This is a genomic window from Buttiauxella sp. BIGb0471, assembly GCF_024807715.1.
Lineage (GTDB): Bacteria > Pseudomonadota > Gammaproteobacteria > Enterobacterales > Enterobacteriaceae > Buttiauxella > Buttiauxella agrestis.
The window spans coordinates 230,686-461,371 of record NZ_JANUEU010000003.1 but is presented as its reverse complement, the minus strand read 5'-3'; the positions used below and the strand labels follow the sequence as shown (position 1 = coordinate 461,371).

Below are 230,686 nucleotides of genomic sequence, written 5' to 3'. Positions count from 1 at the left end.
TGAAATCTGCCCCGCCTGCGTTGCGCGCCTGGCTGGAGCAGGAATTATTAGCCGGTAAAAACTAGTGATACATCGAGTTGTGGAACGGGCTTAATGCCAGAATCACGGCCTGGTGATACACGCTACTGCGCGTCAGTTTCCCGGCGGTAAAGACACCAATCGCCCCTTCTTTATTACCAATCTTATCAATCCCGGTATAGGCCGACATCACTGGCCCTAACGCTTCGCCTGCCCGGACTTTCTCAAGAATGATGGCAGGCAGCGGAAGGGTTGCCGAACGGGCTTCACCGCGCTGCTTGTGGTTTTCAATAACGACCCAGCTAAACGTACTGTCGTCGTCAATTCCTGCTTCAACCGCCACCCAAAAATCTGCCTCAGGGCGAACCTGACGAGCATTCATAATTCGGCATCGTGCGCCAGTTCGCGTTTCATGGTTTCCGAATGGCTGTTCGGGCACGCCACTATCGACGGCGACGGGTTCAATATGGCAGCATCCCTCACCATAGATATCGTCGAATGCCTGGAGAATTGCCTGAATTTTGGCAGGATTGGTTGTTGCGCAGACGACATGGTACATAATCATTGAAACTCTCAAGAAATTGTTGCCGCAGTATAACGGAAAAAACGCATGTTACAGGTATACCTTGTTCGCCACGGCGAAACGCAGTGGAATGCGCAGCGCCGCATTCAGGGCCAGTCAGACAGTGCGCTGACTGAGAAAGGAGAACGTCAGGCCGAGCAGGTGGCTGAGCGTGTCAAAACGTTGGGCATTACGCATGTGATTGCCAGTGATTTGGGGCGTACCCGCCGCACCGCTGAGATCATTGCGATGGCGTGTGGTGTGGATGTCACGCTGGATGCACGTTTACGCGAGCTGGATATGGGCGTTCTGGAGCGCCGCAATCTGGACACGCTAAACGAAGAAGAAGAGGGCTGGCGTCGTCAACTCGTCAATGGCACGGCTGATGGCCGAATTCCCGACGGTGAAAGCATGTTGGAGATGAGCGAACGTATGCACGCGGCTTTAAATGCTTGCCTGGATTTACCTGCGGGGAGTCGTCCGTTGCTGGTGAGTCACGGTATGGCGCTGGGCTGCCTGGTGAGTACGATTCTGGGTTTACCCGCCTGGGCTGAACGTCGCTTACGTTTAAGAAACTGTTCGATTTCTCGGGTGGATCACCAACAAAGTCCGTGGCTGGCTTCTGGCTGGGTGGTTGAAACGGCAGGGGACATCTCGCATTTAGACGCCCCTGCGTTGGATGAGTTACAGCGTTAACGACGGACAGGAATCAGATATTCACATCTGATTTGCATTGGTCGGTCCTGAACACGCGCTTCTTCTTGCGGGAAGAAGCGTTCGATATCCTGACCTTTGCGACGCGTCAGGTTTAGCGATGGCATACAGGTGCCGTATATCGTCAGGATAAATTCCTGCAAACCGGTGCCTGGGCCTTCGTAGTCGAACTGCACATAGTCGCCGCCTTCCAGCCTGACTGGATGGGAATCGGGCAAGAACCCATTCGCCAGTTCTGGCGCGAGTGCCGTGGTATAAAACACTTCCTGCTCGTCATCCCGTTCAATGCTTGGGCGCGGCTCATGCAAACCGTAAAGTACACGTGGCAAAGTTGGAGAGTTCCCAAGGAACTGCGTCCAGAACTGAATGCGCATTTCGTTACGGAAATCAGAGATTTGTTCAAGCGTGCAGCTATAACTTTGCGTGACGCCAACCAGGTGAATTTCTGGCAGCGTGACAAACTGCGCTTGCGGCAGTGCATACTCATCTAAACGCAACGGCGGACGCATGCCGAAAGCGCTCCAGTCAGGAGAACGACGGTATAATGCAGGCGTTTGAGTAAATTGTTTTTTGAAGGCGCGAGTAAACGTCTGTTGCGAGTCAAAACGATACTGTAAGGCAATATCCAGAATTGGACGCGCGGTCAATCGCAATGCTACGGCGGATTTAGATAAACGACGCGCACGAATGTATGCACCAATGGCATGACCCGTTACATCTTTGAACATCCGTTGTAGATGCCACTTGGAATAGCCTGCTTTTGCCGCCACATTATCCAGTGACAGAGGCTGATCCAAATGGCCTTCTAGCCAGGTTAATAGATCGCGAATGATCCCTGCCTGATCCATATAATATCCTCATCCTGACACGGTGAGTGCCGTTAATGTGGGCGATGATAGCACTTTTTGTTGTTATGACATTCAGAGTTTTTTTTAACAAGTCGTGCCAAAATTAGCTACTCATTCTGATAATTTTATTAATAACGTGATATTTAACGACTTTCTGGTCGAAAAAGTTAATAGTCCCTACATGCAATCTTAACCAATGGTAACAATATGAAATATAAAGTTTTAGTTGTACTGGGTTCATTGATGTTGATTTCATTGGGTGTTCGGGCAGAGCAAATTGGCTCGGTTGACACGGTTTTCAAAATATTCGGCCCTGACCATAAAATCGTCGTTGAGGCGTTTGACGACCCTGATGTTAAAAACGTGACCTGTTATATCAGTCGCGCAAAAACAGGTGGCATTAAAGGTGGTTTAGGTCTTGCCGAAGATACATCAGATGCGGCAATTTCCTGCCAGCAAGTGGGACCGGTAGAACTGAGCGAGAAAATTAAAGCAGGTAAAACTCAGGGAGATGTGGTGTTCCAGAAACGGACATCGCTGGTCTTTAAAAAGCTGCAAGTGGTTCGTTTTTACGATGCAAAACGTAACACGCTGGCATACCTGGCTTACTCTGACAAAGTCGTCGACGGTTCGCCTAAAAACGCGCTAAGTGCCGTGCCAATTATGCCGTGGAAGTAACCAGGAGCGAATGATGAGTCAGGCCACAATCTGGTTAGTTGAGGATGAAGCCAGTATCGCCGATACGCTTATCTACACGTTGCAACAAGAAGGCTTTGTGGTGCGCGGGTTTGATCGCGGTTTGCCAGTGCTGGATGCGGCGCGTGTTGCGCGTCCGGACCTGGCGATTCTGGATGTCGGCCTGCCAGACATTAATGGTTTTGAGTTATGTCGTCGCTTGTTGGCTGATTATCCAGAATTACCGTTACTGTTTCTGACGGCGCGAAGCGAAGAGGTCGACCGGTTGATTGGCCTCGAAATTGGCGCGGATGACTATATCGCCAAGCCATTCTCCCCGCGGGAAGTGTGTGCGAGGGTGCGAACCGTTTTGCGCCGTTTACACAAGCAGCGGCAAAATACCGGGGCAAGCGTTCAGCGTATTGGATTGTTTGAACTTAACGAAATGGCTGCGCTGATCACCTGGTGCCAGCAACCTTTGCATCTCACTCGCTATGAATTCCTGATGCTGAAGATTTTTTTGCAGTGGCCAGGACGTGTATTTTCGCGCCAGCAGCTCATGGAATTAGTCTGGAGCACGGCGGAAGAAAGTTTTGATCGCACCGTGGATACTCACATCAAAACCCTGCGAGCCAAACTCCGGGCTATTAATCCTGATCTTTCCCCCATTAACACGCACCGTGGCCTGGGTTACAGCCTGGGAGTGAGCTAATGCGCATCGGTATGCGCTTGTTGCTGGGCTATTTTCTGATTGTGGCGATTGCGGCCTGGTTTGTGCTGTCGATTTTTTTACAAGAAGTGAAACCCGGTGTTCGACGAGCCACCGAGGGAACGTTGATTGATACCGCAACGTTACTTGCCGAGTTTGCGCGTGCCGATATGCTGGCTGGAAATGCGCAAAACGGGCAGCTCGCGCAAGCCTTCTCCCGCCTTAATCAGCATAACTTTCAGGCCAATATCGGCGGGATTACTAAATCCCGAAATGAATATCGTGTCTACCTGACGGATGCGAAAGGTATTGTTTTGTTCGATTCCAGTGGTAAAGCAACGGGCCAGGATTACTCGCGCTGGAATGATGTGTGGCTGACCCTGCAAGGGAAATATGGCGCGCGCAGTACGCCAGTCAATGTCAATAAACCTGAAAGCACCGTAATGTACGTGGCCGCTCCCGTGCGCGACGGGGTCAATATTGTCGGTGTGCTCAGTGTTGGGAAACCTAATAGCGCTCTGGAACCCGTGATTCACCGTAGCGAGCGCCGAATTCTGTGGGCGGGCGTTGCGTTACTGGGTATCGCGCTGATGATTGGCTTCGGGGTGGTGTTATGGATTAATCGCTCGATTGGTCAGCTTGTGCGTTACGCCGATTCAGTGACAGAAGAACATCCTCTCCCGCTACCCAAACCCGGTAGCAGCGAATTACGTAAACTCGCCTTAGCGCTGGAAACTATGCGCCTGAAACTCGAAGGGAAAAGTTATATCGAACAGTATGTTCATGCTTTAACGCATGAACTGAAAAGCCCTCTGGCGGCGATTCGGGGGGCGGCTGAAATTTTGCGTGAAGGCCCGCCACCGGAGGTGATTGAGAAATTTTCGGGGAACATTCTTCAGCAAAATCTGCGCATGCAGCAACTGGTGGACAACTTATTACGCCAGGCAAAACTCGAAAGCCGGGCGGAAATCACACCGCAGCCAATTCATCTGGTCGCACTGTTTTCTGCCTTGTGCGACAGCCGTGAAGTGATCGCTCATAGCAAACAGATTTCGTTAAGCATCGATGAGAGCACACTGAAAGACACCGTCGTCGAAGGAGACTTCGCGCTGCTAGAACAGGCTATCGGGAATTTGCTGGATAACGCGCTCGATTTCACCCCGCCAGGCGGTGAGATTACGCTGAGTATTGAAAATGCCGATGACGGCATTGCTATCCTGGTAACGGATACCGGAAGCGGTATTCCGGACTATGCTCGCGATCGTGTTTTTGAGCGTTTCTATTCATTACCCCGCAGCAACGGGCAAAAGAGCAGCGGCTTAGGGCTGGCTTTTGTGCGCGAAGTCGCGCGTCTGCATCGCGGCACCATTACGCTTGAGAACCGCCCGGAGGGTGGGGCGCAAGCCAGGTTGAGCCTCCCCGGAAAATAATTTCACCACTTCACTGTCTCTTCACATAACTTCATTTAGCCCCCACATACGCTCGCTATCCTCGCCACATCAAAATATGGAGGGGATTATGTTGAAATCTGCGTTGTTCTGGAAAGTGATGACTTTACTCGGTTGCATGCTGCTGTTGCTCATTCCGCTGAGTATGCTGAGTTCGTTAATTGATGAGCGTAGTAGTTATCGGGATGATGTTGAGCAGTCGCTGCGCCAGAGTACCAGTGGCCCGCAAACCATTACCGGCCCGCTCATTGCCATTCCCATAACTGAAATGACAACCGTTATGGAAGACAATAAAGAGGTTAAAAAAGAGCGCCGCTTCATTCGCTACTATCTGCCGGAAAACTTGAGTATTGTGGGAAAGCAGAACGTTGAGCCGCGTCATATCGGCATTTACGAGGGGCAAATTTGGCGCACAGCTATCACGCTTGATGCCACGTTTAACCGCCAGCAGCTCAATAATGATTTCAGCGGTAATACCCAAATTGGCACACCGTATGTCGTGCTGGCAGTCGGCGACTCTCGCGGTATCGGTAAAGTTGGCGAGTTGGATATCAACGGCAAATCTTATCCGATTGAACCTGGGAGTCACTTACCCGGCGTTGAACAGGGGCTGCACGCCATTCTCCCTGCCGAGCACCTCCAGGATGAGAAACTCACGCTTCGCTTTAGTCTGGACTTGATGGGTACCAAACAGCTTGCCGTGGTGCCGCTTGGACGCAATAGCCAGTTCAGTTTAACCAGCAACTGGCCGCATCCGAGCTTTATTGGCGATTTCCTGCCGCAACAGCGCACGGTAACGGAAAGCGGATTTACCGCTAATTGGCAGAGCACCTGGTTTGCTAACAACCTGAATACCAGCTTCTATGACGGACAAATTATGGATGTCGATCGCCTTCCAGCCTTTAGCGTGACGGTGGCAAATCCTGTCGACCAATATCAACTCACCGATCGCGCAGTTAAATATGCCATCTTACTGATTGGTTTGACGTTTATGAGTTTCTTCCTGCTGGAGACGCTGACGGGTTTGCGCGTTCACCCGATGCAGTATTTGTTGGTTGGGCTATCGCTGGTGATGTTTTATCTCGTTCTGTTGGCGGTCTCAGAACATATCGGGTTTAACGGCGCCTGGCTGCTGGCGAGTCTGATTTGTGCGGGGATTAATGGATTTTATTTGAAGGCCATTCTGAACAGCTGGAAAACCAGTTTGATGTTTACGACCGGCTTGCTGACGCTTGATGCTGTGCTCTGGCAGTTGCTTCAGTCTGAGGACAGTGCTTTGTTACTTGGTACGGGAGTCCTTTTTGTGGCGCTTTCGGCCATTATGATGCTAACCCGTCATACAGATTGGTACGGTATGAGTAAAAAAGTGCAGATACTGGAAACTGGCGACGCGCAGAAAGATCCTGACCGCTTCCGCCTGTGGAAATAGAGTTTTTCTAAAAGCAAAAGAAAAGGGCGGATTTAATCCGCCCTTTCGTGTTCAAGTTGATTACAGGTTTATTCCTGTAAATCGCCGCAGAAGCGATAACCTTCGCCATGGATGGTGGCGATGATTTCAGGTGTATCTGGAGTCGATTCGAAATGCTTACGAATACGACGAATTGTGACGTCAACAGTACGGTCGTGCGGCTTAAGCTCACGGCCTGTCATTTTCTTCAGCAATTCAGCGCGAGACTGAATTTTCCCAGGGTTTTCGCAGAAGTGCAGCATCGCGCGGAATTCGCTACGCGGCAACTTGTACTGCTCGCCATTTGGGCTGACCAGTGAACGGCTGTTGATGTCCAGTTCCCAACCATTGAACTTGTAGCTTTCAACGGAACGACGTTCTTCGCTGATTGCACCCAGGTTCATAGTACGAGACAACAAGTTACGCGCACGAATGGTTAATTCACGTGGGTTGAATGGCTTAGTGATGTAATCATCTGCGCCGATTTCAAGGCCAAGGATTTTATCCACTTCGTTATCGCGGCCGGTCAGGAACATCAATGCCACATTGGCTTGCTCACGCAATTCACGCGCCAGGAGCAGGCCATTTTTACCTGGCAGATTGATATCCATAATGACCAGGTTGATGTCATTATCGGAAAGGATCTGATGCATTTCAGCGCCATCGGTCGCTTCAAAAACATCATAGCCTTCAGCTTCAAAAATGCTCTTTAACGTGTTGCGTGTTACTAATTCGTCTTCGACGATAAGAATATGCGGGGTCTGCATGTTTGCTACCTAAAATTGCCAACTAAATCAAAACAGGAAGTACAAAAGTCCCTGACCTGCCTATTACATGCCATAAATTAACATGTTGGGCGTAACATGACTAAAGTACGTAATTGCGTTCTTGATGCACTTTCCATCAACGTCAACAACATCATTAGCTTGGTCGTGGGCACTTTTCCCTCTGGACCCGACGGTGTCAAAAACGGTTGTTATCCTATACCATTTTAACAGCAACATAACAGGCAGGACCGCTTTAGACATCTGATAAAACTACGCTTCGTTGACATATATCAAATTCAATTGTAGCACGTTAACAGTTTGATGAAATCATCGTAGCGTTTTGCCACCTTTCATCACATTTTTTTAATAATCAATATGGTTACGTGAATTGATTAGTAAACAACGTAAATCAGATTGCAAGTGGTGGTGGCATGGATTTTTTATCATATAAAACAAATTGATAGTGCTTTTTATTGCCTTGCGGAGTGCTGGTCAAACCACGAATAAGTATTTAAGGTGCTTATGATTCGCATTACATACATTCTATAGGTGAATGTTGCCTTAATGTAAATTTTTGATGCGTATTATCATTTGTATTTTGTGAATGTCCGAAAACAGACACTTTTTTTTAAGAGAGCTTTGATGCGTTTTTTAATTATTTTGGTTGCTCCCGCCAGAGCTGAAAATGTCGGTGCCGCAGCCCGTGCAATGAAGACCATGGGATTTGCTGAACTACGCGTTGTTGATAGCGAAGCGGACCGCCAGCCTGAAGCGCGATGGGTGGCACATGGTTCCGGCGACGTGCTGGATAACGCGCAGCATTTCGATACGCTCGCGCAAGCGCTGCATGATGTGGATTTCACGATTGCCACCACTGCCCGTAGCCGTGCGAAATTCCATTACTACGCCACACCGCAGCAACTCGTACCATTGCTTGAAGAAAAGCGGGAATGGGTCGGCACGGCGGCGTTGGTTTTTGGGCGTGAAGATTCGGGGCTGACCAACGAAGAGCTGGAGCTGGCTGATGTCTTAACCGGCGTGCCGATGGTGGCAGATTATCCGTCTCTCAATCTTGGGCAGGCTGTCATGGTGTATTGCTATCAACTCTCCGCGCTGATGCAACAACCCGCTCCTGAGCATGATGTCGTTGACGCAAAACAGTTAGTGGCTTTACGTGCGCGTATTGCCTCTTTACTTGAGCGTGTTGATGCCAGCGAGGACCAAAAAATGGTCGACTGGTTACAGCAGCGATTGGGGCTTTTAGCGCAACGTGATACGGCGATGTTGCACCGTTTGCTCCATGATATTGAAAAAAAGTTACCAGAGAAAAATGCTGATAACTGAATGCATAGTAGTGAGGATGGGGTGTGCTCCCCCCTCTTTTTCAGCGTAATGAGCGCATCTTGTGATGAATTATCAGCGTTCGATAGTCATGTCACAGATAGTGGTAAAATTAAAAATAAATTGACTTAGCCTGTCGGATACTTTAGTCAATATAGGTAAATCATATTACGAGCACACAACATCCATGATTCGCATCAGCCTGATGACCACAATTATTACAACCACCATTACCACAGGTAACGGTGCGGGCTGACGCATACCAGGAAAAACGAAAAAAGCCCGCACCTAAATAGTGCGGGCTTTTTTTTGGACTAAAAACTCAAGGGTAATAACAAATGCGAGTGTTGAAATTCGGTGGTACTTCAGTGGCAAATGCGGAGCGTTTTCTCCGTGTTGCCGATATCCTGGAAAGCAATGCCAAACAGGGGCAGGTGGCAACAGTGCTGTCTGCCCCGGCGAAAATTACCAATCACCTCGTTGCCATGATTGAAAAAACCATTGGCGGCCAGGATGCCTTACCGAATATCAGTGACGCAGAACGCATTTTCAGCGAACTTCTTAATGGCCTGGCTGAAGCGCAGCCTGGTTTTCCCCATGCACAGCTGAAATCGTTTGTTGATCAGGAGTTTGCTCAGTTAAAGCATGTTTTGCACGGCATCAGCTTGTTAGGGCAATGCCCGGACGGCATTAACGCCGCAATGATCTGCCGTGGAGAAAAACTCTCTATCGCGATCATGGCCGAATTGCTCAAAGCGCGCGGCCACAACGTGACGGTTATCAATCCGGTTGAGAAACTTCTCGCCGTCGGGCATTACCTTGAGTCCACTGTTGATATCGCAGAGTCCACACGCCGCATCGCCGCGAGCCGCATCCCGGCTGACCATATGATCCTGATGGCGGGCTTTACTGCCGGGAACGACAAAGGTGAGCTGGTGGTGTTAGGACGTAATGGTTCTGACTATTCCGCCGCCGTGTTGGCCGCCTGTTTACGTGCTGATTGCTGTGAAATCTGGACTGATGTTGACGGGGTTTACACTTGCGACCCGCGCCAGGTTCCAGATGCCAGGTTATTGAAATCTATGTCGTATCAGGAGGCGATGGAGCTTTCTTACTTCGGCGCTAAAGTTCTGCATCCACGCACCATTTCTCCTATCGCTCAGTTCCAAATCCCTTGTCTGATTAAAAACACCGGAAACCCACAAGCGCCAGGCACGTTAATTGGCGCGGAGAGCGACGAAGACTCTCTGCCGGTCAAAGGCATCACCAATCTGAACAACATGGCAATGTTTAACGTCTCAGGCCCAGGCATGAAGGGCATGGTCGGCATGGCTGCACGTGTTTTTGCAGCGATGTCCGGTGCCGGGATTTCGGTGGTGCTGATTACTCAGTCATCTTCTGAATACAGCATTAGCTATTGCGTGCCGCAGGCAGATTGCGCCCGTGCGCGTCGAGCGATGGAAGATGAGTTTTATCTCGAGTTGAAAGAGGGCCTGCTCGAACCGTTGGCAATCATGGAGCATCTGGCGATTATCTCTGTCGTCGGTGATGGCATGCGCACGCTGCGTGGTATTTCTGCCAAGTTCTTCGCCGCGCTTGCCCGCGCCAATATCAATATCGTGGCCATTGCACAAGGCTCTTCGGAGCGCTCGATTTCTGTGGTGGTCAGCAATGACGACGCGACAACTGGCGTGCGTGTGACCCATCAGATGCTGTTCAATACCGATCAGGTTATCGAAGTGTTCCTGATTGGCGTGGGCGGCGTCGGTGCGGCATTAGTCGAACAAGTGAAACGCCAGCAGGCGTGGCTCAAGCAAAAACACATCGATTTGCGCGTGTGCGGCATTGCGAACTCAAAAGCGCTGCTGACCAATATCCACGGCCTGAATCTGAACAACTGGCAGGAAGAGCTGGCGCAGGCAAAAGAGCCGTTCAACCTTGGCCGCCTGATTCGTCTGGTGAAAGAGTACCATTTGCTGAACCCGGTCATTGTTGACTGTACTTCCAGCCAGGCGGTGGCCGATCAGTACGCCGATTTCCTGGGTGAAGGTTTCCACGTGGTGACGCCGAACAAAAAGGCGAACACTTCCACCATGAACTACTACCACCAGATGCGTAACGCTGCGGCGAAATCACGCCGTAAATTCCTTTACGACACCAACGTGGGCGCGGGCCTGCCGGTTATCGAAAACCTGCAAAACCTGCTTAACGCGGGTGATGAATTACAACGTTTCTCCGGTATTCTTTCGGGTTCACTGTCGTTTATTTTTGGCAAACTCGACGAAGGTATGAGCTTGTCAGAAGCCACCAAAGTGGCGCGAGAAATGGGTTACACCGAACCCGATCCGCGTGACGATCTTTCCGGCATGGACGTCGCGCGTAAGCTGTTAATTCTGGCGCGTGAAACCGGCAGCAACCTTGAGCTTTCCGACATTGTTATCGAGCCTGTATTGCCTGAGTCATTTGATTCTACAGGTGATGTCGAATCGTTTATGGCGCGTATCCCGCAACTGGATGACGAGTTTTCTGCGCGTGTGGCACAAGCCCGCGACGAAGGAAAAGTGTTGCGTTATGTTGGCGTGATTGAAGCGGATGGCAGCTGCAAAGTTAAAATTGATGCGGTTGATGGTAACGACCCGTTGTATAAAGTTAAAAACGGCGAGAACGCCCTGGCGTTTTATAGCCATTACTATCAGCCGTTACCGCTAGTGTTGCGTGGTTACGGAGCAGGGAATGATGTTACTGCTGCCGGTGTTTTCGCCGACTTATTGCGCACTTTGTCATGGAAGTTAGGAGTTTAAGATGGTTAAAGTATACGCCCCGGCTTCCAGTGCCAATATGAGCGTCGGGTTTGATGTACTGGGCGCGGCGGTTTCGCCAATAGACGGTTCGCTGCTCGGCGATTACGTGACGGTCGAAGCGGCAGACACTTTCAGTTTGAATAATATTGGGCGCTTCGCCAGCAAGTTACCTGATGAGCCGCGCGAAAATATCGTTTACCAATGCTGGGAGCGTTTCTGCCAGGAAATCGGCAAAAACATTCCGGTGGCCATGACGCTGGAAAAAAGCATGCCGATTGGTTCTGGTCTGGGATCGAGCGCGTGTTCGGTAGTCGCAGGCTTAATGGCGATGAACGAATACTGCGGTAAACCGCTAAGCGACACCCGCTTGCTGAGCCTGATGGGTGAGCTGGAAGGGCGCATTTCGGGCAGCGTTCACTATGATAACGTTGCACCGTGCTTCCTCGGCGGTATGCAATTGATGATTGAAGAAAATGGCATCATTAGCCAGTCTGTACCGGGCTTTGATGAGTGGCTTTGGGTGCTGGCGTATCCGGGAATTAAAGTCTCGACCGCAGAAGCACGTGCGATTCTGCCGGCGCTTTATCGCCGCCAGGATTGCATCAGCCACGGTCGCCATCTGGCAGGCTTTATTCACGCCTGCCACACCCGTCAGCCACATCTTGCGGCAAAACTGATGCGTGATGTGATTGCCGAGCCGTACCGCGCAAAATTGCTGCCGCGCTTTAACGAAGCACGCCAGGCCGCCGCGGATATTGGTGCACTGGCGAGTGGTATTTCGGGTTCCGGCCCAACTCTTTTTGCGCTGTGCGATAACACTGACACCGCACAACGCGTGGCTGACTGGCTCAGCCAACACTATTTGCAGAACCAGGAAGGTTTTGTACATATTTGCCGTCTGGACACGGCGGGCGCACGAGTTCTGGGATAACGCATGAAACTGTATAACCTTAAAGATCATAATGAGCAGGTCACTTTTGCCCAGGCAATTGTGCAGGGTTTGGGTAAACAGCAGGGGCTGTTTTTTCCTCACGACTTGCCGGAATTTGAACTGACCGAAGTCGACGAAATGTTGAAGATGGATTTCGTCTCTCGCAGCAGTAAGATTTTGTCTGCATTTATCGGCGATGAAATCCCGCAAGAAATTCTCGAAGAACGTGTGCGTGCGGCGTTTGCTTTCCCTGCACCGGTGAAAAGCGTAGAGCCAGATATCGGCTGCCTTGAGTTGTTCCACGGCCCAACTCTGGCGTTTAAAGATTTCGGCGGCCGCTTTATGGCGCAGATGCTGACGCATATCAGCGGCGACAAACCGGTCACTATTTTGACCGCGACTTCTGGCGATACGGGTGCTGCGGTAGCGCATGCTTTCTACGGCCTGAAAAACGTGCGCGTCGTTATCCTGTATCCGCGTGGCAAAATTAGCCCGCTACAGGAAAAATTGTTCTGTACCCTTGGCGGTAATATTGAAACTGTCGCTATCGACGGCGATTTCGATGCCTGCCAGGCGCTGGTGAAACAAGCGTTTGATGATGAAGAATTGAAATTGGCGCTGGGGTTAAATTCCGCCAACTCAATCAACATCAGCCGTTTGCTGGCCCAGATTTGCTATTACTTTGAAGCGGTGGCGCAACTGCCACAAGAAGCTCGCAATCAGCTGGTGGTTTCCGTACCAAGCGGCAACTTTGGTGATTTAACCGCGGGCTTGCTGGCAAAATCGCTCGGCTTGCCAATCAAGCGTTTTATCGCGGCGACCAATGCCAACGACACCGTTCCGCGTTTCCTGACCAACGGCGAATGGGCACCGAAAACCACGGTTGCGACACTTTCTAACGCCATGGATGTCAGCCAGCCAAACAACTGGCCGCGCGTGGAAGAGTTGTTCCGCCGTAAGATCTGGCGTTTAACCGACCTCGGTTATGCGACCGTCACCGACGAAACCACTAAAGCCACGATGAAAGAACTGAAAGCAGTGGGCTATGTTTCTGAACCACACGCGGCTATCGCTTATCGCGCGCTGCGTGACCAGCTCCAGCCAGGTGAATACGGCTTGTTCCTTGGCACCGCGCATCCGGCGAAATTCAAAGAAAGCGTGGAGGAGATCCTCGGCGAAACGCTACCGCTGCCAGCAGAGCTTGCTGAACGCGCTGATTTGCCACTACTTTCTCACAATCTGCCAGCAGACTTTGCTGCGCTGCGTGCATTGATGATGGCTAATGTTTAATAGCTGAGTTTATTCGCTCGACGAAAACCACTCTTCGGAGTGGTTTTTTTATCTCTGAATCATGGAGGAAATGTGCAGGAAACAAGGAGGGAAAATGTAGGAATTCCCATTAAATGCGGGCGCTTAGAGATTAGGATTGCGGAGAATAACAACCCCATGCTGTAAGGCATATGCTCTCTTCAACGACCCATATGGGGCATGAATGCAGTAAGGAGTCACTTATGTTGAAATCAATTATTCTTGCGTTATCGATGCTGGTAATCGCTCCGTTAGCTGCGCAAGCTTCAGAAATTACATTAGTTCCGGCAGTGAAATTACAAATTGGCGATCAGGATAATCACGGAAATTATTGGGATGGCGGTAACTGGCGCGACCATGGCTGGTGGAATGATCACTATGAATGGCGTGATAACAGATGGCATCCGCATGATCATCACAACGATCATCGCGACGACCACGATCATCATGGCAAAGACCATCATGACAATGGTAATCACTACGGGCAAAACAAACATCACTAAACAAAACGCCAGCATTGCGCTGGCGTTTTGGCTTACTGTTCGTGGCGCTTGAACACAAGCTCATGTTTACCGGAGGCGGCTTCATCAAAGAAGTAGCCGTCAGTGTTAAAACCAGTCAGTTGTTCAGGTTGGGTGAGGCGGTTTTCAATGATGTAACGGCTCATCAAGCCACGCGCTTTTTTGGCGTAGAAGCTGATAACTTTAAACTTGCCGTTCTTCTCATCGAGGAACACCGGCTTGATGATTTCTGCATTGAGTTTTTTCGGTTTCACTGATTTGTAATACTCATCAGATGCCAGGTTAACCACGATATTGTCACCCTGAGCCTCTAGTGCCTGATTCAACTTCTCGGTGATGGTATCGCCCCAGAAGTGGTACAGATCTTTACCCTTCGGATTCTCAAGCTTGATACCCATTTCCAGCCGATACGGCTGCATCAAATCCAACGGGCGCAACACGCCATATAAGCCGGAAAGCATGCGTAAATGCTGCTGCGCAAAGTCGAAATCCGCATCGCTAAACTCTTCTGCCTGTAATCCGGTGTAGACGTCGCCTTTAAAGGCCAGAATCGCCTGACGCGCATTTTGCGGCGTGAAATCCGGCTGCCATTCGTGAAACCGGGTTTCGTTAAGCGAGGCCAGTTTGTCGCTGATATGCATCAGAGAAGAAATTTGCGGCGCACTGAGTTTGCGCGCCACGGCAATCAACTGTTGGGAATAGTCCAACAGCTCGGGTTGCGTATAACGATCGGTCGGCAGATCGCTTTGATAATCCAGGGTTTTTGCAGGTGAAATTAGAATTAGCATGTTTGTTCCTTGCTCACTTTTACCGCCTACTCTAACAAATTTACTGGAAGTATTAGCCAATGGTTGCGATTAGCGTTTGGTTTCAGGAGGCTTTGGATTGTCCCAAATACCCGGTGCCAGTTGGCTTTTAATTTCAGGAAAACGGTTCGGATCGAAAACCGGTATTTCTCCGAGCTTCAACTGGCGCAGGTAATCAGCACTCAGGTCGCGTGCAATCGGTGAGAGCAGCAGGATTGCCGTGAGGTTGGTGACAGCCATAAACGCCATTGCCACATCCGCCATTTGCCAGACCAGCGGCAGTGGCGAAAGCGTACCAAACATCACCATCACCAGCGCCAGGCAGCGGAATAACACCGTCGCAAACGGGCTTTTTTGTTGCAAAAAGAAGAGGTTGTTTTCTGCGTAAGCATAGTTGGCGACAATCGATGTGAAGGCAAACAACATCACAATCAGCGCGATAAAACCGGTTCCCCACGAGCCAACCATGCTGCTAAGAGCTTGTTGTACCAGGGTAATGCCATTCATGCTGGGATCGGCGGTATCGAGTATTCCGGAAAACAGAATGATGCCTGCGGTTGCAGTACAAATGATCATGGTATCAATTAGCACACCGAACATTTGCACCAGCCCTTGCGAGGCGGGATGGGGGGGCCACGGTGCCGCCGCTGCTGCTGCATTAGGCGAAGAGCCCATACCCGCTTCGTTAGAGAACATTCCGCGCTGAAAACCGGTGGTAATCGCCTGGCTGATGGTGAATCCAATTGCGCCCGAGGCGGCTTCTTGCCAGCCAAACGCGCTTTTGAACACCAGCGAAACCACTTCTGGTAAACGCTCAATGTTCATCGCCATAACCACCAGGCTCATCAACACCCAGATTAACGCCATGAAGGGCACTAACCATTGGGCAACACGCGCGGTGCCACGCATTCCGCCCCAAATGGTACCTGCGGTGATGACAACCAGAGCCATGCCAATCCAGGTTTTAGGAATACCAAAAGCATGGTTTACCGCATTGGCGATAGAGTTTGCCTGTACCGCATTGAAAATCAGGCCAAAGGCTATCATCAGGAAGATGGAGAACATGACACCCATCCAGCGCATTCCCAGCCCGCGTTCCATGTACCAGGCCGGGCCGCCGCGATAATTGCCTTCGCTGTCACGGGTTTTATAAAGTTGGGCAAGGGTACATTCGGCAAAGGAAGTCGCCATACCCAGCATTGCGACGACCCACATCCAGAAAATAGCGCCCGGGCCACCGAGCGTCAGAGCGAGTGCGACACCGGAAAGATTACCGCTGCCAACACGGGCAGCAAGGCTTGTACACAATGCCTGGAATGAGGATAGTCCGGAAGAATCTGCGCTTTTGCTCGCCATAAGGAGGCTGCGTAGATGAGTCAGATAGCGGAATTGCACAAATCCACATCGCCAGGTGAACCACAAACCCGCGCCGACTAATAAATAAATGAGGATTGAACCCCAGAGTATCTCATTGATAAAAAGAAAAAAATCTGCCATTAACATCCCTCGTTTGCATGCGATACGTGCACAGCTCATGCGCAGCTTGCGCGTATGCTCCTTTAGATTGCAGGCGAATAATACATAGAATATATCAGTTTAGCGTTCAGTTCTTAACGATGTGTCACTGCGGTTGCACCTGAATTGCGTCGTGATATCATCAAGCCAGACCGGTTACATCCCCCTAACAAGTTCTACCAAACGAGAAACTATCATGACGGATAAATTGACCTCCCTGCGTCAGCTAACCACAGTTGTTGCGGACACCGGGGATATTGCGGCAATGAAGCTGTATCAACCGCAAGATGCGACCACCAACCCCTCTCTGATTCTGAACGCTGCGCAAATTCCTGAATACCGCAAACTGATTGATGATGCGGTTGCATGGGCGCGTGAGCAGAGCAGTGACCATGCACAACAAGTTGTGGATGCCACTGACAAGCTGGCGGTGAATATTGGTCTGGAAATCCTGAAACTGATCCCGGGTCGCATTTCTACTGAAGTGGATGCGCGTCTGTCTTATGACACCGATGCCAGCATCACTAAAGCAAAACGCCTGATCAAAATGTACAACGATGCGGGTATCAGCAACGACCGTATCCTGATCAAACTGGCTTCTACCTGGCAGGGCATCCGTGCTGCTGAGCAGCTGGAAAAAGAAGGCATCAACTGTAACCTGACTCTGCTGTTCTCCTTCGCTCAGGCGCGTGCTTGTGCAGAAGCGGGCGTATTCCTGATTTCTCCATTCGTAGGCCGTATCCTCGACTGGTACAAAACGAATACCGATAAGAAAGAGTACGCACCAAACGAAGATCCAGGTGTGGTTTCTGTTTCTGAAATCTACCAGTACTACAAAGAACATGGTTACGAGACTGTTGTTATGGGCGCAAGCTTCCGTAACCTGGGCGAGATCATCGAACTGGCTGGTTGTGACCGTCTGACCATTGCTCCTGCGCTGCTCAAAGAGCTGGCAGAAAGCGAAGGCGCTGTTGAGCGTAAACTGTCTTATACTGGCGAAGTTAAAGCGCGCCCAGAACGTATGACCGAGTCTGAGTTCCTGTGGAGCCACAACCAGGATCCAATGGCAGTTGATAAACTGGCTGATGGCATCCGTAAGTTTGCTATCGACCAGGAAAAACTGGAAAAAATGATCGGCGACCTGCTGTAATCATTTATTAGCGTGGCCGGAGTATTCCGGTCACGCTTTTTAGTGTTTCACCCTGTCTGCAACTCTCTTCGCCGTGTATCATTCCGTTAAGTTTGCTGATTTCCCCGGGAATGATATGAATACCTTACGCATTGGCTTAGTTTCCATCTCTGACCGCGCTTCGAGCGGTGTCTATCAAGATAAAGGCATTCCGTCGCTTGTTGCCTGGCTTGAAAAAACCTTAACCACCCCTTTCCAGATTGAAACCCGTTTAATCCCTGATGAGCAGCCGTTGATTGAGCAGGCTCTTTGCGAGCTGGTTGATGAAATGGCGTGTCATTTGGTGTTAACCACCGGTGGCACTGGCCCCGCGCGTCGTGATGTAACCCCTGATGCTACGCTTGCGATTGCTGACCGCGTGATGCCTGGCTTTGGCGAGCAAATGCGTCAGATAAGCCTGCAGTTTGTGCCGACGGCCATTCTTTCTCGCCAGGTCGGTGTTATCCGCAAACAAGCATTAATCCTTAACTTGCCGGGGCAGCCGAAATCAATTCAGGAAACGCTGGAAGGCGTCAAAGCTGCGGACGGGAAAGTCGTTGTGCCGGGAATCTTTGCGAGTGTACCGTATTGTATACAGCTGCTTGATGGTCCTTATATCGAAACGGATAGCGTTGTAGTAGCATCTTTTCGGCCTAAAAGCGCGATTCGCGAGATAAACTCCTAAAAATTAATTGTTTGTGACATAAGATGTAGTGAGTATGGTATGTGTAGTGGGGTTCGTTATAGTAAGTTTTGCTTTACAGCAAAATGGAAACTAAATACCACGCCCTATTGCATACGCAGGTTCTTATGTCACAACAACAGCATTCAATACAACGCACAAGACCTCTGAATCGTCAGGATTATAAAACTCTGACTCTTGCCGCCCTTGGCGGTGCGCTCGAATTTTACGACTTCATCATCTTCGTCTTCTTTGCCACCGTTGTCGGGGCGCTTTTCTTCCCAGCGGATATTCCTGAATGGCTACGCCAGCTACAAACCTTCGGCATTTTTGCTGCGGGATATCTGGCGCGTCCCTTAGGCGGCATCATCATGGCGCACTTCGGCGACCTGGTTGGCCGTAAAAAGATGTTCACCCTGAGCATTTTGCTGATGGCGTTACCGACGCTGGCGATTGGTATGCTGCCAACCTACGAAACCTTGGGCATCGCGGCTCCAGTCTTGCTGCTTTTGATGCGTGTCCTTCAGGGCGCGGCAATTGGCGGTGAAGTCCCTGGTGCCTGGGTCTTTGTTGCCGAACACGTTCCTTATAAACGTATCGGCATAGCGTGTGGCACGTTAACGGCGGGCTTAACAGCCGGGATTTTGCTGGGGTCCGTTGTCGCTACCATCATTAATACCTCGATGACGCAGGAAGCCATTCACGATGGCGGCTGGCGTATTCCGTTCTTCCTCGGTGGGATTTTCGGCCTGGTGGCGATGTATTTGCGTCGCTGGTTGCAAGAAACCCCAATCTTCCTTGAGATGCAGGAACGCAAAGCGCTGGCAGAAGAGTTGCCGTTGAAATCTGTCATCGCAAACCATAAAAAAGCGGTCGTGATTTCGATGCTGCTGACTTGGTTGTTGTCGGCAGGGATTGTAGTGGTGATTTTGATGGCCCCCACCTGGTTGCAAAAACAGTTGGGGATTGCGCCTGCGTTAACGCTTCAGGCAAACAGCATTGCCATCGTGATGCTGTGTATCGGCTGTATTATGGCGGGGTTGGTTATCGATCGTATTGGTGCCAGTAAAACGTTTATTGTCGGCAGTCTGATGCTGGCTGTTTGTAGCTGGATGTTCTACCACCTGACCGCGAGCCACCCTGAATACCTGTTCTTCTTATATGGTCTGGTCGGTTTAAGCGTCGGCGTTGTTGGGGCGGTTCCGTATGTAATGGTCAGAGCGTTCCCGGCGGAAGTGCGTTTTACCGGAATCTCGTTCTCTTACAATATGTCGTATGCCATTTTCGGTGGCCTGACGCCCATCTTCGTGACGATGCTATCGGCAATATCGCCGATGGGACCCGCGTGGTATGTGCTGGCGTTAGCGATGGTGGGTTTAGGTCTGGGGATTTGGCTGCGCAATGATTTAACGTCGGAAAGCAAAGTGGTTGAAAGGCCGCTGCAACATTCATAAAAAAAACGCGGAGGAAAACCTCCGCGTTTTTGTTTTCTGATTCGTTGCTTGCCGGAATTAGTGTTTTTCACCAATTGGTAGCACGGTACGGCCAAACTGCTCGTTGAGCACTTCGCCCATCGCCAGGTAAATGGCGCTTGCGCCACACACCAGACCAATCCAGCCCGCGATGCGTACGATGCCTTCGTTGTCAGCCAGGTGGCCGATAGCCAGCAGAGCAAACAGTACGGTCAGGCTTGCAAACACGAACTGCAGCATACGTGGCGCAGAAGCCAGGGTGCCGAAGAACATGAATAGCGTGAATACGCCCCACAGACCGAGATACGCGCCGAGGAAGTGTGCGTTTGCAGCGTCTGCAAGACCCATCTTAGGCATGATCAGAATGGCGACCAGAGTCAGCCAGAAAGAGCCATAAGAAGTGAATGCTGTCAGGCCGAAAGTATTACCTTTCTTAAATTCCAACAGGCCGGCAAAAATTTGTGCGATACCACCGTAGAAAATGCCCATTGCAAGGATGTTGACATCAAAAGGGAAGATGCCGGTGTTATGCAGGTTGAGCAGAATGGTAGTCATGCCGAAGCCCATCAAGCCCAGGGGAGCTGGATTAGCCAACTTAGTGTTGCCCATAGTTCCTCTAAAATTCGTCTGAAAATGAATAGTTGTAGTCGCCACACGACTGCGAAAGGGCAGCGGGGCGCGGCATCATAATCAGGAGAGGGGTTCGAGTCCATGATCTAAACAGGTGTGAAGATGAAAATTTTTTTTGCCTTGCCCCTTGATGGCGAGCCGAGTGACCCCATCTTGTATGCAACCGCAGTTGATGAGCCTGCAAAAAATCATGTTTGGGCAGTTGAAAGACTCTTGTTTGCCCGCATAACAGGTTCACGACCATATGACGAACAAATTTTAAGTGGAGACGTTTAGATGGGTAAAATTATTGGCATCGACTTGGGTACTACCAACTCTTGTATAGCAATTATGGATGGTACTACCGCTCGCGTTCTTGAAAACGCCGAGGGTGATCGCACCACTCCTTCAATCATTGCTTATACGCAGGATGGTGAGATTCTGGTTGGTCAGCCGGCTAAACGTCAGGCAGTGACTAACCCGCAGAACACACTGTTCGCGATTAAACGCCTGATTGGCCGTCGCTTCCAGGACGAAGAAGTGCAGCGTGATGAAGCCATCATGCCGTACAAAATCATTGCAGCCGACAACGGTGATGCATGGATTGATGTTAAAGGTCAGAAAATGGCACCTCCGCAGATCTCTGCTGAAGTGTTGAAGAAAATGAAGAAAACCGCTGAAGATTATCTGGGCGAGCCAGTAACTGAAGCTGTTATCACCGTTCCTGCATACTTCAACGATGCACAGCGTCAGGCAACGAAAGATGCTGGCCGTATCGCAGGTCTGGAAGTAAAACGTATCATCAACGAACCAACCGCAGCGGCTCTGGCCTACGGTCTGGATAAAGAAGTTGGCAACCGTACTATCGCGGTTTACGACTTGGGTGGTGGTACTTTCGATATCTCTATTATCGAAATCGACGAAGTTGATGGCGAAAAAACCTTCGAAGTTCTGGCAACCAACGGTGATACCCACCTGGGTGGTGAAGACTTCGATAGCCGTCTGATCAACTACTTAGTGGAAGAGTTCAAGAAAGATCAAGGTATCGATCTGCGTAACGATCCACTGGCTATGCAGCGTCTGAAAGAAGCTGCTGAAAAAGCGAAAATTGAGCTGTCTTCTGCTCAACAGACCGACGTAAACCTGCCGTACATCACAGCAGACGCGACCGGTCCAAAACACATGAACATCAAAGTGACTCGTGCAAAACTGGAATCCCTGGTCGAAGACCTGGTAAACCGTTCTATCGAGCCGCTGAAAGTTGCTCTGCAAGACGCTGGCCTGTCTGTATCTGATATCCAGGACGTTATCCTGGTTGGTGGTCAGACTCGTATGCCAATGGTGCAGAAGAAAGTGACTGAGTTCTTCGGTAAAGAACCACGTAAAGACGTTAACCCGGACGAAGCTGTTGCAATCGGTGCAGCTGTTCAGGGTGGTGTGCTTGCTGGTGATGTGACTGACGTACTGCTGCTGGACGTTACCCCGCTGTCTCTGGGTATCGAAACCATGGGCGGTGTGATGACTTCACTGATCAACAAAAACACCACTATCCCGACTAAGCACAGCCAGGTGTTCTCCACAGCTGAAGATAACCAGTCTGCGGTGACCATCCATGTGATTCAGGGTGAGCGTAAGCGTGCGGCGGATAACAAATCTCTGGGTCAATTCAACCTGGATGGTATCAGCCCAGCACCACGCGGCATGCCGCAGATCGAAGTAACTTTCGATATCGATGCTGATGGTATCTTGCACGTTTCCGCGAAAGACAAAAACAGCGGTAAAGAGCAGAAGATCACCATCAAGGCTTCTTCTGGTCTGAACGAAGAAGAAATCCAGAAAATGGTTCGCGATGCAGAAGCTAACGCCGAAGCTGACCGTAAGTTTGAAGAACTGGTTCAGACTCGCAACCAGGGCGACCATTTGCTGCACAGCACTCGCAAGCAGGTTGAAGAAGCAGGCGACAAACTGCCAGCTGATGACAAAACTGCCATCGAGTCTGCACTGACAGCGCTGGAATCTTCTCTGAAAGGCGAAGACAAAGCAGACATCGAAGCGAAAATGCAGGCACTGGCACAAGTTTCTCAGAAACTGATGGAACTGGCTCAGGCGCAACATGCTGAGCAGCAAGCCGGTAACGCAACTGATGCTGGTAACTCAACAAGCAAAGACGACGATGTTGTTGATGCTGAGTTCGAAGAAGTTAAAGACAAAAAATAATCGCCCTTTGAGCGGTTGGTAACTGGCACGGGCGTCGAGGTTTTCCTCTGCGCCCGTGCCCGCATGTTAGGGGCAGACAAAAAAGATGGCGAAGAGAGACTATTACGAGGTTTTAGGCGTTCCGAAAAACGCGGAAGAGCGTGAAATCAAGAAAGCCTATAAACGCCTGGCAATGAAGTTCCACCCGGATCGTAATCAGGGTGACAAAGAGTCCGAAGGCAAATTTAAAGAAATTAAAGAAGCCTACGAAATCCTGACCGATGATCAAAAACGCGCTGCTTACGACCAATATGGTCATGCCGCGTTTGAGCAAGGCGGGATGGGCGGCGGCGGTCACGGCGGATTTGGCGGTGGCGGTGCTGACTTTGGCGATATCTTTGGCGACGTATTCGGTGACATCTTCGGTGGTGGTCGTCGTCAACGCGCTTCCCGCGGGTCCGATTTGCGTTACAACATGGACTTAACGCTGGAAGAAGCGGTTCGTGGCGTCACCAAAGAGATCCGTATCCCAACGCTTGAAGAGTGCGGTGTTTGCCACGGTAGCGGCGCGAAAGCTGGCTCTAAGCCGCAGACTTGCCCGACTTGTCATGGACAAGGTCAGGTGCAAATGCGCCAGGGCTTCTTCACCGTGCAGCAGAGTTGTCCGCACTGTCAGGGTCGCGGCTCTATTATTAAAGATCCGTGCAATACCTGTCATGGTCATGGCCGTGTAGAGAAAACGAAAACCCTGTCGGTGAAAATCCCGGCTGGCGTCGATACCGGTGACCGTATTCGTCTTGCAGGCGAAGGTGAAGCGGGTGAGCATGGCGCTCCATCAGGTGATTTGTACGTTCAGGTTCAGGTTAAACAGCACCCGATCTTCGAACGTGAAGGCAACAACCTGTATTGCGAAGTGCCAATTAACTTCGCGATGGCTGCGTTGGGTGGCGAAATCGAAGTCCCTACGCTTGATGGCCGTGTGAACCTGAAAGTGCCGGGCGAAACGCAAACGGGCAAATTGTTCAGAATGCGTGGCAAAGGTGTGAAATCCGTACGTGGCGGCGCTCAAGGCGATCTGCTGTGCCGCGTTGTGGTGGAAACCCCTGTCAGCCTGAACGAAAAGCAGAAACAACTGCTGCGTGATTTGGCTGAAAGTTTTGGTGGCCCAAGCGGTGAAAAGAACAGCCCTCGTTCAAAGAACTTCTTTGACGGCGTGAAAAAGTTCTTTGATGATTTGACCCGCTAAACCCCATTTCCTTTCAGCAGTACAAAAGCCTGAATCGTTTGTTTTTTGATTCAGGCTTTTTTATGCGCTAAAAATGTATTAATTCTACAAGTAAGATGATTCGTTATTTTCGATTGTTTGATGCTATATAATCTACTTTTCTCGATGTATTAGGCAGGCTATGCTTAATACATATTAAAGCCCTAAATGATTTAAGGCAGTTGAAAAACCGGGATGACAGAATGACTAAAAAACTAAAATGCTTTTTCCATAGCGATGCCTCAAGCGGCATCTTTTTGATCCTTGCCGCAGTTCTGGCAATGGTTCTTGCTAATCTGGGTTCCACCAGCGAGTTATATCAATCGTTTTTGAACACACCGGTAGAAGTCCGTATCGGTTCTCTGGATATCAGTAAAAACCTGTTGTTGTGGGTGAATGATGCACTGATGGCCATCTTCTTCCTGATGATTGGTCTGGAAGTGAAACGTGAAATGGTGAGCGGCTCGCTTGCCAGCATGCGTCAGGCGTCGTTCCCGGTAATTGCGGCGTTGGGCGGCATGGTTGTTCCGGCGGCAATCTATTTACTGTTTAACTTCCAGGACCCAATCACCCGTGAGGGCTGGGCGATCCCGGCTGCGACGGATATCGCTTTCGCTTTGGGTATTCTGGCATTGCTGGGCAACCGTGTACCTGTTGCACTTAAAGTGTTCCTGATGGCGCTGGCGATTATCGATGACCTGGGCGCGATTGTTATCATCGCTTTGTTCTACACCAGCGACCTTTCAATTCTGTCGCTGGCGGTTGCTGCGGGGGCGATTGCGGTCCTGGCATTACTGAACATCTGCAACGTTCGTCGCACCGGCTTGTATATTCTGGTGGGGGTCGTATTGTGGACTGCGGTATTGAAATCAGGCGTACACGCAACGCTTGCCGGGGTCATCATTGGCTTCCTTATTCCGCTTAAAGAGAAAGACGGGCGTTCCCCGGCAAAAGAGCTGGAGCATGTGCTTCACCCTTGGGTCGCGTTCCTGATTCTGCCATTGTTCGCTTTTGCCAATGCAGGCGTGTCGTTGAGCGGTGTAACTTTTGCCGGCTTAACCTCGCTGTTACCAATGGGGATTATGGCGGGTCTGTTTATCGGCAAGCCGCTGGGCATTAGCCTGTTCTGCTGGGCTGCCCTGAAATTTAAACTGGCAACCTTGCCTAAAGGGACAACCTGCAAAGAGATTATGGCGGTGGGTGTGCTGTGCGGAATTGGCTTTACGATGTCGATTTTCATCGCATCGCTGGCATTCGACGGTGCAGACCCGGCACTCATTACCTGGGCGAAACTGGGTATTCTGCTTGGATCGCTGCTTTCAGCAGTGGTGGGTTACTGCATGTTGAGAAGTCGTTTCAGCCCACAACTAAAACATAATTAATATTCCACTAACGGCTCCTTGGGAGCCGTTAGCAAATGGATGGTTTATCAGGGAGCGAACAACGCATGTCACACATAAATTACAATCATCTCTATTATTTCTGGCACGTTTGCAAAGAAGGTTCTGTCGTAGGTGCAGCAGAAGCTCTGTATCTGACGCCACAAACCATTACTGGCCAAATCAAAGCATTAGAAGAACGCCTGCAAGGTAAACTGTTCCGTCGCCAGGGGCGTGGTTTAGTCCCTTCTGAGCTGGGCCAGCTTGTATTTCGTTATGCAGACCGCATGTTTACGCTAAGCCAGGAGATGCTGGATATCGTCAACTATCGCAAAGAGTCGAGCCTGCTCTTTGATGTGGGTATTGCCGATGCGTTATCAAAACGTCTGGTCAGCGGGGTGCTGGATGCCGCGGTGGTTGAGGATGAACAAATTCACCTGCGCTGCTTTGAATCGACACACGAAATGCTGCTCGAACAATTGAGTCAACATAAGCTGGATATGATTATCTCGGATTGCCCGATTGATTCGACCCAGCAAGAAGGGTTGTTCTCGGTGAAAATCGGCGAATGCGGAATTAGCTTCTGGAGCCAGAATCCGGTGCCTGATTTGCCATTCCCTGCATGCCTGGAAACCCGACGCTTACTGATTCCGGGTCGTCGTTCAATGTTAGGGCGCAAGATCCTCAACTGGATTAACACTCAAGGGCTGAAGGTTGAAATTCTCGGTGAGTTTGATGATGCGGCGCTAATGAAAGCCTTTGGTGCGGCACACAATGCGATATTTGTCGCACCGACGCTTTACGGCGAAGACACCTACAAAGATGAGAGCATTGTCGAAATCGGGCGTGTTGAGAATGTGATGGAAGAATATCACGCGATATTTGCCGAACGAATGATTCAGCACCCTGCGGTACAGCGTGTGTGTAACCGGGATTATTCGGCTTTGTTCAAAGAAGCTTGATTCAGGCGCTCAAATTTCAGATATAAAAAAACCGGCAGAAGCCGGTTTTTTTTAAGCTAACAACAAGTTGGCGATTAAGCCAGTTTGTTGATTTGCGCTACAAGGTTAGCCTTGTGACGCGCAGCTTTGTTTTTGTGGATCAGACCTTTGCTAGCCTGACGATCCACGATTGGTTGCATTTCGTTAAATGCTTTCTGTGCAGCAGCTTTGTCGCCAGTTTCAATCGCTGCGTATACTTTCTTGATGAAAGTACGCATCATAGAGCGACGGCTTGCGTTGTGCTTACGAGCCTTTTCAGACTGTACAGCACGTTTCTTAGCTGATTTGATATTAGCCAAGGTCCAACTCCCAAATATGATCTATGTGGACAATTCAAAGGCCGAGGAATATGCCCTCTTAGCCTTCTTTTGTCAATGGATTTGTGCAAATAAGCGCCGTTAAATTTCCGGAGCCTCTTACGTTGTGATGGCGCGGATTCTACCAGCTTCATGCTCATGAATACAGCTTTAAGCAACAAAAATCGTCCAGTGATGCGCATCTATAGAGAAACCAGACGCCAGTGCGATGAAATCCTTAACGCTTTATGTCAAAGGGTACAATCGCCGGTTAACCTTCACCGTGGTAATTGATATAATCCGCCGATTTCCACTGTCTTGAGCCAGCCATGAAGCTGATACGCGGCATACATAATTTACGCCAGAACCACCACGGGTGTGTCCTCACCATTGGGAATTTCGACGGCGTTCATCGAGGCCACAAGTCCCTGTTAAAAGGGCTGTGTGCGGAAGGACGTGCGCGCAATCTGCCGGTGATGGTCATGATCTTTGAGCCGCAACCGCTTGAGCTTTTTGCGGGTGATAAAGCTCCAGCGCGTCTGACAAGGCTGCGCGAAAAGCTGCGTTATCTGGCCGAGTGTGGAGTGGACTACGTGTTGTGCGTGCGATTTGACCGTCGCTTTGCTGCACTCACCGCGCAAAACTTCGTCAGCGATCTGCTGGTCGACCGCCTCGGGGTAAAATTCCTCGCGGTAGGTGATGATTTCCGCTTTGGTGCTGGTCGCCAGGGGGATTTCTTGTTATTACAGAAGGCTGGCCTGGAATACGGCTTTGACGTCACCAGTACGCAAACTTTCTGTGAAGGCGGCGTGCGAATTAGCAGCACAGCGGTGCGTCAGGCTCTGGCCGAGGACGACTTAGCGCTGGCTGAAAGTTTACTGGGTCATCCGTTTATCATCTCCGGGCGCGTTGTCCATGGTGATGAACTCGGAAGAACCATTGGTTTCCCAACGGCGAATTTACCGCTTCGTCGTCAGGTTTCCCCGGTAAAAGGGGTATTTGCGGTAGAAGTCGCAGGCCTTGGCGACAAACTGCTGCCAGGCGTTGCCAATATCGGCACGCGCCCAACGGTGGCGGGCCTGCGCCAACAGCTGGAAGTCCATTTGCTGGACGTTGCAATGGACTTATATGGGCACCATATTGATGTGGTGCTGCGTAAAAAAATACGCAATGAACAACGGTTTGCTTCGCTTGATGAATTGAAAGCGCAAATCGCCAAAGATGTGGTAACCGCCCGCGAATTTTTTGGGTCTAATACCTGAGCTGGCTTTCCTCAAAACCGAAATACGGAACCGAGAATCTAATGAGTGACTTTAAATCTACCCTGAACTTACCGGAAACAGGGTTCCCGATGCGTGGCGATCTCGCTAAACGTGAACCGGGCATGCTGGCTCGCTGGAATGATGATGACCTGTACGGCATCATCCGTAATGCAAAGAAAGGCAAAAAATCCTTCATTCTGCATGATGGCCCTCCATACGCGAACGGCAGCATTCACATTGGTCACTCAGTTAACAAGATTCTGAAAGACATTATCGTGAAGTCCAAAGGACTGAGCGGTTTTGACTCCCCATACGTTCCGGGTTGGGACTGCCACGGCCTGCCAATCGAGCTGAAAGTAGAGCAGCTTATCGGTAAGCCAGGTGAGAAAGTGTCTGCCGCTGAATTCCGTGCCGCGTGCCGTAAATACGCCGCTGAGCAGGTTGATGGGCAGCGCGAAGACTTCATCCGTCTGGGTGTGCTGGGCGACTGGTCACGTCCGTACCTGACCATGGATTTCAAAACCGAAGCGAACATCATCCGTGCGCTGGGTAAAATCGTCGGTAACGGCCACCTGCATAAAGGTGCCAAGCCTGTGCACTGGTGTGTTGACTGCCGTTCAGCATTGGCTGAAGCGGAAGTTGAGTATTACGACAAAACGTCTCCATCCATCTTCGTGAACTTCAAGGCTGTTGATGCCGACGCGGTAAAAGCGAAATTCGGCGTAACACAAGTAAACGGCCCAGTTTCTATGGTTATCTGGACCACCACTCCGTGGACGTTGCCAGCAAACCGCGCTGTTTCTCTGAATGCCGAATTCGAATACGTGCTGGTTCAGGTTGATGGCCAGGCGCTAATTGTCGCCAAAGATTTGCTCGAAGGTGTAATGAAAAGCGCGGCTATCACCGATTGGACCGTTCTGGGTACTGCCAAAGGTGCAGACCTTGAGCTGACCCGCTACAAGCACCCATTCTTAGATTTCGACGTGCCGGCGATTCTTGGCGACCACGTTACGCTGGAAGCCGGTACCGGCGCGGTTCATACCGCAGGTGGCCATGGCCCGGACGACTACGTGATCAGCCAGAAATACAACCTGGAAATCGCCAACCCAGTTGGCCCGGACGGTTGCTATCTGCCAGGCACCTATGAAGGTCTGGACGGCGTTCAGGTGTTCAAAGCGAATGACCTGATCGTTAATATCCTGCGTGATAAAGGCGTTCTGCTGCACGTTGAAAAACTGCTGCACAGCTACCCGCACTGCTGGCGTCACAAAACGCCAATCATCTTCCGTGCAACGCCACAGTGGTTCATCAGCATGGATCAAAAAGGCCTGCGCGCGCAGTCTCTGAAAGAGATCAAAGGCGTGCAATGGATCCCTGACTGGGGCCAGGCGCGTATCGAATCTATGGTTGCGAACCGCCCGGACTGGTGTATCTCTCGTCAGCGTACGTGGGGCGTGCCAATGTCCATGTTCGTACACAAAGACACTGAAGAGCTGCACCCGCGCACGCTGGAGTTGATGGAAGAAGTCGCTAAACGCGTGGAGCAAGACGGTATCCAGGCGTGGTGGGATCTCGATCCGCGCGACATCATGGGTGATGACGCTGACAACTACACCAAAGTGCCAGACACCCTGGACGTGTGGTTCGACTCCGGTTCAACACATTCATCTGTTGTTGATGTGCGCCCAGAGTTCAGCGGCCATGCAGCAGATATGTATCTGGAAGGTTCGGATCAGCATCGCGGCTGGTTCATGTCTTCCCTGATGATTTCGACGGCGATGAAAGGCAAAGCGCCTTACCGCCAGGTACTGACTCACGGTTTCACCGTTGATGGTCAGGGCCGCAAAATGTCTAAATCCATCGGTAACACCGTTTCTCCGCAAGACGTGATGAATAAACTGGGCGCGGATATCCTGCGTCTGTGGGTAGCATCGACCGATTACACCGGCGAAATGGCGGTTTCTGACGAAATCCTGAAACGTGCAGCCGACGCTTATCGTCGTATCCGTAACACCGCACGCTTCCTGCTGGCGAACCTGAACGGCTTCAATCCAGAAACCGATATGGTGAAACCAGAAGATATGGTGAAACTGGATCGCTGGGCGGTGGGTTGTGCGCAAGAAGCACAGGCCGATATCCTTGCAGCCTACGAAAACTACGACTTCCATGAAGTGGTGCAACGCCTGATGCGTTTCTGCTCCATCGAAATGGGCTCGTTCTATCTCGACATCATTAAAGACCGCCAGTATACCGCGAAGTCAGACAGCGTGGCGCGTCGTAGCTGCCAGACTGCTCTGTACCACATTGCCGAAGCGCTGGTTCGCTGGATGGCACCGATCATGTCCTTCACTGCTGATGAAATCTGGGCTTACCTGCCAGGTGAGCGTGAGAAATATGTCTTCACCGGCGAATGGTACGAAGGTTTGTTCGGCCTGGCTGATAGCGAAACCATGAACAACGATTACTGGGACACCCTGTTAACCGTGCGTGGCGAAGTCAACAAAGTTATCGAACAAGCGCGTGCTGACAAGCGTGTGGGTGGTTCTCTGGAAGCAGCAGTGACTTTATACGCTGACAGCGACCTGGCAGAGAAGCTCAACAGCCTGGGCGAGGAATTGCGATTTGTCCTGTTGACCTCAGGTAGCGAAGTTGTCGATTATGCGCAGGCAACGGAAGACGCGCAGCAAAGCGAAATCCTTAAAGGGTTGAAAGTTGCACTGCGTAAAGCTGACGGTGAGAAGTGCCCGCGTTGCTGGCATTACACCACTGACGTCGGCCAGGTAGCGGAACACGCAGAAATCTGTGGCCGCTGTGTAACTAACATTGCCGGTGACGGCGAAAAGCGTAAATTTGCCTGATGAGTAAATCGATTAGTTCGACTGGTCTGCGCTGGCTGTGGCTGGTGGTCGTAGTCCTGATTGTCGATCTGGGCAGCAAATACCTGATCCTCCAGCATTTCATGCTGGGGGACACCGTATCGCTGTTCCCGTCGCTGAATCTGCACTATGCCCGTAACTACGGTGCCGCGTTTAGTTTCCTTGCGGATAAAGGCGGCTGGCAGCGCTGGTTCTTCGCGGGTATCGCCATTGGTATCTGCGTGATTCTGGCGGTGCTGATGTATCGCGCTAAAGCGACGCAGAAGCTGAATAATATCGCCTATGCTTTAATCATTGGCGGCGCACTCGGCAACTTGTTTGACCGTTTATGGCACGGTTTTGTGGTCGACATGATTGATTTCTATGTCGGCGACTGGCACTTCGCCACGTTCAATCTGGCCGATACGGCAATCTGTATCGGCGCGGCGCTGATTGTGCTGGAGGGGTTCTTTGTCTCCTCCGACAAGCCCGCTAAGCAAAAAGGGTAATCCATGGCTGAGTCTATCCAGGCCAATAGCAGAGTTTTCGTGCATTTCACGTTAAAACTCGAAGATGGCTCCACTGCCGAGTCGACCCGCAACAACGGCAAGCCGGCACTCTTCACGCTGGGCGATGAAACACTGTCGCCAGGCATGGAAGACCAGCTAGTCGGTTTGAAAGCAGGGGACAAAAAAGCGTTCTCTCTGGCACCTGAATCCGCGTTTGGTATTCCAAGCCCGGACATGATCCAGTATTTCTCGCGTCGTGAATTTATTGACGCGGGTGAGCCTGTACCGGGTGCCATAATGCTGTTCACAGGAATGGATGGCAGCGAGATGCCAGGCGTGGTGCGTGAAGTTAACGGCGATTCCATCACCGTTGATTTTAACCACCCACTCGCCGGGCAAACCATTCATTTTTATATCGAAGTACTGGAAATTGACCCGGTACTGGAGGCGTTGAATGCAGATCCTGTTGGCTAACCCACGCGGCTTTTGTGCCGGGGTAGACCGCGCTATCAGCATTGTTGAAAACGCGCTGGCTATTTACGGCGCGCCGATTTATGTCCGTCACGAAGTGGTGCATAACCGCTACGTGGTTGATAGCCTGCGTGAACGTGGGGCGATTTTCATCGAGCAGATCAGTGAAGTGCCGGATGGCGCAATCCTGATTTTCTCCGCACATGGTGTTTCCCAGGCGGTGCGTAACGAAGCTAAAGGCCGTGATTTAACGGTGTTTGATGCGACGTGCCCGTTGGTGACTAAAGTGCATATGGAAGTGGCTCGCGCCAGCCGTCGTGGTGAAGAATCCATTCTGATTGGCCACGCCGGTCATCCGGAAGTGGAAGGCACCATGGGCCAGTACAGCAACCCGAAAGGCGGCATGTACCTGGTTGAATCACCGGAAGATGTCAGCAAACTGGATGTGAAAAACGAAGGAAAACTTTCGTTTATGACGCAAACCACGCTTTCCGTTGATGACACTTCTGACGTGATTGACGCGCTGCGTAAACGCTTCCCGAAAATCATCGGCCCACGCAAAGACGACATTTGCTACGCAACGACTAACCGTCAAGAAGCCGTGCGTGCGCTGGCTGATGAAGCGGATGTGGTGCTGGTGGTAGGCTCGAAAAACTCGTCCAACTCCAACCGTCTGGCAGAGCTTGCACAACGCATGGGCAAAGCCGCATATCTGATTGATGATGCGATGGATATCCAGGAATCCTGGGTTAAAGATGTGGCATGTGTTGGTGTTACGGCAGGAGCGTCCGCGCCAGATATCCTGGTGCAAAACGTTCTGGCTCGCCTGCGTGAGTTAGGCGGCAGCGAAACCCGCGAGTTGGTCGGGCGCGAAGAAAACATCATCTTCGAAGTGCCGCGTGAACTGCGTCTGGATGTGAAAGAAGTGTAGGGCGCATAAGCAATACCGTCATCCGTTTAAAATGGGGAGCTTAGGCTCCCCATTTTTCTTTGCCAGAAACTCAGGCGTCTTCCTCATCCTGCATAATCGCGCTGCGCCCACCATCCATCACAATCGTTGTCCCGGCAATAAACCCGGCTTTATCGCTGGATAAAAACAGGCAAAGATCGCCAACTTCATCTGAACGGCCAATACGCCCAACCGGGTGCTTTTTGATGGTTTTTTCGCGTGCCATTTCTTCATCAGCATGCGAGTCGAACCACGCCTGGTTGCCATCGGTATCGATAAAGCCAGGCGCGATACCCACGGTTCGGATTTCTGGTCCCCATTCGATAGTCAGGCTTTGCACCAGCGACAATAGCGCCCGCTTGCTGATGTTATATGGCGCGCATCCTGGCATGGTGGAGAATGCGTGATTCGAGGTAATAACAATAATCACCCCGTTGCTTTTGCGCAGCGCCGGGCGGGCGCATTTCGCCAGGTACCAGTGGGATCGCAGATTCAAATCGAAGTTATGCGACCAGTCACTCTCTTCACAGTCGATGCCTTTGAATACGTTTTTGCCCGCGTTAGAAATCACGACATCAATGCGGCCAAACAGCTTTTCGGCATCAATAACAAACTGCTTAATAGATTCCGTTTTGGTGACGTCGACGGAAAAATAGAAATAACGATCGGGATATTCAGCCAGCATCTTCCGGGCATTGGGTGCTTTTTCTAATGCAGAAAACGCACAACCGATAACGATGTCGCCATTGTCCAGAAATGTCTGTGCAATGGCCTGGCCGATCCCCTGACTGGTTCCGGTAACAATCACAACACGAGCAGATTGTTGGATCTTCATAATAAGTCCCTGATGAAATGATCGATAAGCTGACTATCGTCTGAGGAAAGCGGCCAGCCAGGCTTGCGGCAATAATCAGTCGCGATAATTCCCCGTCGTTTCAGAATCGTTTTCTCAACCTGAATGATGTATTCGCAATGCGTCATCCAGCGCTGGATATACGGCAATAAAGCCTGATGCAACGCCTCGGCCTGCGCCGTTTCGCCCCGTTGCCAGTGTTGATAAATCCGCACATAAACCTCGGCAAACGAACAGCCCGGCATCACACCTTTTCCGCCTGCCGCCAGCATTTGCAGCATATACAAACCCGCATAGCCGTTGAGCACACTCGCCTGCGGAGCCAGTCTCAGGAAATCGCGGGTGTAGTCGACTGGCGGGTTACACTCGATTTTGAACACCGCATGCGGATATCGCGCCGCGACAGCCGCCAGTTGTTCCGGCGTAATCGCCAGGCCGGTTTCGCCCGGCGCATACTGCACCATCACCGGGATATCTACCGCTTCCAGCACGGCAAAAATATGCTCCTGAATCGCCTGTGGATTAGGGCTGAGAAAGAACGGTGGCAGCAGCATTAGCGCATCCACACCCAACCTTTCATAGTAACGCGCGCGTTTGACTGCCAGCTCGGTGCTGTGATCGGTCACTGACATCGCCCGATAAAGCGTGCTACCCGCCAGAGTGCTGACAAACATTTGCGCCAGTCGATCGCGTTCCTGGTCATGCAATTTCGGGAATTCGCTGGCGATGCCAAACAGCGTGGTGCCTTGCGCGCCGCTGGCGGAAAGATGCTCCAGCAGGCGCACAAAACTCACTTCATCAATCTCGCCGCCAGCAGTAAACGGCATTGCGGTAATCGGATTCACACCAACGATTTGTTGCGCCGTATAGTGCTTAGTCATCAGTCTTCCTCCCGGTCGGCCAGCACCGCACCTTGGGCGGCAGGTAGCGCCCAACGGCGATACAAACGCAGGAAACCGCGCGGGACTTCTTTATCGACCGGCTGCCAGTTTTCACGACGCGTAGCCAGTTCGGCCTCGGCTACGTGCAGCGTCAGGGTGCGCGAAGGAATATCAATCGAGATTTCATCGCCATCTTCCACCAGCCCCAGTTCGCCGCCGTCTACCGCCTCTGGCGAAATATGACCCACGAACAAACCACGGTTGGAGCCAGAAAAACGCCCGTCGGTAATCAGGGCGCAAGTATCAGAAAGCCCCATGCCTTCCAGCGATTTCATCGGCTTATACATTTCCGGCATGCCAGGCCCGCCTTTCGGCCCTTCGTAGCGTAGCACCAGCACGCTGCCCGGCTGAATTTGACCGGACATAATCGCTTCTACGGATTCCAGCTCGCTGTTAAACACCACCGCAGGGCCACGGAATACCATCAGGTTTTCCGGTACGGCAGCCGGTTTCACCACGCATCCGAGTGGCGAAAGATTACCGTGCAGCACGGCAACGCCCGCTTCATTTCGCACAGGAATCGCCAGCGTATGAATCACTTCCGGGCGGCAACTCGGTTTTGTTTCGGCAATCAGATCGGCTTTGGTTTTGCCGGCTACCGTCAGCGCATCCAGATGCATCAGCTTGCTGATTTCAACCTCTACAGCCTGCACGCCACCCGCTTCCCAGAAATCGATCATGTCATGCTCGGAAGCCGGATACAGCGACGCGACTAACGGGACTTTATGGCTCAGTTCATCAAAAGCGGAGAGCGGCAGGTGGCCCAATTCTGCTTCGTAATAAATGGCCTGAAGATGAAGGATCGCGTTGGTTGAGCCGCCCGTTGCCAGCAGATAAACCATCGCATTATGGATGGACTCCCGGGTAATGATTTGGCGCGCGTTCACGCCGTTGAGCACCAGCTCCACAGCCTGGCGGCCGGTTTCTACTGCACAATCACGGCGCTCTTGCGACACGGCAGGCAGCGTGCTGCTACCCGGTAAACTCATGCCCAGCACTTCGCCAATACAGCACATGGTGTTCGCGGTGCCATACATGGTGCAGGAGCCAGGGCCAGGTTCGGCGATATTTTCAATATGCGCGAACTCTTCTTCGCTGATTTCACCACGTTTTTTCCAGCCGATGGCTTCGGTAACGATATTGCCGTCCCAGTGTTTACCTTTGTATTCAGCCGGGTACATCGGCCCGCCGTTAACCATAATTGCCGGGATGTCTAATCGCGCAGCCGCCATTAACATCGCCGGAACGATTTTGTCGCATGAGCCAAGCAGCACCATGCCGTCGAAACGGTGGGCGCGCATCATCACTTCAATCGATGCGGTGATCACTTCACGGGCGGCGAGGATATAACGCATCCCCAAATGCCCTTCGGCAATGCCGTCACACGGTGCGATGGTGCCAAACACCATGCCCACACCACCAGCTTCATCAATGCCTTCGAGCACTTTAGCGGTCAGCTCATTGAGGTTGGCATGGCCTGCCGTTGCATTGGTGTAGCTGTTCACTACGGCAATGACAGGTTTGCGCAGTTGTTCATCGGTATGACCCATTGATTTGTACAGCGCACGTTTCAGTGCGCCATCATCACCTTCGAGGATCGGGTTGAAATGCGTGCCACAGCTGGCACATCCGCCACATCCACTCATAGTTTTTATCTCTTCTAAACGTTAGCGATCGATTGTCGCGTTGATATGTTGAGCAGCGTCAGAGCGCTCAGTTGACTGTTCGGATACAGCGATAACTTTCTTCGGGTTTGCCAGCCGGGCAGGCAAAGTGAGAATGAGTGGGGCGCACAACAACAAGAAGGCGGCGAGAATATATAAACCCGTGTCGGTGCGTCCGGTGGTGTCTTTCAGCCAGCCAAGAACCGTTGGGCCAAAGAACCCGGCCAGGTTGCCGATGGAGTTAACAAACGCGATACCTGCGGCAGCAGCGGTGCCGGAAAGCAAAGCGCCAGGCAGGCTGATATAGGTTGGAATCAATGCCAGGGTGCCGGACATTGCCACGCAAATCCACGCCATCATCCAGAAGGTGGAACCGCTGCAATAAGCACTCAGTGCCAGGCCCACGCAGCCGATCATGGCGGGAATGGCGATGTGCCAACGGCGTTCTTGTTTCAGGTCAGAATGGCGACTGTTCCACACCATAAAACAGGCACCGAAGACATACGGCAGTGCCGCCAGCAGGCCGATATGGAAATCGTCACTGACGCCGGAGGATTTGATGATCGACGGCAGCCAGAAGTTGATGCCGTAGTAGCCGATGTTGAAGCTAAAGAACACGACTGCCAGTAGCCAGACATAGCCGTTTTTCAACATCCCTTTCAGGCTGGAGTCTACTTTGCCTTTATTGGCACGCTCACGGTTGGCTGCGTCTTTTGCCAGGTCGCTAATGACCACCTGTTTTTCGGCATCAGTTAACCATTTGGCCGATTTCACATCGTTATCGAGATAACGCAGCACCACAAAAGCGAGCAGGAAAGAGGGAATCGCTTCAACCAGGAATAGCCACTGCCAGTTATGCAGGCTGCCAACGCCTTCAAAAAGCTTAAGGATCAGGCCGGAAAGCGGGCTGCCGATAATGGTCGAAAGCGGCGTCACCAGAATAAACAGACCCAGTGTGCGAGCGGAGCGCCACGACGGGAACCACAGCGTGAGATAGAACACGATGCCAGGGAAGAAACCGGCTTCCGCCACGCCGAGTAAAAAACGCACCACGTAAAATTGCGTCGGTGTGGTGACAAACATCATGCCAGCCGAAAGCACCGCCCAGGTTGCCATAATGCGCGCAATCCAGAAGCGTGGCCCGAAGCGTTGCATTAGCAGATTGCTCGGCATCTCAAACAGGAAGTAGCCGATAAAGAAGATGCCCGCCCCTAGCCCATAAACAGTGTCGCTAAAGCTCAGCGCATCCTGCATGTGTAATTTGGCGAAACCGACGTTAACGCGATCCAGATAAGCGAAGAAATAACACAAGATCAAAAACGGGATCAGGCGTCGCGTGATCTTGCTGTAGACCTTTGATTCTTCCACCGCAGCGGTGGGATTGTTGCCCAGAGTTTTCTGCATTTTTGTCTGCTCCAGAGGTGAGATTTATTGTTATTTCGCCGCGGCGGTACCCGGGCGTGTTGCCTTGAAAAGTTGCTGACCGATAAGACGCAGCGGTTCGCCACGCATCAGATTACGTTCAATGTTTTCGAGGGAAATATTTTTGGTTTCAGGCACAAAGAAGATCGTCAACACGATGCAGACGATGTTCATTACGCCGTAAAGCCAGAACGTATTCGGACTGCCGATGGTGTCGATGAGTGTCAGGAAGGTCGCGCCAATGATCATATTGGCAATCCAGTTCGCCATTGTTGAACAGGTCACACCAAAATCGCGCCCAGCCAGCGGCTGAATTTCGGAGCACAGCACCCAAATCAGCGGGCCTGCACTCATGGCAAAACCAACAATGAAAATAAGCAGGACGATAACGGCGGCGTACTGCTCCGTCGGGTTTGATATCCCGCTATGGAACATATAACCGAGAATACCCATGCAGATGGCCATGCCGGAGAAACCTAATTTCAGGATAGGTTTGCGCCCCCAACGATCCACCAGGGCGATAGCGATAAAGGTCGCCAGCACGTTCGTTAACCCGGCAATCACCGTTCCCCACATTTGTTCACGCGTGGTAGAGAAACCGGCAATTTCGAAGATTTTCGGCGCGTAATACATGATGACGGTCATGCCGGTGAACTGCTGCATGAACTGGAGTAATACGCCAAGATAGGTGGAACGGCGAAAATGCGAGTTATGGCGGAAAAGCTGCCATCCGCGCTGTTTCATCTTCAGGCTGTCGCGGATCTGATTGAGTTCGTTCTGTGCTTCTTTGTCGGAATTACGCAGCAGTTTCAGTACTTTTGCTGCCAGTTCATGCCTGTCTTTCATCGCCAGCCAGCGCGGGCTTTCCGGCAGTGTTAACACGCCGATAAACAGAACAATCGCCGGGAAGGTGATCACACCCAACATCCAACGCCAGTGTCCACCTTCACTCAGTGCGGTGTCGGACAGGAAAGCCACCAGAATCCCGATGGTGATCATCAGCTGATAGAGCGAAATCATGCTGCCACGAATACGTTCCGGAGCGATTTCTGAGAGATACAGCGGGGCAGTAAAAGAGGCGACACCGACCGCCAGACCCAGGATGAAACGAGAAATCGTGAGGATCTCAACATTGTGTGCAAACGCGCAGCCAATCGAGCCAATCACAAACAGCACCGCACCCAGTAGCAGGCTCTTTTTACGGCCAAGGGAGGATGACATCGGGCCGCTACACAAGGCACCAAACGCGGCACCAAACATCATCACGCTGACCACAATTTCCTGATGGTGGCTGCTTAAACCAAATTCTTTAGCAATAAATGGCAGTGCACCCGCGATAACGCCCATATCCAGACCAAACAGCAATCCAGCGAGGGCGGCAAGAAGGCAAACAAGTATTGTTTGCCGGTTTGTTTGTGTAGGGTTCATGGTTAAGTCCTTAATAATTATAGTTTTAAAAAAGGAACTGATTTTTTGGTAACCACTGTATGTGTTTTTAATTTTTATCCGTTCTGGATCCGCGCCAGGCTTGCTGATAAGCCTGCGCACGCATGTGTAGCAAATCCATGCTCATCCCCGCCTGGTAAAGCCCCCCGCCAAGGCCAAAACCGTTGGCACCCGCCTGAATGTAACTGCGCATTTGCGCGGCATCGGGCTGAATGCCGCCAACGGGAAGTAACGCCACTTCTGCGGGGATCACCGCGCGAAAGGCTTTGGTTATCACCGGGCTGATATGTTCGGCTGGGAACAGTTTCAATGCGCTGGCTCCGGCTGCCATGGCGCTGAACGCCTCGCTTGGGGTCATGATCCCCGGCATGCTGATAAGCCCGAGCTTGCGGGTATAGCGGATCACCTCCGGGCAGCAATTTGGGGAGATGATCAATTGCCCGCCGCATTCGGCGACGGCATCAACTTGCTCAACCGTCAGCACGGTTCCTGCGCCAACGTAGCCGCGTTCGGCGACCACTTTTCGCATCAGGGAAATTGACTCCAGCGGTTTCGGGCTATTGAGCGGTACTTCAAGGTAGCGAAATCCGCAGTCGAGCAGGATTTCTGCAGCTTCCACGGCGTCTTGCGGCGTAATACCGCGCAAAATAGCGACCAGCGGTAACGGCTCTTTTTGCCATTGGGCGATGAAATTTTTTGAGTTCATGATGGGGTTCCTTGAAGTTGGCAAAAGAGATGCCACAGGCCGTGAATAAAACAGTCATCGCCATTCGCCGCGATGAGATTGAGATCCAACTGGCCTGCCGCAAGCTGATAGCGATCCGTCAACGTCGGGCTGCCAACCACCCACGCCTGCAACCCAGTGGGAAGTGCCTGCAATTCGTAGCCAATAGCTAAGCCGGACAAATAACTGTGAACGCTCGTTTCAGCAATTTCACCGGCCAGGCGGCGGGTGCGGGCTGAGAAGATTAAGTGGGTGAATGGCGCACCTTGCTGAGCGGTTTTCACGCCCAATAAGAAAGCGTCTGTATCTTCCTGCTGATCAGGCAGCGCCCGCCCAAGAATGGAATGCTGGCTGAGGAGCGAGAATATTTCGCCCGTCATAAACGTGGCGAACGAGGTGATTTCACCGTTCACCATCAGCGCATGTTTGCTGTGCGTACCAGGCAACAATGCGGTGTGCTGGCGGGCGGGGTGCAGCGATGCCAGGCCTAATAATTGCACTTCCTCGCCGCGCATCACGTCGGGTTGAGAGAACGGACTGTTGCCGTTAGCACCGGGAATAATCCACGCCGGGCTGCCCCAGGGAGTGGTGAAAGCCAGCGTGCGGGCAGCCAGATTTTTCGCCATACAGGGGAGCGGCGTATAAGGCACTTCATGCCAGCCTTGCTGCGAACCGACCATTCCCGCCATCACAATCGGCAGGTTGCCGTACTCTTCTAACCACGTTTGCAGCAAGGCTTGCAGCGTCGGCGCAAATTGATCCTTCTCGACGGATAACAACCCGCAAGGCTGGCTAATTCTGGAAACTGGCTTTGAACCCTGCATCAAAAATGCACGGAAGTTGGTCGTTCCCCAATCGATGGCAATCCAGTGAGTTTTCATTCAAGTAATACAAACCGTATAATCTTGTAATACAAGAATGCTAGAGCAAAAAACACCCACAGTGTGTGAGGGAGATCGAAATTACGTCAGATGAGGATCAAATAATATGGTCGAACATTTCCGGACGATCCTGCCAGATACGTTTTTTGGCAGCATTGAGCAGAATATCGCGCATTTTAAGGCGGGCGTTATCGACCTGTTTCAGGCGAATCGCATCGAATAACTGGTAGTGTTCATCGACGGCGGCTTTGGTTTGACGAACGTCTTTTTCGAGGGTTTGTTTAAACGACAGCGCCATGGCCGCAGAAAGTGCGTTGCCAAGGGCTAAAAGAAAGGGATTATGCGTGGCACGTAGCAAAGCATGGTGAAAGGCCATGTCGCCTTCTTCAAACAGGGAGCGCTGCGCCTCGAGCTGGCCTTTGCGCATTAACTGTAACGCATCCTCCAGCGCCGCCAGATCGTGTCCGTTAGCGTTTAGCGCCGCAAGCGTTGCAACGTTTGGCTCGAAAATCAGGCGCGTTACAATCAGTTGCTCAACCAGTTTCAGGTCGAGTTCACCTTCAGCCAGCCAGCCGAGCACGTCAATATCCAGCAGACTCCACTGCTCGCGGCTATTCACGGTGCTGCGTTTTTTGGCCTGAATCGAGATAAGCCCTTTTGCTGCAAGCACTTGCAGGGCGTTGCGCACTGAGGTGCGGGAAACTTCATATTCCACGGCCAGCTCATTTTCACCTGGTAAAGAAAGCCCCGGCGCGAGATCGCCATGCATAATCCGGCGTGCAAGATGCTGGGTGACAGATTCTGAAATAGTTGTCTGTGGGACTTTCATTACACTTTCTCGGTCGAGTCTGAACATGGAAATGAGCTACATAGTAAGCTAATCGCGCCGTATTCGCACCGTATGTACTTAAAAGATAAGAGAGCAACGTATGAGCAGAACTCCCATTATTCTCGACACCGATCCGGGCATTGACGATGCCGTAGCCATTGCCGCCGCACTCTTTGCCCCGCAGCTTGATTTAAAGTTGCTGACGACGGTCGCCGGGAATGTCAGCGTCGAGAAAACCACCCGCAATGCATTGCAATTGATGCACTTTTGGCAGAAGGATATTCCGGTCGCGCAGGGGGCAGCCACTCCACTGGTGCGTAAATTGCGCGATGCGGCTTATGTGCACGGCGAGTCCGGCATGGAAGGTTATGCGTTTGTGGAGCATCACCGTCAGCCGCTGGATAAACCCGCTTTTCAGGCGATTTATGATTGTTTAAACGCCAGCCCTGAACCCGTCACGCTGGTGGCGATCGGCCCGCTTACAAATATTGCGCTGCTGCTCACCCAATATCCAGGCTGTAAAGCGAAGATCAAACGCCTGGTGATCATGGGCGGATCGGCAGGGCGCGGCAACTTCACGCCAAATGCCGAGTTTAATATCGCTATCGATCCTGAGGCGGGTGCGCGCGTATTTGAAAGTGGCCTGGAAATTGTGATGTGCGGCCTCGACGTCACCAACCAGGCGCTGCTGAGTCCTGAATATCTGGCAACGCTGTCAGAACTCAACCAAACCGGCAAAATGTTGCACGCGCTGTTTAGCCATTACCGCAGTGGCAGCATGGCGACGGGTTTACGCATGCACGATCTGTGCGCCATCGCCTGGCTGGTAAAACCGGAATTATTCCAGACTCAACCGTGTTTTGTGGCAGTCGAAACTCACGGTGAATTTACCGCAGGCACTACGGTTGTAGATATTGAAGGGCGCTATCAACGCGAGCCAAACGCCCATGTGGCGTTGGATCTCGATGTTGCCGGTTTTCAGACATGGGTTGCAGAAGTTCTGGCACTAGCACCTTAAATATTTAACGCGATGTAGATCGAGTTTCTTCGGCCTGATCATAGGGTTAATCGATTAACCTGCTATGCTGATTAAGCAGTTCTCCTTGGGCCGGAGAAACAAAATGAATATACCTGTCATCATGCCACCGGGCGTGGCATTCCAGAACGGCCATTTCACGGCTGAAAATATCATTAATAAAACCACACACAGTGGCGATCTTGTGGGCGTCTTTCATGACGAAGCCGCATGGCTTGCGCTGCCTGCTGATACAGCAATCTATCAGGTTGAAATGCTGCAATCTGTGCAAGGGGAAGGTGAGCTTTTTGTCGGCACCACGCACCTCAATCCCGGGCGTGTTGGCGATGAGTTTTATATGACGCGTGGCCATTTCCATCAACGGCGTGAACAAGGCGAAGTGTATATTGGCTTGCGCGGAACGGGCTTGTTGCTGCTGCAAGATGAGCAGGGTAAAGCCCGGCTTGAGCAGGTTTCGGCGGGGTCAGTGCATATCATTCCAGGTGCTACAGCACACCGCCTGATTAACACCGGCACCGAAGTTCTCTCTGCACTCGCCGTTTGGCCAACCATTGCCGGGCATGATTACGCGGCGTTGGCACAAGGCTTTGCGCTGCGAGTGGTTTTGCAGGACGACAAAATCCAGGCAAAAGAGGTGCAAAATGGCTGATCAGCACCTGAATTTTGGGCTGGATATGAAGATCCACCACCAGCCGATGGGTTTTAGCTACGGCGAAGAGGTGATCGGCCCGGTGCCGGAGATCCGTAAACTCGATCAGATCCGCGCCTCGTTGCGCGATCCGTCGTGCAACGGGCCGGAGGATGTGTACGCGATTGTGATGGATGTGGCGCGTTTGCAGGACAGAGAAGAACTGAAGAAACGCATGCTGTTATTTGGCGTGGTGACTTACGCTTCTGGCCGCCTGGGAGACGAGCCGATTCGCAGCCAGGGCCACATTCACCGTATCAGCAGCCACAGCGGCTGGTCGCCGCCTGAGTTGTATGAAATCTGGCAGGGCAAAGCGATTATCTACATGCAGGAATACGTGGCGGACGATCCGGGGCGTTGCTTTGCGGTTTGCGCCGGGCCTGGCGAGAAAGTGCTGGTGCCGCCGGGTTGGGCGCACGCCACGATTTCAGCTTCGCCGGATGAACCGCTGACGTTTGGTGCCTGGTGCGATCGCGAATACGGTTTTGAGTATGATGCCGTTCGCGCCTACAAAGGGCTGGCATGGTATCCGCTGTTGCAAGACGAGCATATTGCCTGGCAGCACAACCGCAGCTACATGCCGGGGCGTTTACAGGTGACTTCACCGCGCCAGTATACCGAGTTTGGGATAACCGAGGAGCCGTTGTATCAGCAGTTTATTGATGATCCCGCGCGGTTTCAGTTTATTTCGAAGCCAGGGATAGTCGGGCAGAAGTGGGTGGGGTTTCATCCTTAAAACAACCCTCACCCTGGCCCTCTCCCTGAGGGAGAGGGAATTAACTCGATTTTCTCCCTCTCCTGGGGGAGAGGGGCGGGGTGAGGGCATACAACTAAGAAAATAACCCCACCGCCACGCCAACTGCCGCCAGCACCAGTAGCAACAGCATCGCTTTCACCGGTGATACGCCGCGTTTCGCCATTAAATACCAGGTGCCAATCACCACCAACAATGGCAGCAGATTAGGGAAAATTCCGTCCAGCATCTGCTGCACATGAATATTCACGCCATCTTTGGTGACAAATTCAAGCCCGGTGCCTAGCTTCACGTAGCTTGCCGCCACGCCGCCCATCACGAACACGCCTAATAACGATAGCGCTTCACGCAGGCGCGTCGATTTACTGCTCACCAGCATCTCAACGGACGTCGACCCCATGCGGTAGCCTTTCAGGAACAGGAACCACGAGCCGGGAATGATAATCGCCAGCCACGCCACGCAGTAAAACAGTGGCCCGAGGATATTCCCGCCTGCCGCCAGCGCCATGCCGATACTGAGCAAAATTGGGATCAGCATGCCCGGAATCATCGAATCGCCAATCCCTGCCACTGGCCCCATCAGGCCGACTTTCAGGGTGTTGATGGTTTCGCCGTCAATCGGTTCGCCGTTGGCGCGTTTCTCTTCCAGCCCCAGCACCATGCCGTTCACAATCGCGCCTAGTTGCGGCTCGGTGTTATAGAACGAGGCGTGGCGTTTAAGCATCTCTTTGCGCTGTTCGTCATCGGGATACAGCTTTTTCGCCACCGGCAACATACTCAAACAAAAGCCGAATGATTCAAGACGCTCAAAGCTCATGGACGAAAGGTTGTACATCATCCAACTGCGCCAGCAGCGGCGCAGATCCTGGCGAGTGAGTTTACGTTCTTCCATCAGAATTCATCCTCATCATCAGCGGGCGTGGAGGCTGCACGTTCAGCCTGCGGCTCAGGTTTGTAGTTGTAGTGAATCAGGGCCAGCAATGCGCCGACGATGACCAGCGCCACCATGTTCAGTTTCAGGAAAACGATGCAGATAAACCCCACCAGGAAGTAAATCAACATGCTGTAATTCTTAATGATTTGTTTAAGCAGAATCGCGATACCCACCGCTGGCAGAATGCCGCCGAGCACGTTCATCGTCGAAAGTACGATGTGCGGCAGGCTGTCCATAAAGGCGTTGATGTACTGCGCGCCGAAATAGACCGCGATAAACGTCGGAATAAAACGCATCAGGAAGTTGGTCGCCTGCGGCCAGATAGCGCTGTTGAGATACACGCCACGCTCGTCGCCTTTTTCCAGCGCCAGGTCTGCGCGGTGGTTCCACCAGGAATTGAGCACCATCATGGCGTTAAACAACACGGTGCCTGCAATACCGATAGTGGCCGCCAGCGCCACGGCCACTTCCGGGCCTTTGTTGGAAAGAATACCCAGCGCGATAGCCGGGAAAGCTACAAAGTTGAGATCCGCAGGCATCGAGCCACCGGGGGTTACCATCGCGATATACACGGCCTGTACCGCCACGCCGATGATAATCCCGGTCTGCACATCGCCGAGAATGAAACCTACCAGCATCCCTGAAACCAATGGGCGGGTAATCAAATACCAGCCGCCGGTTAGCCCCAGCAGCCATGGGCTACTTAACGCACCGAGGTAACAGAGAATGCCGATCAAAGCCGCTTCAAAAGCCATATTGCACTCCTTTATTTGAGTTTTTGGCGAGCGTCCTGCCAGCTATAACTGCTGGCATCGGGCACCAGACGAAATTCAATCTGATGCCCGCGCAACGTCAGGTAGTCGAACGCAGCACTCTCTTCCGGATTCACAGATTGATTAGGGCCAATGGTGGTGGTTGTGGCGCGAGCGCTCATCGGGCCGACGTTGATTTTTTTATTGCTGTTTTGCAGGCTGATACCTGCTTCTTCGATGCGTTTTAACGTGACGGGTGATTTGCCAATCACGAAGTAATGCTTCTCGCTGGCGATGATTTTTGGCAGTTTTTCGATGGCCGTGGCGGTGTCAAACAGCCAGACTTTAATGTCCTGAACCGCCCCTTTCATGACTGATGAAAGCAAAGGATCGGCGGCGACGGCATCGTCGATGGCAATTATCCCATCGCACGGCAGCTCTTTTGCCCAGCGGGTGACGAGCTGGCCGTGGATCACGCGATCGTCGATTCGTACAAATGAAATGCTCATCGTTGCCCCTTAAAAATCATCTGACTGCATAGTTTCAGCAAGCGTCGCCTGCACCAGCGTGTCCTGGGTGTTGGCAAGCAGTTGTGCGGTGGCCTGTTCGATATCCGCGAGATCTTTTATCTCATCGCTTAGCAGCAACATGGGGAAGTTGACGCCAGCGAGTACAGTGACGGGCGGTTGCGTATCAGGGTTAAAGGCGTAGTGGCAGGCGATATTCCACGGCGTGCCGCTTTGCAGATCGCACAGCACCACGACGCCATCAGCATCTTTGCTAGCCTGTTTCAACACCGCCGCAAACTCATCGCCAAAGCTATTAATGCCTTTGTTTTCCGTGAGCATGACCGGGAATACATGCGGCAATTCGCCGTAGACCATGCGTGAACTTGCCAGCAGCGCTTCCGCCAGCGTGCCGTGTGTTGCCAGAATGACGTTGATCATAATTAACCTCTTACCCAGGCTTTCATGGTGGCGAGTTGCTGACTGGCACCCCGACCATACGGTGAAATTCGGTATTCCCCTACGGCAGCAGGAATGATGAAGGTTTCGGCGTAATGCACCACAAACGGCTCGAACGCGCTGCTCGGGCTTTCAACCAGCGCCTCGTCGCCTTCCACCAGATTCAAAACGTTAACGCCGCCGTGCGTGTGGTGTGTGACGGGCTGCGTAAACCAGTGGCGACGCGTTTCAATAAACTCGCGTTCATGCAGGCCGGTGCGCTCCTCGCGCCAGCCATCGCCTTCGGCAATCGGTTCAAAATGGTTAACCAGGTGCTCGTTTACCCATTGGGTATCGCGTTGCCAGTCAATGACTTGTGCACCGTGATCCAGATGCACCGGGCGCGGCAGACCGTCCAGCCCGAGGCGTCCCCAGTCCCATAATTTGAAGGTGAAAATATACGGCGTAGCGCTGATTTCCAGCACCATCGCGCCCGATCCTGAACAGTGCACAGTACCTGCCGGGATCAGGAAGTGATCGTGTTTGCGCGCCGGGAAGCGGTTAACGAATTTCTCGTCATCAAACGCTTTTTCGCCACGCTGAGCGCGGGCCAAATCGTCGAGCATTTCCTGCGGGTCGATCCCCGTTTTGGTGCCGAGATAAACTTCTGCGCCCGGCTCGGTTTCCAGCAGGTAATAGCTCTCATCCTGGGTGTAATGCATCCCGAAATGCTGCTGGATGTACTCGGTAATCGGGTGAACCTGGAAACTCAAATTCTGCCCGCCGATGGTATCGAGGAAGTCGAAACGGATCGGGAACTCTGCGCCAAATCGGGCATGGACGCGCTCGCCAAGCAGCGGACGGGGGTAGAGCAACACCAGATCCTGAGAGGGGATCTCGATCCGCACATCACCAAAACGCAGTAACAGGCTGTTCTCCTCGGGCACACAGTCAAAACACCATGCGTAATTTGGCTTTGAGGGATCGAGATCGAATTTTTCTTTCATCCATTGCCCGCCCCAGACGCCGGGGTCGAAGAATGGCACCACGCGGAACGGTTGCTGCGTGGTTTGTTGTAGGCCATGACGCAGCGCATCTCCGCTCACCATCGCCGGTTGTTGCGTATTATTGGTGTCGAGCAGGAAATCCGCGCGCTTGAGCAGCGGGGTTTTATGGCGGTCGAACACGCGCCATTCAATGAAAAAGGCACGTTTGTAGCGGCGCAGAATATCTTCATTAACGTTATCTGCCCCCCAGTTGCCCAATTCTCCACGGCGAAAACGCTGCTGAATTTCCCAGCGGGCGAGATCGGCATAAATCAACACATCACCCGGATGAACTAAGGCAGCACCTGGGCCGTAGATCACTACCAGGCCAGACGTCGTTTCTGCGGCTTCATGCCGTACTTGCGCTAGTTTTTCCGGGCAGAAAAACTCGCTGAGTTCGTGGCAGGAAAGCACGCCGAATACCCGGTCGTCCGTCAAATTGCGGGCCAGCAAATCATGCAGATGCTGTTCACTCAGACGCGCGGATTCAGCGTTGATAATGTGTTGCGGGTTAAGTTGTTCAATGAGCTGCGTGCGCAGTTCGTCGAGTTGAACGCCGGGATAACAGTCAATCACCAGCACCGTTTTGCCCGAAGCGGAAAGCCGTTCGCTCACGGCTTGTTTAATGGCGGACCATCCTTGCCATGCCTGATGCTCAAACCCCGAAACGCGGACTTCGGGATACTTATCGTATGATGCCGGATGCATAATCTTCTCCCTGTTTCTGATGAACTAAGATTAATCGATTAACCCATTTTGAACAGCGTGGTAAACGCGATTAACCCGCCATTTTTAATAAGGTGTTGCTTAAAGTTGAGTTATCTGTGACGGCATTCACATGGAGATATGCATTTTTTTGGTTATTCGATTAATCTGTGTGGAATTGCTTAATTTTGAGGAGTGCTAATGAGCACTGTCACCCTTGCCCAGGTCGCGAAACAGGCCGAAGTTTCAACCGCTACTGTTTCAATGGTGTTGCGAAATCGGGGCCGTATTTCTGACGCCACTCGCCAACGTGTGCTCAAAGCGCTGGATGATTTGGGTTATGTGTATAACCAAACGGCGGCCAATTTGCGCAATCGCACCAGCAATCAGGTTGGGTTGTTGCTGCACGACATCACCAACCCGTTTTACGGTGAAATGACCGCCGGGCTGAGCCAGGAGATGGAGCGCCACGATCTGCTGCTTTTTCTGGCAAACAGCGAAGAATCCGGCGAGCGGCAGCAAAAGTTTGTCGATTCTCTGATGCGCAATAACGCCTGCGGCATGGTGTTGTGCGCGGCACGAGAAACGCCGCCGCTGTTTTTTGAAACGCTGAAGCGGCGCAACATTCCGGCGATTATGGTGGTGCGCCCGATGGACGACGTGGACTTCGATTTTGTCGGCACCGATAACTTCCTTGGCACCCAACTGGCAACACAACATCTGCTGCGTCTGGGGCATCGTCATATTGCGTTTATTGGTGGGAGTGAAAATTCCATCAGCCGCGCGCAACGTATTGGCGGCTACAGCAGCAAATTGCTTGAGCATCGTATTCAGCCGAAAAGCGAATGGGTGGTCTCTTCTCTTGCCAGCCAAAGTGACGGCGCACGTGTGGCCGAGGAGCTGTTCCGGCAATACCCGGAAATCACGGCGGTGGTCTGTTATCAGGATATCGTGGCGCTGGGCGTGATGCAGACGCTGCGCAAAATGGGCCGCCAGCCAGGTGTTGATTTTGCGCTGGTGGGGTTTGACGATATTACCGAGGCGTCTTTGGTTCAGCCTGCGTTGACCACCGTTTCGGTGGCGGCCAAAGAGATTGGCCGTAAAGCCGGGGAGTTGTTATTTAGCCGCATTCAGGGCAACGATGAGCCGCCAAAACGCATTATTCTCCCGCCTACATTGGTGGTGCGGGAGTCTTGCGGGTTTGGGCTATGAATGGGTTAAGCGTCTGACCAGCTCCATTTCACTGTGGCGGAAGGGAATGCCATATTCATCCAGCACATCGTGGAACCAGAGGTGCGCGTAATCCACGCCACATTTGCGCACTGACGGCCAGGGGAGGGTGGTTTGCGTTTTGCCGCGTACCAGCCCCCACTGGAAACAGCCGACATTCAGGGCGGCAAATAGCGGCAGTTGTTCCTCCATCACGCAGCCGACATGCCGCGCCAGCCATTCTGTGCATAACAGCGGACGCTCGAATGTTTGCCAGTAGCGCAATACCTGGAGCATTTTCGGTGTGGCAAGGTAGGCGTGGAAGCTGATCACATCCGAAAGATCGGCTGCTGCCTTATCGATCGGATGGGCAAAAAACTCCGCTTGCGGTTCGTTGGGATCTTGCGAAATGTGCCAGGCACCTACGGTCAGTGGTTGCCGGGGATCTTCGTCACGCGCCCAGGCGAAAATCTGTGGCAGCAGCTCCAGCGCAAAATGCTCCAGCTTTTCATCGAACTGAATTTCCTCAAGCCCGCTGGCAAACGTGCCGCGGTTGCCTGGCTCGTTGTACAAATCCCAGATGGCGATGCGTGAATCGTCTTTGAAATGGCGCACAATGTCGCGCACATAGCGTTCAAGCTGCGGCCACATCTCGCGGTTACATACCGTTTCACGCCCAGGACTCGCCGCCGCCTGGCTGTTGTGTTTGCCGGGTTCGGGTGCTTTTTGAGGCCCTAAAAATGGCTCATCTCCGGAAAAACCACAGTCGTCCATCAGCGTCAGCATAACTTTTATTTGATGGCTTTCGGCGATACGCAGGAAGCTCTCGATACGCATCAGCAATCCATCGCGATCGTGCTGCCAGACGATAAACGGCAGGTTGATGCGCAGTTGGTTATAGCCGATCTCCTGCGCCCAACCGAGTTCCTGATCGATGGTTTCGGGATCAAAGGTTTCGCGCTGCCATAGCTCTGTCCAGTTTACGGCGCTGCGGGGCAGGTAATTAAACCCGCAAATCCAACCCTGATTTTTGTGCCACTGAGCGGCCTGTTGTTTGCTCCATTGTGTTCGCATGACGTGGCTCCTACGGTGATTCCGGCGTTAAGCTGGATACCGATTTACGCCCTGGCGTGTTGCCCCAGACTTTGTCGTATTCATAGCCGGTCAGGTCTTTGATGACTTTACGGGTTTCCATATCGCAGTCTGCGAGGTTTCCGCCCAGCTTGAGACGGGCGACTTCTTTAATCAGCGTTTTATGGGATTCACGGGTGAGTTTGAATTTAAAGGTCATCCAGAAACTGATCGCCAGCAACGCTGTGGTGGCAAAGACCATTAGCCCGACAATCGCGTGTAACGCTTCGATAGGCTGCTCGCCCTGGCCTTTAACAAAACCGCTTTCTTCCAGCACCACACCAATCAGCATGATGGCCAGCGCCACGGTACTTTTCCGGGTTAAGACCATCACACCGGCAAAGATGCCTTCGCGGCGTTTTTTGGTCACGATTTCATCGACGTCAGGAATAAAGCTGTAAATATTCCAGGGGATAAAATAAAGACCCGCACGTGAAATACCCAAAATGACAAACACAGCGGAGAACAAGATCACTGATACATTGATGTTATTGATATAGGCATAAAACAGGAAGGCTAATACAGCAAAAATACAACTATAAGATAAACGCAGTGCGCCGGAAGGCGTGAAGTTCAATTTGCTGAGTAACAGCATAAAGACAAATGTTCCCGGAACAGAAACAAATGCGGCCACGCTTAAATAACCTGAAACGGCGGCGGCATCCTGATGTAATCCGTAAACCACATAATAAGTAAATACTGAGCCGAAAACGTCCATTGCGGTAAACGAAGCAATATAAATAATAATATGCTGGCGGAACATGCGGATCTTAAATGAAGAGAGTAAATCTAACACCAGGCTTTTTAAATGGTGCCAAAGATTACCGCTATTTGCTCCCTCGGGTTCGGGTTCAAACTCTTCGCGCACATCTTTCGCTTCCCAGGTGCACATCCAGGTGGTAAATACCGCGAGGCAAAAAATCGCTGAGAAAAGCAGGCCCGTATAAGTGTATGTCATCGAGTTATCTTTGCCGGTGAACTGCATGATTACACCTGGCACAGACACCGCCAGAAAACCGCCAAGCTGTGAGCAGATCATACGCACTCCTGATAAACGGGCGCGTTCGGTGTAGCGGTTGGTCATCTCTGCCGCCAGCGTTTCCCACGGCACCAGCACCATTGCGGAGAGCAGCTCGATGGAGAGATAAGTGCCGAGATAATACCAGTAGCCCATATCCGTCACCCAAAGCAGGGCGTACAAAAACATCAGTGGGGCGCTGAGTAATAAAAAGAAGCGGCGGCGACCAAAGCGTTTACCCAGCCAGGTATTAGCGAAGTTATCGGTGATGTAACCCATAATTGGACTTAATACCGCGTCTATCACGCGGGCAATAGCAAATATCGAACCGGCTTCTAATACCGACAATCCACAATAAGTGGTATAGAAAAATAAAAGCCAGGTACCAATAATAGCAAAAGCCCCGCCACCAAATAAATCGGTAACACCATATCCTATGGCTGTTCCATAGCCAACTCTGCGTTCTGTAGGTTTCATATTATTATTCCATTTCTGTGTAGGGTGAAAAGGAAATCGTTATTGTTGTTAAATTTTTATCCAGTTTCTGGTTATAGAAGACTGGTAAATTGCTTCGACCATGCGCAGTGATGTTTCCGCCTGGTATATATCAACGTAATTATGATTGTCGGGTATATGTAATGAATGATAAAAATTATTAATAGCCTGCTGGTGGCTGCTTCCCCAATAACACTTTTGGACTTCACGTGGTATTTCGTCGCAGGCTAATAGATTTTTCTCCTCACCAGCAATAAACCACAGATTATTGTGATGAAGTTGCAGCAGGCCTTCTTCGCAATGGATCTCAAGAAATAGCGGCGAGTCGGTGGTGTGACAGTTCGTCGCGTAAAAAATCCCTCGCACCCCGTTGGCTAATTGCATATTCGCCATCGCGGTGTCCTCGGCTTGTGTGGCATTGCTGAGAAAACTGCTCTCCACCACGCCTTTTACCGACTCGACTCCGCCAGCAAACCACTGCATTAAATCCAGCGTATGAATCGCCTGGTTGATGAGCAGGCTGCCGCCTTCGGTGGCGAAACGTCCGCGCCACGGGCTTTGCGCATAGTATTCTTGCGTTCGATTCCATGTCAGCACTGCTTTGATACTCAGCACTTTTCCGTAGGTGTTCGCCTCCAGCAACGATTTGATCTTCTGGCTGCTCGGGTTCAGTCGGTTCTGATAACAGACACCAAGCTGGCTCGTTGCGTGCTTGAGCGCGGCTTTAATGTCTTTTACTTCACCTGGATTCAGCGCCACCGGCTTTTCCGTGAAGACGTGTTTTCCGGCGGCAAGGGCGGCAAGAATCACTTCTTTGTGCGCGACATGCGGCGTGCAGACGTGCACCACGTCAATTTCGCTATCACACAGCATCTCGCGGTAATCGGCGTAATAACGGCAAGCGTAACGCTCGGCCAGTAAGTGACCCTTTGCTGAGTCTGTTTCGACAATTGCCCGAAGCCTGCAGGCTGGATTCGATTGAATTGCCTCGACGTGCAAGGTGTGGATTGCTCCACACCCGACGACTGCGGCCTGTGTCGTCTTCATCGCTATTGCACTCCGTTTGCCAGCATTTGCGCGCGCACGCACAGTTCGGCGGCTTTGAAGGCATGTGCCTGAGTCATCGCATTTTCGGTGCGATTCAGGCAGTCAAGAATCAGTTCGCCGAAGAACGGAAAGCCCACATTTCCGGCAACCGGATAGCGGAATTCACCTTCTTTATTAACCAGATACACCACGTCCTGTTCCTGGCGGGTGATGTCGACGTATTTGCGGATTTCGATATAGCCATCGGTGCCGAGCAGCGTCAGGCGTCCGTCGCCCCAGGTGCTGAGTCCTGCTGGTGTGAACCAGTCGCAGCGGAAATAGCCGCTGGCCCCGTTCTCGCCTTTGAGCATGGCATCGCCGAAATCTTCAAATTCAGGGTGTTGGGGATGGGCGAAGTTGTTGGTTTGCGCGGCAATAACCTGTGCTTCGCTGTTGCCCGTGTAAAACAGGAACTGTTCAATCTGATGGCTGCCAATATCACAAAGAATGCCGCCGAAGCGTTTCTTAAAGTAGAACCATTCCGGGCGGCCCTGGCCTTCACGGTGTGGTCCCATACCCAGAGTCTGAATCACCCGACCTATTGCGCCGTCGCGCACCAGTTGCCCGGCAAATACCGCACTTTCGACGTGAAGTCGTTCGCTGTAATACACCGCATATTTGCGTCCGGTTTCGGCGACTTTCGCTTTAGCCGCAGCCAGTTGTTCAAGGGTGGTCAGCGGTGCTTTATCGGTGAAATAGTCTTTTCCTGCATCCATCACTTTCAGGCCAAGCGCGCAACGTTCATCAGGAATCGCCGCTCCGGCAACCAGTTTGACGCCCGGATCGGCCAGTATCGCTTCAAGAGACGGCGCAATTTTCGCTTGCGGGTATTGCTTAACAAACTGCTCGATTTTTTGTGGATCAGGATCGTAAACCCATTTCAGCGTCGCGCCCGCTTCAATCAGGCCATTGCACATGCCGTAGATATGGCCGTGATCGAGTGCGGCGGCGGCAAAAACAAAATCATCTGGCTGCACGACTGGCTGCGGTTTGCCTTTTGGCGCGTAATTCATACCGTCTTTAATGCTCATGTTTATGCCCCTTTATCCATATCTTTACCCAATGGAATCGCCTCTTCATTGGCGAAATTTTCCACTGAGGCGGATTTCTCGAAGAAGTGTGGTGCCATTTTCACTAAGCCGCCCGTCTGGTAGTACGGGTCGCTTGCGCTAATGGGCAGCGAAACAATGCTGCGAGTGATGGCTGATTTATAGATTGCAGTGATGAGCTCCAGCGAACGCTTGCCTTGGGGGCCATCCACTAGCGGAGCGGTGCCTGTTTGCAAGGCGTGCAGGAAGTTTTCGATTTGCCCGGTATGCAGCGTCCAGGTCAGACGCGGCACAGTCTGGTAACTATCTTCAAGCTGATTTTCAAGCGAGGTATCGCGTGCGTCGATGGGGAAACCGTTGGGGGCGGCGATGCTGGCGAATTTATCCCACGGCGCAGAAATGCGCGCTTTTTCTCCCTGAATCACGATTTTCTGGTCTTCACCGTGGTGTACAACCGATGCAGTAAGTTGCGTCAATGCGCCGCTGTTGTATTTGAAAATCGCAGCGCTGAGATCTTCGACTTCGGCGTTGTCATGGGAAACATTGGTGGTGATGGCGACCACTTCAGTCGGGAAACCCAACATCCACTGAATGGCGTCGATGTGATGCACGGCATGGTTTAGCGTGCAACCGCCGCCTTCTTTTTCCCAGGTGCCACGCCACCACAGGTCGTAATAGGAGTGGCCGCGCCACCAGAAGGAATCCACCTGTGCGTGGCAAATTTTGCCGATTTGGTCGGTTTCGAGCACTTTTTTCAAACGCCAGAAAGCATCGGTGAAGCGGTTTTGGGCGATAATCGACAGCGTTTTTCCGCTGGCCTCTGCTGCGGCAATCATCGCATCACATTCCTGGAGTGACGCGGCCATTGGCTTTTCGCACAACACATGTTTGCCTGCATTTAACGCATCGATAGAAATAGCGGCGTGAACATACGGTGGCGTGCAGATATCAAATACATCAATGGAGGGGTCATTAAGAATATCTTGATGGTTGCTGTAGATTTTGGCTTCCGTCAGCCCGTAATGTTTTTTCTTTTCTTCGGCTTTTTCTGGGTAGATATCAACCAGAGCGACAATCTTACAGCGGTCAGGAAATTCGAGATAACCCAGAATGTGATTGTGGGAAATATTACCGGTTCCAATAATAGCGATTCTTTGCATTGTGCTCTCACTTATACAAAAAAATAGGGTTTATTTTTATCAGGAATCATTTTTTGAGAGCATAGTTATGGTTTTTTTTGCACACAACCGCTATTTATGACAGGAATTGCACGGCATAAATAGCGCTGCTGTGATCGAAGAAAAATGCTTGTGATGAGAAAGAGTTAGTCATGAAAATAATGTCAAAACGCTAATGAGGTATCGATCACAAAATGACGGGGAAGCTGAAAATCAAAGAGATAGCCGGGCTGACAGGGCTTTCGCCGAGCACGGTATCAAGGGTGCTGGCGGGTAAAAATAATGTTAGCCTGCAGGCCAAAGAAAAGGTTTTTTACCACGCTCGTTATATGGGTATTTTGCGTGATATTCCCGCCAGTCGTTTACTCATGAATTCATTATTAGTTTGTGCTCCGGCGGCGGCTTTTACGCCAAATGGCGATCGTTATTATTACGAAGTGATTGAGGGTATTATTTCAGAAATATCGCATTACGATATTCACGTTAAAAAATGCGCGCTGGATATTAACGAAGCAGACACGACTTTATTTATGAAACACGTTAATGAAGACGATGTCGATGGAGTAATAATCATTGGGATTGATGATGAATCTTTGTATCGACTGGCCGCAGAAAGCGATAAACCTGTAGTGACAATTAATGCCAGAGATAAAAAGATGCGCCTTGATTGCGTCTCGCCAGATCACTCTTCCATTGGTTATAGCGCGGCAAAACACTTGCTAGAAAAAGGCCACCGCCAGGTACTGCTCTTTACCGATTTGCGCCGTGAAACCATGATCCAGCGTCTCGAAGGGTTCAAGCGAGCCTGCCAGGATCACCACCTTGTATTTGATGAGTCGGAAAATTTGCTGGTTACGAAAGGTTATGGCGAGCCAGAAGCGCGGGCGAATTTTATAAAATACCTCCAACAACGTTCAAAGCAACAGCTGCCTTCGGCCATATTATGTGGTGGGGGAGCCATTGCGCGTGCGGTGCTCGGCGAGCTGAAAAACCATCAGCTCCAGGTGCCTGAAGATATTTCAGTCATGAGTTGCGCTTACTCGCATGAAATGGACGAAATAAAATCGTTGGGATTAACCGCGGCTTTTCAGCCTTGCCGCGAACTCGGCAGTGAAGCGGTTTGTATCCTGCAAAGTCGCTTAACGCGCAACATCAGCTCCCGGTTTAATTTATTGCTCCAGGGTTCCATTGAGTTGGGGAATTCCGTGGCAGATGTGAACTGGCGACGCCGGGAATTGTATCAAACGCATTCAATTCCCTGATTCTGTTATGGGATTAATGGCTTTTACTGATAATTCCGCCATTTTGTCATAAATTTCTTATTATCGGTGTTTTCGAGTGGCGAGCCTCCCAAGGCCTCGTTAATCTGAGAACAGTTTCATTGGTTATTGAATAAAGAAAAGAGAGTGAATATGGATGAGTCACAAGTCCGCGTAGCAATCGCGGGTGCGGGTGGTCGCATGGGGCGACAGCTGATTCAGGCAGCACTACAGCTGGATGGCGTAAAACTGGGTGCAGCGCTTGAGCGCACGGGTTCATCCTTAGTGGGGAGCGATGCAGGCGAACTCGCTAGTGTGGGCAAAACTGGCGTGATCGTTAGCGATAGCCTGGACGCGGTGGTGAACGATTTCGATGTGTTTATCGATTTCACACGCCCGGAAGGTACGCTCAATCATTTGGCTTTCTGCCGCCAGCACTGCAAGGGCATGGTTATCGGTACGACGGGTTTTGATGATGCGGGCAAGCAGGCGATTACAGATGCGTCGGGCGAAGTACCGATTGTTTTTGCGGCCAACTTTAGCGTCGGCGTGAATGTGATGCTTAAGCTGCTGGAGAAAGCGGCCAAAGTGATGGGTGACTACACCGACATCGAAATCATTGAAGCGCATCACCGTCATAAAGTCGATGCGCCATCAGGCACGGCATTAGCCATGGGCGAAGCTATCGCTCATGCGATGGACAAAGATTTGAAAGAGTGCGCCGTTTACTCTCGTGAAGGGTACACCGGCGAGCGCGTTCCAGGCACTATTGGCTTTGCCACCGTGCGTGCGGGCGACATTATTGGTGAACATACGGCGATGTTTGCGGACATCGGCGAGCGTATTGAAATCAGCCATAAAGCCTCCAGTCGTATGACTTTTGCAAATGGGGCGGTTCGTTCTTCATTATGGTTGAAGTCTAAGAAAAATGGCCTTTACGATATGCGAGACGTGCTTGATCTCAACAGTTTATAAGCGTTATTACCCATCGTGATGTGGTTATTGCAATCATAAGTGTTTGATTGACAGGGCAGTATTTTATTGCCCTTTTTTATTTGTTTTGTTTTTGAGAGTCTTCTATTTTCCTTGCTTTGAAATTACCATAACTCTATCTTATCCTGCTTATAATCGTTGCTTTGTTGTTAATTTTGACCATTTGGTCCACTTTTTATGGTCATGAGAGATGGCATCCCATTCATCCTGGTCCGCAATCGGTTACGCATCCTTAGTTAGCTGTTGATTTCAACGGTCAATTCCTCTTTTCCTCATCAGAGTGCTAAAAAACACATAAAAAGTTGCGCTTATGGTAGACTTTTCCCCGGCCTCTCACTAGAATGCCGCCGTTTGTCAAAAATCCAAATGACAGGCTGTTTTGCATTGATTCCTGAATTCGTTTTGAATTAATATGCAAATAAATTGACTGTTTATTCCCTGGAGGGCGTTTTGATTAAGTCAGCAATATTGGTTCTGGAAGACGGAACCCAATTCCACGGTCGGGCCATTGGGGCATCGGGTTCGGCCATTGGGGAAGTCGTTTTCAACACCTCTTTGACCGGTTATCAAGAAATCCTCACTGATCCTTCCTACTCCCGCCAGATTGTCACTCTTACTTATCCTCATATCGGAAATGTCGGCACCAATGCTGCTGACGAAGAATCCTCCCAGGTACATGCGCAAGGCCTCGTTATCCGTGACCTACCACTGATTGCCAGCAACTACCGCAATACCGAAGACCTTTCTTCCTACCTGAAGCGCCATAACATTGTGGCCATCGCCGATATCGATACCCGTAAGCTGACACGTATTCTGCGCGAGAAAGGTGCACAGAACGGCTGCATCATCGCCGGTGATAACCTTGACGCCGCGCTGGCGCTGGAAAAAGCGAAAGCCTTCCCTGGCCTTAACGGCATGGATCTGGCGAAAGAAGTGACCACTCAGGAAGCGTACTCCTGGCAGCAGGGGAGCTGGACGCTGGAAGGCGAATTGCCAGAAGCGGCCAAAGAAGAAGATTTACCTTTCCATGTCGTGGCCTACGATTACGGCGTGAAGCGCAACATTCTGCGCATGTTGGTTGACCGCGGTTGCCGCCTGACGGTGGTTCCTGCACAAACATCTGCTGAAGATGTGTTGAAGTTAAATCCAGACGGCATCTTCTTATCTAACGGCCCAGGTGACCCGGCGCCGTGTGACTACGCCATTAGCGCCATCAAATCCTTCCTGGAAACCGACGTTCCGGTATTTGGTATTTGTCTTGGCCACCAGTTGCTGGCTCTGGCGAGCGGCGCGAAAACCGTGAAGATGAAGTTCGGTCACCACGGTGGCAACCACCCGGTTAAAGACTTAGACCGTGATTGCGTGATGATTACCGCACAGAACCACGGTTTTGCAGTGGACGAAGCGTCGATGCCTGCCAACCTGCGCGTCACGCACAAGTCGCTGTTCGACGGCACGCTGCAAGGTATTCATCGCACAGATAAAGCCGCATTCAGCTTCCAGGGACACCCGGAAGCAAGCCCAGGCCCACACGATGCGGCGCCACTGTTTGACCACTTTATCGAATTGATTAAGCACTACCGTTCTACCGCCACTCTTAACAGCAAGTAAGTATCAGGAGCTAATTAAAATGCCAAAACGTACAGATATAAAAAGCATCCTGATCCTCGGCGCTGGCCCAATTGTTATCGGCCAGGCGTGCGAGTTTGACTACTCTGGTGCTCAGGCGTGTAAAGCGCTGCGTGAAGAGGGTTATCGTGTTGTGCTGGTGAACTCCAACCCGGCAACGATTATGACCGACCCGGAAATGGCCGATGCGACTTACATCGAGCCGATTCACTGGGAAGTGGTGCGCAAAATCATTGAAAAAGAGCGTCCGGATGCGGTGCTGCCGACCATGGGCGGCCAGACTGCGCTGAACTGTGCGCTGGAGCTGGAACGTCAGGGCGTGCTGGCTGAGTTTGGCGTCACCATGATTGGTGCAACGGCAGACGCGATTGATAAAGCCGAAGACCGCCGTCGTTTCGACGTGGCGATGAAAAAAATCGGCCTCGATACTGCGCGTTCTGGCATTGCTCACAATATGGAAGAAGCGCTGGCGGTTGCCGCTGACGTCGGTTATCCGTGCATCATTCGCCCATCATTTACCATGGGCGGCACCGGCGGCGGTATCGCTTACAACCGTGAAGAATTCGAAGAAATCTGCGAGCGTGGTCTGGATCTTTCGCCAACCAAAGAGCTGCTGATTGACGAATCTCTGATTGGCTGGAAAGAGTACGAAATGGAAGTTGTGCGTGATAAAAACGACAACTGCATCATCGTCTGCTCTATCGAAAACCTTGACCCGATGGGTATTCACACCGGTGACTCCATCACCGTAGCGCCAGCGCAAACGCTGACCGACAAAGAATACCAAATCATGCGTAACGCCTCGATGGCGGTGCTGCGTGAAATCGGCGTGGAAACCGGCGGCTCTAACGTGCAGTTCTCGGTTAACCCGAAAACAGGCCGTTTGATTGTTATCGAGATGAACCCGCGTGTATCACGCTCTTCTGCACTGGCTTCTAAAGCAACCGGCTTCCCGATTGCGAAAGTTGCGGCGAAACTGGCTGTCGGGTACACCCTCGATGAGCTGATGAACGACATCACCGGCGGCAAAACGCCTGCGTCGTTCGAGCCGTCCATCGACTACGTTGTGACTAAAATTCCACGCTTTAACTTCGAAAAATTCGTTGGTGCCAACGACCGCCTGACGACGCAGATGAAATCTGTCGGTGAAGTGATGGCGATTGGCCGCACGCAGCAGGAATCGCTGCAAAAAGCCTTGCGCGGACTGGAAGTGGGCGCGACCGGTTTTGACCCGAAAGTGAGCCTGGATGACCCGGAAGCACTGACCAAAATTCGCCGCGAGCTGAAAGACGCCGGTGCCGAGCGTATCTGGTATGTGGCTGATGCCTTCCGCGCTGGCCTGTCTGTTGATGGCGTGTTCAACCTGACCAACATCGACCGCTGGTTCCTGGTGCAGATTGAAGAGCTGGTTCGCCTGGAAGAGAAAGTAGAAGAAGTCGGTATTACCGGCCTGGACTACGACTTCCTGCGCATGCTCAAGCGTAAAGGTTTTGCGGATGCGCGCCTGGCGAAACTGGCTGGCGTGCGTGAGTCAGAAATTCGCAAACTGCGCGAACAATATAAGCTGCACCCGGTTTATAAGCGTGTTGATACCTGTGCGGCGGAGTTCTCAACTGACACCGCGTACATGTACTCCACTTATGAAGACGAGTGTGAAGCAAACCCGAACAACGACCGTGACAAAATCATGGTGTTGGGCGGTGGTCCGAACCGTATCGGCCAGGGTATCGAATTCGACTACTGCTGCGTACATGCATCACTGGCACTGCGTGAAGATGGTTACGAAACCATTATGGTTAACTGTAACCCGGAAACGGTTTCTACCGACTACGACACTTCCGACCGCCTGTACTTCGAGCCGGTTACGCTGGAAGACGTGCTGGAAATCGTCCGCGTTGAGAAGCCAAAAGGCGTTATCGTGCAGTACGGCGGCCAGACTCCGCTGAAACTGGCGCGTGAACTCGAAGCCGCTGGCGTACCAATTATCGGCACTAGCCCGGATGCCATTGACCGTGCAGAAGACCGCGAACGTTTCCAACACGCCGTTGACCGCCTGAAGCTGAAACAACCGGCTAACGCCACCGTTACCGCCATTGAAATGGCTGTAGAGAAAGCGGCACAGATTGGCTACCCACTGGTGGTTCGTCCTTCCTACGTTCTGGGTGGACGCGCGATGGAAATCGTTTATGACGAAGTCGATTTGCGCCGTTACTTCCAGACTGCGGTCAGCGTTTCAAACGATGCGCCAGTGCTGCTCGACCGCTTCCTCGACGATGCGGTAGAAGTGGATGTTGACGCCATTTGCGACGGTGAAACCGTGCTGATTGGTGGCATCATGGAGCACATCGAACAGGCTGGCGTTCACTCCGGTGACTCCGCATGTTCTCTGCCAGCGTACACGCTGAGCCAGGAAATCCAGGATGTGATGCGCCAACAGGTGCAGAAACTGGCTTTCGAGCTGCAAGTTCGCGGCCTGATGAACGTGCAGTTTGCGGTCAAAGATAACGAAGTCTACCTGATTGAAGTGAACCCGCGTGCTGCGCGTACCGTACCGTTTGTCTCTAAAGCAACCGGCATGGCGCTGGCGAAAGTGGCGGCACGTGTGATGGTTGGTCAGACGCTGGTTCAGCAAGGTATGACCAAAGAAATTATTCCACCGTATTACTCGGTGAAAGAAGTGGTTCTGCCGTTCAACAAGTTCCCAGGTGTTGACCCACTGTTAGGGCCAGAAATGCGCTCTACCGGTGAAGTGATGGGCGTGGGCCGCACTTTCGCAGAAGCGTTCTCCAAAGCAATGCTGGGTAGCCAGTCCACCATGCGTAAACCGGGTCGTGCGCTGCTGTCTGTTCGCGAAGGCGACAAAAAGCGTGTGGTTGACCTGGCAGCGAAACTGCTGAAACAGGGCTTTGACCTGGATGCGACACACGGCACGGCGGTGGTGCTGGGTGAAGCGGGCATTAACCCACGTCTGGTGAACAAGGTGCATGAAGGCCGTCCGCACATTCAGGATCGTATCAAGAATGGCGAATACACCTACATCATCAACACCACAGCGGGTCGCCAGGCGATTGAGGATTCTAAGCTCATCCGCCGCAGCGCACTGCAATATAAAGTGCACTACGACACCACGCTGAATGGTGGTTTTGCGACCGCGATGGCACTCAATGCTGACGCGACTGAAAAAGTGATTTCTGTTCAGGAAATGCACGCGCAAATCACCAAATAATCGCTTCTCGATACTTCTGAAACCCGCTTCGCGCGGGTTTTTTTTCGCTTATTATTCGTGGAGAGCGACACTTCAGAGTGTTCTGTATTTTCCCGCAAGGCCGGAAATTCCTGCTAAGTTTTTTATTCAGAAGATGAGAAATGACTACAAACAGGGAGAACCACATGCAAAACAAAATTCTGCTGGCGTCCATATTCGCTGCTGCAACGCTGATGACTGTTGCAGGCTGTTCGTCTAATCAGGCGGTAAAAACTAGCGATGGCAAAACGATTGTGACCGACGGCAAGCCGCAGGTAGATGACGACACGGGCCTGGTTTCTTACAAAAATGCTGAAACGGGCAAGACCGAGCAGATTAACCGCGATCAGGTCAAATCTATGGGTGAACTGGATAACTAATTCAGGTTTTCCCACCTAGCCCATCAAGAATTATGACTATTAGCCTGTTGAATTACTGACTACACTCTTTGAGAAAAGAGAGCAGTAAAACAACAGGCTAATTGATGATCTTAATTATTTATGCGCACCCCTATCCGCAACACTCTCACGCCAACAAGAAAATGCTCGAACAAGCATCACTTCTACCCGATGTAGAAGTGCGCTCCCTCTATGAGCTTTACCCCGATTTCAACATTGATATTGCCGCCGAACAGCAGGCATTAAATCGCGCTGATCTGGTTATCTGGCAGCATCCGATGCAGTGGTACAGCATGCCGCCATTGATGAAACTGTGGATAGACAAAGTGCTGGCGCACGGCTGGGCCTATGGTCACGGTGGAACCGCGCTGCGGGGTAAGCAAGTGATGTGGGCGGTGACCACCGGCGGCGGTGATCATCACTTTGATCTGGGTGACCATCCCGGTTTTGATGTGCTCGGGCAACCGTTACAAGCGACAGCACTTTACTGCGGCATGAACTGGCTACCGCACTTCACCATCCATTTCACGTTTGTCTGCGATGAAAATACCCTCGAGGTTGAAGCTGAAATGTATAAACAACGATTGCTCGACTGGCAGGAGGCAAACCATGGATAGCCACAGCATGATTCAGGCGCTGATTTACCTCGGCTCTGCCGCGATAATCGTACCGATTGCAGTGCGCCTTGGCTTGGGTTCAGTGCTGGGCTACCTGATTGCCGGCTGCATTATTGGCCCGTGGGGGCTGCGACTGGTCACAGATGCCGAGACTATTTTGCATTTTGCGGAAATCGGTGTGGTGCTGATGCTGTTCGTCATTGGCCTCGAACTTGACCCGCGACGTTTATGGACGTTACGAGCCTCGGTATTTGGCGGCGGCGCATTGCAAATGGTCGCGTGCGGTCTGTTGCTTGGTTTGTTCTGCATGTTCTTAGGTTTGCGCTGGCAAGTCGCCGCGTTAATCGGCCTGACGCTGGCGCTCTCTTCCACCGCGATTGCCATGCAGGCGATGAACGAGCGCAACCTGACACTTTCGCAAATGGGTCGCAGTGCCTTTGCGGTGCTGTTATTCCAGGATATCGCGGCGATCCCATTAGTGGCGATGATTCCCCTGCTTGCCACGAGTGGCGCGACCACCACCTTTGCCGCATTTTCTATTTCGGCGCTGAAAGTGGTTGGGGCTTTGGCGATTGTGGTATTGCTTGGGCGTTATGTGACACGCCCGCTGCTGCGATTTGTTGCACGGTCTGGCCTGCGTGAAGTGTTCAGCGCCATGGCGTTGTTTATGGTGTTTGGGTTTGGTTTGCTGCTCGAGGAAGCCGGACTTTCGATGGCGATGGGGGCGTTTCTGGCGGGCGTTTTACTGGCGAGTTCTGAATATCGTCACGCGCTGGAAAGCGATATCGAACCCTTTAAAGGTTTGCTGCTGGGGCTGTTTTTCATCGGCGTGGGGATGTCGATAGACTTCGGCACGCTACTGGAAAACCCGCTGCGAATTATCGCGCTATTGTTGGGTTTCCTGGCGATTAAAATCATCACGCTATGGATTGTGGCAAAAACCCTCAAGGTGCCGCGCAAACAGCGGCGCTGGTTTGCCGTTCTGCTCGGGCAGGGCAGTGAATTCGCCTTTGTGATTTTTGGCACCGCGCGCATGGCGCAGGTGCTGGACGACAGCTGGGCGAAATCGCTGACGCTGGCGGTTGCGCTCTCTATGGCGGCGACGCCACTGTTGCTGGTGTTGCTCAATCGACTGGAAAAATCAGGCAAAGAGCAGGCGCGTGAAGCCGACGAAATCGACGAAGAGCAGCCGCGAGTGATCATTGCTGGTTTCGGGCGGTTCGGGCAAATCGCTGGACGTTTGTTGCTGACCAGCGGGGTGAAAATGGTGGTACTTGATCACGACCCTGACCACATTGAAACGCTGCGCAAATTCGGCACCAAAGTGTTTTATGGTGACGCGACGCGCGTGGATTTGCTGGAGTCTGCAGGTGCTGCAAAAGCGGAAGTGCTGATCAATGCCATCGACGACCCTGATGCCAATATGCAGTTAGCCGAACTGGTGCAGGAGCATTTTCCACATTTGAAAGTCATTGCCCGGGCGCGTGATCTTGACCACTTTATTCGTCTGCGCCAGCTTGGGGTTGATCAACCTGAACGTGAGACGTTTGAAGGGGCGTTGAAAGTAGGGCGCAGAGCGCTGGAAGGTTTGGGTGTGGGGAGTTATGAAGCTCGGGAACGCGCCGATCATTTCCGCCGATTCAATATGCAAATGGTCGAAGAGATGGTTCCGGCGCCAGACTGGTCCGCACGTGCTGATGTGCTTAAACGCACCAGCGCAATGCTGACCGAGGTGATCAACGAAGACCGTTCGCATCTGAACGTGATTCAACGCCACGGCTGGCAGGGAACGGAAGAGGGGATTCATTCGGGAAAACTCGCGGATGAACCGCCTGTTAAGCCGGAATAACGAAAAAGCTCCCTTTCGTAGGTCGGATAAGCGGCAGCGTCATCCGACACAAATAGCGTAAATGGTGGATGACGCCTGCGGCTTATCCACCCTACAAAATCAGCTCAATGCCACTTTAATCCCAAGCGCTATCAACATCCCGCCCAGCAATTTATCGACAATCTTCTGCGCTTTGGCCAGGCCGCGACGCACCGGCTCGCTTTGAATCAGCACCACTAATAGCGGCCACCAGACGACCGACAGCATCAGGATGACACCTGCGTACCAGAGTTTTTCCATAGTGCCCGAGTTCACGCTCAAAACCTGGGTGAAAACGGAGAGGAAAAAGAGGGTGGCTTTCGGGTTTAACAGATTGCACAAATAGCCTTGTAAGAAGGCTTTCTTGAGCGTGGTTTGCTGGCGTTCAACCTGGCTGACATCCATTTTACTGCCGCCACGTGCCAACAAAGCATTAAGGCCGACCCAGATAAGATATGCCGCACCCGCATATTTCAATAAACCGAACAGCCATGGTGTAGTGGTGATAAGTACCGCAAGCCCTGCAACACAATAAGCCATGTGAGTCGCAACGCCGCTAATGACGCCAAGCGACGTCATCATCGCCGCCATACGCGGGTAGCGGGCTGCATTCTTAATGACCAGAAAGAAATCAGGCCCAGGAGAAAGCATCCCCAACGTGGCGATGGTGGCGACAAACAGCGTGGTTTCTAACATGGTTTTATCCGGTACAGACGAAGAAACGTGAACTATACCCCAGCTATTGCATAAACTTATAGTAGGCGCGGAAGTGCAGTGAATAATTTTTTTACGCCAGCTTTTAGATGACTTCTGGCGCTTTTACGCTAACTCATTGTTCCTGCTGTATCACAAAGCAATACATAATGGGTTTACACTCGCAGAACAAAAATATTCTCGCGGACACGCATGCGGACAGTCGACGAAAGAATGCGCTTTCCGTATAGTGGCGGCAATTTTTTCACCACCCTTGGGTTAATAGAATGATCAGTCTGATTGCTGCATTAGCGGTAGATCGTGTAATTGGCATGGAAAACGCCATGCCCTGGGATATTCCTGCCGATCTGGCCTGGTTTAAACGTACTACGCTGAATAAACCTGTCGTTATGGGGCGTTTGACCTGGGAATCTATCGGTCGTCCGCTGCCGGGTCGCAAGAACATCGTGATTAGCAGCAAACCGGGTACCGACGATCGCGTTGAGTGGGTTTCATCCGTTGAAGATGCGATCAAAGCCTGTGGCGATGCGGAAGAGATTATGGTGATTGGCGGCGGGCGTGTGTACGAACAGTTCCTGCCTAAAGCACAGCGCCTGTATCTGACGCACATCGACGCGGAAGTGGAAGGTGACACGCACTTCCCGGATTACGACCCGGATGAGTGGCAGTCAACGTTCAGCGAATTCCATGACGCTGACGAGAATAACTCTCACGGTTACTGTTTTGAGGTTCTGGAGCGTCGATAAGACGTGCTGGAATAGAAAAAACCCGGTTTATGACCGGGTTTTTTATTATGAAGCGATAGCCGTTTCACCATCACCGACATCTTTCCGGCGATTGGATGGCTGAACGAAGTACGTTTTGTCTTCCCAGCGCAAGCAAGTTAGCTCACCACCCCAGCAGCAGCCGGTATCAAGCCCGTATATACCCTCTGGCGTGCCTTTGCCTTCCAGCGATGCCCAGTGCCCGAAGATAACGGAATACTCAGCAGTGACAGGCCCAGGGATGGCAAACCACGGTTTCAGTGGTGCAGGAGCACTTTCTGGCGTGTCTTTGCAGTACATATCCAACTGGCCATTCGGGAAGCAATAACGCATGCGGGTCAGCGAGTTGGTAATGAAACGCAGACGGGCTAATCCTGAGAGTTCCTGCGACCAGTTGTTTGGCATATCGCCATACATTGCGTCGAGGAAAAGTGGATAGCTGTCGCTGGATAACACGGCTTCGACATCACGCGCACAGGCCATGGCGGTATTTAAATCCCACTGCGGCGTAATTCCGGCGTGAGCCATCACCAGTTTTTTCTCTTCATCAACCTGAATCAGAGGCTGGCGGCGCAACCAGTTAAGCAGTTCGTCGGCATCTGGCGCTTCCAGCAATTGGGAAACGCGATCTTTCGGTTTGTTGCGGCTGATACCGGCATAAACCGCCAGAAGATGGAGATCGTGATTACCGAGAACAATCCGCACGCTATCACCCAGTCCACGCACGTAACGCAGGACTTCAAGCGAACCAGGCCCACGCGCGACGAGATCGCCCGTAAGCCATAAAACATCTTTGCCAGGCGTAAACTCGACCTGTTGCAGCAGGGCTACCAGTTCATCGTAACAGCCGTGAACGTCGCCAATCAGGTATGTAGACATCGTATCAATGAATGAAGGCTGGAATAGCCAGACGGAATACGGGAATAGCGACACGGAAGGCATCGCCCTGAGAGTCGACCATTTCGTAATGGCCTTGCATGGTGCCAAGCGGTGTTTCAAGCACGGCACCGCTTGTGTAGCTGTATTCGTTGCCCGGTTCAATATGCGGCTGGACGCCAATCACGCCCTCGCCCTGAACTTCAGTTTCATGGCCGTTGCCGTTGGTGATAAGCCAGTAACGGCCAAGTAACTGAACCGGTGTTCGCCCCAGGTTACGAATGGTGACGGTATAAGCAAAGACGAAACGTTCGTTCTCAGGTGAGGACTGCGATTCGATATAAACGCTTTGTACCTGAATGCATACGCGGGGCGAATTCAACATCGTTAACTCTCCTTCGGCTGCTGCTGTGGGTGCTCAGCCAAATAGTTTGCCAGTTGGCAATACTGTGCGACCGAGATGTTCTCAGCACGCAGGGTTGCATCGATTCCCAGCTCCGCCATCACTTCAGGACTGAATAGATGACCCAGGCTATTACGAATCGTCTTGCGGCGTTTATTAAATGCTTCAGTGGTGATGCGGCTTAACACGCGCAGCTCTTTCACTGGGTTTGGTATTACTGCATGCGGAACCAGGCGCACAACGGCTGAATCAACCTTTGGTGCAGGGGTGAAGGCCGTTGGTGGCACTTCAAGCACTGGGATCACGTTGCAATAATATTGCGCCATAACTGATAAGCGACCATACGCTTTACAGTTCGGGCCAGCAACTAAACGGTTTACCACTTCTTTTTGCAGCATAAAGTGCATGTCTGCAATGGCATCAGTATAGCTAAAGAGATGGAACATCAATGGCGTGGAGATGTTATACGGCAGGTTGCCAAATACGCGCAACGGCTGACCGATTTTTTGCGACAGCTCTCCAAAATCCATGGTCATGGCATCTTGCTGATAAATAGTCAGCTTTGGTGCCAGGAACGGATGCGTTTGCAGACGTGCTGCAAGGTCGCGGTCCAGTTCAATGACGGTCATTTCATCCAGGCGTTCACCCACAGGCTCGGTTAATGCGCCGAGGCCGGGGCCGATTTCAACCATCGCCTGGCCTTTGAGTGGATTAATAGCAGAGACAATACTGTCGATAACGAACTGGTCATTAAGGAAGTTTTGTCCAAAACGTTTACGGGCTAAATGGCCCTGGTGGACACGAGTATTCATTGAGTATTAACAATCATTTTGATGGCGAGATTAAGCGCCGTAATAAAACTGCCGACCTCGGCTTTCCCCTGACCGGCTAGTTCTAGCGCGGTTCCATGGTCAACCGAAGTGCGGATAAAAGGTAAGCCTAGCGTGATATTCACCGCGCGACCAAAGCCCTGGTATTTGAGTACCGGCAAACCTTGATCGTGGTACATCGCCAGTACTGCGTCGGCATTATCGAGATATTTAGGCTGGAATAGCGTATCTGCCGGAAGCGGGCCAGAGAGTTTCATCCCTTTAGCGCGCATTTCATTCAGTACTGGAATGATGGTGTCAATTTCTTCCGTACCCATGTGGCCGCCTTCCCCGGCATGGGGGTTAAGGCCACAAACCAACACGTGAGGCTCGGCGATACCAAACTTGGTTTGCAGGTCATGATACAGGATGGTGATTATCTGGCGTAATAAATCTGGCGTTATTGCATCAGAAATCGCTTTCAGTGGCAGATGCGTGGTCGCAAGCGCCACACGCAATTCTTCCGTTGCCAGCATCATCACGACTTTTTCGCTGTGCGAGCGCTCTTCAAAAAATTCGGTGTGACCGATAAACGGGATCCCGGCATCGTTAATAATGCCTTTGTGCACCGGCCCGGTGATCAGTGCGGCAAATTCGCCGTTAATACAACCATCACAAGCACGCGCCAGCATCTCTACGACATAGGCACTGTTTCTAACATCCAGTTGTCCAGGGACGACAGGAGCGCGTAATTCGATGGGAAGAACGGTGAGCGTGCCAGCCACTTGTGGGCTTGCCGGAGTGCCAGGTTGGTAAGTTTTGATATTGAGAGGAAGGCCGAGTAGGGCAGCACGTTCCTGGAGGAGTTCAGGCGAAGCAGCGACAACCATTTCTACGGGCCAATCGCTGCTTGCCAGCGCGATGACCAGGTCGGGGCCAATCCCGGCGGGTTCGCCGGGAGTGATGACCACGCGATGGGTATTAGCCATTGCTACCGATAACTTTCACGTAGGCAGAAGCACGTTGTTCCTGCATCCAGGTTTGCGCTTCTTCAGAGAACTTACGGTTGAACAGCATACGATATGCACGATCTTTCTGCGCAGCATCGGTCTTATCAACGTTGCGAGTATCCATAAGTTCAATCAAATGCCAGCCAAATGAAGAGTGAACTGGTGCGCTCAGCTCGCCTTTATGCATTTTCGACAGGGCATCACGGAACGCCGGATCGTAGATGTCGGTAGCCGCCCAACCCAAATCGCCGCCCTGGTTAGCAGAGCCTGGATCTTCAGAGAAGGATTTTGCTGCCGCCGCGAAGGTGGTTTTGCCGCTCTTAATATCAGCCGCAATCTGATTCAGTTTCGTACGAGCCTGATCGTCACTCATGATAGGTGAGGATTTCAGCAAAATGTGGCGAGCATGAACTTCAGTTACAGAAATGCTCTGGCTCTGGCCACGCAAATCGTTAACTTTCAGGATGTGGAAACCCACGCCTGAACGAATCGGACCGATGACATCACCTTTTTTCGCCGTGCTTAAAGCCTGAGCGAAAATAGACGGCAACTCCTGAATACGTCCCCAGCCCATTTGGCCGCCTTTCAGCGCCTGTTGGTCAGCAGAGTAGGTGATTGCCAGCTTGCCGAAATCCGCACCGCTTTGGGCTTGTGAAGCGATATCACGCGCTTGTTTTTCCGCATCATCGACCTGAGTAGATGTTGGGTTTTCAGGCAATGGAATCAGGATGTGGCTTAAATTCAACTCGGTGCTGCTGTCGTTTTGGCTGCCCACTTGTTGTGCCAGAGCATCAACTTCTTGCGGCAGAATCGAGACGCGGCGGCGAACTTCGTTATTACGCACTTCCGAAATGGTCATTTCTTTGCGGATTTGAGCACGGTAGCTGTTGTAATTAACACCGTCATACGCCAAACGACTGCGCATCTGGTCCATACTCATTTTGTTCTGTGCCGCGATATCAGCAATGGCTTTATCCACCTGCTCATCGGTCACTTTAACGCCCATTTTCTGACCCATCTGCAACATGATTTGATCCATGATGAGACGTTCCAAAATTTGATGACGCAGAGTGGCATCGTCAGGAAGTTGTTGGCCGGCTTGTTGAGCACCTTGTTTCACTGACTGCATCATGCCGTCAACGTCACTTTCCAGCACCACACCGTTGTTCACTACGGCTGCAACTTTATCGACCACTTGCGGGGCCGCGAAAGAGGTATTCGCCGCCAGGACGAAACCGAGAAGCAGCGTTCTCCAATTCTTCATACTTTTTCCATTTACTTAGCCGCAAAGCGGACTGCGATTTCTAGTCAAAGTGAATTACATCGAGCTCTGATAAGGCAGAATGTTAGAACGCAACATCTGCTGAGTGCCCAGGCCGTAGTTGGAACTCAGGCCACGTAACTCGATGTTAAAGCCAATTACGTTATCGTATTTGCTTTCGTTGTTTTCCCAGCCGTTAATTTTACGCTCGTAACCGACACGAATCGCATAACAGCAAGAGTTGTACTGCACTGCCAGCATGGAGTCAGCGGTTTGTTGCGCATTGGTGTCATAGTAATACGCACCAACGACAGACCAACGGTCAACCACAGGCCAGCTCGCCGTCATCCCAACTTGTGAAATACCTTCTTTGTACTGGCTCGCCGTTGCAAAACTTGGCAGCGTCGCTTGAATGTATTCCGGGCTGGCATAACGGTAGTTCAACTGCAGCAGACGATCGTTATCTTTGCGATATTCAACAACACCATTACCTGTTGCGACATTATCAAGACGCGTGTCGTACTGTAGCCCACCGCGAAGACCCCAACGGTCGGTCATGCGCCAATAGGTATCACCAGCCCAGACCATCGATCCCGTTTTCTTGTCTTTTTCCCACTCAATATTGTCATCGCCAGTGCGAGACTGAGTGAAGTAGTAGATTTGACCCACAGAAACGTTAAAACGTTCAACTGCGGCATCATCATAAATACGAGAGGTTACACCGGTAGTGACCTGATTTGCTGAGGCAATACGGTCAAGACCACCGTAAGTCTTGTCACGGAATAAACCGCTGTAATCAGACTGCAACAGTGAGGAGTCGTAGTTATTGATGTTGCTCTGGTCACGATACGGCACGTACAAATACTGCACACGCGGTTCAAGCGTTTGTTCCCAACCGGCAGCCGAATCCATTGCACGGTCGAAAATCAGCTTTCCGTCCATTTTGAATTGTGGCAATACGCGGTTAACCGACGATTCTAACTTGCTGTTAGGGTTGACGTTTTTCTGATATTTTTCGAGATTATCTTGCTGATAATGCGTCGCCATCAATTTGGCTTCGGTATTCAGACTTGCCCAGCCGTTAGACAGTGGCAGGCTGATGACCGGCTCAATATGAAGACGGGTGGCTTCTGGCTGATTATCACTCACGTTGGTGAAATGAACTGCCTGGCCATAGATGCGGGTATCAAACGGCCCAACATCATTTTGATAGTAATTCATATCCAGCTGCGGTTGCGCACTGTATGAATTATTGTTCTGTTGAGACTCAAAGATCTGGAACTGTTTAGTCGACAGCGTGGCGTCGAAGTTTTCATTCGCGTAGCCGACGCTGAATTTTTGCGTGGCGTAGCCGTCTGTACTGGAACCGTATTTCGAATCAAAGTCGTTGAAGTAACTTGGATCGCTGACCTTGGTGTAGTCGATGTTAAAGCGCCACACCTGATCCATTACGCCACTGTGGTTCCAGTAGAACAACCAGCGCCGTTCATCCCCTTCTGGGTTTTTAGCCACATCGTCTTTGTATTCATCATCAGATAACAGGTAATCGAATTCCATTAAACCTGCACCCGCCTGGGTCAGGTAACGGAATTCGTTCTGCCACTGCATGCCACGCTCTTCCATGTAATGCGGAGTGATGGTGGCATCAAAGTTTGGCGCGATGTTCCAGTAATACGGGAGCGTGAACTCAAGACCGCTATTGGAACTGTACTTCGCATTAGGAATAAGGAAACCGGAACGACGTTTATCGCCAATCGGTAATTGCAAATAAGGGCTGTAGAACACCGGAACTGGCCCGATTTTAAAACGAGCATTCCAGATTTCAGCGAGTTCTTCTTCTCTATCCTGAATAACTTCACTTCCCACAACGCTCCAGGTATTAGAACCCGGTAAGCAGGAAGTAAAGGTGCCATTTTCCAGAATGGTATAGCGATTATTGCCGCGCTGCTTCATCAAATCTGCGGTACCACGACCCTGGCGGTCTACCATTTGGTAGTCACCGTCCCAGACGTTAGTATCTTTGGTGTTCAGATTCGACCAAGCTTTTGGCCCTTTAAGAATGACCTGATTATCGTCGTAATGGACGTTGCCAACGGCATCGACGGTACGAATAGGCTCGGGCTGACCTTCAACCTGTTTCTGATGCAGGAGAACTTCGTCAGATTGCAGGCGGCTGTTGCCTTGTTGAATATCTACATTGCCACTGAACACTGCGTCGTCAGGATAATTTCCTTTTGCGTGATCGGCATTTATAGTGACAGGCAGGTTGTTGGTGTCGCCTTGAATTAATGGGCGATTGTAACTTGGCACACCAAGCATACACTGCGACGCAAGATCGGCAGCCATACCTTGTTGACTATATAGCGCTGCGCCAATCAAGGTGGCCAGCAAGGTGGGAATACGTTTTTTCATACGTGTTATTCGTTGTTCCATCATCAATGGCTTAGCGTCGGCAAACGGTCAGAGACTAACTTACTCATCACCACAGCGCTAGTGTTAATCCTGTCCGTTTAGCAGTCTGCCGTTAGGCACCGCTATCAATGACGGGTATGATAAAGCAAATTCTAGCCGACGGCATGACGATTTGGGGAGTATATGCAGTATTGGGGAAAAGTACTCGGTGTCGCAATAGCACTAATTATGGGCGGTGGCTTCTGGGGTGTGGTGTTTGGGTTACTGATTGGTCATGCCATCGATAAGGTGCGTAGCCGTCGTCAATCCTGGTTTTCTAACCAACAACAGCGCCAGTCACTGTTTTTTAGCACCACATTTGAAGTCATGGGCCATTTGACCAAGTCAAAAGGGCGCGTAACGGAAGCCGATATCCAGATAGCTTCGCTATTAATGGATCGTATGCAGTTACATGGCGATGCGCGAAGTGCCGCACAGCATGCTTTCCGCGTCGGTAAAGAAAATGGCTATCCGTTGCGTGAAAAAATGCGCCAGCTTCGCAGCGTCTGCTTCGGACGTTTTGACCTGATTCGGATGTTTCTTGAAATTCAAATTCAGGCGGCGTTTGCTGATGGATCTTTGCATCCGAACGAACGAGAAGTGTTGTACGTCATTGCCGAAGAACTCGGCATTTCACGCATACAGTTCGATCAGTTCTTACGCATGATGGAAGGTGGGCAGCAGTTTGGTGGCGGTTACAGCCAGTCGCAAGGCGGTTTCCAGCAGCAACGTGGGCCAACGCTTGAAGATGCCTGCAATGTGCTGGGCGTCAAAAGTAGCGACGATGCCGCAATCATTAAGCGTGCGTATCGTAAGTTGATGAGCGAGCATCACCCGGACAAACTGGTGGCTAAAGGTCTTCCGCCTGAAATGATGGAAATGGCCAAGCAGAAAGCGCAGGAAATCCAGAAAGCGTACGATCTGATAAAGACGGCGAAAGGATTTAAGTAATAAAAAAGCCTCTCAACTGAGAGGCTTTTTTTTAGAAATCAGCCGGAGCGCGGAACGTCATGGGTGTTCCATACTCAGGGTGAGTGATAGTCAGCATTTCCGCATGGAGCTGCAAACGCGGCGCCATCGCTAACGCCTCAGGTGACGCGTAAAAACGATCGCCCAGAATCGGGTGTCCCATTGCCAACATATGCACGCGCAACTGATGTGAGCGCCCGGTAATCGGTTTTAGCAGCACACGAGCGGTGTTATCCGCCGCGTACTCCAGCACCTGATATTCCGTCTGTGCTGCCTTGCCGGTTTCATAACACACTTTCTGTTTTGGCCTGTTTGGCCAGTCACAAATCAGCGGTAAATCTACCAGCCCCTCTTCTGGCTGAGGATGACCCCAAACCCGCGCCACATACTGTTTCTTCGGCTCACGTTCACGGAACTGGCGTTTCAGTTCGCGCTCTGCTGCTTTAGTCAGCGCCACGGCAATCACGCCGCTGGTAGCCATATCCAGACGATGCACTGATTCTGCCTGCGGGAAGTCGCGCTGAATGCGCGTCATCACGCTGTCTTTATGCTCATCCAGACGGCCCGGTACCGACAACAAGCCCGAAGGCTTATTGACGACCATGATGTGCTCGTCCTGATACAGAATGACCAGCCAGGGATCAGTGGGTGGGTTATAGGGTTCCATTAACATTATTGGTGTGTCACCACAATCAGACGCAACGCATCAAGACGCCAGTTTGCTTGCGCAAGGCTTTCCAGTACTTGTAGACGGTTGCTTTCGATGGCTTCGAGTTCGTCATCACGAATGTTCGGGTTAACCGCTTTCAGCGCTTCCAGACGGGAAAGTTCAGAACTCAGCTTCTCATCTGCTTCTTCACGAGCCGCTTTGATCAACACTTGCGCAGCCGCTTCCACTTTCTCTTCTGCCAGTTGCAAAATCGCGTGAACATCTTGCTGAACGGCGTTCACCAATTTGCTGCCGGTATGACGATTCACGGTGCTTAACTGGCGGTTAAAGCTTTCAAACTCGACCTGAGCCGCAAGGTTAGTGCCGTTTTTATCAACCAGCATGCGCACCGGAGTCGGCGGCAGGAAGCGATTAAGTTGCAGCTGCTTAGGCGCTTTCGCTTCAACGACATACACCAGTTCCAGCAGTAAGGTCCCCACCGGCAGCGCTTTGTTTTTCAACAAAGACAGTGCGCAGCTACCGGTATCGCCGGACAGAATCAAATCCAGGCCGTTGCGAATGATTGGGTGCTCCCAGGTGACAAACTGCGCATCTTCACGAGACAACGCCACTTCACGTTCAAACGTAATCGTGCAACCGTCTTCCGGCAGGCCAGGGAAATCCGGCACCAGCATGTGATCGCCAGGGGTCAGCACCACCATGTTATCGCCGCGATCGTCCTGATTAATGCCGACAATATCGAACAAGTTCAGGGCGAAGCTGACCAGATTAGTGTCGTTATCCTGCTCAGAAATAGCCTGCGCCAGCGCCTGTGATTTTTCACCGCCGTTGGAGTGGATTTCCAGCAGGCGGTCACGGCCTTGCTCAAGTTGCAGCTTCAACGCATCGTGTTGTTCGCGGCACAGCTTGATAAGCGCATCGAAACCATCGGTATTTTCCGGTGCTGCTAAATACTCAATCAGTTGCGGATAAACGTTATCGTAAATCGCACGGCCGGTCGGGCAAGTGTGCTCGAAAGCATCCAGCCCTTCATGGAACCACTTCACCAGTACCGATTGCGCGGTTTTTTCCAGATAAGGAACGTGAATCTGAATATCGTGCGCCTGACCGATACGGTCCAGACGGCCAATACGCTGCTCCAGCAAGTCCGGGTTAAATGGCAAATCGAACATCACCAGGTTGCTTGCAAACTGGAAGTTACGCCCTTCGGAACCAATCTCAGAGCACAGCAATACCTGTGCGCCGGTATCTTCTTCGGCAAACCAGGCTGCGGCCCGGTCACGCTCGATAATCGACATTCCTTCATGGAACACGGCAGCACGAATACCTTCGCGTTCACGCAGCACTTGCTCAAGCTGCAAGGCGGTGGTGGCTTTGGCACAAATCACCAACACTTTTTGCGAACGGTGGCTGGTCAGGTGGCCCATTAGCCATTCAACACGCGGGTCGAAGTTCCACCAGGTGCCAGTATCGCCTTCAAATTCCTGATAAATCTGCTCCGGATAAAGCATATCGCGGGCGCGTTCTTCTACCGATTTGCGTGCCGCCATAATGCCGGACACTTTAATCGCGGTTTGATACTGCATTGGCAGCGGCAAACGGATGGTATGCAGTTCGCGTTTCGGGAAACCTTTGACGCCATTACGGGTGTTACGGAACAACACGCGACTGGTCCCGTGGCGGTCCATCAGCATGGAAATCAGTTCCTGACGAGCAGCATCGCTGCCTTCACGGTTACTGTTCGCAGTTTGCAGCAGAGGCTCGATATCCTGCTCACCAATCAATTCACTCAGCATATTGAGCTGATCGTTGGTCAGGTGGTTACCTGCCAGCAATAATGCAACGGCATCTGCTACCGGGCGGTAGTGTTGCTGTTCTTCAACAAACTGCTCGAAATCGTGGAAACGGCTTGGGTCCAGCAAACGCAGACGCGCGAAGTGGCTTTCCATACCTAACTGCTCAGGCGTTGCGGTTAACAGCAGGATGCCCGGAACATGCTCGGCGAGTTGCTCGATCGCCTGATATTCACGGCTAGGCGCATTCTCGCTCCACACTAAATGGTGCGCTTCATCGACCACCATTAAATCCCATTCTGCTTCGCACAGGTGTTCAAGACGTTGCTTGCTGCGACGCACGAAATCCAGAGAACAGATAACCAGTTGTTCTGTTTCGAATGGGTTATCACTGTCGTGCTGGGCTTCGGCGTAACGCTCGTCATCAAACAGCGAGAAACGCAAGTTAAAGCGGCGCAGCATTTCAACCAGCCATTGGTGTTGCAGAGTTTCCGGCACGACGATCAATACGCGTTCAGCGCTGCCAGCCAGCAACTGCTGGTGCAAAATCATCCCGGCTTCAATGGTTTTACCTAAACCGACTTCATCTGCCAGCAACACGCGTGGCGCATGGCGACGACCCACGTCGTGAGCGATGTTCAACTGGTGTGGGATCAGGCTGGTGCGCATGCCGCGCAAGCCGCTCCACGGTTGGCGATACTGCTCGCTTTGGTAAACACGAGAGCGATAACGCAAAGCAAAACGATCCATGCGGTCGATTTGCCCGGCAAAAAGTCGGTCTTGTGGCTTGCTGAACACCAGTTTGCTGTCGAGGAACACTTCGCGCAGCATCGTGCCAGCTTCTTCTGTATCCAGACGGGTGCCAATGTAGGCAAGTAAACCGTTTTCTTCTTTAACTTCATCAACTTTGAGTTGCCAGCCTTCATGGCTGGTGACGGTATCACCCGGGTTAAACATCACGCGCGTGATAGGCGAGTCACTTCTGGAATACAGACGATTTTCACCGGTGGCAGGGTAGAGCAGGGTTACCATTCGTGTGTCTAAAGCGACCACTGTTCCCAGTCCCAGTTCGCTTTCGGTATCGCTGATCCAACGTTGACCAAGTGTAAAAGGCATAAGATTTCGGCTCTATTATCAGTTACTAAGATTTGCAGGCAATAGTAAAACGACCGCGCGCAAAGGGGGCGGTAGTTCGAAAGTAGATTTAAGGATGATTCAGGAGGGCGCTATGGTACTGGAAGCCGATTGATTCGTCACCGTCAAAATAGACCTAATTGCCCTGTCATTAGTGTAGCAAAGTCATCCTCAAGGAAAGGTAAAATTCCTTCGGCGACTGGCTGGAGCTGGCGCGTCAGGTAGTGATCGTAGTCCAGTGGGGACTCTTGATAATCCACCGGCTCCGGGCCGTTGGTTGTGATCACATACTTGATTGTCCCCCGGTTCTGATATTGCGGTGCGCGACCAAGCCGTTGATTATGCTCATCAGCCAGACGCGCAGCACGCACATGCGGCGGCACATTTTTCTGGTATTCACTGAGCGGACGACGCAGTCGTTTCCGATAAATCAGCTGCTCGTCCAGCTCACCCGCCATCAAGCTTGCGATGGTTTCGCGGATGTAATCCTGATACGGCTCGTTACGGAAAACCCGTAAATAAAGGGTTTTCTGGAACTCCTGTGCCAGCGGTGTCCAGTCCGTGCGCACGGTTTCCAATCCTTTAAACACCATGCGCTGCTTGCCATTTTCCTGAATCATTCCGGCGTAGCGTTTTTTGGAACCTTCAACGGTGCCGCGAATAGTCGGCATCAGGAAGCGGCAAAAGTGCGACTCAAACTCCAGCTCAAGTTTGCTGTCGAGTTGCTGAGTTTCTTGCAGATGCGCTTTCCACCACGCATTCACATGGTTCATCAACTGCTGGCCGATGCGAGCGGCATCTTCCTCGGAATGGGCTTTTTTGAGCCACACGAAGGTGGAATCTGTGTCCCCGTAAATCACGTCATAACCCTGAGATTCGATCAACGCTTTAGTTTGCAGCATGATCTGATGCCCGCGCATGGTGATCGACGAAGCAAGGCGAGGATCGAAGAAACGGCAGGCACTGGTGCCCAACACCCCGTAAAACGCATTCATAATGATCTTCAACGCCTGCGACAGAGGCTTATTGCCGTGTCGTTTTGCTTCATCGCGACCCGACCAGATTTGCCCTACAATTTCTGGCAGGCAATGTGTAGTCCTGGAGAAATGGGCACCAAGAAAACCCTCTACAGAATGTTCAGGGGCGGGTTGTGCCATTCCTTCAACCAGCCCAACTGGATCGATGAGAAACGTGCGGATGATCGACGGATAAAGGCTTTTGTAATCGAGCACTAACACTGAGTCATAAAGCCCAGGCCGCGAGTCCATCACATATCCGCCAGGGCTTGCCTGAGGCGGTACCTCGCCGAGATTGGGCGCAACGTAACCGGCGCGATGCATGCGAGGTATATAAAGGTGGCCAAATGCTGCAACGGAACCGCCATGTTTATCCAGCGGCAAACCGTTCACTGTGGCGCGCTCCAGCAAGAACGGCATCAGCTCGGTTTTGTGGAAAATCCGCGTGACCAGTTCGCAGTCTTTGAGATTATATTTCGCCAGTGCGGGCTTATCTTCGGCAAAACGGCGGTCAATTTCGTCCATGCGTTGCCAGGGATTATCGATAGATTTACCTTCGCCAAGCAATTCCTGAGAAACCGACTCAAGGGAAAAAGAGGAGAAATTCCAGAAGGCAGAGCGCAATGCTTCGATGCCATCGATAATGACCCGTCCGGCGGCTTGCGCGAAGAAAACCCCTTTTTTGAAGCCGTGCTCGCGCCACTCCAGAATGCTGTTTTCACGCCCAAGACGCAGCGGGACCTGGTAACGTTCGGCCATTTTTTGCAGCACCCGTAAATCGAACTGCACCACATTCCAGCCAATCAAGACATCTGGGTCATGTTCAGCAAACCAGGCATTCAGCTTTTCGAGCATTAGCGGACGGCTGGCGACATATTCCAGTGTGAAATCCAGACCACTCGCATCGCCATTTTCCGGGCCAAGCATATAAACGATGCGCTGCCCGCAGCCTTCGAGACCGATACAATACAGTTCGCCATGGCGAGTGGTTTCAATATCCAACGACACCCATTTCAACGGCGGACGATAATCCGGCGCGGGTTTCAGCTTCGTTTCAACCACCAGATTATTTTTTTGTTCGCCACTAAACCAGACGGGGGCAGTAATAAAGCGCTCCATCAAAAAGCGTTCGGGCGGGCGAATATCGGCTTCGTAAACCTTAACGCCGCCATCACGCAATAACTTTTCGATACGCATTAACTGCCGATGCTGACGGCAGTACAAACCGCAGACGGGCTGGCGATGGAAATCTTTAAGCGGCAGTGGGGTGAGGCGATATTGGCTTTCGTTTGTGAGCAGGCGTGTCGCTTCGGCTTGTTGTGATTGCGGGATAAACGCCACGGATTCCTGGCGCGGCAGACGCACCTTCACCGGGCCATCATCCGTTGCCAGCCAAAATTCAACTTCAGTACCGAGCGGGGTATCTCGCCAGTGACGCGTAAGTAGAAACCCCTGACGAGCTTGTGACACGCTGCATTCTCATAAAAGAAAAAGTGGTCTGATTATAGACCACTTTAAGCTGGATTACTGATTTTATGTACAGTGGAAATGCTGTGCCAAATTATCTCGAAGGAATAATGATTTCTAAACTTATCATATGGTCATAAGAAACAATCAGATATTTATCTGCCGTATTATCATCACTATATTTTTGTACCCCCTGTTCTTTAAGATAAGCCTCTAATTTTTCTCTTGCGATAGAAATATTACTGACACCTTCCCAAGTGACTTTATCTCGGGTGAAACCATAATTGTCATCACCAACAGAATAATAGATTGCATCATTAGAAATAAAGGGGGCGTTTTGTATTATTGATGGGGTGAGGAAATAATAATCAAAAATATTTTTTTTGGAATACTCTACTCCATCTAATGAATAAGTGACAATAAACAAAAAGATGAAACCCAAAGTAAAGAGTAATAAAAAAGAACTTGCAAAAAATATCAGAAAGTATTTGTTAAAATTACTCATTTCACTTTCCCTTTTTTATAATCAAAAAATTTTATCAATAGTAAAGAAATCAACGCTGATAGGTTTGTGTGGTGCAAAATGGAGATTTGCTGGCATGTTAGTATTCCTGACGCCGTTAGTGGTATTCCATCCTTTCTCTCTTATAGAAATATAGAGTTCTTGATTTATTCTGTTTATATCATTGAAGAAATTTTTTGAGGGCTCATTTCTATGACGATTTAAAATATGTTCACTTTCTAAATTAGGTAATGGTTTGATATAATCCAGCCATGAGGGGATGAATCCTTTTCTGGGTGAATTTCTAGTATGAGGAGAAGGCGCAGGAAAAAGTAATGGCCTAAATTCTTTATTTTTAAAATTCCCTATAGCCCCATAGTAGTCCCAAATCCATAAAGCATACTCTTTGCTCGTTGGTTGAGCCAGAATGATGGGATCTATTCCTTCTCCAAAAACGCGATAAAAACCTACTAAATCAGATATCAAATCTTCGCCACTAAAACCACTATCAGAACGTAACTTAAAAACCGGGAATTGCTGAAAGGATTCAAATCGAAATGCAGTTTTCATCATAATTGTTAAGGCTATTCGCTGTTTCATTTTCCAGCTTAAGCAAGAACGAATCATTAAGGGGCTATGAATTCCACCGCGAAATTCAATTGTATGCCCAAAGATAGACTTGTTTGCACCCATCTCCTGGAAATAATCAACAGGGAAATACCAGTCGTTGTACTCAGGAAAAAATTCTCGTCCTTTTTCTTCAAGTAATATTGATTTTAGTCGTCGAGCATCATTTGCTTGTGCATGCCCGAGGTCAATCCATCCGAGAATTTTTGTATAGATCAACCCGTAATCAAAAGATAATGCCACTGAGGCATCCTTGATATCCTCCCTCTTACTCATAACGCCTCCTAAAAAACATTATCTTCCCAAAAACTGTATCCAGAAGTCCCCGCTACGTGATGACTCCACGTAATACTTTTAAAACTGAGGAGTAGAGTTTCTTCTGGTTGGGCATCGTTATGGTCTATCGAATGAGGAATATTAAGAGAAACGTCAACCAAGAACGCATCCCTGAGTTCGATGGAATAAAATTTCCTGTTAAAACCCGTTTTATCCGTACTGTAGACATCGATAACACACTGCAGTTTTTCATTATTGGCGATAGCAACGCCCAATAAGGGCGACGATTTATCGATTAATTTAGTTATGCTTATGGGCTGATGATTGATGTGCTGTTGTCGGTGGGTGCTATGAGTGAGTGCCAGAACAAAGATTTGGTCAAGGTGATTGATTTGGCATTTATTGCCTAAGGAATCATAGGTTCCGCATCCCTGGGAAATGGAGCCTTGCTTTTCACCTGTTATTGTCATGTAAACTAAGTTAGCCATATAAACTCTCCTTTTTAACTGAGTTATATGCACATGCTTTAATAAATACAAATGCTAAAAATGTATCATATCGGATTAAGTAATTTGCGAGATTAATATCAGGATGTTAATGAGGAGTTTTTTTAGAACTAAGTGGCGCTTATTAGCACCACTTTTAACTACTGCCCGTAATAAGCCTTCGCGCCATGCTTACGCAAATAATGTTTATCCAGCAGCGTTTGTTGCATATCCGGTAATTCAGGTGAAAGTTGTCGGCAGAAAATACCCATATATGCCACTTCTTCCAGCACGATGGCGTTATGAACTGCATCAACGGGATCTTTACCCCAGGCAAATGGGCCATGGGAATGTACCAGCACGCCGGGCATTTGTGCGGCATCAATTCCACGTTCAGCAAAGGTTTTCACGATGACTTCGCCGGTTTGCCATTCGTAATCACCGTTGATCTCTTCATCGGTCATTTTGCGCGTGCAAGGTATGGTGCCGTAGAAGTAATCCGCGTGAGTCGTGCCAGTGGCCGGGATGGATTTTCCAGCCTGTGCCCAGATAGTCGCGTGGCGTGAATGGGTGTGGACGATCCCGCCAATGTGCGGAAATTGCAGATACAGCAAGCGGTGAGTAGGGGTATCCGATGAAGGTTTTTTATTGCCTTCCAACACTTCTCCCGTTTCCAGACTCACAACCACCATATCTTCAGCAGTCATAATGCTGTAATCGACACCGGAAGGTTTGATAATTAATACGCCACGTTCCCGATCAACCGCGCTGACGTTCCCCCAGGTCAGGGTGACCAGATTATGTTTCGGCAGCGCGAGATTCGCTTCGAGTACCTGACGTTTGAGATCTTCTAACATATTTGATCCTTAGTTTGTCAAACAACCCTCACCCCGACCCTCTCCCTGAGGGCGAGGGGGAAAAGGAAATCCCCTCTCCTGGGGGAGAGGGTTAGGGTGAGGGCCAAAGAAACTAACGTTTGTAGCTGTAATAAACCTCGTTCCAGCGCAGAGAGTCTTTAAACGCAGGCAGGCGGGTGTCGTTATCAATAACCGCCAGTTCGATACCGTGCAGTTCGCTGAACAGGCGCATATCGTCGAGCGTCAGAGACTGGCTGAACACGGTGTGGTGTGCGCCACCTGCCAGAATCCACGCTTCGGATGCGGTAGGCAGATCCGGCTGTGCTTTCCACAGTGCATTGGCGACAGGAAGTTTCGGCAACTGGTGCGGGGCTTCAACGGTATCAACGCAGTTCACCAGCAGGCGGAAACGATCGCCCAGATCAATAAGGCTCGCATTCAGCGCCGGGCCTGTTTGGGTGGAGAAGATCAAACGTGCAGGATCGTCCTTGCCGCCGATCCCCAGGTGTTGCACATCGAGGATTGGTTTTTCAGCAAGAGCAATGGATGGGCAAACTTCCAGCATGTGGGAACCGAGCACCATATCGTTGCCGTTCTCGAAGTGATAGGTGTAGTCCTCCATGAATGAGGTGCCGCCTTGCAGACCGGTTGACATCACCTTCATGATGCGAAGCAAAGCGGCAGTTTTCCAGTCGCCTTCGCCCGCAAAGCCGTAGCCTTGCTGCATCAGGCGTTGCACTGCCAGACCCGGAAGTTGTTTCAGGCCGTGCAGGTCTTCAAATGTGGTGGTAAAGGCACTGAAACCGCCTTGTTCCAGGAACTGTTTCATCCCCAGCTCAATGCGCGCGGCATCCAGCACATTCTGGCGTTTATCCCCGTTGACCTGGGCTGCGGCACTCAGGCGATAACTGCTTTCGTATTCGTCTACTAATGCGTTCACGTCCCCGTCGCTCACCGCGTTTACAACCTGAACTAAATCGCCCACGGCGTAAGTGTTGACCGCAAAACCAAACTTCATTTGCGCGGCCACTTTATCGCCATCAGTCACGGCAACTTCACGCATGTTGTCGCCGAAGCGAACCACTTTCAGCTGACGAGTATCTTGTTTTGAAACCGCCTGACGCATCCAGGAACCAATGCGCTGATGAGCTTGCGGATCTTGCCAGTGCCCGGTCACGACGGTGTGTTGCTGGCGCATACGTGCGCCGATGAAACCGAACTCACGGCCGCCATGGGCAGTCTGGTTCAGGTTCATAAAGTCCATATCAATGCTGCCCCATGGGATCTGCGCATTGAATTGAGTGTGGAATTGCAGCAGCGGTTTGGTCAGGATGCTCAGACCGTTGATCCACATTTTTGCAGGCGAGAAGGTATGCAGCCACACCACCATACCGGCGCATTTATCGTTGTAACTGGCATCGCGGCAGATAGCGGTAATTTCATCCGGTGTGGTTCCCAAAGGTTTCAACACCAGCTTGCACGGCAGTTTGGCTTCTTTATTGAGCGCATTCACAACCTGCTCGGCGTGTTGATTCACCTGACGCAACGTTTCCGCACCGTAGAGATGCTGGCTGCCAATTACAAACCACACTTCATATTGTTCAAAAATGTTCATCGTCATGTCCTTAATGGGTCACAGTGGCCTGAGCTGCATGAGTAACCGCAACTGGGGCTGAAGGGAGATAATGTTGTTCCGCGCTAACCGCCCAATGCTGGTAACGGCGATAAAGCTGCTCAAAGCGCTCGGCGCGTTGGGAATCGGGTTGTAAGGTGCTTTCAATCTGGCTGGCCATGGCGAGCTGGGCGCGGGAAATATCTGCGTGTTTACCCGCGGCCACGGCGGCAAAGATCGCAGCACCTAATGCGCAGCACTGGTCAGAAGCGACAATCTGCAGCGGGCGATTCAGTACGTCAGCGCAGACCTGCATGATGACCGGGGATTTGCGGGCAATACCGCCCAGTGCCATCACGTTCGTGACGGGAATTCCTTGTTCGGTGAAGCATTCCATAATGGCCCGAGCGCCAAAGGCGGTAGCGGCAATCAGCCCACCAAACAGCGCTGGCGCATCGGTGGCGAGATTCAAATCGGTAATCACACCTTTCAGACGCTGGTTGGCATTCGGGGTGCGACGGCCGTTAAACCAGTCGAGCACCACCGGCAGATGTTCAAGGGAAGGGTTTTTCGCCCAGGCTTCCGTCAGTGCTGGCAGCAACTGCTTCTTACTGGCGTTGATTTGCTCACGTAGTTCCGGGTGCTGCTGCGCCAGTTGTTCCAGCGGCCAGCCCAGCACTCGGCCAAACCAGGCGTAGATATCACCGAATGCGGATTGTCCGGCTTCGAGGCCGATAAAGTCCGGAACCACGCTGCCGTCGACTTGCCCGCAAATGCCTTTTACGGCGCGGTCGCCGACGGTCGGTTTGTCGGCAATCAAAATGTCGCAGGTGGAGGTGCCGATGACTTTCACCAGGGTGTTCGGTTGAGCACCAGCCCCAACTGCGCCCATATGGCAGTCAAATGCGCCACCGGAAATCACCACGTTTTGCGGCAGGCCGAGGCGTTCAGACCATTCGGCGGAAAGGTTGCCGACCGGGATATCCGCAGTCCAGGTTTCGGTAAACATCGGATAAGCCAGATTCTGGTTAATCACCGGATCTAATTCATCAAAGAAACTCGCCGGAGGCAGGCCGCCCCAGCTTTCATGCCACAGGGATTTATGCCCGGCGCTACAGCGGCCACGGCGAATATCTTGCGGGCGAGTGGTGCCGGAAAGCAGTGCCGGAACCCAGTCGCACAGTTCAATCCACGATACCGCCGCTTGTGCCACTTTTTGGTCAGCGCGGGTGACGTGCAGGATTTTTGCCCAGAACCATTCGCTGGAATAAATGCCGCCGATGTAACGGGAATAGTCACTCTTTCCGGGCTGATGGCACAGGCGGGTAATCGCTTCGGCTTCTTCTACGGCAGTGTGATCTTTCCACAACACAAACATGGCGTTCGGGTTGTCAGCGAATTCTGGCGTCAGCGCCAGCACATTCCCTTTGGCATCTATCGGGGCGGGAGTCGAACCAGTGCTGTCGACGCCAATGCCGCAAACGCGGGCACGTTGTTCAGCGGTCAGCTCAGCGAGAACGGTTTTTACCGCGCGCTCCATCGACTCAATGTAGTCCCGTGGATGATGGCGGAACTGGTTATTTGGGGCGTCACAATATTGGCCTTCCTGCCAGCGCGGATACCATTCCACGCTCGTGGCAAGCTCCGCACCGTTTTCGCAATCAACGGCTAAGGCGCGCACGGAATCACTGCCAAAATCGAGGCCCAGCGCAATCGACATTTTTTTACTCCCTGACCTGGTTATCTATGGAAATGACATTAGTTTTTATGCCGGAAAACCGTCAGGTCGTATTCGCTGTAGTTATGGAGAAATTTGCTGTGCCTTTGAGAAGTGTGACGCCCCGCAAATAATCGATGTGGACATTTCTGCTACTTTTATAAACACTTCGGTTATCGTCACAAAACCTTGTGATTGACGAATGAAAAGCATAGGTGCAGGTAAATTGCGGCTTTATGATGAAATCAGGACGGTTTGTTGTTTGCGCAGTATGACGCCGCCAGTGAATAGCATGGATATGGACAAATTGTTCCTGTCGCCCAATTAAATAGCGAGCTTGATGATGCCTGAGATGCAAAACGATCCCCTGTTACCGGGGTACTCATTTAACGCCCACCTGGTGGCCGGATTAACGCCAATTGAAGCTGAAGGGCCACTGGATTTTTTCATCGACAGACCGCTGGGCATGAAAGGCTACATCCTCAATTTAACGGTGCGCGGAGAAGGGGTTATCAATAATCAGGGGAAGAACTATATTTGCCGCCCAGGCGATATTCTGTTGTTCCCTCCGGGGGAAGTGCACCACTATGGCCGCGAACCTGCCAGCAAAGAGTGGTATCACCAGTGGGTTTACTTCCGCCCGCGTGCTTACTGGCAGGAGTGGCTGAACTGGGAGCCTATCTTCGCGCATACCGGGTTTTTCCGCCCGGATGATGCTCACCAGCAAAACTTTTCTCAGCTCTTTGGGCAGATTATTGAGGCTGGGCAGGCAGAAGGGCGTTACGCGGAATTATTGGCTATTAATCTGTTAGAACAATTATTACTGCGGCGCATGGAAGTATTAAGCGCCTCGCTCAATCCCCCGCTCGATAACCGCGTTCGTGACGCGTGCCAGTACATCAGCGACCATCTGGCTGATAACCAGTTTGATATCGCCAGTGTCGCGCAGCATGTCTGTTTATCGCCTTCTCGCCTGTCGCATTTGTTCCGCCAGCAGCTTGGCGTCAGCGTTTTAAGCTGGCGTGAAGACCAACGTATTCTCCAGGCGAAACTATTGCTCAGCACCACGCGTATGCCGATCGCCAGCGTCGGGCGCAATGTCGGGTTTGAAGACCAGCTCTACTTTTCACGTGTTTTCAAGAAGTGCACGGGTGCTAGCCCGAGTGAGTTTCGTGCAGGGTGTGAGTAGTTACTATAATTGATTCATACAAATGATGGCTTGACGCTTCATTCCACACTCAGGAGAATCGCCCACTCGTTTCTCGACGGACGCTTTATGGAAGCTTTGCTGGAACACTTTATAACTCAGTCAGTAGCGTATTCGCTTTTCGCGGTGATGCTGGTGGCCTTTCTGGAATCACTGGCGCTGGTGGGACTTATCCTTCCTGGCACGGTAATGATGGCGGGGCTGGGTGCGCTGATTGGCGGCGGGCAGGTGGGTTTTTATCACGCCTGGGCTGCGGGGATAGTCGGTTGCCTGTTGGGCGACTGGATTTCGTTCTGGCTGGGTGGCCGCTTTAAAGGGCCGCTGCATCGCTGGTCGTTTATGAAAAAGAACAAAGCGCTGCTGGATAAAACCGAGCATGCGCTGCATCAGCACAGCATGTTTACCATCCTGGTGGGGCGTTTTGTTGGCCCGACACGCCCGCTGGTGCCGATGGTTGCAGGCATGTTGGATCTCCCTGTTGCTAAATTTATCGTCGCGAACATTATCGGCTGCATTTTCTGGCCGCCAATCTACTTCTTGCCGGGGATTCTGGCGGGAGCCGCCATTGATATCCCGGCGGATATGCAGAGCGGCAGCTTTAAATGGTTGTTACTGCTGGTCGCGCTGGGCCTTTGGCTGGCGGGCTGGTTGTGCTGGCGCTGGTGGCGTAGCGGTAAAGCCAGTGCTGACCGTTTAACCCAATACTTGCCGCGCGCGCGTTTGCATTGGTTAGCACCCACTATGGCGGTGCTGGCGATAGGCAGTTTTGCGGCTATTCAAATGCACCCATTAATGCCGATTTACCGCGATATTCTGTGGAAAGTGCTTACTGGCCACCACTAATACCCAGCAGCGCCGATGCGCTGGCTTCCCCGCTCAATAAGGTTGCCGTGTCGCCATCCCAGGCGATACGGCCATCGACCACCACCAGACTTCTTTCGGCAATGCGTGCCGCATCTTCAACACTGTGTGACACCATCAACAGCGTCAGTTGCTGCTGGCGGCACAGGTCATCAAGCAATTGCAGCATCTCCTGGCGCAGCGCCGGATCGAGTGCTGAGAAAGGTTCATCGAGCAGCAAAATAGGTTGCTCGCGCACCAGACAGCGGGCGAGGGCGACACGCTGGCGCTGGCCGCCAGAAAGCTGTGAAGGCAAACGGTCGAGCAAATCACTAATCGCCATTTGACTGGCAATGGTCGCCAGACGCTGTTGTTGTTCAAGATTCAGCTTCAGGCCGGGATTTATCCCAAGCCCTATGTTCTGACGCACCGTCAGATGGCTAAAAAGATTGTTCTCCTGGAACAGCATCGACACCGGGCGCTGCGCAGGAGCGCTATGCGTATGATCTTCATTGTTCAGGCTAATCTGCCCGCTGGCAGGTGTCAGAAAACCGGCAATCAAACTCAGCAGCGTACTTTTCCCCGCGCCGCTTGGCCCCAGCACCGCCACGCGTTCTCCGGCATTAATTTGCATCGAAAAACGCATCGGTAAATGGTGATAGAGCCAGGTTACATCAGTTAGCGTTAGCATGGCGTCCCGGAAGTTTTTCAATCAATGTGAATAAAGCAAAGCACAGTATCAGCAGGATCAGCGCGGTAACGGCGCCATCCTGGCTACGATATGAACCAATTTGTTGATAGAGATAAAACGGTAGCGTGCGGAAATCTTCATTACCAAATAGCGCCACGACGCCAAAATCACCAATCGATAGCACGCAGGCAAATGCTAACGCCTGCGCCAGTGGGCGTTTGAGCGCCCGTAACTCGATGTAGCGCAGTCGATTTAAGCCGCTGATATTGAGTGACTGGCACAATTTGCCGTAGCGTTCCGCGACATCCAGCATCGGGTTTTCCAGCACCTTCAACGCGTAAGGAATGGCCATCAGCGCATTGGTAAAAATTACTATACCGTCAGCGGTTTGCGGCAAACCCACGCTGTTATTGAGTAGCAGGAAAAAGCCGGTCGCCAGCACAATGCCCGGCATGGCTAAAATCAACATGCCGCTCAGTTCCAGCGCCTGTCCGGCAAATGCGCGGTTGCGCAGGCTCAGTTCCCGCGAACTCCACAGCAGCATCACCGTAATCACCACACAGATTAACCCTGCACCCATGGCGATTCGTAATGAGGTGAATAATGCCTGCCATAAAATCGGTTGTGACAGCACAGAACCCAGGCCGCTATTGATACCATCAATGATGACCGCTATCAGCGGCGGTAATAACAATAATAGTGCGAGTACGATAAGCAGCCCGTCACACAGTTTGCGGCGCAAGTTATCTTGCGGGTCGCGCCAGCCTTGCATCTGGCTGATACCCACCGGAATCGCTTTGCTGAGGCGTTGGCTCATCAGCACCAGACCCAGGCAGCAAATCATTTGTACTAATGCGAGCAACGCCGCACGGGCGGGATCGTAGTCGTAACTCAGCGCCTGGAAGATAGCCAGTTCAATGGTCGTTGCCTGCGGCCCGCCGCCCAGTGAAAGCACCGTGGCAAAACTGGCGAAACAAAGCATGAAAATGAGTGCGGCGGCAGGAAGAATCTGGCGGCGTAGCCACGGCCATTCAACAAAGCGGAAGAAGTTCCAGCCCTGCATTCCCAACTGCGCGGCGACCTGGCGCTGTTCGCTGGGGATATTTTCCAGCGCCTGAAGCAGCAAACGCGTCGCCATCGGCAGGTTAAAAAAGACGTGAGCTAATAAAATGCCCTTAAGGCCATACGGCGAGAAAACCCATTCAATGCCCAGCCAGGCGCACAATGAGGCCAGCCAACCTTCGCGGCCATACACCGTCAGAATACCAAACACGGCGACTAACACCGGCAACACGAGCGTCATGGCACACAGACGTAACAGCGCGAGCCGCCCCGGAAAATGGCGGCGGTAAAGTGCGCGGGCGAGGAAAATCGCCGGAAATACCGAAAGGGCAGCGGAGAGGAATGCTTGCCAGAACGAGAAACGCAGCACGTGCCACAAATAGCTATCCTGCACCAGAGCACGGATATCGGTTTGCGGCGCGTTAAACCACAGCGCCAGAAAAGCTGCGAGGGCTACGGCTACCACGAGAGTAGCGGCGCATAGCCCTGGAATCAGCCAGCCGGGGATCAGCGGCTGACGGCGCGTTGCCATTCACTAATCCAACTTGCGCGATGGGAAGAGACGTCTTGCGGGCTAAATTCCAGCGTGGTCTGCGGTTTCACCAGACCGTTAAAACCTTCTGGCAATTTCACGTCCGTTACCGGGTACATCCAGTTGCCAGTTGGGATGGTGTTCTGGAAGCCTGGCGAAGTAATAAATTTCATGAATTTCTCAGCCAGTTCAGGCTGCTTGCTGGAAGCTAAACGACCAGCGACTTCTACCTGCAAATAGTGCCCTTCGCTGAAATTCGCCGCTGCGTAGTTATCTTTTTTCTCTTCGATAATGTGATACGCCGGAGAGGTGGTGTAACTCATCACCAAATCGCCTTCGCCTTTCAGGAACAGGCCGTAAGCTTCAGACCAGCCTTTGGTGACGGTGACGGTTTTCTTCGCCAGTTTCGCCCAGGCTTCAGGTGTTTTGTCGCCGTAAACTTTTTGCATCCATAACAGCAGGCCTAAACCCGGCGTGCTGGTGCGCGGATCCTGGTAAATCACCTTCCATTTCTGATCGCTTTCGACCAGTTCTTTCAGGCTTTTCGGCGGGTTTTTCAGTTTGTTTTTATCGTAGACGAAAGCGAAATAGCCGTAGTCGAAAGGCACGAAAGTGTCGTTGTTCCAGCCGCCAGGGATTTTCAGTTTGCTGCTGTCGACATTGCTGATGGCAAACAATTTGGTTTGCGCCGCCGCTTCCAGCAAATTGTTATCCAGGCCCAGAACCACATCAGCCTTGGTGTTCTTTCCTTCCATGCGCAGGCGATTTAGCAAAGAGACGCCATCTTCAAGTGCGACGAATTTCAGCTCGCAATTGCAGTCAGCTTCAAAGGCTTTTTTCACCGCAGGACCTGGACCCCAATCGGCGGCAAAGGAGTCGTAGGTGTAAACAGTCAGTAGGGGTTTGGCAAAAACTGGGGCAGCGATGAGTGCCAGTAACGGTAGGAATTTTTTGAACACTTTGCACCTCTTGGAATTAGGGGTGGCAAAGGACTTTGAGAATGGAGCCTCAAATCCCTTCGCCGGCATTATCCGGATCAGGTTCGACGGGTATTATCTCAGCCAGACTTTCGTCTTAGCACCCCGTTGAGAACGCGAGCATTGTAATGATTCTGTGAATGAATCGAAAGTATTAAGGTTCCGGTGGTGCAAACCAGGCCGATTTAAAGTCAAACCAGCCGAGCGTGTTCATCCTCACGCCACGCATGCTGCGTTGCCCCTCAATGCGCAGCCAGTGGTGAATTAACGGCAAAATGTCATTATTCTCAACGCGCTTCTGGCACCACTCGGGCAGTGAAAGCTCACCGTTGTGCCATTTACGGGTATCGGATTCCCAGTCAATCGCAATACATTTTTGAATGAGCGGCACCTCATAGAGATGCGAAAAGAGTGAAAATTCTAGCGGCAGGGTGAAGTTGGCGCTGTTAAGCCAGATATCGCTTTCGGCATCACCCTGATGCCACTCTTCATAACTGACTTCTTGCACCACCAGTTTTACGCCTACGCGTGCCAGCAATTGTTCCATCACTTTACTGATAACCCGGTGCTCAACGTGGTCGCGATAGAACGTCAGTGTAACGGACTCAAGCCCTGCGGGTTTTTCGACTACCGGTTGCGGTCGGGTGTGGTGCCAGCGTGGCAATAAGCCGTATGCCGGGAACCAATACTGCTGGTTTTGTTCGCCCGCGCTATAAAGCAGGTGAATAGGTGCCAGCACATGGCTCAACCAGCGACGCACTTGTTCATTGCTGCCGGATTGCGAGCGTCTATCAAATAAAATGTAGTAACAGCCTTCTTCCAGGCGACTTTCAACCGCTTTCTCGCTGTCAGGCATTCCCGATAATTGCACTGCACAACTGACGTCTTCGCCAATTTCTGGCAGCACCCAGAAATTCACTTCGTCTATTAATGCGCGATAGCCAAAGTAATCATCATAGGCCTGGATCTTCAGTTGGTTGGTGTTGTTACGCACGACCGAATAGGGGCCGGAGCCGACTGGCTGACGGGAAAAGTTGTCCAGCGTTTGCCACTCACGCGGCAGAATCATCGCATTAACACTGCCAAGCAACCACGGCAGCCAGTTATCCGGCTGTGAGAGTGTAATATCCAGTGTCCAGGCGGTTGGGGAGCTAATCTGCGTGATGTGAGAATAGAGCGGCAACGCATTAATCCGTTGCAAAGAGGTCATGACATCCAGCATATCCAGCTCGCGGCCATGGTGGAAATGAATGCCAGGGCGCAAATAAAAACGCCAGTGTAATGGGGATATTTGCTGCCAGTGGTGAGCTATATCCGCTTCCAGTTCCCCATTTTCCTCATTTATGCGAATTAAGCCGCTGAAAATTTGCCGGGCAATATGCGTTTCTGAACGGCGTAAAGCCGAGCCTGGTAATAGGTTTAGCAGCGGGCGATAGTAAAGAACGCGCAGAATATGTCGCCCTTGCCGGAAGCTGCGTCCGAGATGGGAGATTAGCATCTGGCGCACCGCGGCTTTATCCCCGACGATCTGCACCAGTTGATCAATTCTGTCCTGCTCGAGAAGATCCTCTGCCCGCTGTTGCTGGAGTGCGAGGCCCGTGTAGAGAAATTCGAGCTGTGAACGTTTGCCTCGTCCGACTTCCGCTTTCCAGCTCAGCCAGCCCTTTTCCTGCATCGCACTGAGTAGCGTGCGCATATGGCGGCGGGAGCAATTCAGCAGCGAGGCCAGGTCATTCAACGTTGTATCCTGCGGTTTACCTTCGAAATATTGCCACAGGCGGATGAATTGTTGTTGCAGACGACTCGAACTCATAAAAGAGGAACTCCTGTCAGAAACTCATCAATTTAACTTTCCTCATATTACGCCAATAATCATCAACGTTGAAAGCGAGGAGGTACATATGAAACGGTCGCCAGTGGTTAAGTTTTATCAACAGTATTTTACCGCAACCCAAAGTGTTTCTGCTGGATGGCTGGCTCGCCTGACAGCATCGCAACGTCTTAGGATGCTTGAGGACTTAATGCAGTGGGAGGTGACAACTTCCGTGACCGTGAAGTACTGACTCGTTGATACATGTGTGACTGAGAATTGGTGATGTTCACCTGGCCAGCAGATTGTTACTGCTGGCTTTTTTATACCCGTCATACTTCAAGCTGCAGGGGTGTTGGCTGCACTCACTTACCCCAGTCACTTACTTAAGTAAGCTCCTGGGGATAAGCTCCCTTGCCGCCTACCTGCAACTTGAATTATTTAGGGTATAGTTGACGTTTTGCGCACCCAGTGAGCGCTCGAACAAAAGGAATTTCTGCATGATTTGGTTTCTGACCAAAGGACGTCGCCTCAATCCGGTATATGCCGCATTTATGATTGTGGCTTTCATGATGGGGATTGCGGGGGCACTCCAGGCGCCCACTCTTAGCCTGTTTCTAAGTCGCGAAGTCGAGGTGCGCCCATTCTGGGTCGGCCTGTTTTATACCGTCAATGCGATAGCCGGGATCCTCGTCAGCCTAGCGCTGGCGAAGCGTTCAGATAATCAGGGTGACCGTCGTAAACTGATTATGGTTTGTTGCGTGATGGCCGTAGCAAACTGTGTGCTTTTTGCTTTTAACCGTCATTACCTGACGTTAATCACCATTGGCGTCATGTTCGCGTCTATTGCCAACACCGCGATGCCGCAAATATTTGCCCTTGCCCGTGAATATGCCGATAACTCAGCGCGTGAAGTGGTGATGTTCAGCTCGATAATGCGTGCGCAGCTCTCGCTTGCCTGGGTTATTGGCCCGCCATTGTCGTTTATGCTCGCGTTAAACTACGGCTTTACCACCATGTTTCTTATCGCCGCGGGAATTTTTGTTATTTCGCTGGCGCTAATCTTCTTCGTACTTCCCTCGGTCGCAAGGATTGAGCAGCCCGCAGATGTGGCGCTTACCCAGGTCAGCGGCTGGAAAGACAAAAATGTCCGTATGTTATTTATCGCCTCGATGTTGATGTGGACCTGCAACACTATGTATATCATCGACATGCCGTTGTGGGTCAGCAGTGATTTAGGGCTGCCCGAATCGTTGGCTGGGCTTTTGATGGGCACTGCCGCAGGGCTGGAAATCCCGGCAATGATCCTGGCGGGTTATTACGTGAAGCGCTTCGGTAAACGTCGCATGATGGTGATTGCTGTCTCGGCTGGCGTGCTTTTTTACGTCGGGCTGATTCTGTTCCATAGCCGTACTGCTTTACTGCTGCTTCAGCTATTTAACGCGATATTTATCGGGATTGTCGCGGGTATCGGCATGTTGTGGTTCCAGGATTTAATGCCTGGTAGGCCGGGTTCGGCGACCACGCTTTTCACCAACAGTATTTCGACAGGCGTGATTTTGGCAGGGGTTTTACAGGGCGCGCTGGCGGAAAGTTTTGGGCACTATTCTGTATATTGGTTAATTGCCGGGCTGTCGGTGTTCGCGTTGATTCTTACCAGCCGGGTGAAGAATATTTAACTTTTGGTGTTGATAATAATGTCGGATGACGCTTGCGCTTATCCGACCTACAACTGCATTTCGTAGGGCGGATAAGCGCAGCGTCATCCGCCAGACAATGCCTGATTATTCAGCCAGAAAAATCTCTAACAGCGAATTCAAAAACAGCTTACCGTGCTCGGTAATCTGCCAAAACTCTTCTGTCTCAACCAAATAATCCTTCGCAATCGCTTCGTCTAGCTGCGCACGAATCACTGATTCATCAAGCCCGGTATACAGACTGAACTCATTGCGAGGTGCGGCTTCCAATAAACGGAAACGGTTCATAAAGAACTCGAATGGTTTGTCGGCTTGTTCGACATCGTGCTGCTTGTCGAGGTATTTACCTTCCATATAACCGCGAGGGTGGCGAGTTTTTGCGGTACGCATAATACGTCCGTCTTCAAACGTTACCTTGCCATGTGCGCCACAGCCAATGCCAAGGTAATCGCCAAAGCGCCAGTAGTTCAGGTTGTGCTGGCACTGGTAGCCTGGTTTCGCGTAGGCCGAGGTTTCATATTGCTGGTAGCCCGCAGCCGTCAGCAGTTTGTCGCCCTGCTCGAAAATATCCCACAGCGCGTCGTCATCCGGCAGTTTTGGTGGGCGGGAGCTGAACAAAGTATTCGGCTCAATCGTCAGCTGATACCACGAGAGATGCGGCGGGTTCAGTTCGATGGCCTGGCGTAAATCGTCGAGTGCTTCTTCCAGAGATTGATCCGGCAGGCCGTGCATCAAGTCCAGATTAAAGCTGCGCAGCCCTAATCCACTCGCCAGATTAGCAGCACGTTTCGCTTCGCCTGAATCATGGATACGGCCCAGACGCTTGAGCTTCGGCTCGCTAAAACTCTGCACGCCGATAGAAATGCGGTTCACACCCGCACGTTGATAACTCACGAAGCGGTCTGCTTCTACCGTTCCGGGATTCGCTTCCATGGTAATTTCCGCATCGGCCGCCAGCGGCAGGCGCGCACGCACACCGTCCAGCAACGTTTGCATCGCTTCACCTGACAGCAGGCTCGGCGTACCGCCACCAATAAAGATGGTCTTTATTTCACGTCCTTGTGCCAGAGGCGCGTCGTTATCCAGGTCACGCAACAGGTGAGCGACGTACTCGTCGTGCGGCACGTCACCTTTGAGTGCGTGGGAATTGAAGTCACAGTAGGGGCACTTCTGCACGCACCACGGGATGTGAATATAAAGACTCAGAGGTGGCAAATTAGCCATTTTTCATTGCTTCCAGTAACAGTTTTAGCGCTTGCCCGCGGTGGGAAATGGCGCGTTTTTCGTCGCGAGTCAGTTCAGCGGCAGTTTTGCCTTCACTCGGGACAAAGAAAATAGGGTCGTAACCAAAACCACCAGCACCTGCGGCTTCCCGGGTAATCCGGCCTTCCCAGCTACCGTGGCAAACCAGCGGCGTTGGGTCTTCAGCGTGGCGCATATACACCAGCACGCAATGGAATCGCGCTTTACGTTGTTCGTCTGGCACATCTTTCAGTGTCGCCAGCAGCTTTTCCAGGTTTTGCTGATCGGATGCTTCAAGGCCTGCGTAACGTGCAGAATAAATACCAGGCGCGCCACCCAGCACGTCAACCGCCAGACCGGAATCATCAGCAATCGCTGGCAGGCCCGTAATGTGCGCCGCGTGGCGAGCTTTCAGAATGGCGTTCTCGATAAACGTCAGCCCGGTTTCTTCCGCCGACTCCACGCCTAATTCCGTTTGAGCCACCACATCCAGACCAAAATTACCGAGTAAATCGGCGAGTTCACGCACTTTACCGGCGTTACCGGTCGCGAGGACAACTTTTTGCATAGTGAGAAAATCCTGTGAAATTAGGTAATTAATCAAGCAATGCCGCGACTTCCGTCGGGATGTGTTGCGGGTTAATAATTTTAATTTGCTTATGGCGACCCAGTTCGCCCTTCTCAAGAAGCACCTGACTTTTGGCGACTTTGAACTGCTTGGCCAGATACTTTACCAGATGGGCGTTGGCTTTGCCGTCTATCGGTGGGGCGGTGATGGCGACTTTTAGCTCGTCGCCATGCAGCCCGATAATGCTATCGCGGCTGGCTTTAGGCTGAATATATAGCCGTAAAACCAGCCCATCTTCGGTTTGACTCACTGCACTCACAGCAAATACCAAAGCCCCGGGAACAAATCCATGCCGAGGTAGTTCAGCGCATAGAGAATCAAAATGACGACCATCGCGGAGAAGTCGATACCGCCCATGGCGGGGATCACGCGGCGAATCGGCGCCATCATTGGCTCGGTCAACTGCATCAACACGTATTCAATCGGGCTGCGGCCCTGGCTAATCCAGCTCATCAGCGAGCGAATAATAATGACCCAGAACACCAGCGTACCGGCGGATTTCAGCAGTGATAACAGGCCAACCAACAGATTCATTGGGTCAAGCGACAGCGCGCCCACCTGAATCAGCAGCAGAATCGGATACTTCATGGTGGTGAGAATAAACGCCACCAGCAACGAAGAGGTATCAATCGGCCCAATCGACGGAATGACACGACGCAGCGGCCCCACAATCGGCTGGGTAATCTTGACGATAAACTGTGCAAAAGGGTTGTAGAAATCACAACGTGACCACTGCATCCAGATGCGAATTAGCAGCACCATTACATACAGTTCAATCAGCGTTTTGACCAGGAAAGTCAACGTCAGCATGGCGTTCCTCAATTATTATTTTGTGATTAACGAGCGGAATAATCCCGCGCGCCGAAAATAGCGGTTCCAATGCGCACCATGGTGCTGCCTGCGGCAATCGCGGCGTCCATGTCATCGGTCATGCCCAGGGACAATGTATCAACCGTTGAAAAACGGTTTTTGAGCGATGCGAAAGCGTCAGCCATTTTCTGGCAAACTGCTAACTGATGCTCGTAATCAGGTTCAGGGGCAGGAATTGCCATTAAACCTCGTAATACCAAACCCGGCAGCGCAGCAACTTCTGCTGCCAGCGCGTCAAGCTCACTCAGCGCAATACCAGACTTGCTTTGTTCATCACTGATATTAATTTGAATCAGTACGTTAAGCGGCGGCAGTTCGGCAGGGCGCTGCTCGCTTAAACGGGTTGCAATGCGTAAACGGTCGACGGTGTGGCACCAGTCAAAATGTTCAGCAACCTGGCGACTTTTGTTCGACTGCAATGGGCCAATAAAGTGCCATTCCAGTGTGGCTTCACTGTTATCGGCAAAGTAACGAATTTTATCCACGCCTTCCTGAACGTAGTTTTCACCAAAAATTCGCTGTCCTGCATCAACCGCTTCTGCGATGGCGCTCGCAGGCTTAGTCTTGCTGACTGCAAGCAAAGTCACTTCTTCTGGAGCACGGCCGCAGCGTTCAGTTGCCGCGAAGATTTTGTTCTGAACCTGTGCCAGATTGTGCGCTATCTCGTTCATAGGTTGGAAAGTGATATGGATATCGAAGAAATTGTGGCCCTTAGTGTAAAGCATAATGTCTCTGATCTACACCTGTGTACGCAGCTTCCTGCTCGCAGGCGTAGGCAAGGGCGGCTTGAACCGCTGCCAGAAATTGCACCCGATCCGCAAACATTGTTGGATATTTGGCTCACAGCCGCGCAAAGAGAACAGCTTGAAGAAGCCGGGCAGTTGGATTTTGCCGTGTCGTTAAAAGACGGCACACGGCTGCGTGCTAATGCCTTTCGCCAGCTTCAGGGTTATTCGCTTGCCTTAAGATTGCTGGTTTCACAAACCCCAAAACTGGAAGCGCTAAATGTTCCGCCATTAATTCCTGAATTGCTCGATTCCCCCGATGGAATGATTCTGGTGACGGGCGCAACGGGGAGTGGGAAATCGACCACGCTTGCAGCCATGGTGGATTTTCTTAACCAACAGAAAGACGGACATATTCTCACCCTTGAAGATCCCATTGAATTTATCCATCACTCGCAACGTTGTTTGATTCAACAGCGCGAACCAGGGTTGCATTGTCATTCGTTTGCAGCGGGTTTGCGCGCGGCATTGCGTGAAGATCCTGACGTTATTTTGCTGGGAGAATTGCGTGACAGCGAAACCATACGTCTTGCGCTGACAGCCGCCGAAACAGGGCATTTAGTTTTGGCAACACTCCACACCCGAGGTGCTGCGCAAGCTGTAGAACGGCTGGTGGATGTCTTTCCCGCGGAAGAAAAAAGCATGGTACGCAGCCAGTTGGCGGGCAGTTTAAAAGCGGTGCTGGCACAAAAATTATTGCCCGACAGCCGTGGGGGAAGGGTTGCGGTGTACGAGCTGTTGGTGAATACGCCTGCTGTGGCGAGTCTTATCCGCGAAGGGAAAACGCATCAACTACCGGGCCAGATACAAACTGGGCAGCAATATGGAATGCAGAGTTTCGCGCACAGCGAGGCAATGCTGCGTGTAGAAGGTCGTATTGCTGACGGGGAAGAAAAGTGATGGTTAAAATTATTGCTTACGTGTGTATTGGTGTGTGTTGTTTCCTTATCAGGAGAAAGCGATGAACTAACGCGGGAATTTGATTCCCAATTCACGGAGATTACCTATGTTTTTTTCAGTTGGCGTGGATTTGTCTGCTCTGGAAGGAAAACAACAGAGGATCAACATTACGCTGCCGGATACGTTACTTATGCGTATTGATAACCGCGTAAAACAGCCATCCTCGGGTTACCGGGATCGCAGCCATTTTCTGGCCGTTGCAGCCAGGCATGAACTGATTGAAGAGTCCTCAGGTACGCCTGACAGCAAAAAAGACTAAGGATTATAGTCAAACCAGCTTTCAAGAATGATTACCGCTGAGGCTGAGTCAATGCTGCCTTTGTTCAGCGCACGGAAACCACCGTGTTCGAACAACCCGGCACGTGCTTCAACGGTGCTCAGGCGTTCATCTTGCAAAGCGACTTTGACGCCAAAACGGCCATGCAGGCGGTTTGCAAACTTCCGGGCGCGGGCGGTGAGCGGTTGTTCGGTGCCATCCATATTCAGCGGCAGGCCAACAATGACTTCATCCGGCTGCCACTCTTTAAGGATTTTTTCGATCACGTTCCAGTCCGGCGTGCCGTCCTGGGCTTTGATGGCTGTGAGCGGGCGTGCGGTGCGGGTAATACGCTGGCCCACCGCAACACCGATGCTTTTAGTACCGAAATCAAAGGATAATAAAGTTCCGCTACTCATTAAGCATGTCCTGCTTCACTTGGCATATTGTGAATATCAATGCCGATTAATTTAGCCGCTTCGCGCCAACGCTCTGAAATTGGCGTATGGAACAAAATGGATGCGTCTGCGGGGGCTGTCAGCCAGTTGTTATCCAGGATTTCTTGTTCGAGTTGCCCTTTTTCCCATGATGAGTAACCGAGCGCGACAATGACATCTGCGGGTTGCTGCGCAGTGCCGATGGTTTCGAGTACATCGCGGGAAGTGGTGATCACGGTTTCATCAGAGATACGGATACTGGAAGCAAAACAGTCTGGCGGCGAATGCAAAATGAAACCACGGTCTTCCGCCAAAGGGCCGCCAATGAAAACTGGCTTATCAAGGCGAATGGCTGGATCACGCGGTTCTGGTGCGATTTTCAGCTTTTCCAGAACGCCGTCAACCTGGAGGTTTTCGAGGGGTTTATTAATGATTATTCCCATCGCGCCGTCTTCGTTGTATTCGCAAATATAAACGACAGCACGCTTAAACAATGGGTCCTGGAGCGCCGGCATGGCAATTAGAAAGTGATGCTGTAAATTCATTGTCAGAGGTTCTGGTTCCGGTTGAAAAAGCGAGCAGTCAGTTTATCACTACTAAGCGGGCTAAGCCCGCTCACAGGACTATTTTGCCAGACGCGTCTCGATTGCATCGAACAACATGCCAGTAATAGAAACCGGGAATTCGGCTTCGATTTCACGAATGCACGTTGGGCTGGTGACGTTAATCTCAGTCAGGCGATCGCCAATGATATCCAGGCCAACGAAAATCAGCCCTTTAGCTTTTAGCGTTGGCCCCACGCGGCGGGCAATTTCCCAGTCGCTTTCGGTTAACGGACGCGGTTCGCCGCGACCACCGGCTGCAAGATTACCGCGTGTTTCGCCACCTTGTGGGATACGCGCCAGGCAATACGGAACAGGTTCGCCATCCACCACCAGAACGCGCTTGTCACCATCGACAATCGCAGGCAGATAGTTCTGCGCCATACAGTAGCGGTTGCCCAGTTCAGTCAGCGTTTCCGCGATAACGCCAATGTTAGGGTCGCCTTCTTTAACACGGAAAATTGAAGCGCCACCCATGCCATCTAACGGCTTGAGGATGATGTCGCCGTGCTTTTGCCAGAACGCTTTAAGCTGCGCTTTGTTGCGCGTGACCAACGTTTCTGGAGTTAAATCCGCAAACCAGGCAGTGAACAGTTTTTCGTTACAGTCGCGCAGGCTCTGCGGCTTGTTAACAATCAACGTGCCTTGTTCTTCGGCGCGTTCAAGAATATAGGTCGCGTAAATAAATTCGGTATCAAACGGAGGGTCTTTACGCATCAACACAACGTCAAGATCGGCAAGCTGAATGTCTTGCTCGCTGCCAAATTCGTACCATTTGTCGTAGTTCTGCTCGACCGTGACCAGGCGGGTGCGTGCGTGTGCTTCACCGTTGATCAAATACAGATCGGCCATTTCCATGTAATGCAGTTCGTAACCACGGCGCTGGGCTTCCAGCAACATGGCAAAACTTGAGTCTTTCTTGATGTTAATGTTTGCGATGGGGTCCATCACGATGCCGAGCTTAATCATTGTTTTTCTCCGTTTTAGCCCAGATCGCCAAAGCGCACTTGCAGCGCGGTAATGGCGGTGAGCGCGGTAGTCTCAGTACGCAGAACGCGAGGTCCCAACAGAATATCAGTAAACTGATGACGTGCGGTCATGGCAATTTCATCAGCCGTTAAACCTCCTTCCGGGCCAATCAACAGGCGCACGCGCTCTACAGGTTGTGGCAACGTGTTGATGCTGGCGCTGGCTCGAGGATGCAGATTCAGCTTCAGGCTGTCATCTTCTTCGGTACACCACTTTTCCAGATCCATAGCCGGGCGAATTTCTGGCACGCTATTACGTCCACATTGTTCGCAGGCCGCAATGGCAATTTTCTGCCATTGTCCGAGCTTCTTATTCAGGCGCTCGGCATCCAGTTTTACGCCACAGCGTTCAGAAAACAAAGGTGTAATCACATTCACACCGAGTTCCACTGCTTTCTGAATGGTGAACTCCATCTTCTCGCCGCGCGACATCACCTGGCCAAGATGTAAGTGCAGAGGGGATTCACGGTTATCAAGGCTTGCGCTCAGGACTTTCACCCGCACACTTTTTTTATCTGCCTGCACGATTTCAGCTTCAAAAATCTGATTACTGCCATCAAATAATTGCAACGCGTGACCCGCACTCATGCGCAGGACGCGGCCTACGTGGTTGGCAGCATCTTCGCAAAGTGCAACGTCCTGGCCGACGGAGAGGAGTTCAGGGTGATGAATGCGGGGTATACGCATGGTTTTTAATATCCAAAAGCGGGAACAGTGATAACAATTCCCGCTAGTGTAGGTTAGCTGTTTTGTGCCTGGCAAGCCCGCAGCACATAAGGGTTATGATTACCCTGAACTTTGGCGATACGTTCATCGCGTTCACATTCCCAGGCTGTCACCGGATATTGCTTATTCCAGGCTTCAAATAGCTGGGTTTGCTGGCGGGAAAGATTCAGCTGATATTGGTCACGCATATAGAAGTAGGTGCGGGCGATGGCACCACGGGCGCGGGCGGGTGGTTCGGCGACTTTATCTTTGAAATCGACTTTCATGGCGCATTGCCCGTACTGACCTTCACCCCCATTCCACTGGCTGTACATGAAGTTATTACGGTCGGCATTCACTTCCCCAACAGCCGGTTGCAGGTTGTGCATATCGCTTTCCATTTTGCGATATTCCGGATCTTTGGCGCAGTTTTTACGTCCGCCATCTTGCCAACACTGGCGCTGGTGCCCGAATTGCCAGGCTGGGACAACATGTTCCCATTCGATGCGTGTCGCACGGTTTTCGTTTTTACGGACTTTGTAACCGCAGGACTCAAGGTCAGGAACCCCTTTTTTACCTTCCCAGCTAATTTTGCATCCGCAATAGAAATCGCCTGGCGCATCGGCGTTGACTTTTACGCCTGCAGCTTTGGCTTGAGAGAAATTATTGATACCAGCGCTGAAAGCGGAAAAGGTACAGAAGGCTGCAACAAGTGCAACAGCCAAAGAAATTTTGCGAGACATTTCCAGAATCCTTACTAAAACGTGCTCGCAACGTACCTGATGATTTATCCAGTTTCAATAAGCTAAATCAGGAAATTATTAGGCTAATACTTTTAATTACAGGAAGTTGTAGCGTCGGCTTTTAACAGGTCACCGCATTGAACGCAGCGGTATTCTGCCTCGCCGCGCACCACTCGATTATGTCGTCGGACGGTGAGTTGGTGGAGCTGGCAGCGGCAGCGATAGGGGAAGGTATTTTTGCGTACGGATTGCACTTCAAACTTATGTGTCCGGCGGGCAGGCACACCCAGCACCGTTTCCATCATCCACTTCCACTCTTTACCGTGGGGAGCGACGCGGCCAAAGTGTTTCCACACCAACAAATGAGCCAGTTCGTGCGGAACGACTTCATCAATAAAGGTTTGCTGGTTTTCCATCAGTAATACGGGATTAAGGCGGATTTCGTAGCTGTCCATCCACGCAGTACCCGCAGCTGTGCCGCGCTGCTGATAAACCAGTTTCGGTTCCGGATAGTTGCGGCCTAAATGCAGATTTGCCTGCTGAAGCTTTTCCCGCAGGCAGCGCATAACGGCCTGTTGGATGGCGATTGGGAGTCTAGGGGATTTCATAACCGGCAAGAATAGTGCGAGGAAGGGCAGGGTGCAAGCCCCTCTCCATGCAGGAAAGGGGCGGGTTAAGCTTAGTTTTGAGCACCAATCTCACGTAAGCGACGACCTTTCATCAGGTTACGCTCGATGTGTTCCAGGGAAACGTGTTTGGTTTCTGGAATCAGCCACAGTGTGAGAACGATGAAGAACAGATTGAGCGCGGCGTAGACCCAGAAGGTATTCGCATTGCCCAGCGTGTTCAACATGGTCAGGAAGGTTGCACCCACAATCATGTTGGCAATCCAGTTGGTTGCGGTGGAGCAAGTGATACCAAAATCGCGGCCTTTGAGCGGCTGGATTTCAGAGCACAGTACCCAAATCAGTGGACCGGCGCTCATCGCAAAACCAACGATAAACATCAGCAGCATGGCGATAGCGAAGTATTGCGCGCCCTGGGAGTGAATACCCACGTGCAGCATTGTGCCAAGAATGCCCATGCCAACTGCCATCACCATGAAGCCCAGAACCAGCGTTGGTTTACGGCCCCAACGGTCAACCAGGCCGATAGCAATAAAGGTCGCCAGAACGTTGATCAGGCCAACGATAACTGTGCCCCACATTTGCTGAGTGGTGTTGGTGAAGCCCGCAATTTCGAAGATTTTCGGTGCGTAGTACATGATGACGTTCATGCCGGTGAATTGTTGCATCACCTGAAGCAGAATGCCGAGGAACACCGCGCGACGGAAGTTGCTGTTGTCTTTAAACAGGGACCAGCCGCTTTGTTTTACTTTCAGGCTTTCACGAATTTCTTCAAGCTCACGTTTTGCTTCGGCACTGGTATCACGCAGACGCAACAGGACGCGCTCGGCATCGTGGAAACGGCGTTTAGCGGCGAACCAGCGCGGGCTGTCTGGCAGGAAGAAAACGCCAACCAGAAGAATCAGGGCTGGAATAGTAATGACGCCCAGCATCCAGCGCCATGAACCGCTGTAGCTGAAGGCTGTATCAGAAAGGTAAGCGCCCAGGATACCGATGGTAATCATCAGCTGGTACATCGAGATCATGCTGCCACGGATTTTTTCTGGCGCAATTTCTGACAGGTAAAGCGGCGCAGTGTAAGACGCAACACCGACTGCCAGGCCGAGTAATACGCGGGAGAGAATCAGGATCTCAGTGTTTGGTGCGAAAGCAGAACACAGAGAACCCGCAACGAACAGCACGGCACCAATCATCAGGCTGTATTTACGCCCGATACGGAAGGAGAGCCAACCGCTGCCAACCGCACCGACCGCTGCGCCGAACATCATCGAACTCACAACCCATTCTTGCTGGTGCGCAGTTATCTGGAAATCTTTAGCGATAAACGGCAAGGCACCGGCAATCACGCCAATATCAAGGCCAAAAAGTAAACCGGCCAGGGCTGCAAGAAAACAGACAAAAAAGGTCATGCTTTTGTTCGAGCGCCCTTGTTTTTTTATTTCAGGCATAGTGCTCTCCAGTTGAATAATTTGGGGGATATCTCGCTATTAAGGTTAGGTTAACATCAGGTAAAATTATGTGATTCAACTCACGTTAGTGTAATCGGTTACACTAACGTCAAGAAGTGTATGCATAATTTTATGATGAAAAACATATCGTTAAGTGTAGAAAATAAAACCAAAAAATTAAACCCAAGACTAATCTGAAACTTTTTGTAACTAGTGCAGCAACAAGTTGTTGTCATGCAGAACAGTCTTAATTAATGCCTTATTAACTACTGTGTAACCGCTTTCACTGTCGAGAATTAAACCAGTGGGAAGGGTTTTCATGGGAGGGGAGCAGAAAAGCAAAAGGCCAGCTAAGCGCTGGCCTTTAAAGTTTGATGATGGACTGGCGGGTTTTATTTCAGGCCAGCAGCATCACGCAGCAATTCGGCTTTGTCGGTTTTTTCCCAAGGGAAATGTTCGCGACCAAAGTGACCGTATGCCGCGGTTTCTTTGTAGATTGGGTGCAGTAAATCCAGCATCTGAATCAGGCCGTATGGACGCAGGTCGAAGAACTCACGCACCAGCAGGGTCAGTTGCTCGGTAGAGATTTTCTCAGTACCGAAGGTTTCAACCATGATGGATGTCGGTTCAGCCACGCCGATTGCGTAGGAAACCTGGATTTCACAGCGGTCAGCAAGGCCCGCAGCAACGATGTTTTTCGCCACATAACGTGCCGCATACGCCGCAGAACGGTCAACTTTAGACGGATCTTTACCGGAGAACGCGCCGCCACCGTGACGAGCCATGCCGCCGTAGGTATCAACGATAATTTTACGACCGGTCAGACCACAGTCACCCATTGGGCCACCGATAACAAAACGGCCTGTTGGGTTGATGTGATATTTGGTAGATGCATTCAACCATTCTGCTGGCAGAACTGGCTTGATGATCTCTTCCATCACCGCTTCTTGCAGCGTTTTCAGCTGTACATCTTCGGAGTGCTGGGTAGACAGAACCACGGCATCAATACCGACGATTTTACCGTCGTCGTACTGGAACGTGATTTGGCTTTTTGCATCCGGACGCAGCCATGGCAGTGAACCATTCTTACGAACTTCTGCCTGGCGTTGAACCAGACGGTGTGCGTAAGTGATCGGTGCTGGCATCAGCACTTCTGTTTCGTTGGTTGCATAACCAAACATCAGGCCCTGGTCGCCAGCTCCTTGCTCCAGTGGATCGGTACGGTCAACGCCCTGGTTGATATCCGGGGATTGTTTGCCGATAGCACTCAGCACTGCGCAAGAGTTTGCATCAAAGCCCATATCAGAATGCACGTAGCCGATTTCACGGATCGTTTGACGAGTGATCTCTTCGATATCAACCCAGGCGCTGGTGGTGATTTCACCGCCAACCAGAACCATGCCGGTTTTAACGTAAGTCTCGCAAGCTACGCGTGCTTTTGGATCCTGCTCCAGGATCGCATCGAGGACCGCATCAGAGATTTGGTCAGCGATTTTATCGGGATGCCCTTCTGATACAGACTCGGACGTAAAGAGGTGTTTGGCCATGTTTTATTCACCCTAAGAGAATTAGGTTAGTGCAGACTGCTGCTAATTGGTGCTCACCCCAGTGCGATGTACTGGTTAATCGAGCTTATACCACAGGTTTCATTTCAGGCAGTCTAACAGTTAATCGGTATAGATGGATTAACATCTGGACGGCTATTCTAGGTTATCCATTAATCAGATTACCAGTGATTTTTACGCTCGCAAGTTTGTGCGGATAATCTTAAGTGGCAAATTTTACTGACACCCGCAGCAAACCAGGGATTTTTGTTTTGCAATTTCCGGCTGTTGTCGGTATAAAGCGGCGCGCGCGGCTCATTCAACAAGCACACATTTTTGTGTTGCCCACTTCCAGCCGGGTTGAGCAAATTTCTTAGCTTTGGCTTGTCGCATGCTTCTGGTATGCGTGGAGGTGACTCGATTAATGAACCGTTGTAATTCGCAAACTCTGGCGGCCACTCAGGTCGTACATATGCCCCTCATAAACTGCATTTCGTGTATTCATTCCTGCCGATGTTATACCCATCTCGGCGCTTCTCAGGACTCTCGGGCCGGTTTTTAAAGCCGTGAAATTCTGAACAAGGGCTCTCTTGTCATCGATAAGAGTATTCTCGTGGTTTCGCCGACTCGTTCTACGAAGCTCGGTTACGTGTTTTACAATGATATGAAAAAGAAACCGGTCGCACAGTTAGTCTGTCAGCGTCTTATGCTGCTTCTACGCGCTGTTAATGGGTTGTTATTGCGGGGTACCCCTGCGATAGTAGTCAACTGTTTTGCACATTCGTTTAAATTTGAGGTTCGCCATGTCTGACAAAATCTCTTCTGTTTCGGGTTCGTCAGTGGGCGAGCAGGATGTACACCGCTCCATGCAGGAGGTTGCCATGAGCTCCCAGGAAGCCAGCAAAATGCTGCGTACTTACAATATTGCCTGGTGGGGCAATAACTATTACGACGTCAATGAACTCGGTCATATCACCGTTTGCCCGGACCCTGATGTCCCGGAAGCGCGTGTTGATCTTGCTGAACTCGTAAAAGCCCGTGAAGCACAGGGGCAACGTTTGCCTGCACTCTTCTGCTTCCCGCAGATTTTGCAGCACCGCCTGCGTTCTATTAATGCAGCGTTCAAACGTGCTCGTGAATCCTATGGTTATAACGGCAACTATTTCCTCGTTTATCCAATCAAGGTAAACCAGCACCGTCGTGTAATTGAATCGCTGATTCATTCCGGTGAGCCGCTGGGCCTGGAAGCGGGTTCTAAAGCTGAGCTGATGGCTGTGCTGGCGCATGCAGGCATGACGCGTTCAGTCATTGTGTGTAATGGCTATAAAGACCGTGAATACATCCGCCTGGCGTTGATCGGCGAGAAGATGGGCCACAAGGTTTATCTGGTCATCGAGAAAATGTCAGAAATTCGCATTGTGCTCGAAGAAGCTGAGCGCCTGAATGTAGTACCGCGCCTTGGCGTGCGTGCGCGTCTGGCGTCGCAAGGTTCTGGCAAATGGCAGTCCTCAGGCGGCGAGAAATCGAAATTTGGCCTGGCAGCCACACAGGTTCTGCAACTGGTTGATATGCTGCGTGAAGCTGGTCGTATCGACAGCCTGCAATTGCTGCACTTCCACCTCGGTTCGCAAATGGCGAACATTCGCGATATCGCCACCGGTGTGCGTGAATCAGCGCGTTTCTACGTTGAGCTGCACAAGATGGGCGTTAACATCGAATGCTTCGATGTCGGCGGCGGTCTGGGCGTGGACTATGAAGGCACGCGTTCGCAGTCCGATTGTTCGGTCAATTATGGCCTGAACGAATACGCAAACAATATTATCTGGGCGATTGGTGATGCGTGTGAAGAACACGGTCTGCCACATCCGACAGTGATTACCGAATCTGGCCGTGCAGTAACCGCGCACCACACCGTGTTGGTGTCTAACATCATCGGTGTTGAACGCAACGAATACACCACGCCAACGGCTCCGGCTGAAGACGCGCCGCGCGCGCTGCAAAGCATGTGGGAAACCTGGGGCGAAATGCACCAGCCGAATAACCGTCGCTCGCTGCGCGAATGGCTGCATGATAGCCAGATTGACTTGCACGACATCCATACCGGTTATGCATCTGGCAGTTTCTCGCTGCAAGAGCGTGCCTGGGCTGAGCAGCTTTACCTGAGCATGTGCCATGAAATTCAGCGCCTGCTCGACCCAAGCAACCGCGCGCACCGTCCGATCATCGACGAACTGCAAGAACGTATGGCGGATAAGATTTACGTCAACTTCTCGCTGTTCCAGTCTATGCCGGATGCGTGGGGTATCGATCAGTTGTTCCCGGTGCTGCCGCTTGAAGGGTTGAATCAGATCCCTGAGCGCCGTGCGGTGCTGCTGGATATTACCTGTGATTCCGACGGTGCTATCGATCACTACATCGACGGCGACGGTATTGCGACCACCATGCCGATGCCAGAATATGATGCGGAAAACCCGCCGCTGCTAGGCTTCTTTATGGTTGGTGCATACCAGGAAATCCTTGGCAATATGCACAATCTGTTTGGCGATACCGAAGCGGTTGACGTTTTCGTCTTCCCTGACGGCAGCGTAGAAGTAGAGTTGTCTGACGAAGGCGATACCGTTGCGGACATGCTGGAATACGTTCAGCTTGATCCAAAAACCCTGCTCAAGCACTTCCGCGATCAGGTGAAACAGACCGATCTGGATGCTGGTTTGCAGCAGCAGTTCCTCGAAGAGTTCGAGGCGGGTTTGTATGGCTATACTTATTTAGAAGACGAGTAAATTACTCGTCTTTATTTAGAGTAATTAGTGTACAAATAATGCTGCATTCGGCGATAATCCGCGCCAACAAGCAGTCTGAATGAATACAGTCCCTTCCTCGTCGGGTTTAACGACGCGGAGGGGACTTTTTTTTGCTAATAATTACCATCATCGTGAGGTCAAACCATGAGCACCTTAGGCCATCAGTACGACAATTCCCTGGTATCCAATGCCTTCGGTTTTTTACGTTTTCCGCTGAATTTCATGCCATACGACAGCGATGCCGATTGGGTTATCACTGGCGTTCCTTTTGATGCGGCAACATCTGGCCGTGCAGGTGGTCGTCATGGCCCTGCGGCAATCCGTCAGGTTTCTACCAACCTGGCATGGGAAGGCAACCGCTTCCCGTGGAACTTCGACGTGCGTGAGCGCTTGAATGTTGTTGACTGTGGCGACCTGGTTTACGCCTTCGGTGATGCACGTGATATGAGCGAGCGTCTGCAAGCTCATGCAGAAAAACTGCTGGCTGCGGGTAAGCGTATGCTCTCTTTCGGTGGCGACCACTTCGTGACTCTGCCACTGTTGCGCGCTCACGCTAAGCACTTCGGTAAAATGGCGCTGGTACATTTCGATGCTCACACCGATACCTACGCAAATGGCTGCGAGTTCGACCACGGCACCATGTTCTACACCGCACCTAAAGAAGGTTTGATTGACCCAAACCATTCTGTGCAGATTGGTATTCGTACCGAGTTTGATAAAGACAACGGTTTCACCGTGCTGGATGCAGGCCAGGTTAACGACCGCACTGTTGACGACGTGCTGGCACAGGTTAAGCAGATTGTTGGCGATATGCCGGTTTATCTGACCTTTGATATCGACTGTATCGACCCGGCTTTCGCGCCAGGTACCGGTACGCCGGTTATCGGTGGTTTGACGACTGACCGCGCGCTGAAACTGGTCCGCGGTTTGAAAGACCTAAACATCGTAGGTATGGACGTTGTGGAAGTGTCTCCGGCTTACGATCAGTCTGAAATCACTGCATTGGCTGGCGCGACGTTGGCGCTGGAAATGCTGTATATCCAGGCAGCTAAGAAAGGGGAATAATCGCCTTTATTGAGTGTTGCCCCCTCACCCTAACCCTCTCCCAAAGGAGAGGGGATTGTACGGTTTTCTCCTTCTCCTGGGGGAGAAGGTCGGGATGAGGGGTAATTTTACTTCAACCCATCCGCTGCCATACGGTCGCGAATATGTTGCGCACGTTCGGCGGAAGCAGGGTGGTCGTCAAGCATTGAGCTTTGGCGGCCTTCTTCCTCTTTAGCCAGCTTCTCAAAACTGGTCGCCAGGCCGATTGGGTTAATCCCGCGCTTTCTCAACAAATCATATGAATAGTCATCAGCTTCAGATTCCTGGCGCTGGGAGAACTGCGCATTCACCAGTTTCTCGCCCAAATCTCCGAGTTGTGACTGCGACAAACTGCCAATCACGCCGCCCGCAGAGGCCGCTGCAACACGAGCAGCATTCGTCCCCAAAGCGACCTGCATCCCTTTCTTCACATGACCGAGTGCGACGTGGCCCATTTCGTGGCCGATAACCGCTTCGACTTCGTTATCGTTCATCATGTCCATCAGGCCGCTGTAAACACGGATACAGCCGTTTGCCATCGCGAAGGCGTTCACGTCTTTGGTGACATAAACCTTATAGTTCACCGGCATGCCATTGATGTTATCGCCCAGGGCGGCGGATATTTTGCTCAGGCGTTGCGCATACTCGCTGCTCGCGGGCGCGATGCTCGCTTTGCTGTCGAGTTCAGCACAGGATTTGTCACTCAGCTCTTTAACTTGCGCATCACTTAATGTGTACGCCTGAAAGGCTTCTGCACCGGAAGCCAGCAGGCCGTTAGAGTCCATATTCTGGCAGCCGCTCAATAGGGCAGCAACGCTCAGGCTCAGTAAAATTGGGCGCAATTTCATGCCAATATCCTTTATTAGTGATAACTGCTCAGAGGTCATTCAGCCACAAACCGTTGGCTAGTCGCTTCAGTATAAAGAAGTTAGCCAAACTCGCGCAGCAACTTGCGCAACATGCGAGCAGCTTCCAGAGATTTCTTAACCGGACAAAAGGATGCTCCATGTACATGACACACGGCTTGCGGTACATTGATGGCAATTTTTTGGGCGTAGCCCATAACGCATAGTAGTCAAGGCCTGACCTTCAACCATCCGATCTGGAGTCAAAATGTCCTCTCGTAAAGAGCTTGCCAATGCTATTCGTGCACTCAGCATGGACGCAGTACAAAAAGCCAAATCCGGTCACCCGGGCGCCCCTATGGGTATGGCCGACATTGCCGAAGTCCTGTGGCGCGATTTCCTGAACCATAACCCGCAGAACCCAGCGTGGGCTGACCGCGACCGTTTCGTGCTGTCTAACGGCCACGGTTCAATGCTGATTTACAGCCTGTTGCACCTCACAGGTTATGACCTGCCAATCGAAGAGCTGAAAAACTTCCGTCAGCTGCATTCCAAAACTCCGGGTCACCCGGAAGTGGGCTACACCGCTGGTGTTGAAACCACGACTGGCCCGCTGGGTCAGGGTGTTGCGAACGCAGTCGGTATGGCAATCGCAGAACGCACCATGGCGGCACAGTTCAACCGTCCTGGTCACGACATCGTTGACCACTTCACCTACACCTTTATGGGTGATGGCTGCATGATGGAAGGCATTTCTCACGAAGTTTGCTCGCTGGCGGGTACGCTGGGTCTGGGTAAACTGGTTGCCTTCTATGATGACAACGGTATCTCCATCGACGGCCACGTTGAAGGCTGGTTCACAGACGATACTGCGAAACGCTTTGAAGCCTACGGCTGGCACGTAGTGCGCGGCGTTGACGGTCACGATGCCGACGCTATCAAACGCGCTGTTGAAGAAGCCAAAGCGGTTACCGATAAACCTTCACTGCTGATGTGCAAAACCATCATCGGTTTCGGTTCGCCAAATAAAGCCGGTACGCACGATTCCCACGGCGCACCGCTGGGCGACGCAGAAATCGCACTGACCCGTGAAGCTCTGGGCTGGAAACACGCGCCATTCGAAATCCCTTCTGACATTTACGCTCAGTGGGACGCGCGTGAAGCAGGCCAGGCGAAAGAAGCGGCATGGAACGAGAAGTTCGCAGCATACGCTAAAGCCTTCCCACAGGAAGCGGCTGAATTCACCCGTCGTATGAAAGGCGACATGCCTGCTGAGTTTGCTGCTAAAGCTCAGGAGTTCATCAAGAACCTGCAAGCTAACCCTGCGAAAATTGCTAGCCGTAAAGCGTCTCAGAACGCCATCGAAGCATTCGGCCATCTGCTGCCAGAATTCCTCGGCGGCTCTGCTGACCTGGCACCGTCTAACCTGACTATCTGGTCTGGTTCTAAAGCCATCAACGAAGATCTGGCCGGTAACTACATCCATTACGGTGTACGTGAATTCGGTATGACCGCGATTGCGAACGGTATCGCGCTGCACGGTGGTTTCCTGCCGTACACCTCTACCTTCCTGATGTTTGTTGAATATGCCCGTAACGCGGTGCGTATGGCAGCGCTGATGAAGCAACGCCAGGTGATGGTCTACACCCACGACTCAATCGGTCTGGGCGAAGATGGCCCAACTCACCAGCCGGTTGAGCAGCTTGCTGCTCTGCGTGTGACGCCAAACATGAGCACATGGCGTCCATGTGACCAGGTTGAATCTGCGGTGGCGTGGAAATACGCTGTAGAACGTCACGACGGCCCGACCGCGCTGATCTTCTCCCGTCAGAACCTGGCACAGCAGGATCGTACTGAACAGCAGCTGGCTGACGTTGCCCGTGGCGCATACGTTCTGAAAGATTGCGCAGGCACGCCTGAGCTGATTCTGATCGCAACTGGTTCTGAAGTTGAACTGGCTGTTGCAGCCTGGGATCAACTGACAGCTGAAGGCATCAAAGCGCGTGTGGTTTCCATGCCGTCTACTGATGCGTTCGACAAGCAGGATCCAGCTTACCGCGAAGCGGTGCTGCCGAAAGCCGTTGCTGCACGTGTTGCTATCGAAGCCAGCATCGCTGACTACTGGTACAAATACGTTGGCCTGAACGGTGCGGTAGTGGGCATGACCACCTTCGGTGAGTCTGCTCCAGCTGAGCAGCTGTTCGAAGAGTTTGGCTTCACTGTTGAAAACGTTGTGAAACAGGCTAAAGCCGTTCTGTAAAACGTAATACTACTAAGGCCAGCAAACGTTGATTGCTGGTCTTTTTTTTATCCGTTATTGATAATGCAATTGAAAATTATTATCATTCACATTCGTAAATAAATGTGAATCTAAGTAAATGAATCGACATACTTTGTACGGATACCAGAAATCGGGCTTCATTGCTTTAACCGTCGCACTATTAATGAGCTCCCTGAGCGTGAGCGCTAAACCACTACCTGAAAAGGATTTTCTTACCGTCCCTATGGGAAATGGCGTGTATGAGTTGGTATACGACACCTCTCAAAACGTTCTGTTTGCCGCCTCTGCGCCTTCATTTGATAAAGATAAGACTGATGGTCTGATCTACAAACTTAACCCGGATACGCTTAAGGCCTCCGGAAAAATCACCACTGAGCGACGCGCATTCGCAACGGTGCTCGATGCTGAAAACCACATTCTGTATATTGGCAACACCCTCGAAGGCTCTGTGACGCTGATGGATACCCGCAGCGGCAAAGAGATTAAGACCGTACAACTGAGTGACCTGAGCAATCCCAAAGAGATTATTCACACCCGCGAAATGGTGCTTGATAAAAAACGCCAGCGTTTATATGTATCGGGTGTGACTCAGAAAGGAATTATTTGGGTTATCGATACACAAAAACAGCAGCATATTGCCACCATTGAAAATATGGGGGAATATCCAACCGGGTTGGCAATTGATGAAGAAAAGGGAAGAGTTTATGCGGTTAATGGCAGCGGAGAGTTAATTACACTTGATGCCAGCGATAATAAAATACTTTCCCGCATTCAAGTCGAACCGCATAAAAAGCATTTCTTCTTAAATATTTCTTTGGATGATAATAAAGAACGTGCCTTTATTACCGATCCAGATTTACCGAATGTACTGGTAGTTTCGCTTAAAGATGGAAAAATCATTCATCAGATCGATGTTATCAACTCTCTCGCTGTGATGTACAACGCGGCACGTAATGAAATTTACATTACCCATCGTAATGCACAGCTGATCAGCATCGTTGATAGCAATACCTATAAAGTGAAAGCCAGCATTTCAACAACGGCGCTTCCCAATAGCCTTGCGCTTTCAGCGGATGGAAACACGCTGTATGCCAGTGTGAAACAAGGCGAAAAAGAGATGGGCAAGCAACCGGACTATATAATTAAAGTCGATCTCAATAAAATATAATTTTAATAATAAAGATCAACCGAGCCCTGTGGTGAAAATTCACAGGGTCAGCAGAATATTTTCAATTTTTCAATATCTCAGGTAATTAAAAAAATGAGACACAATAAACGTTTGGCATTGGCAGGAATAGTAGTTCTCGCTGGAGGCACAATGCTTCCGGCACTCGCAGAAGAAAATAACGCAACGCTCAGTGAGTCTGAAGATCAAATGGTCGTGACGGCATCGGGTTTTTCTCAACAGAAAAAGGAAGCACCCGCGACTATTTCAGTTATTGACCGTAAACAGCTCGATGAAAAGCCTAACCGTAATGTCGCCGAGGCTATTCAGGATTTACCCGGTGTGAATGTCGGTTCAGGTTCAAGCGATATGTCATCCGGCAGTATTATGATGCGCGGTATGGACTCAAGCTACACCGCATTTATGGTCAACAGTGTGAAACAAAACACCGGTGAAGCGCGCCCGTATGGCCAGGATCTCGGCTCTGAAGTTAACTTCTTGCCCCCGATGGAAGCTATCGAACGCATCGAAGTAATTCGTGGGCCAATGTCATCACTTTATGGTTCCGATGCGATTGGCGGCGTGGTTAACGTTATCACCAAAAAACCTTATGGCTTGCAAGACTGGACGGGGGCTCTGGCGGCTAATACCTTCATCCAGGAAGACAGTTCATTCGGTAATACCAACCAGATGAACTTATTCGCCATGGGGCCAATTGTGCCCGACGTGCTCGGTGTGAGCGTCGCCGCCGACTGGCTCAATCGTCGCGATGACGAACGTAATAACTATTTCAGCAAAAACGATCGTAAATCTCTCGATATGACCGTCGGTCTTGCGGCAAACGAAACCAACCTTTTTGACTTGAATGTGGTGACGGGTAAACAGAAAAAAAATCGTGATGAAGCGCCGTGGATGTGGACCTTTGATCGCGATGCGGTCACGCTCAGCCATAGCGGTTGGTATGCTGAAGATACAATCGCGACGAACAACTATCTCAACTATGAGAAGGGGCGCTCTAAATACAACCTGGACGGCGATGCCCCGCAATACATCGAAACCGAAAACTACGTTGCGAATAGCCAGACCACTTTCACGTTCGATAATCACAAACTCACCGTTGGGGCTAACTTCACGCGTGAAGAACTCAACGACCAGTTTGCGGTTTCGAGTAAAGAAGCGCCGGGAGTAGAGCCCGTGACAAAAATCAGCCGTGATGGCTGGGCTTTGTTCGCTGAAGACGGTTGGCAGATTGGGGACTTCACGCTCACCACATCCGCGCGTCTGGATCGTGATAATTATTTCGGTACTCATATCACGCCAAAACTCTACGGTAACTGGGCGATAACCGATGCGTGGGCGCTGAAAGGCGGCGTATCGGCGGGCTATAAAAAACCTGAGCTGCGCGAAACATCTGCTAATTTCGTTACGCCACGCGGTTCATTGCCGCCATACCCTTATTTGACCGTGGGTAACGATGATCTGAAACCAGAGAAAAGCGTCAACTCAGAACTGGGCCTGTATTGGGTAGGAGAGAAGCTGGCGTTAGACGGCACGGTTTTCTATACCCAATTCAAAGATAAAATATCCGAAGAGACTATTTGTGAAACGACGGCGGCTAATCAGTGCCAGATGAACGGCTACAAAGCCGACTCCATCAGCAAGTATTTCAACGTCGGCAAAGCGGATGTCTACGGACTGGAGTTGAATGCTGACTGGCAGATGACTGAAACGGTAAAAGCTAATGCCAACTACACCTATAACCACAGCGAGCAGAAAACAGGCGTAAATAAAGGCTACGCGCTCAATGACTACCCGCGCCATATGGCAAATGTGTCGCTGACCTGGTCGGCCACTGAGGCGTTGGATTTGTGGAGCAAAGCGAATTTCCGCAGCAGCAACCGTGATACGGGCGATCATATTGATTACGAAGCCTGGACGATGGTTGATCTCGGAGCGCGTTATCAATTGAACAAACACACTCAGTTGATGGCGGGTGTCTACAACCTGTTTGATGTTGATCCACAGCGTATCAGCCCATGGGGTGATTACGGCCTGGTCGAAGGGCGTCGTTATAATCTGGGCGCGCGTATTGAGTTTTAATTGAAGGTCGTTAACTAAAACAGCCAGTCGGCGATACCACCGACTGGCTGTTTTTTTTGAGGTTGTCATATTTAACCCACTGCGTAATATCTCAAAAACAAACCCAATCAAGTCCTTTAATGTGATCTCAATTACAAATATTGTATTAATTTGAGTTGTATATATGTGAATCAAGTCAAATTACAGGTATTGACAAAATAAATTAATGTAAATAATTTAATATAATTATTTGAATTAATTCAGTAAATCATTTTCGCGTAAAAACCCTCGCCATTCTACCACCCATTTGATTTATTTTTCTCGCCGTCATACTTTAATTGAAAATAAAAACACCCTACAGCGAGGAAGTCAGTATGCGGTTAATAGATTATTTCCCTGATGCTGCCATATCCATAAAAAACTCTGCCAATGATTGGCAGCAGGCAATAGATTATTCAATGGAAGTGCTATTGCAGAAAGGATATGTCACCTCTTCTTACATCGATGCAATAAAATCCACCACCGAAGAAACTGGGCCGTATTATATTCTGGCGCCATTTGTTGCAATGCCTCATGCCCGACCGGAGTGTGGCGCAATAAAAACGGGTTTATCACTCACGCTATTAAAAAACAGTGTGGCTTTTGGCGAAAGTAAAGAGCCCGTAAAATTACTAATAGGATTGTCGGCAGCTGATTCTGATGAGCATATTGGTGCGATTCAGGTATTAAGCGAAATGTTTTGCGAAGAAGAAAAAATTGAAGCCTTGCTAAATGCCAATACCACACAGCAACTCATGGATATTATCACTCAAGAGTAATCACTCTCTCGTCAGGATAAATATGAAAAATAAATCGGCTCGTGCCAAAGTCCAGGCTTTCGGCGGATTTCTTACAGCTATGGTTATCCCCAATATTGGTGCTTTTATTGCGTGGGGTTTTATTACTGCGTTATTTATTCCAACCGGTTGGATGCCTAATGAGCATTTCGCCAAAATAGTTGGCCCGATGATTACCTATTTGCTTCCGGTGATGATTGGTTCAACCGGCGGCCATTTAGTGGGTGGCAAACGTGGCGCTGTGATGGGCGGAATTGGCACCATCGGTGTGATTGTTGGCGCGGATATTCCGATGTTTATTGGCGCGATGATCATGGGGCCGCTGGGCGGTTGGATTATCAAAGTCATCGACACCAAACTGGAAAAGCGCATTCCACCTGGTTTTGAGATGGTTATCAATAACTTCTCATTGGGTATTGCCGGGATGTTGTTGTGCTTGTTTGCCTTCGAAATTATCGGCCCGGCGGTTCTGGTGGCTAATAATTTCGTGAAGGAATGTATTGAAGCGTTGGTGAGTACGGGATATTTGCCGCTTTTATCATTGATTAATGAACCGGCAAAAATTCTGTTTCTGAATAACGCTATCGATCAGGGTGTGTACTATCCGTTAGGAATGCAACAAGCGTCGGACACCGGGAAATCTATCTTCTTTATGGTGGCATCGAACCCGGGGCCAGGACTCGGCTTGCTGCTTGGATTTGCTGTGTTTGGCAAAGGAATGGCAAAAAAATCCGCACCGGGCGCCATGATTATTCATTTCCTCGGCGGCATTCACGAACTCTATTTCCCGTATGTGTTGATGAAACCATTGACGCTGATTGCCATGATTGCAGGCGGTATGTCCGGGATCTACACCTTTAACCTTCTGGGTGGTGGCCTGGTCGCGGGGCCGAGTCCGGGTTCTATCTTTGCTTATCTGGCACTGACACCGCGCGGAGCCTTCTTCGCCACAATCGCTGGGGTCACCGTTGCAACTGTCGTGTCATTTGTTATCACCTCGCTGATCCTGAAAATGGACCGCAGCAAAGAAGTCGAGAAAGAAGACAACTTTGATGAGACAGCCAGCGCCATGAAGGCGATGAAACAGGAAGGCGCGTGGAGTGCCAAACCTGTGAAACTGGTCGCTTTCGTCTGTGACGCAGGAATGGGGTCAAGTGCTATGGGGGCGACAACCTTCCGTAAGCGCCTGCAAAAGCATGGCATGGAAACAGAAGTGAAACATTACGCGATCGAAAACGTTCCTGAGAATGCAGAAATTATTGTCACTCACGCAAGTCTTGAAGGGCGCGTAAAACTGGTAACTAACAAACCGCTGATACTGATTAATAACTATATCGGCGACCCTAAACTTGACGCGTTATTTAATGAATTAACCGCTAAGGCTTAATAATAAGGATTCTTATGAAAACTAAAGTTGCAGCCATTTATGGCAAGCGGGATGTGCGTATCCGTGAGTTTGAATTACCCGCGATTACCGATGATGAATTATTAGTGAGTGTTATTTCTGACAGCGTTTGTTTATCAACATGGAAAGCCGCGTTACTGGCAAGCGATCATAAACGCGTGCCGGATGATTTAATTAATCATCCGGTTATTACCGGGCATGAGTGTGCTGGCGTGATTGTTGAAGTCGGCAATAATCTACGGGATAAATATAAGAAGGGTCAGCGTTACGTTCTGCAACCCGCGATGGGTTTGCCAAGCGGGTATTCGGCAGGATACAGCTACGAATATTTCGGTGGTAATGCCACCTATATGATTATTCCTAAGCTGGCGATTGATATGGGTTGTGTTTTGCCTTATAGCGGTTCCTATTTTGCCGCCGCCTCTTTAGCCGAACCGATGTGTTGCATTATTGGTGCCTATAAAGCTAACTACCACACCACTCAATATGTTTATGAGCATCGCATGGGAATTAAACCCGGCGGTAACCTGGCATTATTAGCCTGTGCCGGGCCGATGGGTATTGGCGCAATTGATTATGCGATTAATGGAAATATTAAACCGGCTAAAGTCGTCGTAGTCGATATCGATGAAGCCCGACTGGAGCAGGCGCAAAAATTGCTGCCGGTAGAGCTGGCGGCAAAAAATGGCATTGAGCTGGTTTATGTGAATAGCAAAAATCTGGATGACCCTGCTGCTGCGCTGCGAGACATGACAGGCGGCGCAGGTTTCGACGATGTCTTTGTCTACGCCGCCGTGCCCGCGGTTATCGAGCTTGGCGACGATCTGCTGGCTGATGATGGCTGCCTGAACTTCTTTGCCGGGCCAACTGACAAAAACTTTAAAGTGCCGTTTAATTTCTACAACGTTCACTACGGCAGCACGCATATCGTTGGGACTTCAGGCGGCTCCACGGACGACATGCTGGAAGCCATCGAACTTGCCGCCAGCGGTCGGTTGCAGCCTTCGTTCATGGTTACGCATGTCGGCGGTTTAGATGCGGTGCCTGAAACCGTGTTGAACCTGCCGGATATCCCTGGCGGTAAAAAGCTGATTTACAACGGCGTGACTATGCCACTGACTGCGATCACCGATTTCGCCCGCCAGGGTGAAACCGATCCGTTATTCCGCCGCCTGGCTGAGCTGGTAAGCGAAACTCACGGCGTGTGGAACGAAGCCGCTGAAAAACATTTGTTAGCGCATTTTGGCGTCGATACCGGCATGGAGGCTTAAGCATGAAAACATTGGCTTATCCTTTTTTCCGCACCACAGAACAGGCCGCGCTGGCTGCCTGGCCCCTGATTGGTTGCGGCGACAAGAATCGTATTGATGGTGTCGCGGTACAGGCCATGCGCGATGCGCTGAATCAAATCGAGATGCAGGGGAAAATCGTCATTGGTGAAGGGGAAATCGACCATGCGCCCATGCTCTATATCGGCGAAATGCTAGGCAACGGGCAGTCTCCTAAAATCGATATTGCGGTTGACCCTATCGAAGGCACACGCATGGTCGCGATGGGGCAAAACAACGCGCTAGCAGTGATGGCCTGCGCGCCCGCAGGTTCACTGCTTCATGCGCCGGATATGTATATGAAGAAGCTGGTCGTCGGCAAAAAGGCGAAAGGAGTGATCAACCTGGCGGCAACGCTTGAAGATAACCTGCGTAATATTGCCAAAGCCCTGGGTAAATCGCTCGAACGGTTGCGAATGGTCACGCTTGATAAACCGCGCCATCAGGATGCGATAGCGGTAGCCACAAGACTTGGGGTGAAAGTGATTGCCCTGCCAGATGGTGATGTTGCCGCCAGCGTGATGACGTGTTTGATGGAAAACCAGTACGACGTGATGTACAGCATTGGCGGTGCGCCGGAAGGCGTTATTTCAGCCTGCGCAGTGAAAGCGCTGGGGGGCGAAATGCAGATCGAGCTATTAGATTTTTGCCAGGCGAAAGGGGAGTCTCCCGCGAATCGCCAGATTGCAGATTCCGAACACCGCCGCTGCGCTGAAATGGGCGTCGAAGTGAACCGCATTTATAGCCTGCATGAAATCGTCCAAAGTGAGGAAGTTTTATTTTCCGCAACCGGCGTGACGGGAGGCGATATTCTGCAAGGGGTGCGTGAAGAAGGTGATGTAGTGCGCACACAAACGCTCTTGATTAATGGTATAGAGCGCACCTGTAATATTATAGACTCCCTACATCACCTTTAATGTACTGAGCTATTGATGACCACGTTGAACGAAGATGATGTGCTTGAGCGGCTGGAAGCGCAAAATTCACTGGCCTCGTTTATGAGTGTCGCTCACGATATTTTGCTTTCAGGAATCAGGCAATTTCTGCCTTCGTTATTTGTTGATAATGATGAAGAGATAGTCGAGTACGCTGTTAAGCCTTTACTTGCCAGAAGCGGGCCGCTTGATGATATCGACGTTGCGCTGCGCTTGATTTACGCCCTGGGGAAAATGGATAAATGGCTGTATGCCGATATTACCTGTTTTAGCCAGTTTTGTGATTTCGTGCAGCACAGCAAAGAAACCATACAGTTTCATGATGATGTTACTTACGATTTCATTGCGAACCTTAATTCAATTACCCAAAACGCCACGCTGTTTAATGCAATTAAAAGCATGAAGTATTCGGACTTCTCTATTTATTCCGAAGTGCGCTACGGGAATCTGGTGAAAACGGCGTTATCTCTGGCGGTGACTTCATTATTGAAGGAGCTAGTCTGGTGAATGTCACATTGATAATAAATGGATTAGAGACGCATGCCCATTTTAACGACGAAGAAGTCGATGCGTTGCATAAGCCGTTGCTTAAACAGTTAGCCGAAAAACAAAAGCGGTTAAGCCGCAGACTGGTGGTGTTTTTAGCAGCCCCGCCGGGAACCGGAAAATCGACGCTGGTGGCATTTTGGGAATATTTGAGCGCGCAAGATTCTGTATTGCCCGCCATTCAGGCGTTGCCGATGGACGGATTCCATCACTACAACGATTATCTACAGGCATTCAACCTCAAACAGCATAAAGGTGCGCCGCAGACCTTTAATGTGCAGAAGCTGACGGATGCGTTGCGCGATTTGCATAAGCCCGAAAGCCACTGGCCGCAGTACGATCGTAATTTGCACGATCCGGTGGAAAACGCGATTACGGTAACAGCGCCGATTGTGGTGGTTGAAGGAAACTGGTTGCTGCTCAATCAGCCAGAATGGCAAGCCCTACGCGAACTTTGCGATTACTCAGTCTTCATTTCAGCTGCACCTGACATGCTCTCAGAGCGCCTGATTGGCAGAAAAGTGCGTGGTGGTTTGACCCGGGAACAAGCCGAAGCCTTTTTCCAGGCGACTGACGGGCCGAATGTATTGCGTGTGCTGGAAAACAGCCAGCCCGCAGATATGCAGTTACATATGGACGATCAGGGCGGCTATCATCGAAGCTGATATGGGCACGGGTCTTTAAAACGGCCCGGCCTTTTCCATCATGCTTGATCCTGCCTGGTTATTATTCGTCCTTTGCACATTTGTCGTTGCAGTTATTCCATCAAAAATGTGACCTGCGTCAGAAGATCGGTTGCCTGTACTGGGGTAACGTTCCATTTATTCCGCTTATCGCTTAACATGGCTGAAGCGTTTCAGTCGAATGAATGTTCGACAATTGAGCAAACAATTGCAGTTTCGAGAGTGCGAGGATTCCCCTCAGGCGACAGCTGGATTACTCTGTCAGCCACTTAGTCTCAGGGATTCTGGCAGGAGAGATATGACCGTTCGCATAGCAATTAATGGCTTCGGTCGCATTGGGCGCAACGTGGTACGTGCATTGTACGAATCCGGGCGCCGTGCGGAAATTACCGTCGTGGCAATCAATGAACTGGCTGATGCTGCGGGTATGGCGCATCTGTTGAAATACGACACCAGCCATGGTCGCTTCGCCTGGGACGTGCGTCAGGAACGCAGCCAGTTATGGGTCGGTGATGACACCATCCGCATTTTGCACGAACCGGAAATCGAAAATTTACCGTGGCGTGAACTGGGTGTTGATGTGGTGCTGGATTGTACCGGTGTGTTTGGCTCCCGTGCAGACGGTGAAGCGCATCTGGCAGCCGGTGCCAAAAAAGTCCTCTTCTCCCATCCAGGCGGTAACGACCTCGACGCCACCGTTGTTTACGGTGTGAATCATGAAAGTGTGGTTGCTGAACATCGCATTGTTTCCAATGCTTCCTGCACCACAAACTGCATCATTCCAATTATCAAATTGCTTGATGATGCCTGGGGTATTGAGTGGGGCACAGTCACCACGATTCATTCCGCCATGCATGATCAACAAGTTATCGACGCCTATCACCCGGACTTGCGCCGCACCCGTGCAGCCAGCCAGTCTATTATTCCTGTTGATACGCGTCTTGCTGCTGGTATCACACGTATTTTCCCGCAATTTGACGACTGTTTTGAAGCAATTGCGGTACGTGTTCCGACCATTAACGTTACGGCAATCGATTTAAGCGTGACGGTGAAAAATGCAGTTAATGCCAATGAAGTCAACAAGTTGCTGCAAAAAGCAGCACGGGATTCATTTCATGGTATAGTTGACTATACGGAATTACCGTTGGTCTCGACTGATTTTAACCACGATCCGCACAGTGCCATTGTTGACGGCACACAAACCCGGGTCAGTGGGCAACATCTGATTAAAACTCTAGTCTGGTGTGATAACGAATGGGGCTTTGCTAACCGAATGCTCGACACGACGTTAGTCATGGCCGCAAGTGGTTTCAGGTAGAGCGCATATGCGTTCGCAAAACTTTAAGAATCAACGAGAGGATTCACCATGTCTGTAATTAAGATGACCGATCTGGATCTGGCTGGTAAGCGCGTTCTGATCCGTGCAGATTTGAACGTACCAGTTAAAGAAGGGAAAGTGACATCTGACGCACGTATCCGTGCATCTTTGCCTACTATCGAACTGGCCCTGAAGCAAGGCGCTAAAGTGATGGTTACTTCTCACCTGGGTCGCCCGACTGAAGGCGAGTACAACGAAGAATTCTCTCTGCTGCCGGTTGTTAACTATCTGAAAGACAAATTGTCTGCTCCGGTTCGTCTGGCTAAAGATTACCTCGACGGCGTTGAAGTTGCAGCGGGTGAACTGGTTGTTCTGGAAAACGTTCGCTTCAACAAAGGCGAAAAGAAAGACGACGAAACCCTGTCTAAAAAATACGCTGCACTGTGTGACGTATTCGTAATGGACGCTTTCGGTACTGCTCACCGTGCACAGGCTTCTACTCACGGCGTTGGCAAATTTGCAGACATCGCTTGTGCTGGCCCGCTGCTGGCTGAAGAACTGAGCGCACTGGGTAAAGCACTGAAAGAACCTGCTCGCCCAATGGTTGCTATCGTTGGCGGTTCTAAAGTTTCTACCAAACTGACCGTTCTTGATTCCCTGTCTAAAATCGCTGACCAGCTGATTGTTGGCGGTGGCATCGCGAACACCTTCGTTGCTGCTCAAGGCCACAACGTGGGTAAATCCCTGTACGAAGCAGACCTGGTTGACGAAGCTAAACGCCTGCTGACTATCTGTGATATCCCAGTTCCTGCTGACGTACGCGTTGCGACTGAGTTCTCTGAAACTGCTACTGCAACTCTGAAATCTGTAAACGACGTTAAATCTGACGAGCAGATTCTGGATATCGGTGATGCTTCTGCAGCTCAACTGGCTGAAATCCTGAAGAATGCAAAAACCATTCTGTGGAACGGCCCGGTTGGCGTGTTCGAATTCCCTAACTTCCGCAAAGGTACTGAAATCGTTGCTAATGCAATCGCAGACAGCGAAGCATTCTCTATCGCAGGCGGCGGTGACACTCTGGCAGCAATCGACCTGTTCGGCATTGCTGACAAGATCTCTTACATCTCCACTGGTGGCGGCGCATTCCTCGAATTCGTGGAAGGCAAAGTTCTGCCAGCAGTAGCGATGCTCGAAGAGCGCGCTAAGAAGTAATGATTACGGGCAGGGTTTCCTGCCCGGTGAATTTTTGCCGCTTACAGTGAATGGTAGGTGGTTAATATTTCTTTATTTACCCAAAATTTTTCGAGTTGTAGCAAGGCGACAACTAAGCAGCTTCCAGGAGCTTACTCCGTTAAGTGACTGGGAGATGGGAAGGCAGTCAACGCAGTTACAGCTTGAAGGATGACGGGCAAATCGGCCGACGATACAGGACAAACAACCATGTCTAAGATTTTTGATTTCGTAAAACCTGGTGTAATCACTGGTGATGACGTACAGAAAGTTTTCCAGGTAGCAAAAGAAAACAACTTTGCTCTGCCAGCAGTTAACTGCGTAGGCACCGACTCTATCAACGCCGTACTGGAAACTGCTGCGAAAGTTAAAGCACCAGTCATCGTTCAGTTCTCTAACGGCGGCGCTGCGTTCATCGCGGGTAAAGGCGTGAAAACTGACGTTCCTCAGGGTGCTGCAATCTTGGGCGCAATCTCTGGCGCACACCACGTTCACCAGATGGCTGAGCATTACGGCGTGCCAGTTATCCTGCACACCGACCATTGCGCTAAGAAACTGCTGCCATGGATCGATGGCCTGCTGGACGCTGGCGAAAAACACTTCGCGGCAACTGGCAAACCACTGTTCTCTTCCCACATGATCGACCTGTCTGAAGAGTCTCTGGAAGAAAACATCGAGATCAGCTCTAAATATCTGGCTCGTATGTCCAAAATGGGCATGACTCTGGAAATCGAACTGGGTTGCACCGGCGGCGAAGAAGATGGCGTAGATAACAGCCATATGGACGCATCTGCTCTGTACACTCAGCCAGAAGACGTTGATTACGCGTACACTGAACTGAGCAAAATCAGCCCACGTTTCACCATCGCGGCTTCCTTCGGTAACGTGCACGGTGTTTACAAACCAGGTAACGTGGTTCTGACCCCGACTATCCTGCGCGATTCTCAGGATTATGTTTCTAAGAAACACAACCTGCCGCACAACTCCCTGAACTTCGTGTTCCACGGCGGTTCCGGTTCAACTGCTCAAGAAATCAAAGATTCCGTGAGCTACGGTGTTATCAAAATGAACATCGATACCGATACCCAGTGGGCAACTTGGGAAGGTATCCTGAGCTACTACAAAGCTAACGAAGCTTACCTGCAGGGCCAGTTGGGCAACCCTAAAGGCGAAGACCAGCCGAACAAAAAATATTACGATCCACGCGTATGGCTGCGTTCTGCACAGACTTCTATGATCACCCGTCTGGAGCAGGCTTTCAAAGAACTGAACGCAGTAGACGTTCTGTAATTTGAAGCAGTAAATGTATGAATCAAGCCCGCCTCGTGCGGGCTTTTTTGTACCTTAAATAAATTTTTATCTGCAACCCAGACTTAAAAATCCAGCATATTGCTTTTAAATAAACTGATGGCAGAAATGATATTTTCTGATGCGAGTATTTTCTGAACGCTATTTATTTCGGCAATTTTATAAGATTATTTTAGTTTTATTATAAGTGCCTATAAAAGTGGGAGTTATTTGTACAGATATGATTTTATTATCACCATAACTTTATTTTATTACTCCTGCTAAGGTTGACCTCTGTCATGTAAAATGCAAATGACTAATGTTTAACATTATGATTTAAAAGGATTAAATTTGTTTGCGTGATTTGCATACGATTAGCGCTCTGGTAATTGTGAGTCACTGCACACTACAACTGATGCATAATTCGATATGATCTGCTGCATGGGACGTTAATAGGCGCAGATTTAAATGGACAATAATACCTTACCAAAAACACAGCACCTGCTTGTCTTTCAGGAAGTGGTGAGAAGTGGATCATTTGGTTCTGCGGCAAAACAACTGAGCCTGACCCAGCCTGCTGTCAGTAAAATTATAAGCGACATGGAATCGTATTTTGGTTTAGAGCTTATTATCAGAAAAAATACCGGCGTTAAATTAACTGAAGCAGGCAAAGTATTGCTGACTCACGCTGAATCCATCACACGTGAATTGCGCAATATGTGTAGTGAAATGAATCGTATGGTTGGAAATAGCGTGGTGGATGTGTCATTTGGCTACCCATCGCTTATCGGCTTTACTTTTTTACCCGGCATGATGAAAGAGTTTAAAGAGCTTTTCCCACAGGCTCAGGTTTCGATGTTCGAAGCCCAACTTTCTTCTTTCTTGCCTGCAATCCGCGATGGTCGTCTGGACTTTGCCATCGGTACTTTGAGCGACGAAATGTTGCTACAAGATTTGCACATTGAGCCACTGTTCGAGTCAGAGTTTGTCCTGGTTGCCAATCGAACACGGGTAGTTAAAGGGACGACCACACTCAGCGCACTAAGTCATGAGCAATGGGTTTTACCACAAACGGAAATGGGATATTACAGCGAGCTGCTGACGACACTGCAAAAGAACAATATCAAAAGTGAAAACATCGTAAAAACGGACTCGGTAGTAACCATTTATAATCTGGTGCTCAACGCAGGTTTTCTGACAGTTATTCCGCGCGATATGATTTCCCCATTTGGCTCTAACCAATTTATTAAAGTCCCGGTTGAGGATAAATTACCTGTCGCGCGATACGCTGCTGTTTGGTCTAAGAATTATCGAATTAATAGATCTGCTGCCACATTAGTTGAGCTAGCCAAAAAACATTCATTACGAATTAAATTTCAATCTAACAAATTAACTGAAGTTGCTTAGTTTAATTAAGTAACCAATAAAAAATTACTCATTCAAAGTGGTGACTTAATAAAAGCCACCCCATAAATCATTCTTGCTTTTAAATGTTGAGGTCAACATGCATATCGACTATGAACTTCCTGTTACTATTATTGATGTTCTTGAAGCGAAAAAAAGACTCGCTGGGTATATCTATAAAACTGGAATGCCTCGCTCAAATTATCTCAGCGAATGTTGCAAAGGTGAGATATTTCTAAAATTTGAAAATATGCAGCGCACGGGTTCATTTAAAATTCGTGGTGCGTTTAATAAGCTCAGTTCTTTAACTGAAGAAGAAAAAAGAAAAGGTGTTGTGGCTTGTTCTGCGGGCAACCACGCTCAGGGCGTTTCACTCTCCTGCGCAATCCTGGGAATTGACGGCAAAGTTGTCATGCCTAATGGTGCGCCAAAGTCCAAAGTCGCGGCAACCTCAGACTACTCTGCACAAGTCGTGATGCACGGCGATAATTTCAACGACACCATCGCTAAAGTAAGTGAAATTGTTGAGATGGAAGGGCGCATCTTTATTCCACCTTATGACGATGAAAAAGTGATTGCCGGGCAAGGAACTATCGGCCTGGAAATCCTTGAGGATTTATACGATGTCGACAACGTCATTGTGCCAATTGGCGGCGGCGGATTAATTGCGGGGATTGCACTGGCGATTAAATCCATAAACCCGACCATTAATATTATCGGCGTGCAGGCAGAGAACGTACATGGTATGGCTGCTTCGTTTTATAAAGGCGAATTAATGGCCCATCGTACGACCGGGACATTAGCCGACGGTTGCGATGTTTCTCGCCCTGGCAGAATAACCTATGAAATTGTGAAGAAGCTCGTTACTGATATTGTATTAGTCAGTGAAGATGAAATTCGCAACAGTATGGTAGCCCTTATTCAACGTAATAAAGTTGTCACTGAAGGCGCAGGTGCATTAGCGACTGCTGCATTATTAAGCGGTAAATTAGATCATTATATTAAAGGACGTAAAACAGTTAGTATTATCTCCGGCGGTAATATTGACCTGTCTCGCGTCTCACAAATTACAGGCTCCGCAGATATTTGATAGAATCTCTCGAGGAACTTTATTATGAGTAATACTGATGCAACCCTTGTTGGCCAAAAAGCGGAATCGCAATGGCGCAAATCTGACACTACCTGGACTCTTGGTTTATTTGGAACGGCTATCGGTGCGGGAGTTTTATTTTTCCCCATCCGTGCAGGTTATGGCGGCTTAATTCCGATATTGATTATGCTGTTCCTGGCATTCCCGATTGCGTTTTACTGCCACCGTGCGCTGGCGCGTCTGTGTCTTTCCGGCAGTAATCCTTCCGGAAACATCACAGAAACGGTTGAAGAGCATTTTGGTAAAACGGGCGGCGTGGTCATCACCTTCCTGTACTTTTTCGCAATCTGCCCGCTGCTGTGGATTTACGGTGTCACGATAACCAATACCTTCATGACATTCTGGGAAAACCAGCTCCAGCTCATGCCGTTAAATCGCGGAATAGTGGCGCTGTTCCTGCTGCTGTTGATGGCTTTTGTTATCTATTTTGGCAAAGACCTGATGGTCAAAGTCATGAGCTATCTAGTGTTCCCGTTCATTGCCTGCCTGGTGCTGATTTCAGTCTCGCTGATCCCTTACTGGAACTCGGCTGTTATCGATCAAGTGAGCCTCAGCGATATTTCGTTCACTGGCAGTGATGGCATTCTGGTCACGGTGTGGCTGGGTATTTCCATCATGGTGTTCTCCTTTAACTTCTCGCCGATTGTCTCCTCGTTTGTGGTTTCCAAACGCGAAGAGTACGAGCAGGACTTTGGCAAGCAGTACACCGAAGACAAATGTTCAAAAATCATTTCTCGCGCCAGCATGTTGATGGTTGCGGTGGTTATGTTCTTCGCCTTTAGCTGCCTGTTCACGCTTTCCCCGCAGAACATGGCTGAAGCTAAAGCACAGAATATTCCAGTGCTCTCGTATCTGGCGAACCACTTCTCCTCGATGTCTGGCACCAAATCGACCTTTGCCACGACACTGGAATATGGCGCATCCATTATTGCCCTGGTAGCTATCTTCAAATCCTTCTTCGGCCACTATCTTGGCACCCTCGAAGGGTTAAACGGCCTGGTTCTGAAGTTCGGTTACAAAGGGGATAAAACCAAAGTTTCTGGCGGAAAACTCAACCTTATCAGCATGGTCTTCATTATGGGATCAACCTGGGTTGTGGCTTATGCTAACCCGAACATCCTCGATTTAATTGAAGCGATGGGTGCTCCGATTATTGCTTCCTTACTTTGTCTACTGCCGATGTATGCCATTCGTAAAACTCCGGCCCTGGCGAAATATAAAGGTAAAACTGAGAATATTTTTGTCACCGTCATTGGTTTGCTGACCATTCTTAATATTGTCTACAAACTTATCTAATAACTTTGGGTAGATTGACTCAGGATGAGTGGGATTTAAACATGAATGATTACCCGGTAGTGTTGACGATTAATTGTGGTTCTTCTTCGGTAAAGTTTTCAGTATTAGATGCAGAAACATGTGATGTGCTGTTGTCCGGAATTTGTGAAGGTATTAATACCGACAAAGCCTTTATTACGGTCAATGATGGGGAGCCAGTTATTCTGGCTCGCCAGAATTATGAAGAAGCACTCGCCGCAATCTCTCATGAACTTGAAATGCGCGATTTAATTGATAGCGTTGCATTTGTGGGCCACCGGATTGCTCACGGCGGATCGTTATTTAGCGAGTCGGTATTAATTACCGATGAAGTTATAGAACAGATTCGCCAGGTTTCACCGTTGGCCCCCCTGCATAATTACGCCAATTTGCACGGGGTGGAATCTGCGCGAACCCGCTTCCCGGGCGTCCCGCAGGTCGCGGTATTCGATACCAGCTTTCATCAAACTCTGAAACCAGAGGCCTATTTATACGGTTTACCGTATCGCTATTTTGAAGAGTACGGGGTGCGCCGCTACGGATTCCACGGCACGTCGCATCGCTACGTTTCTCAGCAAGCTGGTGAGTTACCCGGCCTGAACTCAGTAAATTCGGGGTTGGTGATTGCTCACTTAGGAAATGGCGCTTCGGTCTGCGCGGTCCAGAATGGTGAAAGTGTTGATACCTCGATGGGTATGACACCGCTTGAAGGGCTGATTATGGGCACGCGCTGTGGCGATGTCGATTTCGGTGCCATGGCGTGGCTTGCCCGCCAGACTGAGCAGTCGATGGATGACCTGGAGCAAGTCGCTAATAAAGAGTCTGGACTATTAGGCCTTTCGGGTTTGTCTTCAGATTTACGTACCCTGGAAAAAGCCTGGCATGAAGGTGATGAGCGTGCGCAATTAGCTATTAAAACGTTTGTTCATCGCATTGCCCGAACGATTGGCGCGCACGCTGCTGCATTAAATCGTCTGGACGGGGTTATTTTTACCGGTGGTATTGGCGAGAACTCAATACTTATTCGCCGTCTGGTTGCCGAACGTTTACGTGTATTTGGTGTTGAGCTGGATATTGATAAAAATAACCAGTCTAACCGAATAGGGCAGCGAATAATTTCCAGTGAGAGTTCATCAATAATTTGTGCCGTTATTCCCACTAACGAAGAGAAAATGATTGCGCTTGATGCTTTGCAATTAGGCAAACAATGTCATCTTGCGGAATATGCCTGAATTAATAATGTGGTTTAAAGGAATGATGTAATGAAAGTAGATGTTGATATTACCAACGATAATTATTCCCATGCCTGGCAACAATTTTCAGGCGATGAATGGAAAACCAAAATTAATGTTCGGGATTTTATCCAACATAACTACACCCCGTATGAAGGTGATGAATCATTTTTAGCGGGAGCAACCACGGCGACGACGGCGCTGTGGGAAAAAGTCATGGATGGCATTCGTATCGAAAACGCCACACATGCGCCGGTTGATTTCGACACCAACATTGCGACGACCATCACTGCACATGCGCCGGGATATATTCTAAAAGACCACGAAAAGATTGTCGGCTTGCAAACGGATAAACCGCTGAAACGCGCTCTGCATCCGTATGGCGGCATCAACATGATCAAAAGCTCTTTTGAAGCTTATGGTCGTGAAATGGACCCGGATTTTGAATACCAGTTTACGTCTTTGCGTAAAACCCATAATCAGGGCGTGTTTGACGTTTATTCACCGGATATTCTGCGCTGCCGTAAATCGGGTGTGTTGACCGGTTTGCCGGACGGTTACGGGCGTGGACGCATTATCGGCGACTATCGCCGTGTCGCGCTGTATGGCATCGCGTATCTGGTGCGGGAACGTGAATTGCAGTTTGCCGATTTACAAGGCCAGCTTGAACGCGGTGAAAACCTCGAAGCGGTCATTCGTCTGCGCGAAGAGTTGTCTGAGCATCGCCGCGCGCTGCTGCAAATTCAGGAGATGGCAGCAAAATACGGCTTCGATATTTCTCGCCCGGCTCGCAATGCGCAAGAAGCCTTGCAGTGGCTCTATTTTGCCTATCTGGCTGCAGTGAAATCGCAAAATGGTGGGGCGATGTCTCTGGGGCGCACCACCTCGTTTATTGATATTTATATCGAGCGCGACCTTAAAGCCGGTGTGTTAACGGAGCTTCAGGCGCAAGAGTTGGTCGATCACTTCATTATGAAGATTCGCATGGTGCGTTTCCTGCGCACGCCAGAGTTTGATTCGCTGTTCTCAGGCGACCCAATCTGGGCGACAGAAGTTATCGGCGGTATGGGTTTAGACGGGCGCACGCTGGTCACCAAAAACGCCTATCGCTACCTGAACACGCTGTACACCATGGGGCCAGCGCCAGAACCAAATCTGACCATTCTCTGGTCGGAAGCGTTGCCGAAACCTTTCAAAGTTTATGCGGCAAAAGTGTCCATCGAAACATCATCGTTGCAGTATGAAAATGATGACCTGATGCGCTGTGATTTTGACAGCGATGACTATGCGATCGCCTGCTGCGTCAGTCCGATGGTTATCGGCAAACAGATGCAGTTCTTTGGCGCGCGAGCCAACCTCGCAAAAACGCTGCTGTATTGCATCAATGGCGGGATCGACGAAAAGCTCAAAATCCAGGTCGGGCCGAAAATGCCGATGCTGCTTGATGACGTGCTGGATTATGAAGAGGTGATGAGTAGCCTCGATCACTTTATGGATTGGCTGGCAGCGCAGTACGTTACGGCGCTCAATCTCATCCATTATATGCACGATAAATACAGCTACGAAGCCTCGCTGATGGCGCTGCACGACAGAGATGTTTATCGCACGATGGCGTGTGGTATTGCCGGGTTGTCGGTGGCGGTGGACTCACTTTCCGCTATCAAGTACGCCACGGTGAAACCGGTGCGCGACCAAAACGGGCTGGCGGTAGATTTCGTGATTGAAGGTGAGTATCCGCAATACGGCAATAATGACGATCGTGTTGACGCGATTGCCTGCGATCTTGTTGAACGCTTTATGAAGAAGATCCAGGCGCTGCCAACTTATCGCAACGCGGTACCGACCCAGTCGATCCTGACGATCACCTCAAACGTGGTTTATGGACAAAAAACCGGTAACACGCCAGATGGCCGCCGAGCGGGAATGCCATTTGCGCCAGGTGCTAACCCGATGCACGGAAGGGATCGTAAAGGCGCTGTTGCTTCATTAACCTCGGTTGCCAAACTGCCGTTCAGCTATGCGAAAGACGGGATTTCATACACTTTCTCAATCGTTCCTGCGGCGCTCGGACGTGATGACGCGATACGCCAGTTAAACCTGGTGGGCTTGCTGGATGGTTATTTCCATCACGATGTGAAAACTGAGGGCGGGCAGCATTTGAACGTGAACGTGATGAACCGTGAAATGTTACTGGATGCCGTCGAACATCCGGAAAATTATCCGACGCTCACCATTCGCGTTTCGGGTTATGCGGTGCGCTTTAATGCTCTGACGCGTGAGCAGCAACAGGATGTGATATCTCGTACCTTTACTCACTCGATCTGATGAATCTGTAGGTTTGCCATTCCCCCTAAACCCGCCTTGTGCGGGTTTTTTCGACCAAATTTGTGACTAACTTGGCACATTCGCTTGTTTTGTTTACCCTTTAAAGTTCTGTTGTGCCATCGGGGTGCACAATTTCAGTAATGACAAGGAACCGTGAATGGAAGATCTCAACGTAGTAGACAGTATCAATAATGCCGGGGGCTGGTTGGTGCGCAACCAGGCGTTACTGCTGAGCTATGCGGTCAACATTGTGGCGGCGATTGCGATTATTATCGTCGGGATGATCGTGGCTCGTATCGTGTCCAACGCCATTAACCGTGTGATGGTCGCTCGAAATATTGATGCCACCGTCGCTGATTTTCTCTCCGCTCTGGTGCGTTACGGCATCATCGCCTTTACGTTAATTGCCGCTCTGGGGCGCGTGGGGGTACAAACTGCGTCCGTTATCGCGGTACTCGGTGCCGCAGGTTTAGCCATTGGCCTCGCGTTGCAAGGTTCGCTTTCAAACCTCGCGGCAGGCGTGTTGCTGGTGACTTTCCGCCCATTCCGCGCGGGTGAATACGTTGACCTGGGGGGGATCGCAGGTTCCGTACTTAATGTGCAGATTTTCTCCACCACACTGCGCACGCTGGATGGCAAAATTGTCGTGGTGCCAAACGGTAAAATCATCGCCGGTAATATCATTAACTTTTCCCGTGAACCGGTGCGCCGTAATGAGTTTATTATTGGCGTGGCATATGACTCCGACATCGACAAAGTTAAGCAAATCCTGACCGATATCATCACCAGCGATGAACGCGTTTTGAAAGACCGTGATATTACTGTGCGGCTCAATGAACTGGGGCCTTCCGCGATTAACTTTGTGGTGCGCGCCTGGAGCAACAGTGGCGATCTGCAAAATGTTTATTGGGATGTGCTGGAACGCATTAAACGCGAGTTTGATGCGCAGGGGATAAGCTTCCCGTATCCGCAAATGGACGTGAACTTCAAACGTGTGAAAGAACCCGCACAAGAATGATTGTCCGGGGCCAGCTTCGGCTGGCCTTCTTTTTATTAGTAATTCTTATAAACCATTAAAATTATCCATTTCCGCTAATAATTTTTCCCTATTACACTCTTCCTCAGTCGCTAAATATAGAAGAGTGAATCATCGTGTTATCTTATTTCTTTCAAGGTCTTACATTGGGTGCAGCGTTAATCCTGCCACTCGGTCCGCAAAATGCTTTTGTGATGAACCAGGGCATTCGCCGCCAATACCATCTGATGATTGCTTCTCTTTGCGCGATTAGCGATTTGATACTGATCTGCGGAGGTATTTTTGGTGGCAGCGCGCTTCTGATGCAGTCGCCATGGTTGCTGGCGATTGTGACCTGGGGCGGCGTGGCGTTTTTGCTGTGGTACGGCTGGGGCGCACTGCGCACCGCAATGAGCAGCAGCGTTGAGCTGGCCTCCGCTGAAGTGATGAAGCAAGGGCGCTGGAAAATTGTCGCCACCGTGCTGGCGGTAACCTGGCTTAATCCGCATGTGTATCTGGATACTTTTGTGGTGCTGGGGAGTCTCGGTGGGCAACTCGCCGACGAACCGAAGCGCTGGTTTGCGTTAGGGACCGTGAGCGCGTCTATCCTTTGGTTTTACGGCCTGGCACTGCTGGCGGCATGGCTTGCACCGCGCCTGCGCACCGCGAAAGCCCAGCGTATTATCAATGGCGTCGTCGGCGTGGTGATGTGGGTTATCGCGCTGCAACTTGCGTCAGATGGGGTTCGCCATATCGTTTCACTCATGGCTAATTAGCCTTAATCCGATAGACAAGTTACCATTCCAGGCTAAGCTTGCTGCCAGACGCCCGTGTATTTTACGGACGTAATGACAGTGGAATGTAGCATGGAGGAATTACAGTGAAGTTTAAAACCCTGGCATTAGCCGCTTTAGTGGGATTAGGTTCGGTTCCGGCATTGGCCGATGAGTTACCCAACGGTCCGCATGTCGTGACATCCGGCACCGCAAGCGTGGATGCGGTTCCTGACATTGCCACACTCGCTATCGAAGTGAATGTGTCTGCCAAAGATGCGGCATCAGCAAAAAAACAGGCTGACGACCGTGTGGCACAATATCTGACATTCCTGCAGCAAAGCGGTGTCGAGAAGAAAGACATCAATGCCGCTAACCTGCGCACTCAACCAGAATATGAATACCTGAAAGACGGCAAAACGCAGCTGAAAGGCTACCGTGCCGTGCGTCAGGTTGATGTCACTCTGCGCAAGCTCGACAAAATGAACGAGCTGCTTGATGGGGCATTGAAAGCGGGGCTTAACGAAATTCGCTCTGTTTCCCTGGGTGTTGCAAACCCGGAGCAATATAAAGATAAAGCACGTAAAGCAGCTATCGACGATGCCGCCCGCCAGGCGAAACTGTTAGCCGAAGGCTTTAACAGCAAGCTGGGACCCGTTTATAGCGTGCGTTACCACGTTTCTAATTACCAGCCAGCGCCAATGGTGCGGATGATGAAAGCAGACGCCGCAGCGCCAGTATCGGCCCAGGATACCTACGATCAGCAAACCATTCAGTTTGATGACCAGGTTGATGTGGTGTTTGAGCTGGAACGCGCTAAGACCGAGCAGTCTGCTCAATAAAATGGTGAGTGGCGCTTGCGCTTATCCACCCTACAAAACCGTACCATGTAGGTTGGATAAGCGTTAGCGTCATCCGACAAAACAGAAAGGCCGCTAAATTTAGCGGCCTTTTTCTATTCGGCGTCCTGTCGTAGAACTCTATGCCCATACTCCAGCAGCGCATCGGTGACATTGCGCATCATGCGGCTTTCCGGCGCAAAGCGGTGCCAGTACAGCATGCGGCGTTGCATCAGGCCGGGTGTCAGGTCAATCAGCTCACCGCTGTTAATCTCTCTTTCAATTTGCAAATGCGGGATCATGCAGCACGTGGTGCCCTGGCGAGCGAGTTGCACGAAGGCTTCTGACGAGTTAACGATATGGCACGGCACGCTGCCCGGTGACAAATCAAAATTCTGCTGTAAAAACGCCTGGTGCATATCGTCGAGATGGTCAAACGCAACAGCCGGGGCTTTCAACAGCGCTGAACGCGTGACGCCATTCGGGAAATAGCGAGCGGCAAAATCTTTCGACCCGACAAACAGATAATCCAATGCACCGAGCCTGTCGACCAGGCAGCTTGGCAGCGGCTGTGGTTGAATGGACACCGCGCCGACCACTTCACCGCGACGCAGGCGTTCTTGCGTTCGGGTTTCATCTTCAACCTGAAGATTCAGGCGGATAGGGGAGTCGGCAAGCACAGGCGCCAGCGCTGGCAGCAACCAGGTTGCCAGACTGTCGGCGTTCACCGCAAGCGACAACAACAGAGGCGTGGAGCCGGTTTGTTCATCCCCCAGCCACTCTTCTTCCAGCAGTTCAACCTGGCGTAATAATGCCAGTAACTTTTGCCCTTGTTCGGTTGGGCGCGGTGGAACCGTGCGCACTAACAATGGCTGGCCGAACATATTTTCCAGTTGCTTGATACGCTGTGAAACCGCTGATTGAGTAATGCAGAGCTTTTGTGCTGCGCGCTCAAATCCTCGTTCACGAATCACTGCATCCAGCGCCTGTAGCGTTCTGTAGTCCGGGCGTTTCATTGTTGTTTGCTAACTCCTGTTTTTGTTATTTCAGCACTATGACATAAATTTGCAGTCGATCCAGACCCAATCCACAAAGATCGGATGAGTTCTGCCATTCCCTGGGACAACCTCGCGGCGCTTGCACTATAATGCGCGTCAGTTTTCACAGCACAGGCAAAAACCATGACGCAGGATGAACTGAAAAAAGCAGTCGGCTGGGCAGCATTACAATACGTGCAACCAGGCACTATCGTTGGCGTGGGTACTGGCTCCACTGCCGCGCATTTTATTGATGCTCTCGGGACTATCAAACATCAAATTGATGGTGCCGTTTCTAGCTCCGACGCTTCTACCGCCAAACTGAAAAGCCTTGGCATCACTGTTTACGATCTCAACGAAGTCGACTCTCTGGGCATTTATGTTGATGGCGCCGATGAGATCAACGGCCAGATGCAAATGATCAAAGGCGGAGGTGCTGCGTTAACCCGCGAAAAAATCATCGCTTCCGTGGCGGAAAAGTTTATCTGTATCGCCGATGCGTCCAAACAAGTGGGTATTTTAGGTAACTTCCCGCTGCCGGTTGAAGTGATTCCTATGGCGCGTAGCTGTGTGGCGCGTGAGCTGGTCAAACTCGGTGGCCGCCCGGAATATCGCCAGGGTGTAGTGACTGATAACGGCAACCTGATTCTGGATGTTCACGGTCTGAGCATCGTTGACCCTATCGCGCTGGAAAATGCCATCAACGGCTTGCCAGGCGTGGTGACTGTGGGTCTGTTTGCCAACCGCGGTGCGGACGTCGCACTGATTGGTACGGCTGATGGCGTGAAAACCATAGTGAAATGATCTGACCGGGGCGCTTCTTGTGCCCCGATTACTGAATAAAAAGTGACAAAATAATCTAATGGCAAATTTGGTGACATATGTCACATTCTGAACAACTCCCTGTGATTCATTCCTGGTTCTTTCTTTAGTTCAGCATTTTCTGCTGCCCACTGTGGTTTATTCCTTTCTTGCACTGACGACTGCGCAATCGTTTATATTGCCCCGCCCGTATTTTTTGATATTTTGGCAGAAGGGTGTCTTATCACACAGCACAACATCAGTTCTAAAAATAGGGTCGGGAAATGGCAAAAGTATCACTGGATAAAGACAAGATTAAATTCCTGCTGGTGGAAGGCGTACACCAGAAAGCCGTGGATAGCCTCCGCGCGGCAGGCTATACCAACATCGAATACCATAAAGGTGCGCTGGACAGCGATGCCCTGAAAGAGTCGATCCGTGATGCGCATTTCATTGGTCTGCGTTCCCGCACAAACTTAACGGAAGAGATTTTGGCTGCGGCTGAGAAGCTGGTTGCTGTAGGTTGTTTCTGCATTGGTACTAACCAGGTCGATCTGGATGCTGCGGCTAAACGCGGTGTGCCGGTGTTTAATGCCCCGTTCTCTAACACGCGTTCCGTTGCTGAGTTGGTTATCGGCCAACTGTTATTACTGATTCGTGGCGTACCTGAAGCTAACGCCAAAGCACACCGTGGCGTGTGGAATAAGCTGGCGGTCGGTTCTTACGAAGCGCGCGGCAAAAAGCTCGGCATCATCGGTTACGGCCATATCGGGACTCAGTTAGGGATTCTGGCTGAAGCGCTGGGCATGAATGTCTTCTTCTACGATATCGAAAACAAGCTCCCGCTGGGTAACGCGACTCAGGTACAGCATCTGTCTGATTTGCTGAACATGAGCGACGTGGTCAGCCTGCATGTTCCTGAAAATGCCTCAACTAAAAATATGATTGGTATCAACGAGCTGGCGCTGATGAAACCGGGTGCGCTGCTGATCAACGATGCGCGTGGCACGGTCGTGGATATCCCAGCATTGTGCGATGCGCTGGCGCGTAAACATCTGGCAGGCGCGGCAATCGATGTGTTCCCAACCGAGCCTGCAACCAACAGCGATCCGTTCACTTCACCGCTGTGTGAGTTTGATAACGTGATCCTGACGCCGCACATCGGCGGTTCAACTCAGGAAGCGCAGGAAAACATCGGTCTGGAAGTGGCTGGCAAACTGGCGAAATATTCCGACAACGGTTCTACCCTGTCAGCAGTGAATTTCCCTGAGGTTTCCCTGCCGTTACACGGTGGTAGTACCAGCCGTTTGCTGCATATTCACGAAAACCGCCCAGGTATTTTGACCGCACTGAACCAGATTTTTGCCGAGCAAGGTATCAACATCGCCGCTCAGTATCTGCAAACTACGCCGCATATGGGTTACGTGGTGATTGATGTGGATGCCGAAGAAGATGTGGCTGAAGCTGCGTTGAAATCAATGAAGGCGATTCCAGGTACTATCCGCGCTCGTCTGCTGTACTAATTCCAAATTTGAGGAGTCCAACAGGGCTCCTCTTTTAATCTGAAACTCCACGCCCTCAGTTGTGTTTTTCTTATACTCCACCGATAGTGACATTTTTAGCGAGACGGTGAAGCATCATGACGAGTACGTTATTAAAATCTGGCGCATTTTTACTTCTGTTGATTCTTATCTACACGGGCGTTAGCACCGCAGACCGCGTTACCTGGCTGATGGAAGTCACTCCGGTCATCATTATTGTCCCTCTACTTTTAGCGACTTATTCGCGCTACCCGCTGACACCGCTGCTCTATTTTTTGATTTTCCTGCATGCCATCATTCTGATGGTGGGTGGTTTGTATACCTACGCCAAAGTACCGATTGGGTTTGAGGTTCAGGAATGGCTGAATTTAAGCCGTAATCCCTATGACAAACTCGGCCACTTTTTCCAGGGATTAGTTCCAGCGCTGGCTACGCGCGAAATCCTGATTCGTGGCGGTTATGTGCGTGGGCGCAAAATGGTCGCATTCCTGGTGTGCTGTGTCGCGCTTGCCATTAGTGCGCTGTATGAACTCATTGAATGGGCAGCCGCGCTGGCATTAGGGCAGGGTGCGGATGAATTTTTAGGGACGCAGGGAGACGTGTGGGATACGCAATCAGATATGTTCTGCGCACTTCTTGGGGCGTTGACTACGGTTTTGATTCTGCAATATTGGCATACAAAGCAGCTGCTTAAACTGCGCGCAGCGTGATGCTACCACTGCCAGATTCGCGAAGGCGTGACCACGGCGGGTAAGGGAATATCCCATTGCTCGGCGGGTAACGCCGGAACGTGCTGGCAATCATGTGCCAGCCCAACCGGCCACAAACCGTGCTGCTGCCAGTTTTGCAACGTGCGGTCATAGAAACCGCCGCCCATTCCCAGCCGTTGCCCTTGCTCGTCAAACGCCACTAATGGCGCTATCAACACATCGAGCTTATCCAGCGGCAATACATCGCGCACATCAAGCTTAGGCTCAAGGATTTTCAGACGATTCATCACCAGATGGCTGTTTTCCGCGTACCGCAGGAACAACAAATTGCCTTTACTGAATGGATGTAAAACAGGTAGGTAAACGGTTTTCCCTGCTTTCCACAATGCGCGAATCAGCGGCGTGGTATCCAGCTCACCATCAAACGACAAAAACACCGCAACCGTTGAAGCATTCACAACAGGCTCGTACGCCAGCATGCGTTCGGCAGCAAGTTCTGCGAATTGGTGTTGTTCAATGGGCGTGAGTTGTCGGCGACGTTGCCGAATGTGTTGTCTGATTTCTTGCCGAAGCGATGGGATTAGCTGAGTTTTTGTCATGGTGATGACTGGTTTGGTAGGAAGAGGGAATCTCCGAGATGCCGCCGCAGGCTGTAACCCTTGAACCCTTGGTTCAAGGTGAATGCAGCGTCAGAATCATCAGGCTTCTCGGACGGACCGAGCATGCTCACAGACTCTGGAGCACCACACTCTTGTGGTATGAAATATCGGCTCAGGGGACTGGCCCGCTTGCAAACATCTCAGAGAAATTTGGTCTTCAAAGTTACTCTACCATAGGTAACTGGGAAGTGTTATTCAAAATTTGGACCCTGTCTTTCAGTTATGCGACCTTGCTCAAGCAACGCTTGTTCGATGGTCTGCTGTAACATCCGAATACGTTCTTCCATGTTGGAAGCGTAGTCGCGGGTTTTCGATTTTTCCTGAGCCAGCTCGTAGCAAATATTCAGTGCTGCGATAAAAACTAACTGCTCAGTATTTGTGACTCTAGTGCGAACTTTTAAATCTTGCAACCGCTGATCAAGCTCTTGAGCCGCAAGATTCAGTGCATCCTGTTGTTCAGGCGGACAATTCACGCGCAATGAACGACCGAAAATTTGGATATCGACTGGTTGTGCAGACATGCCACCTTCCTGCTGTTAACTCGCCTGCCTCTCGCTAACCTATGCCAGGCTACGAAAGGGGCGTCACTATAGCTATCCCGAAATGAAGATACAAGCCCTTTTCTGGTGCCTTGGGGTCCCTGGTGGTAGCATAACATGAACTATCCCTGCCAACGATGGCGAATGCGCATGTCTATACAGAACACTATGCCTGACTACGACTTAGTCGGCCAATTATTGAATCAGCAAGGCGTAGGCCTCACGGCCTCGGAAATGCACGGCTTAATCAGCGGAATGCTGTGCGGCGGCAACAAAGACACCACCTGGCAACCGCTGTTACATGATTTGACTAACGAAGGTTTAGCCTTTGGTCAAAACCTTGCTGACACCCTGCGTCAAATGCACGGTGCCACCAGTGATTCGCTGGAAGATGACGGTTTTATGTTCCAGCTTTATCTGCCTGAAGGCGATGAAGCAACGGTATTTCACCGTGCCGATGCGCTGGCGGGTTGGGTAAACCACTTCCTGCTGGGCCTCGGTGTGACGCAACCGAAGCTCGATAAAGTCACTGGCGAAACCGGCGAAGCAATCGACGATTTGCGTAACATCGCGCAACTGGGCTACGACGAAGACGAAGATCAAGAAGAGTTGGAAATGTCTCTCGAAGAGATAATCGAGTACGTGCGCGTTGCTGCACTACTGTGCCACGACAACTTTACTCGCCCGGCTCCAACGGCACCAGAAGTGCAGAAACCAACACTACACTAATAACAAAGTTAAGCTTCAGGAGGTGTGATGAATCAGCACGAATTTCACCGGCGCCGTCAGGCGTTGTTAGCCAAAATGGCACCGGCGAGCGCCGCGCTCATCTTTGCCGCTCCCGAGGTAACACGCAGTGCAGACAGCGAATACCCGTATCGCCAGAACAGCGATTTCTGGTATTTCACTGGTTTTAACGAACCTGAAGCCGTGCTGGTGCTGATTAAAAGCGATGAAACCCACAACCACAGCGTGTTGTTTAACCGTTTACGCGATAAGACGGCAGAAATCTGGTTCGGGCGCCGTCTTGGGCAGGAAGCCGCGCCAGAAAAACTGGGCGTTGACCGTGCGCTGGCGTTCTCCGAAATCGGCGAACAATTACATCAATTGCTGAACGGTCTGGATGTGGTTTATCACGCGCAGGGCGAATACGCTTATGCCGATAGCATTGTTTTTTCCGCACTTGATAAACTCCGCCGCGGCTCTCGCCAGAACCTCACCGCTCCGGCCACGCTGACGGACTGGCGCCCGTGGGTTCACGAACAGCGCCTGTTCAAGTCGGAAGAAGAAATCATCGCGCTGCGTCGCGCCGGTGAAATCACCGCGCTGGCGCATACTCGTGCGATGGAAAAATGCCGTCCGGGTATGTTTGAATATCAGCTTGAAGGAGAAATCCTTCACGAATTTAACCGCCACGGCGCGCGCTTCCCGTCCTACAACACGATTGTCGGCAGCGGCGAAAACGCCTGCATTTTGCATTACACCGAAAACGAGAGCCAAATGCGCGACGGCAATTTGGTGCTGATCGACGCCGGTTGCGAATACAAAGGATATGCAGGCGATATCACTCGTACCTTCCCGGTCAACGGCAAATTTAGTGCGCCGCAGCGTGAAATTTACGACATCGTGCTCGAATCTCTCGAAACCGCGCTTCAGCTTTATCGCCCAGGAACTTCCATGCAGGAAGTCACCGCACAAGTCGTACGCATCATGGTGACTGGCCTTGTGAAGCTCGGCATTCTCAACGGTGAAATCGATAAACTGATTACTGATAACGCCCATCGCCCCTTCTTTATGCATGGTTTGAGCCATTGGCTGGGGCTGGATGTGCATGACGTCGGCGTTTACGGGCAGGATCGTTCACGGGTGCTTGAGCCGGGGATGGTGATAACCGTTGAACCGGGTCTGTATATTGCGCCTGATGCCGATGTGCCTGCGCAATACCGTGGAATCGGAATTCGTATCGAAGACGATATTCTGATCACCGCCGAGGGTAACGAAAACCTGACGGCAAGTGTGGTGAAATCGGCAGATGATATCGAAGCATTAATGGCGGCGGCGCGTCAGTCATGAGTGTGATTATTGTCGGTGGCGGTATGGCTGGCGCGACTCTCGCGCTGGCGATATCGCATTTGACCCACGGAAAACTGCCGGTTCATTTGATTGAAGCGGCAGCGCCCGAATCGGCGGCGCATCCTGGTTTTGATGCCCGCGCTATCGCGATTGCTCAGGGAACCTGCCAGCAATTAACGCGCATTGGCGTGTGGCCAGCCATTAAAGCCTGCGCGACCCCGATTACGACGGTTCATGTCAGCGATCGCGGCCATGCGGGGTTTGTCACTCTCGAAGCGCAGGATTACCAAATCCCGGCGTTAGGGCAAGTCGTCGAACTGCATGATATCGGTTTACGTTTATTCGCGCTGTTACGCAAAGCGCCGGGTGTGACGCTGCATTGTCCGCAGCGCGTGGCCTCGTTTACCCGTGAAACCGATAACGTCAGCGTTACGCTTGATAATGGCGAGCTGATCGAAGGCAAATTGCTGGTAGCCGCTGATGGTTCACGCTCACCACTGGCTGCGCAATGTGGCATGACCTGGCAGCAGCAGGATTACCAGCAAGTCGCGGTTATCGCCAACATCACCACATCGCAACCGCATAACGGGCGTGCGTTTGAGCGTTTCACCGAGCATGGCCCGTTGGCGATGTTACCGATGTCGAATGGGCGCTGTTCGCTGGTTTGGTGCCATCCGCGAGAAGCTCAGGCTGAAATCGCGCAGTGGAATGATGAGAAATTCTGCAATGAGCTGCAACGGGCCTTTGGCTGGCGGCTTGGGCGAATCACTCACGCTGGCGCGCGTTCGCAATATCCCCTCGCGTTGACTACCGTTTCGCAGCCGGTTTCGCACCGCGTTGCGCTGGTGGGCAATGCCGCGCAAACTCTGCATCCGATTGCCGGGCAGGGCTTTAACCTCGGCCTGCGCGATGTGATGTCACTGGCTGAAGATTTAGCGGCAGCACACGAAGCCTCTCAGGATCCTGGCAGTTATGCGGTGCTGGCCCAGTATCAGCAGCGACGCCAGGAAGATAAAAATGCCACCATTGGCGTGACCGATGGTTTAGTTCAGTTGTTCGCCAATCGTTGGGCACCGCTTGTTGTGGGGCGCAATCTTGGTTTGATGGCAATGGAACATTTAACTCCGGCACGTGATTTGCTGGCACAGCGTACTCTCGGTTGGGTTGCGCGTTAAAACAGGTTTTTAAGGAGAGTCAAATTGCAAAGCGTTGATGTGGCGATTGTTGGTGGTGGCATGGTCGGACTGGCAGTGGCCTGTGGTTTGCAAGGAAGTGGCTTACGTGTCGCGGTGCTTGAGAATCATCTCCCGCAGCCGCTGGCCGCAGATTCTGCGCCAGCTTTGCGTGTTTCGGCCATCAATGCCGCCAGTGAAAAACTGCTGACTCATCTTGGTGCCTGGCCGAAAATCATCGCCCAACGCGCGAGTTGCTATCACGGCATGGAAGTGTGGGACCAGGACAGTTTCGGGCATATTGCATTTGATGATAAATCCTTTGGATTTAGCCACCTGGGCCACATTATCGAAAACGCGGTGATTCACCATGCTTTATGGCAGCGTGCTGAACAGTGCAGCGATATCACATTGATGGCACCTGCCGAATTGCAACAAGTCGCATGGGGCGAAAACGAAGCGTTTATCACCCTTAAAGATGGCGCAATGCTCACTGCCCGCCTGGTGATTGGCGCGGATGGCGCAAACTCCTGGGTGCGTAAACAGGCTGATATCCCCCTGACATTTTGGGATTATCGCCACCACGCTCTGGTTGCCACCATTCGTACGAGTGAACCTCATCAGGCAGTGGCCCGCCAGGTGTTTCATGGCGAGGGTATTCTGGCATTTCTGCCGTTAAGCGACCCGCATTTATGCTCCATTGTCTGGTCGTTGCCGCCGCTGGAAGCCGAACGTTTGCAGCAGGCGAGTAGTGAAGAATTTAACCAGGCGCTCAGTGTGGCCTTCGATATGCGCCTGGGTTTGTGCAATGTTGAAAGCGAGCGTCAGGTGTTCCCATTGACGGGGCGTTATGCGCGTAATTTTGCCGCTCACCGTCTGGCGCTGGTGGGCGATGCTGCACATACAATTCATCCGCTGGCCGGGCAGGGCGTGAACCTGGGCTTTATGGACGCCGCTGAGTTGATTGATGAAGTGCGCCGTTTACACAGTCAGGGCAAAGATATCGGGCAGTATTTGTATCTGCGCCGCTATGAACGTAGCCGCAAACACAGTGCCGCAATGATGCTCGCTAGCATGCAGGGTTTCCGGGACTTGTTTGCAGGAACTCATCCGGCGAAGAAACTGCTACGCGATATTGGCCTGAAACTGGCTGACACATTGCCGGGCGTGAAACCCCAATTGGTTCGCCAGGCGATGGGCCTACACGATCTTCCAGATTGGTTAAGATAACTGCGTCACATTTCCCTTTCTTTTATTAGAAAGGGAAACGCCTCCCCTCATTTGAAAAATTCTAATCTCACCTCATATTTCGGATTACTTTTTCTCATCCCACGTTTTTCGCGATGTAGTGAATTTGTTTCTGAAATGGTAGTAAATGTTAGCTAACGCTAAATTCTGACTAAAACACTTCCTGTTTATGCGCGGTGCCTCGCATTTTTCCAGATGAATGCTCTGCATCATGTGCCTCTCATTTTGGTCATAAGCTAATGCAATGACCGTTCGTACCTTATGGTTTACTCCCTCATTCAATGGTAAGTTCAGGCAAAAGGTAACGTTTGCGTCGCTATCGGGATCGGTGGCGATGCTGGGTTTCGTCTGACGAAAAGAAAAGCGAACAGCGCTTTTCAACCAGATGGTTAAAGAGGAACAAATGACTCAAAAGACCCCTTTGTTTGAACAGCACAATCTCTGCGGCGCACGCATGGTGGATTTCCATGGCTGGATGATGCCATTGCACTATGGCTCGCAGATTGATGAGCACCACGCGGTGCGTAACGATGCCGGGATGTTTGATGTTTCCCACATGACCATCGTTGACCTGAAAGGCAGCCGTACCCGCGAATTCCTGCGTTACTTAGTGGCAAATGACGTTGCCAAACTCACCCAACCGGGTAAAGCCCTCTACACCGCAATGCTCAACGCCTCCGGCGGTGTTATCGATGACCTGATTATCTATTTCCAGACCGAAGACTATTTCCGCGTGGTGGTGAATTCCGCGACCCGGGAAAAAGACCTGGCCTGGATTAACCAACATGCCGAGCCGTTCTCAGTGTCCGTTACCGTGCGTGATGATCTGTCGCTGATTGCCGTTCAGGGGCCAAACGCGCAGGCAAAAGCCGCGCAGCTGTTTACCGCAGAACAACGTGCTGCTGTTGCTGGCATGAAGCCATTCTTCGGTGTGCAGGCGGGTGATTTGTTTATTGCTACAACCGGTTATACCGGCGAAGCAGGTTACGAAATCGCGATGCCTAACGAAAAAGCCGCTGAGTTTTGGGCGCAACTGGTCGAGATTGGCGTCAAACCTTGCGGGCTGGGCGCACGCGATACGCTGCGTCTTGAATCAGGCATGAACTTATACAGCCAGGAAATGGACGAAGGCGTTTCACCCCTTGCCGCCAATATGGGTTGGACTATTGCCTGGCAGCCTGAAGACCGCGATTTCATTGGTCGTGAAGCGCTTGAAGCCCAGCGTGAGAAAGGCACCGACCAACTCGTTGGTTTGATCATGACGGAAAAAGGCGTATTACGTAATGAGCTGCCTGTCCGTTTTACTGACGAATCAGGCAACATCCACGAGGGTGTCATTACCAGCGGAACCTTCTCGCCAACGCTCGGTTACAGCATTGCTCTGGCTCGCGTGCCGGCAGGCATTGGTGAAACCGCGATTGTGCAAATTCGTAACCGCGAAATGCCTGTGAAAGTAACCAAACCCATTTTTGTTCGCGGCGGTAAAGCTGTCGCGCAGTGATTTTGAAATCAGGAGAAAAACAATGAGCAATGTGCCAAACGAACTGAAATACAGCAAAGAGCACGAGTGGCTGCGCAAAGAATCTGATGGAACTTACACCGTAGGTATCACCGAGCACGCGCAAGAACTGCTGGGTGACATGGTGTTTGTAGATCTTCCAGAAGTGGGCACAACCGTAAGCACTGGCGATGACTGTGCCGTTGCTGAATCTGTAAAAGCCGCTTCTGATATTTACGCGCCAATCAGCGGTGAGATCATCGCAGTCAACACCGAGCTGAGCGACTCACCAGAGCTTATCAACAGCGAGCCGTACGCGGCAGGTTGGATCTTTAAGATCAAAGCAAGTGACGAGTCCGAACTGGATGGTTTGCTGGATGCGACTGCGTACGAAGCTTTGCTAGAAGACGAATAAATTTTATGTCCCCTCTCCTGGGGGAGAGGGTTAGGGTGAGGGCGTTAAACTAATCAACCCTCACCCCGGCCCTCTCCCTGAGGGAGAGGGGGAAACCGTTTAGTATGTTTCAGGAATCACCGCTCATGACCCAGTCTTTACGTCAGCTTGAAAACCACGAAGCGTTTATCGACCGCCACATTGGACCAGATGCACAGCAGCAACACGAAATGCTGGAGGCGGTGGGCGCTCGTTCGTTAAACGACTTAATCGCTTCGATCGTTCCGGCTGATATCCAGCTTGCCGAGCCACCACAGGTGGGTGAGGCTGCAACTGAATTCGCGGCCCTGGCTGAATTAAAGACCATTGCCAGCCGTAACAAGCGTTTCAAAACGTACATCGGCATGGGTTATACCGCGGTGCAAACTCCGCCGGTGATCCTGCGTAATATGCTGGAAAATCCAGGCTGGTATACCGCGTACACGCCGTATCAGCCGGAAGTCTCACAAGGCCGCCTTGAAGCACTGCTGAACTTCCAGCAAGTGACGCTGGACCTGACCGGTCTGGACATCGCTTCTGCATCCTTGCTGGACGAAGCGACTGCCGCAGCCGAAGCCATGGCTATGGCAAAGCGCGTCAGTAAACTGAAAAACGCCAACCGTTTCTTTGTTGCCGCCGACGTACATCCGCAAACGCTGGACGTGGTGCGTACCCGCGCTGAAACCTTCGGTTTTGACGTGATTGTCGACGATGCCGCGAAAGTGCTCGATCACCAGGATGTCTTCGGTGTGCTGCTGCAACAAGTGGGCACCACGGGTGAAGTGCATGATTACAGCGCTCTGATTACCGAACTGAAAAGCCGCAAAGTCATCGTGAGCGTTGCCGCTGATTTTATGACGCTGGTTCTGCTGACTGCACCTGGCAAACAAGGTGCTGACATCGTATTTGGTTCCGCGCAGCGTTTTGGCGTGCCAATGGGTTACGGTGGCCCGCATGCTGCATTCTTTGCCGCACGTGACGAATTCAAACGCTCTATGCCTGGCCGTATTATCGGCGTTTCCCGCGATGCCGCGGGCCGCACCGCGCTGCGCATGGCGATGCAAACTCGCGAGCAACATATTCGCCGCGAAAAAGCGAACTCCAACATTTGTACTTCCCAGGTTTTGCTGGCTAACATCGCCAGCCTGTATGCGGTGTTCCACGGCCCGGCTGGCCTGAAACGCGTTGCAGGGCGAATTCATCGCCTGACCGATATTCTGGCGGCTGGCCTGCAACAAAAAGGGCTGGTGCTGCGCCACAAACATTGGTTCGATACTCTGTGCGTTGAAGTCGCTGATAAAGCCGCTGTGCTGTCGCGTGCTGAAGCCAATGAAATCAACCTGCGCAGCGACATTCTCAATGCGGTGGGTATTACGCTTGATGAATCAACCACGCGTGAAGATGTGCAGGCGCTGTTCGATGTCTTATTGGGCGATAACCACGGTCTGGATATCGATAAACTGGACCAAAACGTGGCGGGCGATAGCCTGTCTGTTCCGAAAGGAATGCTGCGTGAAGACGCGATCCTGACGCATCCAGTGTTTAATCGCTACCACAGCGAAACCGAAATGATGCGTTACATGCACTCGCTTGAACGCAAAGATCTGGCGCTGAATCAGGCGATGATCCCGCTCGGTTCCTGCACCATGAAGCTGAATGCTGCGGCTGAGATGATCCCCATCACCTGGCCTGAATTCGCTGAACTGCACCCGTTCTGCCCGGCAAACCAGGCAGAAGGTTATCATCAGATGATTTCCCAGTTGTCCGACTGGCTGGTGAAACTAACCGGTTACGACGCGCTTTGTATGCAGCCAAACTCTGGTGCGCAAGGTGAATACGCAGGCCTGCTGGCGATTCGTCGCTACCATGAAAGCCGCAACGAAGGCAGCCGTAATCTGTGCCTGATCCCAAGCTCTGCGCACGGTACCAACCCGGCGTCAGCACAAATGGCGGGCATGGAAGTAGTCGTTGTCGCGTGCGATAAGCAAGGCAACATCGATCTTCACGATCTGCGTGTGAAAGCCGAACAAGCGGGCGATGCGCTGTCTTGTATCATGGTGACTTATCCTTCTACCCATGGCGTATACGAAGAAACCATCCGCGAAGTGTGCCAGATTGTTCACCAGTTCGGCGGCCAGGTTTATCTGGATGGCGCGAACATGAACGCCCAGGTAGGGATCACTTCCCCAGGCTATATCGGCGCAGACGTTTCGCACCTTAACCTGCATAAAACCTTCTGCATTCCTCACGGCGGTGGCGGCCCAGGCATGGGGCCAATCGGTGTGAAAGCGCACCTGGCACCGTTTGTTCCCGGCCACAGCGTAGTGCAAATTGAAGAGATGCTGACCCAGCAGGGCGCCGTTTCTGCGGCACCGTTTGGTAGCGCATCGATTCTGCCAATCAGCTGGATGTATATCTGCATGATGGGCGCGCAGGGGCTGAAAAAAGCCAGCCAGGTAGCCATCCTGAATGCTAACTACATTGCGACCCGCCTGAAATCTGCATTCCCGATTCTTTACACCGGGCGCAGTGGGCATGTGGCGCACGAATGTATTCTTGATATTCGTCCTCTGAAAGAAGAGACCGGTATTAGCGAGCTGGATATTGCTAAACGCCTGATTGATTTCGGTTTCCACGCCCCGACCATGTCGTTCCCGGTTGCGGGTACGCTGATGGTTGAGCCGACAGAATCTGAAAGCAAACTGGAACTGGATCGTTTTATCGACGCGATGCTGACTATCCGCACTGAAATCGACCGTGTTGCACGGGGTGAATGGCCGCTGGAAGATAACCCGCTGGTTAACGCCCCGCACACCCAGGACGAAATCGTTGCTGACTGGACGCACCCGTATACCCGCGAACTGGCGGTGTTCCCGACAGGCCATAGCAACAAATACTGGCCAACAGTGAAACGCCTGGACGATGTGTTCGGCGACCGCAATCTGTTCTGTTCTTGCGTGCCGATGAGCGAATATCAGTAAGCACTAAAACAACCCTCACCCTAACCCTCTCCCTGATGGAGAGGGAACTGGCTCGGTGTTCTCCCTCTCTGGGGGAGAGGGTCGGGGTGAGGGCGCCGTAGAGACTCAGGAGGTTGAAATGGGCGTCGTACTCGTCACGGGCGGCAGCCGTGGTATTGGCAGAGCGACCGCTATCCTGTTGGCGCAGGCTGGCTACAAAGTCGTGGTTAATTATCTGCAAAACAAACAAGCCGCTGATGAAGTGGTGAGTATCATTCGAGCCCATAGCGGCGAGGCAATCGCCATCAAAGCGGATATTGCCGATGAACTGCAAGTGATGGCAATGTTTGTGGAAATCGACAATGTGTTCGGCCCTGTGACCGCACTGGTCAACAACGCCGGGATTTTGTTCCAGCAATCTACAGTCGAAGAGCTCACGGCTGAACGTATTAATCGCGTGATGGCAACCAACGTAACGGGCTATTTTCTTTGCTGCCGTGAAGCGGTAAAACGCATGGCATTGCGTCACGGTGGAAACGGTGGGGCGATTGTGAATGTCTCGTCGGCGGCATCACGTTTAGGTGCGCCGGGGGAATATGTTGATTACGCAGCGTCAAAAGGGGCTGTGGATTCGCTAACTATCGGGCTGTCTTTGGAAGTTGCAGCCCAGGGTATTCGCGTTAATGGTGTGCGTCCTGGATTAATTTATACCGATATACATGCTTCGGGCGGCGAAGCCGGACGCGTTGACCGCGTAAAAGATCTCTTGCCGATGAAACGCGGTGGGCAACCGGAAGAAGTGGCGGAAGCTATAGTCTGGTTACTGAGTGAAAAAGCCTCATATGTGACGGGCAGTTTCCTCGATTTAGCGGGTGGCAAATAAAAAAATGGCAGCCGTCTGAAGTTACAGACGAACTGCCATTATCCTGGTGTTAGCTTACATTGTTATTTTTTATCCATTTAGCCTTTAGACATGCTGTCTTTGGACATATTATCCTTGGACATTCCATCTTTAGACATATCATCTTTCTTCATTTCGTCTTTGGACATGTGGTCCTTAGACATATTATCTTTATTCATACAGTCTTTTTTCATACTGTCCTTAGAACAATCATGGGACATCTTACCCATATTATCTTTAGACATATTATCTTTAGACATATTATCAGCCGCGTTTGCTGCCGTTACGCCAAAGAATAATGCCGAGCACATCAAAGCAGTGTAGAGTTTTTTCATTTTGTATTTCCTCGTCGTTTTAATAACTACATGGTCAGATACTAGCTGCCGCCGAACCAGTTATAACCCTGGTCCTCCCAATATCCACCGGGATAGCGATTCGTGACTTCTATAACTTGAATATGTTTTGGGTTTTTATATCCCAACTTGGTTGGCATTCTTAATTTCATCGGAAAACCATATTTACGCGGTAATATTTCGCCGTCGTAAGTCAATGCAATGATGGTTTGTGGATGTAATGCCGTCGCCATATCAATACTGGTGTAGTAATCGTCGGCACATTTAAAACTCACGTAACGGGCATTTAAATCAGCACCAATGCCTTTAAGAAATAGAGAAAACGGCACGCCTCCCCATTTGCCAATGGCGTTCCATCCTTCGACGCAAATGTGGCGTGTTACCTGGCTGACCTGCGCCATCTGGTGCAATTGTGCCAGCGTCCATGGCCGCTTATCTGCCACTAAGCCTGCAAGCTCCAGACGATAATCATCGCCATTAATCGTTGGCGCTTCATCCTCGCTATAAAAGGCATTAAACGGGAAAGGACGCGTCATCATGCTTTCGGGATAAACCGGAGCCAGATCGTTGGCATTAAATAGCCAGCCCTGGATCCTGTCATTAAAGCGCGAAATACCGCTTAATGTAGACTCGACAGATTCATTACTGCTGATATCGCAACCGGTCAGCATCATTAAACCGCCAAGCGTTAGGCCCTGCTTTAAAAAACGGCGACGGCCTTCAGATGATAGCTGTTTATTAATTTGTTCAGAGGCGTCCTGAATAATGACCGCTTTGTCGGAATCCGAAAAGATCTTCGTTTTATTAGACATTGTTTTTCCTTAGCGCCCACGCAACATAGCGAGTAAAGTTTTCGGCACCAGTGCGACCATAATTAAATGGATGATGATAAATCCCACCATGCCGGACATCGCAAAGAAATGAATCAACCGCGCACTTTCATAACCCCCGAATAATTCACGCAGCAATGGGAATTGCACAGATTTCCACACCACAAAACCGGAACACACCAGAATGATCCCGTCGATCATCACGAATAAATACGCCAGTTTTTGTACCGTGTTGTAATGGTTAAGATCGCTATGAGCGAGTTTCCCGCGCAATGCTGAAATAAAATCGCTGATTAATGCACGTGGCGAAAGCGGCCAGAATTTGCGTTTCAGACGTCCGCTGAAGATATTTATCAGCAGATAAATCACGCCATTTATGCCAAATAACCACATCCCCGCAAAATGCCATTGCAACGCGCCGCCTAACCAACCGCCGAGCGTTAACTCACTCGGAAAGTTGAAATTAAACAGTGGCGAAGCGTTATAAATTCGCCAGCCGCTGGTCACCATAATGAGCATGGCAAGGGCATTCAGCCAGTGACAGAGCCTTAGCCATAATGGATGCACTATGGCGGGTTTAACCTGAAACGTTGGCGTATCCATCGTTTTATTTCCGGTTATTGCGTTGAAATGAGTGTGGCTCAAATCTGTTCGCCAAAGTCTCACGAAAAGTTAAATTAAATGTGATAACTCCACGCCCGAATGTTGTATAGACTCCTTCTAAGAGAGGCAGATAAGGCGAAGCAATGAAGCCCAAAAAGTTGTTAATCGTTGAGGATGACGAAAATATTGCTGAACTCCTGCAACTGCATTTGCGGGAAGAAGGCTATGAAATTGTCCATGCGGCAGATGGATCGCAGGGGCTGGAATTGCTAAAACAGGGCGGATGGGATGCGCTGATTCTGGATCTGATGCTGCCCGGCGTCGATGGCCTGGAAATATGTCGCTATGCCCGCACCATGACCCGTTACACGCCGATTGTGATGATCAGCGCGCGTTCAAGCGAAACACACCGGGTTCTGGGGCTGGAACTGGGCGCAGATGACTACCTGGCAAAACCGTTTTCAATGCTGGAGCTAGTGGCACGCGTCAAAGCGCTATTTCGCCGCCAGGAAGCCATGAGCCAGAACCTGATGCAGGATGCCGGAACGCTCACTTTTGAACGGCTGACTATCGACCCCCTTGCCCGTGATGTGCGGCTGAGAAATCAGCCTGTTGAGCTGACACCGCGTGAGTTTGATTTGCTGTGGTTTTTTGCCAAGCACCCTGGCAAAGTTTTCTCGCGCCTTAATCTGCTCAACCAGGTATGGGGTTATCAGCACGAAGGCTACGAACACACCGTAAACACCCATATCAACCGCTTACGTATCAAGATTGAAGATAACCCCGCAGAGCCTGAATTCATTCTGACGGTGTGGGGAAAAGGGTATAAATTCATTGCACCTCGACACGAGTAAACCATGCGAAAACTCACGCTTTCCCAGCGCCTGACACTGGTTTTTGCGCTACTGCTGATCACCTCTTGTTCATTGTTGGGGTGGCTGCAAATTCGCACCAGTACACAGTACAGCCAGGCGGTGATACAACAACTTTCTGGTTCGCTCGCGGAGCATATCAACCAAAGTTACCCGCTGCTGGGTCAGGATGGCCTGAACAATGATTCTGTGCGCAGCCTGTTTGACCACCTGATGACGGTAAACCCCAGCGTTGAGGTTTATCTGCTTGATAAAAAAGGCAACATTATTGGTGACGCGGCGCCGCCAAATCATATTAAACGCCATCATATAGATTTGGAGCCGATTCAGGCCGCTCTCGATAAACAGCAGTTTCCACTGTACGGCGACGACCCGCGCAGCCCTGACGGCAAAAAAGTGTTCAGCGTCGCGCCAATGATGCAAAACGGCGAGGTTAAGGGGTATTTGTACATCATTTTGCTGGGTGAAAATTACAATGCCCTGGCAAACGATGCGCGATTTAATACCATTTCAAAAGTAGTACTGCTGACCATAAGCCTGATTGCATTATTAGGTCTGATAGTCGGTGGCCTGGCATTTCGCTGGATAACGCGGCCTCTGCGTTCGCTTTCACGCCAGGTGAACGCGCTGGAAACGGGCGGCATGGCTGAGATGCAGGCCATGGCGGCACTGCCGCTTGATAAATCGAACAGTAACGATGAAATTAGCCTGCTGCGCCAGGGTGTTATCACGATGGCGCGGCGTATTTCAGAACAGTGGCATCGGCTTTCACAGCAAGATCAACTGCGCCGAGAATTCATTGCCAATATTTCCCATGACTTACGCACGCCACTGACGTCGATGCATGGTTATCTTGAAAGCTTATCCGTGATGTCGGCGACGCTTTCGGAAGCTGAGAAAAAACGTTATCTGGAAATCGCTTTAGCGCAGAGCCAGAAAGTCCGCACCCTTGCGCAATCATTGTTTGAGTTAGCGCGTCTGGAATATGGCGTTGTGAAGCCACAAAAAGAACGCTTTTGTCTCGGTGAGTTATTGCAGGATGTCTTCCAGAAATTTGAGTTGATGACCCAAACACGGCAATTACAGCTGGTCGCTGATATCCAGCCAGGTTTGCCGCTGATCGATGCAGATTTAGGCATGATTGAGCGGGTGCTGACTAATCTGCTGGATAATGCTATTCGCCATACGCCGGAGCAGGGAACCGTTGCCGTTCGCTTGTGGAAAGAGGGCGAAAAAGTAATGGTGCAGATAAGCGATAACGGCCCAGGAATTCCGCAGGAACTCAAGGACGGTTTATTTGTGCGCCCGTCGATAGTCAGCCAGTCTCATGTCAGAGTCGGCGGTTTAGGACTGATGATTGTGCGCCAGATGTTGCAACTTCATGGCAGCGATATTTCGCTGGTGGAAAGGCCAGAAACGGGTGCGTGTTTCCGTTTTGGATTACCTACCTGAAAAAAACGCCCCGAAAACGGGGCGTTCTGGTGAACCAATCAATCAGAGTTTTTCGCCGTTGCTGGCAATCACTTCTTTGTACCAGTTAAAGCTCTTCTTGCGCGAACGGGACATATCGCCAGTGCCATCGTCGTGTTTGTTCACGTAGATAAAACCGTAGCGTTTGTTGTACTGACCGGTGGTAAAGGAAACGCAGTCAATGCAGCCCCACGGGGTGTAACCCATCAAATCCACGCCATCGTACGTGACCGCTTTCATCATCTCTGAAACGTGCGCTCGCAGGTAATCGATGCGGTAATCATCATTGATTGAACCGTCTTCTTCGACGGTGTCGTATGCACCAAAGCCGTTTTCGACGATAAACAGCGGTTTCTGGTAGCGTTCATACAGTTCGCACAGCGCGTAACGCAGGCCAACCGGGTCAATCTGCCATCCCCAATCGGATGCTTTTACAAACGGGTTCGGCACGCTGCCCTGGAAGCCAGATAATGCATCGCCAGTGCCGCCGTCTGCTTTCACCGCATTGGTCATGTAGTAGCTGAAACCGAGATAATCACACACGCCTTCACGCAGGATTTGCTCGTCGCCCGCTTCCATTTTGATGTTGAACTCGCGGCGTTCCCACTCGTTTAACACATAGGATGGGTAGTACCCCCGCAGTTGCACGTCGGTAAAGACATAACGCTCACGCATGGATTCCTGCGCGAACATTTGATCTTCTGGTTTGCAGGAGAACGGATACAGCGGCACCATCGCCAGCATGCAGCCGATTTGCATTTCAGGGTTGATGCGATGACCAATCTTCACCGCCATGGCGCTTGCCACAAACTGATGATGCAGCACCTGATACATCACTTCTTCTGGGTTGTCGTGCTCGGTGTAAACCACGCCAGAGCAGCAGTAACCGAACAGCGGCGCACGCCAGTTGCGCTGGTTATTGATCTCGTTAAACGTCATCCAGTACTTCACTTTGCTCTTGTAGCGTTCAAACACTACTTCGGCAAAACGAACAAAGAAATCGACAACTTTACGGTTAGTCCAGCCACCGTATTCGGTCACCAGGTGGTGCGGCATTTCGAAGTGGGACAGGGTGATGACCGGCTCGATGTTGTATTTCAGCAGTTCGTCGAACATGTCGTCGTAGAACTTCAGACCTTCTTCATTAGGTTGCTGCTCATCCCCTTTTGGGAAGATACGCGTCCAGGCGATAGAGGTGCGGAAGCATTTGAAGCCCATTTCGGCAAACAGCGCGATGTCTTCTTTATAACGGCCATGGAAATCAATAGCTTCGTGGTTTGGATAAAATTTACCAGGGACAACTTCCTGGGTAATTTCACGTGGTACACCGTGCGAACCTCCGGTCAACACATCACAAATACTTGGGCCTTTACCTTCTTTGTTCCAGCCACCTTCTACCTGATGTGCAGCTACCGCGCCGCCCCATAAAAAGTCTTTTGATAAAGTCAGTTTCTTCATATTTTTTAATCTCACTGTCAGTGCCAGAAATAATGTGGGATACATCACAAAATGGCAGCGCGTTAATAAGCTCTGTTCTGGAGTCTAACAAACGAGAATTAATTGTCACGATATAACAAATCACCGGTAATGTGATTTGTTACATAGAAAAAACAGCCTGTTTTTTTATGCCATTTTTTTAGCCAGTTTACGGCCAATGGTTTCTAAAATATAAATAACAGGGATTTGTGTGGTGATGTCATAAACCCCGCCGACGCGAGTAAGCGGAATGTGCCAGGAGATATTAAAATCAGCGAGCCTTGCCAGAGCTGAGTTTTCGTGGCTGGTGATGGAGAGCACTTTGCAGTTATGCAGGCTGAACTGGCTGGCGAAGCGCAGGATCTCTTCGGTTTCACCGGAAACGGAAAGTACGATCGCCAGCGCGTTTTTCGCCATGTCATTGGTGACAGGAAAATAAGGGTCATCAATATGGTTACTAAATTTACCGACGTTAGAGAAGAAGCGAGCGCCATATTTCGCTAATGCGCCAGAGGTGCCTGCGCCAACAAATATAATTCGTTCTGATGAACAAATAATATCAACGGCCTGGTCAATTAAATTATCAAACTCTTCATTATTAGTGCTTTTAAAAAAACTGATGATTTCGCTTGGGCCAAAATTAACTAACTGCTCGTCATTTTGCTCAAGATATAATTTAAAGCGCACACGAAATTCAGAATAACCTTCACAGTTTAATTTGCGACAAAAGCGCAGCACCGTGGTGGTGGAAACGCCCGCCGCATCGGCTAACTCGCGAATAGTCATGTACATCACTTTGTCGCGGTTTTTGATGACAAAGTTATAGACCATCATTTCCAGGCCGTTTAGCCTGGCAATTGCTGCATGAGTGAACATTAAATTAACCAGCCTTTTTCGTGCGCACAAGAGTGATAACTAACGACATAGTGCCATATTTCGCCTCAGCTTTCGCCCCCGCAGGGACTTCATCAGCCAGGCAAATGTGTCTGTGGTGTATGAGTATGGTTATCAACTCTGACAGATTTATTTTAGCGTACAGGTGTTAGCTGGAATTGTTCTCAGTTATGCTAGCTGTGATGTATTTTCACTCTTTTGTCTCACCGGGAGTTGCCATATGGCTGACAAACCATTGATTGCGAAAGGATATTCACTGGCAGAGGAAGTCGCCAACAGTATTAGCCACGGTATCGGGTTGGTGTTCGGGATTGTCGGGTTGGTTTTGTTACTGGTCCAGGCGGTGGATAGCAACGCCAGTGTGACGGCGATAACCAGTTATAGTCTGTACGGCGGCAGCATGATTTTGCTGTTTCTGGCTTCAACGCTGTATCACGCCATTCCACATCAACGCGCCAAACGCTGGCTAAAGAAATTTGACCACTGCGCAATCTATTTGCTGATTGCCGGGACATACACCCCATTTTTACTCGTCGGTCTTGATTCACCTTTGGCCCGAGGGCTGATGATTGTTATTTGGGGACTCGCTCTGGCGGGGATTCTTTTCAAGTTAACCATCGCGCATCGCTTCAAAGTTTTGTCGCTCGTCACTTATCTGCTGATGGGGTGGCTATCGCTGGTAGTGATTTATCAGATGATCATTAAACTCGCGCCGGGCAGCGTAACGTTGCTGGCTGCGGGCGGTATAATTTACTCGTTAGGCGTTATTTTCTACGTCTGCAAACGCATTCCGTACAACCACGCCATCTGGCACGGATTTGTACTCGGTGGCAGCGTTTGCCACTTTCTTGCAATTTATTTATACATCCATTAATCAACCGTCGCCCGCTTGAGCAGGGCGACGGCGGGTTCTTTTACTCGTCTTCTAATGAATAAGGCAGTCGCTCAATAACAAGCTCGCTACCTACATCATCACGCACACGCAGCACGCTGTCGGCTTCCAGATCGTTATTCATCACTACCTGCACCAATACGCGGCCATCATCAAGCTGACTTGCAGCCAGCACGGTGCCGGTACGACGCCAGTTTTCGCCCATTTTCAGCTCGAGATCTTCCCCCGCTTCCGGCAGACGGCTGGCTTTGCCTGCCAGGAACCACAGCGCACGTTTATTCGCGCCACGGAACTTCGCACGGGCAACCATTTCCTGGCCTGTGTAACAGCCTTTTTTGAAGCTGATACCGCCAAGTGCCTGAATATTGGTGGCCTGCGGAATGAACTGCGCACTATTTGGAGCATCAATGACCGGAATACCCGCTTCGATCTCTAGTGCCAGCCATTGTTGGCTATCATTGCGCTGCGATTCACCGTGTAACTTTTCAGCCAGCGCCTGCGCGGTAGCCTCATCGGTGACCAGCATGAAACGCTCGGCAGGGAGGTTAAACCACAGAAGGGTGGTTGCGCCTTCCTGAACGACCGGGTTTTCTGCATCAGGCAGTGCGGCGAACACATTTGCCAAAGCGGCGCGCGCCTGGAAACCTGCCACGCCCAGCAGTACGCTTTCGTCATCAGGAGTGATGGTGACTTTGGAAAACACCGCGTATTTTTTCAGTTCGACAAGCTGCGCGTCGCGCAGATTACGGCGCTCAATCAGTGAAAACCCTTCGCCGCGGTGGAACAGGCGCAGGTTGCTCCACATTTTCCCTTTCGCGTCACAGTGGGCGCAAAGTGTGTGCTGGTTTGGTGTCAACTGCGCAATGTCAGCAGTGACCTGGCCTTGCAGATAGGATTCTGCATCTTTGCCCGTCACGTTTGCCAAAGCCCAATCATCAAGAGTCATGAGAGTTAGCGGCAGGCGGGCTGCGGCCGTAGGCTGACGTGGAGGAAATGGAGTGAAAGCCATAGAGATGTCCCAGGTTATTGAGCAGAGATATGGCTCAATGGTAAAAGAGCCATTTGGCAATGCAAGCAGTTTGATCATGCGAATTGTGCGCTTACGGGAATTCTCGCAAGGTGAATGCAACGACAACACGTTGCAAATTATTCTCTCGAGAAAGTGCGCAAACGGTAACATTCAGTTAATGCGTGCAATAAAAACACGTTACACTAAGATTTGTACCTTCTTTATCAGATAACCAGGAAAGAGCACATGGATATCAATAACAAAGCCCGAATTCATTGGGCGTGCCGCCGGGGAATGCGCGAGCTGGATATTTCGATTATGCCATTCTTTGAATATGAATATGACTCGTTAAGCGCTGAGGATAAACAATTGTTTGTTCGCTTGCTGGAAAGCGATGATCCAGACCTGTTCAATTGGTTAATGAATCATGGCAAACCGGCAGATACAGAGCTGCAACGGATGGTGACACTGATTCAGACACGGAATAAAGAACGTGGTCCTGTGGCAATCTGATCTTCGCGTCTCCTGGCGTGCACAATGGCTTTCACTATTGGCCCACGGTTTGGTCGCACTGTTCGTGCTTCTTATGCCGTGGCCGATGAGCTACACGCTAATCTGGATGCTACTGCTTTCGCTGGTGGTATTTGACAGCGTACGCAGCCAACGCCGTATACATGCCTGCCAGGGCGAAATGAAAATCCTGACCGACTACCACCTGCGTTGGCAAAATCAGGAATGGGAAATCGTCGGCTCGCCCTGGATGCTGCGTAGCGGCATGATGTTGCGCATACGCCGCGATGGGCGTAAACGCTGTCAGCATCTATGGTTGTCTGCCGACAGCATGGATACAGGCGAATGGCGTGATTTACGCCGCCTGATGCTGCAACAGCAAGCCAGCGGCAGTGGTCAAGCCTGAGCGGTATTCAGGCAAACTTCTCGGCCATTTCTACGAGGATTTGATCACACCAGTTTTCGATTCGCTCATCGCTTAAATCGTATTGATTGGTTTCATCAAGTGCCAGGCCTACAAACAGTTGTCCGTCAGCAATCACCGGTTTTGGGCTAGTAAATTCATAGCCTTCAGTTGGCCAGTAGCCAATAAACTGAGCGCCGCGTGGGGCAAGTTTGTCGTGCAACATACCCAGCGCATCCAGGAACCATTCGCCGTAGCCAAGTTGGTCGCCCATGCCATAAAGCGCCACCGGTTTGCCTTCAAGATTCAGATTATCCAACTGATCCCAGATGGCTTCCCAGTCTTCCTGTAATTCACCGAAATCCCAGGTTGGGATACCGAGAATCAGCACATCGTACTGTTCCATCATGGCCGGTGAATCATCTTTCAGATTGTGAAGTGTCACCAGTTCCGGGCCAATGATGTCACGAATTTTTTCGGCAGCCATTTCGGTGTAACAAGTGCTGGAGCCATAAAAAAGGCCAATGTTCATCGCGTTAATAACTCTTTTAAAAACGTGCAGGCTGGCAATTGTATCAGATCCCATTGTGCATCATGCATAATGGACACAATTCGCCAAACGTGGGGCAAGTAAGTGAGGCTGCAGTGGAACAAGATCAGGCCCGAATCGAACAATTTCTTGATGCGCTCTGGCTTGAGCGGAATCTGGCACAGAACACATTAGACTCCTACCGCCGGGATTTAAAGATGGTGGCGGAATGGCTGGAACGCCATGACTTGAGTTTGCTGAATGTCCAAACGGGCGATTTGCAGTCGCTATTTGCTGAGCGTCTTGAAGGCGGCTATAAAGCAACAAGCTCTGCACGAATGTTAAGTGCGATGCGCCGGTTGTTTCAGTATCTCTACCGCGAAAAACTTCGCGATGACGACCCTAGCGTGATGCTGTCATCGCCAAAGTTACCGCAGCGTTTGCCGAAAGATTTAAGCGAAGCGCAGGTCGAACGCTTGCTACAAGCACCCTGTATTGACCAGCCTATCGAGTTACGTGATAAAGCCATGCTCGAATTATTGTATGCTACCGGGCTGCGTGTTTCCGAATTAGTCGGCCTGACAATGAGTGATATGAGTCTGCGTCAGGGCGTAGTGCGAGTTATCGGTAAAGGTAACAAAGAGCGCCTGGTGCCGATGGGTGAGGAAGCGGTTTATTGGGTAGAAAACTACCTTGAGCACGGTCGGCCGTGGCTGCTTAATGGCGTGTCGATTGATACCGTTTTCCCCAGTAATCGCGCGCAACAAATGACGCGCCAGACATTCTGGCACCGCATCAAACATTACGCGGTGCAGGCGGGAATCGACAGCGAGAAGCTGTCGCCCCATGTTCTCAGGCATGCTTTTGCGACGCATTTACTGAACCATGGCGCAGATTTACGAGTCGTACAGATGTTGCTTGGGCATAGTGATTTGTCCACCACACAAATTTATACGCATGTAGCGACTGAGCGGTTACGCAAGCTACATCAACAGCACCACCCACGTGCGTGAGTGGCAGAAGATAAAGGAATCATCATGAAAAAGCGTTTGTGGCTGCTCCCATTATTAGCGGCCTCTGTGTCCGGTTTTGTTCATGCTGACGACGCAGCAATCAAGCAGTCTCTTGCGAAGTTAGGTGTGCAAAACGCTGACATTCAGCCAGCACCTGTTGCGGGCATGAAAACGGTACTAACCGATAGCGGTGTTCTGTATGTGACTGAAGACGGTAAACATTTCATTCAAGGGCCGCTGTACGATGTCAGCGGTGCGCAGCCGGTTAACGTCACCAACAAACTGCTGGTGGGTAAACTGAACGCGCTCGAAAAAGAGATGATCGTCTATAAAGCGCCGCAAGAAAAACACGTTATTACCGTGTTTACCGACATCACTTGCGGCTATTGCCACAAGTTGCACGAAGAGATGAAAGACTACAACGCGTTGGGGATTACCGTGCGTTATCTGGCCTTCCCACGTCAGGGTCTGCAAAGCCAGACAGAAAACGACATGAAAGGCATCTGGTGCGCAAAAGACCCTAAAAAAGCCTTCGATGCGGCGATGAAAGGTGAAGCGGTTGCAGGTGGAACGTGTGACATGAACATCGCCAATCATTACAACCTCGGCGTGCTGTTTGGTATCCAGGGAACGCCGGCAATTGTACTGAGCAATGGCACTGTTATTCCTGGCTATCAAGGGCCGAAAGAGATGAAACAAATGCTGGATGCCCACCAGCAACTGACGAATATAGGCGGGTAGTTGACGGGTGAAACAGCAAACACAACTTCGCCGTCGTACCGTTGATGAATCCGTCGTGCTGCCTCAGCAACTGCATCCACTGTTAAAGCGCCTGTATGCCAGTCGCGGGGTGCAGGGCGAGCAAGACCTCGAACGTAGTGTGAAAGGCATGCTGCCCTGGCAGCAACTCAATGGCATGGATAAAGCCGTTGAGTTGTTACACAACGCTTTCCGCGAAGGTTTGCGCATTATCGTGGTTGGCGATTTTGATGCTGATGGTGCCACCAGCACCGCGCTGAGCGTGTTGGGGCTGCGCAGCCTTGGTTGCCAAAATATCAGTTACCTCGTTCCAAACCGTTTTGAAGATGGTTACGGTTTAAGCCCTGAAGTGGTGGATCAAGCTCATGCGCGCGGCGCGCAAATGATTTTGACCGTCGATAACGGCATCTCATCTCATAGCGGCGTTGAACGCGCTCATGCGCTGGGAATTCCTGTGGTGGTGACTGACCACCACCTACCGGGGCCAGAGTTACCAGCGGCAGAAGCCATCATCAACCCGAATCTGGTCGATTGTGAGTTTCCATCAAAATCCCTTGCAGGTGTCGGCGTCGCTTTTTATCTGATGCTGGCGCTGCGCGCACATTTACGTGAATGCGGCTGGTTTGAACAGCAAGGTTTGGGGATTCCCAATCTGGCAGAACTGTTAGATTTGGTCGCGTTAGGCACCGTCGCGGATGTGGTTCCCCTCGACACCAATAACCGTATTTTGACCTGGCAGGGCCTGAGCCGAATTCGTGCGGGGAAATGCCGTCCGGGCATCAAAGCGCTGCTTGAAGTTGCGAACCGTGAACCCCAAAAACTGGCCGCCAGCGATTTAGGTTTTGCTTTAGGCCCACGTCTGAATGCGGCGGGGCGTCTGGATGATATGTCCGTTGGCGTGGCGTTGCTGCTCAGTGAAAACATCGGCGAAGCGCGCATGCTGGCCAATGAACTGGACGCGCTCAACCAGACACGCAAAGAGATTGAGCAGGGGATGCAGGCCGAAGCGCTGACCCTCTGCCAGCAGCTCGAGCACAGTAACGATGAATTGCCGTATGGCCTGGCGATGTATCACCCTGAATGGCACCAGGGCGTAGTCGGTATCCTCGCATCTCGTATTAAAGAGCGCTTTAACCGCCCGGTTATCGCCTTTGCGCCAGCAGGGGACGGCACGCTGAAAGGCTCTGGGCGTTCAGTGCAGGGTTTGCATATGCGTGATGCTCTTGAGCGCCTTGATACCCTGCATCCTGGTTTGATGCTGAAATTCGGTGGCCATGCGATGGCTGCGGGTTTGTCGTTGGAAGAAGCCAAATTTGAAGAGTTCCGTAAGCTGTTTGGCGAACTGGTGGGTGAATGGCTTGACCCTGCGCTGCTGCAAGGCGTGGTTTGGTCTGATGGTGCCATTACTGCGCAAGAAATGACGCTGGAAACAGCAGAAATGCTGCGTGATGCCGGGCCGTGGGGGCAGATGTTCCCCGAGCCACTGTTTGACGGCAAATTCCGTTTATTGCAGCAACGGCTGGTGGGTGAACGCCATCTGAAAGTCATGGTGGAGCCCGTTGGCGGCGGTCCGCTTATCGACGGGATTGCCTTTAACGTCGACACCACATACTGGCCGGATAACGGCGTGCGTGAAGTCGAACTGGCTTTCAAGCTTGATGTGAACGAGTTTCGCGGCAACCGCAGTGTTCAATTACTCATCGATCATATCTGGCCGATCTAGTCCCGTTGTAACCTCAATTACTTGGCTATAAGCCAGACAAAACTATAAAAAGCGGCGTAATTCCGGTAAACTTTCCGGTTTACGACCGCATTTTCGTCTTCTGTCATCAACATAAGATAATACAGACCATGTTTGAAATTAACCCGGTAAAAAACCGCATCCAGGACCTCACCGAGCGCAGCGACGTTCTTAGGGGGTATCTTTGACTACGATGCCAAGAAAGAGCGCCTGGAAGAAGTAAACGCAGAGCTGGAACAGCCTGATGTGTGGAACGAACCTGAGCGCGCGCAAGCGTTAGGTAAAGAGCGTTCTGCACTGGAAGCCATTGTCGATACCTTAGACCAAATGACTCAGGGGCTGGAAGATGTTAACGGCTTGCTGGAATTGGCCGTCGAAGCCGACGACGAAGATACCTTCAATGAAACCATTGTTGAGATAGACCAACTCGAAGCCAAACTGGCGCAGCTGGAATTCCGTCGCATGTTCTCCGGCGAATACGACAGCGCGGATTGCTATATCGACATTCAAGCAGGTTCTGGCGGCACCGAGGCGCAAGACTGGGCCAGCATGTTGATGCGTATGTATCTGCGTTGGGCAGAAGCGCGTGGCTTCAAAACTGAAATCATTGAGGAGTCTGAAGGTGAAGTCGCCGGGATTAAATCCGTGACTATTCGCATTCAGGGTGAATATGCCTTTGGCTGGTTGCGTACCGAAACTGGCGTGCACCGCCTGGTGCGTAAAAGCCCATTCGATTCCGGTGGCCGTCGCCATACCTCCTTTAGCTCCGCTTTCGTGTATCCAGAAGTGGATGACGACATTGATATCGAAATCAATCCAGCGGATCTGCGTATCGACGTTTACCGTGCATCGGGCGCTGGTGGTCAGCACGTTAACCGTACAGAATCTGCGGTACGTATTACCCACCTTCCGACCAATACCGTGACTCAGTGCCAGAACGATCGTTCGCAACATAAGAACAAAGATCAGGCGATGAAGCAGATGAAGGCGAAGTTATACGAGCTGGAAATGCAGAAGAAGAATGCTGAGAAGCAGTCGCTGGAAGACAACAAATCGGATATCGGCTGGGGCAGCCAGATTCGTTCTTACGTACTGGACGACTCCCGTATCAAAGACTTGCGTACTGGTGTAGAAACCCGTAACACGCAGGCGGTACTGGATGGCGATCTGGACAAATTTATCGAAGCAAGTTTGAAAGCAGGGTTATGAGGAACCAACATGTCTGAACAACAAGAGCAGGGCACCGAAGCGGTTGATCTTAACAATGAACTGAAAGCACGCCGCGAGAAGCTGGCTGGCCTGCGTGAGCAGGGCATCGCTTTCCCAAATGATTTCCGTCGCGATCACACCTCTGACCAACTGCACGCTGACTTCGACGCGAAAGAGAACGAAGAGCTGGAAGAGCTGGGCATCGAAGTAGCCGTTGCGGGCCGTATGATGACGCGCCGTATTATGGGTAAAGCGTCTTTCGTGACTCTGCAAGATGTCGGTGGCCGCATTCAGCTTTACGTTGCCCGTGATGATTTGCCAGAAGGCATCTACAACGAGCAGTTCAAAAAGTGGGACCTTGGCGATATCCTGGGCGCTCGCGGCAAGCTGTTCAAAACCAAAACCGGTGAGCTTTCAATTCACTGTACTGAGCTGCGTCTGCTGACCAAAGCATTGCGTCCGCTGCCAGACAAATTCCACGGTTTGCAGGATCAAGAAGCGCGTTATCGTCAGCGCTATTTGGATTTGATCTCCAATGATGAATCCCGCAAGACCTTTAAAATTCGTTCTCAGATCATGGCTGGCGTCCGTAACTTCATGGTTAACCGTGGCTTTATGGAAGTTGAAACCCCAATGATGCAAGTCATCCCTGGTGGTGCTTCTGCGCGTCCGTTCATCACCCACCACAATGCGCTGGACATCGATATGTACCTGCGTATTGCGCCGGAACTGTATCTGAAACGTCTGGTTGTAGGTGGCTTCGATCGCGTCTTCGAAATCAACCGTAATTTCCGTAACGAAGGTATTTCTCCGCGTCATAACCCAGAGTTCACCATGATGGAACTCTATATGGCGTATGCGGATTACAAGGACCTGATCGAGCTGACCGAGTCTCTGTTCCGTACCCTGGCACATGACGTGCTGGGTACTGCGCAAGTTCAGTACGGCGAAGAGGTGTTTGACTTCGACCAGCCGTTCGCAAAACTGACCATGCGCGAAGCTATCAAAAAATACCGCCCGGAAACCGATATTGCGGATCTGGACGATATGGCTAAGGCTCTGGAAATCGCAGCGGCTATCGGCATCAAAGTTGAGAAGAGCTGGGGTCTGGGCCGCGTAGTGACAGAAATCTTTGAAGAAGTGGCTGAAAGCCATCTGATTCAGCCGACCTTCATCACCGAATACCCGGCAGAAGTTTCTCCACTGGCGCGTCGTAACGACGAAAACCCAGAAATTACTGACCGCTTCGAGTTCTTCATCGGTGGCCGTGAAATCGGTAACGGCTTCTCCGAGCTGAACGATGCAGAAGATCAGGCTCAGCGCTTTGCTGACCAGGTTTCTGCAAAAGATGCAGGCGACGACGAAGCAATGTTCTTCGACGAAGACTACGTGACTGCTCTGGAGCACGGCTTGCCGCCAACAGCGGGTCTGGGCATTGGTATCGACCGTATGGTTATGCTGTTCACAAACAGCCACACCATCCGCGACGTTATCCTGTTCCCGGCTCTGCGCCCGGTTAAGTAAGTGGTACTCGTTCCTCCCTGCGTCACTGCGGGGAGGAACATCTTCTTTTCAGTTAATGTATTCCGAGGATTAGTTTGCGCAAGGAAAGCACAGTCAGAAAATGGTCACTCAACGCCATCGTCCTGCTCCTGGGCCTGTTTCTCGTCGCTTGCTCATCAAACAAAGCGAGCACTTCTAAAGCCTCTGCAGGTAGCTATAACGGGCCGGTTTACACCGTTAAACGTGGCGACACACTCTATCGAATTTCACGCATGACCGGCTCAAGTGTTGGCGAGTTGGCGCGTCTTAATGGCATTTCCGCGCCTTATACCCTGGAAGTCGGGCAAAAGCTTCGCGTTAAAGGCAGCTCCGGTTCTTCCTCGAAGAAAACGGCGGTGGCGAAAACATCCAAACCACGTTCATCTTCGACCAGCAGCGTAGCCAAAGTGGCAGCACCTCCTGTGGGATCAAAATGCTGGCGCTGGCCGACAACGGGCAAAGTGATCGTGCCGTTCTCCAATAGCGATGGCGGCAACAAAGGCATTGATATCGCGGGCAAACGCGGGCAACCCATTTACGCATCTGCCGCTGGCACCGTGGTTTATGTCGGCAACCAGCTTCGTGGCTACGGCAATCTGGTGATGATTAAACATAATGAAGATTACATCACCGCCTACGCCCACAACGAAACGACGCTTGTGAACACCAGCCAAAAAGTGGCTGCCGGGCAGAAAATTGCCACCATGGGCAGCAGCGGTTCAGATTCTGTGAATCTACATTTCCAGATTCGCTATCGTGCGACCGCCATTGATCCGCAGCGTTATTTGCCTCCTGCGGGCAGTAAACCTTCCTGCTAATGATTAAAAGCCAGAGTTAATCTGGCTTTTAATCAATCCCCTCGCGCTTGATCTCTGTCACGCATTACCCTGGTGCTCGGCGCTGTTTGTGTTCCCGAAAAAGAGCTGAGTCAGGCTTAATGAAACAGGGGAAACCGATGGTTTCCCCTGCTTAATAAAAACAATCGCTTAATAATCCATCACATAACTTAAAAGGCGCTTGCCAGTAAAAGCTGAACGTCTATAATGCCTACGCACTTCAAAGCGGGTGTAGTTCAATGGTAGAACGGCAGCTTCCCAAGCTGCATACGAGGGTTCGATTCCCTTCACCCGCTCCAAACTCAAGTCTCCTGAAGTCTACCAAACTCAATTTTCCCTTAATAAGTCAGCAGTTATAGCATTCTATTAGTCTATTGAACTCAATTGTACTCCCACATTGAAGTTAACTGCTCGTCAGGTTGAAACTGCAAAACCTAAAGAGAAGCTGCCCGCGATTGGCGTTTACCCTGATGTCTCTTTAGCTGAAGCCAGAAGTAAGCGTGAGGATGCTAAAAGGAGATTAGCGGCTGGCAACGATCCTTCTCTTGAACGCAAAATTGAGAAACTTAGTCGTCAACAAGACGCAGAAAACTCGTTTGAGGCTATCACTCGGGAGTGTTATCAGCGTCGCTATGACCGCTGGTCAGAGAAGGTCCGTAAAGTTCGCCAAAGGTGTGGAGAGGTCTGAACATAAATCGACACTCACTAGAAGAGGGCTGTGACACATACTGTTCGAGATACTAATGATTTACTTATAGATTTCAGCAACCCCGTGTAGCCTGTTATCCCCCGTTGTCGACAGGATTTTAAATGACGTTGCCCCTTGCTCATCAGTCTTACGAGAAAGCGTATGCGATAACTCCTCAAGCGTATAGGCATTGCTGGCAGAGACTACACCCATCTTTTGTTTCCCATCGGCATGATTAATTTCCTGAGCAGCAGAGGCGGCATTCACTGAAATAAATCCCATGACCAAAGTAGTAATAAGTAGTGTTTTCATATCTAGCACCTCATTTAACAATATGTTTGAAACTGGGTTTTTATCAGGAGTAACTTCCTCCGTCTGTATATTTGAATATACAGACCTAAGCTGTCATGAGGCTGACTGCTATATGACAAAATTGTCAGGGTTGTAGATGGGTTAATTTTTTTGAATACAGGTTCAGCTCGTTAATAATGCACTCAGGTTCTTCACGTAGAGGCATATTGTCTATGTCTAAAACTCCATCATTTTTTTGTGGATCATCAGTCTGCAGGTCTGCAAACAGTGGGGTAAGATCCTGCTGTGCTTCTCCTGGTATAGCCACCAGCTCGAACGTTTTATTTTTTGCCTCGTCGTTGGTTAGGGCACTGACCAGAACCTGGGCGATTTGCTCCCGGGATATCACACCATCTTCCGGTGTTCCCGCATGGCGACGATCTCCTTGAAGCATAACGATTCTGTGCTCATCATCATTGTTGTAATCAAACCAGCCGGGCCTGACGATGGTATAGGGATGACCACTGGCCCTGACCAGACGCTCGGCACGTCTTTTCCAGTCATGAACCTCAGTGCGTTGATTCCAGGTGCTGAGCCGTTCAGTCACGCCAATTGTGGTCATTAAGCCGATGCGAACAGGCGTATCCTTGAATATTCTTAAAATGTTACGCACACCGCCGTAATCTATCGCTCTGGCACCAATACGACCCTGGCCATCGGAACCGAGCGTGAAGATTATGGCATCAATATTTTTCGGCAAATCGGTGAGTGTTTCAGGCAGTGAAACATCGCCGTAAAAAACATCCGTTCCACGAGGAAGTAATTTTACTTTGTGCTTATTTCTGACCAGTGCCACGGGTTGATGGCCCATTTCAATAGCGCTATTCACGACATGAAGACCAATACTTCCTGTCGCTCCTGCAACGAGTATTTTCATGATAAACCTTCTGATAATTCAGACTTATTTTCGATATAGTCAGAATATCAATTATGATTGATATCAGTAACAGGGCTAAAATGATTGTGTCTATGAACACCCTTCATGAGTGTGCGATGAAGGGAATGCCTCCATAAGGAAATCACCGATGCTCAAAGAAAACTTCAACGAACTGCAAATCTTTCTTGTGGTGGCAAGGGAGCGAAGTTTTACCAAAGCAGCGGGTAAACTGGGCGTTTCTCAGTCTGCACTCAGTCACGCGATGAAGGCACTGGAGGAAAGGCTAAATATCCGCCTTCTGACCCGCACGACCCGAAGCGTTGCCCCTACAGAGGCCGGTGAGAGAATTATTGCCTGCCTTGAACCTCGTATTGCCGATCTTGAACAGGAGCTCGAATCGCTGGTTCAACTGAACGGCACTGCCTCCGGCAATATCCGTTTATCTGCCGGGGAGCATTCCGCGCGAAGTCTGGTATGGCCGAAGCTAAAACCCTTCCTCAGAGAATACCCGGAAATTAATCTCGAACTGGTGGTTGATAACGGCTTTGTCGATATTGTTGAGGGGCGTTTTGATGCCGGGATCCGCCTGGGCGAAAGCGTGGATAAAGACATGATTGCAGTAAGAATTGGGCCGGACATGAGAATGGCCGTAGTGGGAGCACCATCTTATTTCGCTGCAAATCCTGCACCTGAAACGCCGCACGAGCTACAAAATCACCGGTGCATCAATATGCGCCTGCCGACTGCCGGGGGACTTTACCATTGGGAGTTTGAGAAGGAGGGGAAACCGTTACGGGTCAGAGTGGAAGGGCAGGTAACGTTTAATCTGCAGGCGGAAAGGATTGATGCGGCGTTATCCGGTTTTGGCATTGCCTGTATACCTGAAGACAGGGTGCAGGATTATATAAAGTCAGGAGAGCTGATTCAGGTTCTGCAGGACTGGTGTCCTTCTTTCCCTGGATATTATCTTTACTACCCGAGCCGTAAACAGCATCCGCCTGCTTTTGCGCTGATGATCGATGCACTTCGCTACCAGGAATAAAGGGTCCGCCATTCGCTGCGGACCCGTTCGGGTGTTAACGGCCTACGCGAGCCTGGTGTTCAGGAGAGTAACGTTCGCCGACGATTTTAAGCGTTTCAAGCGCCTGTGTTATCTGCCGCGAGTCATCCTGCGAAAGAATGATGTCCGCAGCCCCCAGGTTTTCCTCCAGCCGGTGTAGTTTGGTGGTACCAGGGATAGGAACAATCCACGGCTTTTGTGCCAGCAGCCATGCCAGCGCAATTTGCGCAGACGTCACGCCTTTCTCTGCCGCCAGTTCACCCAGCAATGAGACCAGCTTTTCATTGGCTTCAATCGCCTGCTCGGCGAAACGCGGCACGGTACTGCGGTAATCATCCTTCCCAAAAGTGGTTCCTGGCTTAATCGATCCCGTCAGGAAGCCTTTGCCTAATGGGCTGAAGGGAACGAAACCAATGCCCAGTTCCTCCAGTAACGGCAGGATCTCCTGCTCAGGTTCGCGCCACCACATGGAGTATTCGCTTTGCAGGGCAGTGACAGGTTGTACGGCATGGGCACGACGAATGGTTTGTGCGCCCGCTTCGGACAAACCGAAATGTTTAACTTTGCCTTCAGCGATCAGGTCTTTTACGGTACCCGCAACATCTTCAATGGGCACATCCGGATCGACACGGTGTTGATACAGCAGATCAATGACATCAGTCTTTAGACGGCGTAATGAGCCTTCAACGGCTTCACGGATATGCTCCGGACGGCTGTTTAAAATCTGCTGCTTGTTGTCGTCGCCAAAAGTAAAACCAAACTTGGTGGCGATGACCACGCGGTCACGAAACGGTTTTAAGGCTTCGCCGACAACCTCTTCATTAAGGAAGGGGCCATATACTTCGGCGGTATCGAAGAAGGTGACGCCACGTTCAACCGCAGCGCGAATGAGCTCGATAGCCATACGGGTATCGGTCGCCGGGCCGTAGCCGTGGCTTAAGCCCATGCAGCCGAGTCCAAGAGCGGATACTTCGAGTCCGGATTGACCCAGATAACGTTTTTGCATTGAATGAATACCTCTTTTATCGCGGCTTAAACATCAAGTTTGCGGCCAGTCAGCCATTCCACCATCGCCGGGTCGCGGTGAGAGAAGAAGGCACTGGTTGCGGTGTCGAGGGCGGCAATTTGCAGCATATCTTCAGCGCTGAGTTCAAAATCGAGAATGTTGATGTTTTCTTCCATGCGTTCTTTTCGCACCGATTTTGCCAGTGAAACGATGCCTCGCTGGAAGATCCAACGCAGAACCACCTGACCCACGCTTTTGCCGTATTTCTGACCAATCGTCGTTAATACGGGATGCTGGAACAGACCATTCTTACCCTCCGCAAACGGTGCCCAGGCTTCCGGCTGAATACCACGGCTTTGATTCCATGGAACGGCATGCAGCTGCTGGTTGAAGGGGTTAACTTCAATCTGGTTCACCGCAGGGGCCACTTTGTTGAAGGCGATAAGGTCGGCCAGTCGGTCAGGATGGAAATTGCTGACACCAATGGCGCGAATTTTGCCTGCCTGCTGCAGTTCTTCCATGGCACGCCAGGCCCCGTGGACATCGCCGTAAGGCTGGTGAATCAGATACAGGTCAACGTAATCAAGTTGCAGTCGATTCAAAGAGCGTTCGAATTGTGCTTTAGCGCCTTCGTAATTGGTATCCTGTAGCCAAAGTTTGGTCGTTACAAAGAGTTCGTTACGGGTAATACCGGTCTGTTTCAGTGCGTTCCCGACCTGGGTTTCATTCTGGTAAGACGCGGCGGTATCGATCAGGCGGTATCCCGTATCGATCGCATCAATAACGGCTCTTTCGCATTCAGCAGCATCCGTCATCTGGAAGACACCAAAGCCCAGCAGGGGCATTTCAATACCGTTGTTCAGTTTTACAGTTTGCATGACGTTATCCTTCAGCTGTTGTGTTGGAAAAGCATAACGCAAAGTGATTTATTCGATTAGGTAGGGTAATTAGCTAGGGTTTATTAGATGTGTTCATTAATTTAGAGGGGCTGATGGTCGGCTTTGTGCCAACAGCGGACATTTTTGATTCAAGAAGCACTCTTATGAAGTGACCACTTTTTGCTGAACACTCAATGGCATATCTATATTACCCGTGGCGATTCAAACACATGTCATCTACCAAAAGGAACTCCCCTAAAGTATCAATTACAGAACGGCATATTTTCCTGTGAAAACCATCCCGGTACGTATTCACTCCAGGTGAATTTCCACAGACCATTTTCCTTACGAAGTTCAATACGATAATGCGCACCGTACATCCATTCACCTCGAGCGTTTTTAAACTGGCCGGGGATGAGACGACCAGTCCACATTTCTGCTGTTTTTCCGTCAGAAGCCAGGGTAATTTTCAGCGGAACACCATAATGTTGCATCCAGGGCCAGTGTCGACGGAATTCTTTGAGTGAACCGACGATACTATGCAATCCGCTGAGGGGTCCCAGCGGCGGAAAGAGCCCTTGTGCATCTTCGGTGTAACTGGTGCGGAACTGTCCAAAATCGTTCTGGTCGATCCCCCATGAATAGCGGGAGTAGGCCTCTTCTATCTGTTCTACTTCTGTCGATTTAATTTTATTTTCAGGAATACAGGCCCAGGGAGAGTCAAGTTCACTGACGAGAACAGGGGGGGCATCGCCTGGTCGCCACCCTTTTTCTCCCGGAGGCAATTTCCAGTCAGGGAAATAACGAGTACTTCCTTCTGCCCAGCTAATATTCACAAGAAGTTCTGCAATTTTCCAGGCATTAGCTTCAATTTTAAGCGTCACGCGCACCACTGCACCAAACATGGCGGAGGGGTTATATCTGACGGTCGGGCAAATCTCGCCATACAGATACGCACTGACCATTGCCAGACCCTGACCGTCATCTGCGGCGTAATAATTTGAGGTTACAAGATTAAGTGCAGAACCGGATTCTGTATCTTTAGCGAATGCAGAGATGACTGCTTCCAGGCCATTAATCATCCCCTTATGGCTACTTCTTAGCGACATACCTTTTGCGAAATAATGCTCTGAATCTGACCATCCACCGGTTTCCCATCCACGTCGAAAATATTCAAGAAAACTGAGTGCTTCTTTACGGCTAATAGACTGAATCATAGAAATCTCCGTGGTGATTAACAGGTAGAAAAATGGGGTAACACAAACTCGGCCATTTCCTGTAGTACCTCTCTTGCGGGACGGCGGGCTGGTTTAAGATTCAGGGCGACGTGAGACATCCCTTGTTCCTGCTGCTGTTCCCACAGTTGAATAAGGGCGTTTCGGCCCGTACGGATGCCGTTAAAATCCTGCTGCAGAGGGAGGTCAGGATTGTCATCCAGATCAAAGAATGTGGCGTAACCGTATGGCTTAAACACTCCTGACGGTATAAGCGAACGCCACCAGGAAATGAGCATTTTCATCTGTTCGAAGTTCCCTATGTGCCAAATCCAGCCATCGCTGTGCTCGGCTATCCAGCTGATGTCCTGCCTGGCGCGACCTACCACAATCGTGGGGATTTTCTTCCCGGCCGGTTTTGGCATCATGCTGAGATCGCCGCTCAGTTTTCCGTAAAACTCGGAGGTTGCTTTTGGGAAGTTCTTCTGTGTCAGTGTTTCAATGAGTTGCCAGGCATCGCGAAAGCGCGCATCGCGATTTTCAAAATCTGCACCAAAGGCCGGGTACTCAGTAGGCCTGTCCCCCGTCGACAGGCCCATAATAAAACGGCCCCCTGACAGAAAATCAATGCACACCGCCTGCTTAGCGGTACTGACAGGATCCCTTAGCGGGAGCACAATTCCTGTCGTGCCGAGCGCAATTTTCTTCGTGGCTGTTGCAAGTGCGCCCAGATACACGAGAGGATCAAGGATCTGTCCCGTGTCTCCAAACATGGGATCAAAAAAAGGCACATCGCGTAACCAGAGGCTACTGAAACCGGCATTATCAGCCAGTTGCGCAAGTTCAAGGTGATTATCAAGCGTTGGCCATGGCATCAGCGGGTAACTTTCGAGGGGCATGATGAAACCGAAAGTTAGCTTGCCTGGCTGAAACACACGGGAATATCCGGCATGCGATGAAAGAATTGCAGGTAATTGCCCCAGGCTGTCATTGAGTTTATTCATGATCTTATAGAATGCAGGGGCCAGACATCTCACTGGCCCGAGAAGAGAAAGTTACAGTTTTCTGATTTCAGTGATATAGGTAATGGCAGCATGCTCAACAAAGTTGGCCACGTCTTCGTATGCTTCCTGACCAATGGGGGAATCAAAAGCTGCAATCGCGTCTTCTATCGAATCGAACCAGAGTTCAGAAAAACCATCGACCGGTGAATCAGGGTATTTTTCACGATCAACAGGATTGAGCACATAACCTCGTAAGCCAGGAAGTTTGAGAGTGATAGCGGTGTGAACATCCTCCCAGTGTTTTACGAAATCTTCAAAGCTTTGACCTTTTTTGCGGGTGAGAAAACCCACGTGTTTGAAACCTTTTACTGATGTCATCATGTTCTCCATTGAGTTAAGTCAGGTGTTTAAAAAAGTAATTGAAGAATTGCTCGATCAAACCCGGATTCTGAGTTGCAGAAGCCCTCGCCTCTACACCATCAAGCATGGCAAGAAGCAGGCTGGCCTGCACCTCAGCCTCAGGTCCGGGTAAAAACTGTGCCGCGCTAAGTATTTTTCCAAGTGCAACTGTGCGCTCATGGAAAAGACCTTCACAGATTTCCGCTGTCACCGAAGGGTTCAGACTGCGCCCCGCCATTTCAGTGAGGCTGACGGTTCGGTCTCCTCCCCCTGATGCCAGCATAAGCCGTTGTACACACCAGGATGCCCACGCACGAAGCGTATCGTGGCTTCCAGTCGAAGCCCCGGCAGCAAAAATTGTCAGCACGTCAGTCGGCGGTTTAAAATAGTGACTAATTAATTGCGCCAGATAGGCCTCTTTACTTTCAAAAGCCGCATAAAAACTGCCCCGTGGTTTTTTGGCCTGAGCAAGTATTCTGTTTAAAGACAGGCTATCTGGTCCCTCGGCTTTCATCAGATGGATACCCGCCTGAATGAAGGTTTCACGAGGTGTTAAGATTGCTGAATGCTCTGGAATACTTTTTTCAGGCATACTATTCACCGTAAAATGGGTAATCGGTGTATCCATCAGCCCCGCCGCCGTAATACGAGCTTCTGTTGGCCATCGCCAGCGGCCAGCCATTTCTTATACGATCCACAAAATCAGGGTTCGCAATAAACGGGCTGCCAAAGGCGGCCAAATCGGCAAGACCATCATCAATCAGTCCTTCTGCCTGGGCTGGCGTCAGTCCACCTGCAAGGATAAGACAACCGTGCCAGATCTGCCGGAAATGCCGTAACAGGCCATTAAACATTACAGGCCCCTGCGCCATCAGGTGGACAAACGCGATATTTCGTCGGTTGAGCTGACGCCCGATATGCAAATAGGTCTCAGAAGTCTCCTCATAGGACGCCATATCCTGCAACTGGTTACAGGGCGACAGACGTACGCCCGTTCGACTGGCTCCGATTTCTTTAGTGATGGCATCGGTGATCTCCAGTAACAGACGGCTGCGCCCTTCAATCGTTTCTCCTCCATAACGATCTGTTCGTGTGTTAAGAACCGGGTTGATGAATTGTTCAATGAGATAACCGTTACCCGCATGTATTTCCACACCATCAAAACCTGCTTCTATGGCATTGACAGCGGCCTTTCGGAAATCATTGATTACACGGCTAATCTCTTCCGTTTCAAGGGCTCGCGGCTGCGTAGCGGAAAGGATTGTGGCAACTCCGTCATCGCCAGGCGCAAAACAACTCCCTCCCTGAACCGCAACTGAGCTGACCGGCGGCTTCCCGTCGGGCTGCAGACGCGTGTGCGAAACCCTTCCGACATGCCATAGCTGGGCGAATATTTTTCCCCCTTTGCCATGAACTGCCTGAGTCACGGGTTTCCATGCCTGAATATGGCTGTCAAGATAAATACCGGGGGTATACAGATACCCTGTACCTTCCCGGGAAACAGGCAGTCCTTCTGATACGATTAACCCTGCACTCGCTCGCTGAGCGTAATACAACGTTGTCAGCGCATCCGCATGCCCATCCGTGGCCCGTGAACGTGTCATGGGGGCCATCACAAATCGATTGCTGAGTAGCCCGTCAGCCAACGGATAACGTGTAAAAAGCTGTTTCACCGGCCCCTCCTTAGTTGTTCCAGCAGTCTGCAATAATTTGGTGTGAGCGAATCCGCGCGTCAGCATCATGGATCCAGGAGTTCACCATGATTTCATCTGCACCTGTCCGTCGGATAAGGTCTTCAAGGCGGGATCGGACGACGTCCGGTTTACCCCATACAGATTCACGCAATTGCGTAAGTACACGTTGTGCTTCTGCCGGATGCCACAGTGAGTCCATGTCATCTCTTGGTTTCGGGAGTTTTTTCTCCACACCACGGCCAAGATTCAGGAATTTTTGTAACTCAGTCGTGGCCAGGTGATCGGCTTCTTCCTGAGTATCAGCAGCCACAACGTTCACGCAGATCATTACATAAGGCTTTTCCAGCTTTTCAGACGGCTTGAAACCTGCACGGTAGAGGTCAATGGCAGCCAGCATGGCATCAGGCGCAAAATGTGAAGCAAACACCAGTGGCAGGCCTTTTTGTGCCGCCAACTGTGCGCTGAAAGTGCTTGAACCCAGTAACCACAGAGGAATATTCAGGCTCGCACCAGGGACCGCAGTGATACGCTGTCCGGGTTGTGGTTCAGCAAGATAATACTCAAGCTCTTCGAGCATTTCGGGGAAATCCAGCCCTTTCGAACGGCTTTCACGGCGTAAGGCCTGCAGCGTCTCATAGTCGGTGCCTGGTGCACGACCAAGGCCTAAATCAACACGGCCCGGATACAGGGTTTCCAGTGTGCCAAACTGCTCTGCCACGACCAGAGGGGCATGATTTGGTAACATAATCCCACCGGAACCAATGCGGATTTTTTCTGTTTTTGCCCCTATATGACTCAACAGTACTGCGGTCGCGGCACTGGCTATATCCACCATATTGTGGTGCTCCGCCATCCAGAACCGATGATATCCAGCAGCCTCAGCAGCCTGTGCCAGACGTACACTATTGGTGATGGCATCAGTCAGACTATGGCCCTCAGTTATCGGGGCTAAGTCCAGCAGCGAAAGCGGAATGCTTGTAGTGTTCATATTCATTTCCTTGTCCCCGGCATCCGGAGGCGAATCTGTTATTGAGGAAATTACTATGATTGTTTTTTATTCCACGATAAACCGGGTTACGCTCGCTACTATGCGGACATAGATTCAACAATGCGCACGCTAATTTGGGTTATCTTATGACTCAGGTCAGGTCAGGTCAGGTCAGGTCTGCGGTCTTCGGACAGCCACTCCTGCAGAATGAACTAATTACTACCTGGAGGAGGTGTAATGACTGAAGAGCAGATTCAACAAGCCAGATACCATGCAGCACGGGATATAGCCCACCGGTGGTTCGCCTTCTTTGAAGGTGAAACAGAAGAGATCACTGACCATCTCGATATCTTTTCTGAGGAGGTTATGCTGGTACATGGGGGAACACATTTGCTGGCGAAAGGGAAAATGGCAATGTCACACTGGCTCCGCCATCTCCCGTATGAGAAAGGTTCACATTTTATCAGGCGGATACAGCTGATTCGGCAGACGGAACATGAGGCAGATGTAAACATGGACATTGGATACCAGGCGGTCAGAGCTGATGGAGAAGTCGGTGGGGCGCTGTCTGAATACCGCACGACGGTTTCTTTTGATGACAATCATAATGCGGTATTCACCTTTTTGCAGAAAACCCCGCGCTATCCCAACCCGGATAACGTATTCCGTGATTCTTTCGCTGAAAACCGCTTACATTCTTTTATTGCTCGGTTGTCCCAGGTACTGTTGCTCTCTTCAGATGAGGGCATTAAAGCGATACTTCATGATGCAACTGATCGGGTAACTGGCTGTGAGCTATTTTCATTACTTAAAAATCTGAAGGCGATTAATATCCATGTGGAAAATATGGATACTGATTGTCTGGCCTGTTCCCTGGCAATCTCTACTCAGGAACGGATGTGGACATTGAATCTGGTCCTGACTGAAACAGCGGGCCGCTATCTGACAATCCGGCACGCGGCGCTGGACTTAAACGACTGACGGAAACTTATGCGCAGAACAGATCATCTAGGCGGTATTACGGCTTTTGTCACCACGGCCCAGCAAGGTAGTTTTACTGCGGCCGCAGAAAAACTGGGTCTGACCAAATCTGCTGTCGGGAAAAGTGTTGGTCGCCTTGAGGATCGTCTCGGACTGAAGCTGTTTCAGCGTTCGACCCGACGCCTCAGCCTGACACCGGATGGCGAGCGATTTCTTGCCAGCTGTCAGAGTGCGATAGACATCCTGGAGCATGCGGAAGCAGAACTGACGTCTCATATCTGCCAGCCTTCTGGGCGGCTCAGGGTGGATTTACCGGCGGCCTTTGGAAGGCAACGTATATTGCCTATTCTGCTCGATATTACCCGGCGTTATCCTGAGCTGGCACTGACCGTCACATTCAGTGAGCGGTTCGTCGATCTTATCGAAGAAGGGATCGACCTTGTCATCCGAATTGGAGAACTGGCAGACAGTAGCGGTCTGGTTGCCAGAAGACTGACAACACAAAAACTGGTGATCTGCGCATCACCAGATTACCTGCTTTACCAGGGCGAACCGGTTAGTCCGGGTGAATTGAGCCAGCATCAGTGTGTTGTCGGATTTCGCCGCAATCAGCCTATTTCATGGTTGTTGAAGGAGAGTGACGGCCAAATAAGCCGCTTTACGCCACCTCCGACACATGAATTTGGAGATGGTGATGCGATGCTTACTGCCACACTGGCGGGTGGCGGGTTATCGCAGTTACCCCTATGGCTTGTCGGTAAATATCTTGAGAGTGGTGAGTTGAAAGAGGTTCTTCCGGGGCATTCTGGAGGTGAAATGCCGATCAGTGCGCTTTGGCCGAAAAGCCGTCAATTGCTGCCTAAAATACGCTATGTCGTGGACACGCTGGTTAAGGCAGCAGAAGACGGCTTGCTCGACTAATTACGCCAGGTTTTGTTGGGTATCGGACCAGAACGGATAGTCTGTATACCCTTTTTCATCCCCACCATACATTGTCGCCCGGTTCACCTCATTCAGTGGCCAGTCATTTTCCAGACGTTCTGCAAGGTCCGGATTCGCAATATACGGGCGTCCAAATCCTATCAGATCAGCTTTTCCTTGCTGGAGATATTCTTCGGCGCGTTGCTTGTCAAACCCACCGGCAATAATCAATGGGCCAACATATGCGGCGCGGAATTTCTCAATAAATCCGGTGGGAATCGCCTGCTCGCCAAGTGTTTGCTGGTCACTCAGATGAACATAGGAGAGTGAGCGTTTACTGAGTTCCTTTGCCAGTAATAGCCAGGTTTCTTCCTCACCCTCAAAAGCATGCATATCAAATAAGCGTCCGAACGGTGCCAGACGAATACCGGTTTTACCTGCACCAATCGCGTGTGATATGGCATCAGTGACTTCCAACACAAAGCGAAGACGATTTTCAGGATCTGCACCGCCATATTCGTCCTGACGAGTGTTTAACCCACCATTGATAAACTGCTCAAGAAGGTAACCATTAGCGGCGTGTATTTCGACGCCATCAAAACCTGCCCGTATAGCATTTTCTGCCGCCCGGACGTAGTCGCGAACGATGTCCTTAATCTCCGCTACTGACAATGCCCGTGGTTCAGAGACCGGCACAGGACCAGGCTGACCGGTTTCATTGCGTGCATAGCAGGTTGAATTATTCGCTTTCACAGCGACTGAACTGACAGGAGCCTGCCCGTCAATTTGCAGACTGTGATGAGAAATACGACCAACATGCCAGAGCTGGATATATATTTTCCCGCCCGCGTCGTGCACTGCTTTAGTGGTCAGCTTCCAACCTTTAACCTGCTCATCGTTATATATTCCGGGAGTAAAGAGATAACCCTGTCCCTGCACGGAGATCTGAGCCCCTTCAGTGATAATTAATCCTGCCGATGCACGCTGCTGGTAGTATTTTGCCGTCAGTTCGTCTGCGGTATCACCCACGGTTGCTCGTGAACGTGTCATTGGTGCCATCACTACACGGTTTTGCAGTGTGGTGTCTCCGGCTTTGAAAGGTGTAAACAGCTTGTCCATTTCTTCCTCCTTTATTTAAAGAAACCATAATGGTGGCCATACTGCCGTAAGGGAACATCTGTATATTCCGAACAGATGTTCCATAAATTCTACTTTAGAGCGCAGGTTTTATTTCGGTTATGCCAGTCCCTGCTCTATCTGAAGTGTTTTCACATCACTCCGGTGTTTTAATGAAATGCTGATATATGCCAGAAGGGTGAAAATGACACTGCTAAGCACAACAGAATGCGTGCCGAAATGGGCGATAAACCATCCGCCTGCCAGCGAACCAATGGTGATTCCGAGGTTAGAAAATGACATGTAGAGGCTGTTGGCAAACTCCGGAGCCTCACTGGCTTCCCGCATCAGCCAGGTCTGGCTGACGACAAGCCCTGATGAGTGAAGCGCACCCCAGAATACAGTCAGAATGCACATCATTAGCGGTGAGAAACCAAAGCACCAGACCAGCAGGAAAAGCAATGTAAACAACAGCGGATGGGCATATGTAGTCATGACCACATTTTTTTGCAGTAAATTACTGAACACGAAATTACCGGTAAAGCCACAGACTCCAAACAGGATCAGCATTGCGCTAATACTGTTACTCTCCAGATGAGTAATGCGCATCAGGTAGTCTGCGACATAGCTGAAGCTCGAGAACATAGCGGCGAAAATCAGCGTAACGGTAGAAATTGTCAGCCAGAGCTTACCATTGCGTAGCACGGACAACTGACTTGAGAACGAAACTTTCTGGATTGAAGGCATTGACGGCATGAACAGCATCACCCCGGCAAAGGCCAGAACGCAGGCCATTGCGCCAAAGTAAAACGCTGCAGCCAGCGAGACATGATCGGCAATCAGCCCACTCAGGGGAACCCCCAGAACTAGTCCGATAGCAACTCCGGCAAATACAGTTGCAGCAGCTCCAGCTGACTTTTCTTTGGGTACTGAGTTAGCCGCAACCACTAGTGACACTGCGAAGAAAACAGCGTGCACTAAGGCAGGTAATATACGGAATACCAGCATCAGATTAAAAATATCTGTAGTGGCATAAATCAGGTTAGAGATCACAAACACCAGTAAGATGGTTAACAGAACCGTTTTCTTGTTAAACCTGGAAAGCATAAGGGTGATGAATGGCCCTGTAATCGCCACAATACTGGCATAAATACTGACCAGAAAACCGACCTGAGTTGGAGTCACTTTCAGCTGTGATACGAGCTTCGGTAACAGGCCAATGATAGCTATCTCTGTCGTGATTACTCCAAATACAGCAACAGACAGCGCCAGTAAAAGCAAGAAGCTTTTATTTTGCATAAAACACCCTCACAAAAGAACCGCAGATAAAGAAGAACGTCGAATTCGAATATAAATTTTTATCGACGAGTACCGGAAATATTTCAGGATAGGCATCATCCGTTAATTTGAGGATGGCGGAAACTGGCATACGGATGCTTCTGTGGAGACATAAATTCATCAATACAATTAGCTAATTGCATTTTGATTCATACAAAACCAGCAAAGAAATTACATCACTTCATATATTTGATGCGATTTAAAAAGTCCAGGGGCAGAGAACGACATTCCTTGCAACATAATTGAGACGCAATGGATAATCAAACCAAAATAGAACCAAAAATAATAAACATTTTAATATTAATTTTTTTAACTTAAGGCGAGGAACGTCCGCTGTTCGCTCAAAGAAGACCGTCACGTCTCCATTTTTTTTGAAAAAATTGATGTTTGTATTGAGCCATCAATAATGAAAGCTCAATACTATTTCGTCCTACTGCAGTTTTTTTTCTTTCAAAAACTGACTCACCAAATCAGCAATCTGCACATTATTGAGGTCAGAGAACGGGAAGTGAGTATTTCCTTTGATTCCCACTTCTGGCAGATGCGTCACGGTGACATCCCCGCCATGCTTGTTCACCACATCACGCCACTCCCGAGCCATTGCCAGGCGTACGCGCCAGCTGTCCTGCGCGGGCATGGCGACAGGTTTATCTGGAATGTTATCGCCGTAAATGATCAGAATCGGGATTTTGGTCAGTGCCATAAATTGCGCCATTGGCACAGGCTCACCCTTCAGCGTGTCGAACGCGCTTGGCATAGGGGCAGGGAGTTCTTTTTCGGGGAAGACAAAGCTGCTGCCAGGCTCGAAGGCGACAATGGCTTTAACCTTGTCGTTTTTCATCGCCGTGTACCAGCCTGGTCCGCCACCCTGAGAGTGGGTGAAGAGGATAGCGGGGCCGGATTTATCCGCGACGGCGGACATCGCATCAGAGATGACATTGATATCAAACGGCCCGGTATTTGGGGTCATCTGACGGAAATACTGGTTCAGCGCTTCTTTGTCGTGAGAGAACTGAACGCCCTTAAAATACTCTGGCCACACGCCAACGCGGAACTGATTGAACCACATCTGTTCATCCGGTTTAGGCGTAACAGTACCTTCTACAGTCGTACGTCCGGCGCTGCCCCGACGTGGCTGATCGACAAGATAAGTTGAGAACCCGCGACGCAGGAAGATGTTCTGGAACCCTTCGCGACCATCCGGCGTGCTTTCCCAGGTACGGGAGAACTGACCTGCGCCGTGCAGCATGACGATAGGGTATTTATGCGGATTCTCCGGGATTTGGTAGAACACAGATGCATGATCGCCATGGTAGGTTTGGCCAGCAGAGTCCAGCGGCTTCTTCGCGTCAAATTTACCAGGGGCGGTGTTGATAGTACCGCCAGCAGAAAAGCTTCCCTGTTCCTGAATGACCAGCGGCTCGGCATATACTGACTGAGCCACCAGACCACCCGCCATTACGCAGATGGCCAGCGTTTTTAAGATTGTCTTCAAGATTACATCCTCTGTTATGTTTGCTGTTCAATCATATCTGAGTTGTCAGCGTTAATTATTTAGCACCCCTGATTGCCCTTATTTGGCAGACTCATGAATGCGGACGATTAACTGCGTATTGTCTCTAACCAACTGGTGACCGTTTCAGTTGTTCTTCGCTCCTGGTCGCATTCAATGACCAGCGGTTTTTCCCGACGCGCAGTGGGGGCGAGACGGGCAAGGATGTCGTCGCTGTCTCCTTTACCGTAGCCACCGTGAGTAATGAAGGGGATGAGTAATTTGCCCGCAAGGTTGTGGCTGCTGATAAATGCTTGCACTACAGGCGGCACGCTGGTCCCCCAGATCGGAAAGCCTAAATACAGGGTCTCGTAGCGTGAGATATCTGCAACGCTATTTTTCAATGCGGGTTTTACTCCCCGCTCACGCTCATTTTTCGCCTGTTCAACGGTCTGAAAATAGTCTTCCGGATAAGGCGTTGCCGGTTCAATTTCAAACAGATCGGTGTTCAGGCTACGGTGAATGACACCCGCAATCACCCGTGTATTTCCGCTGCGAGAAAAGTACGCTACCAGAATTCGACTTTTACCCTGCACGTTTGCATTTCCGGTGGCAGCTGTCGCCAGGGAGACGTTCGCCAGCGTGAGCCCGGCAAGCGCGGTTATCAGCATTCTGCGGTTGGGATCATGCTCCATAACCAGCTCCTGTTAGTTTGCGAGGGCTTGTTGCAGCGCCTTTTCAGCTCGCGTTGCTGCATCATTTTCGCCATGTTCACGCAGAACCTGCGCCAGCTGGCGCAGCTGCGACGCCGTCAGGCCGACCCGCATGCTTGCTCGCGTATGCGACAGCAGTTGTGATTCGACGCCCGGCGTGGCCGCTAATGCGCCAACCGTTGCCAGCTCGCGGCTTTGCCAGTCGAGGTTATCGCGGGCGAAAATGTCGCCAAACAGATGCGTTTGCAGGAATTGGTTTATCACTGGGGCAAAATCAAATAGCGGGCCCTGGACGGGAGCGCCTGAGATTTTTGTCTGGTTTGCAGTACCGACACGGCGAAGCTCTTCCCCGACAGGGATAGGTGCGACCGGTTCTTTGCCCTCAACGTCTTCGATGCCACGTTGTTTACGTGCTTCGACGACCTTCATCAGTTCGCTAAGCGCATTCAGGCTACGGGGGAAGCCCGTATAGGCATAAAGCTGGACGAGAATCTCTTTGGTTTCGTTTATGGTGAGCCCTGCGTCAAGACCCTGATTAAGGGCTGCATTCAGCTTATCCATCTGACTGCTGGCCATCGATGCCGCAATCAACGGGATAGCCTGTTGGCGGGCTGACAACGTATCTGAAACCTTTTGTTCGTGGTTCACTTCTGAGGCTCCTTTATTGACGGGCGCAGCATGTACTGCGAGACCAAAACCAAAGGTCAGCAGTACCGCTGCCGCTAATGCTTTAATGGGCGTGGTATTGTTCATCTGTCACTTTCTCCATCCAGTTAACGCTTTTGCCATCCACAATCCCGGTTATCGCCAGATGCGTCATCGCGCTGCCGGGGGCCGCCCCGTGCCAGTGTTTGACGCCCGCCGGGCAAGAGACAACGTCACCGGCGCGGATAACCTGCACCGGCTGGCCTTCTTGCTGGGTGAGCCCAACACCCGAGGTCACAATCAGCCGCTGACCTGCCGGATGCGTATGCCAGGCGGAGCGGGCACCAGGCTCAAACGTGACATAAGCCCCGGAAACACTGATGTCGTTATCCGGTTTGAAGAGAGGATCAACCCGGACGCGACCGGTAAAGTTCTCGGCAGGCCCGTACACCGCATTCTGACTTCCTGCGGGGGCGATATGGACAGCAGGATTTTGCTCCGCTGCCCAGGATGAAAAGGTGAAGAAGGGCAGTAACAGCCCGAGGTAACGTAAATGTCCGATCATGCAAAGCGTCCTTATCAATGAAGAGGGAATTGCCTGCGATGATTTTATCGAGCGAGTAATGACGTCAGGCTGACGCCCCCCTGACAATTCTGTCAGTTAACCCTTGTCCCGACTCAGCGCTGGATTGAGCATTACCCGCCACTTTATCCGCTTGTATCGCAAAGGTGAGGCCAAATGTATTGATGCCACCTTCACTACGGGCAAAGACATCTCCCCGGTGCATAATGGCGACAGCACGCACGATCGACAGGCCCAGTCCATGATGGGTATCACTCCTGGATCGGGAGGTGTCGACGCGATAGAACCGCTCGAAAAGCCGGTGTAAGTGCTCTGGTGCTATCGGATCGCCCGGGTTTGAAACTTCGACACAGGCCTGATGACCTTTTTCGCTTAAGCGCACCGTAACCGTGCTGTTGGACGGTGAGTGTCTTGCGCTATTTTCCAGTAAATTAGCCAGTGAGCGGTGGAACAGTCGTCGGTCGATGTGCACGGTGACGTCGCCCTGAACATCCAGAGAGAGCTGTTTTTCAGCAAAAGAGGGTTCAACATACTCCGCTGTTTTCAGGGTTTCTTCTCTCAGGGACACCTGCGTAAGCTGGGAAGCATGTTCACCCGCGTGAGCATGCGACAGGAACAGCATGTCGTTAACTATAGATGTCATACGTTCAAGCTCTTCCAGATTGGAACCCAATAACTCTTCCAGTTCATCTTGCGAACGTCGGCGTGAGAGCCCCAGCTGCGTCTGGCCGATCAGATTAGTCAGCGGAGTCCGGAGTTCATGCGCAACATCGGCATTGAAGCTTTCGAGCTGCCTCCAGGCAACCTCTTGCCGTTCCAGCACGCCATTAAAAGATGATGCTAACTGCTGTAATTCGTCAGGTAATGCTTCGGTATTCAGGCGCTGACCATGGTCCCCGGGAGCGAGTTGCCGGGCCTGTTTACTGAGCGCCCTAACCGGACGAAGACCGATCCTTGACACGACGTATCCCAGTAAGGCGACAATCACGACGCCCAGTGCGGTAATGATCAGCAATGTCCGCGTGAACGCATCGAGTGTGCCCATATACGGCGTGGAGTCGATAGCAACCACATAGCGCAGCTCAGGCCTTTCACCGTTGGCGGGGATGGTTTTCACTAACAGAAACAGTGAGCATGCACCTTCTGATGCACCGGGCACTTTATTAAAGCCTTCCTGTAAAGAAGACCACTGAACTCCCACTGGTGGTGTTCCCCCGATGCTAAAGCGTGGGTTATCGCTCACTATCCAGTAGCGAACGCGTTCACCTTCAGAATTGGTTAACACAGTAAATTTATTGGCCAGCGTAGACCAGCCGTCAGCCGAGGTTCGGGCGGTGATCCACGGACTCATTAATGATTCCCGGAACAGCAGTTCGTTATGCATCTGCTTTTGCAAAGAATCATGCAAGGAGCTTCTGAGCAGGATGCCGATAACGGAGACAATCAGCAGCGCGGATAAGGCAAACATCAGCGCCAGATGAATGGAGATGGAACGCTTAGGCATGCTTATCCTCTTCATTTATTCGGACCGGACTTCGAGGACATAACCCATGCCACGAACGGTATGCAGCAGTTTGATATCGAACGGGGCATCCACTTTGGCGCGAAGTCGTTTAATGGCGACTTCAACCACATTGGCATCGCTGTCAAAATTCATGTCCCATATCTGCTCCGCAATCATCATCTTTGACAGAATCTCCCCCTGATGCCGGGCCAGAAGGCTCAACAGGGAAAACTCTTTCGCGGTCAGCTCCAGTCGCGTTCCGGCGCGAAATACGCGGCGAGCCAGCAGGTCGAGATGCAGATCGTGAATTTGCAGTTGGGTGATGTCTGCGCCATCCGTAGCGCGACGACGCACCAGTGCCTGAATACGCGCCACCAGCTCAATAAGCGAAAAGGGCTTGGGCAGATAATCATCCGCGCCAAGACGAAGCCCTTTAACGCGTTCGTCGACCGATCCCCGTGCCGAGAGCATCAGCACCGGCGTCTGTTTGGCGGCTCGCAAACCCTCAAGTACCCGGTAACCATCCATCCCTGGCAGCATCACATCCAGGATTATCGCGTCGTAGTCGAACTCCAGCGCGTAATGAAGACCTTCAGCGCCATCTGCAGAGACATCTACCGTAAATCCGGACTCACTCAACGCACGGTTGAGATAGGTTGACGTTTTTTCTTCATCTTCGACTAACAACAGGCGCATAACGGGACTTCCTATTAACTTTTTATCGGTGCTTCAACATCTGAATAAACCTGCACGGTATCCGGCAGACGTTGCCCCTGGATAGTGATGGCATCCAGGGAACGGGTGAGCTCGGTCATCTCAGCTGCGGTCAACGACACGGTGGTAGCCGTTGTGTTTTGCAGCATATGGTCTTTATTGGTGGTGCCAGGAATGGGAACAATCCAGGGTTTACGGGCCAGGAGCCATGCCAGTGCAATCTGCCCCGGCGCGGCATTTTTTCTTATTGCCCAGGATTTCAGTAGCGCTACCAGCTGTAAGTTGTGTGGAAGGTTATCAGGCGAGAAGCGCGTTTCTGTCGCGCGGAAATCGCCGGCAGCGAACCGGGTATTCTCATCAATCCAGCCCGTTAAAAACTGCACGCCGAGTGGACTCCATGGCACAAAGCCAATGCCCAGCTCTTCACATACCGGAAGTACCTGCTTTTCAGGGCCGCGCCAGAGCATGGAGTATTCACTTTGTACGGCGGTAACGGGTAATGCCGCATGGGCGCGTCTCAACGTGTTGATGCCCATTTCAGACAGACCCCAGTGCAGGACTTTTCCTTGATCCATTAAATCTTTCACCACACCGGCGACATCTTCGATTGGGATCTGCGGATCAACCCGGTGTTGATACAGTAAGTCGATGCGATCGGTGCGCAGGCGTTTGAGCATGTTTTCGACGACCTGTCTGATATGCTCCGGTCTGCTGTTAAGACCCGGCAGTCGCTTACCTGTCTGCTGGTCAATGTTCCAGCCAAACTTAGTGGCAATAACGATTTTGTCCCTGAATGGGGCGACGCCTTCCCCGAGAATTTTTTCGACTTCAAAGGGGCCGTAGGCTTCAGCTGCGTCGAAAAACGTCACCCCTTCATCAAATGCCCGGTGGATAACATTGATCATCTCGGGACGCCAGGGAACGGAAGTGTCGTATTTGCGACTCATGTTCTGCACGCCCAGACCGACGGCAGAAACTTCCAGCTTCCCGAGTTTACGCTTGCCCGGAGCAGCATTGCGTTGGCTGGTTTGTCTGGAGGAATCGACCTGAGAGGATGGGCTCGCTGCCGATACGTGGGGGATCAGCGAGGCGGCGGCAATACCCGCCCCGGCGACTAATAGTTTGCGTCGCGCTGGCATTGTTGGGTCATTCTGGCTTTTCATTGATCGCTCCTTTTATCAGAAAATTGAACGTGAAACTCATTAAGCGAGACCATTCTGCCTCCTGATTGCCAACATAAAGCTGACAGTTACCTGACAGCGTTGTCAGAAACATTAACCATCCCGGTCCCTTTCCTGACAAAAATGTTATTTCCCTGTCACGATGCTGACAGCCCTCTCTGCCTAATCTGAGCCTGCAAATTTGATTCCGCGAGCCTGCATAACCAGGCTGACACTCATCGGGAGAGACCATGAAATTCACGCTTATCAGTGCAATGCTACTTACGGCAATGGCCGGAGTGACCTCAGTCAATGCGGCTGATTATAAAAAAAATCCATTCACACTGGCTTATGACGGTGCTATCACCGAGAACGTCATAGGCAAGGTCAACATTCACCCAGTGAAATACGATCTGCATGGCGTCCAGATTGCTGCGAATGTCTATACCCCTGCTAACTATGATCCCGCCAAAAAATACCCTGCCGTGGTGGTTGCACATCCTAATGGTGGCGTAAAAGAGCAGGTCGCCGGGTTGTATGCGCAGCGCCTTGCCGAGCATGGGTACATCACGATTACCGCCGATGCAGCTTATCAAGGCGCTAGCGGTGGTATGCCTCGCAGCGTAGATAAACCGGCTAACCGTATAGAGGATGTCCACGGCATGGCGGACTACATCAGCCAGTATCCGGGGGTTGATACTTCCCGCCTCGGTCTGCTGGGCATTTGCGGTGGCGGCGGTTATTCACTCGTTGCGGTCGAAACTGACAAGCGGTTCAAATCGATAGCAACCATCAGCATGTTTAATTCAGGCCTTGTGCGCCGCAATGGTATGCAGGATTCACAGCTGGATACTATCCAGCAGCGTCTTCAGCAGGCTTCTGACGCACGTGCTCAGGAAGCCACCGGAGGAGAAGTGCTTTACTCCGGCGATGCCAACCTGACTGATGAACAGATTGCTAAATTACCTTTTGCCTTGTATCGCCAGGGCTACGAGTACTACTGGAAAACCCACGCGCACCCGAACTCCACGTTCAAATACACCACCAGCAGTCTGCTGGATTTGATGAGCTTTGACGTAACGGACCATATCAATCTCATCAATAAACCGCTGCTGATGATTGCCGGTACAAAAGCGGATACGCTCTATATGACTGAAGACGCGTTCGCGAAAGCCACTGGTACGAAGGACAAAGAACTCTTCCTGATCGATGGCGCTACCCATATCGAGACGTATTGGGTGCCTGAATACGTTGACCAGGCTTTGCAAAAGCTAGACGTCTTCTTCGATAAGAATATTTAATCCGCATCAGTCGATACCCCGGTGGGTATCGACTTATCCAGAATTTATCGTTCAGATTAACGGAGTCGGGATGAAAGATAATTACGCCTGGTTAATAGCCACTATGAATGAAATTCATAAAATCATTCGGGCAGGGGAGAGTTGTTTGTTACCTGAAGAGTCAATGCCATCAAGGCGCTGGCTGCCGTAAACACCGCAATTATCCAGCCCATCGTCCATGGTGTGCCGTCACTGAACAGAGCGAGAAGCAGTGAAGATATGATGCCACTACCGTATTGTAATGCTCCCATTAGCGCCGACGCTGAGCCTGCAACATTAGGAACGGCGTCAAGTGCGCAAGCCGTGGATGTCGCAGCGATGATGCCATTCATTGAGAAGAATACGAACACCGCGCCGACAATCACGGTAATTCCACCCACTCCCAAGCCGGTTGTGACCGCCAGCACTATTGCCGCAATAGTGGCGATGAATACAGCATTCCTGAGTAACGCTTCCAGTGGATAGCGGTGAACCAGGCGTCTGTTGACCATGCTCACTGCCATTAATCCCACAATGTTTACTGCAAACAGCCAACCGTAGTGCTGCGGATGTACGCCGAAGTACGTGATGTACACAAACGGAGAGCCCGTGATAAAGGCGTAGGCTGCAACGTAATAGAACGTCAGGCATAGCGTAAAACGCATGTATTTGGCATTGGTTAGCAAAGCATAGTAGTTGTGAAAGGCTCTGGTTACGGAGGCTTGCGAGCGTTTTTCAGGAGGTAATGTCTCCGCTAACCAGAATAAAGACATCAGCATTAATGTTCCGATAATCGCCAGCAGCCAGAAAATGGCGTGCCACGAGGTGACTTTAATCATCTGCCCGCCGATCAGGGGCCCGGCAATCGGCGCGATGGCCATGATTATCATCAGTGTCGAAAGCATTTGTGCTGCACGAGTGCGGCTAAACAGGTCACGGATCATTGCTCGAGCCAACATCGGCCCGGTACAGGCACCTAACGCCTGAAAAACACGCCAGAAGATAATTTGCACGATATCCGTTGATAACGCGCAGCCTACCGAGCCGATGATGAATAGGCCTAAACCAATAAACAGCGGCAGATGAAGTGGTCAACAAAAACTGGCCACAGTTTTAGAGTTTTCGTATAACTGAGCATCAGACCTCTTTACCAACAATAACTGGACAGAAGTGCATGATTTTTAAGCGACCCGGCTGATTAGCTGGCACTTCTTAACTGGCGCAACTTGCGATAATTCTGCGGCGACATCCCGACATATTTGTTAAATGTGCTGTAGAAACTGCTGCTGGAATGGAACCCAGCGGTGAGGGCAATATCCAGAATCGACTTGTCCGTAGAACTAAGAAGTGCCCGTACATGGTTAATGCGCATCGCCGTAATGTATTGCTTCATGGTGAGCTGCATCACACGCTGGAATATACCCATTGCATAATTCGGGTTGAGTTTGACGTGTTCAGCAACCTGTTCGATGGTCAACGCCTGGTCGTAATTCTCGCCGATAAATTCCAGCATTTGGCTGACATAAAATTGTGCATGGCGTGACACGTTGTTGCCGCTGCTGCGTGTACGGGCGGGTTTATTCACCAGAATCGGCTGCCAACCCGACAGACTAAAACGCTTGAACATCAGGCAGATTTCATCGATGGCTAACTGGCGAATTTGTTCGTTGGGGCTTTTGATCTCCTCCTGCCAGCGCTGCACTTCAAAGGGGCTGAGCTGCTGTGCGGTCAGGGACTTAAGTACCGTGCCGTGGGTGATATGGTTAATAAGCTGCCGGTCCAGCGGCCAGGAAAGAAACAGGTGCATGGGAAGGCTAAAGATAGCCATGTTCTTGCAGTCGCCAGGGCGGGTGAGCTGATGTGGGGTACAGGCCCAAAATATCGTGATATGCCCCTGTTTAATCTGCACCGTTTCATTGTTAATCAAATATTCTACGTCGCCATCAAACGGCACATTTACCTCTACCTGCCCGTGCCAGTGGCAGGCTTCCATGCTCCGCGGCCTGCGCAGCTCGATATCCATGCGTTGGTATTCGGAGTAGAGCGACAAAGGGCTTCGCGTATTGCTATCGGTACTGTTGCACATATGCGGGTCAGGCGGCAGGCAATTTGGGATGATGTCCATTGTTCTCTCCGTTTCCTAAATTGTCAGAAATACTGGCACAAAACTCTTTGGGTGACTGTGAGAGCATTACAAATTTGGCGATAGTAGCGTGCGTTTTTAAGCCGATAAGCCGGTATTCTCTGCTTTCCTGGTAAAAAACTCCGGAAAACTCAGATTTAAACGCGGGGTGAAACCAATCTGAGTTTTCCGGAATGCTAAGCGGGGAAGAGGGAGGAGAACGGGCACCTGGCGTGCCAGGCTAGCGGGGTTAACTAATACCACGTATGCCACGGAGAAAGAAAATGTCAGCACCCAAAATTACCTTTATCGGCGCAGGCTCGACGATTTTTGTAAAAAATATCCTCGGAGATGTTTTTCATCGTCCGGCGCTGAAATCGGCGCATATCGCTTTGATGGATATTGATGAAACACGTCTGGAAGAGTCGCACATTGTGGTACGCAAACTGATGGACTCGGCAGGTGCCTGCGGAAAAATCACCTGTCATACCGACCAGAAGCAAGCTCTTCAGGATGCCGATTTCGTGGTAGTCGCTTTCCAGATTGGCGGGTACGAACCCTGTACCGTCACGGACTTTGCAGTCTGTAAACAGCACGGACTGGAACAAACCATTGCCGATACGTTAGGCCCCGGCGGCATTATGCGTGCCCTGCGTACCATCCCGCATTTATGGCAGATATGTGAAGATATGACGCAAGTCTGCCCCGATGCCACGATGCTTAACTACGTGAACCCGATGGCGATGAACACCTGGGCGATGTACGCGCGCTACCCGCAGATTAAACAAGTGGGACTGTGCCACTCGGTGCAGGGCACGGCTGAAGAGTTAGCGCGTGATTTATCGCTCGATCCGGCTTCGTTGCGCTATCGCAGCGCCGGTATCAACCATATGGCGTTTTATCTCTCGCTTGAGAAAAAAAATGAGCAGGGCGAGTACGTCAGCATTTATCCGGATCTGCTGCGAGCCTACGAAAGTGGGGAAGCGCCGAAGCCTAACCTGCATGGTAATCCACGCTGTGAAAATATCGTCCGCTACGAGATGTTTAAAAAGCTGGGCTATTTCGTAACGGAATCTTCTGAGCACTTCGCGGAATATACGCCGTGGTTTATTAAGCCCGGGCGCGAAGACCTGATTGAGCGTTATAAAGTCCCGTTGGATGAGTACCCAAAACGCTGTGTGGAGCAACTGGCTACCTGGCGCAAGGAGCTTGAAGAGTACAAAACGGCAGAAAGCATCGATATCAAGCCATCACGTGAATATGCCAGCACCATTATGAACGCGCTGTGGACTGGCGAGCCGAGCGTTATCTATGGCAACGTGCGCAACGATAACCTTATCGACAACCTGCCGCAGGGCTGCTGTGTTGAAGTGGCGTGCCTGGTGGATGCTAACGGTATTCAACCAACCCGTGTTGGCACTCTGCCGTCGCATCTGGCTGCACTTATGCAAACCAATGTGAATGTTCAGACCTTACTGACCGAAGCGATTTTGACAGAAAATCGCGACCGGGTTTATCACGCTACGCTGCTTGATCCTCATACTTCAGCCGTACTCGGCATCGAAGAGATTTATGCCCTGGTTGATGACCTGATTGCTGCACACGGTGATTGGTTACCGGCCTGGCTTCATCGCGCATAATTCAGTACGCCGGGTGTGATGTCCGGCTTCTCGCATATCTAATAACAGAAGGAGGGCACTGGTAACAGTGACCCGGTACCCTATATGAGCATATCAATTACAACAAAACTCAGTTATGGATTTGGGGCGTTTGGTAAAGATTTCGCTATTGGCATCGTTTACATGTACCTGATGTATTACTACACCGATATTGTAGGTTTATCGGTGGGCGTGGTGGGTACGCTGTTTTTAGTAGCAAGGATTTGGGATGCTATCAACGACCCGATCATGGGCTGGATAGTCAACAGTACACGTAGCCGCTGGGGGAAATTTAAGCCGTGGATCCTGGTGGGGACGATTGCCAACTCGATTGTGCTGTTTTTACTGTTCAGTGCGCATCTGTTTGAAGGCACAACGCAGGTAGTGTTCGTCTGCGTGACCTATATCTTATGGGGCATGACCTACACCATCATGGATATTCCATTCTGGTCGATGGTGCCTACCATTACCCTGGATAAACGTGAACGCGAACAATTGGTGCCGTTTCCACGTTTCTTTGCCAGTTTGTCCGGGTTTATCACCGCAGGCATTACGCTACCGTTCGTCAGCTATGTCGGCGGCGAAGACCGTGGTTTCGGCTTCCAGATGTTTACACTGGTGTTGATAGCCTTCTTCATTGCTTCAACCCTCATCACGCTGCGCAACGTAAAAGAGGTCTACTCATCAGACAGTGACGCAACCGCAGACAGTAGCCGCATCAGCTTAAAAGCCATCGTGGGGCTGATCTATAAAAACGATCAGCTCTCTTGCCTGCTGGGTATGGCGCTGGCTTACAACATCGCATCAAACATTATTTCCGGATTTGCGATTTATTACTTCACCTACGTTATCGGTGACGCCAGCCTCTTCCCGTATTACATGTCTTACGCAGGGGCGGCAAACCTGTTAACCCTGATTCTGTTCCCTCGGCTGGTAAAAGCGTTGTCACGCCGCTTACTGTGGGCGGGGGCATCGGTATTGCCGATTCTTGGTGGCGGGGTGCTGCTCTGGATAGCGCTGGCGGGGTATCACAATGTGTGGTTGATTTCCATTGCGGGAATTTTGCTCAACGTAGGGACGGCGTTGTTCTGGGTGCTACAGGTCATTATGGTGGCGGACACCGTGGATTATGGCGAGTATAAACTCAACGTTCGTTGCGAAAGCATCGCCTATTCGGTGCAAACGCTGGTGGTAAAAGGGGGCTCGGCATTTGCTGCATTCTTCATCGCTCTGGTCCTTGGCATCATTGGTTATGTACCTAATGTGGCACAGTCTGAAAGCACCGTCGCCGGTATGCAGTTCATCATGATTGCGCTGCCTGCGGTCTTCTTCCTGATAACCCTGGTTTTCTACTTCCGCCTCTACAAACTGAATGGCGATATGCTGAGAAAAATACAGATCCACCTGTTGGATAAGTACCGTAAATCTACTGCGCCTGTAGAGCCCCAACCCGTTAGCATTAGCATGGCGAAAACTTCAGACGCGAAGGCATAACCATGGAATGGGTATCTGTAATTGGTTATATGGCGGCAAGCCTGACGACGTTGTCATTTTTGCCGCAGGCGGTGAAAGTGATTTCCACACGCAACACGCAAGGCATCTCCGGCCTGATGTATGCGATGTTTGTTTGTGGGTTGATGATGTGGTTTTTTTATGGACTATTAATCAATGACCTGGCTATTTGCGCGGCGAATCTTCTGACATTGCTGTTTGCTCTACCCATCTTGATTATGAAGTACCGCCTGCGCTAATGCAGGTCAGATAAGCGAAGGGTACAAACGGTGGATGACGCTAACGTTTATCCACCCTACAACATCCATTGCGTGACCTTTAGATTAGATAGAATTCCGTAGCAGCCACGGGCTATTGACGCGCACGGTATCGCGGTGGGTATCCCCATTGATGATATGCAGTGCGCTCAGACGGCCAATGTCGTAATGGGGAAGTTGTACTGTCGACAACGGTGGGAGAAACAGATCGCCAATTCCCACCATATTGTCATAACCCAGCACAGCCACATCTTGCGGAATGCGGATGCCTCTGGATAGCAGTACCTGGTAAACCATAAATGCGATGCGGTCGTTACCGCACACCACCGAATCAAAGCGGGGTTTTCCATCAGGCATATGGGCTTCAACCATTGCCGGAATGTCGCGGTAATGTTCATCGCCCAATTCCATGTAATGGTGAATCAAATGATCCGGGTTTACGCCCATTTCACGGCAAGCGTGCTCTAGTCCCTTACGCCGGCGAATCGTTGCCAGATGTTGAGAGGGCAAATGCAGGCACAATGGCTGCCGGTATCCTGCGGTCAGTAACGCTTTCACCCCCTCATATTGCCCTTGTTCGTCGTCAGGAATGTAGCTGGCAACCGGGTCGTGCAGGCTTTCACAGTTGGCCAGTACACAGGGAAGGGTGAGTAACTTTGGTGGTATAGGGACCTGGCGCAGCCCCATCGTGGTGTAGATAATGCCGCCGGGGCGGTGTGACAGCAGCAAATCGACCATCGTCTCCGGGCTATCATCGGAAAACATGTTCACAACAAAACTGTTCCAGCCGTGAGCCCGGGCCGTTTCTTCAATCGATAAGGTAATCTCAACAGAAAAAGGCGTGGTGACCGTATCGAGCGCCAGCACACCGATGGTGTCGGGCGTTGCCCGGGCACCGCGTATCTTTTTAGCAGACAAGTCGGGCACATAATTCAGCTGGCTGATAGCAGCCTGAACGCGTGTCAGGGTGTCGGGTTTAAGCCGTTCCGGGTTGTTTAATGCACGTGACACCGTCATCAATGAGACATTTGCAAGTTTGGCCACATCTTTAAGCGATGCCATAAGTACCTATCCTGATAAGAGAAATTCAACCCGAGCCCTTTGTGCATCAGGCTATACAACTCAGATTGTGATGTAAAAGGCTGACGCGATATTTTGGGGGACGAGTCGCTGTAATACATCCCTCCCATCGACATGAAAATTTGATCACGATCTCAAACATGCAATGTTAACGTTAACTTGTGTGATTAACATCATGTCTCATCGCTAAACTTCATGAGATTTCGTTAATGTTAACGTTATCATTTCATCATTGACCCTTCATGAGATTGCTTTGATGAAAAAACATCACTCCCGCAGTTATCCGTTATTAAGCGCGTTACTGTTCTTCTTTTTCGTCAGTTGGTCCTCTTCCAGCTCGCTACTTTCTATCTGGTTACACCAGGAAGTGGGTTTAAAAGCTACTGACACCGGCATTATTTTCTCGGTGCTTTCGGTTTCGGCACTCTGCGCGCAGGTTTGCTACGGCTTCATTCAGGACAGGTTAGGGTTAAGGAAGAATCTGCTGTGGTACATCACCGCATTGCTGATTCTATCTGGCCCGGCCTATTTGATTTTTGGCTACCTGCTTAGCGTGAATATTCTGCTGGGGAGCGTTTTTGGCGGCCTGTTTATCGGCTTAACCTTCAACGGCGGGATTGGCGTTCTGGAATCTTATACCGAAAGGGTGGCACGCCAGAGCACCTTTGAATTTGGTAAAGCCCGCATGTGGGGCTCACTGGGCTGGGCGGTGGCGACTTTCTTTGCCGGTTTGCTATTTAACATCAACCCAAAACTTAACTTCCTCGTCGCTTCTTGTTCAGGGTTAGTGTTCTTTTTCCTGTTGATACAGTTAAAAGTCAACACAGCTGCGAGCCTGGAAACAGTCGAACTGGGTGCAGAAAAAGTGAAGATCGCAGATGCTTTGCGCTTAATCACCCTGCCAAAATTCCGGGCGCTGATCTTCTTCGTCGTGGGTACCTGTATTTACGGCGTTTACGACCAGCAGTTCCCGGTCTATTTCGCTTCACAATTTGCCACTTTGCGTGAAGGTAATGCGATGTTTGGCTACCTCAATTCATTCCAGGTGTTCCTGGAAGCGGCAGGAATGTTCTGCGCCCCCTGGTTTGTGAATCGCATTGGTGCGAAGAATGGGTTGATCTTTGCCGGCATGGTCATGGCACTAAGAATGGTCGCATCCGGGTTGGTGGAAGGGCCGGTTCTTATCTCGATCACTAAACTCCTGCACGCGGTGGAGTTGCCTATCCTGCTGGTCTCGATCTTCAAATACAACAGCCTCAATTTTGATAAACGCCTCTCATCAACGCTCTATCTGGTGGGCTTTGCCTGCACCAGCTCAGTGATTGCGGCCTTCCTATCGCCGCTTGCGGGCTACAGCTATGAAAAATACGGATTTGCCCAGTCTTATCTAATCATGGGGCTGATGGTGTTCTGTACCACTTTTCTTTCGATTTTCTTTTTGCGAGGCAATAAGTCCTCATCAGAGGGGCTGCTGTCGCAACCTTCCACCATTTGAATTACCCAAGAGTGAGTTGTCATGACGTTATTGATTGCTAATGCCGAGAAGGCGCTGAATGAAAAACAAGACCAACTGAACATGCGCTGGTATCCACGCTACCACCTTGCTCCGCGAGCGGGCTGGATGAATGACCCCAACGGGCTGGTTTGGTTTGACGGGTGGTATCACGCGTTTTATCAACATCATCCTTACTCCACGAACTGGGGGCCGATGCACTGGGGGCATGCGCGCAGCCGCGATATGCTGCACTGGGAACATTTGCCGGTGGCGCTGGCACCGGTTGGTCCGGAAGACAAAGATGGCTGTTTCTCGGGTTCTGCGGTGGTGAATGCTGATGAACTGGCATTGATTTATACCGGCCATAAATTTCACGGTGATCCGACCAGTGACGACAACCTCTACCAGGTGCAGTGCCTGGCAACCAGCAAAGATGGCATTGAATTTTCTCGTCAGGGCCAAGTGATTGACACCCCTGCGGGTCTGCATCATTTCCGCGACCCTAAAGTGTGGCAGGAAGAAGATGCATGGTACATGGTGGTGGGCGCGCGCGTGGGTGATACCGGGCAGGTCAGGCTCTACCGTTCTGAGTGCTTACGACGCTGGCAAGAAGAGGGAGTGCTGGCCGAAGCGGGCGAGGGCATGGGCTTCATGTGGGAATGCCCGGACTTCTTCACTCTTAACGGCAAACAGATCCTGATGTTCTCGCCACAGGGCATGGCGGCTCAGGGTTATGAAAATCGTAACTTATTTCAGAGTGGTTATCTGGTTGGTCAGTGGCAACCGGGTGCGACTTTCGTGCAACAGAGCACGTTCCAGGAGATGGACCACGGGCACGATTTCTATGCGCCGCAAAGTTTTCTTGCCTCGGATGGCCGCCGTATCGTCATGGGTTGGATGGCCATGTGGGAATCCCCGATGCCGGAACAACAAGACGGCTGGGCAGGCATGCTGACGCTACCACGTGAATTGACACTCACTGCCGATAATCGCCTGCAAATGCGCCCTGTTAGAGAGCTGGAAAACCTACGCCAGAGCTGGTTCAGTTGGCCTGTCAGCACCCTGAGCAACAAAACGCTGCCGGTGATGAATAACTGTGAAACCACAGAAGTCATTTTGCAGTGGGAACTGGCCGCCTGCGATGCAGAGCAATACGGCATGGCGCTGGAGGACGGTATGCGCCTGTATGTCGATAACCAGGCACAACGGTTGGTACTGGAGCGCAATTACCCGGAGTTTGGTCTCTGTGGGCAACGGAGCATCCCACTCCCCAATGCAGCAACGTTGAAACTTCGGGTATTTTTTGACAGTTCATCGGTAGAAGTGTTCGTCAATGACGGTGAAGCTTGTCTGAGCAGCAGGATATATCCGCAGTCACGCCTGTTAAGTCTCTTTGCCTGGTCAGGAAGTGCCAAATTCATTGAATGTGGTGCCTGGCATTTAGAATAAATAGGGATAAATAAATGCCGCGGTAATTATTCCGCGGCGTAGCACTTCGGTATTATTAAAATTATAAAGGATTTATTCGATGAAAATAATAATCGGGTCGGTGCTCTGCGCCGGTTTATATTCTGCCTCGTGTTTTGCACAATCGCCGTTAACCATTGAACAACGTTTTGCTATGCTTGAACAACGCTTACAGGATGCTGAAAAACGCGCTGATAAAGCAGAGTCGGAAATTGCAACATTAAAACAAGTTTCCACCACGGAAAATGAAAATAAAATAATTACGGTGGAACAAAAATCTGCACCTAAACTGGCTTTAAATAATAACGCAGAATTAAAGTTCTATGGCGATGTGGAATTTAATCTTGATGGCGCAAGCCGTACCGGAAGTTTAACTTCGGTGAAAACCAGTGCTAATAAAAATTGGGCGCCGGGAGATAAAGAACGCTGGGATATTAATGGGCGAATTCTGTTAGGTGTTGACGGTATTCAACATTCGTCGAATGGCCAATATGCCGGTTTTACGGTTCAACCGCTGGCGGATATGAACGGGAAAATGAACCTTGATGATGCGGCATTCTTCTTTGGGCAACAGCAAGACTGGTTAGTAAAGGTCGGGCGCTTTGAAGCCTACGATATGTTCCCGCTCAACCAGGACACCTTTATCGAGTATTCCGGAAACACAGCTAATGACCTGTATAGCGACGGTTATGGCTACATCTATATGATGAAAGAGGCGCGAGGGCGTAGTAACAGCGGGGGAAATCTGCTGTTTAGTAAGACGTTAGATAACTGGTATATGGAAGTGAATACGCTGGTAGAAGATGGCAGTTCACTGTATGTCGACCAGCGTTATCATGGAACGGAACTCGATAATCAAAAAAATGTGGTTTACGTCCGCCCGGTTATTGCCTGGCGTTCAGGGGACTATTCTGTGGCGGCGGCTATGGAAACTAACCTTATTAACAACGCCTACGGCTATAAAGATTCTGCCGGAAACTGGCACGATCAATCCGGGCGTACAGGGTATGGTTTAACCATGAGTTGGAATACACTGAAAAACAACCCGCAAGAGGGTGTGGTGGTAAATCTGAATACCGCTTATATGAATGCAGAAGACGAAAAAGACTTTAGCACCGGGTTTAATGTGCTCTGGTATCGTGTTGAGTTAGGTTATATCTATGCACATAACAAAATTTCTGACTTCAATATGTCCGGATTGAACAATGAGTGTGGTAACGAATGCGCGATCCTCGCCCCTGGCAATTACGATATCCATACAATCCACACCTCCTGGCAATTGCCCAATATTATGGATATGCCCAATTTCAATATTTACCTCGGCGCCTACGCTTCCTGGCTTAATTCTACAGCACAAGAGGAAGGTGATGATCAACCACGTTATGGCGCACGCCTGCGTTTTAAATACCTGTTTTAACGCGTGACGATTTTTTAAGGAGCAATCATGAATATCTGGACATTTGGTGATGCGGTTGTGGATCTGCTACCGCTTGCAGACATGCAATATCGCGCCTGCGCAGGTGGCGCCCCGGTTAACGTCGCGGTGGGGTGCGCACGGCTGGGTTGCCAGAGTGGTTTTATCGGCCGGGTCGGGGACGATGCGTTTGGCATATTTTTGCAGCGTACTCTGGTTGATTACGGCGTGGATACCCAACATATGCAGACAGACTATGTGCATCGCACCAGCACGGTGTTGGTTTCATTGGCCCAAGGTGGCGAACGTGAATTTACGTTTTTGGTCAACCCGTCAGCCGATCAGTTCATCACCGCGGAGACACTGCCGGAGTTTGGCTCAGATATTCTGCACTTTTGTTCGTTGGCGCTGGTGGCAGAAGGCTGCCGTGAAACACTCACGCGAGCAATAGGGAAGATTAAGCAAGCGGGTGGGCTGCTAAGTTTTGATGTTAATTTACGCGAGCAGATGTGGCCCGACAGGCAGCAAATGCTGTCTGCTGTGCGCCATTTCGCCATGCAGGCCGATATTCTTAAATTGTCGGAAGAAGAGTGGTACTGGATTGCTGGCACCCATCAGTTTACTGCGGCAGTCAACGCGTTAATGGCGCTTCCGGCTGCCATTAAAGTGATTACCTTCGGGGCGCAAGGGGCCATGGTATTATGGCAAAATCAGGTTATTCATTTCAGCGGTTATAACGTTGAGAGTGTCGACACAACCGGGGCCGGAGATGCCTTTGTTGCTGGTCTATTGGCGCATATTGCAATGGAGCAATTGCCACAAAATCTCATCCAACTTAAGCAGGCGTTAGCTCAGGCAAGCGCCTGTGGCGCGTTGGTCACGATGCAAAAAGGAGCGCTTGCCGCCACAGCAGACAGGGACACCGTGCAGAAGTTTATCGCAGGCGTACCTTTGCCAGATGTTGAGGTGAAATAAAGCCTGAAAAGCGGTCATTGATTTTGGGGAGCTGAGGCTCCCCTGTCCTGTTGTAAATTGTTAAATAAACCTCAATTTATTGTCTGAATGCTTTCAATCGGTGCGGGTTTACCAATCAAATAGCCCTGCACATAATCTACGCCCATGCGGAATAACGTATGGCGAATCTCTTCGGTTTCAACAAACTCCGCCACCAGGGTCATATTCTTCATGCGCGCCAGTTCGCAAATGGACTGCACAATCTTGTAATCCATCTCGCTGGAATTGATTTTGTGTATAAAACTGCCATCAATTTTGAGAATGTCGGCACGCATATTTTTCAGGCGAGCATAGCTGGCATAACCGGTGCCAAAATCATCAATGGCAATTTTGCAGCCCAGGCGCTGCATCGCATCCAGCGTTTTTTCTGCCTGCACATTATTGGTCAGTTCATCTGTTTCCGTGACTTCCAGGACAATCTGCTCAGGAGCAATTCCATGCTGGATTAACAGTCTTTCAATCAGCGCTGCCATGTCTGCGCGACAGATAGAGGCAGGGGTCAGGTTAATGGCAAAGCGTTGGTTTGGCAGCAAGTCACGATTTTCATCCATAAACTTCATCGTGTTGTTTAACACCCACAGATCAATGCTGGAAGACATGCCAAATTCATGTGCCACCGGCAGGAAGGTATCCGGGAAGATAATCTCGTCATTGTTACCCCGCATCCGCAGCAGCACTTCATGGTATCGATCGCCGTTTTTGCTCTCAATGGGTTGAGCCATCAATACGAATCGATCTAATTCGAGCGCGTGCTGAAGTTGATTCATCATATCAACTTTGGTTTTAACCTGGTTTTGCACCTGGCGGCTGCTGTGTTTTCTCATATCAACAGGCAGGTTGGTGGTGAGCGAAATTTCTGCCAGTGCGCGGAGTTCACCAATCAACATATACAGATGGCCGACGGGGTAATTAATGATGCAGTAGCTACAGCCGATTTGCGGGTACAGTTTTACGCCGTCACGGATGAAGCGGAATTTTATGGCTTTGTTATAAAGCTCGGCAATTCGTTTTTCGGCATTCAATGGCGACATGCGGACGATTAAGTCATGGCCTGAACTGATATAAATTCGCTCATCTTCTTTTAGAACGGGTTTTAAAAACTGAGCCAATTGCTGTTTGTATTGAACCTGCATCAGCAAGCCATAATGGCGGCCAAGCAACTCGAGATCCGGAGCATAGAGTTGGCACAAAATTGAGATGGTGTTCTGTTTTAAATCGGCATCCAGAGCAAGTAAATTTGGTAAGTGAACGACAGGATCAATGCTCATTAACCTTTTGGTTTTTACATTCAAAGCCCGCTGGCGAGAGATATTTATCGCCATTAATGTGATGGTTATTGAAAATGCAGAGAAGCAAGAGGTCGCGACCGCAAGGTGTAAATTGTAATCGACACCATTAGGGATATAGCTTTGATAATTTTTGCACAGAACAATGAGTATCACCCACCATATGAGCGAAATAGCGGCATGCCCAAGACGCAATGTTCCCCATATCATGACGGGAAGCAATAATGTCAGCGTATAGACTGAATTCATCAGCGTTAACGTATGATTTCTTGGGTAAATCATCAGCGTCGTCAACAAAATGAGTGCCGAGAATAAGCAGATAAACTCCAAAGCTCGCAGGTCTTCAGCAACCTGGTTGCGAATATTTTTGCAGTATTTGATTAAATACCCTGGGGTTCTGATAGAACGGATGGCTAAATAAATCATTGGCAAACCGATCATATTCCCAACCAGCATCGCGTGATAGTTGATGAGTGTACGTATGGTAAAAGGGTTTACGTACATCATTTTGTCATAGACACCAAACATTCCGAGGTAAAGCACGGCCTGGAAATAATTAAGGAATAGGGTGGCGTTGACAAAAATTAACCAGAAAATACGCTGCCAGGCCATACTATAGCACCCAAAACTGGCGCGGCCTTTCTTTCCGGTAAAGTAATAATAACCGGCGCAACTAATGGCAATTGACGTGAAATAGTGCAGTACCGACATAATTGCCGGCTCAAAACCACGGTCAGGATAAATGCGATAAAAAATACAGAGTATGATTCCCGGAATTGCCTTAAAACCATAAATCATGGTCAGAACAGTCATCAATGCCATATTGAGATAATTGAAAGGAATTTCAAAACCATCAATGTAGCCGTAGGTGCTTAGATGCTGAGCGATTGGATAGAGTATGAACGGGAGAATTAATGGAAGTGCCCACCAATTATCTTTGTATTTGTTGTACAACGAAGAAATTTGCATCATCAATGTCTGCTTTTATACACAAATTCCAGATTCTGGAATGATTAACAAGCATCCATTGCTTAAGAGTGAGTAGTATTCATACTCGGTTATTTTAATTTCATACTTTAGGTGGGTAATATCATCTCGGTATCGTCATAAATTATCACATTGTTTTTACTCTTATTTTTTATGTAATACATTGCCGTATCTGCCTTTTTCAGCAATGTGGCAATATCGCGCCCGTGTTCGGGGTAAATGGAAATGCCAATACTGGCAGACAAAAAATCAATGGTGGTTGCAGAGAGTGTGTAAACACCGGAAACCGAGGCGAGTATTTTCTTAGCAAGTTCAATAACGGCCGCTTTCTCATGTTGGCAAACCACGATGATAAATTCATCACCGCCAATTCTGGCAACAAAACCCTCATCACTGACAACGATTCTGAGCGTTTGTGAAATGCTAACCAGCAACTCATCGCCAATGGCGTGTCCCCAGACATCATTCACACGTTTAAAGCCATCCAGGTCAAGAAACAAGATGTACAGCGGTTCTACCTGACGCTCAAACAGAGTGTGCAAATGATTTTGCAGATAAAAGCGATTGGGTAATTGAGTCAGCGCATCGTGTTGCGTCATTTTTTTCAGCTGCAAGTTTTTAGCAATTAACTCGCGCTTGAGAATCTCATTGCTTAAATGTTCTTTGAAATTAACAAACCAAATAAATATAGAAATGATGAATATCATTACAATAAGCACGATTAACATCATCGCAATGGTTTTTTCTATGTGAACTTCCTGATTGATGGCTGTTAAAGCTCTGAATGAAGGCACCATATTTAAATTACTGGTGCCTAAAAAATGCATAATGGCGACACCGAGGCAAAGAGTCACCGTTGCACTGAGTCGATAGAAATTGGCATAGCTATCATTTTTACCCGTCATTACCAACATCATGTGAGTTAAACGCAACATAATTAATGAGGTAATAAAAATAACGGCTAACGATAGAGTGACATACGAGATGCTGGCATGTCTGCTGCCAGCATTAATGATTGCTGCAACTCCCAGATAATGCATTGATGCAATAGTTGAGGAAAATAACAGTGCTGGAAGAAGATAGCGTTTACCACGGAATTTTTTGAATAGAAAACAACCGAATCCCAGTGTGCATCCAATAATGGCGATTAACAGTGAAGCCATTGTTTTATGAATGTTATAATTAATAACATGACTATGATGATGAGCCTGCATCATCATGTAATGCAAAACCCAAACTCCACATCCCATCGTTGGGCCACTGCATAAAGGCCAGCAATAATGATTTTTGCGCGCCCCCGCTTTACATAGCCAAAAAGAGACATAAAAAGTGAGGCACGCAATAATTACTGCGAGTAGGACTAATGAAATATCATAATTAAATAACATCTTTAACTTAAAATTTACTCTTGGTAGGCATGTGTTTATTATAATCGAGCTGCGGTTGGATAATAACGATGTGCATATTATCTTCAAGAGATTTCTATTAATTTTAGGAAATAAAAGACAACCCGTTTACGAGTTGTCTTTTTTGCACTCTTTGAACAGGGTTGATGCGTATCAGTGTTGTTCCTGTTCCTGAGCTTCTTTCGATGCGTTATTTTTCTCTAACACCTGGCATATTTCATCGATTGGCAACGGGCGCCAGAACAAAAAGCCTTGAGCGAGTTCAATTCCGGCGGACCTTACCAGCGCCATTTCATGTTCTGTTTCAACACCTTCAATCAGAATCTGACGTAGTTCATCTTCCGTTTCGACACCTTCAATCACCACGTGGCACTCGGTAATCTGGCACAATTTTGTGACTTGTCTCAGAAACTGCAGCCCGCCTTTTTTGCCCAATCCTATTACCAGGGAACGGTCCAGCTTGATTTTGTCGAGTGGATAGCGAGTCAGGTAGTTGAGCGTTGAGTAACCGGCGCCAAAATCATCAAGAGCAATTTTTATCCCGCGTAGTTTCAGTTGAGCGAGAACCTCAGCAACGTGTTCAGGTGCATTGACGGCCTGCGACTCGGTGATCTCAATTTCAAGCTCCCAGCCAGCAGGTAATGGTTCGCTCAAAATGCGTGAAATAACGTTAAACAGGCGTTTATCGACGAGGGTTTGCGGCGATACGTTGACCGATAGTGTCATCCCTGTGTAATGGCTCAAGTGCTGACGAAGATAGCTGACGGCCTGTTCCATTACCCAAAAATCGATATCTGGCATGGCATTTAAGCGGTCGTAATATTGTAAAAAGACAGGAGGGGATATTTTACCGTCGTTACCTTTATGTCGAATAAGCGCTTCCATACCAATGATCCGCCGGTCTGAAAGCCGAACCTGAGGCTGGAAATAGAGAATAAAGTGCCCGCTTGATTGCAATTGATGCACATGATCAAGCGCCTCCATATACTCTTTTTCGTCCTTGAGTTTACGATGGTTAGGCATTAACTCGAGATTCGTCGGCGGCAAGAATAAGTGCTGCTGTTGATTATTTTTCTTGCTGATAGTCCAGCGTTGCAAGAACGGGGCATATATCAACATGCCTACGGCAATAATAATGAAGTTCAGAATGATGGCAGCAATGGAGCCATTGGTTCCTATCCACGTGCTAATAATTGGCGGCACACTCCAGTTCACGGCAACTGAAATTGCCGGTACCAGGTGCCATGCCGTCGCTGTATAAGCAATGATGTATGAAACCGCGGGCACCAGAATGAAGGGGATAATCAGCACTGGGTTCATCACAATGGGCAGGCCAAAAATCAGGGGCTCGTTAATATTAAAGATTGCCAATGGGACTGATGGGCCGATGATATGGCGGTGTGAACTATTCTTGGTAAAGATGATGCACAACAGCATGCTCAGGGTGCTACCCGTTCCGCCGATGGTGCACCAGATATTGTAAAACTCCGGGCTTAATATATTGAGATCGGCGTGTCCGGCATGCCATGCCGCGATGTTTGCCTGAGCTTCAGCCAGGAAGTTGGCATCGATATCGTAGAATAAAAAATAACCGTGCAAGCCAAAAAACCAGGGAATACAGCGTAGTACGATGTACAAAAGCCCTGTAGAAAAGGTTTGCGGATAGCTGTGTTGCAGCGCATTTTCTATGTAACCTGGCACCAGTGAAAACAGATGATGTGCCAAAAAACTCATCACAAAAGTGCAGAAGGAAATGGTGAATATGGAAAAGAAGAACAGGACTGTGTTTTTGATATTTTTAGTCTGCGCACCTAATTGTTTATCGACCTGTCCTATAAATCTATCCAGACAGTAATTAACAATAATACCCGAGAAAAGTGCAATAGGAATGGAGATATCAAGGAAAAATAGCCGGTCGTTACTGATTGCGCGACTTATAAATAGCAGGCTACATATATTTACAGTCAGGAAGTGAGTGACCGATCTCCGATTACGAATTGCCCAGTGTAATGCCATAAAGGCATTCATCAGGATTGGCATGAAATCCATAAGCGTTTGTTGTAATTGGTCGAGCCAGAGAGCAAAACTGTGCCATCCGACATAACCCGATATAACAGAGCATACCAGTAGTAATGCACGGATAATTGCAAAGGGAACAATAGCTAACGAACTGGCGACAATAGATTTAACAATGTTGTTGTTAAAAAATAATGCCTTGCTGGTGTTCAACTGATAAATAAAATTGTTCTGAAACCACACACGTACCATTGTGAAAACCACCATCAGGTTATGTTTTTTTTGGGTAAATGATTGCTGGAAGATTATTTTCAGGCGCTGTTGAAAGACATCTCATCGAATGATTGGCTAAACACTTTAATGTTTCTTCTTAATAAGAAAGATAATTATCCAGAAATCAGGTCGGCGAAAAAAATGAACGAATTTCAGAGTCGAATTCCTGGATGTCAGCGGAGTAAGCGCCATACTTAATGTATAAAATACAAACATAGATCGGTATTGACGATCAATAACTAATAATTAATAGGTGTAATTGATAGGTATTGGTGATCAATTTATTAAATACAGATCGGTGTTATCTATTGCCTTGTTAATATTCATGGTGTTTTTGGTTATCATTGTGTGTATTTTATTTTATATCATTAGCAGTGGTTATCTGGTCTGAACAGTATATTAAAGAAGTGTTTTTTGGCACAAAGGGTGTTATGTGGCGCGAAGTGGAGTTCGAAGCATTTTTATCGGAAAGATGAAGCTTAAGTAAATTTTCCTTAAGCTTCATCTCAATCAGGCTGTTAAGCGAATATTATTCGTCTTCAGGCAGCAGATATTTTTGGCAATACAAGTAAGGAATGCCCTCTCTGGTGATCAGATCCGCGTCCTTGTTCAGCGTAAAAATATCAATATCGGTCACGCCGGAGTTCTTCAGGTAGAAGTCAGGAAGGAATTTTATGAGCAATTCTGAGGGTACGGTTTCCCGATTGGAAATGACAATTTGTCGGGAGACCCACACCGGGCTAAGGCCGTAATCAGTGTGTGTAAAAAGGATGGTACGTTGAACAGTGTACTCTTGCGGGGCTGCATCAATAATACCGTTTATATGGGCAATGCCTTTCCCTTCGCCAGCTTTGAAATCGATGATTCCACGAAATGTTGCGTTATTTCTGACTATCTGTAAGTTTGCCCGGCAAACCAGATTGTGCTGATTCTCGTTTATCGGGGGAAGATAAAGGTACAGCGCCAGGCTGGTAGCAATCGCCAGACACGCTAAAAAAATGATGCGCGTCTGAGTTCTGAAAGAGGCAATCGTTGCGAATATCTTCATTGGCTATCGTACCGTGGATAATAGACGGACTGGCAGGAATTATCGTGTGACAATTCCATGCGGGTAGCACAAAGGATGATAGAAATATTCTTCGTCTCAGGGTAAGCCGTTATATAAAGGTATTTATCATTATTGCACATCTCGGGATGTCGCTTGATAAAGTCCTCATGCCGCGTGTAGTCACTGGCATCATCGTTTAAGAAATAATGGCATTCGCCAGCATATTTGTTTGAGACAACATAACCAGAGAAATATTGTTTGCTGATAACCCGCGGATAAATAAGCAGCGCGATTATTAGCATGGTTAACATAATAATCATGCCTTCGACCGGCGTTAACAAAACACGTTTTGTTTTGCCGACTAAAATGGCGGTCGTTTCATCTTGAGTTGCTAAAGGGATGCTCTGAGGAACAACCTCTGCCGTAGGTTCCTTAACTGTTTCAGGAATGAGAACACACTTTTTTTCTATGGTTATTTCTTGCTGAATGACCAGTCCTTTACGTGGAATCGTGGTGATTATTTGTTTATCCACATTCATTTGTAGGAAAGACTTACGCAAAGAAAGGATACTTTGATAAAAAGCATTAAAGCTCACTTGCCTGTGACTTTCTCCCCACGCAAAAGCCAACAGTTCATTCTGCGTGACTATCTCGCCGTGATTTCTGAGCAACAATAGTAGGCATAAAGATGCCGTTGGTTTGAGTTTTATCTGTTCATGACTATCAGCATGCACAAGGCTCTGCTTCTCAGGATTAAATAATATTTTATTTTCAATGAGATAACATAAATTATCTGCTTCGGACATGTTGCCAGTACTCTCGTTAACTCAGGCAGTTTTTTGACACGCCATTATAAGCATAATGAAGCATGGAAGAACTCAGTGTTTTCGGGACTTTACCCTCTGCTTGCGAATGAAGCCTGCAAAGACAAATTGTATAACAAATTAATCACTCTTCTTAAACACATTAAAGTCATAAGTATCAATATCTTACATGTTTTCTTTGATTCTTTTTTAATTGCAAAGAGAAAGCTCCCGGTGGAAAGATTAAAAAAATTACGTTTATGTCCATTAATAAATATACTCGCTGACGCAATGGCATGAGAGGTAGCGAACGGTCATTTTCAGCGTTCAGCTGCTCAGTGCTGCAAGTTTTTCCAGCTCTATTTAATACCTGACTATTTCTGTCGCCTTTACTCAACAGGTGATTTCGACTGTGGGTAATAATAGTGAGCGACGGGTTTATTCATTCTCAATATAATAATATTGTTGCGGTATTAACTTACCGCGATTGCACTCATTGTGTATTTCTTTTCAAATTGCCATCCTACGATTTAGATAAGCCTGGCGTATAAGTACATGTTTGTCGTTATGTCCTATATTGATAGACGTTGCGGTTAGCACGTTATCCTCACTTAGGGCTGTCTCCTGTTGCTTTGCAGCGGGAGAGAATCTCAATCCCATAACACGAGTAAGAGAAGCTGATGTTCACTCCTAAATTTGATGAATCTGTAATGCTCATCGGAGACGAGATAAAAAAATCTGAAAACGCGTATTTCTCATTGAGAAAGAAACGTCAGCGCATCGAAATGAGAAAGGATGGCAACATATTTTACCTTGAAAAAGGTTCCGTCTCTGTTTACCGGGTTGAAAACGATTTAGTCACGGTGAGTTTCACGGCCCCCGCCATACTCGGCCTGGCACAGATGCGTAATGATGTCATGTCTCATTATCTGCGTTGTGATACCGACTGTGAGATGTGGGTAATGAGTTCGGCTAATGCCAATGAAATGCTCACCAGAAAAAGTTTATGGATGCATGCATTTGATATTTTAACCAATCATCTGCAACGTTATTTCCAGCGCGAAAATATGCGTTCGCACAAGACCATTCGCGAAATCGTGATTGAGCATGTGAAACATATATGGTCTCTTGAGCCTGAGATCCGCGAAAAGACGTCAGTTTATACTTTCATTTTGAGCAGAAACCATATTTCGCGTAGTGCTATTCATAAGGTTCTACAGGAACTGGTTAATGAAGGTAAGTTGACGCTCAATCGTGGGAAGTTGTCTTCATTCAGTTGCTAATCTGACCGACGAAAAAAAGCCGCAACGTTATTCGTTGCGGCTTTTTTTATCTTTCGCGTAAGGCTTCTGCTTTTGCCCGGATAATCGGTTTTAGCAGATAACTCAGAATCGATTTCTTACCCGTCAATATATCTACCGATGCGACCATTCCCGGAATAATAAGCATTGGATGCTCCTTTGTTCCCAGGTAGTTCTTGTCGGTACGCAGACGGGCAATATAGTAACTGTGGCCTTCTTTATCCGTCACGGTATCAGGGCTAATCTGCACCAGTTCACCGTCCAGTCCGCCGTAAGTGGTGTAATCGTAAGCGGTAAATTTCACCATCGCATGCTGACCTGGATGCAAGAAAGCAATATCACGTGGTTGGATCTTCACTTCAATCAGTAGCTTATCGTCAAGTGGAACGATTTCGACTAAATCACTGCCCGGCTGAATCACGCCGCCAATAGTGTTCACCATAATCTGCTGCACGATACCCCGAACAGGTGAAACCACCATGGTGCGATTAACGCGGTCTTCCAGGGCTTTGCCCGTGGCTTCGGCTTTACTCAGGTTAGTGCGTGCTTCATTGAGTTGCGTAAGCGCATCACCCTGGAAGCGGTTTCTGCTCTCACCAATTTTATTCTCGATCTCTTTTGTCTCAGATGCAGACTTAGGAATGGAAAGCGCGACAGAGTCCAGCAAACCTTTGGTTTCCACTTCGGTGCGGCGTAAACGTAAAATCTCGACTTTCGAAATCGCCCCAGACGCCAGTAGCGGCTCAGACATTTTGATCTCTTGCTGCAACAAACCCAGGCTGTTTTTGTACTGTGCTTGTTTGGACTGGAAATCGCGCAGCTCTTGTTTCTTCTGCACCAACTGTTCCTGAAGCCCTTCGATTTCATTCTGGAACTGCCGACGGCGGCTATTGAAAAGGTCGAGTTCGCCACGCGCCACGTCGGGAGCCTTTTTCATTAGTTCATCAGAAATAATAAAATCTCTGTTTTCCGCTTCGGCACTCAGGCGGTCGATTTTAGCCTGCAAGCCGAGTTTATCAGCCTCAGTTTCACCGACGTTCGATGCAAAACGCGTGTCGTCCAGGTGCAGCAGAGGGGTTCCGGCCTCAACAATTTGCCCTTCGTGAACAAACAGTTCAGTGACAATCCCGCCTTCCAGGTTCTGAATTTTTTGCAGCCGGGAGGAGGGGATTGCCTTGCCTTCGCCACGCGTCACTTCATCAAGCTGGGCAAATCCGGCCCAGATGAACGCCAACACCACCAACGCCAAAATGGTCCATAGCGTCAGGCGGATAACACGCGGCGAATCATCGATAAGTGCATGACTGACCTCGTTAATATTTTCCGCCTGGTTCTCATCGCGACCTTTAAAATAGTGACGGGCTTGCTGACGGAAATCTTTAAATAACTCAGCGAGACGCATTGATTTGACCCTTCTTCAGCGCATCCATCACGATAGCTTTCGGGCCATCAGCAATAATGCGTCCTTTATCAACAATAATCAGGCGATCAACCAACGACAGCATCGACGCTTTATGTGTCACCAGTAGCAAGGTTTTATCAGCAACAAACGGCACCAGGCCCTGTTTGATTCTGTCTTCGCTGGTGTTGTCCATAGCGCTGGTTGGTTCATCAAGCAGCAGAACAGGAGGTTCGAGCAGAAGCGCGCGAGCCAGCGCCACGGCCTGGCGTTGCCCACCAGACAACTGCATTCCACGCTCGCCCACTTGCAGGTTATAACCGTCCGGGTGAATACGTGCGAACTCGTTAACCCCCGCCAGTTCCGCCGCACGCAGCATGGTTTCATCGTCAACATAACGCGCGCCAGAAATCAGGTTATCGCGCAGCGTGCCGTTAAATAGCTGAATATCCTGCGGAACGTAACCAATGCTATGGCGTAAATCATTCACATCCAGTTGGCGTGCATCGACATCGTCGATCAAAATGTTACCGCCGGTTGGCTGGTACAAATTGATAATCAGCTTGCTGATGGAGCTTTTACCGGAGCCGCTACGGCCAATAATCCCGACGCGCTCGCCAGGCTTAATTGTCAGATTAATTTTTTGCAGCGAAGGGTTTTTCTGCTCGGGATAGCTGAAATCAACGTCTTTGAATTCAATGCTGCCACGGAAATTTTCACGCTTGAGCGGATGTTCGTGCTCGCGACGTTCCTGCGGCATCGACATCATTTTTTCGGTACTGTTGATGGTCAGACGGGCTTGCTGATAACGCGCAATCAACCCGGTCAATTGCCCCATCGGCATCAGCGCACGGCTATTGAGCATGTAGCAGGCAATCAGGCCACCCATACTTAACTTGCCGCCGATAATCATATACACGCCGACAATAATCATGATGACGCCAGACATTTGCTGGAACCATCCGGTCAGGTTGCTGGCAAAACTGGACAGCGTTTTCACGCGCAATTCCAGGCGACTCAGGCTGCCCAGCGTTTGTTCCCACTGATACTGGCGCTCGCTTTGCGCGTTATTGACTTTGATAGCGTCCAGACCGCTGAGGGTTTCAATCAGCAACGCTTGGCGCTCGCTGGCCAGGCTCATGGTTTTGGCCACAGCCGCATTCACCGGCTTTTGTAATGCCCAGCTAATCAGTAATGCGATAGGGAAGGTGAGCAGCGGGATCCACGCCAGAGTGCCGCCGATAATCCCGATAACCAGCAACAGCACCAGCGTAAACGGCAGGTCGATAAGTGTGGTCAGCGTCAGCGAAGACAGGAAGTCACGCAGCGACTGAAACTCATGAATATTCTGTGCAAAGCTGCCGACGCGCGCCGGGCGCGCTTTCATTTCCATGCCGGTGATACGCTCAAAAAGCGTGGCGGAAATAATCAGGTCACTCTTTTTCCCGGCGATATCGAGACAGACACCGCGCAGCATTTTTAATATCAAATCAAAAATGAACGCCATGCAAATCCCCACAGCCAGAACCCACAACGTCACCGTGGCGTGGTTTGGAACCACACGGTCATACACGTTCATGGTAAACAGCGGCGTTCCGAGCGCAATCAGGTTAATCAGCAAACTTGCCAGCACCGCATCCATATACAGATAGCGCGATAGCTTGAGCGTATCTTTAAACCAGGACTTGGTACGTGGCAGGAATGATTCCGACTGCAAATCAAACTCATGGCGCGGATGGGCGAAAATGACCTGGCCTGCGTAGATTGACTCAAGCTCGTTTGCATCAATAGTGATTTCACCGCCTTCGCTTTCGCTCGGCATAATGCGTGCTTTGCCGTCGGCATTCCAGCCCAACAACACGGCAGCGCCGCCATCACGAAGTAGAACCACCGCAGGCAGAGACATTGCCGGAATTTTATCGAGCGTGCGTTTGATGACCCGCGCTTTCAAACCGGCGCGAGCTGCCGCGCGCGGTAATATCGCTAACGTCAGACGATCGTTTTCCAGCGGCAAACCACTACTTAATGTTGAGCGGCTCGCAGATTTACCATGCAAAGAGCACAGCACCAACAGACAGTCGAGCAAAGGATCATCGTGGCGGCTACGTGGGTCATGATAATGCGACTCCTCAACGGGAGGCGTTTCTGACAGGGTATTCATCTGTTCAACTTGTGAATTCATTTAGGCGTTATGTCGGTGTTTGTAGGGTGGATAAGCGAAGCGTTATCCACCAAATAATGTCGGATGGCGCTGCGCTTATCCGACCTACGGAAATATATTCCTTTAACGCTACTGCAATTCTGGCAGTGTATTATTACTTGCCGAATCTATTGGCTGGCCTGCGGCTGTTGGGTTAATTTTTAGTGATTTTAATAATTCACCTGTCCGGGCAAAAATACGGTAGCCGCTGGATATTTCCAGGTAACGTAATTCCACTAAACGACGTTTGGATGAAAAAACTTCATTTTCACTGTCTAATAAATCTAACAGCGTACGTTCACCTAAACTAAATTGATCCTGATAAGCGGTACGGACTTTTACACTACGGTCGGCATAATCAGCGGCTGCGGGTAATTGGTCACGGGCACTTTTTAATGCCGACCATGCCAGACCAATTTCCTGATTCATCTGGCGTAGCGTGTTATTACGAACATCCTGTGCTTGTTTTTGCAAATAGGCACGAGACTGCATTGCGGCTTTATCGCTGCCACCCTGATAGAGGTTGTAATGCATCTTCACCATCGCCTGCCACTCCTCAGAATGCGCACGCGTGGTGTCAGTGTCGTTGCTGACGCTACGGGCAAGCTCGACGTCAACGCGTGGGTAAAACGTTGATTTAGATGCTTCATATTGCTGACGAGCCGCTTCAATATCGGCATTTGCAGATTTCAGAAGCGGACTGTTGGATTCCATAATCCGTTTCGCATCTTCAAGCGATTTTGGCAACAAAGCATCAATGTTTTCCGGCAGACTGAGGTTTTCTGGCGCTTCATCGGTGACACTCAAGAACGTTGTATTTGCATCTTCGAGGTTGGTTTGCTCGGTCAGTAAATTGTTGCGAGCCTGTGCAAGACGGGCTTCTGCCTGCATTAAATCACCAGAACGGCCAACACCCTGATCGGTACGCAAACGAATCTGGTCATAGATGCGTTCATGGTTTGCCAAATCGTCTTCTGCCAGACGGACATATTCCTGGCGTTGCAACACGTCGAGATAAGACTGAACCACTTCGAATGCGGTTGTTTCGCTAACATTCAAGACGTTAAAAGCACGAGAGTCCACCGTGGCTTTCTGGCGATCTACTTCGCTTGACGTCGCAAACCCGTCGAAGACATTCTGATTAAGGTTAATCGTGGCATCGTTCGGGGAAAGGTTCATCCCTTTGTTACTGCCGCCTGCGCGCGTTGTAGCATCATTAATATTCTTCTGGCCTGCTTCGGCATCCAGATTTAATGTTGGCAGATAGCCACCGCGAGCTGCGCGTAAGTCTTGTTCAGCAGAATAACGACTATTAACAGAGGCATTAACTTCAGGATGATTTGATAAGGCTTGTTTGACAGTATTTTGTAAACTTTCTGCGTTAACAGATTGTATTGATAAACAACCAATTATAAAAAATAAAAACTTCTGCATTGTCTGAATGCCTTATTACGCATAGTAATGATATCCCTATATCACGCTTTATATCCATTATCTCTTAACACGAAACATCATATTAATTAACAAGTGCAGAAGTGTTTGCCTGACCACAATAAATGCGGCTTTCATTCGAAATGAAATTTATTGTTTTGTAATGTGATGTTTCACTTTGCGTCATTTTTGATTATATTTAACGCTCAGTCAAGCCTCCAGTAATAGAGTTCTAATAACTGTGTTTTTTTCTACATTTTAAATTATCTCTGAATTAGAGATGTCCATTAATGGATATTTTTCTATATTCCGTGAATGTATTGCGAATGAAATAATAATGTTATTGGTTAATTAACTTATTGCGGCATTTATAAAAATAAAGATGATATTCAAGAGAGGGTACTGTGAGTAATTTACTCGGTGTGATCAAGGCGGTAATAGGCCAGGTTTATGTAGTAGAAGCAGATGGCTCGCAGCGTCTCTTGAAAGAAGGTGACCGAATCTACAGTGGCGAAGAAATTGTCACTGGTGCCAGCGGTGCGGTAAGTGTGGCTCTGCCAGACGGTAAAACACTCGATCTCGGGCGTAATAGCCACTGGACTGAACACGGCTTAAACGCGGTGAATAATGTGGAGCATGACACGCAAGATGTCGCATCCATACAGAAGGCAATCGCCGACGGCACTGACCCGACGCAAGCCTTAGAAGCGACCGCTGCGGGCAATGAACCCCCTGTGCAGATTGAAGGCGGCGGCGGTGGTCACACCCTGGTCCAACTGGACTTAACCGGGCAAATCATCGACCCAACGGCTGGTTTCAACACGCAAGGTATCGGCGCACCGACCTGGGCAATAAACCTCCCCGAGAATGGTTTAAACGACGGCGGCTCCCCGCCTGTACTTCCCCCGCTGGTTAACATTGAAGATTTTGCCGGTAACGATGGCTTCATTAACAAAGAAGAAATAAACCACGCCAACGTCAGCGGCACCAGTAACCAAAATCATGTCACGCTGGTCTTCACGGATAGCCAAAAAAACACAATTACCGTTGATGTCCCGGTCAATAACGGCCACTGGACAGCAAACCCAGATTTAACTGGCCTGGTTGAAGGTGAGATTAGCGTTATCGCTACCGCTACGGATGTTTCAGGCCGTACCGCCACCAGCACGACTGATGCGGTGATCGATGTTACTGATTTACATGACAACATCACTATCGACAGCGTGACGGCAGATAACGTCATCAACATCGCGGAATCACACCAGGCGCAGACCTCCGTTCACGGCACAGTCGGCGGCGATGCCAAACTCGGCGATAAAATCACGCTGATGATTAACGGTCATGAATACACCGATGTGGTTATCGATTTGGGTAACGGCGCTCTCGGTTATCGCATTGATGTTTCCACGCAGGGGCTGCTCGCCGACCCGAATATTCATGCCACCGTCACTTCTACGGATGAAGCTGGCAACACCACTCAGGCTTCTTCCGATCACCACGTTGATATCGATCTGGATATTCATAACTCGGTTACTATCGAGACTGTGGCTAACGATGATGTAGTGAATGCCAATGAATCCCGTATGCCAACCATGATCACCGGTGTTGCGGGTGGCGATGCGCAGACGGGCGACCCTGTTACGGTGACGGTCAATGGCCGTGATTACCACGGAGTGGTGGTCAGTGAAAACGGCCAGTTGCGTTATAACGTCCCCGTACCGACCAACCAGCTTAACGAAGGAAAGAATGACGTTAAGGTTGAGGTGGTCAGCCACGATGCGGCGGGTAACGAAGCGATTGCTGTTGAGCACCACAACGTCACTGTCGACACGCAGGCGAGTAATGCCCTGACCATCGAAACCGTCGCCGGGGACGATACCGTTAACCGGGCTGAATCCCGGATGCCGACCATGATTTCCGGCGTGGTGAGCGGTGATGCGCAGGCGGGCGACCACGTTGTCGTCAGCGTTAACGGCCACAATTTTTACGGCACGGTGACTGATGAAAACGGCCAACTGCGTTACGCCATTCCGGTACCGACCCACGCGCTGCTTGAAGGTAGTAACGATGTGCAGGTGATGGTCACCGGCGTCGATGCTTCGGGTAACACCGCGATTGCGGTGGAGCATAAAAATGTGGTCCTCGACACCCATGCCGAAAACCATGTGATCGTCCAGACCGTGGCGGGTGACAACGTGGTGAATGCCGCTGAATCCCGCATGCCAACGATGATTTCCGGCGTGGTGAGCGGCGATGCACAGGCGGGCGACCATGTGGTGGTTAGCGTTAACGGTCATGAATACCGTGGCGATGTGGTCACCGACGAAAACGGCCAGCTGCGTTACGAAGTGCCGGTCCCGACTGCGGCCCTGAACGAAGGCAACAACGATGTGCAGGTGATGGTCACCGGCGTCGATGCTGCCGGTAACACCGCCATTGTGGTGGAGCATAAAAATGTGATGCTCGACACCCATGCCGAAAACCATGTGATTATCCAGACCGTGGCGGGTGACAACGTGGTGAATGCCGCCGAGTCCCGGATGCCGACACTGATCTCCGGTGTGGTGAGCGGCGATGCGCAGGCGGGCGATCATGTGGTCGTCAGCGTCAACGGCCACAATTTTTACGGCACGGTGACTGATGAAAACGGCCAACTGCGTTACGCCATTCCGGTACCGACCCACGCGCTGCTTGAAGGTAGTAACGATGTGCAGGTGATGGTCACCGGCGTCGATGCTTCGGGCAACACCGCGATTGCGGTGGAGCATAAAAATGTGGTCCTCGACACCCATGCCGAAAACCATGTGATCGTCCAGACCGTGGCGGGTGACAACGTGGTGAATGCCGCCGAATCCCGCATGCCGACCCTGATCTCCGGTGTGGTGAGCGGCGATGCGCAGGCGGGCGATAAAGTCGTCGTCAGCGTTAACGGCCATGAATACCGTGGCGATGTGGTCACCGACGAAAACGGCCAGTTGCGCTACGAGGTGCCGGTGCCGACGGCGGCCCTGAACGAAGGCAACAACGATGTGCAGGTGATGGTCACCGGCGTCGATGCTGCCGGTAACACCGCCATTGTGGTGGAGCATAAAAATGTGATGCTCGACACCCATGCCGAAAACCATGTGATTATCCAGACCGTGGCGGGTGACAACGTGGTGAATGCCGCCGAGTCCCGGATGCCGACACTGATCTCCGGCGTGGTGAGCGGTGATGCGCAGGCGGGCGACCACGTTGTCGTCAGCGTTAACGGCCACAATTTTTACGGCACGGTGACTGATGAAAACGGCCAACTGCGTTACGCCATTCCGGTACCGACCCACGCGCTGCTTGAAGGTAGTAACGATGTGCAGGTGATGGTCACCGGCGTCGATGCTTCGGGCAACACCGCGATTGCGGTGGAGCATAAAAATGTGGTGCTCGACACCCATGCCGAAAACCATGTGATCGTCCAGACCGTGGCGGGTGACAACGTGGTGAATGCCGCCGAATCCCGGATGCCGACCATGATTTCCGGTGTGGTGAGCGGCGATGCGCAGGCGGGCGATAAAGTCGTCGTCAGCGTTAACGGCCATGAATATCGCGGCGATGTGGTCACCGATGAAAATGGCCAGTTGCGTTACGCGATTCCGGTACCGACCCACGCGCTGCTTGAAGGTAGTAACGATGTGCAGGTGATGGTCACCGGCGTCGATGCTTCGGGTAACACCGCGATTGCGGTGGAGCATAAAAATGTGGTCCTCGACACCCATGCCGAAAACCATGTGATCGTCCAGACCGTGGCGGGTGACAACGTGGTGAATGCCGCTGAATCCCGCATGCCAACGATGATTTCCGGCGTGGTGAGCGGCGATGCACAGGCGGGCGACCATGTGGTGGTTAGCGTTAACGGTCATGAATACCGTGGCGATGTGGTCACCGACGAAAACGGCCAGCTGCGTTACGAAGTGCCGGTCCCGACTGCGGCGCTGAACGAAGGCAACAACGATGTGCAGGTGATGGTCACCGGCGTCGATGCTGCTGGTAACACCGCGATTGTGGTGGAGCATAAAAATGTGGTGCTCGACACTCATGCCGATGCCACTATCACCATTGACGCCGTCACCAAAGATAACGTCCTGAATCACGATGAGCTGGCGGCTAAAACCCAGTTTATTCATGGTGTTGTGGATGGTGATGCGAAACTTCACGACCGTGTGGATATCGAAATTAAAGGCAATCATTTCAAAGGCGAAGTGATTGATCTTGGCAACGGGAAACTGGGTTACAACATTGCGGTCGATCCGCGTGTCTTCAGCAACAACAAAGGTGAAGTGGACGGTACGGTCAATGTGCACGCCACCATTACCTCTCATGATGATGCGGGCAACGAAGTGATCGCGACTCATGATCACCTGGTAAAAATCGACAACCATGCCAACGCCACCCTCTCCATTGACGCCGTCACCAAAGATAACATCCTGAATCACGATGAGCTGGCGGCTAAAACCCAGTTTGTTCACGGTAACGTTGGCGGTGACGCGCGTGTGGGTGATGTGGTTGATCTTGAAATCCGCGGCAACCATTTCACCGGCAATGTCGTTGATTTCGGCAACGGTAATTTAGGCTACAACATCGAAGTGGACCCCGCGGCGTTTAGCCGCAACAAAGGCGAAATTGACGACGACGTAAACATTCACGCCACCATAAAATCTCACGATGGCGCGGGTAACGTAGTGGTGCAGACCGCTGACCATTTAGTGCACATCGATAACCACGCCAACACCACGATCACCATTGATCCGGTCACCAAAGATAACATCCTGAATCACGATGAGCTGGCGGCTAAAACCCAGTTTATTCACGGTAACGTTGGCGGCGATGCGCGCGTGGGTGATGTGGTTGATCTTGAAATTCATGGCAACCATTTCACCGGCAATGTTGTTGATTTCGGCAACGGCAACTTAGGCTACAACATTGAAGTGGACCCCGCGGCGTTTAGCCGCAACCTGGGTGAAATTGATAGCAAAGTTAAAGTCCATGCCACGATAAAATCCCACGATGACGCGGGCAACGTGGTGGTGCAGAGCGCTGAACACACGGTTTATATCGATAACCATGCCAACGCCACCCTCTCCATTGACGCCGTCACCAAAGATAACGTTCTCAATCACGACGAATTGAATGCCGAAAAGCAGTTTGTTCACGGTAACGTTGGTGGCGACGCACGCGTGGGTGATGTGGTTGATCTTGAAATTCGTGGCCAGCATTTCACCGGAACTGTTGTTGATTTCGGCAAGGGTAATCTGGGCTACAACATTGCCGTGGATCCTTCGGCGTTTAGCCGCAACAAAGGTGAAATCGACGGTGACGTCAACATCCGCGCTACCATCAAATCCCACGATGGTGTGGGCAACGTGGTGGTGCAGACCGCTGACCATTCAGTTCATATTGATAACCACGCCGATGCCTCTATCACAGTTGATCGTGTCACCAAAGACAATGTTCTGAACCACAGCGAACTGGCTAATCCAACCGTTTCCATCCATGGCACCGTTGGCGGTGACGCCGCTATTGGCGATAAAGTTGATATCAACATTCACGATCAGCACTTCCTTGGCGAAGTGATTGATCTGGGTGGCGGCAACCTGGGTTATCGCATTGATGTTAATACCCGCGTATTCAGCAATAACAAAGGCGAGGTGGACAAAAATGTCGATTTCACCGCGTCAGTGACTTCCCATGACCATGTCGGAAACGTGGTGACGGTTACCACTGACCACACTGTGCATATCGATAACCACGCCAATAATGGCCTGACTATCGACACTGTTGCGGGCGAAGATTGGGTCAGTAATGCGGAGTCCCAAAACCCGATCGTTATTCGCGGCGATGTCACAGGAAAAGATGCGCGCGAGCACGATCCGATAGTGGTTAATGTGAATAATCATAACTACACGGGGGAGGTTCATGCTGATGCCAGTGGTCATTTGTACTATGAGGTTTCACTTCCTGTTGGGGCGCTGAAAGAAGGTCAGAATGATGTGAAAGTGGCAGTGACCAGCCACGACAAAGCGGGGAACGTTGTCGAAAATTCACTCATTCACTATGTCGCGGTGGATACCCATGCAGACGCGACCATCAAAATTGACCGAATGACCGATGACAATGTACTGAATCGTGATGAACTGGCTTCGCATGATCAAATCGTCACTGGCAAGGTGGGCGGCGATGCCCGTGTGGGTGATGAGGTCGTTATTGAGATCAACAAACACACGTACCCGGGTGTGGTCGAAGTTCTGAATGACGGATCCCTGGGCTACAAAATCCCTGTTCCTACCTGGGAATTCCATGATCCTAAGGTGGAGCTTGACGACAAATTTGTCACCTTCCACGCGTCCGTGACGTCACATGACATCCTGGGTAACGAAGTCACGGAAACGACCGAGCACACTGTTCATATTGATAACTTTGCCAGTAGTACCGTATCCATTGATAACAATCTTGCCGGTGGCGATAACACGGTTAACGCCGTTGAATCCGTTGCGCCTACGATGGTCACCGGAGATGTCGGTGGTGATGCGCGCGAAGGCGATCATGTTTTGGTTCTTGTTAACCAGCAGAAATTTGAAGGTAACGTCGTCAAGGACGCTGATGGTCATCTGCGCTATGAAGTCCCTTTGCCGGCCGGAACACTGCATTTAGGTAATAACTTTGTGCAGGTGTTGGTGACCAGTTTTGACAAAGCCGGGAATGACGTCACATCGGTTGCTAACACCAACATCACGATGGATACCCAGGCTGATGCCAGCATCGCTATTAATGATGTCACTCCGGACAATATTCTGAGCCACGCAGAACTGGTTCATGCGAAACAGGTTATCACTGGCACAGTAGGCGGCGATGCCAAACTTCATGATGTTGTAGACATCCTGATTAATAACCAACACTTCTATGGGGAAGTTATCGATCTTGGTCACGGGCAGCTCGGACACGGGCAGCTTGGCTATCGTATCCCTGTGGATTCTTCAATCTTTGGCGATAACCACCATAAGCTCAACACTGATGTAACATTCACCGCTTCCGTCACCTCGCATGATGCTGCGGGCAACGAAGTTACCGTCACCACCGATCACAAGGTTCATATTGATAACTTTGCGGTAAATGATTTCACCATCGATACCGTTGCGGGCGAAGATTGGGTCAGTCAAATTGAAGCCCGTAGTAACACCATCATTCGCGGAGCCGTCACGGGTGATGATGCGAAAAATGGCGATGCAGTCACCGTACGTGTATCGGGAGTTGATGAACACGGCAAGCCTGCGCATCATGATTATCCAGGCGTGGTTCACACTGATTCAAATGGCAATCTGTTTTACTCAGTGCCGGTGCCACCGGGCGGGCTTTATGAAGGTCTGGACACGGTAAAAGTTTCTATCACCAGTCATGATGAAATCGGTAACGTAGTCACGACTTCCCATACGCATGATATTGCGGTCGATACCCATGCGGATGCCACTATCAGTATTGATAAAGTCACTGCTGACGACGTGCTTAACTACAATGACTTAGAACAGCCTAAGGTGACAATCACCGGTGACGTGGGTGGCGATGCTAAAGTTGGCGATCACGTGGTGATTACGATCAATGGGGCTGATTATCCAGGGAGCGTGACTGTTCTGGATAACGGTCACTTAGGCTATAAGATCGATGTTGATTCTTATGCTTTCGGCAACAATCATCAGAAGATTGATCATAAATCTGGCGATTTAAGCGATCGCAATAAAATCGATGCCGATGTGAAATTTACCGCTTCCGTCACCTCTCACGACGAACTTCACAACGTTGTCACTGTTACGACCGAGCACACTGTTCATATTGATAACCACGCCGATGGCGTTCTCACTGTGGGGCAGGTGACTGGCGATAACATCATTAACCACCACGAATCACGAGAGCACACCACCAAAGTCACCGGCACCGTGAGCGGCACATCGAGCGGTGAGATTAACGAAGGCGATAAAGTCACCATTACCGTTAATCATCACTCATATGAAACTACCGTTATCAAGCTGCCTTATCAGCATGGCGCTTTAGGCTATAGCGTGGATGTGTTGACCAAAGATCTGCTGGCCGACCCGGACCCGATTGCCCATGTTGTGGCGCACGACGACGCCGGTAACGCAGATCATATCGACATCACCCACCATATCGATATTGATCTGGAAGCGACGGCGACCATCACCATCGATAAGGTGACTGGCGACGATATGATCAACGGTGAAGAGTCGGATCAAGAATTAACCAAGGTTTCAGGCACCGTCGGCGGCGACGCGAAAGAAGGCGACGTTGTTCACCTGGTGATTAATGGCAATGAGCTGACGGCGGAAGTCACCAAAGATTCTCAGGGCCACCTGCTCTGGAGCAAACAGGTGAGCACCCATGACTTAATGGTTGACCCACATTTCACGGCGACCGTGATCGCCACCGATAATGCCAACAACACGGCAACCGCTGAAGCAGACAGGACTGTTGTTGTTGATCTGAAAGTTGAAGCTGAAATTACGGTTGATTACGTTACGCCTGATAACGCCCTGAACGCCGATGAACTCAAGCAGGGGCATACTCTGGTTAGTGGCACGGTTAAAGGGGAAATGCATGTAGGCGCCCCTCTGACGTTAACCATCAATGGCAAGGACTATCATGGTTTTGTAGAAGATCAGGGTAACGGAAAGATGGGGTACCATATTTCCGTTAGCACGGCTGATCTTCAGGCCAATCCGCATATTCATGCCACCATCAGCGTCACGGACCAGGCGCAAAACAGCACCGTTGCCACCGCAGATCACACCGTTATTATTGACGATCATGCTAATGCATCCGTGACGATCAACGTGGTGTCTGGCGACGATATCCTCAATCACCTTGATCAAAAACACCCAGCCACCACCATTAACGGCACTGTGGGTGAAGATGTTCAGAAAGGCGATATCGTCCATGTGTGGGTCAATGGTGTTGATTACCCGGCGACGGTAGAACCACAGGCATATCTCAATGGTGGCCTGGGTTATTCCGTTGACGTAAGAACCGACGGGCTGTTAGCCAATCCCTATATTCATGCCACCGTCACCGCTGTCGATCCGCATGGCAACAGCGTTTCGGTTTACGCATCACACGAAGTTTCCAGAGATGACAGTGCGCAGGCCACCATCAGTATTAATCCAGTCACTGCTGACAACTGGATTAACAATGCTGAGGCTCACCAGGATCACACCACTATTACTGGAAAAGTCACCGGTGATGTTCATATCGGTGACACCGTTGATCTTGTGGTCAACAATCAGCACTACTACGGAAAAGTTGTTTCTGAAGGCAAGGGCCACGGCCTGGGTTACAGCATTGATGTCAGCACCACAGATCTGCTTTCCGGCGGTGATAAACCCGTTCTTCATGCATCAGTAACTGGCTACGATGCGGCGGGGAACACCGTGCTGGCAACGGCCGATCATGCCCTGGGGATTGATACACGGGCCGAGGCAACGATTGATATCACTCCAGGTTCCGTCCATTTAAACGGGACTAATGATTTCTGGGTTATCTCTGGTAACGTGGGCGGAGATGCGAAAGAAGGAGATATCGTTACTATTTCGGTCGGGGGGAAAACCGTCGAAACGACCGTGCAGAAATTCTCTGACGGACATTTGGGTTATAACGCCGATCGCACAACCGATCCTGTGACCGGGCAGTTGTCGTTCATCAATCCGGATGATGTTGGCCCAAATTCAGATATTGTCGTGAAGATCACCACTACCGATCCATACGGTAATACTGAAACCGCAACCGACCATATAGGCGTTCATGGGACGGGTCATCCAACTGATAATAATACCGGCGGGACGACCACACCGCCCCCACATGCCGAAATCACCATCAGCCCGGTCGCGGGTAATGATGTGATTAATAAAGCCGAATCAGAAGCGGGCAAGACCTTAATTCGCGGTACGGTTTCAGGGGATGTTCATCCTGGTGATGAAGTGACGCTACATATCGGTAGAGATTCCTATACCGGTAAAGTCATTGAATTGCCAAATCTGCCGGGTGAGTATGGATATGAAATTCCGGTTGATACAGCAAGCCTGATGAATAGTCCGGCTGTGACAGCACTCGTCACGTCGCACAACGGCAACCAAGTGTTTACGGCATCTCAAGAACTGAGCGTAGACACTAAGGCCACCGCCGAAATTCACCTCGATAATATTGCTGGCGACAACGTCATCAATATTCTGGAGTCACAGTCCGGGACAACAACCATCAGCGGCATCGTCAAAGGCGATGGTATTCATGACGGCAGTAACGTCACCATCATGGTGAATGGAAATCCTGTTACCACCCAAGTCTTTACCGATTCCAAAGGTGTGATGCGTTTTAGCAAAGACGTCAGCGTTGACGATCTGCGCCATACCCCGACCATCACGGTGAGCGTGACCGGGCAAGACGATCAGGGGAATACCTTTACGGCAACGGACGGTAAAACGATTACCGTTGATACGGACATTAGCGCCCATATCACCATTGATCCTGTCACTGGCGATAACATCATTAACTCGGGTGAAAGCAAAACGTCCGTCACGCACATCACTGGTACGGTTTCGGGTGACGTGAGTCCAGGTGATCATGTGACGCTGACAGTCAATGGTCATGAATATCAGGATGTTGAAGTTGCTAACGACCTGACATACAAAGTTGATGTGCAGACCAGCGATCTGGTGGATGGCAAACCGATCACCGTAGCAGTGACTGGGCATGATGAGCATGGTAATACCCTTGTAGCCCACGCGACTCAGAATATTACCGTTGATACCGAGGCCCATGCGGGTATCAAAATGAATATCGTGTCCGGTGATGACATCCTTTCGGCGAAAGATCTCAGCGCAGAACACACGAAGATCACCGGCACGGTAGATGGCGATGCAGCGGTCGGCGACAAAGTTACGATCATGCTCAATGGCGTTGAGAAGAGCGGGCTTGTGGAAGTGGATGCTGTGACCGGGAAGTTGGTCTATACGGTGGACGTTGACTCTGCCGATCTCAAAGCTGAGGCGCAATACCAGCACACCGATAAACCAACGATCGTCGTGACGGTAAATGGCGAAGACAGCTCCGGTAACCACTTTACTCAAAGTCAGAGCAGAGTTGTGACCATTGACGATCATGCCGATGTGAAGCTGACGTTTGATCCGGTGGCAACAGATAACATCCTGAACATCGAAGAAAGTCAGCATTCAACCACGCAGATTAGCGGCACAGTAACCGGCGATGTGAAAGACGGTAGCACTGTTATTCTTACCATCAACGGCAATGAGCGCCCTGTAACCATCCATGGCGATGATACACATGGGTACACCTTTAAACTGGATGTCCCAACTTCCGATCTGCTTGCCGATCAGACGATTACCTATAAAGTGACCGGCGTCGATGCTGTCGGCAATACCTTAACCGTCACCGAAACAAACACCATTACCATCGACCACGATGTGAAAAATGAAGTTCACATCGGTACTGTTGCGGGTGACGACAAGGTGAATATTGCCGAGCATAGCCATCCTACCACCATGATATCCGGCACGGTTGACGGCGATGCGCAGGATGGCGACATCGTTACGCTGATGCTAAATGGCAAGCCAGCTGGCACGTATACCCTGCAAGGCGGCCTGAAAACCTTCGACATTCCTGTTGATAACAGCCTCTTAACCGAGGGTGATAACAAGATAGATGTCTCGTTCACCGGGCATGATACTTCCGGTAATGTTTTCACCTCGACCGATACTCACTCTATTACGCTCGATACGACGATTGGCGCACATATCACGCTGCAACCCGTGGCAACGGATGACATCATCAATGCCAAAGAGGCTGACAATGTGTCTATTAAGGGCACGGTTGATGGAGATGCACAACCGGGCGACTCGGTGTCGATGACCGTCAACGGACATCCGTATACCGGCACGCTGGATGCTAATAAACACTTCAGTATTCCCGTACTTAGAGGGGACTTGCAGGAAGATGGCAACAGGATTGTTGTTGATG

General features: G+C 50.6%; 199 protein-coding genes, 1 tRNA gene, 1 other RNA gene, 4 pseudogenes, 1 riboswitch and 1 other annotated feature (2 of these 207 running past the window's edge). Of the genes and pseudogenes, 105 read left to right on the top strand and 100 right to left on the bottom strand.

Features of this window, described 5'->3' with window-relative positions:
* Positions 1–65, top strand: the end of a protein-coding gene (gene trpR / locus M2371_RS12875) for a trp operon repressor (protein ID WP_115627251.1). It extends 265 nt beyond the left edge of the window; the window shows 65 of its 330 coding nt (coding positions 266–330); its start codon lies off the left edge, out of view; the stop codon is at positions 63–65.
* Here trpR and yjjX read toward each other — a convergent pair.
* Positions 62–577, bottom strand: a complete 516-nt coding sequence (yjjX, locus tag M2371_RS12870) for an inosine/xanthosine triphosphatase (RefSeq protein ID WP_034498703.1) — start codon at positions 575–577, stop codon at positions 62–64. The two genes, trpR and yjjX, sit on opposite strands and share 4 nt — an antisense overlap.
* 51 nt (positions 578–628) lie before the next feature.
* Between yjjX and gpmB the strand changes: the two genes are divergently transcribed.
* A complete protein-coding gene (gene gpmB / locus M2371_RS12865) occupies positions 629–1,276 on the top strand; it encodes a 2,3-diphosphoglycerate-dependent phosphoglycerate mutase GpmB (RefSeq protein WP_034498609.1) in 648 nt (215 codons plus the stop codon).
* Here the strand turns inward: gpmB and robA are convergent.
* A complete protein-coding gene (gene robA, locus M2371_RS12860) occupies positions 1,273–2,142 on the bottom strand; it encodes an MDR efflux pump AcrAB transcriptional activator RobA (RefSeq protein ID WP_259267894.1) in 870 nt (289 codons plus the stop codon). The two genes, gpmB and robA, sit on opposite strands and share 4 nt — an antisense overlap.
* A 207-nt stretch (positions 2,143–2,349) precedes the next feature.
* Between robA and creA the strand changes: the two genes are divergently transcribed.
* From creA to creD, 4 genes are all read left to right on the top strand, one after another.
* The gene (gene creA, locus M2371_RS12855) at positions 2,350–2,820 is read left to right on the top strand and encodes a protein CreA (RefSeq protein WP_034498604.1); all 471 of its coding nucleotides are present in this window, start codon (positions 2,350–2,352) and stop codon (positions 2,818–2,820) included.
* A gap of 13 nt (positions 2,821–2,833) precedes the next feature.
* On the top strand, positions 2,834–3,529 hold the full coding sequence (gene creB, locus M2371_RS12850) for a two-component system response regulator CreB (protein WP_259267893.1): 696 nt from the start codon (positions 2,834–2,836) through the stop codon (positions 3,527–3,529).
* Positions 3,529–4,956, top strand: coding sequence for a two-component system sensor histidine kinase CreC (gene creC / locus M2371_RS12845; protein ID WP_259267892.1), 1,428 nt, complete (start codon positions 3,529–3,531; stop codon positions 4,954–4,956). The genes creB and creC overlap by 1 nt, the downstream gene beginning before the upstream one ends.
* 88 nt (positions 4,957–5,044) lie before the next feature.
* A complete protein-coding gene (gene creD / locus M2371_RS12840; protein WP_259267891.1) occupies positions 5,045–6,403 on the top strand; it encodes a cell envelope integrity protein CreD in 1,359 nt (452 codons plus the stop codon).
* Positions 6,404–6,471: 68 nt separating this feature from the next.
* Here the strand turns inward: creD and arcA are convergent, their stop codons facing one another.
* Positions 6,472–7,188: a two-component system response regulator ArcA gene (arcA, locus tag M2371_RS12835; RefSeq protein WP_034459438.1), complete on the bottom strand. Its 717-nt coding sequence runs from the start codon at positions 7,186–7,188 to the stop codon at positions 6,472–6,474.
* A gap of 96 nt (positions 7,189–7,284) precedes the next feature.
* On the opposite strand from arcA, the pseudogene yjjY reads away from it, so the two are divergent.
* The 7 genes and pseudogenes from yjjY (at position 7,285) to M2371_RS12800 (ending at position 14,072) form a co-directional block, all read left to right on the top strand.
* Positions 7,285–7,427: pseudogene (gene yjjY, locus M2371_RS12830) on the top strand (protein YjjY).
* Between the two features lie 403 nt (positions 7,428–7,830).
* Entirely contained in the window at positions 7,831–8,532 is a 702-nt protein-coding gene (locus M2371_RS12825; protein WP_172893190.1) for a tRNA/rRNA methyltransferase, read from the top strand.
* A 184-nt stretch (positions 8,533–8,716) separates the two neighbouring features.
* Positions 8,717–8,785: a thr operon leader peptide gene (gene thrL, locus M2371_RS12820; RefSeq protein ID WP_115631754.1), complete on the top strand. Its 69-nt coding sequence runs from the start codon at positions 8,717–8,719 to the stop codon at positions 8,783–8,785.
* Positions 8,724–8,841 (top strand) — a sequence feature (Thr leader region). (Overlaps the previous gene by 62 nt.)
* A 26-nt stretch (positions 8,842–8,867) precedes the next feature.
* Positions 8,868–11,330 (top strand): bifunctional aspartate kinase/homoserine dehydrogenase I, encoded by a 2,463-nt coding sequence (thrA, locus tag M2371_RS12815; RefSeq protein ID WP_259267890.1) that lies wholly within the window; start codon positions 8,868–8,870, stop codon positions 11,328–11,330.
* Position 11,331: 1 nt separating this feature from the next.
* Positions 11,332–12,261 (top strand): homoserine kinase, encoded by a 930-nt coding sequence (thrB, locus tag M2371_RS12810; RefSeq protein WP_172893192.1) that lies wholly within the window; start codon positions 11,332–11,334, stop codon positions 12,259–12,261.
* A 3-nt stretch (positions 12,262–12,264) separates the two neighbouring features.
* The gene (gene thrC, locus M2371_RS12805; protein WP_259267889.1) at positions 12,265–13,551 is read left to right on the top strand and encodes a threonine synthase; all 1,287 of its coding nucleotides are present in this window, start codon (positions 12,265–12,267) and stop codon (positions 13,549–13,551) included.
* 221 nt (positions 13,552–13,772) lie between these two features.
* Entirely contained in the window at positions 13,773–14,072 is a 300-nt protein-coding gene (locus tag M2371_RS12800) for a DUF2502 domain-containing protein (protein ID WP_259267888.1), read from the top strand.
* A 32-nt stretch (positions 14,073–14,104) separates the two neighbouring features.
* On the opposite strand, the gene yaaA is transcribed toward M2371_RS12800, so the two are convergent.
* Positions 14,105–14,878 (bottom strand): peroxide stress protein YaaA, encoded by a 774-nt coding sequence (yaaA, locus tag M2371_RS12795; protein ID WP_172893194.1) that lies wholly within the window; start codon positions 14,876–14,878, stop codon positions 14,105–14,107.
* A 69-nt stretch (positions 14,879–14,947) separates the two neighbouring features.
* Entirely contained in the window at positions 14,948–16,393 is a 1,446-nt protein-coding gene (locus M2371_RS12790; RefSeq protein WP_172893195.1) for a sodium:alanine symporter family protein, read from the bottom strand.
* A 214-nt stretch (positions 16,394–16,607) separates the two neighbouring features.
* On the opposite strand from M2371_RS12790, the gene tal reads away from it, so the two are divergent.
* The 3 genes from tal to M2371_RS12775 all read left to right on the top strand — a co-directional run bounded on the left by tal (position 16,608) and on the right by M2371_RS12775 (position 19,715).
* On the top strand, positions 16,608–17,561 hold the full coding sequence (gene tal, locus M2371_RS12785) for a transaldolase (RefSeq protein ID WP_034498577.1): 954 nt from the start codon (positions 16,608–16,610) through the stop codon (positions 17,559–17,561).
* 115 nt (positions 17,562–17,676) lie between these two features.
* Complete coding sequence (gene mog, locus M2371_RS12780) at positions 17,677–18,264, top strand: molybdopterin adenylyltransferase (RefSeq protein WP_172893196.1); 588 nt, start codon at positions 17,677–17,679, stop codon at positions 18,262–18,264.
* A gap of 125 nt (positions 18,265–18,389) precedes the next feature.
* Entirely contained in the window at positions 18,390–19,715 is a 1,326-nt protein-coding gene (locus tag M2371_RS12775; protein WP_259267887.1) for an MFS transporter, read from the top strand.
* Between the two features lie 57 nt (positions 19,716–19,772).
* Here M2371_RS12775 and satP read toward each other — a convergent pair whose 3' ends face one another.
* Positions 19,773–20,342: an acetate uptake transporter gene (gene satP / locus M2371_RS12770; protein ID WP_034498568.1), complete on the bottom strand. Its 570-nt coding sequence runs from the start codon at positions 20,340–20,342 to the stop codon at positions 19,773–19,775.
* A gap of 123 nt (positions 20,343–20,465) precedes the next feature.
* On the opposite strand from satP, the gene M2371_RS12765 reads away from it, so the two are divergent.
* The 5 genes from M2371_RS12765 (at position 20,466) to nhaR (ending at position 26,143) form a co-directional block, all read left to right on the top strand.
* Entirely contained in the window at positions 20,466–20,639 is a 174-nt protein-coding gene (locus tag M2371_RS12765; protein WP_172588649.1) for a hypothetical protein, read from the top strand.
* Positions 20,640–22,559 (top strand): molecular chaperone DnaK, encoded by a 1,920-nt coding sequence (dnaK, locus tag M2371_RS12760; protein ID WP_115627268.1) that lies wholly within the window; start codon positions 20,640–20,642, stop codon positions 22,557–22,559.
* A gap of 85 nt (positions 22,560–22,644) precedes the next feature.
* Positions 22,645–23,784, top strand: coding sequence for a molecular chaperone DnaJ (dnaJ, locus tag M2371_RS12755; protein ID WP_034498562.1), 1,140 nt, complete (start codon positions 22,645–22,647; stop codon positions 23,782–23,784).
* 221 nt (positions 23,785–24,005) lie between these two features.
* A complete protein-coding gene (gene nhaA / locus M2371_RS12750; protein WP_259267886.1) occupies positions 24,006–25,184 on the top strand; it encodes a Na+/H+ antiporter NhaA in 1,179 nt (392 codons plus the stop codon).
* Positions 25,185–25,249: 65 nt separating this feature from the next.
* Entirely contained in the window at positions 25,250–26,143 is an 894-nt protein-coding gene (gene nhaR / locus M2371_RS12745) for a transcriptional activator NhaR (RefSeq protein ID WP_172893198.1), read from the top strand.
* Positions 26,144–26,217: 74 nt separating this feature from the next.
* Here the strand turns inward: nhaR and rpsT are convergent, their stop codons facing one another.
* Positions 26,218–26,481, bottom strand: a complete 264-nt coding sequence (gene rpsT / locus M2371_RS12740; protein WP_034459390.1) for a 30S ribosomal protein S20 — start codon at positions 26,479–26,481, stop codon at positions 26,218–26,220.
* 326 nt (positions 26,482–26,807) lie between these two features.
* On the opposite strand from rpsT, the gene ribF reads away from it, so the two are divergent.
* Genes ribF through ispH form a run of 5 tightly spaced genes read left to right on the top strand, consistent with a single transcriptional unit; the run spans position 26,808 to position 32,506 of the window.
* A complete protein-coding gene (gene ribF, locus M2371_RS12735) occupies positions 26,808–27,740 on the top strand; it encodes a bifunctional riboflavin kinase/FAD synthetase (protein WP_172893200.1) in 933 nt (310 codons plus the stop codon).
* Between the two features lie 41 nt (positions 27,741–27,781).
* A complete protein-coding gene (ileS, locus tag M2371_RS12730; RefSeq protein ID WP_259267885.1) occupies positions 27,782–30,598 on the top strand; it encodes an isoleucine--tRNA ligase in 2,817 nt (938 codons plus the stop codon).
* The gene (lspA, locus tag M2371_RS12725; RefSeq protein ID WP_172893202.1) at positions 30,598–31,104 is read left to right on the top strand and encodes a signal peptidase II; all 507 of its coding nucleotides are present in this window, start codon (positions 30,598–30,600) and stop codon (positions 31,102–31,104) included. The genes ileS and lspA overlap by 1 nt, the downstream gene beginning before the upstream one ends.
* A gap of 3 nt (positions 31,105–31,107) precedes the next feature.
* Positions 31,108–31,578 carry an FKBP-type peptidyl-prolyl cis-trans isomerase gene (gene fkpB, locus M2371_RS12720; protein ID WP_259267884.1) on the top strand — a complete coding sequence of 157 codons (471 nt, stop codon included), beginning with the start codon at positions 31,108–31,110 and terminating at the stop codon, positions 31,576–31,578.
* Positions 31,559–32,506 (top strand): 4-hydroxy-3-methylbut-2-enyl diphosphate reductase, encoded by a 948-nt coding sequence (ispH, locus tag M2371_RS12715; RefSeq protein WP_172893203.1) that lies wholly within the window; start codon positions 31,559–31,561, stop codon positions 32,504–32,506. The genes fkpB and ispH overlap by 20 nt, the downstream gene beginning before the upstream one ends.
* A gap of 70 nt (positions 32,507–32,576) precedes the next feature.
* Here the strand turns inward: ispH and M2371_RS12710 are convergent, their stop codons facing one another.
* From M2371_RS12710 to M2371_RS12675, 8 genes are all read right to left on the bottom strand, one after another.
* Positions 32,577–33,359: an SDR family NAD(P)-dependent oxidoreductase gene (locus tag M2371_RS12710; RefSeq protein ID WP_259267883.1), complete on the bottom strand. Its 783-nt coding sequence runs from the start codon at positions 33,357–33,359 to the stop codon at positions 32,577–32,579.
* A complete protein-coding gene (locus tag M2371_RS12705) occupies positions 33,356–34,258 on the bottom strand; it encodes a dihydrodipicolinate synthase family protein (protein ID WP_259267882.1) in 903 nt (300 codons plus the stop codon). The genes M2371_RS12710 and M2371_RS12705 overlap by 4 nt, the downstream gene beginning before the upstream one ends.
* Positions 34,258–35,964 carry a dihydroxy-acid dehydratase gene (ilvD, locus tag M2371_RS12700; protein WP_259267881.1) on the bottom strand — a complete coding sequence of 569 codons (1,707 nt, stop codon included), beginning with the start codon at positions 35,962–35,964 and terminating at the stop codon, positions 34,258–34,260. Before ilvD ends, M2371_RS12705 begins: the two co-directional genes overlap by 1 nt.
* 21 nt (positions 35,965–35,985) lie before the next feature.
* Positions 35,986–37,386, bottom strand: coding sequence for an MFS transporter (locus tag M2371_RS12695; RefSeq protein ID WP_259267880.1), 1,401 nt, complete (start codon positions 37,384–37,386; stop codon positions 35,986–35,988).
* A gap of 30 nt (positions 37,387–37,416) precedes the next feature.
* On the bottom strand, positions 37,417–38,832 hold the full coding sequence (locus M2371_RS12690) for a sugar porter family MFS transporter (protein WP_259267879.1): 1,416 nt from the start codon (positions 38,830–38,832) through the stop codon (positions 37,417–37,419).
* A 67-nt stretch (positions 38,833–38,899) separates the two neighbouring features.
* Positions 38,900–39,556 carry a 2-dehydro-3-deoxy-6-phosphogalactonate aldolase gene (locus tag M2371_RS12685; protein WP_259267878.1) on the bottom strand — a complete coding sequence of 219 codons (657 nt, stop codon included), beginning with the start codon at positions 39,554–39,556 and terminating at the stop codon, positions 38,900–38,902.
* Positions 39,553–40,455, bottom strand: a complete 903-nt coding sequence (locus M2371_RS12680) for a 2-dehydro-3-deoxygalactonokinase (RefSeq protein WP_259267877.1) — start codon at positions 40,453–40,455, stop codon at positions 39,553–39,555. The genes M2371_RS12685 and M2371_RS12680 overlap by 4 nt, the downstream gene beginning before the upstream one ends.
* A 97-nt stretch (positions 40,456–40,552) precedes the next feature.
* Positions 40,553–41,284, bottom strand: a complete 732-nt coding sequence (locus M2371_RS12675) for a FadR/GntR family transcriptional regulator (RefSeq protein WP_259267876.1) — start codon at positions 41,282–41,284, stop codon at positions 40,553–40,555.
* Between the two features lie 100 nt (positions 41,285–41,384).
* On the opposite strand from M2371_RS12675, the gene rihC reads away from it, so the two are divergent.
* From rihC to M2371_RS12660, 3 genes are all read left to right on the top strand, one after another.
* Complete coding sequence (gene rihC, locus M2371_RS12670; protein ID WP_172893212.1) at positions 41,385–42,302, top strand: ribonucleoside hydrolase RihC; 918 nt, start codon at positions 41,385–41,387, stop codon at positions 42,300–42,302.
* Positions 42,303–42,405: 103 nt separating this feature from the next.
* Positions 42,406–42,969: a glucose-6-phosphate isomerase family protein gene (locus tag M2371_RS12665; protein WP_259267875.1), complete on the top strand. Its 564-nt coding sequence runs from the start codon at positions 42,406–42,408 to the stop codon at positions 42,967–42,969.
* Positions 42,962–43,744 (top strand): glucose-6-phosphate isomerase family protein, encoded by a 783-nt coding sequence (locus tag M2371_RS12660; RefSeq protein ID WP_034498515.1) that lies wholly within the window; start codon positions 42,962–42,964, stop codon positions 43,742–43,744. Before M2371_RS12665 ends, M2371_RS12660 begins: the two co-directional genes overlap by 8 nt.
* Positions 43,745–43,838: 94 nt before the next feature.
* On the opposite strand, the gene M2371_RS12655 is transcribed toward M2371_RS12660, so the two are convergent.
* From M2371_RS12655 to M2371_RS12635, 5 genes are read right to left on the bottom strand one after another with little or no spacing between them, the layout of a single operon-like run.
* Positions 43,839–44,654, bottom strand: a complete 816-nt coding sequence (locus M2371_RS12655) for a PTS system mannose/fructose/sorbose family transporter subunit IID (protein WP_034459364.1) — start codon at positions 44,652–44,654, stop codon at positions 43,839–43,841.
* A complete protein-coding gene (locus M2371_RS12650) occupies positions 44,654–45,451 on the bottom strand; it encodes a PTS sugar transporter subunit IIC (protein ID WP_034498512.1) in 798 nt (265 codons plus the stop codon). The genes M2371_RS12655 and M2371_RS12650 overlap by 1 nt, the downstream gene beginning before the upstream one ends.
* A gap of 11 nt (positions 45,452–45,462) precedes the next feature.
* Entirely contained in the window at positions 45,463–45,957 is a 495-nt protein-coding gene (locus tag M2371_RS12645; protein ID WP_259267874.1) for a PTS sugar transporter subunit IIB, read from the bottom strand.
* A 9-nt stretch (positions 45,958–45,966) separates the two neighbouring features.
* Positions 45,967–46,395, bottom strand: a complete 429-nt coding sequence (locus M2371_RS12640; protein WP_172893216.1) for a PTS sugar transporter subunit IIA — start codon at positions 46,393–46,395, stop codon at positions 45,967–45,969.
* 2 nt (positions 46,396–46,397) lie between these two features.
* Positions 46,398–48,146 carry a class I mannose-6-phosphate isomerase gene (locus M2371_RS12635; protein WP_259267873.1) on the bottom strand — a complete coding sequence of 583 codons (1,749 nt, stop codon included), beginning with the start codon at positions 48,144–48,146 and terminating at the stop codon, positions 46,398–46,400.
* Between the two features lie 198 nt (positions 48,147–48,344).
* Here M2371_RS12635 and M2371_RS12630 point away from each other — a divergent pair, with 198 nt between their 5' ends.
* Positions 48,345–49,355, top strand: a complete 1,011-nt coding sequence (locus M2371_RS12630) for a LacI family DNA-binding transcriptional regulator (protein ID WP_259267872.1) — start codon at positions 48,345–48,347, stop codon at positions 49,353–49,355.
* Here the strand turns inward: M2371_RS12630 and M2371_RS12625 are convergent.
* From M2371_RS12625 to M2371_RS12605, 5 genes are read right to left on the bottom strand one after another with little or no spacing between them, the layout of a single operon-like run.
* The gene (locus M2371_RS12625) at positions 49,350–50,426 is read right to left on the bottom strand and encodes a glycoside hydrolase family 5 protein (protein ID WP_259267871.1); all 1,077 of its coding nucleotides are present in this window, start codon (positions 50,424–50,426) and stop codon (positions 49,350–49,352) included. The two genes, M2371_RS12630 and M2371_RS12625, sit on opposite strands and share 6 nt — an antisense overlap.
* Positions 50,427–50,436: 10 nt before the next feature.
* Positions 50,437–51,978 carry an MFS transporter gene (locus M2371_RS12620; RefSeq protein WP_172893220.1) on the bottom strand — a complete coding sequence of 514 codons (1,542 nt, stop codon included), beginning with the start codon at positions 51,976–51,978 and terminating at the stop codon, positions 50,437–50,439.
* A gap of 48 nt (positions 51,979–52,026) precedes the next feature.
* A complete protein-coding gene (locus tag M2371_RS12615; protein ID WP_259267870.1) occupies positions 52,027–53,043 on the bottom strand; it encodes a Gfo/Idh/MocA family protein in 1,017 nt (338 codons plus the stop codon).
* Between the two features lie 2 nt (positions 53,044–53,045).
* Positions 53,046–54,113 carry a Gfo/Idh/MocA family protein gene (locus M2371_RS12610; RefSeq protein ID WP_259267869.1) on the bottom strand — a complete coding sequence of 356 codons (1,068 nt, stop codon included), beginning with the start codon at positions 54,111–54,113 and terminating at the stop codon, positions 53,046–53,048.
* A 2-nt stretch (positions 54,114–54,115) separates the two neighbouring features.
* Positions 54,116–55,291 carry a Gfo/Idh/MocA family protein gene (locus M2371_RS12605; RefSeq protein WP_259267868.1) on the bottom strand — a complete coding sequence of 392 codons (1,176 nt, stop codon included), beginning with the start codon at positions 55,289–55,291 and terminating at the stop codon, positions 54,116–54,118.
* A gap of 212 nt (positions 55,292–55,503) precedes the next feature.
* Between M2371_RS12605 and M2371_RS12600 the strand changes: the two genes are divergently transcribed.
* From M2371_RS12600 to kefC, 7 genes are all read left to right on the top strand, one after another.
* Entirely contained in the window at positions 55,504–56,571 is a 1,068-nt protein-coding gene (locus M2371_RS12600; RefSeq protein ID WP_259267867.1) for a LacI family DNA-binding transcriptional regulator, read from the top strand.
* 150 nt (positions 56,572–56,721) lie between these two features.
* Positions 56,722–57,543 carry a 4-hydroxy-tetrahydrodipicolinate reductase gene (gene dapB / locus M2371_RS12595; protein WP_259267866.1) on the top strand — a complete coding sequence of 274 codons (822 nt, stop codon included), beginning with the start codon at positions 56,722–56,724 and terminating at the stop codon, positions 57,541–57,543.
* Positions 57,544–58,011: 468 nt separating this feature from the next.
* Positions 58,012–59,172 carry a glutamine-hydrolyzing carbamoyl-phosphate synthase small subunit gene (gene carA, locus M2371_RS12590; protein ID WP_034498469.1) on the top strand — a complete coding sequence of 387 codons (1,161 nt, stop codon included), beginning with the start codon at positions 58,012–58,014 and terminating at the stop codon, positions 59,170–59,172.
* Positions 59,173–59,191: 19 nt separating this feature from the next.
* Positions 59,192–62,416: a carbamoyl-phosphate synthase large subunit gene (gene carB / locus M2371_RS12585; RefSeq protein WP_034498467.1), complete on the top strand. Its 3,225-nt coding sequence runs from the start codon at positions 59,192–59,194 to the stop codon at positions 62,414–62,416.
* Positions 62,417–62,580: 164 nt separating this feature from the next.
* Positions 62,581–62,814, top strand: a complete 234-nt coding sequence (locus M2371_RS12580) for a YgdI/YgdR family lipoprotein (RefSeq protein WP_120064827.1) — start codon at positions 62,581–62,583, stop codon at positions 62,812–62,814.
* A gap of 104 nt (positions 62,815–62,918) precedes the next feature.
* Positions 62,919–63,449: a glutathione-regulated potassium-efflux system oxidoreductase KefF gene (gene kefF / locus M2371_RS12575; protein ID WP_172893227.1), complete on the top strand. Its 531-nt coding sequence runs from the start codon at positions 62,919–62,921 to the stop codon at positions 63,447–63,449.
* Positions 63,442–65,298, top strand: a complete 1,857-nt coding sequence (gene kefC, locus M2371_RS12570) for a glutathione-regulated potassium-efflux system protein KefC (protein WP_172893228.1) — start codon at positions 63,442–63,444, stop codon at positions 65,296–65,298. Before kefF ends, kefC begins: the two co-directional genes overlap by 8 nt.
* Before the next feature lie 99 nt (positions 65,299–65,397).
* On the opposite strand, the gene M2371_RS12565 is transcribed toward kefC, so the two are convergent.
* Positions 65,398–66,012 carry a LysE family transporter gene (locus M2371_RS12565; RefSeq protein ID WP_034498458.1) on the bottom strand — a complete coding sequence of 205 codons (615 nt, stop codon included), beginning with the start codon at positions 66,010–66,012 and terminating at the stop codon, positions 65,398–65,400.
* A gap of 284 nt (positions 66,013–66,296) precedes the next feature.
* Here M2371_RS12565 and folA point away from each other — a divergent pair, with 284 nt between their 5' ends.
* Positions 66,297–66,776 (top strand): type 3 dihydrofolate reductase, encoded by a 480-nt coding sequence (gene folA / locus M2371_RS12560; RefSeq protein WP_034498456.1) that lies wholly within the window; start codon positions 66,297–66,299, stop codon positions 66,774–66,776.
* Positions 66,777–66,821: 45 nt separating this feature from the next.
* Here the strand turns inward: folA and apaH are convergent, their stop codons facing one another.
* From apaH to lptD, 6 genes are read right to left on the bottom strand one after another with little or no spacing between them, the layout of a single operon-like run.
* Positions 66,822–67,673, bottom strand: a complete 852-nt coding sequence (gene apaH / locus M2371_RS12555; RefSeq protein WP_259267865.1) for a bis(5'-nucleosyl)-tetraphosphatase (symmetrical) ApaH — start codon at positions 67,671–67,673, stop codon at positions 66,822–66,824.
* Between the two features lie 4 nt (positions 67,674–67,677).
* Positions 67,678–68,055 carry a Co2+/Mg2+ efflux protein ApaG gene (apaG, locus tag M2371_RS12550; RefSeq protein WP_034498452.1) on the bottom strand — a complete coding sequence of 126 codons (378 nt, stop codon included), beginning with the start codon at positions 68,053–68,055 and terminating at the stop codon, positions 67,678–67,680.
* Positions 68,056–68,057: 2 nt separating this feature from the next.
* On the bottom strand, positions 68,058–68,885 hold the full coding sequence (gene rsmA, locus M2371_RS12545; RefSeq protein ID WP_034498450.1) for a 16S rRNA (adenine(1518)-N(6)/adenine(1519)-N(6))-dimethyltransferase RsmA: 828 nt from the start codon (positions 68,883–68,885) through the stop codon (positions 68,058–68,060).
* Positions 68,882–69,871, bottom strand: coding sequence for a 4-hydroxythreonine-4-phosphate dehydrogenase PdxA (gene pdxA, locus M2371_RS12540; protein ID WP_259267864.1), 990 nt, complete (start codon positions 69,869–69,871; stop codon positions 68,882–68,884). Before pdxA ends, rsmA begins: the two co-directional genes overlap by 4 nt.
* A complete protein-coding gene (gene surA / locus M2371_RS12535) occupies positions 69,864–71,156 on the bottom strand; it encodes a peptidylprolyl isomerase SurA (RefSeq protein ID WP_172893231.1) in 1,293 nt (430 codons plus the stop codon). The genes pdxA and surA overlap by 8 nt, the downstream gene beginning before the upstream one ends.
* Positions 71,157–71,210: 54 nt before the next feature.
* Positions 71,211–73,565 carry an LPS assembly protein LptD gene (lptD, locus tag M2371_RS12530; protein WP_259267863.1) on the bottom strand — a complete coding sequence of 785 codons (2,355 nt, stop codon included), beginning with the start codon at positions 73,563–73,565 and terminating at the stop codon, positions 71,211–71,213.
* A 183-nt stretch (positions 73,566–73,748) separates the two neighbouring features.
* On the opposite strand from lptD, the gene djlA reads away from it, so the two are divergent.
* Positions 73,749–74,555 (top strand): co-chaperone DjlA, encoded by an 807-nt coding sequence (gene djlA / locus M2371_RS12525; protein WP_259267862.1) that lies wholly within the window; start codon positions 73,749–73,751, stop codon positions 74,553–74,555.
* Positions 74,556–74,586: 31 nt separating this feature from the next.
* On the opposite strand, the gene rluA is transcribed toward djlA, so the two are convergent.
* From rluA to araB, 9 genes are all read right to left on the bottom strand, one after another.
* The gene (gene rluA / locus M2371_RS12520) at positions 74,587–75,246 is read right to left on the bottom strand and encodes a bifunctional tRNA pseudouridine(32) synthase/23S rRNA pseudouridine(746) synthase RluA (protein WP_034498430.1); all 660 of its coding nucleotides are present in this window, start codon (positions 75,244–75,246) and stop codon (positions 74,587–74,589) included.
* A complete protein-coding gene (gene rapA / locus M2371_RS12515; protein WP_259267861.1) occupies positions 75,246–78,152 on the bottom strand; it encodes an RNA polymerase-associated protein RapA in 2,907 nt (968 codons plus the stop codon). The genes rluA and rapA overlap by 1 nt, the downstream gene beginning before the upstream one ends.
* A gap of 143 nt (positions 78,153–78,295) precedes the next feature.
* Complete coding sequence (gene polB, locus M2371_RS12510; protein WP_259267860.1) at positions 78,296–80,656, bottom strand: DNA polymerase II; 2,361 nt, start codon at positions 80,654–80,656, stop codon at positions 78,296–78,298.
* A gap of 91 nt (positions 80,657–80,747) precedes the next feature.
* Positions 80,748–81,158, bottom strand: coding sequence for a hypothetical protein (locus tag M2371_RS12505; RefSeq protein WP_259267859.1), 411 nt, complete (start codon positions 81,156–81,158; stop codon positions 80,748–80,750).
* 21 nt (positions 81,159–81,179) lie between these two features.
* Positions 81,180–82,058, bottom strand: a complete 879-nt coding sequence (locus M2371_RS12500) for a hypothetical protein (protein WP_259267858.1) — start codon at positions 82,056–82,058, stop codon at positions 81,180–81,182.
* Positions 82,059–82,066: 8 nt separating this feature from the next.
* Complete coding sequence (locus M2371_RS12495) at positions 82,067–82,546, bottom strand: Hcp family type VI secretion system effector (protein ID WP_172893238.1); 480 nt, start codon at positions 82,544–82,546, stop codon at positions 82,067–82,069.
* Between the two features lie 158 nt (positions 82,547–82,704).
* Positions 82,705–83,400 carry an L-ribulose-5-phosphate 4-epimerase gene (gene araD, locus M2371_RS12490; RefSeq protein ID WP_172893239.1) on the bottom strand — a complete coding sequence of 232 codons (696 nt, stop codon included), beginning with the start codon at positions 83,398–83,400 and terminating at the stop codon, positions 82,705–82,707.
* Positions 83,401–83,512: 112 nt separating this feature from the next.
* Complete coding sequence (gene araA, locus M2371_RS12485; RefSeq protein ID WP_172893240.1) at positions 83,513–85,015, bottom strand: L-arabinose isomerase; 1,503 nt, start codon at positions 85,013–85,015, stop codon at positions 83,513–83,515.
* A gap of 10 nt (positions 85,016–85,025) precedes the next feature.
* Positions 85,026–86,732: a ribulokinase gene (araB, locus tag M2371_RS12480; RefSeq protein WP_259267857.1), complete on the bottom strand. Its 1,707-nt coding sequence runs from the start codon at positions 86,730–86,732 to the stop codon at positions 85,026–85,028.
* A 340-nt stretch (positions 86,733–87,072) separates the two neighbouring features.
* On the opposite strand from araB, the gene araC reads away from it, so the two are divergent.
* Positions 87,073–87,918, top strand: a complete 846-nt coding sequence (araC, locus tag M2371_RS12475) for an arabinose operon transcriptional regulator AraC (RefSeq protein ID WP_034498434.1) — start codon at positions 87,073–87,075, stop codon at positions 87,916–87,918.
* 87 nt (positions 87,919–88,005) lie between these two features.
* Complete coding sequence (locus tag M2371_RS12470; protein WP_259267856.1) at positions 88,006–88,779, top strand: DedA family protein; 774 nt, start codon at positions 88,006–88,008, stop codon at positions 88,777–88,779.
* On the opposite strand, the gene thiQ is transcribed toward M2371_RS12470, so the two are convergent.
* From thiQ to sgrR, 4 genes are all read right to left on the bottom strand, one after another.
* Positions 88,763–89,467 carry a thiamine ABC transporter ATP-binding protein ThiQ gene (gene thiQ, locus M2371_RS12465; protein ID WP_259267855.1) on the bottom strand — a complete coding sequence of 235 codons (705 nt, stop codon included), beginning with the start codon at positions 89,465–89,467 and terminating at the stop codon, positions 88,763–88,765. The two genes, M2371_RS12470 and thiQ, sit on opposite strands and share 17 nt — an antisense overlap.
* Positions 89,451–91,061, bottom strand: coding sequence for a thiamine/thiamine pyrophosphate ABC transporter permease ThiP (gene thiP, locus M2371_RS12460; protein WP_259267854.1), 1,611 nt, complete (start codon positions 91,059–91,061; stop codon positions 89,451–89,453). The genes thiQ and thiP overlap by 17 nt, the downstream gene beginning before the upstream one ends.
* Positions 91,037–92,020, bottom strand: coding sequence for a thiamine ABC transporter substrate binding subunit (gene thiB, locus M2371_RS12455; RefSeq protein ID WP_259267853.1), 984 nt, complete (start codon positions 92,018–92,020; stop codon positions 91,037–91,039). The genes thiP and thiB overlap by 25 nt, the downstream gene beginning before the upstream one ends.
* A 36-nt stretch (positions 92,021–92,056) precedes the next feature.
* Positions 92,057–92,156, bottom strand: a riboswitch (TPP riboswitch).
* Positions 92,157–92,192: 36 nt separating this feature from the next.
* Positions 92,193–93,851 carry an HTH-type transcriptional regulator SgrR gene (gene sgrR, locus M2371_RS12450; protein WP_259267852.1) on the bottom strand — a complete coding sequence of 553 codons (1,659 nt, stop codon included), beginning with the start codon at positions 93,849–93,851 and terminating at the stop codon, positions 92,193–92,195.
* An 88-nt stretch (positions 93,852–93,939) separates the two neighbouring features.
* Between sgrR and sgrT the strand changes: the two genes are divergently transcribed.
* The gene (sgrT, locus tag M2371_RS12445; protein WP_072011208.1) at positions 93,940–94,101 is read left to right on the top strand and encodes a glucose uptake inhibitor SgrT; all 162 of its coding nucleotides are present in this window, start codon (positions 93,940–93,942) and stop codon (positions 94,099–94,101) included.
* 247 nt (positions 94,102–94,348) lie between these two features.
* Complete coding sequence (locus M2371_RS12440; RefSeq protein WP_259267851.1) at positions 94,349–95,527, top strand: sugar efflux transporter; 1,179 nt, start codon at positions 94,349–94,351, stop codon at positions 95,525–95,527.
* 105 nt (positions 95,528–95,632) lie between these two features.
* On the opposite strand, the gene hemW is transcribed toward M2371_RS12440, so the two are convergent.
* From hemW to M2371_RS12415, 5 genes are read right to left on the bottom strand one after another with little or no spacing between them, the layout of a single operon-like run.
* Positions 95,633–96,769 carry a radical SAM family heme chaperone HemW gene (hemW, locus tag M2371_RS12435; RefSeq protein WP_259267850.1) on the bottom strand — a complete coding sequence of 379 codons (1,137 nt, stop codon included), beginning with the start codon at positions 96,767–96,769 and terminating at the stop codon, positions 95,633–95,635.
* Positions 96,762–97,355, bottom strand: coding sequence for an XTP/dITP diphosphatase (locus M2371_RS12430; RefSeq protein ID WP_259267849.1), 594 nt, complete (start codon positions 97,353–97,355; stop codon positions 96,762–96,764). Before M2371_RS12430 ends, hemW begins: the two co-directional genes overlap by 8 nt.
* A 28-nt stretch (positions 97,356–97,383) precedes the next feature.
* Complete coding sequence (gene yggU, locus M2371_RS12425) at positions 97,384–97,674, bottom strand: DUF167 family protein YggU (RefSeq protein ID WP_034498396.1); 291 nt, start codon at positions 97,672–97,674, stop codon at positions 97,384–97,386.
* Positions 97,671–98,225 carry a YggT family protein gene (locus tag M2371_RS12420; RefSeq protein ID WP_034498393.1) on the bottom strand — a complete coding sequence of 185 codons (555 nt, stop codon included), beginning with the start codon at positions 98,223–98,225 and terminating at the stop codon, positions 97,671–97,673. Before M2371_RS12420 ends, yggU begins: the two co-directional genes overlap by 4 nt.
* A gap of 26 nt (positions 98,226–98,251) precedes the next feature.
* Positions 98,252–98,956, bottom strand: coding sequence for a YggS family pyridoxal phosphate-dependent enzyme (locus M2371_RS12415; RefSeq protein ID WP_259267961.1), 705 nt, complete (start codon positions 98,954–98,956; stop codon positions 98,252–98,254).
* A 15-nt stretch (positions 98,957–98,971) separates the two neighbouring features.
* Between M2371_RS12415 and M2371_RS12410 the strand changes: the two genes are divergently transcribed.
* Positions 98,972–99,970 carry a type IV pilus twitching motility protein PilT gene (locus tag M2371_RS12410; RefSeq protein ID WP_259267848.1) on the top strand — a complete coding sequence of 333 codons (999 nt, stop codon included), beginning with the start codon at positions 98,972–98,974 and terminating at the stop codon, positions 99,968–99,970.
* A 118-nt stretch (positions 99,971–100,088) separates the two neighbouring features.
* Positions 100,089–100,289: pseudogene (locus M2371_RS12405) on the top strand (type II toxin-antitoxin system HicB family antitoxin); the annotation flags it as partial.
* On the opposite strand, the gene ruvX reads toward M2371_RS12405, so the two are convergent.
* From ruvX to metK, 8 genes are all read right to left on the bottom strand, one after another.
* Positions 100,286–100,705, bottom strand: a complete 420-nt coding sequence (gene ruvX, locus M2371_RS12400) for a Holliday junction resolvase RuvX (protein WP_172893251.1) — start codon at positions 100,703–100,705, stop codon at positions 100,286–100,288. The pseudogene M2371_RS12405 and the gene ruvX overlap by 4 nt on opposite strands.
* Positions 100,705–101,268, bottom strand: a complete 564-nt coding sequence (locus M2371_RS12395; protein WP_259267847.1) for a YqgE/AlgH family protein — start codon at positions 101,266–101,268, stop codon at positions 100,705–100,707. The genes ruvX and M2371_RS12395 overlap by 1 nt, the downstream gene beginning before the upstream one ends.
* Before the next feature lie 78 nt (positions 101,269–101,346).
* A complete protein-coding gene (gshB, locus tag M2371_RS12390; protein WP_115627328.1) occupies positions 101,347–102,294 on the bottom strand; it encodes a glutathione synthase in 948 nt (315 codons plus the stop codon).
* A gap of 14 nt (positions 102,295–102,308) precedes the next feature.
* The gene (gene rsmE, locus M2371_RS12385; RefSeq protein ID WP_259267846.1) at positions 102,309–103,040 is read right to left on the bottom strand and encodes a 16S rRNA (uracil(1498)-N(3))-methyltransferase; all 732 of its coding nucleotides are present in this window, start codon (positions 103,038–103,040) and stop codon (positions 102,309–102,311) included.
* Positions 103,041–103,093: 53 nt separating this feature from the next.
* Positions 103,094–103,801 (bottom strand): deoxyribonuclease I, encoded by a 708-nt coding sequence (endA, locus tag M2371_RS12380; protein WP_172893253.1) that lies wholly within the window; start codon positions 103,799–103,801, stop codon positions 103,094–103,096.
* Between the two features lie 92 nt (positions 103,802–103,893).
* Positions 103,894–104,409, bottom strand: a complete 516-nt coding sequence (locus M2371_RS12375) for a SprT family zinc-dependent metalloprotease (protein ID WP_259267845.1) — start codon at positions 104,407–104,409, stop codon at positions 103,894–103,896.
* 71 nt (positions 104,410–104,480) lie between these two features.
* A complete protein-coding gene (locus M2371_RS12370) occupies positions 104,481–105,875 on the bottom strand; it encodes a sugar porter family MFS transporter (RefSeq protein WP_034498377.1) in 1,395 nt (464 codons plus the stop codon).
* 392 nt (positions 105,876–106,267) lie between these two features.
* The gene (gene metK, locus M2371_RS12365; RefSeq protein WP_034498374.1) at positions 106,268–107,422 is read right to left on the bottom strand and encodes a methionine adenosyltransferase; all 1,155 of its coding nucleotides are present in this window, start codon (positions 107,420–107,422) and stop codon (positions 106,268–106,270) included.
* Between the two features lie 661 nt (positions 107,423–108,083).
* On the opposite strand from metK, the gene yqgB reads away from it, so the two are divergent.
* The 3 genes from yqgB to speB all read left to right on the top strand — a co-directional run bounded on the left by yqgB (position 108,084) and on the right by speB (position 111,285).
* Positions 108,084–108,230, top strand: a complete 147-nt coding sequence (yqgB, locus tag M2371_RS12360) for an acid stress response protein YqgB (protein WP_259267844.1) — start codon at positions 108,084–108,086, stop codon at positions 108,228–108,230.
* A complete protein-coding gene (gene speA, locus M2371_RS12355) occupies positions 108,223–110,199 on the top strand; it encodes a biosynthetic arginine decarboxylase (RefSeq protein WP_172893256.1) in 1,977 nt (658 codons plus the stop codon). Before yqgB ends, speA begins: the two co-directional genes overlap by 8 nt.
* Before the next feature lie 165 nt (positions 110,200–110,364).
* Positions 110,365–111,285 (top strand): agmatinase, encoded by a 921-nt coding sequence (speB, locus tag M2371_RS12350; protein ID WP_034457777.1) that lies wholly within the window; start codon positions 110,365–110,367, stop codon positions 111,283–111,285.
* 107 nt (positions 111,286–111,392) lie between these two features.
* On the opposite strand, the gene M2371_RS12345 is transcribed toward speB, so the two are convergent.
* Positions 111,393–112,151: a M48 family metallopeptidase gene (locus M2371_RS12345; protein ID WP_034498370.1), complete on the bottom strand. Its 759-nt coding sequence runs from the start codon at positions 112,149–112,151 to the stop codon at positions 111,393–111,395.
* A gap of 265 nt (positions 112,152–112,416) precedes the next feature.
* Here M2371_RS12345 and tkt point away from each other — a divergent pair, with 265 nt between their 5' ends.
* From tkt to M2371_RS12245, 20 genes are all read left to right on the top strand, one after another.
* Positions 112,417–114,408, top strand: coding sequence for a transketolase (tkt, locus tag M2371_RS12340; protein ID WP_259267843.1), 1,992 nt, complete (start codon positions 112,417–112,419; stop codon positions 114,406–114,408).
* A 118-nt stretch (positions 114,409–114,526) separates the two neighbouring features.
* Entirely contained in the window at positions 114,527–115,597 is a 1,071-nt protein-coding gene (locus tag M2371_RS12335) for a YncE family protein (protein WP_259267842.1), read from the top strand.
* 93 nt (positions 115,598–115,690) lie between these two features.
* Complete coding sequence (locus tag M2371_RS12330; protein WP_259267841.1) at positions 115,691–117,694, top strand: TonB-dependent receptor domain-containing protein; 2,004 nt, start codon at positions 115,691–115,693, stop codon at positions 117,692–117,694.
* A 353-nt stretch (positions 117,695–118,047) separates the two neighbouring features.
* Positions 118,048–118,491 carry a PTS mannitol transporter subunit IIA gene (gene cmtB, locus M2371_RS12325; RefSeq protein WP_259267840.1) on the top strand — a complete coding sequence of 148 codons (444 nt, stop codon included), beginning with the start codon at positions 118,048–118,050 and terminating at the stop codon, positions 118,489–118,491.
* Between the two features lie 22 nt (positions 118,492–118,513).
* Positions 118,514–119,896: a PTS mannitol transporter subunit IICB gene (locus M2371_RS12320; RefSeq protein WP_259267839.1), complete on the top strand. Its 1,383-nt coding sequence runs from the start codon at positions 118,514–118,516 to the stop codon at positions 119,894–119,896.
* Positions 119,897–119,910: 14 nt separating this feature from the next.
* The gene (locus M2371_RS12315) at positions 119,911–121,185 is read left to right on the top strand and encodes a zinc-binding dehydrogenase (protein WP_259267838.1); all 1,275 of its coding nucleotides are present in this window, start codon (positions 119,911–119,913) and stop codon (positions 121,183–121,185) included.
* 2 nt (positions 121,186–121,187) lie between these two features.
* Positions 121,188–122,159, top strand: a complete 972-nt coding sequence (glpX, locus tag M2371_RS12310) for a class II fructose-bisphosphatase (protein WP_259267837.1) — start codon at positions 121,188–121,190, stop codon at positions 122,157–122,159.
* Positions 122,160–122,174: 15 nt separating this feature from the next.
* A complete protein-coding gene (locus M2371_RS12305) occupies positions 122,175–122,684 on the top strand; it encodes an MltR family transcriptional regulator (protein WP_064513662.1) in 510 nt (169 codons plus the stop codon).
* Positions 122,681–123,388 carry a nucleoside/nucleotide kinase family protein gene (locus M2371_RS12300; protein ID WP_259267836.1) on the top strand — a complete coding sequence of 236 codons (708 nt, stop codon included), beginning with the start codon at positions 122,681–122,683 and terminating at the stop codon, positions 123,386–123,388. Before M2371_RS12305 ends, M2371_RS12300 begins: the two co-directional genes overlap by 4 nt.
* A gap of 316 nt (positions 123,389–123,704) precedes the next feature.
* Entirely contained in the window at positions 123,705–124,724 is a 1,020-nt protein-coding gene (gene epd / locus M2371_RS12295; protein ID WP_115627344.1) for an erythrose-4-phosphate dehydrogenase, read from the top strand.
* 48 nt (positions 124,725–124,772) lie between these two features.
* Complete coding sequence (gene pgk, locus M2371_RS12290) at positions 124,773–125,936, top strand: phosphoglycerate kinase (protein WP_034498359.1); 1,164 nt, start codon at positions 124,773–124,775, stop codon at positions 125,934–125,936.
* A gap of 228 nt (positions 125,937–126,164) precedes the next feature.
* Complete coding sequence (gene fbaA / locus M2371_RS12285; RefSeq protein WP_034498356.1) at positions 126,165–127,244, top strand: class II fructose-bisphosphate aldolase; 1,080 nt, start codon at positions 126,165–126,167, stop codon at positions 127,242–127,244.
* Between the two features lie 465 nt (positions 127,245–127,709).
* Entirely contained in the window at positions 127,710–128,648 is a 939-nt protein-coding gene (gene tdcA / locus M2371_RS12280) for a transcriptional regulator TdcA (RefSeq protein WP_259267835.1), read from the top strand.
* Between the two features lie 97 nt (positions 128,649–128,745).
* Positions 128,746–129,735 (top strand): bifunctional threonine ammonia-lyase/L-serine ammonia-lyase TdcB, encoded by a 990-nt coding sequence (tdcB, locus tag M2371_RS12275; protein WP_115627346.1) that lies wholly within the window; start codon positions 128,746–128,748, stop codon positions 129,733–129,735.
* Positions 129,736–129,759: 24 nt separating this feature from the next.
* On the top strand, positions 129,760–131,091 hold the full coding sequence (gene tdcC, locus M2371_RS12270) for a threonine/serine transporter TdcC (protein ID WP_034498348.1): 1,332 nt from the start codon (positions 129,760–129,762) through the stop codon (positions 131,089–131,091).
* Positions 131,092–131,132: 41 nt separating this feature from the next.
* On the top strand, positions 131,133–132,341 hold the full coding sequence (gene tdcD, locus M2371_RS12265) for a propionate kinase (RefSeq protein WP_259267834.1): 1,209 nt from the start codon (positions 131,133–131,135) through the stop codon (positions 132,339–132,341).
* A gap of 30 nt (positions 132,342–132,371) precedes the next feature.
* On the top strand, positions 132,372–134,666 hold the full coding sequence (pflB, locus tag M2371_RS12260) for a formate C-acetyltransferase (protein ID WP_259267833.1): 2,295 nt from the start codon (positions 132,372–132,374) through the stop codon (positions 134,664–134,666).
* A gap of 157 nt (positions 134,667–134,823) precedes the next feature.
* Positions 134,824–135,684 carry a small-conductance mechanosensitive channel MscS gene (mscS, locus tag M2371_RS12255; protein ID WP_034498340.1) on the top strand — a complete coding sequence of 287 codons (861 nt, stop codon included), beginning with the start codon at positions 134,824–134,826 and terminating at the stop codon, positions 135,682–135,684.
* A gap of 134 nt (positions 135,685–135,818) precedes the next feature.
* Positions 135,819–136,457, top strand: coding sequence for an arginine exporter ArgO (gene argO / locus M2371_RS12250; RefSeq protein ID WP_259267832.1), 639 nt, complete (start codon positions 135,819–135,821; stop codon positions 136,455–136,457).
* A 104-nt stretch (positions 136,458–136,561) separates the two neighbouring features.
* Positions 136,562–137,296, top strand: a complete 735-nt coding sequence (locus M2371_RS12245; protein WP_259267831.1) for an oxidative stress defense protein — start codon at positions 136,562–136,564, stop codon at positions 137,294–137,296.
* 113 nt (positions 137,297–137,409) lie between these two features.
* Here the strand turns inward: M2371_RS12245 and argP are convergent, their stop codons facing one another.
* A complete protein-coding gene (gene argP / locus M2371_RS12240) occupies positions 137,410–138,309 on the bottom strand; it encodes a DNA-binding transcriptional regulator ArgP (RefSeq protein ID WP_034498332.1) in 900 nt (299 codons plus the stop codon).
* A gap of 165 nt (positions 138,310–138,474) precedes the next feature.
* Between argP and rpiA the strand changes: the two genes are divergently transcribed.
* The 3 genes from rpiA to M2371_RS12225 all read left to right on the top strand — a co-directional run bounded on the left by rpiA (position 138,475) and on the right by M2371_RS12225 (position 141,382).
* A complete protein-coding gene (gene rpiA, locus M2371_RS12235) occupies positions 138,475–139,134 on the top strand; it encodes a ribose-5-phosphate isomerase RpiA (RefSeq protein WP_115627352.1) in 660 nt (219 codons plus the stop codon).
* A gap of 281 nt (positions 139,135–139,415) precedes the next feature.
* Positions 139,416–140,654 carry a phosphoglycerate dehydrogenase gene (gene serA, locus M2371_RS12230; protein WP_259267830.1) on the top strand — a complete coding sequence of 413 codons (1,239 nt, stop codon included), beginning with the start codon at positions 139,416–139,418 and terminating at the stop codon, positions 140,652–140,654.
* Between the two features lie 116 nt (positions 140,655–140,770).
* A complete protein-coding gene (locus M2371_RS12225) occupies positions 140,771–141,382 on the top strand; it encodes a DUF2238 domain-containing protein (protein ID WP_259267829.1) in 612 nt (203 codons plus the stop codon).
* A 2-nt stretch (positions 141,383–141,384) separates the two neighbouring features.
* Here M2371_RS12225 and M2371_RS12220 read toward each other — a convergent pair whose 3' ends face one another.
* The 3 genes from M2371_RS12220 to zapA form a co-directional block, all read right to left on the bottom strand.
* A complete protein-coding gene (locus M2371_RS12220; RefSeq protein ID WP_259267828.1) occupies positions 141,385–141,981 on the bottom strand; it encodes a 5-formyltetrahydrofolate cyclo-ligase in 597 nt (198 codons plus the stop codon).
* Between the two features lie 26 nt (positions 141,982–142,007).
* Positions 142,008–142,191: non-coding RNA, 6S RNA (gene ssrS, locus M2371_RS12215), on the bottom strand.
* Positions 142,192–142,232: 41 nt separating this feature from the next.
* Positions 142,233–142,562, bottom strand: a complete 330-nt coding sequence (zapA, locus tag M2371_RS12210; RefSeq protein ID WP_034498319.1) for a cell division protein ZapA — start codon at positions 142,560–142,562, stop codon at positions 142,233–142,235.
* 168 nt (positions 142,563–142,730) lie between these two features.
* Between zapA and M2371_RS12205 the strand changes: the two genes are divergently transcribed.
* The 8 genes from M2371_RS12205 (at position 142,731) to M2371_RS12170 (ending at position 152,847) form a co-directional block, all read left to right on the top strand.
* On the top strand, positions 142,731–143,309 hold the full coding sequence (locus M2371_RS12205; protein WP_147295625.1) for a YecA family protein: 579 nt from the start codon (positions 142,731–142,733) through the stop codon (positions 143,307–143,309).
* A gap of 27 nt (positions 143,310–143,336) precedes the next feature.
* The gene (gene pepP, locus M2371_RS12200; RefSeq protein ID WP_259267827.1) at positions 143,337–144,653 is read left to right on the top strand and encodes a Xaa-Pro aminopeptidase; all 1,317 of its coding nucleotides are present in this window, start codon (positions 143,337–143,339) and stop codon (positions 144,651–144,653) included.
* Positions 144,650–145,828: a 2-octaprenyl-6-methoxyphenyl hydroxylase gene (gene ubiH / locus M2371_RS12195; protein WP_259267826.1), complete on the top strand. Its 1,179-nt coding sequence runs from the start codon at positions 144,650–144,652 to the stop codon at positions 145,826–145,828. The genes pepP and ubiH overlap by 4 nt, the downstream gene beginning before the upstream one ends.
* A gap of 24 nt (positions 145,829–145,852) precedes the next feature.
* A complete protein-coding gene (ubiI, locus tag M2371_RS12190) occupies positions 145,853–147,055 on the top strand; it encodes an FAD-dependent 2-octaprenylphenol hydroxylase (RefSeq protein ID WP_259267825.1) in 1,203 nt (400 codons plus the stop codon).
* Positions 147,056–147,476: 421 nt separating this feature from the next.
* Entirely contained in the window at positions 147,477–148,574 is a 1,098-nt protein-coding gene (gcvT, locus tag M2371_RS12185; protein ID WP_259267824.1) for a glycine cleavage system aminomethyltransferase GcvT, read from the top strand.
* Between the two features lie 22 nt (positions 148,575–148,596).
* Positions 148,597–148,986, top strand: coding sequence for a glycine cleavage system protein GcvH (gcvH, locus tag M2371_RS12180; protein WP_034498310.1), 390 nt, complete (start codon positions 148,597–148,599; stop codon positions 148,984–148,986).
* A gap of 125 nt (positions 148,987–149,111) precedes the next feature.
* On the top strand, positions 149,112–151,985 hold the full coding sequence (gcvP, locus tag M2371_RS12175; RefSeq protein ID WP_259267823.1) for an aminomethyl-transferring glycine dehydrogenase: 2,874 nt from the start codon (positions 149,112–149,114) through the stop codon (positions 151,983–151,985).
* Positions 151,986–152,103: 118 nt separating this feature from the next.
* Positions 152,104–152,847, top strand: coding sequence for an SDR family oxidoreductase (locus tag M2371_RS12170; RefSeq protein WP_172893278.1), 744 nt, complete (start codon positions 152,104–152,106; stop codon positions 152,845–152,847).
* 77 nt (positions 152,848–152,924) lie between these two features.
* On the opposite strand, the gene M2371_RS12165 is transcribed toward M2371_RS12170, so the two are convergent.
* Genes M2371_RS12165 through M2371_RS12155 form a run of 3 tightly spaced genes read right to left on the bottom strand, consistent with a single transcriptional unit; the run spans position 152,925 to position 154,651 of the window.
* On the bottom strand, positions 152,925–153,200 hold the full coding sequence (locus M2371_RS12165; RefSeq protein ID WP_172893279.1) for a pentapeptide MXKDX repeat protein: 276 nt from the start codon (positions 153,198–153,200) through the stop codon (positions 152,925–152,927).
* A gap of 41 nt (positions 153,201–153,241) precedes the next feature.
* Positions 153,242–154,030 (bottom strand): molybdopterin-dependent oxidoreductase, encoded by a 789-nt coding sequence (locus tag M2371_RS12160; protein WP_259267822.1) that lies wholly within the window; start codon positions 154,028–154,030, stop codon positions 153,242–153,244.
* A 9-nt stretch (positions 154,031–154,039) separates the two neighbouring features.
* Positions 154,040–154,651: a cytochrome b/b6 domain-containing protein gene (locus M2371_RS12155; RefSeq protein WP_259267821.1), complete on the bottom strand. Its 612-nt coding sequence runs from the start codon at positions 154,649–154,651 to the stop codon at positions 154,040–154,042.
* A 143-nt stretch (positions 154,652–154,794) separates the two neighbouring features.
* On the opposite strand from M2371_RS12155, the gene M2371_RS12150 reads away from it, so the two are divergent.
* Both M2371_RS12150 and M2371_RS12145 read left to right on the top strand, forming a co-directional pair.
* Positions 154,795–155,505 (top strand): response regulator transcription factor, encoded by a 711-nt coding sequence (locus M2371_RS12150; RefSeq protein WP_034498272.1) that lies wholly within the window; start codon positions 154,795–154,797, stop codon positions 155,503–155,505.
* Positions 155,506–155,508: 3 nt separating this feature from the next.
* Positions 155,509–156,975, top strand: a complete 1,467-nt coding sequence (locus M2371_RS12145; RefSeq protein ID WP_259267820.1) for an ATP-binding protein — start codon at positions 155,509–155,511, stop codon at positions 156,973–156,975.
* 42 nt (positions 156,976–157,017) lie between these two features.
* On the opposite strand, the gene M2371_RS12140 is transcribed toward M2371_RS12145, so the two are convergent.
* Positions 157,018–158,451, bottom strand: a complete 1,434-nt coding sequence (locus M2371_RS12140; RefSeq protein ID WP_259267819.1) for a 6-phospho-beta-glucosidase — start codon at positions 158,449–158,451, stop codon at positions 157,018–157,020.
* Between the two features lie 165 nt (positions 158,452–158,616).
* Complete coding sequence (locus M2371_RS12135) at positions 158,617–159,345, bottom strand: MurR/RpiR family transcriptional regulator (RefSeq protein WP_034498249.1); 729 nt, start codon at positions 159,343–159,345, stop codon at positions 158,617–158,619.
* Between the two features lie 238 nt (positions 159,346–159,583).
* Between M2371_RS12135 and M2371_RS12130 the strand changes: the two genes are divergently transcribed.
* Complete coding sequence (locus M2371_RS12130) at positions 159,584–160,237, top strand: hemolysin III family protein (protein ID WP_034498239.1); 654 nt, start codon at positions 159,584–159,586, stop codon at positions 160,235–160,237.
* Between the two features lie 40 nt (positions 160,238–160,277).
* On the opposite strand, the gene ygfZ is transcribed toward M2371_RS12130, so the two are convergent.
* A complete protein-coding gene (gene ygfZ / locus M2371_RS12125) occupies positions 160,278–161,264 on the bottom strand; it encodes a tRNA-modifying protein YgfZ (RefSeq protein ID WP_259267818.1) in 987 nt (328 codons plus the stop codon).
* Positions 161,265–161,510: 246 nt separating this feature from the next.
* Between ygfZ and sdhE the strand changes: the two genes are divergently transcribed.
* Positions 161,511–161,777, top strand: a complete 267-nt coding sequence (sdhE, locus tag M2371_RS12120; RefSeq protein WP_034498232.1) for an FAD assembly factor SdhE — start codon at positions 161,511–161,513, stop codon at positions 161,775–161,777.
* Positions 161,758–162,180 (top strand): protein YgfX, encoded by a 423-nt coding sequence (locus M2371_RS12115; protein ID WP_259267817.1) that lies wholly within the window; start codon positions 161,758–161,760, stop codon positions 162,178–162,180. Before sdhE ends, M2371_RS12115 begins: the two co-directional genes overlap by 20 nt.
* Before the next feature lie 7 nt (positions 162,181–162,187).
* On the opposite strand, the gene fldB is transcribed toward M2371_RS12115, so the two are convergent.
* Positions 162,188–162,709: a flavodoxin FldB gene (gene fldB / locus M2371_RS12110; RefSeq protein WP_172893286.1), complete on the bottom strand. Its 522-nt coding sequence runs from the start codon at positions 162,707–162,709 to the stop codon at positions 162,188–162,190.
* A gap of 113 nt (positions 162,710–162,822) precedes the next feature.
* Between fldB and xerD the strand changes: the two genes are divergently transcribed.
* The 8 genes and pseudogenes from xerD to M2371_RS12070 all read left to right on the top strand — a co-directional run.
* Positions 162,823–163,719 (top strand): site-specific tyrosine recombinase XerD, encoded by an 897-nt coding sequence (gene xerD, locus M2371_RS12105; RefSeq protein ID WP_172893287.1) that lies wholly within the window; start codon positions 162,823–162,825, stop codon positions 163,717–163,719.
* 24 nt (positions 163,720–163,743) lie between these two features.
* The gene (gene dsbC, locus M2371_RS12100) at positions 163,744–164,460 is read left to right on the top strand and encodes a bifunctional protein-disulfide isomerase/oxidoreductase DsbC (RefSeq protein WP_172893288.1); all 717 of its coding nucleotides are present in this window, start codon (positions 163,744–163,746) and stop codon (positions 164,458–164,460) included.
* Positions 164,461–164,467: 7 nt separating this feature from the next.
* Positions 164,468–166,201: a single-stranded-DNA-specific exonuclease RecJ gene (gene recJ / locus M2371_RS12095; RefSeq protein WP_259267816.1), complete on the top strand. Its 1,734-nt coding sequence runs from the start codon at positions 164,468–164,470 to the stop codon at positions 166,199–166,201.
* 128 nt (positions 166,202–166,329) lie between these two features.
* A protein-coding gene (gene prfB, locus M2371_RS12090; protein ID WP_115627376.1) for a peptide chain release factor 2 occupies positions 166,330–167,428 on the top strand; the annotation gives its coding sequence in 2 pieces (ribosomal slippage) (positions 166,330–166,404 and positions 166,406–167,428; 1,098 coding nt in all).
* Positions 167,429–167,437: 9 nt separating this feature from the next.
* Positions 167,438–168,952 carry a lysine--tRNA ligase gene (gene lysS, locus M2371_RS12085; protein ID WP_034498219.1) on the top strand — a complete coding sequence of 505 codons (1,515 nt, stop codon included), beginning with the start codon at positions 167,438–167,440 and terminating at the stop codon, positions 168,950–168,952.
* Positions 168,953–169,026: 74 nt separating this feature from the next.
* The gene (actS, locus tag M2371_RS12080; RefSeq protein ID WP_172893290.1) at positions 169,027–169,788 is read left to right on the top strand and encodes an amidase activator ActS; all 762 of its coding nucleotides are present in this window, start codon (positions 169,027–169,029) and stop codon (positions 169,786–169,788) included.
* Positions 169,789–170,031: 243 nt separating this feature from the next.
* Positions 170,032–170,105: transfer RNA gene (locus M2371_RS12075), tRNA-Gly, on the top strand.
* A 98-nt stretch (positions 170,106–170,203) separates the two neighbouring features.
* A pseudogene (locus M2371_RS12070) lies at positions 170,204–170,491 on the top strand (integrase arm-type DNA-binding domain-containing protein); the annotation flags it as partial.
* 63 nt (positions 170,492–170,554) lie between these two features.
* On the opposite strand, the gene M2371_RS12065 reads toward M2371_RS12070, so the two are convergent.
* Together M2371_RS12065 and M2371_RS12060 are read right to left on the bottom strand one after the other, a co-directional pair.
* Complete coding sequence (locus M2371_RS12065; protein WP_259267815.1) at positions 170,555–170,806, bottom strand: DUF1471 domain-containing protein; 252 nt, start codon at positions 170,804–170,806, stop codon at positions 170,555–170,557.
* A gap of 124 nt (positions 170,807–170,930) precedes the next feature.
* A complete protein-coding gene (locus M2371_RS12060; RefSeq protein ID WP_259267814.1) occupies positions 170,931–171,722 on the bottom strand; it encodes an SDR family oxidoreductase in 792 nt (263 codons plus the stop codon).
* 148 nt (positions 171,723–171,870) lie between these two features.
* On the opposite strand from M2371_RS12060, the gene M2371_RS12055 reads away from it, so the two are divergent.
* Positions 171,871–172,764 (top strand): LysR family transcriptional regulator, encoded by an 894-nt coding sequence (locus M2371_RS12055; protein WP_259267813.1) that lies wholly within the window; start codon positions 171,871–171,873, stop codon positions 172,762–172,764.
* Between the two features lie 34 nt (positions 172,765–172,798).
* Here the strand turns inward: M2371_RS12055 and M2371_RS12050 are convergent, their stop codons facing one another.
* From M2371_RS12050 to M2371_RS12015, 8 genes are all read right to left on the bottom strand, one after another.
* The gene (locus M2371_RS12050; RefSeq protein ID WP_259267812.1) at positions 172,799–173,788 is read right to left on the bottom strand and encodes an aldo/keto reductase; all 990 of its coding nucleotides are present in this window, start codon (positions 173,786–173,788) and stop codon (positions 172,799–172,801) included.
* Between the two features lie 26 nt (positions 173,789–173,814).
* A complete protein-coding gene (locus tag M2371_RS12045) occupies positions 173,815–174,666 on the bottom strand; it encodes an aldo/keto reductase (protein WP_259267811.1) in 852 nt (283 codons plus the stop codon).
* Positions 174,667–174,929: 263 nt separating this feature from the next.
* Entirely contained in the window at positions 174,930–175,883 is a 954-nt protein-coding gene (locus M2371_RS12040) for a nuclear transport factor 2 family protein (RefSeq protein WP_172893297.1), read from the bottom strand.
* A 17-nt stretch (positions 175,884–175,900) separates the two neighbouring features.
* Complete coding sequence (locus M2371_RS12035) at positions 175,901–176,884, bottom strand: LLM class oxidoreductase (RefSeq protein ID WP_154153497.1); 984 nt, start codon at positions 176,882–176,884, stop codon at positions 175,901–175,903.
* 51 nt (positions 176,885–176,935) lie between these two features.
* Entirely contained in the window at positions 176,936–177,262 is a 327-nt protein-coding gene (locus M2371_RS12030; RefSeq protein WP_114683608.1) for an EthD family reductase, read from the bottom strand.
* A gap of 16 nt (positions 177,263–177,278) precedes the next feature.
* Positions 177,279–177,911 (bottom strand): TetR/AcrR family transcriptional regulator, encoded by a 633-nt coding sequence (locus tag M2371_RS12025; protein ID WP_259267810.1) that lies wholly within the window; start codon positions 177,909–177,911, stop codon positions 177,279–177,281.
* Positions 177,877–178,956 (bottom strand): alkene reductase, encoded by a 1,080-nt coding sequence (locus M2371_RS12020; protein WP_172893300.1) that lies wholly within the window; start codon positions 178,954–178,956, stop codon positions 177,877–177,879. The genes M2371_RS12025 and M2371_RS12020 overlap by 35 nt, the downstream gene beginning before the upstream one ends.
* Before the next feature lie 10 nt (positions 178,957–178,966).
* Complete coding sequence (locus M2371_RS12015; protein WP_154153503.1) at positions 178,967–179,965, bottom strand: LLM class flavin-dependent oxidoreductase; 999 nt, start codon at positions 179,963–179,965, stop codon at positions 178,967–178,969.
* Positions 179,966–180,202: 237 nt separating this feature from the next.
* Here M2371_RS12015 and M2371_RS12010 point away from each other — a divergent pair, with 237 nt between their 5' ends.
* Positions 180,203–180,946 (top strand): hypothetical protein, encoded by a 744-nt coding sequence (locus M2371_RS12010; protein ID WP_172892848.1) that lies wholly within the window; start codon positions 180,203–180,205, stop codon positions 180,944–180,946.
* Between the two features lie 9 nt (positions 180,947–180,955).
* Complete coding sequence (locus tag M2371_RS12005) at positions 180,956–181,867, top strand: LysR family transcriptional regulator (RefSeq protein WP_154153509.1); 912 nt, start codon at positions 180,956–180,958, stop codon at positions 181,865–181,867.
* Here the strand turns inward: M2371_RS12005 and M2371_RS12000 are convergent, their stop codons facing one another.
* The 9 genes from M2371_RS12000 to M2371_RS11960 form a co-directional block, all read right to left on the bottom strand.
* Positions 181,868–182,986 (bottom strand): alkene reductase, encoded by a 1,119-nt coding sequence (locus M2371_RS12000; RefSeq protein WP_154153512.1) that lies wholly within the window; start codon positions 182,984–182,986, stop codon positions 181,868–181,870.
* Between the two features lie 117 nt (positions 182,987–183,103).
* Complete coding sequence (locus M2371_RS11995; RefSeq protein WP_232886868.1) at positions 183,104–184,282, bottom strand: MFS transporter; 1,179 nt, start codon at positions 184,280–184,282, stop codon at positions 183,104–183,106.
* A 469-nt stretch (positions 184,283–184,751) separates the two neighbouring features.
* Complete coding sequence (locus M2371_RS11990; RefSeq protein WP_259267809.1) at positions 184,752–185,816, bottom strand: alpha/beta fold hydrolase; 1,065 nt, start codon at positions 185,814–185,816, stop codon at positions 184,752–184,754.
* A gap of 107 nt (positions 185,817–185,923) precedes the next feature.
* Positions 185,924–186,508 (bottom strand): flavodoxin, encoded by a 585-nt coding sequence (locus M2371_RS11985; protein ID WP_259267808.1) that lies wholly within the window; start codon positions 186,506–186,508, stop codon positions 185,924–185,926.
* 12 nt (positions 186,509–186,520) lie between these two features.
* Positions 186,521–187,279, bottom strand: a complete 759-nt coding sequence (locus tag M2371_RS11980) for a carboxymuconolactone decarboxylase family protein (RefSeq protein WP_259267807.1) — start codon at positions 187,277–187,279, stop codon at positions 186,521–186,523.
* Complete coding sequence (locus tag M2371_RS11975) at positions 187,257–187,736, bottom strand: cupin domain-containing protein (RefSeq protein ID WP_172893304.1); 480 nt, start codon at positions 187,734–187,736, stop codon at positions 187,257–187,259. The genes M2371_RS11980 and M2371_RS11975 overlap by 23 nt, the downstream gene beginning before the upstream one ends.
* Before the next feature lie 64 nt (positions 187,737–187,800).
* Positions 187,801–189,258: a heavy metal sensor histidine kinase gene (locus tag M2371_RS11970; protein WP_259267806.1), complete on the bottom strand. Its 1,458-nt coding sequence runs from the start codon at positions 189,256–189,258 to the stop codon at positions 187,801–187,803.
* 15 nt (positions 189,259–189,273) lie between these two features.
* Positions 189,274–189,954 (bottom strand): heavy metal response regulator transcription factor, encoded by a 681-nt coding sequence (locus M2371_RS11965; protein WP_133632137.1) that lies wholly within the window; start codon positions 189,952–189,954, stop codon positions 189,274–189,276.
* A 14-nt stretch (positions 189,955–189,968) separates the two neighbouring features.
* Entirely contained in the window at positions 189,969–191,135 is a 1,167-nt protein-coding gene (locus M2371_RS11960; RefSeq protein WP_259267805.1) for an aldo/keto reductase, read from the bottom strand.
* Positions 191,136–191,407: 272 nt separating this feature from the next.
* Between M2371_RS11960 and M2371_RS11955 the strand changes: the two genes are divergently transcribed.
* Positions 191,408–192,433, top strand: a complete 1,026-nt coding sequence (locus M2371_RS11955) for an alpha/beta hydrolase (RefSeq protein ID WP_259267960.1) — start codon at positions 191,408–191,410, stop codon at positions 192,431–192,433.
* Positions 192,434–192,555: 122 nt separating this feature from the next.
* On the opposite strand, the pseudogene M2371_RS11950 reads toward M2371_RS11955, so the two are convergent.
* Both M2371_RS11950 and melR read right to left on the bottom strand, forming a co-directional pair.
* Positions 192,556–193,533: pseudogene (locus M2371_RS11950) on the bottom strand (multidrug effflux MFS transporter); the annotation flags it as partial.
* A 116-nt stretch (positions 193,534–193,649) separates the two neighbouring features.
* Positions 193,650–194,576: a transcriptional regulator MelR gene (gene melR, locus M2371_RS11945; RefSeq protein WP_172893308.1), complete on the bottom strand. Its 927-nt coding sequence runs from the start codon at positions 194,574–194,576 to the stop codon at positions 193,650–193,652.
* Between the two features lie 281 nt (positions 194,577–194,857).
* Here melR and M2371_RS11940 point away from each other — a divergent pair, with 281 nt between their 5' ends.
* The 3 genes from M2371_RS11940 to M2371_RS11930 all read left to right on the top strand — a co-directional run bounded on the left by M2371_RS11940 (position 194,858) and on the right by M2371_RS11930 (position 197,982).
* Positions 194,858–196,213, top strand: a complete 1,356-nt coding sequence (locus M2371_RS11940; protein ID WP_259267804.1) for an alpha-glucosidase/alpha-galactosidase — start codon at positions 194,858–194,860, stop codon at positions 196,211–196,213.
* A gap of 84 nt (positions 196,214–196,297) precedes the next feature.
* Positions 196,298–197,725, top strand: a complete 1,428-nt coding sequence (gene melB, locus M2371_RS11935; RefSeq protein WP_172893310.1) for a melibiose:sodium transporter MelB — start codon at positions 196,298–196,300, stop codon at positions 197,723–197,725.
* Positions 197,726–197,727: 2 nt separating this feature from the next.
* The gene (locus tag M2371_RS11930; RefSeq protein ID WP_172893311.1) at positions 197,728–197,982 is read left to right on the top strand and encodes a SemiSWEET transporter; all 255 of its coding nucleotides are present in this window, start codon (positions 197,728–197,730) and stop codon (positions 197,980–197,982) included.
* Positions 197,983–198,066: 84 nt separating this feature from the next.
* On the opposite strand, the gene M2371_RS11925 is transcribed toward M2371_RS11930, so the two are convergent.
* Complete coding sequence (locus tag M2371_RS11925; RefSeq protein ID WP_172893312.1) at positions 198,067–199,062, bottom strand: LacI family DNA-binding transcriptional regulator; 996 nt, start codon at positions 199,060–199,062, stop codon at positions 198,067–198,069.
* Positions 199,063–199,333: 271 nt separating this feature from the next.
* Here M2371_RS11925 and M2371_RS11920 point away from each other — a divergent pair, with 271 nt between their 5' ends.
* The 4 genes from M2371_RS11920 to M2371_RS11905 all read left to right on the top strand — a co-directional run bounded on the left by M2371_RS11920 (position 199,334) and on the right by M2371_RS11905 (position 204,431).
* Complete coding sequence (locus M2371_RS11920) at positions 199,334–200,575, top strand: MFS transporter (protein WP_259267803.1); 1,242 nt, start codon at positions 199,334–199,336, stop codon at positions 200,573–200,575.
* A gap of 21 nt (positions 200,576–200,596) precedes the next feature.
* The gene (locus tag M2371_RS11915; RefSeq protein ID WP_172893314.1) at positions 200,597–202,024 is read left to right on the top strand and encodes a glycoside hydrolase family 32 protein; all 1,428 of its coding nucleotides are present in this window, start codon (positions 200,597–200,599) and stop codon (positions 202,022–202,024) included.
* A 79-nt stretch (positions 202,025–202,103) separates the two neighbouring features.
* A complete protein-coding gene (locus tag M2371_RS11910) occupies positions 202,104–203,459 on the top strand; it encodes a carbohydrate porin (RefSeq protein ID WP_259267802.1) in 1,356 nt (451 codons plus the stop codon).
* A gap of 27 nt (positions 203,460–203,486) precedes the next feature.
* Positions 203,487–204,431: an aminoimidazole riboside kinase gene (locus M2371_RS11905; RefSeq protein WP_259267801.1), complete on the top strand. Its 945-nt coding sequence runs from the start codon at positions 203,487–203,489 to the stop codon at positions 204,429–204,431.
* A gap of 71 nt (positions 204,432–204,502) precedes the next feature.
* Here the strand turns inward: M2371_RS11905 and M2371_RS11900 are convergent, their stop codons facing one another.
* The 5 genes from M2371_RS11900 to M2371_RS11880 form a co-directional block, all read right to left on the bottom strand.
* Positions 204,503–206,728, bottom strand: coding sequence for a sensor domain-containing phosphodiesterase (locus M2371_RS11900; RefSeq protein ID WP_259267800.1), 2,226 nt, complete (start codon positions 206,726–206,728; stop codon positions 204,503–204,505).
* 104 nt (positions 206,729–206,832) lie between these two features.
* Positions 206,833–207,993 (bottom strand): diguanylate cyclase domain-containing protein, encoded by a 1,161-nt coding sequence (locus tag M2371_RS11895; RefSeq protein WP_259267959.1) that lies wholly within the window; start codon positions 207,991–207,993, stop codon positions 206,833–206,835.
* 309 nt (positions 207,994–208,302) lie between these two features.
* Positions 208,303–210,417 carry an EAL domain-containing protein gene (locus M2371_RS11890; RefSeq protein ID WP_259267799.1) on the bottom strand — a complete coding sequence of 705 codons (2,115 nt, stop codon included), beginning with the start codon at positions 210,415–210,417 and terminating at the stop codon, positions 208,303–208,305.
* Between the two features lie 550 nt (positions 210,418–210,967).
* Positions 210,968–211,486: a hypothetical protein gene (locus tag M2371_RS11885; RefSeq protein ID WP_172893320.1), complete on the bottom strand. Its 519-nt coding sequence runs from the start codon at positions 211,484–211,486 to the stop codon at positions 210,968–210,970.
* Positions 211,483–212,292, bottom strand: a complete 810-nt coding sequence (locus tag M2371_RS11880) for a winged helix-turn-helix domain-containing protein (RefSeq protein WP_259267798.1) — start codon at positions 212,290–212,292, stop codon at positions 211,483–211,485. The genes M2371_RS11885 and M2371_RS11880 overlap by 4 nt, the downstream gene beginning before the upstream one ends.
* A 677-nt stretch (positions 212,293–212,969) precedes the next feature.
* Between M2371_RS11880 and M2371_RS11875 the strand changes: the two genes are divergently transcribed.
* A complete protein-coding gene (locus M2371_RS11875; protein ID WP_172893322.1) occupies positions 212,970–213,572 on the top strand; it encodes a helix-turn-helix domain-containing protein in 603 nt (200 codons plus the stop codon).
* A gap of 46 nt (positions 213,573–213,618) precedes the next feature.
* Here M2371_RS11875 and M2371_RS11870 read toward each other — a convergent pair whose 3' ends face one another.
* The 3 genes from M2371_RS11870 to M2371_RS11860 all read right to left on the bottom strand — a co-directional run bounded on the left by M2371_RS11870 (position 213,619) and on the right by M2371_RS11860 (position 218,623).
* Positions 213,619–214,992, bottom strand: a complete 1,374-nt coding sequence (locus M2371_RS11870; protein WP_259267797.1) for an HlyD family type I secretion periplasmic adaptor subunit — start codon at positions 214,990–214,992, stop codon at positions 213,619–213,621.
* Complete coding sequence (locus tag M2371_RS11865; protein ID WP_232062583.1) at positions 214,979–217,150, bottom strand: type I secretion system permease/ATPase; 2,172 nt, start codon at positions 217,148–217,150, stop codon at positions 214,979–214,981. The genes M2371_RS11870 and M2371_RS11865 overlap by 14 nt, the downstream gene beginning before the upstream one ends.
* Positions 217,151–217,279: 129 nt before the next feature.
* Positions 217,280–218,623: a TolC family outer membrane protein gene (locus tag M2371_RS11860; protein ID WP_259267796.1), complete on the bottom strand. Its 1,344-nt coding sequence runs from the start codon at positions 218,621–218,623 to the stop codon at positions 217,280–217,282.
* 401 nt (positions 218,624–219,024) lie between these two features.
* Here M2371_RS11860 and M2371_RS11855 point away from each other — a divergent pair, with 401 nt between their 5' ends.
* Positions 219,025–230,686 carry the 5' portion of a retention module-containing protein gene (locus M2371_RS11855; RefSeq protein WP_259267795.1) on the top strand. Its footprint extends 1,139 nt past the window's final position, so 11,662 of the gene's 12,801 nt are visible here — the first part of the coding sequence; it begins with the start codon at positions 219,025–219,027; its stop codon lies beyond the right edge, outside the window.

Bases quoted from the DNA above. Each gene is read 5' to 3' on its own strand.
- ilvD (WP_259267881.1), bottom strand. From the start codon at position 35,964: ATGAGTGGATGTGGCGGATGTGCCAGCTGTGGCACGCATTTCAACCCG.
- M2371_RS12010 (WP_172892848.1), top strand. From the start codon at position 180,203: ATGACTGAAGAGCAGATTCAACAAGCCAGATACCATGCAGCACGGGAT.
- kefF (WP_172893227.1), top strand. From the start codon at position 62,919: ATGATCTTAATTATTTATGCGCACCCCTATCCGCAACACTCTCACGCC.
- rluA (WP_034498430.1), bottom strand. From the start codon at position 75,246: ATGTTAATGGAACCCTATAACCCACCCACTGATCCCTGGCTGGTCATT.
- satP (WP_034498568.1), bottom strand. From the start codon at position 20,342: ATGGGCAACACTAAGTTGGCTAATCCAGCTCCCCTGGGCTTGATGGGC.
- M2371_RS12370 (WP_034498377.1), bottom strand. From the start codon at position 105,875: ATGCCTGAAATAAAAAAACAAGGGCGCTCGAACAAAAGCATGACCTTT.
- nhaA (WP_259267886.1), top strand. From the start codon at position 24,006: ATGACTAAAAAACTAAAATGCTTTTTCCATAGCGATGCCTCAAGCGGC.
- ispH (WP_172893203.1), top strand. From the start codon at position 31,559: ATGCAGATCCTGTTGGCTAACCCACGCGGCTTTTGTGCCGGGGTAGAC.
- M2371_RS12685 (WP_259267878.1), bottom strand. From the start codon at position 39,556: ATGAACTCAAAAAATTTCATCGCCCAATGGCAAAAAGAGCCGTTACCG.
- serA (WP_259267830.1), top strand. From the start codon at position 139,416: ATGGCAAAAGTATCACTGGATAAAGACAAGATTAAATTCCTGCTGGTG.
- thrA (WP_259267890.1), top strand. From the start codon at position 8,868: ATGCGAGTGTTGAAATTCGGTGGTACTTCAGTGGCAAATGCGGAGCGT.
- rsmA (WP_034498450.1), bottom strand. From the start codon at position 68,885: ATGAATACTCGTGTCCACCAGGGCCATTTAGCCCGTAAACGTTTTGGA.
- speB (WP_034457777.1), top strand. From the start codon at position 110,365: ATGAGCACCTTAGGCCATCAGTACGACAATTCCCTGGTATCCAATGCC.
- M2371_RS12625 (WP_259267871.1), bottom strand. From the start codon at position 50,426: ATGCGAACACAATGGAGCAAACAACAGGCCGCTCAGTGGCACAAAAAT.
- tdcD (WP_259267834.1), top strand. From the start codon at position 131,133: ATGAATGATTACCCGGTAGTGTTGACGATTAATTGTGGTTCTTCTTCG.
- ruvX (WP_172893251.1), bottom strand. From the start codon at position 100,705: ATGAGTAGCGGAACTTTATTATCCTTTGATTTCGGTACTAAAAGCATC.
- dnaJ (WP_034498562.1), top strand. From the start codon at position 22,645: ATGGCGAAGAGAGACTATTACGAGGTTTTAGGCGTTCCGAAAAACGCG.
- M2371_RS12035 (WP_154153497.1), bottom strand. From the start codon at position 176,884: ATGAATAAACTCAATGACAGCCTGGGGCAATTACCTGCAATTCTTTCA.
- M2371_RS12825 (WP_172893190.1), top strand. From the start codon at position 7,831: ATGCGTTTTTTAATTATTTTGGTTGCTCCCGCCAGAGCTGAAAATGTC.
- M2371_RS11865 (WP_232062583.1), bottom strand. From the start codon at position 217,150: ATGAATACCCTGTCAGAAACGCCTCCCGTTGAGGAGTCGCATTATCAT.
- M2371_RS12430 (WP_259267849.1), bottom strand. From the start codon at position 97,355: ATGCAAAAAGTTGTCCTCGCGACCGGTAACGCCGGTAAAGTGCGTGAA.
- tdcC (WP_034498348.1), top strand. From the start codon at position 129,760: ATGAGTAATACTGATGCAACCCTTGTTGGCCAAAAAGCGGAATCGCAA.
- M2371_RS11930 (WP_172893311.1), top strand. From the start codon at position 197,728: ATGGAATGGGTATCTGTAATTGGTTATATGGCGGCAAGCCTGACGACG.
- yjjX (WP_034498703.1), bottom strand. From the start codon at position 577: ATGTACCATGTCGTCTGCGCAACAACCAATCCTGCCAAAATTCAGGCA.
- fbaA (WP_034498356.1), top strand. From the start codon at position 126,165: ATGTCTAAGATTTTTGATTTCGTAAAACCTGGTGTAATCACTGGTGAT.
- M2371_RS11875 (WP_172893322.1), top strand. From the start codon at position 212,970: ATGTTCACTCCTAAATTTGATGAATCTGTAATGCTCATCGGAGACGAG.
- M2371_RS12695 (WP_259267880.1), bottom strand. From the start codon at position 37,386: ATGCAGAAAACTCTGGGCAACAATCCCACCGCTGCGGTGGAAGAATCA.
- gshB (WP_115627328.1), bottom strand. From the start codon at position 102,294: ATGATTAAGCTCGGCATCGTGATGGACCCCATCGCAAACATTAACATC.
- thrC (WP_259267889.1), top strand. From the start codon at position 12,265: ATGAAACTGTATAACCTTAAAGATCATAATGAGCAGGTCACTTTTGCC.
- M2371_RS12710 (WP_259267883.1), bottom strand. From the start codon at position 33,359: ATGAAGATCCAACAATCTGCTCGTGTTGTGATTGTTACCGGAACCAGT.
- M2371_RS12305 (WP_064513662.1), top strand. From the start codon at position 122,175: ATGACCACGTTGAACGAAGATGATGTGCTTGAGCGGCTGGAAGCGCAA.
- M2371_RS11890 (WP_259267799.1), bottom strand. From the start codon at position 210,417: ATGGTACGTGTGTGGTTTCAGAACAATTTTATTTATCAGTTGAACACC.
- apaH (WP_259267865.1), bottom strand. From the start codon at position 67,673: ATGTCTACATACCTGATTGGCGACGTTCACGGCTGTTACGATGAACTG.
- melR (WP_172893308.1), bottom strand. From the start codon at position 194,576: ATGGACATCATCCCAAATTGCCTGCCGCCTGACCCGCATATGTGCAAC.
- mscS (WP_034498340.1), top strand. From the start codon at position 134,824: ATGGAAGATCTCAACGTAGTAGACAGTATCAATAATGCCGGGGGCTGG.
- sgrT (WP_072011208.1), top strand. From the start codon at position 93,940: ATGAAACGGTCGCCAGTGGTTAAGTTTTATCAACAGTATTTTACCGCA.
- M2371_RS11975 (WP_172893304.1), bottom strand. From the start codon at position 187,736: ATGATCGGACATTTACGTTACCTCGGGCTGTTACTGCCCTTCTTCACC.
- creB (WP_259267893.1), top strand. From the start codon at position 2,834: ATGAGTCAGGCCACAATCTGGTTAGTTGAGGATGAAGCCAGTATCGCC.
- M2371_RS12565 (WP_034498458.1), bottom strand. From the start codon at position 66,012: ATGTTAGAAACCACGCTGTTTGTCGCCACCATCGCCACGTTGGGGATG.
- M2371_RS12420 (WP_034498393.1), bottom strand. From the start codon at position 98,225: ATGCTGACGTTGACTTTCCTGGTCAAAACGCTGATTGAACTGTATGTA.
- lspA (WP_172893202.1), top strand. From the start codon at position 30,598: ATGAGTAAATCGATTAGTTCGACTGGTCTGCGCTGGCTGTGGCTGGTG.
- M2371_RS12635 (WP_259267873.1), bottom strand. From the start codon at position 48,146: ATGCATCCGGCATCATACGATAAGTATCCCGAAGTCCGCGTTTCGGGG.
- araB (WP_259267857.1), bottom strand. From the start codon at position 86,732: ATGTCGATTGCGCTGGGCCTCGATTTTGGCAGTGATTCCGTGCGCGCC.
- glpX (WP_259267837.1), top strand. From the start codon at position 121,188: ATGAAAACATTGGCTTATCCTTTTTTCCGCACCACAGAACAGGCCGCG.
- dnaK (WP_115627268.1), top strand. From the start codon at position 20,640: ATGGGTAAAATTATTGGCATCGACTTGGGTACTACCAACTCTTGTATA.
- M2371_RS12640 (WP_172893216.1), bottom strand. From the start codon at position 46,395: ATGATCAACGTCATTCTGGCAACACACGGCACGCTGGCGGAAGCGCTG.
- araC (WP_034498434.1), top strand. From the start codon at position 87,073: ATGCCTGAGATGCAAAACGATCCCCTGTTACCGGGGTACTCATTTAAC.
- M2371_RS11910 (WP_259267802.1), top strand. From the start codon at position 202,104: ATGAAAATAATAATCGGGTCGGTGCTCTGCGCCGGTTTATATTCTGCC.
- M2371_RS11925 (WP_172893312.1), bottom strand. From the start codon at position 199,062: ATGGCATCGCTTAAAGATGTGGCCAAACTTGCAAATGTCTCATTGATG.
- M2371_RS12060 (WP_259267814.1), bottom strand. From the start codon at position 171,722: ATGAAAATACTCGTTGCAGGAGCGACAGGAAGTATTGGTCTTCATGTC.
- tkt (WP_259267843.1), top strand. From the start codon at position 112,417: ATGTCCTCTCGTAAAGAGCTTGCCAATGCTATTCGTGCACTCAGCATG.
- ileS (WP_259267885.1), top strand. From the start codon at position 27,782: ATGAGTGACTTTAAATCTACCCTGAACTTACCGGAAACAGGGTTCCCG.
- M2371_RS12055 (WP_259267813.1), top strand. From the start codon at position 171,871: ATGCTCAAAGAAAACTTCAACGAACTGCAAATCTTTCTTGTGGTGGCA.
- M2371_RS12800 (WP_259267888.1), top strand. From the start codon at position 13,773: ATGTTGAAATCAATTATTCTTGCGTTATCGATGCTGGTAATCGCTCCG.
- M2371_RS12315 (WP_259267838.1), top strand. From the start codon at position 119,911: ATGAAAACTAAAGTTGCAGCCATTTATGGCAAGCGGGATGTGCGTATC.
- M2371_RS12050 (WP_259267812.1), bottom strand. From the start codon at position 173,788: ATGCAAAAACGTTATCTGGGTCAATCCGGACTCGAAGTATCCGCTCTT.
- ygfZ (WP_259267818.1), bottom strand. From the start codon at position 161,264: ATGGCTTTCACTCCATTTCCTCCACGTCAGCCTACGGCCGCAGCCCGC.
- M2371_RS11915 (WP_172893314.1), top strand. From the start codon at position 200,597: ATGACGTTATTGATTGCTAATGCCGAGAAGGCGCTGAATGAAAAACAA.
- argP (WP_034498332.1), bottom strand. From the start codon at position 138,309: ATGAAACGCCCGGACTACAGAACGCTACAGGCGCTGGATGCAGTGATT.
- M2371_RS12220 (WP_259267828.1), bottom strand. From the start codon at position 141,981: ATGACAAAAACTCAGCTAATCCCATCGCTTCGGCAAGAAATCAGACAA.
- M2371_RS12170 (WP_172893278.1), top strand. From the start codon at position 152,104: ATGGGCGTCGTACTCGTCACGGGCGGCAGCCGTGGTATTGGCAGAGCG.
- M2371_RS12130 (WP_034498239.1), top strand. From the start codon at position 159,584: ATGGCTGACAAACCATTGATTGCGAAAGGATATTCACTGGCAGAGGAA.
- M2371_RS12705 (WP_259267882.1), bottom strand. From the start codon at position 34,258: ATGACTAAGCACTATACGGCGCAACAAATCGTTGGTGTGAATCCGATT.
- M2371_RS12775 (WP_259267887.1), top strand. From the start codon at position 18,390: ATGTCACAACAACAGCATTCAATACAACGCACAAGACCTCTGAATCGT.
- M2371_RS12505 (WP_259267859.1), bottom strand. From the start codon at position 81,158: ATGAGTAATTTTAACAAATACTTTCTGATATTTTTTGCAAGTTCTTTT.
- folA (WP_034498456.1), top strand. From the start codon at position 66,297: ATGATCAGTCTGATTGCTGCATTAGCGGTAGATCGTGTAATTGGCATG.
- robA (WP_259267894.1), bottom strand. From the start codon at position 2,142: ATGGATCAGGCAGGGATCATTCGCGATCTATTAACCTGGCTAGAAGGC.
- sgrR (WP_259267852.1), bottom strand. From the start codon at position 93,851: ATGAGTTCGAGTCGTCTGCAACAACAATTCATCCGCCTGTGGCAATAT.
- araD (WP_172893239.1), bottom strand. From the start codon at position 83,400: ATGTTAGAAGATCTCAAACGTCAGGTACTCGAAGCGAATCTCGCGCTG.
- surA (WP_172893231.1), bottom strand. From the start codon at position 71,156: ATGAAGAATTGGAGAACGCTGCTTCTCGGTTTCGTCCTGGCGGCGAAT.
- M2371_RS12680 (WP_259267877.1), bottom strand. From the start codon at position 40,455: ATGAAAACTCACTGGATTGCCATCGATTGGGGAACGACCAACTTCCGT.
- rihC (WP_172893212.1), top strand. From the start codon at position 41,385: ATGAGCAGAACTCCCATTATTCTCGACACCGATCCGGGCATTGACGAT.
- M2371_RS12600 (WP_259267867.1), top strand. From the start codon at position 55,504: ATGACGGGGAAGCTGAAAATCAAAGAGATAGCCGGGCTGACAGGGCTT.
- M2371_RS12620 (WP_172893220.1), bottom strand. From the start codon at position 51,978: ATGAAACCTACAGAACGCAGAGTTGGCTATGGAACAGCCATAGGATAT.
- melB (WP_172893310.1), top strand. From the start codon at position 196,298: ATGAGCATATCAATTACAACAAAACTCAGTTATGGATTTGGGGCGTTT.
- tdcA (WP_259267835.1), top strand. From the start codon at position 127,710: ATGGACAATAATACCTTACCAAAAACACAGCACCTGCTTGTCTTTCAG.
- M2371_RS11880 (WP_259267798.1), bottom strand. From the start codon at position 212,292: ATGTCCGAAGCAGATAATTTATGTTATCTCATTGAAAATAAAATATTA.
- gcvH (WP_034498310.1), top strand. From the start codon at position 148,597: ATGAGCAATGTGCCAAACGAACTGAAATACAGCAAAGAGCACGAGTGG.
- fkpB (WP_259267884.1), top strand. From the start codon at position 31,108: ATGGCTGAGTCTATCCAGGCCAATAGCAGAGTTTTCGTGCATTTCACG.
- M2371_RS12205 (WP_147295625.1), top strand. From the start codon at position 142,731: ATGTCTATACAGAACACTATGCCTGACTACGACTTAGTCGGCCAATTA.
- M2371_RS11965 (WP_133632137.1), bottom strand. From the start codon at position 189,954: ATGCGCCTGTTGTTAGTCGAAGATGAAGAAAAAACGTCAACCTATCTC.
- M2371_RS12005 (WP_154153509.1), top strand. From the start codon at position 180,956: ATGCGCAGAACAGATCATCTAGGCGGTATTACGGCTTTTGTCACCACG.
- M2371_RS11985 (WP_259267808.1), bottom strand. From the start codon at position 186,508: ATGGAGCATGATCCCAACCGCAGAATGCTGATAACCGCGCTTGCCGGG.
- M2371_RS12630 (WP_259267872.1), top strand. From the start codon at position 48,345: ATGAGCACTGTCACCCTTGCCCAGGTCGCGAAACAGGCCGAAGTTTCA.
- lptD (WP_259267863.1), bottom strand. From the start codon at position 73,565: ATGAAAAAACGTATTCCCACCTTGCTGGCCACCTTGATTGGCGCAGCG.
- M2371_RS12660 (WP_034498515.1), top strand. From the start codon at position 42,962: ATGGCTGATCAGCACCTGAATTTTGGGCTGGATATGAAGATCCACCAC.
- araA (WP_172893240.1), bottom strand. From the start codon at position 85,015: ATGAACATTTTTGAACAATATGAAGTGTGGTTTGTAATTGGCAGCCAG.
- tal (WP_034498577.1), top strand. From the start codon at position 16,608: ATGACGGATAAATTGACCTCCCTGCGTCAGCTAACCACAGTTGTTGCG.
- gcvP (WP_259267823.1), top strand. From the start codon at position 149,112: ATGACCCAGTCTTTACGTCAGCTTGAAAACCACGAAGCGTTTATCGAC.
- M2371_RS12330 (WP_259267841.1), top strand. From the start codon at position 115,691: ATGAGACACAATAAACGTTTGGCATTGGCAGGAATAGTAGTTCTCGCT.
- endA (WP_172893253.1), bottom strand. From the start codon at position 103,801: ATGTCTCGCAAAATTTCTTTGGCTGTTGCACTTGTTGCAGCCTTCTGT.
- thiP (WP_259267854.1), bottom strand. From the start codon at position 91,061: ATGGCAACGCGCCGTCAGCCGCTGATCCCCGGCTGGCTGATTCCAGGG.
- apaG (WP_034498452.1), bottom strand. From the start codon at position 68,055: ATGTTGAATTCGCCCCGCGTATGCATTCAGGTACAAAGCGTTTATATC.
- M2371_RS12395 (WP_259267847.1), bottom strand. From the start codon at position 101,268: ATGAATTTACAGCATCACTTTCTAATTGCCATGCCGGCGCTCCAGGAC.
- M2371_RS11940 (WP_259267804.1), top strand. From the start codon at position 194,858: ATGTCAGCACCCAAAATTACCTTTATCGGCGCAGGCTCGACGATTTTT.
- M2371_RS12000 (WP_154153512.1), bottom strand. From the start codon at position 182,986: ATGGACAAGCTGTTTACACCTTTCAAAGCCGGAGACACCACACTGCAA.
- M2371_RS12610 (WP_259267869.1), bottom strand. From the start codon at position 54,113: ATGAGCATTAAAGACGGTATGAATTACGCGCCAAAAGGCAAACCGCAG.
- kefC (WP_172893228.1), top strand. From the start codon at position 63,442: ATGGATAGCCACAGCATGATTCAGGCGCTGATTTACCTCGGCTCTGCC.
- rsmE (WP_259267846.1), bottom strand. From the start codon at position 103,040: ATGCGTATACCCCGCATTCATCACCCTGAACTCCTCTCCGTCGGCCAG.
- gcvT (WP_259267824.1), top strand. From the start codon at position 147,477: ATGACTCAAAAGACCCCTTTGTTTGAACAGCACAATCTCTGCGGCGCA.
- M2371_RS12650 (WP_034498512.1), bottom strand. From the start codon at position 45,451: ATGGCTTTTGAAGCGGCTTTGATCGGCATTCTCTGTTACCTCGGTGCG.
- M2371_RS12015 (WP_154153503.1), bottom strand. From the start codon at position 179,965: ATGAACACTACAAGCATTCCGCTTTCGCTGCTGGACTTAGCCCCGATA.
- M2371_RS12615 (WP_259267870.1), bottom strand. From the start codon at position 53,043: ATGAAGACGACACAGGCCGCAGTCGTCGGGTGTGGAGCAATCCACACC.
- M2371_RS12045 (WP_259267811.1), bottom strand. From the start codon at position 174,666: ATGCAAACTGTAAAACTGAACAACGGTATTGAAATGCCCCTGCTGGGC.
- yaaA (WP_172893194.1), bottom strand. From the start codon at position 14,878: ATGCTAATTCTAATTTCACCTGCAAAAACCCTGGATTATCAAAGCGAT.
- cmtB (WP_259267840.1), top strand. From the start codon at position 118,048: ATGCGGTTAATAGATTATTTCCCTGATGCTGCCATATCCATAAAAAAC.
- M2371_RS12655 (WP_034459364.1), bottom strand. From the start codon at position 44,654: ATGGAAGAACGTAAACTCACTCGCCAGGATCTGCGCCGCTGCTGGCGC.
- creC (WP_259267892.1), top strand. From the start codon at position 3,529: ATGCGCATCGGTATGCGCTTGTTGCTGGGCTATTTTCTGATTGTGGCG.
- mog (WP_172893196.1), top strand. From the start codon at position 17,677: ATGAATACCTTACGCATTGGCTTAGTTTCCATCTCTGACCGCGCTTCG.
- M2371_RS12415 (WP_259267961.1), bottom strand. From the start codon at position 98,956: ATGAACGAGATAGCGCACAATCTGGCACAGGTTCAGAACAAAATCTTC.
- M2371_RS12580 (WP_120064827.1), top strand. From the start codon at position 62,581: ATGCAAAACAAAATTCTGCTGGCGTCCATATTCGCTGCTGCAACGCTG.
- M2371_RS11970 (WP_259267806.1), bottom strand. From the start codon at position 189,258: ATGCCTAAGCGTTCCATCTCCATTCATCTGGCGCTGATGTTTGCCTTA.
- creA (WP_034498604.1), top strand. From the start codon at position 2,350: ATGAAATATAAAGTTTTAGTTGTACTGGGTTCATTGATGTTGATTTCA.
- hemW (WP_259267850.1), bottom strand. From the start codon at position 96,769: ATGGCTAATTTGCCACCTCTGAGTCTTTATATTCACATCCCGTGGTGC.
- M2371_RS11905 (WP_259267801.1), top strand. From the start codon at position 203,487: ATGAATATCTGGACATTTGGTGATGCGGTTGTGGATCTGCTACCGCTT.
- M2371_RS12410 (WP_259267848.1), top strand. From the start codon at position 98,972: ATGGATATCGAAGAAATTGTGGCCCTTAGTGTAAAGCATAATGTCTCT.
- M2371_RS12160 (WP_259267822.1), bottom strand. From the start codon at position 154,030: ATGTCTAATAAAACGAAGATCTTTTCGGATTCCGACAAAGCGGTCATT.
- M2371_RS12225 (WP_259267829.1), top strand. From the start codon at position 140,771: ATGACGAGTACGTTATTAAAATCTGGCGCATTTTTACTTCTGTTGATT.
- thrB (WP_172893192.1), top strand. From the start codon at position 11,332: ATGGTTAAAGTATACGCCCCGGCTTCCAGTGCCAATATGAGCGTCGGG.
- M2371_RS12135 (WP_034498249.1), bottom strand. From the start codon at position 159,345: ATGTTCACTCATGCAGCAATTGCCAGGCTAAACGGCCTGGAAATGATG.
- M2371_RS12040 (WP_172893297.1), bottom strand. From the start codon at position 175,883: ATGATTCAGTCTATTAGCCGTAAAGAAGCACTCAGTTTTCTTGAATAT.
- M2371_RS12335 (WP_259267842.1), top strand. From the start codon at position 114,527: ATGAATCGACATACTTTGTACGGATACCAGAAATCGGGCTTCATTGCT.
- djlA (WP_259267862.1), top strand. From the start codon at position 73,749: ATGCAGTATTGGGGAAAAGTACTCGGTGTCGCAATAGCACTAATTATG.
- creD (WP_259267891.1), top strand. From the start codon at position 5,045: ATGTTGAAATCTGCGTTGTTCTGGAAAGTGATGACTTTACTCGGTTGC.
- M2371_RS12025 (WP_259267810.1), bottom strand. From the start codon at position 177,911: ATGGATACACCGATTACCCATTTTACGGTGAATAGTATGCCTGAAAAA.
- M2371_RS12790 (WP_172893195.1), bottom strand. From the start codon at position 16,393: ATGGCAGATTTTTTTCTTTTTATCAATGAGATACTCTGGGGTTCAATC.
- pflB (WP_259267833.1), top strand. From the start codon at position 132,372: ATGAAAGTAGATGTTGATATTACCAACGATAATTATTCCCATGCCTGG.
- metK (WP_034498374.1), bottom strand. From the start codon at position 107,422: ATGGCCAAACACCTCTTTACGTCCGAGTCTGTATCAGAAGGGCATCCC.
- fldB (WP_172893286.1), bottom strand. From the start codon at position 162,709: ATGAACATTGGCCTTTTTTATGGCTCCAGCACTTGTTACACCGAAATG.
- dsbC (WP_172893288.1), top strand. From the start codon at position 163,744: ATGAAAAAGCGTTTGTGGCTGCTCCCATTATTAGCGGCCTCTGTGTCC.
- M2371_RS11870 (WP_259267797.1), bottom strand. From the start codon at position 214,992: ATGCGTCTCGCTGAGTTATTTAAAGATTTCCGTCAGCAAGCCCGTCAC.
- M2371_RS12500 (WP_259267858.1), bottom strand. From the start codon at position 82,058: ATGAGTAAGAGGGAGGATATCAAGGATGCCTCAGTGGCATTATCTTTT.
- sdhE (WP_034498232.1), top strand. From the start codon at position 161,511: ATGGATATCAATAACAAAGCCCGAATTCATTGGGCGTGCCGCCGGGGA.
- M2371_RS12495 (WP_172893238.1), bottom strand. From the start codon at position 82,546: ATGGCTAACTTAGTTTACATGACAATAACAGGTGAAAAGCAAGGCTCC.
- M2371_RS12320 (WP_259267839.1), top strand. From the start codon at position 118,514: ATGAAAAATAAATCGGCTCGTGCCAAAGTCCAGGCTTTCGGCGGATTT.
- M2371_RS12165 (WP_172893279.1), bottom strand. From the start codon at position 153,200: ATGAAAAAACTCTACACTGCTTTGATGTGCTCGGCATTATTCTTTGGC.
- M2371_RS12665 (WP_259267875.1), top strand. From the start codon at position 42,406: ATGAATATACCTGTCATCATGCCACCGGGCGTGGCATTCCAGAACGGC.
- M2371_RS12690 (WP_259267879.1), bottom strand. From the start codon at position 38,832: ATGAACCCTACACAAACAAACCGGCAAACAATACTTGTTTGCCTTCTT.
- M2371_RS11860 (WP_259267796.1), bottom strand. From the start codon at position 218,623: ATGCAGAAGTTTTTATTTTTTATAATTGGTTGTTTATCAATACAATCT.
- M2371_RS12375 (WP_259267845.1), bottom strand. From the start codon at position 104,409: ATGAAATCCCCTAGACTCCCAATCGCCATCCAACAGGCCGTTATGCGC.
- arcA (WP_034459438.1), bottom strand. From the start codon at position 7,188: ATGCAGACCCCGCATATTCTTATCGTCGAAGACGAATTAGTAACACGC.
- M2371_RS12470 (WP_259267856.1), top strand. From the start codon at position 88,006: ATGGAAGCTTTGCTGGAACACTTTATAACTCAGTCAGTAGCGTATTCG.
- M2371_RS11960 (WP_259267805.1), bottom strand. From the start codon at position 191,135: ATGAAAAGCCAGAATGACCCAACAATGCCAGCGCGACGCAAACTATTA.
- M2371_RS12155 (WP_259267821.1), bottom strand. From the start codon at position 154,651: ATGGATACGCCAACGTTTCAGGTTAAACCCGCCATAGTGCATCCATTA.
- lysS (WP_034498219.1), top strand. From the start codon at position 167,438: ATGTCTGAACAACAAGAGCAGGGCACCGAAGCGGTTGATCTTAACAAT.
- M2371_RS12675 (WP_259267876.1), bottom strand. From the start codon at position 41,284: ATGAAAGTCCCACAGACAACTATTTCAGAATCTGTCACCCAGCATCTT.
- M2371_RS12030 (WP_114683608.1), bottom strand. From the start codon at position 177,262: ATGACATCAGTAAAAGGTTTCAAACACGTGGGTTTTCTCACCCGCAAA.
- M2371_RS12440 (WP_259267851.1), top strand. From the start codon at position 94,349: ATGATTTGGTTTCTGACCAAAGGACGTCGCCTCAATCCGGTATATGCC.
- tdcB (WP_115627346.1), top strand. From the start codon at position 128,746: ATGCATATCGACTATGAACTTCCTGTTACTATTATTGATGTTCTTGAA.
- epd (WP_115627344.1), top strand. From the start codon at position 123,705: ATGACCGTTCGCATAGCAATTAATGGCTTCGGTCGCATTGGGCGCAAC.
- pdxA (WP_259267864.1), bottom strand. From the start codon at position 69,871: ATGGCTAATACCCATCGCGTGGTCATCACTCCCGGCGAACCCGCCGGG.
- ubiH (WP_259267826.1), top strand. From the start codon at position 144,650: ATGAGTGTGATTATTGTCGGTGGCGGTATGGCTGGCGCGACTCTCGCG.
- yqgB (WP_259267844.1), top strand. From the start codon at position 108,084: ATGAAAAAGAAACCGGTCGCACAGTTAGTCTGTCAGCGTCTTATGCTG.
- M2371_RS12345 (WP_034498370.1), bottom strand. From the start codon at position 112,151: ATGAAATTGCGCCCAATTTTACTGAGCCTGAGCGTTGCTGCCCTATTG.
- dapB (WP_259267866.1), top strand. From the start codon at position 56,722: ATGGATGAGTCACAAGTCCGCGTAGCAATCGCGGGTGCGGGTGGTCGC.
- nhaR (WP_172893198.1), top strand. From the start codon at position 25,250: ATGTCACACATAAATTACAATCATCTCTATTATTTCTGGCACGTTTGC.
- M2371_RS12145 (WP_259267820.1), top strand. From the start codon at position 155,509: ATGCGAAAACTCACGCTTTCCCAGCGCCTGACACTGGTTTTTGCGCTA.
- M2371_RS11955 (WP_259267960.1), top strand. From the start codon at position 191,408: ATGCTACTTACGGCAATGGCCGGAGTGACCTCAGTCAATGCGGCTGAT.
- M2371_RS12150 (WP_034498272.1), top strand. From the start codon at position 154,795: ATGAAGCCCAAAAAGTTGTTAATCGTTGAGGATGACGAAAATATTGCT.
- M2371_RS11900 (WP_259267800.1), bottom strand. From the start codon at position 206,728: ATGATGCAAATTTCTTCGTTGTACAACAAATACAAAGATAATTGGTGG.
- M2371_RS11995 (WP_232886868.1), bottom strand. From the start codon at position 184,282: ATGCAAAATAAAAGCTTCTTGCTTTTACTGGCGCTGTCTGTTGCTGTA.
- rapA (WP_259267861.1), bottom strand. From the start codon at position 78,152: ATGCCTTTTACACTTGGTCAACGTTGGATCAGCGATACCGAAAGCGAA.
- M2371_RS11895 (WP_259267959.1), bottom strand. From the start codon at position 207,993: ATGGGATGTGGAGTTTGGGTTTTGCATTACATGATGATGCAGGCTCAT.
- pepP (WP_259267827.1), top strand. From the start codon at position 143,337: ATGAATCAGCACGAATTTCACCGGCGCCGTCAGGCGTTGTTAGCCAAA.
- M2371_RS12140 (WP_259267819.1), bottom strand. From the start codon at position 158,451: ATGAAGAAACTGACTTTATCAAAAGACTTTTTATGGGGCGGCGCGGTA.
- speA (WP_172893256.1), top strand. From the start codon at position 108,223: ATGTCTGACAAAATCTCTTCTGTTTCGGGTTCGTCAGTGGGCGAGCAG.
- M2371_RS12765 (WP_172588649.1), top strand. From the start codon at position 20,466: ATGAAAATTTTTTTTGCCTTGCCCCTTGATGGCGAGCCGAGTGACCCC.
- M2371_RS12065 (WP_259267815.1), bottom strand. From the start codon at position 170,806: ATGAAAACACTACTTATTACTACTTTGGTCATGGGATTTATTTCAGTG.
- ribF (WP_172893200.1), top strand. From the start codon at position 26,808: ATGAAGCTGATACGCGGCATACATAATTTACGCCAGAACCACCACGGG.
- M2371_RS12645 (WP_259267874.1), bottom strand. From the start codon at position 45,957: ATGAGCATTTCATTTGTACGAATCGACGATCGCGTGATCCACGGCCAG.
- M2371_RS11885 (WP_172893320.1), bottom strand. From the start codon at position 211,486: ATGAAGATATTCGCAACGATTGCCTCTTTCAGAACTCAGACGCGCATC.
- gpmB (WP_034498609.1), top strand. From the start codon at position 629: ATGTTACAGGTATACCTTGTTCGCCACGGCGAAACGCAGTGGAATGCG.
- pgk (WP_034498359.1), top strand. From the start codon at position 124,773: ATGTCTGTAATTAAGATGACCGATCTGGATCTGGCTGGTAAGCGCGTT.
- carB (WP_034498467.1), top strand. From the start codon at position 59,192: ATGCCAAAACGTACAGATATAAAAAGCATCCTGATCCTCGGCGCTGGC.
- thiQ (WP_259267855.1), bottom strand. From the start codon at position 89,467: ATGCTAACGCTAACTGATGTAACCTGGCTCTATCACCATTTACCGATG.
- M2371_RS12605 (WP_259267868.1), bottom strand. From the start codon at position 55,291: ATGCAAAGAATCGCTATTATTGGAACCGGTAATATTTCCCACAATCAC.
- M2371_RS11980 (WP_259267807.1), bottom strand. From the start codon at position 187,279: ATGAACAATACCACGCCCATTAAAGCATTAGCGGCAGCGGTACTGCTG.
- zapA (WP_034498319.1), bottom strand. From the start codon at position 142,562: ATGTCTGCACAACCAGTCGATATCCAAATTTTCGGTCGTTCATTGCGC.
- rpiA (WP_115627352.1), top strand. From the start codon at position 138,475: ATGACGCAGGATGAACTGAAAAAAGCAGTCGGCTGGGCAGCATTACAA.